The 230,686-nt window shown below is 49.4% G+C and carries 190 protein-coding genes, 6 tRNA genes and 4 pseudogenes (2 of these 200 cut by a window edge); 84 read left to right on the forward strand and 116 right to left on the reverse strand.

Annotation, left to right across the window (positions count from 1 at the left end; all coding sequences use genetic code 11):
- The 4 genes from ychF to MJO52_RS16340 form a co-directional block, all read left to right on the forward strand.
- Positions 1-578: the 3' portion of a redox-regulated ATPase YchF gene (gene ychF, locus MJO52_RS16325; protein ID WP_252083035.1), read on the forward strand. It extends 514 nt beyond the left edge of the window; only the last 578 of its 1,092 coding nucleotides appear in the window; the start codon falls outside the window, past its left edge; the stop codon is at positions 576-578.
- 63 nt (positions 579-641) lie between these two features.
- A complete protein-coding gene (locus MJO52_RS16330) occupies positions 642-1,595 on the forward strand; it encodes a DMT family transporter (protein ID WP_252083036.1) in 954 nt (317 codons plus the stop codon).
- A gap of 91 nt (positions 1,596-1,686) precedes the next feature.
- Positions 1,687-1,763 (forward strand) — tRNA-Met (locus MJO52_RS16335).
- Between the two features lie 39 nt (positions 1,764-1,802).
- Positions 1,803-1,877, forward strand: a tRNA-Gln gene (locus tag MJO52_RS16340).
- 138 nt (positions 1,878-2,015) lie between these two features.
- On the opposite strand, the gene MJO52_RS16345 is transcribed toward MJO52_RS16340, so the two are convergent.
- The 5 genes from MJO52_RS16345 to MJO52_RS16365 all read right to left on the reverse strand — a co-directional run bounded on the left by MJO52_RS16345 (position 2,016) and on the right by MJO52_RS16365 (position 7,862).
- Positions 2,016-3,083, reverse strand: coding sequence for a sulfite exporter TauE/SafE family protein (locus tag MJO52_RS16345; RefSeq protein ID WP_252083037.1), 1,068 nt, complete (start codon positions 3,081-3,083; stop codon positions 2,016-2,018).
- A gap of 151 nt (positions 3,084-3,234) precedes the next feature.
- Entirely contained in the window at positions 3,235-3,942 is a 708-nt protein-coding gene (locus MJO52_RS16350) for a SapC family protein (RefSeq protein WP_252083038.1), read from the reverse strand.
- Between the two features lie 346 nt (positions 3,943-4,288).
- Positions 4,289-5,680, reverse strand: a complete 1,392-nt coding sequence (locus MJO52_RS16355) for a S41 family peptidase (protein WP_252083039.1) — start codon at positions 5,678-5,680, stop codon at positions 4,289-4,291.
- 140 nt (positions 5,681-5,820) lie between these two features.
- Positions 5,821-6,627, reverse strand: a complete 807-nt coding sequence (locus MJO52_RS16360; RefSeq protein WP_252083040.1) for an alpha/beta fold hydrolase — start codon at positions 6,625-6,627, stop codon at positions 5,821-5,823.
- A gap of 53 nt (positions 6,628-6,680) precedes the next feature.
- Entirely contained in the window at positions 6,681-7,862 is a 1,182-nt protein-coding gene (locus tag MJO52_RS16365; protein WP_252083041.1) for an MFS transporter, read from the reverse strand.
- A 406-nt stretch (positions 7,863-8,268) separates the two neighbouring features.
- Here MJO52_RS16365 and MJO52_RS16370 point away from each other — a divergent pair, with 406 nt between their 5' ends.
- Complete coding sequence (locus tag MJO52_RS16370; RefSeq protein WP_252083042.1) at positions 8,269-9,288, forward strand: Vgb family protein; 1,020 nt, start codon at positions 8,269-8,271, stop codon at positions 9,286-9,288.
- Between the two features lie 548 nt (positions 9,289-9,836).
- Here the strand turns inward: MJO52_RS16370 and MJO52_RS16375 are convergent.
- A complete protein-coding gene (locus MJO52_RS16375; protein WP_252083043.1) occupies positions 9,837-10,157 on the reverse strand; it encodes a hypothetical protein in 321 nt (106 codons plus the stop codon).
- Between the two features lie 120 nt (positions 10,158-10,277).
- The gene (locus MJO52_RS16380) at positions 10,278-11,027 is read right to left on the reverse strand and encodes a zinc metalloprotease (protein ID WP_252083044.1); all 750 of its coding nucleotides are present in this window, start codon (positions 11,025-11,027) and stop codon (positions 10,278-10,280) included.
- Between the two features lie 28 nt (positions 11,028-11,055).
- Between MJO52_RS16380 and MJO52_RS16385 the strand changes: the two genes are divergently transcribed.
- From MJO52_RS16385 to MJO52_RS16400, 5 genes and pseudogenes are all read left to right on the forward strand, one after another.
- On the forward strand, positions 11,056-11,202 hold the full coding sequence (locus MJO52_RS16385) for a hypothetical protein (RefSeq protein ID WP_252083045.1): 147 nt from the start codon (positions 11,056-11,058) through the stop codon (positions 11,200-11,202).
- A 308-nt stretch (positions 11,203-11,510) separates the two neighbouring features.
- Positions 11,511-11,960: a transposase gene (locus MJO52_RS21530; RefSeq protein ID WP_353505425.1), complete on the forward strand. Its 450-nt coding sequence runs from the start codon at positions 11,511-11,513 to the stop codon at positions 11,958-11,960.
- Positions 11,861-12,289: pseudogene (locus MJO52_RS16395) on the forward strand (IS5 family transposase); the annotation flags it as partial. The gene MJO52_RS21530 and the pseudogene MJO52_RS16395, both read left to right, overlap by 100 nt.
- 234 nt (positions 12,290-12,523) lie before the next feature.
- Positions 12,524-12,991, forward strand: a complete 468-nt coding sequence (locus MJO52_RS21535) for a transposase (protein ID WP_353505433.1) — start codon at positions 12,524-12,526, stop codon at positions 12,989-12,991.
- Positions 12,889-13,320, forward strand: a pseudogene (locus tag MJO52_RS16400) (IS5 family transposase); the annotation flags it as partial. The gene MJO52_RS21535 and the pseudogene MJO52_RS16400, both read left to right, overlap by 103 nt.
- 506 nt (positions 13,321-13,826) lie before the next feature.
- On the opposite strand, the gene MJO52_RS16405 reads toward MJO52_RS16400, so the two are convergent.
- The 13 genes from MJO52_RS16405 to edd form a co-directional block, all read right to left on the reverse strand.
- On the reverse strand, positions 13,827-14,144 hold the full coding sequence (locus MJO52_RS16405; RefSeq protein ID WP_252083047.1) for a hypothetical protein: 318 nt from the start codon (positions 14,142-14,144) through the stop codon (positions 13,827-13,829).
- A 1-nt stretch (position 14,145) separates the two neighbouring features.
- On the reverse strand, positions 14,146-14,691 hold the full coding sequence (locus MJO52_RS16410) for a hypothetical protein (RefSeq protein ID WP_252083048.1): 546 nt from the start codon (positions 14,689-14,691) through the stop codon (positions 14,146-14,148).
- Positions 14,681-15,376 carry an RHS repeat-associated core domain-containing protein gene (locus MJO52_RS16415; protein ID WP_252083049.1) on the reverse strand — a complete coding sequence of 232 codons (696 nt, stop codon included), beginning with the start codon at positions 15,374-15,376 and terminating at the stop codon, positions 14,681-14,683. The genes MJO52_RS16410 and MJO52_RS16415 overlap by 11 nt, the downstream gene beginning before the upstream one ends.
- A 55-nt stretch (positions 15,377-15,431) precedes the next feature.
- Entirely contained in the window at positions 15,432-15,896 is a 465-nt protein-coding gene (locus tag MJO52_RS16420) for a hypothetical protein (protein ID WP_252083050.1), read from the reverse strand.
- 581 nt (positions 15,897-16,477) lie between these two features.
- On the reverse strand, positions 16,478-16,912 hold the full coding sequence (tnpA, locus tag MJO52_RS16425; RefSeq protein WP_252083051.1) for an IS200/IS605 family transposase: 435 nt from the start codon (positions 16,910-16,912) through the stop codon (positions 16,478-16,480).
- 220 nt (positions 16,913-17,132) lie between these two features.
- Positions 17,133-18,260: an ADP-ribosylglycohydrolase family protein gene (locus MJO52_RS16430; protein WP_252083052.1), complete on the reverse strand. Its 1,128-nt coding sequence runs from the start codon at positions 18,258-18,260 to the stop codon at positions 17,133-17,135.
- Positions 18,260-23,380, reverse strand: coding sequence for an RHS repeat-associated core domain-containing protein (locus MJO52_RS16435; RefSeq protein WP_252083053.1), 5,121 nt, complete (start codon positions 23,378-23,380; stop codon positions 18,260-18,262). Before MJO52_RS16435 ends, MJO52_RS16430 begins: the two co-directional genes overlap by 1 nt.
- Before the next feature lie 825 nt (positions 23,381-24,205).
- Complete coding sequence (gene pyk, locus MJO52_RS16440) at positions 24,206-25,642, reverse strand: pyruvate kinase (protein WP_252083054.1); 1,437 nt, start codon at positions 25,640-25,642, stop codon at positions 24,206-24,208.
- Positions 25,643-25,795: 153 nt separating this feature from the next.
- Positions 25,796-26,830: a type I glyceraldehyde-3-phosphate dehydrogenase gene (gene gap / locus MJO52_RS16445; protein WP_252083055.1), complete on the reverse strand. Its 1,035-nt coding sequence runs from the start codon at positions 26,828-26,830 to the stop codon at positions 25,796-25,798.
- 163 nt (positions 26,831-26,993) lie between these two features.
- The gene (locus MJO52_RS16450) at positions 26,994-27,623 is read right to left on the reverse strand and encodes a bifunctional 4-hydroxy-2-oxoglutarate aldolase/2-dehydro-3-deoxy-phosphogluconate aldolase (RefSeq protein ID WP_252083056.1); all 630 of its coding nucleotides are present in this window, start codon (positions 27,621-27,623) and stop codon (positions 26,994-26,996) included.
- 21 nt (positions 27,624-27,644) lie between these two features.
- Positions 27,645-28,355, reverse strand: coding sequence for a 6-phosphogluconolactonase (gene pgl, locus MJO52_RS16455; RefSeq protein WP_252083057.1), 711 nt, complete (start codon positions 28,353-28,355; stop codon positions 27,645-27,647).
- Positions 28,356-28,411: 56 nt separating this feature from the next.
- Positions 28,412-29,872, reverse strand: a complete 1,461-nt coding sequence (gene zwf / locus MJO52_RS16460) for a glucose-6-phosphate dehydrogenase (protein ID WP_252083058.1) — start codon at positions 29,870-29,872, stop codon at positions 28,412-28,414.
- A 54-nt stretch (positions 29,873-29,926) separates the two neighbouring features.
- Positions 29,927-31,744, reverse strand: coding sequence for a phosphogluconate dehydratase (gene edd, locus MJO52_RS16465; RefSeq protein WP_252083059.1), 1,818 nt, complete (start codon positions 31,742-31,744; stop codon positions 29,927-29,929).
- Positions 31,745-32,540: 796 nt separating this feature from the next.
- Here edd and MJO52_RS16470 point away from each other — a divergent pair.
- Positions 32,541-33,614 (forward strand): LacI family DNA-binding transcriptional regulator, encoded by a 1,074-nt coding sequence (locus MJO52_RS16470; RefSeq protein WP_435583649.1) that lies wholly within the window; start codon positions 32,541-32,543, stop codon positions 33,612-33,614.
- A gap of 16 nt (positions 33,615-33,630) precedes the next feature.
- On the opposite strand, the gene nagA is transcribed toward MJO52_RS16470, so the two are convergent.
- The gene (nagA, locus tag MJO52_RS16475; protein ID WP_252083061.1) at positions 33,631-34,758 is read right to left on the reverse strand and encodes an N-acetylglucosamine-6-phosphate deacetylase; all 1,128 of its coding nucleotides are present in this window, start codon (positions 34,756-34,758) and stop codon (positions 33,631-33,633) included.
- A 51-nt stretch (positions 34,759-34,809) separates the two neighbouring features.
- Positions 34,810-35,808, reverse strand: coding sequence for a glucosamine-6-phosphate deaminase NagB-II (gene nagB-II / locus MJO52_RS16480; protein WP_252083062.1), 999 nt, complete (start codon positions 35,806-35,808; stop codon positions 34,810-34,812).
- Positions 35,809-36,120: 312 nt separating this feature from the next.
- Between nagB-II and MJO52_RS16485 the strand changes: the two genes are divergently transcribed.
- Together MJO52_RS16485 and MJO52_RS16490 are read left to right on the forward strand one after the other, a co-directional pair.
- Positions 36,121-36,987 (forward strand): DUF6279 family lipoprotein, encoded by an 867-nt coding sequence (locus tag MJO52_RS16485; RefSeq protein ID WP_252083063.1) that lies wholly within the window; start codon positions 36,121-36,123, stop codon positions 36,985-36,987.
- A gap of 143 nt (positions 36,988-37,130) precedes the next feature.
- The gene (locus MJO52_RS16490; protein WP_252083064.1) at positions 37,131-38,417 is read left to right on the forward strand and encodes an aminotransferase class I/II-fold pyridoxal phosphate-dependent enzyme; all 1,287 of its coding nucleotides are present in this window, start codon (positions 37,131-37,133) and stop codon (positions 38,415-38,417) included.
- Between the two features lie 59 nt (positions 38,418-38,476).
- Here the strand turns inward: MJO52_RS16490 and MJO52_RS16495 are convergent, their stop codons facing one another.
- The 3 genes from MJO52_RS16495 to MJO52_RS16505 all read right to left on the reverse strand — a co-directional run bounded on the left by MJO52_RS16495 (position 38,477) and on the right by MJO52_RS16505 (position 41,600).
- Positions 38,477-40,162: a lysophospholipid acyltransferase family protein gene (locus tag MJO52_RS16495; protein ID WP_252083065.1), complete on the reverse strand. Its 1,686-nt coding sequence runs from the start codon at positions 40,160-40,162 to the stop codon at positions 38,477-38,479.
- Complete coding sequence (locus tag MJO52_RS16500; RefSeq protein WP_252083066.1) at positions 40,159-40,950, reverse strand: UDP-2,3-diacylglucosamine diphosphatase; 792 nt, start codon at positions 40,948-40,950, stop codon at positions 40,159-40,161. Before MJO52_RS16500 ends, MJO52_RS16495 begins: the two co-directional genes overlap by 4 nt.
- A gap of 317 nt (positions 40,951-41,267) precedes the next feature.
- Complete coding sequence (locus tag MJO52_RS16505) at positions 41,268-41,600, reverse strand: DUF1820 family protein (RefSeq protein WP_211214910.1); 333 nt, start codon at positions 41,598-41,600, stop codon at positions 41,268-41,270.
- Positions 41,601-41,781: 181 nt separating this feature from the next.
- Here MJO52_RS16505 and miaB point away from each other — a divergent pair, with 181 nt between their 5' ends.
- The 6 genes from miaB to MJO52_RS16535 all read left to right on the forward strand — a co-directional run bounded on the left by miaB (position 41,782) and on the right by MJO52_RS16535 (position 48,518).
- Positions 41,782-43,149, forward strand: a complete 1,368-nt coding sequence (gene miaB, locus MJO52_RS16510) for a tRNA (N6-isopentenyl adenosine(37)-C2)-methylthiotransferase MiaB (protein WP_252083067.1) — start codon at positions 41,782-41,784, stop codon at positions 43,147-43,149.
- A gap of 214 nt (positions 43,150-43,363) precedes the next feature.
- The gene (locus MJO52_RS16515; RefSeq protein ID WP_252083068.1) at positions 43,364-44,392 is read left to right on the forward strand and encodes a PhoH family protein; all 1,029 of its coding nucleotides are present in this window, start codon (positions 43,364-43,366) and stop codon (positions 44,390-44,392) included.
- Positions 44,393-44,409: 17 nt separating this feature from the next.
- Positions 44,410-44,880, forward strand: coding sequence for an rRNA maturation RNase YbeY (gene ybeY, locus MJO52_RS16520; RefSeq protein WP_252083069.1), 471 nt, complete (start codon positions 44,410-44,412; stop codon positions 44,878-44,880).
- 65 nt (positions 44,881-44,945) lie between these two features.
- Complete coding sequence (locus tag MJO52_RS16525) at positions 44,946-45,839, forward strand: HlyC/CorC family transporter (RefSeq protein WP_435583622.1); 894 nt, start codon at positions 44,946-44,948, stop codon at positions 45,837-45,839.
- Positions 45,840-45,920: 81 nt separating this feature from the next.
- Positions 45,921-47,486 (forward strand): apolipoprotein N-acyltransferase, encoded by a 1,566-nt coding sequence (gene lnt / locus MJO52_RS16530; protein ID WP_252083070.1) that lies wholly within the window; start codon positions 45,921-45,923, stop codon positions 47,484-47,486.
- 114 nt (positions 47,487-47,600) lie between these two features.
- Positions 47,601-48,518 (forward strand): TIGR01777 family oxidoreductase, encoded by a 918-nt coding sequence (locus tag MJO52_RS16535; protein ID WP_252083071.1) that lies wholly within the window; start codon positions 47,601-47,603, stop codon positions 48,516-48,518.
- Between the two features lie 39 nt (positions 48,519-48,557).
- Here MJO52_RS16535 and MJO52_RS16540 read toward each other — a convergent pair whose 3' ends face one another.
- The 3 genes from MJO52_RS16540 to MJO52_RS16550 all read right to left on the reverse strand — a co-directional run bounded on the left by MJO52_RS16540 (position 48,558) and on the right by MJO52_RS16550 (position 50,366).
- On the reverse strand, positions 48,558-48,971 hold the full coding sequence (locus tag MJO52_RS16540; protein ID WP_252083072.1) for a hypothetical protein: 414 nt from the start codon (positions 48,969-48,971) through the stop codon (positions 48,558-48,560).
- Positions 48,972-49,134: 163 nt separating this feature from the next.
- A complete protein-coding gene (locus tag MJO52_RS16545; RefSeq protein ID WP_252083073.1) occupies positions 49,135-49,920 on the reverse strand; it encodes a YdcF family protein in 786 nt (261 codons plus the stop codon).
- On the reverse strand, positions 49,917-50,366 hold the full coding sequence (locus MJO52_RS16550) for a zinc ribbon-containing protein (protein WP_252083074.1): 450 nt from the start codon (positions 50,364-50,366) through the stop codon (positions 49,917-49,919). Before MJO52_RS16550 ends, MJO52_RS16545 begins: the two co-directional genes overlap by 4 nt.
- Positions 50,367-50,528: 162 nt before the next feature.
- On the opposite strand from MJO52_RS16550, the gene leuS reads away from it, so the two are divergent.
- The 3 genes from leuS to holA all read left to right on the forward strand — a co-directional run bounded on the left by leuS (position 50,529) and on the right by holA (position 54,767).
- Positions 50,529-53,126, forward strand: coding sequence for a leucine--tRNA ligase (gene leuS, locus MJO52_RS16555; protein ID WP_252083075.1), 2,598 nt, complete (start codon positions 50,529-50,531; stop codon positions 53,124-53,126).
- A 100-nt stretch (positions 53,127-53,226) separates the two neighbouring features.
- Positions 53,227-53,751, forward strand: a complete 525-nt coding sequence (gene lptE / locus MJO52_RS16560; RefSeq protein ID WP_252083076.1) for an LPS assembly lipoprotein LptE — start codon at positions 53,227-53,229, stop codon at positions 53,749-53,751.
- 11 nt (positions 53,752-53,762) lie between these two features.
- Positions 53,763-54,767, forward strand: coding sequence for a DNA polymerase III subunit delta (holA, locus tag MJO52_RS16565; protein WP_252083077.1), 1,005 nt, complete (start codon positions 53,763-53,765; stop codon positions 54,765-54,767).
- 95 nt (positions 54,768-54,862) lie between these two features.
- On the opposite strand, the gene MJO52_RS16570 is transcribed toward holA, so the two are convergent.
- From MJO52_RS16570 to MJO52_RS16595, 6 genes are all read right to left on the reverse strand, one after another.
- Positions 54,863-56,053, reverse strand: coding sequence for a hypothetical protein (locus MJO52_RS16570; RefSeq protein WP_252083078.1), 1,191 nt, complete (start codon positions 56,051-56,053; stop codon positions 54,863-54,865).
- A 55-nt stretch (positions 56,054-56,108) separates the two neighbouring features.
- The gene (locus MJO52_RS16575) at positions 56,109-56,588 is read right to left on the reverse strand and encodes a hypothetical protein (protein WP_252083079.1); all 480 of its coding nucleotides are present in this window, start codon (positions 56,586-56,588) and stop codon (positions 56,109-56,111) included.
- Between the two features lie 321 nt (positions 56,589-56,909).
- Complete coding sequence (locus MJO52_RS16580) at positions 56,910-57,758, reverse strand: CsgG/HfaB family protein (RefSeq protein WP_252083080.1); 849 nt, start codon at positions 57,756-57,758, stop codon at positions 56,910-56,912.
- 42 nt (positions 57,759-57,800) lie between these two features.
- Positions 57,801-58,202, reverse strand: coding sequence for a curli assembly protein CsgF (locus MJO52_RS16585; protein ID WP_252083081.1), 402 nt, complete (start codon positions 58,200-58,202; stop codon positions 57,801-57,803).
- Complete coding sequence (locus tag MJO52_RS16590; protein ID WP_252083082.1) at positions 58,202-58,615, reverse strand: curli production assembly/transport protein CsgE; 414 nt, start codon at positions 58,613-58,615, stop codon at positions 58,202-58,204. Before MJO52_RS16590 ends, MJO52_RS16585 begins: the two co-directional genes overlap by 1 nt.
- Entirely contained in the window at positions 58,612-59,295 is a 684-nt protein-coding gene (locus tag MJO52_RS16595) for a response regulator transcription factor (RefSeq protein ID WP_252083083.1), read from the reverse strand. Before MJO52_RS16595 ends, MJO52_RS16590 begins: the two co-directional genes overlap by 4 nt.
- Before the next feature lie 666 nt (positions 59,296-59,961).
- Here MJO52_RS16595 and MJO52_RS16600 point away from each other — a divergent pair.
- Entirely contained in the window at positions 59,962-61,650 is a 1,689-nt protein-coding gene (locus tag MJO52_RS16600) for an acyl-CoA dehydrogenase family protein (RefSeq protein WP_252083084.1), read from the forward strand.
- A 65-nt stretch (positions 61,651-61,715) separates the two neighbouring features.
- On the opposite strand, the gene MJO52_RS16605 is transcribed toward MJO52_RS16600, so the two are convergent.
- Positions 61,716-64,301, reverse strand: coding sequence for a TonB-dependent receptor (locus MJO52_RS16605; protein ID WP_252083085.1), 2,586 nt, complete (start codon positions 64,299-64,301; stop codon positions 61,716-61,718).
- A 134-nt stretch (positions 64,302-64,435) separates the two neighbouring features.
- Between MJO52_RS16605 and MJO52_RS16610 the strand changes: the two genes are divergently transcribed.
- The 6 genes from MJO52_RS16610 (at position 64,436) to MJO52_RS16635 (ending at position 71,248) form a co-directional block, all read left to right on the forward strand.
- Positions 64,436-65,899, forward strand: a complete 1,464-nt coding sequence (locus tag MJO52_RS16610; RefSeq protein WP_252083086.1) for a DUF5690 family protein — start codon at positions 64,436-64,438, stop codon at positions 65,897-65,899.
- 19 nt (positions 65,900-65,918) lie between these two features.
- Entirely contained in the window at positions 65,919-67,103 is a 1,185-nt protein-coding gene (locus MJO52_RS16615) for a TIGR03364 family FAD-dependent oxidoreductase (RefSeq protein WP_252083087.1), read from the forward strand.
- Complete coding sequence (locus MJO52_RS16620; RefSeq protein ID WP_252083088.1) at positions 67,093-67,647, forward strand: HD domain-containing protein; 555 nt, start codon at positions 67,093-67,095, stop codon at positions 67,645-67,647. Before MJO52_RS16615 ends, MJO52_RS16620 begins: the two co-directional genes overlap by 11 nt.
- Before the next feature lie 49 nt (positions 67,648-67,696).
- Positions 67,697-68,506, forward strand: a complete 810-nt coding sequence (phnX, locus tag MJO52_RS16625) for a phosphonoacetaldehyde hydrolase (RefSeq protein WP_252083089.1) — start codon at positions 67,697-67,699, stop codon at positions 68,504-68,506.
- A 79-nt stretch (positions 68,507-68,585) separates the two neighbouring features.
- On the forward strand, positions 68,586-69,287 hold the full coding sequence (locus MJO52_RS16630; RefSeq protein ID WP_252083090.1) for a UTRA domain-containing protein: 702 nt from the start codon (positions 68,586-68,588) through the stop codon (positions 69,285-69,287).
- A gap of 200 nt (positions 69,288-69,487) precedes the next feature.
- Entirely contained in the window at positions 69,488-71,248 is a 1,761-nt protein-coding gene (locus MJO52_RS16635; protein WP_252083091.1) for a hemopexin repeat-containing protein, read from the forward strand.
- A gap of 4 nt (positions 71,249-71,252) precedes the next feature.
- On the opposite strand, the gene MJO52_RS16640 is transcribed toward MJO52_RS16635, so the two are convergent.
- The 5 genes from MJO52_RS16640 to MJO52_RS16660 all read right to left on the reverse strand — a co-directional run bounded on the left by MJO52_RS16640 (position 71,253) and on the right by MJO52_RS16660 (position 76,905).
- Positions 71,253-71,993 (reverse strand): SDR family NAD(P)-dependent oxidoreductase, encoded by a 741-nt coding sequence (locus MJO52_RS16640; RefSeq protein WP_252083092.1) that lies wholly within the window; start codon positions 71,991-71,993, stop codon positions 71,253-71,255.
- A 32-nt stretch (positions 71,994-72,025) separates the two neighbouring features.
- A complete protein-coding gene (locus MJO52_RS16645; RefSeq protein WP_252083093.1) occupies positions 72,026-74,089 on the reverse strand; it encodes an aminotransferase class I/II-fold pyridoxal phosphate-dependent enzyme in 2,064 nt (687 codons plus the stop codon).
- A gap of 227 nt (positions 74,090-74,316) precedes the next feature.
- Positions 74,317-74,721: an NUDIX hydrolase gene (locus MJO52_RS16650; RefSeq protein ID WP_252083094.1), complete on the reverse strand. Its 405-nt coding sequence runs from the start codon at positions 74,719-74,721 to the stop codon at positions 74,317-74,319.
- Positions 74,722-74,754: 33 nt separating this feature from the next.
- Entirely contained in the window at positions 74,755-75,870 is a 1,116-nt protein-coding gene (locus tag MJO52_RS16655) for a phospholipase A (protein WP_252083095.1), read from the reverse strand.
- A 309-nt stretch (positions 75,871-76,179) separates the two neighbouring features.
- On the reverse strand, positions 76,180-76,905 hold the full coding sequence (locus MJO52_RS16660; protein ID WP_252083096.1) for a hypothetical protein: 726 nt from the start codon (positions 76,903-76,905) through the stop codon (positions 76,180-76,182).
- A gap of 623 nt (positions 76,906-77,528) precedes the next feature.
- Between MJO52_RS16660 and MJO52_RS16665 the strand changes: the two genes are divergently transcribed.
- Positions 77,529-78,467 carry a hypothetical protein gene (locus MJO52_RS16665; protein WP_252083097.1) on the forward strand — a complete coding sequence of 313 codons (939 nt, stop codon included), beginning with the start codon at positions 77,529-77,531 and terminating at the stop codon, positions 78,465-78,467.
- A gap of 104 nt (positions 78,468-78,571) precedes the next feature.
- Here MJO52_RS16665 and MJO52_RS16670 read toward each other — a convergent pair whose 3' ends face one another.
- Genes MJO52_RS16670 through MJO52_RS16685 form a run of 4 tightly spaced genes read right to left on the reverse strand, consistent with a single transcriptional unit; the run spans position 78,572 to position 84,579 of the window.
- Complete coding sequence (locus tag MJO52_RS16670) at positions 78,572-79,885, reverse strand: lysine N(6)-hydroxylase/L-ornithine N(5)-oxygenase family protein (RefSeq protein ID WP_252083098.1); 1,314 nt, start codon at positions 79,883-79,885, stop codon at positions 78,572-78,574.
- Positions 79,886-79,887: 2 nt separating this feature from the next.
- Complete coding sequence (locus MJO52_RS16675) at positions 79,888-81,702, reverse strand: IucA/IucC family protein (protein WP_252083099.1); 1,815 nt, start codon at positions 81,700-81,702, stop codon at positions 79,888-79,890.
- A complete protein-coding gene (locus tag MJO52_RS16680) occupies positions 81,699-82,679 on the reverse strand; it encodes a GNAT family N-acetyltransferase (protein WP_252083100.1) in 981 nt (326 codons plus the stop codon). Before MJO52_RS16680 ends, MJO52_RS16675 begins: the two co-directional genes overlap by 4 nt.
- Positions 82,680-82,713: 34 nt before the next feature.
- Positions 82,714-84,579 carry an IucA/IucC family protein gene (locus MJO52_RS16685; RefSeq protein ID WP_252083101.1) on the reverse strand — a complete coding sequence of 622 codons (1,866 nt, stop codon included), beginning with the start codon at positions 84,577-84,579 and terminating at the stop codon, positions 82,714-82,716.
- A gap of 177 nt (positions 84,580-84,756) precedes the next feature.
- Here MJO52_RS16685 and MJO52_RS16690 point away from each other — a divergent pair, with 177 nt between their 5' ends.
- Positions 84,757-85,977, forward strand: coding sequence for an MFS transporter (locus MJO52_RS16690; protein WP_252083102.1), 1,221 nt, complete (start codon positions 84,757-84,759; stop codon positions 85,975-85,977).
- Between the two features lie 51 nt (positions 85,978-86,028).
- Here MJO52_RS16690 and MJO52_RS16695 read toward each other — a convergent pair whose 3' ends face one another.
- Together MJO52_RS16695 and MJO52_RS16700 are read right to left on the reverse strand one after the other, a co-directional pair.
- Positions 86,029-86,538 (reverse strand): GNAT family N-acetyltransferase, encoded by a 510-nt coding sequence (locus MJO52_RS16695; RefSeq protein ID WP_252083103.1) that lies wholly within the window; start codon positions 86,536-86,538, stop codon positions 86,029-86,031.
- Positions 86,539-86,701: 163 nt separating this feature from the next.
- A complete protein-coding gene (locus MJO52_RS16700) occupies positions 86,702-86,923 on the reverse strand; it encodes a hypothetical protein (protein WP_252083104.1) in 222 nt (73 codons plus the stop codon).
- Between the two features lie 136 nt (positions 86,924-87,059).
- Between MJO52_RS16700 and can the strand changes: the two genes are divergently transcribed.
- The 4 genes from can to MJO52_RS16730 all read left to right on the forward strand — a co-directional run bounded on the left by can (position 87,060) and on the right by MJO52_RS16730 (position 90,989).
- Positions 87,060-87,716 (forward strand): carbonate dehydratase, encoded by a 657-nt coding sequence (can, locus tag MJO52_RS16705; RefSeq protein ID WP_252083105.1) that lies wholly within the window; start codon positions 87,060-87,062, stop codon positions 87,714-87,716.
- An 85-nt stretch (positions 87,717-87,801) separates the two neighbouring features.
- Positions 87,802-89,460, forward strand: a complete 1,659-nt coding sequence (locus tag MJO52_RS16720) for an FAD-dependent oxidoreductase (RefSeq protein WP_286036974.1) — start codon at positions 87,802-87,804, stop codon at positions 89,458-89,460.
- A 105-nt stretch (positions 89,461-89,565) separates the two neighbouring features.
- Entirely contained in the window at positions 89,566-90,078 is a 513-nt protein-coding gene (locus tag MJO52_RS16725; RefSeq protein WP_252083106.1) for a flavin reductase family protein, read from the forward strand.
- A 179-nt stretch (positions 90,079-90,257) separates the two neighbouring features.
- A complete protein-coding gene (locus tag MJO52_RS16730) occupies positions 90,258-90,989 on the forward strand; it encodes a glycerophosphodiester phosphodiesterase (protein ID WP_252083107.1) in 732 nt (243 codons plus the stop codon).
- A gap of 151 nt (positions 90,990-91,140) precedes the next feature.
- Here the strand turns inward: MJO52_RS16730 and MJO52_RS16735 are convergent, their stop codons facing one another.
- Positions 91,141-93,762 carry a TonB-dependent receptor plug domain-containing protein gene (locus MJO52_RS16735; protein ID WP_252083108.1) on the reverse strand — a complete coding sequence of 874 codons (2,622 nt, stop codon included), beginning with the start codon at positions 93,760-93,762 and terminating at the stop codon, positions 91,141-91,143.
- A gap of 383 nt (positions 93,763-94,145) precedes the next feature.
- Positions 94,146-95,702 carry a M20/M25/M40 family metallo-hydrolase gene (locus MJO52_RS16740; protein ID WP_252083109.1) on the reverse strand — a complete coding sequence of 519 codons (1,557 nt, stop codon included), beginning with the start codon at positions 95,700-95,702 and terminating at the stop codon, positions 94,146-94,148.
- A gap of 686 nt (positions 95,703-96,388) precedes the next feature.
- Here MJO52_RS16740 and MJO52_RS16745 point away from each other — a divergent pair.
- Positions 96,389-97,018 carry a DUF2799 domain-containing protein gene (locus MJO52_RS16745; protein WP_252083110.1) on the forward strand — a complete coding sequence of 210 codons (630 nt, stop codon included), beginning with the start codon at positions 96,389-96,391 and terminating at the stop codon, positions 97,016-97,018.
- Between the two features lie 317 nt (positions 97,019-97,335).
- Here MJO52_RS16745 and arfB read toward each other — a convergent pair whose 3' ends face one another.
- Positions 97,336-97,743, reverse strand: coding sequence for an alternative ribosome rescue aminoacyl-tRNA hydrolase ArfB (gene arfB / locus MJO52_RS16750; RefSeq protein WP_252083111.1), 408 nt, complete (start codon positions 97,741-97,743; stop codon positions 97,336-97,338).
- Positions 97,744-98,176: 433 nt separating this feature from the next.
- Here arfB and MJO52_RS16755 point away from each other — a divergent pair, with 433 nt between their 5' ends.
- The gene (locus MJO52_RS16755; protein ID WP_252083112.1) at positions 98,177-100,549 is read left to right on the forward strand and encodes an autotransporter outer membrane beta-barrel domain-containing protein; all 2,373 of its coding nucleotides are present in this window, start codon (positions 98,177-98,179) and stop codon (positions 100,547-100,549) included.
- Positions 100,550-100,682: 133 nt separating this feature from the next.
- On the forward strand, positions 100,683-101,204 hold the full coding sequence (locus MJO52_RS16760; RefSeq protein WP_252083113.1) for a GNAT family N-acetyltransferase: 522 nt from the start codon (positions 100,683-100,685) through the stop codon (positions 101,202-101,204).
- A 126-nt stretch (positions 101,205-101,330) separates the two neighbouring features.
- Here MJO52_RS16760 and MJO52_RS16765 read toward each other — a convergent pair whose 3' ends face one another.
- Positions 101,331-101,849: a hypothetical protein gene (locus MJO52_RS16765; protein WP_252083114.1), complete on the reverse strand. Its 519-nt coding sequence runs from the start codon at positions 101,847-101,849 to the stop codon at positions 101,331-101,333.
- Between the two features lie 611 nt (positions 101,850-102,460).
- Between MJO52_RS16765 and MJO52_RS16770 the strand changes: the two genes are divergently transcribed.
- Entirely contained in the window at positions 102,461-102,751 is a 291-nt protein-coding gene (locus MJO52_RS16770) for a DUF1540 domain-containing protein (RefSeq protein ID WP_252083115.1), read from the forward strand.
- Between the two features lie 88 nt (positions 102,752-102,839).
- On the opposite strand, the gene MJO52_RS16775 is transcribed toward MJO52_RS16770, so the two are convergent.
- The 14 genes from MJO52_RS16775 to MJO52_RS16845 form a co-directional block, all read right to left on the reverse strand.
- Positions 102,840-104,549 carry an AMP-binding protein gene (locus tag MJO52_RS16775; protein WP_252083116.1) on the reverse strand — a complete coding sequence of 570 codons (1,710 nt, stop codon included), beginning with the start codon at positions 104,547-104,549 and terminating at the stop codon, positions 102,840-102,842.
- Between the two features lie 815 nt (positions 104,550-105,364).
- Positions 105,365-106,348: a lipoyl synthase gene (gene lipA, locus MJO52_RS16780; protein ID WP_252083117.1), complete on the reverse strand. Its 984-nt coding sequence runs from the start codon at positions 106,346-106,348 to the stop codon at positions 105,365-105,367.
- A complete protein-coding gene (gene lipB, locus MJO52_RS16785) occupies positions 106,341-107,042 on the reverse strand; it encodes a lipoyl(octanoyl) transferase LipB (RefSeq protein WP_252083118.1) in 702 nt (233 codons plus the stop codon). Before lipB ends, lipA begins: the two co-directional genes overlap by 8 nt.
- Positions 107,042-107,323: an HP0495 family protein gene (locus MJO52_RS16790; protein ID WP_252083119.1), complete on the reverse strand. Its 282-nt coding sequence runs from the start codon at positions 107,321-107,323 to the stop codon at positions 107,042-107,044. The genes lipB and MJO52_RS16790 overlap by 1 nt, the downstream gene beginning before the upstream one ends.
- 176 nt (positions 107,324-107,499) lie before the next feature.
- Positions 107,500-108,645: a D-alanyl-D-alanine carboxypeptidase family protein gene (locus tag MJO52_RS16795; protein WP_252083120.1), complete on the reverse strand. Its 1,146-nt coding sequence runs from the start codon at positions 108,643-108,645 to the stop codon at positions 107,500-107,502.
- A gap of 364 nt (positions 108,646-109,009) precedes the next feature.
- Positions 109,010-109,876, reverse strand: coding sequence for a septal ring lytic transglycosylase RlpA family protein (locus MJO52_RS21330; RefSeq protein ID WP_286036975.1), 867 nt, complete (start codon positions 109,874-109,876; stop codon positions 109,010-109,012).
- A 148-nt stretch (positions 109,877-110,024) separates the two neighbouring features.
- Positions 110,025-111,035 carry a lytic murein transglycosylase B gene (gene mltB, locus MJO52_RS16810; protein WP_252083121.1) on the reverse strand — a complete coding sequence of 337 codons (1,011 nt, stop codon included), beginning with the start codon at positions 111,033-111,035 and terminating at the stop codon, positions 110,025-110,027.
- A gap of 43 nt (positions 111,036-111,078) precedes the next feature.
- Positions 111,079-112,224: a rod shape-determining protein RodA gene (gene rodA / locus MJO52_RS16815; protein ID WP_252083122.1), complete on the reverse strand. Its 1,146-nt coding sequence runs from the start codon at positions 112,222-112,224 to the stop codon at positions 111,079-111,081.
- Complete coding sequence (gene mrdA, locus MJO52_RS16820) at positions 112,217-114,109, reverse strand: penicillin-binding protein 2 (RefSeq protein ID WP_252083123.1); 1,893 nt, start codon at positions 114,107-114,109, stop codon at positions 112,217-112,219. The genes rodA and mrdA overlap by 8 nt, the downstream gene beginning before the upstream one ends.
- A gap of 122 nt (positions 114,110-114,231) precedes the next feature.
- Positions 114,232-114,708, reverse strand: coding sequence for a 23S rRNA (pseudouridine(1915)-N(3))-methyltransferase RlmH (gene rlmH, locus MJO52_RS16825; RefSeq protein ID WP_252083124.1), 477 nt, complete (start codon positions 114,706-114,708; stop codon positions 114,232-114,234).
- Between the two features lie 4 nt (positions 114,709-114,712).
- Positions 114,713-115,090 (reverse strand): ribosome silencing factor, encoded by a 378-nt coding sequence (rsfS, locus tag MJO52_RS16830; RefSeq protein ID WP_252083125.1) that lies wholly within the window; start codon positions 115,088-115,090, stop codon positions 114,713-114,715.
- A complete protein-coding gene (gene nadD, locus MJO52_RS16835) occupies positions 115,090-115,833 on the reverse strand; it encodes a nicotinate-nucleotide adenylyltransferase (RefSeq protein ID WP_353505441.1) in 744 nt (247 codons plus the stop codon). The genes rsfS and nadD overlap by 1 nt, the downstream gene beginning before the upstream one ends.
- Positions 115,811-117,094 carry a glutamate-5-semialdehyde dehydrogenase gene (locus MJO52_RS16840; RefSeq protein WP_286036976.1) on the reverse strand — a complete coding sequence of 428 codons (1,284 nt, stop codon included), beginning with the start codon at positions 117,092-117,094 and terminating at the stop codon, positions 115,811-115,813. Before MJO52_RS16840 ends, nadD begins: the two co-directional genes overlap by 23 nt.
- Positions 117,095-117,182: 88 nt before the next feature.
- Positions 117,183-117,899 (reverse strand): LON peptidase substrate-binding domain-containing protein, encoded by a 717-nt coding sequence (locus tag MJO52_RS16845; RefSeq protein WP_252083126.1) that lies wholly within the window; start codon positions 117,897-117,899, stop codon positions 117,183-117,185.
- 54 nt (positions 117,900-117,953) lie between these two features.
- Between MJO52_RS16845 and MJO52_RS16850 the strand changes: the two genes are divergently transcribed.
- Positions 117,954-118,235: a peptidylprolyl isomerase gene (locus MJO52_RS16850; protein WP_252083127.1), complete on the forward strand. Its 282-nt coding sequence runs from the start codon at positions 117,954-117,956 to the stop codon at positions 118,233-118,235.
- Between the two features lie 77 nt (positions 118,236-118,312).
- Here MJO52_RS16850 and MJO52_RS16855 read toward each other — a convergent pair whose 3' ends face one another.
- The 4 genes from MJO52_RS16855 to mpl form a co-directional block, all read right to left on the reverse strand.
- Complete coding sequence (locus MJO52_RS16855; RefSeq protein ID WP_252083128.1) at positions 118,313-120,889, reverse strand: efflux RND transporter permease subunit; 2,577 nt, start codon at positions 120,887-120,889, stop codon at positions 118,313-118,315.
- A gap of 118 nt (positions 120,890-121,007) precedes the next feature.
- Entirely contained in the window at positions 121,008-121,283 is a 276-nt protein-coding gene (locus MJO52_RS16860) for a SelT/SelW/SelH family protein (protein WP_286036977.1), read from the reverse strand.
- 21 nt (positions 121,284-121,304) lie between these two features.
- Complete coding sequence (locus MJO52_RS16865) at positions 121,305-121,931, reverse strand: flavin prenyltransferase UbiX (RefSeq protein ID WP_435583650.1); 627 nt, start codon at positions 121,929-121,931, stop codon at positions 121,305-121,307.
- 29 nt (positions 121,932-121,960) lie between these two features.
- Positions 121,961-123,349, reverse strand: coding sequence for a UDP-N-acetylmuramate:L-alanyl-gamma-D-glutamyl-meso-diaminopimelate ligase (gene mpl, locus MJO52_RS16870; protein ID WP_252083129.1), 1,389 nt, complete (start codon positions 123,347-123,349; stop codon positions 121,961-121,963).
- Between the two features lie 280 nt (positions 123,350-123,629).
- On the opposite strand from mpl, the gene MJO52_RS16875 reads away from it, so the two are divergent.
- Positions 123,630-124,892: a 6-phosphofructokinase gene (locus MJO52_RS16875; protein WP_252083130.1), complete on the forward strand. Its 1,263-nt coding sequence runs from the start codon at positions 123,630-123,632 to the stop codon at positions 124,890-124,892.
- A 707-nt stretch (positions 124,893-125,599) separates the two neighbouring features.
- Entirely contained in the window at positions 125,600-127,411 is a 1,812-nt protein-coding gene (locus MJO52_RS16880; RefSeq protein WP_252083131.1) for an FG-GAP repeat protein, read from the forward strand.
- A gap of 116 nt (positions 127,412-127,527) precedes the next feature.
- Here MJO52_RS16880 and MJO52_RS16885 read toward each other — a convergent pair whose 3' ends face one another.
- The 3 genes from MJO52_RS16885 to MJO52_RS16895 all read right to left on the reverse strand — a co-directional run bounded on the left by MJO52_RS16885 (position 127,528) and on the right by MJO52_RS16895 (position 131,415).
- Positions 127,528-127,893 carry a VOC family protein gene (locus MJO52_RS16885; RefSeq protein WP_252083132.1) on the reverse strand — a complete coding sequence of 122 codons (366 nt, stop codon included), beginning with the start codon at positions 127,891-127,893 and terminating at the stop codon, positions 127,528-127,530.
- Positions 127,894-127,928: 35 nt separating this feature from the next.
- Positions 127,929-128,303 (reverse strand): hypothetical protein, encoded by a 375-nt coding sequence (locus tag MJO52_RS16890; protein WP_252083133.1) that lies wholly within the window; start codon positions 128,301-128,303, stop codon positions 127,929-127,931.
- A 265-nt stretch (positions 128,304-128,568) separates the two neighbouring features.
- The gene (locus tag MJO52_RS16895) at positions 128,569-131,415 is read right to left on the reverse strand and encodes an ExeM/NucH family extracellular endonuclease (RefSeq protein WP_252083134.1); all 2,847 of its coding nucleotides are present in this window, start codon (positions 131,413-131,415) and stop codon (positions 128,569-128,571) included.
- 195 nt (positions 131,416-131,610) lie between these two features.
- Between MJO52_RS16895 and MJO52_RS16900 the strand changes: the two genes are divergently transcribed.
- The 3 genes from MJO52_RS16900 to MJO52_RS16910 are packed head-to-tail and all read left to right on the forward strand — an operon-like array spanning position 131,611 to position 133,629.
- On the forward strand, positions 131,611-132,150 hold the full coding sequence (locus MJO52_RS16900) for a MarR family winged helix-turn-helix transcriptional regulator (protein WP_252083135.1): 540 nt from the start codon (positions 131,611-131,613) through the stop codon (positions 132,148-132,150).
- The gene (locus tag MJO52_RS16905) at positions 132,147-133,103 is read left to right on the forward strand and encodes a S41 family peptidase (RefSeq protein WP_252083136.1); all 957 of its coding nucleotides are present in this window, start codon (positions 132,147-132,149) and stop codon (positions 133,101-133,103) included. Before MJO52_RS16900 ends, MJO52_RS16905 begins: the two co-directional genes overlap by 4 nt.
- Positions 133,104-133,158: 55 nt before the next feature.
- Positions 133,159-133,629: a GNAT family N-acetyltransferase gene (locus MJO52_RS16910; protein ID WP_252083137.1), complete on the forward strand. Its 471-nt coding sequence runs from the start codon at positions 133,159-133,161 to the stop codon at positions 133,627-133,629.
- Here MJO52_RS16910 and MJO52_RS16915 read toward each other — a convergent pair.
- Complete coding sequence (locus MJO52_RS16915) at positions 133,622-134,221, reverse strand: pyridoxamine 5'-phosphate oxidase family protein (RefSeq protein ID WP_252083138.1); 600 nt, start codon at positions 134,219-134,221, stop codon at positions 133,622-133,624. The genes MJO52_RS16910 and MJO52_RS16915 overlap by 8 nt on opposite strands.
- 103 nt (positions 134,222-134,324) lie before the next feature.
- Here MJO52_RS16915 and MJO52_RS16920 point away from each other — a divergent pair, with 103 nt between their 5' ends.
- Together MJO52_RS16920 and MJO52_RS16925 are read left to right on the forward strand one after the other, a co-directional pair.
- Positions 134,325-135,797 carry a PLP-dependent aminotransferase family protein gene (locus MJO52_RS16920; protein ID WP_252083139.1) on the forward strand — a complete coding sequence of 491 codons (1,473 nt, stop codon included), beginning with the start codon at positions 134,325-134,327 and terminating at the stop codon, positions 135,795-135,797.
- A gap of 131 nt (positions 135,798-135,928) precedes the next feature.
- On the forward strand, positions 135,929-137,269 hold the full coding sequence (locus MJO52_RS16925; protein WP_252083140.1) for a hypothetical protein: 1,341 nt from the start codon (positions 135,929-135,931) through the stop codon (positions 137,267-137,269).
- 526 nt (positions 137,270-137,795) lie between these two features.
- Here the strand turns inward: MJO52_RS16925 and MJO52_RS16930 are convergent.
- From MJO52_RS16930 to MJO52_RS16940, 3 genes are all read right to left on the reverse strand, one after another.
- A complete protein-coding gene (locus MJO52_RS16930; protein ID WP_252083141.1) occupies positions 137,796-138,584 on the reverse strand; it encodes an alpha/beta hydrolase in 789 nt (262 codons plus the stop codon).
- Between the two features lie 11 nt (positions 138,585-138,595).
- The gene (locus MJO52_RS16935; protein ID WP_252083142.1) at positions 138,596-138,973 is read right to left on the reverse strand and encodes a YybH family protein; all 378 of its coding nucleotides are present in this window, start codon (positions 138,971-138,973) and stop codon (positions 138,596-138,598) included.
- A gap of 866 nt (positions 138,974-139,839) precedes the next feature.
- Positions 139,840-142,302, reverse strand: coding sequence for a hypothetical protein (locus MJO52_RS16940; protein ID WP_252083143.1), 2,463 nt, complete (start codon positions 142,300-142,302; stop codon positions 139,840-139,842).
- A gap of 355 nt (positions 142,303-142,657) precedes the next feature.
- On the opposite strand from MJO52_RS16940, the gene MJO52_RS16945 reads away from it, so the two are divergent.
- Entirely contained in the window at positions 142,658-144,124 is a 1,467-nt protein-coding gene (locus tag MJO52_RS16945) for a PLP-dependent aminotransferase family protein (RefSeq protein ID WP_252083144.1), read from the forward strand.
- A gap of 926 nt (positions 144,125-145,050) precedes the next feature.
- Positions 145,051-146,529, forward strand: a complete 1,479-nt coding sequence (locus MJO52_RS16950; RefSeq protein WP_252083145.1) for a PLP-dependent aminotransferase family protein — start codon at positions 145,051-145,053, stop codon at positions 146,527-146,529.
- A 155-nt stretch (positions 146,530-146,684) separates the two neighbouring features.
- Here the strand turns inward: MJO52_RS16950 and MJO52_RS16955 are convergent, their stop codons facing one another.
- The 6 genes from MJO52_RS16955 to MJO52_RS16980 all read right to left on the reverse strand — a co-directional run bounded on the left by MJO52_RS16955 (position 146,685) and on the right by MJO52_RS16980 (position 153,256).
- Entirely contained in the window at positions 146,685-147,710 is a 1,026-nt protein-coding gene (locus MJO52_RS16955; protein ID WP_252083146.1) for an alpha/beta hydrolase, read from the reverse strand.
- Positions 147,711-147,842: 132 nt separating this feature from the next.
- On the reverse strand, positions 147,843-148,445 hold the full coding sequence (gene msrA, locus MJO52_RS16960) for a peptide-methionine (S)-S-oxide reductase MsrA (protein ID WP_252083147.1): 603 nt from the start codon (positions 148,443-148,445) through the stop codon (positions 147,843-147,845).
- Positions 148,446-148,508: 63 nt separating this feature from the next.
- Positions 148,509-149,693, reverse strand: coding sequence for an iron-containing alcohol dehydrogenase (locus tag MJO52_RS16965; protein WP_252083148.1), 1,185 nt, complete (start codon positions 149,691-149,693; stop codon positions 148,509-148,511).
- Positions 149,694-149,926: 233 nt separating this feature from the next.
- Positions 149,927-150,388 (reverse strand): hypothetical protein, encoded by a 462-nt coding sequence (locus tag MJO52_RS16970; protein ID WP_252083149.1) that lies wholly within the window; start codon positions 150,386-150,388, stop codon positions 149,927-149,929.
- Positions 150,389-150,412: 24 nt separating this feature from the next.
- A complete protein-coding gene (locus MJO52_RS16975) occupies positions 150,413-151,801 on the reverse strand; it encodes an aldehyde dehydrogenase family protein (protein ID WP_252083150.1) in 1,389 nt (462 codons plus the stop codon).
- Between the two features lie 81 nt (positions 151,802-151,882).
- Entirely contained in the window at positions 151,883-153,256 is a 1,374-nt protein-coding gene (locus MJO52_RS16980) for a glutamine synthetase family protein (protein WP_252083151.1), read from the reverse strand.
- 162 nt (positions 153,257-153,418) lie between these two features.
- Between MJO52_RS16980 and ppa the strand changes: the two genes are divergently transcribed.
- Positions 153,419-153,955 (forward strand): inorganic diphosphatase, encoded by a 537-nt coding sequence (gene ppa, locus MJO52_RS16985; protein WP_020412430.1) that lies wholly within the window; start codon positions 153,419-153,421, stop codon positions 153,953-153,955.
- A 121-nt stretch (positions 153,956-154,076) separates the two neighbouring features.
- Here the strand turns inward: ppa and MJO52_RS16990 are convergent, their stop codons facing one another.
- From MJO52_RS16990 to MJO52_RS17000, 3 genes are all read right to left on the reverse strand, one after another.
- On the reverse strand, positions 154,077-154,565 hold the full coding sequence (locus MJO52_RS16990) for a hypothetical protein (protein ID WP_252083152.1): 489 nt from the start codon (positions 154,563-154,565) through the stop codon (positions 154,077-154,079).
- 51 nt (positions 154,566-154,616) lie between these two features.
- The gene (cysE, locus tag MJO52_RS16995; protein ID WP_252083153.1) at positions 154,617-155,441 is read right to left on the reverse strand and encodes a serine O-acetyltransferase; all 825 of its coding nucleotides are present in this window, start codon (positions 155,439-155,441) and stop codon (positions 154,617-154,619) included.
- Between the two features lie 142 nt (positions 155,442-155,583).
- Complete coding sequence (locus tag MJO52_RS17000; protein ID WP_252083154.1) at positions 155,584-156,300, reverse strand: M15 family metallopeptidase; 717 nt, start codon at positions 156,298-156,300, stop codon at positions 155,584-155,586.
- Between the two features lie 243 nt (positions 156,301-156,543).
- Here MJO52_RS17000 and MJO52_RS17005 point away from each other — a divergent pair, with 243 nt between their 5' ends.
- From MJO52_RS17005 to MJO52_RS17020, 4 genes are all read left to right on the forward strand, one after another.
- Complete coding sequence (locus tag MJO52_RS17005) at positions 156,544-156,828, forward strand: TfoX/Sxy family protein (protein WP_252083155.1); 285 nt, start codon at positions 156,544-156,546, stop codon at positions 156,826-156,828.
- Between the two features lie 205 nt (positions 156,829-157,033).
- Positions 157,034-157,918 carry a protease HtpX gene (htpX, locus tag MJO52_RS17010; RefSeq protein ID WP_252083156.1) on the forward strand — a complete coding sequence of 295 codons (885 nt, stop codon included), beginning with the start codon at positions 157,034-157,036 and terminating at the stop codon, positions 157,916-157,918.
- A gap of 125 nt (positions 157,919-158,043) precedes the next feature.
- On the forward strand, positions 158,044-159,099 hold the full coding sequence (locus MJO52_RS17015; RefSeq protein WP_252083157.1) for a S1C family serine protease: 1,056 nt from the start codon (positions 158,044-158,046) through the stop codon (positions 159,097-159,099).
- A 97-nt stretch (positions 159,100-159,196) separates the two neighbouring features.
- Entirely contained in the window at positions 159,197-159,541 is a 345-nt protein-coding gene (locus MJO52_RS17020; protein WP_252083158.1) for a Rieske (2Fe-2S) protein, read from the forward strand.
- A gap of 34 nt (positions 159,542-159,575) precedes the next feature.
- Here MJO52_RS17020 and sfsA read toward each other — a convergent pair whose 3' ends face one another.
- Positions 159,576-160,289, reverse strand: coding sequence for a DNA/RNA nuclease SfsA (gene sfsA / locus MJO52_RS17025; protein WP_252083159.1), 714 nt, complete (start codon positions 160,287-160,289; stop codon positions 159,576-159,578).
- 254 nt (positions 160,290-160,543) lie between these two features.
- On the opposite strand from sfsA, the gene dksA reads away from it, so the two are divergent.
- The 11 genes from dksA to MJO52_RS17080 all read left to right on the forward strand — a co-directional run bounded on the left by dksA (position 160,544) and on the right by MJO52_RS17080 (position 173,340).
- Positions 160,544-160,981 carry an RNA polymerase-binding protein DksA gene (dksA, locus tag MJO52_RS17030; protein ID WP_152454721.1) on the forward strand — a complete coding sequence of 146 codons (438 nt, stop codon included), beginning with the start codon at positions 160,544-160,546 and terminating at the stop codon, positions 160,979-160,981.
- Between the two features lie 78 nt (positions 160,982-161,059).
- On the forward strand, positions 161,060-161,932 hold the full coding sequence (gluQRS, locus tag MJO52_RS17035; protein ID WP_252083160.1) for a tRNA glutamyl-Q(34) synthetase GluQRS: 873 nt from the start codon (positions 161,060-161,062) through the stop codon (positions 161,930-161,932).
- A gap of 86 nt (positions 161,933-162,018) precedes the next feature.
- On the forward strand, positions 162,019-162,195 hold the full coding sequence (locus tag MJO52_RS17040) for a hypothetical protein (protein ID WP_252083161.1): 177 nt from the start codon (positions 162,019-162,021) through the stop codon (positions 162,193-162,195).
- Positions 162,185-165,145, forward strand: coding sequence for an ATP-binding protein (locus MJO52_RS17045; protein WP_252083162.1), 2,961 nt, complete (start codon positions 162,185-162,187; stop codon positions 165,143-165,145). The genes MJO52_RS17040 and MJO52_RS17045 overlap by 11 nt, the downstream gene beginning before the upstream one ends.
- Before the next feature lie 127 nt (positions 165,146-165,272).
- A complete protein-coding gene (locus tag MJO52_RS17050; protein WP_252083163.1) occupies positions 165,273-166,664 on the forward strand; it encodes a sigma-54-dependent transcriptional regulator in 1,392 nt (463 codons plus the stop codon).
- Positions 166,665-167,520: 856 nt separating this feature from the next.
- Positions 167,521-168,900, forward strand: a complete 1,380-nt coding sequence (gene pcnB, locus MJO52_RS17055) for a polynucleotide adenylyltransferase PcnB (protein WP_252083164.1) — start codon at positions 167,521-167,523, stop codon at positions 168,898-168,900.
- On the forward strand, positions 168,900-169,376 hold the full coding sequence (gene folK, locus MJO52_RS17060) for a 2-amino-4-hydroxy-6-hydroxymethyldihydropteridine diphosphokinase (protein WP_252083165.1): 477 nt from the start codon (positions 168,900-168,902) through the stop codon (positions 169,374-169,376). Before pcnB ends, folK begins: the two co-directional genes overlap by 1 nt.
- Before the next feature lie 108 nt (positions 169,377-169,484).
- Positions 169,485-170,171, forward strand: coding sequence for a deoxynucleoside kinase (locus tag MJO52_RS17065; protein ID WP_252083166.1), 687 nt, complete (start codon positions 169,485-169,487; stop codon positions 170,169-170,171).
- Between the two features lie 5 nt (positions 170,172-170,176).
- Positions 170,177-170,989, forward strand: coding sequence for a 3-methyl-2-oxobutanoate hydroxymethyltransferase (panB, locus tag MJO52_RS17070; protein WP_252083167.1), 813 nt, complete (start codon positions 170,177-170,179; stop codon positions 170,987-170,989).
- An 89-nt stretch (positions 170,990-171,078) separates the two neighbouring features.
- The gene (locus MJO52_RS17075; protein ID WP_252083168.1) at positions 171,079-171,870 is read left to right on the forward strand and encodes an acyl-CoA thioesterase; all 792 of its coding nucleotides are present in this window, start codon (positions 171,079-171,081) and stop codon (positions 171,868-171,870) included.
- A gap of 432 nt (positions 171,871-172,302) precedes the next feature.
- Positions 172,303-173,340 (forward strand): endonuclease/exonuclease/phosphatase family protein, encoded by a 1,038-nt coding sequence (locus MJO52_RS17080; RefSeq protein WP_252083169.1) that lies wholly within the window; start codon positions 172,303-172,305, stop codon positions 173,338-173,340.
- Between the two features lie 40 nt (positions 173,341-173,380).
- Here the strand turns inward: MJO52_RS17080 and MJO52_RS17085 are convergent, their stop codons facing one another.
- From MJO52_RS17085 to ubiM, 14 genes are all read right to left on the reverse strand, one after another.
- Complete coding sequence (locus MJO52_RS17085; protein WP_252083170.1) at positions 173,381-174,355, reverse strand: zinc transporter ZntB; 975 nt, start codon at positions 174,353-174,355, stop codon at positions 173,381-173,383.
- A 115-nt stretch (positions 174,356-174,470) separates the two neighbouring features.
- Positions 174,471-174,881, reverse strand: coding sequence for a GFA family protein (locus tag MJO52_RS17090; RefSeq protein ID WP_252083171.1), 411 nt, complete (start codon positions 174,879-174,881; stop codon positions 174,471-174,473).
- Positions 174,874-175,524: a hypothetical protein gene (locus tag MJO52_RS17095; RefSeq protein WP_252083172.1), complete on the reverse strand. Its 651-nt coding sequence runs from the start codon at positions 175,522-175,524 to the stop codon at positions 174,874-174,876. The genes MJO52_RS17090 and MJO52_RS17095 overlap by 8 nt, the downstream gene beginning before the upstream one ends.
- Before the next feature lie 139 nt (positions 175,525-175,663).
- Positions 175,664-177,787 (reverse strand): polyribonucleotide nucleotidyltransferase, encoded by a 2,124-nt coding sequence (pnp, locus tag MJO52_RS17100; RefSeq protein WP_252083173.1) that lies wholly within the window; start codon positions 177,785-177,787, stop codon positions 175,664-175,666.
- A 263-nt stretch (positions 177,788-178,050) separates the two neighbouring features.
- Positions 178,051-178,320 carry a 30S ribosomal protein S15 gene (rpsO, locus tag MJO52_RS17105; protein ID WP_252083174.1) on the reverse strand — a complete coding sequence of 90 codons (270 nt, stop codon included), beginning with the start codon at positions 178,318-178,320 and terminating at the stop codon, positions 178,051-178,053.
- A 144-nt stretch (positions 178,321-178,464) separates the two neighbouring features.
- Positions 178,465-179,406: a tRNA pseudouridine(55) synthase TruB gene (truB, locus tag MJO52_RS17110; protein WP_252083175.1), complete on the reverse strand. Its 942-nt coding sequence runs from the start codon at positions 179,404-179,406 to the stop codon at positions 178,465-178,467.
- Between the two features lie 3 nt (positions 179,407-179,409).
- On the reverse strand, positions 179,410-179,805 hold the full coding sequence (gene rbfA / locus MJO52_RS17115; RefSeq protein WP_252083176.1) for a 30S ribosome-binding factor RbfA: 396 nt from the start codon (positions 179,803-179,805) through the stop codon (positions 179,410-179,412).
- Positions 179,806-179,895: 90 nt separating this feature from the next.
- Entirely contained in the window at positions 179,896-182,772 is a 2,877-nt protein-coding gene (gene infB, locus MJO52_RS17120; RefSeq protein ID WP_252083177.1) for a translation initiation factor IF-2, read from the reverse strand.
- Positions 182,773-182,836: 64 nt separating this feature from the next.
- Positions 182,837-184,339 (reverse strand): transcription termination factor NusA, encoded by a 1,503-nt coding sequence (nusA, locus tag MJO52_RS17125; protein ID WP_252083178.1) that lies wholly within the window; start codon positions 184,337-184,339, stop codon positions 182,837-182,839.
- A gap of 42 nt (positions 184,340-184,381) precedes the next feature.
- Positions 184,382-184,846: a ribosome maturation factor RimP gene (gene rimP, locus MJO52_RS17130; protein ID WP_252083179.1), complete on the reverse strand. Its 465-nt coding sequence runs from the start codon at positions 184,844-184,846 to the stop codon at positions 184,382-184,384.
- A 136-nt stretch (positions 184,847-184,982) separates the two neighbouring features.
- Positions 184,983-185,059, reverse strand: a tRNA-Met gene (locus MJO52_RS17135).
- 40 nt (positions 185,060-185,099) lie between these two features.
- Positions 185,100-185,176: transfer RNA gene (locus tag MJO52_RS17140), tRNA-Met, on the reverse strand.
- A 39-nt stretch (positions 185,177-185,215) separates the two neighbouring features.
- Positions 185,216-185,292: transfer RNA gene (locus MJO52_RS17145), tRNA-Met, on the reverse strand.
- Positions 185,293-185,566: 274 nt separating this feature from the next.
- Positions 185,567-186,733 (reverse strand): 5-demethoxyubiquinol-8 5-hydroxylase UbiM, encoded by a 1,167-nt coding sequence (gene ubiM / locus MJO52_RS17150; protein ID WP_252083180.1) that lies wholly within the window; start codon positions 186,731-186,733, stop codon positions 185,567-185,569.
- A gap of 167 nt (positions 186,734-186,900) precedes the next feature.
- On the opposite strand from ubiM, the gene MJO52_RS17155 reads away from it, so the two are divergent.
- Positions 186,901-187,707: a PhzF family phenazine biosynthesis protein gene (locus tag MJO52_RS17155; protein WP_252083181.1), complete on the forward strand. Its 807-nt coding sequence runs from the start codon at positions 186,901-186,903 to the stop codon at positions 187,705-187,707.
- A gap of 75 nt (positions 187,708-187,782) precedes the next feature.
- Complete coding sequence (locus tag MJO52_RS17160; protein ID WP_252083182.1) at positions 187,783-188,205, forward strand: GFA family protein; 423 nt, start codon at positions 187,783-187,785, stop codon at positions 188,203-188,205.
- A 60-nt stretch (positions 188,206-188,265) separates the two neighbouring features.
- On the opposite strand, the gene MJO52_RS17165 is transcribed toward MJO52_RS17160, so the two are convergent.
- Both MJO52_RS17165 and MJO52_RS17170 read right to left on the reverse strand, forming a co-directional pair.
- Entirely contained in the window at positions 188,266-189,426 is a 1,161-nt protein-coding gene (locus tag MJO52_RS17165; protein ID WP_252083183.1) for an NnrS family protein, read from the reverse strand.
- Positions 189,427-189,950: 524 nt separating this feature from the next.
- Positions 189,951-191,336 (reverse strand): MFS transporter, encoded by a 1,386-nt coding sequence (locus MJO52_RS17170; RefSeq protein ID WP_252083184.1) that lies wholly within the window; start codon positions 191,334-191,336, stop codon positions 189,951-189,953.
- 925 nt (positions 191,337-192,261) lie between these two features.
- Between MJO52_RS17170 and MJO52_RS17175 the strand changes: the two genes are divergently transcribed.
- Entirely contained in the window at positions 192,262-192,657 is a 396-nt protein-coding gene (locus MJO52_RS17175) for a nuclear transport factor 2 family protein (protein WP_252083185.1), read from the forward strand.
- A 150-nt stretch (positions 192,658-192,807) separates the two neighbouring features.
- Here the strand turns inward: MJO52_RS17175 and MJO52_RS17180 are convergent, their stop codons facing one another.
- A complete protein-coding gene (locus MJO52_RS17180; protein WP_252083186.1) occupies positions 192,808-195,192 on the reverse strand; it encodes a chitinase in 2,385 nt (794 codons plus the stop codon).
- Between the two features lie 1,127 nt (positions 195,193-196,319).
- Between MJO52_RS17180 and MJO52_RS17185 the strand changes: the two genes are divergently transcribed.
- Together MJO52_RS17185 and MJO52_RS17190 are read left to right on the forward strand one after the other, a co-directional pair.
- Positions 196,320-196,781, forward strand: a complete 462-nt coding sequence (locus MJO52_RS17185; RefSeq protein WP_252083187.1) for a helix-turn-helix domain-containing protein — start codon at positions 196,320-196,322, stop codon at positions 196,779-196,781.
- Between the two features lie 337 nt (positions 196,782-197,118).
- Entirely contained in the window at positions 197,119-198,180 is a 1,062-nt protein-coding gene (locus MJO52_RS17190; protein WP_286036979.1) for an FAD-dependent oxidoreductase, read from the forward strand.
- Positions 198,181-198,211: 31 nt separating this feature from the next.
- On the opposite strand, the gene cueO is transcribed toward MJO52_RS17190, so the two are convergent.
- On the reverse strand, positions 198,212-199,783 hold the full coding sequence (gene cueO / locus MJO52_RS17195; protein ID WP_252083188.1) for a multicopper oxidase CueO: 1,572 nt from the start codon (positions 199,781-199,783) through the stop codon (positions 198,212-198,214).
- An 812-nt stretch (positions 199,784-200,595) separates the two neighbouring features.
- Between cueO and MJO52_RS17200 the strand changes: the two genes are divergently transcribed.
- On the forward strand, positions 200,596-201,951 hold the full coding sequence (locus tag MJO52_RS17200; RefSeq protein WP_252083189.1) for a hypothetical protein: 1,356 nt from the start codon (positions 200,596-200,598) through the stop codon (positions 201,949-201,951).
- Between the two features lie 133 nt (positions 201,952-202,084).
- Positions 202,085-202,933: pseudogene (locus MJO52_RS17205) on the forward strand (IS3 family transposase).
- Positions 202,934-203,102: 169 nt separating this feature from the next.
- Here MJO52_RS17205 and MJO52_RS17210 read toward each other — a convergent pair.
- Positions 203,103-203,486 carry a lysozyme inhibitor LprI family protein gene (locus tag MJO52_RS17210; RefSeq protein ID WP_252083190.1) on the reverse strand — a complete coding sequence of 128 codons (384 nt, stop codon included), beginning with the start codon at positions 203,484-203,486 and terminating at the stop codon, positions 203,103-203,105.
- Positions 203,487-204,125: 639 nt separating this feature from the next.
- On the opposite strand from MJO52_RS17210, the gene MJO52_RS21335 reads away from it, so the two are divergent.
- Entirely contained in the window at positions 204,126-204,251 is a 126-nt protein-coding gene (locus MJO52_RS21335; protein WP_286036980.1) for a hypothetical protein, read from the forward strand.
- Positions 204,248-204,571 (forward strand): annotated as a pseudogene (locus MJO52_RS17215) (transposase); the annotation flags it as partial. The gene MJO52_RS21335 and the pseudogene MJO52_RS17215, both read left to right, overlap by 4 nt.
- Before the next feature lie 282 nt (positions 204,572-204,853).
- On the opposite strand, the gene MJO52_RS17220 reads toward MJO52_RS17215, so the two are convergent.
- The 8 genes from MJO52_RS17220 to rlmE form a co-directional block, all read right to left on the reverse strand.
- The gene (locus tag MJO52_RS17220) at positions 204,854-205,360 is read right to left on the reverse strand and encodes a tyrosine-type recombinase/integrase (RefSeq protein ID WP_252083191.1); all 507 of its coding nucleotides are present in this window, start codon (positions 205,358-205,360) and stop codon (positions 204,854-204,856) included.
- 167 nt (positions 205,361-205,527) lie between these two features.
- A tRNA-Leu gene (locus tag MJO52_RS17225) sits at positions 205,528-205,613 on the reverse strand.
- Between the two features lie 8 nt (positions 205,614-205,621).
- Positions 205,622-206,062, reverse strand: a complete 441-nt coding sequence (gene secG / locus MJO52_RS17230) for a preprotein translocase subunit SecG (protein ID WP_252083192.1) — start codon at positions 206,060-206,062, stop codon at positions 205,622-205,624.
- Between the two features lie 68 nt (positions 206,063-206,130).
- Positions 206,131-206,865, reverse strand: coding sequence for a triose-phosphate isomerase (gene tpiA / locus MJO52_RS17235; protein WP_252083193.1), 735 nt, complete (start codon positions 206,863-206,865; stop codon positions 206,131-206,133).
- 126 nt (positions 206,866-206,991) lie between these two features.
- Positions 206,992-208,344 carry a phosphoglucosamine mutase gene (glmM, locus tag MJO52_RS17240; RefSeq protein WP_252083194.1) on the reverse strand — a complete coding sequence of 451 codons (1,353 nt, stop codon included), beginning with the start codon at positions 208,342-208,344 and terminating at the stop codon, positions 206,992-206,994.
- A gap of 93 nt (positions 208,345-208,437) precedes the next feature.
- On the reverse strand, positions 208,438-209,316 hold the full coding sequence (gene folP / locus MJO52_RS17245; RefSeq protein WP_353505442.1) for a dihydropteroate synthase: 879 nt from the start codon (positions 209,314-209,316) through the stop codon (positions 208,438-208,440).
- Between the two features lie 64 nt (positions 209,317-209,380).
- Positions 209,381-211,309 (reverse strand): ATP-dependent zinc metalloprotease FtsH, encoded by a 1,929-nt coding sequence (ftsH, locus tag MJO52_RS17250; protein ID WP_252083195.1) that lies wholly within the window; start codon positions 211,307-211,309, stop codon positions 209,381-209,383.
- 175 nt (positions 211,310-211,484) lie between these two features.
- The gene (rlmE, locus tag MJO52_RS17255; RefSeq protein ID WP_252083196.1) at positions 211,485-212,108 is read right to left on the reverse strand and encodes a 23S rRNA (uridine(2552)-2'-O)-methyltransferase RlmE; all 624 of its coding nucleotides are present in this window, start codon (positions 212,106-212,108) and stop codon (positions 211,485-211,487) included.
- A 143-nt stretch (positions 212,109-212,251) separates the two neighbouring features.
- Between rlmE and yhbY the strand changes: the two genes are divergently transcribed.
- Positions 212,252-212,554: a ribosome assembly RNA-binding protein YhbY gene (yhbY, locus tag MJO52_RS17260; protein ID WP_252083197.1), complete on the forward strand. Its 303-nt coding sequence runs from the start codon at positions 212,252-212,254 to the stop codon at positions 212,552-212,554.
- 44 nt (positions 212,555-212,598) lie between these two features.
- Here yhbY and MJO52_RS17265 read toward each other — a convergent pair whose 3' ends face one another.
- The 4 genes from MJO52_RS17265 to MJO52_RS17280 all read right to left on the reverse strand — a co-directional run bounded on the left by MJO52_RS17265 (position 212,599) and on the right by MJO52_RS17280 (position 217,780).
- Positions 212,599-212,979, reverse strand: coding sequence for a hypothetical protein (locus tag MJO52_RS17265; RefSeq protein ID WP_252083198.1), 381 nt, complete (start codon positions 212,977-212,979; stop codon positions 212,599-212,601).
- Between the two features lies 1 nt (position 212,980).
- On the reverse strand, positions 212,981-214,612 hold the full coding sequence (locus MJO52_RS17270; protein ID WP_252083199.1) for a S41 family peptidase: 1,632 nt from the start codon (positions 214,610-214,612) through the stop codon (positions 212,981-212,983).
- A 210-nt stretch (positions 214,613-214,822) separates the two neighbouring features.
- Positions 214,823-216,214 (reverse strand): Re/Si-specific NAD(P)(+) transhydrogenase subunit beta, encoded by a 1,392-nt coding sequence (pntB, locus tag MJO52_RS17275; RefSeq protein WP_252083200.1) that lies wholly within the window; start codon positions 216,212-216,214, stop codon positions 214,823-214,825.
- A 15-nt stretch (positions 216,215-216,229) separates the two neighbouring features.
- Positions 216,230-217,780 carry a Re/Si-specific NAD(P)(+) transhydrogenase subunit alpha gene (locus MJO52_RS17280; protein ID WP_435583623.1) on the reverse strand — a complete coding sequence of 517 codons (1,551 nt, stop codon included), beginning with the start codon at positions 217,778-217,780 and terminating at the stop codon, positions 216,230-216,232.
- A gap of 706 nt (positions 217,781-218,486) precedes the next feature.
- Between MJO52_RS17280 and MJO52_RS17285 the strand changes: the two genes are divergently transcribed.
- The 9 genes from MJO52_RS17285 to MJO52_RS17325 all read left to right on the forward strand — a co-directional run.
- Positions 218,487-219,074, forward strand: coding sequence for an ANTAR domain-containing response regulator (locus tag MJO52_RS17285; RefSeq protein WP_252083202.1), 588 nt, complete (start codon positions 218,487-218,489; stop codon positions 219,072-219,074).
- A 7-nt stretch (positions 219,075-219,081) separates the two neighbouring features.
- The gene (locus MJO52_RS17290; protein ID WP_252083203.1) at positions 219,082-220,146 is read left to right on the forward strand and encodes a CmpA/NrtA family ABC transporter substrate-binding protein; all 1,065 of its coding nucleotides are present in this window, start codon (positions 219,082-219,084) and stop codon (positions 220,144-220,146) included.
- Positions 220,147-220,326: 180 nt separating this feature from the next.
- On the forward strand, positions 220,327-221,790 hold the full coding sequence (locus MJO52_RS17295) for a NarK family nitrate/nitrite MFS transporter (protein ID WP_252083204.1): 1,464 nt from the start codon (positions 220,327-220,329) through the stop codon (positions 221,788-221,790).
- Positions 221,780-223,558 (forward strand): bifunctional protein-serine/threonine kinase/phosphatase, encoded by a 1,779-nt coding sequence (locus MJO52_RS17300; RefSeq protein WP_252083205.1) that lies wholly within the window; start codon positions 221,780-221,782, stop codon positions 223,556-223,558. Before MJO52_RS17295 ends, MJO52_RS17300 begins: the two co-directional genes overlap by 11 nt.
- Positions 223,559-223,890: 332 nt before the next feature.
- A complete protein-coding gene (gene nirB / locus MJO52_RS17305; RefSeq protein ID WP_252083206.1) occupies positions 223,891-226,428 on the forward strand; it encodes a nitrite reductase large subunit NirB in 2,538 nt (845 codons plus the stop codon).
- A 78-nt stretch (positions 226,429-226,506) separates the two neighbouring features.
- Positions 226,507-226,935 (forward strand): nitrite reductase small subunit NirD, encoded by a 429-nt coding sequence (nirD, locus tag MJO52_RS17310; protein ID WP_252083207.1) that lies wholly within the window; start codon positions 226,507-226,509, stop codon positions 226,933-226,935.
- 12 nt (positions 226,936-226,947) lie between these two features.
- Complete coding sequence (locus tag MJO52_RS17315) at positions 226,948-229,710, forward strand: nitrate reductase (RefSeq protein WP_252083208.1); 2,763 nt, start codon at positions 226,948-226,950, stop codon at positions 229,708-229,710.
- Between the two features lie 274 nt (positions 229,711-229,984).
- On the forward strand, positions 229,985-230,398 hold the full coding sequence (locus MJO52_RS17320; RefSeq protein WP_252083209.1) for a VOC family protein: 414 nt from the start codon (positions 229,985-229,987) through the stop codon (positions 230,396-230,398).
- Between the two features lie 34 nt (positions 230,399-230,432).
- Positions 230,433-230,686, forward strand: the start of a protein-coding gene (locus MJO52_RS17325; RefSeq protein WP_252083210.1) for a dienelactone hydrolase family protein. 472 nt of this gene lie beyond the right edge of the window; 254 of the gene's 726 nt are visible here — the first part of the coding sequence; the start codon lies at positions 230,433-230,435; the stop codon falls past the right edge of the window.

Consider the following 230,686-nt stretch of genomic DNA (forward strand, 5'->3'; position numbering starts at 1 on the left):
TGAACGAAGCCAAGCCGCTACGCTCCTTTGGCCTGTCCGAAGATGAACTGACGGACCTGCGTGAACTGAGCCTGCTCACGGTGAAGCCCACCATGTACATTGCCAACGTGCACGAAGACGGTTTCGAAAATAATCCGCACCTGGACGCCGTTGCCGCCATCGCCGCTGAAGAGAACGCTGTACTGGTACCCATCTGCAACAAGCTTGAAGCGGAAATTGCCGAACTGGACGACGATGAGAAGCAAGAATTCCTGGAAGAACTGGGTATGGAAGAGCCGGGCTTGAACCGTGTAATCCGCGCCGGTTACCAACTGCTTGGCCTGCACACCTACTTTACCGCCGGCGTGAAGGAAGTGCGCGCCTGGACCATCCCGCTAGGTGCCACCGCACCCAATGCCGCCGGCAAGATCCATACGGACTTTGAGAAAGGCTTTATCCGCGCCGAAGTGATTAGCTACAGTGACTTTGTCGATCACAATGGCGAGGCTGGAGCCAAAGACGCAGGCAAGTGGCGCCTGGAGGGTAAAGATTATGTTGTCGCTGATGGTGACGTAATTCACTTCCGCTTCAACGTCTAATCCCCCTGCTATCTATCCTTCGCCTCCCCACCCCGGGGAGGCTGTCTCTGCGGCGTAAGATCCATGGCGCAATCAAACTGGAAAGTCGGCCTGCCTTTGGCATTGACCACCGTCTTTATGTGGGCAGCCCTACCCATCGCCCTCAAAGGCCTTTTGGAACACATCAGCCCTGAGACCGCCACCTGGTATCGTTTTGCTGGCGCGGCGTTGTTGGCGGGACTCTACTACGGGCGTGCACGGCAATTGAAATTAAAGGCACTGTTCAGCCGCAGCCTGCTGCTGTTCACCCTACTCGCCGTGGCCGGGCTGCTGTTGAATTACCTCACCTATGCCAGCGGCCTAAATCACATCACCCCTGGTGCGGCACAGATCGTGATCCAGCTAGCCCCGCTACTACTGCTGATCTCCAGTGTTCTGTGGCTTAATGAACGCTTTTCTCCGAGACAGTGGGCCGGTGTGGCCCTAGTGGTGATGGGGCTACTGTTATTTTTCAACCAGCGCCTCGCCGAGCTGGGGAGCGGCGCCGATAGTGATTACCTGCTGGGGCTCGGATTGATCCTGATCGCCGCGGTATCCTGGGCGGTATATGGCTTTTTCCAGAAGAAAATCCTCAGCCGCGCCACACCCCAGGACTTGCTGGTATTGATTTATATTGCTGGCACCCTGTGCTTCCTACCCATGGCAGATCCACTGGATGTCACCCATCTGGGCTGGCTGGACTGGCTGCTACTTGCATTTCTTACCGCCAACACACTGATCGCCTATGGCGCCTTTAGCAAGGCCCTGGCGCACTGGGAAGCCTCCAGTGTCAGCGCCACTCTGTCACTGGTACCAGTAATCACGCTGCTGTTCAGCACCCTGGTGAGCAGTATCTGGCCCGATTACATCGCGGTGGAGCCGCTTAACTGGATCAGCTGGAGTGGTGCCGCTGCGGTGGTGTTGGGTTCCGCCCTCGCCGCTATCCGTTCCGGGCATCGCGCCAAGGGCTCTGCGGCTCCAGATGAAAAAAATCGCTAACTAACTGAAAAGAATACAAAAAAGTGTTGACACACCCAGCCCATCGATTAATAATTCGCGCCCTCGGGACAGCCGAGACAACAAAAGAAATGGCAAGGTAGCTCAGCCGGTTAGAGCGCAGCACTCATAATGCTGAGGTCGGGAGTTCGAGTCTCCCCCTTGCTACCATTTCAAATCACAGAGACTATTCTTTGTGAACCTTGAAACTGGGGCGTAGCCAAGCGGTAAGGCAGCGGGTTTTGATCCCGTCATGCGAAGGTTCGAATCCTTCCGCCCCAGCCATCTTCCAGAATTTATCCCGCAGGCCCGAATCAGGGCAGCACTCGAAGCCAGATTACTTAGCAGCTGATATTTTTTATCGCAAAACATCTAGTCTTTGCCGCCGGCACGCAGTCGCGCGCCAGCACTCGCCAAGCTCCCTTATTTAACCCCCGGTATCAAACTCTCCTCTATCGCAACTGCCTTAATCTCTGCACCAGACCCATTTGCTGCCGCGCCACGGCTGAGCTCTCGGCGCAACCCCAATACCCGCAGCCACTCGAACCCCAGTAAGCACAGCAATAACGCCAATAGCACTAGAGGTCCTCCCAGGCCGCTTAGGGCTTGCCGTTCCGACGCACAGATCCACACAAGCTGTACAACACACAGTAGAGCCACAATTAGCAGGGTGGGTTTGCGCCCCAGCAAGCTCACAACAAAAACACCAAGGGGCGCCCCCAAGGCCACCACCGGCGCCGCTGCCAGCCAGTTACCAAAAACCCCTGGCTGCCAGTCGCCGGCCAGCGACTTCACCAGCACACCGAGAACAGAGCAGAAGGCCATGATCACTACCGAGGTGGGAATCGCTACCTTCAGGTCCACACGGCTCAGCAGCACCAAAGCCGCGTACACCAGCATATCCACACCAACCCCGGTTACCGAGACCACACAGAAGCCCGCAAAAGCTCCAAGCAGAAGACCTACACGAAAATCCGTTGGGCACTGCGGATCACCCTTGTGCTCACAGTCGGTGATCTCGGCGAGCCGATACAAATGAAATATCCCAAAGCTACCCCAAAGCACCGCGAAAGAGAGCTTCACCCACAGTTCGGAAATCATCGGCGCAAACAGCAATATGCCCACGGGGGTAGCCAATAAAGAACCGAGCAAGGCGCCACGTAGCATCGACCAGGCTAACGGCTGCCGCCGACAGAGAATAAACAGGCTGGCACTAACCATACCGATCGACTGCACCGCAAAACTGAAGTCGCGGCCGAGACTGGCAGGCATATCAAATAAGAGCACCAACACGGGGAAGCCCACCGTGCCTCCGCCCATGGGCGTGGAACCGGCGGCATAGCTGCCGAGCGCCATGGCAAGCGCCATGGACCAATGCTCCAGTGCTAGGGCCAAGTTATCGCCCTGCACAACGAGAAACAGCCAAGCTCCGTAAAATAACGCCAACCAGGCAAACCAGTAGCGGAAAGAGAGCCGCGCTAAGTATTTCATTTTATTATTCGCGAACTTAAACGTCAGAGGGGCTAATAGTGGTACGAGTGTAAGGCGGGATCAAGGAGGGATAATGACTGCTGATAACTACATCTCGTAATACTGATACGCGCAGACAGCCCGGCAACTGCAATTGCCGGGCCATACAGGATTAGTTCAGACGCTTCTTGCGAATCAGATTCTGGACCTGCATGGAGGACATCATGGAAGCATAGATCGCCGGCAGGGCGCCACGCTTGCGCAGTTCCAGGAAGTCTTCATCGGATAGCTTGTTCAGCTTCTCTTCGTCAATCACGTAGAAACCAGTCAGATCGTAGGGCTTATCCTCTTCGGTAATACGCAGAGTCAGCTTCTTCTGGGTCAGCAGGTCTTTGGATACCAGGAATTCGATAAACGACTCGGTAACAGATACGCGCTGGGCAGTTTCCACCACCACCTGAGCGCGGTTTTTCAGGTAGTCAGTCTGCTCGCCCTCACCGTCAAACAGAGCCTCACCTGCGGACTCACTCAACATGCTGGAGTCTTCATCGATACACAGTACCGCCTGATCGGTATTCTCCGGGTTCTTCACCAGCACGAATGGGTAGGTGCGAACCTGCAGAGGAATGTAGCTGCCATTCCAACCCTCAGCGCCAGAGAACAGGTTTTCACCGGGACGCAGGCCTGTAAGGGCAACCACTTTAAACTGCTCAGTATTCTGGTCTTTTACGAACAGGATCGGATAGCTCTGGGCCGCCTGAACAATTTCCTGAACCACCAGCGGCAAAATATGATTGCTGCTCACATGGTCAAAAGTGATGTCCTGGGTGAGTTTCAGGTTGGCGTGTGCCTTTTTATCCAAAGCTTTGATCTGTGCCATAAGTACAACTCCTAGCTACTTTTATAGTTACTTAATTTTCAGAGATACCCTAACGTACCACTTAATTGGCTTATAAACGATGACAAGCGCTTTCCTGTAGTCGCCGGAAACCAAAGTCAGCATTAAACAGGTAAGCGGGCCAACAGGCAATCTCGACCACCAGTAAATTATCTAAAGACAAAATCCCGCGAGCATGCCTCTCCCAGCAAAGACTTGGGTTCCAGCCATATAATAGAAATGTGAGGCATAACAGTCCAAGCTTGTACAGGGAACCATCAGAGTAGAATTATTTAAGGGACCCGTAACAGCAGGGAAAGTTAGTCAACATTGTTCAATAAATCCGCAATCAGAGCGCTGAGCTAGTGATTGTGCTCTTCAAGTCAATGAAAGCCCTATCCAGCACCCTGTCCTCACCTGATCTCACAATATCCAGGGTGCGCTCCACCAGAATATCTGGCTGGATACCATAGCCAACAAACTCCCGCCCATCAGGGTAAGTGTCCCGCTTGGTACACACCCTGAAAGTACCACCTCCAGGAAGATCTACAATCATTGGCTGACCTGTACTGCCATAAGTAGGCTCACCGACGGTAGTAAAATGCTCGAGAGAATCTGCATACACCAAGAAATCTTCGGCTGCAGAGGCGGTATTTCGGCCGATTAGTACATAAGTTGGCACTATGTGGTTACTATCCAATTTCGGCTCAACTATATCCCCGGAGTCCTCACTAAATTCCCACGAAGCACCCTCTGCATAGGGCCGATACTCTTCTAAATCTTCAAACTGATCGGCAAAAGAGCCCCAGGCCTTATAAGCCGCAACATGTTTGGGAGTTTTCCATACAGAGCCTGGTAAATCCCGATCAGTCAAATAAGAGATTATCTCTCCGGCATAAGCAGAATTACCTCCACCATTAAAACGCAGATCAATAATCAGCCCTTTAGACTTAGTAATCTCATCGTAATGAGATTTAAACTGCGCAACAATCGCCTCATCATGAAAACCATTTAGCGCTACATAACCAATATCATTCTCCAGCCATTTGAACTCAAACAGCTCACCGTTGGAGGCGGGCTGTTTAATTGAGGCATATTCGATCTTCCTACCCCGCGCATCCCGCTTAACCTCAATACTCTTGGTCGCCCCATCAGGGGTTTCAATAGTGAGCTGGGCCATGCTGCCGGGCTTTCCATCAAGAGCATCCCGAACCGCGGTATTCCAGAGAATATGCTGGGTAGAGCTGGCAATATATGGCATAACCTGCTCTTTTAAATGAGCTTCTATGGGCTGCCCATTGATTGCGACAATAATTGAACCCGGAGGAATATGTGACTCCAAGCCCTTCTCAACACCTGTGATTACTGCTTTACGTCCGGCCTCAGCTAAGCGAATAGCTGGCCAGTCTACATAGCTGGAGGACATACCCTTTGGGTAATAAATATTAGTATGTCCATCCTGTAGAAAGGCATTGAGACGCTTTAACTCGCGGTAATATTCATAGGTGTTTTGTGTTGCTAAAACCCGTGGAATAAACTCCTGGTATTTAGTATCAAAGTCCAACTCGGGAACCTGATCGAAGAAAGCAAAGTTATAGCTAACTTCCTTCCAATAAAGGGAGAGTCCATTAAGTTTTTCTGCATCAGATAAATTCTCTGGAACTTTATTGATGCCCTTCGCAAATACAATGCCAGCAGAGAAAGTTGCTAGAGAAAAAGCCAATATAAATTTTTTTAGCACAATAAAAGCCCTATAGATGCAAGGACTTCTATTTTAGGGCTAGGGGATGGATGGTCAATACAGACCACCTTTATAAGACTGCAATTTGTCAAATATGAAATGCAATATGGCTACATTTGCTTTTTATTTGACTTCACCATCTATTTATAGGTCCTGGAAATAAGTGCCAGAACCTCATTTACTACCATATCCGGCTCATCATTTTGAGGATAGTGATAGCTCTTCTCAGTCAAAACAACCCGCCCCTGTGGAAATGCATGGGCCCAATTTAAATGTAACTCCCCCCACCTATCCCGGGCCTCATCAGTAAAGAAAAGAAGAGGAGGATTGTCATACTTTTTAATTGAGGCAATTACTGTGACTGGTATATCTGGGATTTGTGGATAGTCAGGCAAAGGGCGTTTAGACCAAAAATCCAGGTACTGATTTGACATGCCGCTCTTCATATCATCCAGTTTTACCTGAGCAATTTGCTCTTCGGCCAATTCCAAATTCAGAGATCGCATAATATCCACATCATGCTCAGAAGAAGGCTCTATCAGCATCAACGCTGCCATTCTTTCTGGGTACTGTGCGGCAAAAGTTCGGGCTACATGAGCACCATAGGAGTGGGCAATATAAGTAACTTTCTCTTTAACCCCCAAAGCCTCCAATAACGCCTCGGCCCCTTGAGCATAATCCTCAGAGCTAAAATGTTTCTTGATGGCTGTAGAATTACCATTGCCAACACGCGAGTAACGTATAACTCGTGCATGCTCTGCTAGCCTGTCATAGATTGGATTCCAGTCAGACATGCCAGCCGAGCCCCCCGCTTCTAAAAACAGGATAGCCTTACCAGATCCTTTGATCTCATATTCAATACGGTACTCACCCACAGGAATCTGTTCCGGCGACGCGAAAGCATATAGCGGAAGTGCAAGCACTATGAGTAGGAGGATTAGATGCATATACAACCCATAATAACGATCAAAGAATCCAAACTTAAAAAATAATAGAGCCACTATGTGGCAGCAACACCCTGCCCTAAGCGCGCTTCATTGCCTGGTCCGGGGTGTTCCGGTACCAGCTGAGCCAATCCCAAAGAAACCAAAGCCATCAAAGATCCAGCAAAGAAAACCATCGCTGGAGAGGTGAGCCATAGCAAACCAAACAAAACGGGGATAATAACCGCCGCGATATGATTAATGGTAAAGCTGACACCTGCAGAGGCTGCGATGTCACGTTCATCCACGATCTTTTGGAAATAGGTCTTGATGGCAATGGCCATAGAGAAAAACAGATGATCGATAATATAAAGCGCAGCTGCCATCATCGCGCTCTCCACCAATGCATAACCAGCAAAGACTAGCGCTAAACCAATATATTCCAGAGTGAGGATTCGGCGCTCACCAAAGCGAACAATAAACTGGCCAATTTTCGGGGCAATATATAAATTCAACAGGTGGTTTACGGTATAAAGTGCAGCAACTTCCCCTACGCTATAACCAAACTTCTCAACCATCAAAAAACCAGCAAAAACAATAAAGATCTGCCGACGTGCACCGCTCATCATTGTCAGAGCGTAGTAAAGCCAATAACGTTTGCGTACAACCAACTGCTTTCTCTGGCTATGGGGCTGGGGAAATTGAGGAAAAAGTATCCAGGCCACCAGGGCAATAATAACTGTGCTCCCTCCTCCAATCAGGTAAACCCAGGAATAGTCCAACTCGCCAAAATCCATCAAGCCCCAAACTAGCCCATAGGCCAATAATGCGGCAAAAGAGCCAGCTGCAGCCATTCGCCCCATCCAGATTGCCGAAGTCTTCTTTGGAAACCACTGCAAAGCCAGAGAGGTTTGCAGGGTTTCATAGAAGTGAAAACCGATCGACATCAATAATGTCGTGAGTAATAAACCTGTGAGAGATGGAAAAAAACCGGTCAGCATCACACCAATCCCGGTTGCTACAAGTGAGAGAAGCGCCAACCGCTGCTCACGAATAAGCAGCAAAACAAAGATCACTGTAAAGGCAAGGAAACCTGGGATTTCCCGCACACTTTGCAGCAAGCCAATATCAGCCCCAGTAAATGAAGCCTTGGCTATCACAAAGTTATTAAGGAGGGTATTCCAGACAGAAAAAGAAAGTGGCATTGAGCCTGCAAGGATCAACAGCAAAATTTCCGGTCGACGGAGGCGTTGTAACATAGCGGGACTCCTATACTGAGGATAGCAATATACGCTATACAACGCTGGCGTGTAAATTGAGCTTAAGATGACTGCCAATCACCACCAAACCGGCTATTAATTTTGCCTTGTAGTAAAGACAAGGCTCTTCTCATTTAAACCCCACTGGGTCAATTAGAACTTACACAAATAGAGTTCTGAGACCTCAGTATCTCTTTCGTAAATATGATCAAGTGCCCCAATAAGATTCTTAATCGCTAAATAGCAGTTTGAAATCACTCTTCGGCGAAACATTGATCCTGTAAACCATTTTCAATATGCATCAATTATCACCTATGCTTTGACCAGGACTCAGATCACCCATTTCCCCATACTACGGCATATACGTATAAATTCTCCTTGACGGCTTAATCACTGGAATTGGCAAATGAACATCTCCCCAAAACTTCCTGCGCTGTCACTAAAACTCACTATCTGCGTCATTTATTTCTTGTCGACATCATTAATTACTGCAGCACAAGAAAATAAACTGCCAGACGGACTCAAATTAAACGAGTGGAAGGTCCCCTGGCAGGGACTGCCCAGAGACCCCCATGTGGATAACAGGCAGCAAGTTTGGTTCTGTGGGCAGGCCGGCAATTACATCGGTCGATTTTCTACGTCTGATCAGACGTTTAAAAAATTTGAGGTCCCTGAAGGAACCCACCCTCACAACTTGATAGTAGATAAGCAGGGCATGGTTTGGTATGCGGGCAACCGCAATGCTCATATTGGGCGTATGGATGTAGAGACCGGTGAAATCACTCAATACCCAATGCCTAAAGGTGTAAATGATCCACATACACTGGTATTCAACCGTGAGGGCAATATTTGGTTTACAGCCCAACAGAGCAATCACATAGGTATTTTGGATGTAAATAATGGAGAGGTGAAAGTAGCTACACCACAAACTGCCAACGCACGTCCTTATGGAATCAAGGTAGACTCACAAGATCGCCCCTGGGTTGCTCTATTTGGCACGAATAAACTAGCTTGGGTAGACCCTAAAACCATGGTGGTAAACGAGATCTCAATTCCCCGACCAAACGCTCGGCCTCGCAGGCTGGAAATCGATACATCTAACAATATCTGGTATGTGGACTATCCAGAGGGCTATCTTGGCAGATATACGCCCAATACAAAAGAATTCAAAGAATGGAAGCTCCCCACTGAAAATTCACGCCCTTACGGAACCGCAATGGATAACAAAGGCCGGCTATGGGTAGCAGACACCGGTGATATTCCTAACATCATCTTTGCTTTTGATACAGAAGCACAAAAGTTTGTCAGTCAAACGACTGTACCCAGCGGAGGCAACATTCGATATATGTATTTTGACAATAAAGATGGAAGCTTTTGGTTCGGTGTCGATTCTGGATTTCTAGATCAGGGAATACCAAAAAAATGAGTCTTTTACAAAATTACAGATAAATTTATAGAAGGAACTCCCAACAGGAGACGCCGAGGGCAGCCTGCTAAAACTGGAGTCTATCTAACGCCTTCAACACGGTGTTTTAGCCCAAGCGATGCTCACACCCTTCTTTTTTTCTCAGAAGGAGGTATACAGATAGTAATAGGCACATGTTCATTTTATATTCAAGCAAGGAGTTGAACTTAAGGACTATTCAGTTAGCTCCAGCAACCCATATCGAGAATACGTTCGCAGGGTAGATGTAGATCATAGCGCAAAAAGAAATGCAGAAAATTCTGTACGACGGGAGAAATCGATTAATTGATGAGAACTCCAGCAATTGAATTCTCTTAAAAATCCCCCCCTACAAACAACTCTCAATATAGGAGTAAGTTCCCAAAGCTTATTGAGGGGTTACTTTTCAACAACTTGCAATCTTTGGTTTAAAAATAACCAACCATCAGAGAAGATATCTTTGACCTAATTAGGGCGGTACTAAAAATTTAATTAAATCTTGATTACATATAAAGTAAGAATGCAGGCACCTACTCTGGCCGAGGCTGCCAATTGATCACAGTGGGATAGGCCTTATTCTCGCACAACCAAATTACTGCTCGAACCCCAGGCCTAAGTCCTGCTTGTGGATCAGTAACCTTTCCCCAGTCACTCTCCAGAAACTCTTTCCCTTGTAAACGGAACTGACCGAGAAGTGCTTTCCAGCTAGGCATCGTCAATTCTAATGATTCTTTGGTGTCGTAATCGGTGGAAATCCATACTTTAACGCTGTTTCCTGTCCGCACTAATTTTGTCACCTCTCCCTGCCAGGAAGTCAGCTGGTTCCTATTACAAGCAACATAGCCTGGCACAGCGAGCCTCTGGGCAGTTACGTTAGCCGTATTCATAGATATCAAAGCAAATAGGATAAAAAATCGGATACTTTTCATAATTATCAGTGTATTGGGGGGAGTAATCCCCCCAAAAAATTATTATAGACCGCGGTAGGTACTGCTTTGCTCATCTGCGCGAGTAGCCTGCCCCTCTGTGAATTCGTACATACAGCTATCGTCTGTGTAATCCATAAAATTTGTAATCGGATCAAGACCGGCTGCGTTCCGCCCCCTAGTACAGGAATCCCTACCTACTGGACACCCGTAAGCCGGTGACCTCTCGGCAGGAGTATCGGAAACATAATCCCCATTTCCACCACAGCCGCCCTGGAAGGTATGATACAAACCTAACCAGTGGCCAACCTCATGAGTAAGAGTATCGCCCTCGTTGTAAGGTGCTGCATCGCCACCAGGCACAGAACCGGTTAAAATAACTACCCCGTCATCCAGCGGATCTGAAGAATAGCTGCTTGGGAAAGTTGCCCACCCAAGTAGACCACCGCCGATATCAGCCACATAGATATTCAGGTCTCCCGCATCACCAACACGCAATGAACTTTTCATAGCGCGCTCTGCGGAGGAACCATATCCAACGTTATACCAAGAATTATTAGCCGTTACTGAAGTTGAAACCAGATTAAAAGTAAATGGTGTACTCGCATAAGCATCATTAAGCACTGCCATTTGCGCATTAATTACATTGCTGGGTAGCGACCCATTATTGGCGTTATCAGTAATAACATGGAAATATACATCAATAGTTACAGAACCCGCTGGACGTAGCGTATGAGTTCCACTGCTTATACTACGAGACTGTCCGCGCAGCGCAGTAAAATGCTGCTCTTTCAAAGCAGCCTCCTGAATAGAGGGGTGATTAGTGCCACAACGTTTAAATTTAGCGTTGTCATTAGCACGCTCAAGTGAAGAATCACTTTCAGCAAAACTGATAGCAGGTGATATTAGCAAACATAAAGATAATGCAGTTTTTATTGAAGTTGAAAGATTAGCTTTTCTCATAACTTGAACCTTAATTTTTTTATTAAATTGACAACCCCAGACAGCCCGCTCACCTTCCATGCTGAAGACAACTACTGTCAATAGTACCAACTCTCAAAATAGGAATAATGACATTGGTTTCTTTAATGAGGCGGCAAGCTCAACCAAATGGCATAAAAATAATTAAATTCAAGGACCACTTCAAATGAAGTTTCCACACCAGAAACACAATAAAGACAGGAAAAATAGTTTCACAAGTAATTATCCCTAGAGGCTGTTTCATAACTTGAAATCGGTTATTCTCACGCAATTACATAGAAAAAAAGTTCAGCAATAGTGAGCCGATTCAAGTCAGAGTTAACCAATGATCAATGGAAATTGATCGAACCATGTCTTCCTGAATTAAAACGAGGAAAGGGAGGCCCAAAACCCATTGATAATCGGGCTTGTTTTGAAGGCATCCTGTGGGTTTTGCGTTCTGGAGCGCGATGGAAAGATCTTCCTTCACACTATCCATCACCGAGTACATGTTGGAGAAGGCTTCAGTTTTGGGAAGAGCAAGGAGCTTGGCTACATGCATGGAGAAGATTCCTGGAGCTATTGGATCAACAGTCTTTGCTTAACTGGGAGGAAGTCTTTTCTGATGGTAGCTTTGCACCAGCAAAAAAGGGGGCTTCGAAGTCGGGAAAACCAAGCGGGGCAAGGGTTCAAAGTGGATGGTGGTGGTCGATGGCGAAGGTATTCCACTGGGAGGCACCATTACTTCGGCCTCACCAGCAGAAGTAAAGTTATTACATCCATTGCTTGATGTTACGTATAAAAATACAAAGATTCATCGCTTAGTTTATGATAAAGCGGCGGACTCTGATCCTCTTAGAGATAGTCTGTTGAGTCGTGGAATCGACCTTATCTGTCCACACAGGATAAATAGGAAAAAAGCCTCAAGGCAGGATGGTAGAAAGCTCAGAAGGTATACTCGCCGTTGGAAAGTTGAGCGGACTTTTGCGTGGTTGGGAAATTACCGCCGTTTGGTTGTTAGATGGGAGCGATATTTGTCCACTTATCGTGCTTTTTTCTATATTGCATGCATGTTAATTACGTTAAATAAGTTATGAAACAGCTTCTAGGCAAAGTAAAAAATAAATTCATAAATTTTTATCCAGTTAGCACACAAGAACCACCACTCTTTATTTTCTCCAGCCAGCCCCATATGCACAGTATCTAATTCAGGAGGTTTGCACAATTAGTCCCTACCACGAGCATTCAAACAAGCGTAAGATATTACTATTAAGGTAATGGTTAGAAGCTGTTTCATAACTTGAAATCAGTTATTCTTGCGACCTCATGGAATGATAAGACCAGTAAGTGTGAGTAGATTTAAGTCAGAATTAACCGACGCTCAGTGGAAATTGATTGAGCCTTGCCTTCCCCAGCTAAAACGTGGAAAAGGAGGTCCCAAACCCATTGATAACCGTGCATGTTTTGAAGGTATCTTGTGGATTTTGCGCTCAGGAGCACGATGGAAGGATCTCCCCCCATCTTACCCTTCGCCGAGTACTTGCTGGAGAAGGCTCCAGTTTTGGGAAGAGCAAGGCGCTTGGTTGGAGGCTTGGAGAAAATTTTTCGGACAGCTCGATCAAAGATCCCTGCTTAATTGGAAAGAAGTCTTTTCGGATGGTAGCTTTGCTTCAGCAAAAAAAGGGGAGCAGAAGTCGGAAAAACTAAGCGAGGCAAGGGTACAAAGTGGATGGTGGTGGTCGATGGCGAAGGTATTCCATTGGGAGGCACCGTTACTTCGGCCTCACCAGCAGAAGTAAATTTATTACACCCACTACTCGATGTTACCTATGAAAATACAAAAATTCGACGACTAGTGTACGACAAGGCTGCAGATTCTGATCCACTACGCCATAGTTTGGCCCGCCGTGAAATTGACCTGATTTGCCCTCACCGTAGGAATAGAAGAAAACCTTCGAAACAAGATGGCAGAAAGCTTAGGAGATATATGCGACGTTGGAAAGTTGAGCGAACTTTTGCATGGCTAGGGAACTACCGTCGTTTAGTTGTCAGGTGGGATCGCTACTTATCTTCATACAGAGCTTTTTTCTATATTGCCTGCATGTTAATTACGCTAAAGAAGTTATGAAACAGCTTCTAAGCAAAACACGATTAAAAAATTAATCGCAATTTAAAGCCCCAGCTGCTACAGGTACCAATCGACACGATTTCGCTTTTAAAAAGACAATTATCACCTACCGCTGCACCCAACTATATTTACTACCATTTCACAAGTGATATAAATCCATGGAATACATCCTATAAGCCATTTCATAACTTCCTTTTTTATATTGCCTGCATGTTAATTACATTAAGGAAGTTATAAAACAGCTTCTAGCGTTACTCACCATCTAGGCAATCGGTAACACTCTTACCATCGTTACCCAATTCAGAGTAAACCGATATTTAAATTAACCACTTAATAAAGTACTGGCAATACTTATATTGCCCATACCTAAATCTCAGCTCTTCGATTTATGACCATTCTAAGCTGCCTCTTTAGCACGCCATAGATCACAAGTAATAGGAACTATAAGATACGGACACATACAGAGAGCCCTCCAGACACCATAAAAACTTCTGGCTAATAGACAATCAATCAAAAGCCCCCCAATTTCTCAACTCACATATTTTCTCACCAAACTCTTTTATAGTCATGATGTCTGGAAAGCTAACATAGTAACGCTCCTCTAAAGCCTCTATTTTTTGCTGCATTACTTTTGGATTTTCCATATCCTCTTTATCATGTTCATAAACTGGAAAACACTTAAAAACCAAATCAATATCAAAAGGTTCTTTACCATCTAATTTTGCTTTTTGCTTAGCCTTTTCCAGCCTTTCCTGTCTTTCTTTTTTGTGTCGTCGCCTTAATTCAGCAACAAATTGCTTTGCAGCTTCACCTTTAAGCCTCATATCAATCTCCAAACCCACCATGCTCTTCAATAGCTTTACCCCAAGTTCTCCCCTTATACTTGGATAAGGTTGAAACCACATCCTCTTTCCAAGCTCCGTCAGGTAAAGGGTCGGTTATTCTTGCTATCTCAGCATCATCAATTTCAGTATGTTTCAACTCATTCATTTCAAAAGTTGGATCACTTGTAAGTTTAACGTATTCAGATTGATCAAGAATATCCAACTCACCTTGCTCAACTCTAGCGACCAGCTTTTTATCTCCTGAAGGGGATGTACCATAAAGCTTGTAAACCCCAAGCTCCGGATTATCCTCAAAAAATTTTATTGTCTTCTCTCTGTTTTCTCTTGCTGGTTTGAAACCAGTCTCTCCCACAACATGAAAAGGGACTATAGGGTCCTCACCACCAGGCTTTCGCATTAGAACATCGATTAAAGAGATTTCGAGCGGAGCATCCATATCAGAGACATTAAGTTTTCTTCCTGTGTTTTGCGCCGCATCATCTAACTTTTGAATATCTTCAACATCACCTAAACGCTTATCTACCATAAAGCTTTAATACATCCTTTTGTTTTAACAATTCGGCTTGTACTCGTTTAGCAAGCATTGAACTCTCAGCATGTACCTGATCATGTGTGACAGGAAATTTTGTGTTATCAATCAGTAATTTCTTGAACTCATCAGGGTTAATTACTGCAATGTCATTCATACTTTCGACGCCTTGCACTCCGCCAGAGTTAACAAAACGCGACTTACCACTACCAGAATTGCCTCGCATAGCGAATATTGTTGGTTCATCAACTGATTGGCCTAGACCTGTAATACGATTTAATTTTTCTTGAACCAAGTCATGATGTAAAACTTGACGCTCCTCATCCCATACCCCGTTTACTTCATAAACTTCTTGTGTTTTCTTACCTTCCGAAAGTTCTCTTGCTGCTTTTTTAGGACAAATTGAAACTACTTCGCTAGAAGTAAGCCCAAGAGGATCAACCCAATGTATCGGATTAGAGCAATAGCGGTATAAATTGATTCCCCCCACTAAACCAATCGGGTCCTGCTGAGTAAACTCTCCCACCCGCGAATCATAGTATCTAAACCGGTTGTAGTGCAGCCCGGTCTCTTCATCGAAGTACTGCCCTTGGAAGCGAATCGGCTGTTCAATTTGGTTTTCGTGAGCCACGGCGATATTGCCATAGCTCTTGTAGGCAACGCCTCCACACCACTTCACCATCTTGGTTGGTGAGGGTATCCGGGGTTTCGAGGTGGTCTAGGTGGTAGTAATAGACCTACTTATCTTCATTAAGTGCAACAGGTTTGAAAGTCTTCGGTTCGAAGTAGTATGTACGGCTATTAAGATCCTGCTGAGCTTGGAGATCTCTTTTGATTTCTTGCAGGAGGACATCACCATCCCAAAGAAAGCCAGTTTGATCATCGCTAGAAGCCTTACTAATAAGGCGCCTTAGAGGGGCATATTGGTAGTGAATCTCTAGTTGAAGCCGCTCTGCCCCATCTTCTACCTTAAGCTTTTCTACCCGCACCAGCTGCTGGCGACTGTTGTAATGGTAGCGGGCTTGCAGTTTTTGGCCTTTACCGCGTAGCTCGGCAATACGGTTGCCGTGGATATCGTAGCGGTAGTGAGTATCACCACGAAAAGCGAGGCAGTTGCCTTTGACTTGAGTGGCGCTGGCCTGTTGATTTGCTTCGCCTTTCGAGTTGGGGGCGACAAGAATATTGTGTAGGAACGTGGACAAAGCATTCGGGGTTGGGTCAGGCGGACCAGGGCATCGTAATAATAACTGCACTCAGGGATTGAGCCCTGAGTCGGATCTTATTCCAGGCAGTTGACCTTGCCCAGACATTGTTTTTCTTGGTAATGCTAATCAGCCGATCAGTATCGCTGCCTAAGTAGGTTTTGGAATTTACTGGCAGGATTGAAGGCGAAGTTAAGCACTTCATACTCATCCAATATAGTAGCTAAAGCCCCCTAGCCGGTATTCCTCTCAAGCCAATCACAGGCTGGCTAGCCAGAGATCAAGAGAACATTGGCAACACATGTTTCACTCCTTAATTACCATTTCGATCAGACCTAAATCGACCCATTTTCTTTCTATGTAATTTTCAACAAGAAATGGAAAAAACTATATGTAAGTTCGCACTCAAAACAGCCTCTTCATTTATTGAAGAATTAATATTACACCTAGCTCACGAAGTGATCCCCACTAAAATTTAACGCTACAAAATTATATACAACCAACTTATCAAAGACTTAATGGAGCAATCAACAACCACTCGCATAGCGGGTGGTATGGTGAAAGCCCCCAGAGGGGGCTAGTTACAACCCCGCTAGTTGAATCTGTTCTTGCCGGCGTTCTTCGACCTCTTGATTCTTGATGCACTCTCGAATCATCTGCTCATCAACCCCCACTGTACTCACGCAGTAACCCCGAGCCCAAAAGTGTCTTCCTGTGAAATTTCTCTGTACATGTTTGTACTTCCGAAATATCTGGATCGCAGATTTCCCTTTCAGAAACCCAACCGTATTGGAAACACTAAACTTCGGAGGAATCATTAACAGCATAAGAATGTGATCCCTCATTCCGTACCCCTCGACTAACTCAATGCCTTTTTGACGACATAAGTCTCGGAATATTGCTCCAATCTCCCGCCTCAATGTCCCAAATAACGCTTTCTTTCGATACTTGGGCACAAATACCACGTGGTACCTGCAATAATGTTTCACGTGAGTTTGGCACTGCCAATCTCGCATATGGCCTCCTTCTAGAACTTGCCCGTTCATGGAGGCCATATTTTTACTCTGCACGCCGGAACGGCTGAGCCTTGTCAAGTCTCACCGCCAGAGGCGGTGGTTTACCTGTGTGTTAATTAAAACTAACCTATTATTAGAGTAATAATTTCAAATAGGTGCATATGTCGAAATATTATTCCGACAACCAAGAGGCTTCATACACATTCAAAACATAGCAAAACTAGACTTTTTGTAAATTAACAATATTACACTCTTCAAAAACTGGACTCCCTGCATAATATGCAACCAACTCATCTGCAAAATAATAAAATAGATGAGGCTTATGTATCTTTTTTATAAAGTGAAATGGGATCTTCGATTCTCCATAGAAGGCTCCAGCCAATTGACCATATATAGCACCAATAGTATCACTATCACCTCCAAGGTTTACGGCTTTCACAAGGCCATCTTCAAAATTTGAAGTGTTATAAAAAGCCCATAAAGCCGCCTCTAAAGAATCAATGACATAACCGGATGAGAGTATTTCATCTCTTGTTTTTTTCTTATATGATCCCAGTGCTATTTTGTTTACCTTCTCGCAAAGAGGATGAAATCCCCAATAGCCGTTAACTGGAGCATATCCTTCGCTCAAAAGTACATCTTTTGTCTCGCCATACAAAGCACCAAGAATCAGAGCTGAAAAATACCTACATGAATCCACACATTCAATTGCGGGATGAGTTGTTTTTGAACTTTCTCCAGCCATTCGGATACCATCCTGTGGCAGGCTAGCAAAAAAAAGGGGGACCGGAGCCAGCCTCATTAGGGAACCATTACCTGCGGATCTTTCATGGTCAGAACCAGAAAACTCTTGCCCTGTTTCAGAGAACTTACTGAGGGCTCTCGCAGTAGCATTCCCTATATCAAAACAACTACCAGTGGAACTAAAAAGACCATCCTTCCACCACGCTAGATAAAGCTCCATTTGATTTCTTGCATCGAAAGATTTCTTATCAAGCAAGCTATAGGCTAGACAAAGAGCCATACTGGTATCATCAGTCCATTGACCAGGCTTCAACTTAAATGGTCCTCCCCCTACAATTTCTGTTAGATCCTCTTTATCTGGTCTCGCACCAAATTCCAGGGTTGTACCTAGGGCATCTCCAATAGCCAGACCTAACAAGCAACCTCTATATCTATCAGCTAGAATACTAGAGTTCTTCCCAATTGATCTTGTAAAATTGAATAAGTCTGCCTGTGATCGAGAAGATTCTCGATAGATAAAGTAGTTTAGTAGCCATTGATTTTTAGTTTGACTTTCCTCATCAAACTTATTAGACAATGGAGGAACACTAACTTTAACAACCATTATTCCTCCTCCAAATCAATACGCCAAATACCATCTTCATCTTTTTCTTTCTTAGTTATTTTAAATTCTGTTCCCGGACGGAACAAAACCTCATCTTCGGAGGGAACTGCAGATATATCTTGTATTTTTACACCTGTTTTAGATTTTATAGTCATTTGCACATTTCCAGAAAAAGCTTCATCTGGGTCTGAAGTTGAACTACTAAAGCCCTTATCTGAATATATTTCCCCCACACCAGGAAAACGCTCATGAACTTTTTCTTCTGTCATTGGGGCACCGCGATAAGTTGTTCCTGCAAAATTTCTTAAAGGGTCAGCTGAAAGTTTTTCAAGCGCCCTACTTGCAGCACTATTAACAGGGTCCCACGTCTCACTTATTTCAGGGTATTTTCCTCTCAACACCCCATTCATCTGCCTATAGTATGGGCCGGTATAGGTCCGAAGTGCTAAAAACTCATGCTGATATAAATTTTCTGGCAACCCCTCAAGAGAACTTTGCAACTGATTACTATTTTCAACAAAAGATAAACCAGCATGTTGCTCAACGACGTTATTGACATTTAAATCTTCAAGAAAGTCAAAATCATCCGGTATTTTATTTACATCACCTTTAGAGCAATCGTCACTTTTTGCAGTAAGCCCAAACGGATCAATCCATCTAACTGGGTTGGGAACATACCGATAATTATTCGATCCCCCCAATAACCCAACCGGATCTTGTTGAGTAAACTCACCAACTTGTGGATCATAGTACCTAAACCGGTTGTAATGCAGCCCAGTTTCTTCATCGAAATACTGCCCTTGGAAGCGAATCGGCTGTTCAATTTGGTTTTCGTGAGCCACGGCGATATTGCCATAGCTCTTGTAGGCAACACACCATACCACTTCACCATCTTGGTTGGTAAGGGTATCTGGAGTTCCCAGGTGATCCAGATGGTAGTGATAAACCTGATTATCTTCTTTTAAACCAACAGGTTTGAAAGTACCCGGCTCGAAGTAGTAAGTACGGGTATTGAGATCCTGCTTGGTCTGGGTATCGACTTTATTTTCCTGCAGGAGCACGTCGCCATCCCAGAGAAAACCGGTTTGCACGCTTTCACTCACTTTACCAATACGACGCCCCAGAGGGTCGTATTGGTAGTGAATCTTTTGTTGAAGCTGCTCTGCCCCCTCTTCTACCTTGAGCTTTTCTACCCGCACCAGCTGCTGGCGGCTGTTGTAGTGGTAGCGGGTTTGCAGTTTTTGTCCTTTACCGCGCAGTTCGGCGATGCGATTGCCGTGGATATCGTAGCGGTAGTGGGTATCACCACGGAAGGCTAAGCGGTTGCCTTTGACCTGGGTGGCGCTGGCCTGCTGCTTGGCTTCTTCTTTCGAGTTAGCGGCGGCAAGAATATTGTGCGCGGGATCGTGCACAAAATATTCGGGGTTGGGGCCGTCTACCTGAGTGAGCCGGTCGAGGGCGTCGTAGTGGTAGCTGCGGGTGCCGCGCAGGCTGTCCTCAATTTGGGCAATCTGGTCGGCTTTATTGTATTGGTAGCTACGCTCCAGGATGGAGTTTGACTGAGTTGGATCTGATACCGGGCCATTTGCTTTGCCCAGGCGCAGTTTTTGCAGGCGGCCCTGAGGATCGTAATCTCTCTGGCTTTCCAGCCCATTGCCGTGTTGGCGCTGGCTTTCCCTGCCCTGTTCATCGTGGCTGATGCTGGTGATCAGCTGATCGGTGTCGCCACCTACTGGGCAGCGGTGTAGGCTTTGGAATTGGCCGGCGGGATTGAAAGCGAAGTTCAGTACTTCACCATCGGGTAATGTTGTGGCAATACGATTACCGACGGCATCGTATTGGTGGCTCAGTTTGTCTTTGCCCTGCCAATCGGCAACAACACGCCCATTGGCATCGTACTCCCAGCGCAGTTTGCGATGGGTATTTTCCGCTTCGATAAGCTGTCCGCTTCGGTTGTAGCGGAAGTTAGTAATCCCATCCGGGGTCACTTCTTCTAACAGGCGGCCGAAGGGGTCTCGCTCGAAGATGGTGTCGATACCCTTACCTGAATCCGAATCCGTCACTGCTCTGGAGCTAATCAGGTGGCCGGCGCGGTTGTAGGCGTAGCGGGTCACGCGGCCATCGAAACCGATTTCTTCGATTAATCGTTCGTTGAGATCGTATTTAAGCTGGTAGCGCTCTCCGTTTTCATTGGTGAGGCCGACTAAGTTGCGCTCGCCGTCATAGTGATATTGCAGGCGGCTGCCGTCCGGGTTGGTGCGGGTCTTAACCTGGCTGAGGCCGTCGTAGGCATAACTGGTACTACGACCTTCGGAGTCGGTAACTTCGGCCAGTAACCCCTGAGGGTTGTAGCTGTATTGGGTGCGAGCACCATCTGGGGTGATTACCGCATGGATGCGATCCTGAGCATCATACTCGTAGCGGGTGACCTGGCCGGGGGCGTGCTGTACTTCTTCCAGGCGACGAGCGTTGTCATAGCGGTAGTGTTGGGCGCGGCCCATAGGGTCTTTGACCGCCGCAAGTTTACCCTCGGGGTTCCACAAGTAGCGGGTGGTATTTCCCAATGGGTCGGTAACGCTGCCGATCAGACCAACGGGGTTATAACCGTATTGGGTACTGTTGCCGAGAGGATCTTTAGTGGCAACGATCTGACCTTTTTTGTTGTACTCGCGTTGCCACTTATTCCCAGCAGGGTCCGTAACTTTTGCGGGCAGACCTTCGCTATTGTATTCAATGCAGCGCTTATTGCCGGCGGCATCGGTTTTTTGTACCAGGCGGCCTTGATTATCGTATTGATAAATCTCTTCGCGCAGACTGCCATCGTCACTTGGCAGCTGTACCTTAGTGATCTGGCCCAGATCGTTATATGTATAAAGGGTCTCGGCACCTTCCGGATCGCGGTGATAAATGGGCAGGGCGCGCTCATTGAAACGGTAACGCTCTTTACCGCCGCGGGTATCCGTGACGCTAACCCCCTTACCATCATCATCCCAGGCAAACTGATAATTGTAAGTGTCCTGCCCATCGATAGGGTCACCCCACTGACGAACACAGCGGGCGGAGGGACCTTCGGCATCCCATTCGAAGTGGAAGCGGTAGCCGGTTTTTAGGGTACGCTGCTTAATAACATGCTGGTGATACTGATACTGCTCACTGTGGCCATCAGCATCGGTGGCCTTGATCAGGTCGCCTTCATTGTTGTACTCATATTTTGCGAGAACTTTAATACGACCATCGCGGGTTTCTTTTTTCAGTTCACCAATATGTAAACTTTTTGCCTGCCCTTCCGGAGGACTGATATGCAGGGCTTCACCGAGACTGCTCTCGATACAGATTAAACGCTCATCGATATAGTGGAACAGGTAGAAGTTGCCGTAACCATCGCGAATTTCTGCAAGCTTAAGAGTCCCCTTATCCCCGATAGCTTTAAAGTGCCTCTGCACTCCATTGGGGGCACCATAGGGGGTAACTATCCAATGTTCATCATTAACGCGAGTAAGCGATAACTGCTCCACCACATTGTGGCTGCGGCCGCTATCTCCTGGTGCCGGCAGGTTAATCACTCGGCCCTCGGCATCGTGGAATTGCACCGCTTTACCGGGCCGCCATAGCAGTTTTTCCCCCAGGGTATGAGTCCAGCCATGTCCCAGACCAAAATCTTTGGGGTTACTGCTGCGGTAAGTACGCGCTACAGTGAGTGGCAGGGGCCCATCTAATACCGTATCCACCAGAGTGAGACGCTCCTCACCGGTTTTTAGGTTGATGGGCTCTCCGCCCTCACAGGCATTCGCATTGCACTGGGAGGTACTACCATTTTGGTTAGTGCCGGTCTCACTATTGGCGCTATCCGGTTCATTGGAAGTAGAACTGCCGTTGGCCTGGCTCCCACCATCGGTATTGGAGCCTGAGCCACTCCCCTGGTTGCTTTGATTACCGTTACTGGAATTACTGGTAGAGCTATTGCTAGAAGCAGAGCTACTGGAAGCGCTACTTGAGGAAGAACTACTCGACGAGGGGCCGCCGGACGGTGTTGGTACCGCGGCTTCAGAGGAACTCAGGTCGGAGAAGCTGGCACCATTGCCCTTGGCATTGCCGCCGCGTTTTTTGGAGAGCAGATTGCGCTGCTTTTTCAGCTTGGCAAAATCCATCATCAGGTCGCCGATGCCACGGAAGGCTGTTAGCAGGCGCGTATTTTTCGCCATAGCCGCTACCGCACCAATACCCCCTGTAGCCGCAGCCAACACGATGGTAAGAATAATCTCAAAAGCTCCACCACCGGCCATTTCGGTGATTTCTAAACTGTGCTGGGCACTGGCGTAATCCTTGGCAAAACGGATGATGATATCGCGTAGCGCCGGATCGTCATAAATCAGTTCAGCCACCTCAAGGGCCAGATCAAATTGCTGCTTGGTGATTTTAGAGGGGTCGAAGCCGAGTACATCTACCGCTTCTCGCTGAACAACCGATAAATATTCCCGTTGAGACTCTACAAGACTTTTATCATGGAGCAGGTAATTGACAACCGCTTTATTTTGCTCAAAGGACTGACGTACAGGATGGATTAGTGCAGCCACTTCAAGCACGTCTTTAGCCCAAACGGCCAGCCCCCAGGCAGCGTTGCCCAGGCCCGTAGCGCCTCGATTAATATAAGCACCTACCTTCTCTAGACCCGAGCGCTGTTCATGGCGCTGCTGAATCAACGCAGCCTCAGCCCGCTCTTGAGCAATAATCTGCTGAAACCCTATACGGATTTTGCTGAGCAGTTGCGCCTGCTTGTCGACCAACTCGGTAGCGGCAAATGGGGCTTCCTCAATAATCAGGCGGTTTTGTACCAGGGCCAGGTAGATTTCTTTTTCCCGGCTGGTTAAATGTCCCGGAGCTTCACTTAAGGGGCCAAGAAATATCGTACCCGACTGACTGGACTGGATACTGACACTCAGCGTATTGCAGGAAATCCCATTCAAGCCGAAAAAGTATTCATAGATCTCCTGAATGGCGGCGTTATCGAACATAGATAAGAGCTGGGTGGCATCCACCTGCAGGGGAATACCCATCTGGTACGCCCAGCCAACTCTCACCATATAACGAATGCCTTGCCTATTCTCGACACTTAGCTGCATGGATAATCCTTCAAACGCCGTAAGCCCGCTCTACGCCAGCTTCTTTTATTTTTGCCAGATCCAATAAATCATCCCGATTTATCTTCACATCTATTTACAACCCGGCACACATGGCCGGCCTCTATTCCAATAAAAATTGTTCACTCTGCAAGTAATAACACGATTAGTACTTGTCACAGCCCAAAATCTTTTGGATTAGGATGTTCGCAATTTGTGAAATCTTAAATAGTAAACCTCATGATCCCGAAAGCTTATGGAAAACTACTTGCCAATAGCTCCAATTTACCGGCACCTGGATGGGATGAGGCCAAAGCTACCGGTAAGGGATACCTGAAATTGCGACCTATCTGGGCAGATTACCGCAAATAGGTCGAGGGGGATAGATAAACGGCATTACACGAGTACGACAACGAGTGTAGCGCTGCAGACAAATAAATTACTGAAAATATTTTGAATTAAGCGCAACAAATATAAGGCAATCATCCTAGCAACAGATAATTTAATGCAAAGATCTAAAAGAAAAATCAAATTCGAATTTAACCGGAAATAACTCATTAAAAAAGTTATTTGTACTGCCATCCCTCTTCACGACTTTAACTAGTAGCTACTAGTTGGATCTATAGAACCACTCCAGGATCAGGCACAATTTGAACACCATCACAAACCAGGAGAGGAGAAGAGATTAGAAAGAATTTAGAGCTGGGTGAAAAAATGAGCAGCTGAGAATGGAGAAATGAAAAGCTTATCAACAATCTTTCTTTTCAGGTGAAAGCCATTACTAATTTCAACTCCTAAATCGTTAGTAATGACTTACACCATAAAGATTTATTCGATCTCTTTAATACGCATCGAGTTGGTATGACCACCGACATTGAGGCGCTCACCCTGGGTGATCAATACCCGTTGACCTTTTTGCAGGTCAATGCGCGCGCCCAGTACTTCGATAATAGATTCGGTAAGGTGCCCCAGAGGCACCGTGGCTGGATCGTAACTGATGGGCTCTACTCCGCGCAAGAGTACCAGCTGACGCGCAACATTGGGATGCCTTGTCATAGCGTAAATCGGCAGGCGGGTATTAGCGCGGGACATCATACGCGGGGTACGGCCAGATTCTGTCAGCGCAGCCACCGCACAGAGATTCTCCACTCGGGCAGCCACATCGATAGCGGCTTGGGCGATTACGGTGTCAATACGATCCGAAGCGCCGTGCTCCTCAGGCGAGTAAGGCACGCTGCCGAGATACTGCTCAGCCCCCACTATCACCTCACTCATGGATTCCACTGCAGATACCGGGTAATCCCCGGCGGCGGTCTCGGCAGAAAGCATCACCGCATCAGTACCATCCAGCACGGCATTAGCCACGTCCATCACTTCCGCACGGGTAGGCGTTGGGCTAGTAATCATGGACTCCATCATTTGCGTCGCGGTGATTACGCCACGATTGAGTGCATTGGCTCGATTGATCAGTTTCTTTTGCACACCCACCAGAGCGGGATCGCCAATCTCCACCCCTAGGTCGCCACGGGCCACCATAATGGCATCAGAAGCAAGAATCAGGGCATCCATCTGTGCATCGTCGGCAACGGCTTCGGCGCGCTCAATCTTGGCCACAATGGCGGCCTGGCTACCGGCAGCCTGCATGGCCTTGCGCGCGGTCTCCAGGTCCTCGGCACAGCGGGGGAAACTCACTGCGAGGAAATCCACTTCCAATTCGGCAGCCAGTTCAATATCGCGGTAATCTTTTTCAGTTAAAGCTGGCGCGGACAAACCACCACCGAGCAGGTTAATGCCCTTATTATTGGAGAGTTTCCCGCCCTGCAGCACACGGCAATACAGCTTGCTGGCAGTGGTGCCGGTCACCTCCAGGCGAATCTTGCCATCATCGAGCAGGAGAATATTACCGGAATGGCAATCGCTGATCAGACTGGGGTAGTCGACCCCCACACGATGCTCATCGCCCCCTTCCGGAGGGCAGTCGAGATCCAGTGTGAACTCATCATTGTTCTCAAGCGCCACGCTGCCGGCTGTAAAACGGGCAATTCGAATTTTGGGGCCCTGTAAGTCGCCCAGCACTGCGACAGTTTTCCCCTGGGCCTCAGCAGCATCTCGCACTTCCCGCACCCGACGGCGATGGTCATCGGCACTACCGTGGGAGAAATTTAAACGCACAACATTCACGCCGGCACGAATCATTTCATCGATCACACGCGGCTTATCGGTACCGGGTCCCAGAGTGGCGACGATTTTTGTATGGCGAATCATATGGTCCCGTTAGATATTTGTTTGAAAGAAAATGTCTACGACCGGCTAGCACTGCAAAAGTAAATTTAGCCGGCCCACTAGAGTACAAGACGAATTCACAGGCTTTCCCACAAGGGTTTTCTAATTTAGGGGCAACCTATCATAAGAGTATACTCAGGCAGATTCCGCCACCGGCAGATCCAACTGTAAAGCTGCTGCCATGGCCAAGCTGGTATCCAACATACGGTGGGAGAAGCCCCATTCATTGTCATACCAGGCCATCACCTTCACCAGATTTCCATTCACCCGCGTGTGATTGGCATCGAAGTGGCTGGAAGCGGTGGTGTGATTAAAATCCACAGAAACCAAAGGTTGGTCGCAATAGCTCAAGACACCACCACTGGCTTCTGCGGCGCTCTGCATAATGCGGTTTACCTCTTCAACCGTAGTATCGCGGCCCGCAATAAACTGACAGTCCACCAGAGAGACGTTACTTACCGGCACCCGAACCGCCATTCCATCCAAACGCCCCTTTAATTCCGGTAATACCAGACCCACGGCCGCCGCCGCCCCAGTCTTGGTGGGAATCATATTGTCGGCCGCGGCACGTGCCCGATAAATATCCGCATGTACCGCATCCTGAGTGTTTTGGTCGTTGGTATAGGCATGCACCGTGGTCATAAAGCCCCGCTCAATTCCCAGCGCACGGTGCAGCGCCTGTGCCACCGGTGCTAGGCAATTGGTGGTGCAGGAAGCATTGGAAACTACGCGATGCTCCGAGGTCAGGTTACTATTATTCACGCCGTAAACCACGGTGAGATCTGCATCTTTTGAAGGAGCGGAAATCAGCACCGCTGCAGCACCAGCTTCGATATGGGCAGAGGCAGAAGCCTTGTCAGTAAAGCGGCCAGTACATTCCAATACCAGATCCACCCCCAGCTTTGCCCAAGGCAGTTTAGCCGGATCGCGCTCCTGATAGACCTGAACTCTATCGGAGCCGATAATCAACGCATTGCCATCCACTTTTACTTCGGTGGCAAAGCGGCCGTGAATAGTATCGAAACGCGTCAAGTGCGCATTGGAGGCAACCGGAGCCAAGTCATTAATCGCAACCAGCTGGATACGATCGCTGTAACCAGACTCGTAGATGGCACGGGTGACGTTGCGACCGATACGGCCGTAACCATTGATGGCGACTTTAATTTTCATCTGGCTTTACCTTTTTATTAGCTTCTGGTTATCCCCTATTGCATCCATTTATGAATGCACTCTAGCGAACTTTTATGACGATTTGCCTGATGGTGTAGCGCACTTGCATCAGTCACTAAAGTACTACCCGAACAATTCGGGAACGGCACAGGCAATTAACAGATTAGAATTTCAGTGCTGCAGCCTGTTGCGAAAGACGGGTAATCTCGGCCCAATTTTTCTCCTGTACCAAGGCACTGGAGGCCATCCAGGAACCTCCCACACAAACCACGTTGTTAAGTGCCAGGTAATCCGCCGCGTTGTTGGGGCTCACACCACCGGTTGGGCAAAATTTTACTTCCGCTAATGGACCGGCAAGGGACTTCAGCATGGCCACACCGCCGGCGGCCTCAGCAGGGAAAAATTTCTGATAACGGTAACCCCGCTCATACAGGCCCATCACTTCGGAGGCGCTTGCGGCACCGGGTAATAGAGGCACATCACTTTTATCCGCAGATTCCAATAGTTTTTCTGTTGCACCAGGGCTTACCATAAAGCGCGCTCCTGCATCGACAGAGCGGCGCAGATCATCGCCATTTAGCACTGTGCCGGTACCCACATCAGCCTCGGGTAGGTGTTTGGCAATTTGCTCTACTGCAGCCAAGGCTGCTTCTGTACGCAGGGTCACCTCAAGAACATTCAAGCCACCTTTGAGCAAGGCCTCAGCCAGGGGCAACGCATCTTCAGCCCGCTCGATAACCAACACTGGGACAACGCCAGCAGACTGCAAAATGTCGGCGATATTTTTCTGCATCAATCAATTCCAAATCGTTCGTTAAGGCGCCCAATACACAGTGACCGGCTTCAGTCCCTGCTTGAGAATACTGCGCACCGGCATTTCCATTTCATCACTACCGAGCAGGGCTTCACGATAAACCTTGAGTTTTTCCTCACCGGTAATCAGTAGCTTGATATTTTTTGCCTGTAAAATGGCATTTAGGGTCAGCGTCATACGTTCGGTATTGGTACCGGTTACGGCACTCTGTTGCGCGGTAATGGCGCTACACAATTTGTCCGAATCTGGATTTAGTGCTTCGGCAAGCCCTTGTGCATGGGGAAATAAAGAAGCGGTGTGGCCGTCGTTACCCATTCCCAGAATGCACACATCAAAGGGGCGCGGTAGCTCGTCATAGGCGCGCTCACAATCAGCTTCACCCTCTACAGCACTACTATGGGTGTTTTTCATGCCCAGCAAAGTGGCCTCGGCGGCATTATTTTGCATCAGGCTGTTTTCAATAAATGCCTGATTGCTGCCACTGTGGGATTTTTCTACCCAGCGTTCATCCACCAACGCCGCCGTAATCTGCGCCCAGGGCAGTGGACGCTTGGAAAGTTCGCGATAAACCGGTTCCGGAGTACTGCCTCCCGAGACAAGAAAAGTGGCTTGACCAGACTCTTTAATGCCTTGCTGCAGTTCGCAGGCACAGTCGTAGGCCAGTGCCTGTACCAGGCGTTCACGATCGGTAAAGAATTTCTCTTCTGCCATGAATACTTCCATCCATCGTTATGGATTACCTTAAAAATAGGTAATCCACAAAATCATTAGTAGGCGTTAAACCATTGGCGACCATCACGCGCTAGCAATTCGTTAGCTTCTTCTGGTCCCCAGCTACCCGCAGGATAGGGCTTGGGCTGATTTTCGGTTTCACGCCAGTGTTCAATAATAGGGTCCACCCAGGCCCAGGCTGCCGCCACTTCATCGCGGTGAATAAACAGGGCCGAGTTATTGGCAGCGGCATCGAGCATCAACCGCTTATAGGCATCACTGCGGAAGCTGTCATAAGTGTCTGAAAGCGTTAAATTCAATTCCGCCGGCTGTAGCTCAGTGGTCAGGCTATCCATTTTCTTGGCCATCAAAATCAGCCGGATGCTCTCTTCCGGCTGCAAGCGGATAACCAAACGATTGGGGACAACATTGCCGGCACTCTCGTCATAGACTAGGTGGGAAACTTTTTTGTACTGCACCACAATTTCCGCACAGCGTTTTTCCATACGCTTGCCTGTACGCAGGTAAAAAGGTACTCCCGCCCAACGCCAGCTATCGATATATGCACGCAAAGCGACAAAGGTTTCCGTGGCACTAGAGCCACCTTCCAGATCATCCAGATACCCCGGCACCTTTTGACCATTAATTTCTCCAGCAACATACTGGCCACGCACAACGTTTTTATCTACCAGACCGCCCTTTAGTGGGCGCAACGCCTCCAATACCTTGATTTTTTCCGCTCGAACATTTTTCGCGGTCATGGAATTCGGAGAATCCATAGCGATCAGGCACAAAAGTTGTAAAAGATGATTTTGCACCATATCCCGCAGCGCACCGGTTTCATCATAAAAACCCGCGCGGCCTTCAAGGCCGACAGTTTCAGAAATACTAATCTGTATATGGTCAATAGTTTTTGCATCCCAAAGGTGCTCGAACAATACGTTACTAAAACGCAAGGCCAGCAAGTTTTGAACGGTTTCCTTACCCAGGTAATGATCGATGCGGAAAATACTATTTTCCGGAAAGTAGCTCGCAATTTTGCTATTGATTTCGTTGGAAGTCTGCGCGTTATAACCGAGAGGTTTTTCTACCACCACCCGGGAATTTTTACTAATTAAGCCTTTGGATGAAAGGTTTTCACAGCAGGGGCCAAAAACACCAGGGGGAATCGCCAAATAAAAAATTCGTACTCGCTCGGGATCTGATTCGAGGATGTCCGATAAGTGCGTCCACTGTTGATCCGGTACAGAAATATCCAAGGCCACAGGGCGTAATAACTGGCTAAAACCAGTCCAGATGGAATTGCAATATTCACCATCGCGCAAATGCTGCTGTAGGGCCTGAAGTGCCACATTTAGATATTGATCGGCGTCTTGCTGGTGGCGACAAACAGGAAGAATTCGGCAGCCCTCTGCTAAGCTGCCCTCTCGGTAAGCGCGATACAGTGCTGGAATCAACTTGCGCAGGGCAAGATCACCACCACCACCAAATAACACCATATCAAATGGGTTAGACATAAATTTTGCTCTGAAATCGTTTTCTACTGCGCCGTTTCTTTTGAGCGACACATATTAATAAAGGATACTGGCACCACTCTCGGCACCACTGGCGATAGCGCGCATATTGGCAAAGAGTTCCCGGCCCATACCGCGGGCGCTATCAGATAAATCGCACTGAGCGAGTTCGCGCGCATGTAATTCCGTTTCATCCACCAAGACCCGCAACACGCCAGCTTCGGCATCTAGCTCCACTATGTCACCATCGCGCACCTTGGCAATGGGGCCGCCTTCGACGGCCTCAGGAGACATATGAATAGCCGCCGGCACCTTGCCGGAAGCACCGGACATACGCCCATCGGTGACCAGGGCCACTTTGAAGCCTCGATCTTGCAGTACACCCAGGGTTGGAGTCAGCTTATGCAGTTCAGGCATACCGTTTGCTTGTGGTCCCTGAAAACGCACTACCGCAACAAAATCCCGTTCCAGCTCGCCAACTTTGAAACGCTCTAGTAATTCATCCTGGTTATGCAGCACAATCGCCGGCGCTTTCACCTTGAGATGCTCTGGTTTAATCGCGGAAACTTTGATCACACTACGGCCGAGGTTGCCCTCCAGTAGCTGCAAGCCACCGTGATGGGAGAAAGGATCGCTAACAGGGCGAATCACTGTAGTGTCGCCGCTCTCTTTCGCCGTTGGCCGCCAAACTACACCATCACCAGACTCGTTGAGGAAGGGGTCTTGGCAATAGGACTCAAGACCACTATCACCCAACACCGTGCATACATCACCATGTAACAGACCAGCCTCAAGCAACTCACTCATCAGGAATTGCATACCGCCAGCTGCCGCAAAGTGATTGATATCTGCTGTACCGTTCGGGTAGACATGGCACAACAGAGGCACCACTTCAGAGAGGTCGGCCATATCCTGCCACGTGATCTGGATACCGGCAGCTCGCGCCATCGCTATTAAATGCAGCGTATGGTTGGTGGAACCACCTGTGGCGAGCAGTCCCACAATACCGTTAACAAATGTTTTTTCTGTGAGGATTTTCGCGATGGGTGTGTGCTGGCTGGGCTCAGTAATTTTTGCTAACTGTGCCACCGCCGCTTCATTAAGTGCATCGCGCAGGCCAGTGCCAGGATTGACAAATGAACTGCCTGGCAACTGCAGGCCCATAATTTCCACCAACATCTGGTTGCTGTTAGCGGTGCCGTAAAAAGTACAGGTGCCAGCACTGTGGTAAGAAGCGCTCTCCGCCTCCAACAATTCGGCACGACCAACCTTACCCTCAGCATAGAGCTGGCGAACTCGTACTTTTTCCGCATTAGAAAGCCCAGTGGGCATTGGGCCCGCCGGTACAAAAATTGAGGGTAGATGTCCAAAAGCGAGGGCACCGATTACCAGTCCCGGCACTATCTTGTCGCAGATACCGAGGAACATAGCGCCTTCAAAAACATCGTGGGAAAGGGCTATGGCTGTGGACATAGCAATTACATCGCGGGAAAAGAGACTCAGCTCCATACCTGGCCGCCCCTGCGTCACCCCATCGCACATCGCCGGTACTCCACCGGCTACTTGCGCAGTGGCACCTTGGCGCGCCGCCGCCTCCTTCAAACGTGGCGGATAAAGCCCATAGGGCTGGTGCGCTGAAAGCATATCGTTATAAGCGGTAACAATCCCCAGATTGGGACCACGCCCGGAAACAATAAGCTGCTTGTCCTTTTCTGGAGAGGCTGCAATAGCATGGGCCAGATTGCCACAGGACAGGTGCGCAGTGGCACGCCCTTCAATGTGCGCCTTCTCCACCTGAGCCAAATACTGAGCGCGGGTTTCCTCACTACGCTGGATAATTCGCTCGGTAACTGCCTGAACCTTGCTGTGAACCATGACTCTTCCGTATTAATTCTGCTCGATGCACGCTTGAACTGACATCGATGCCTTATTGCAGTGGCGGCACAGCCACCATTGAGTTTTCATCCCTGAAAGGGCCTTCCGGCAAGTAAAATCCCGCCGCCTGACTGGGTTGTAGTGCGGGCGAAGCCCTATCACCCGGCAGGCGATGGACAAGCTGGAGAATTCCATCACCCACCTAGTAAAAAAAGTGCACTTTTTTTTCAAGAAAAACTAATAGGCTTGATCAACATCCCTACCAAACCTCAAGAAATGCACTTTCTTACCAGGCTTAATTTTTACCGGAGCCCACTAACCCCATCGGATACTAGTGGGCCAGTGAGATCAAATCCTCCCCCCTCCAGATGGAGTAGAAAGCTCACAAACCTCAAATGGCACCAACAAATAAGGTCCTGCAAGCTTAATGAAGCGCATTATGTAGTAAAATTACAAAAAAGATCAAGAGCCAGTCTATAGTCAACATAAGAACCAAGCCATTAGCCTGGGAAGGCCAAGTGAAACGATCCGAAATCCTCCAATAAGGAGAATTAAACGCCATAATAGCAAGATATACGGGAAATAAATTTTTGGTACCAAAAGGTAATAATGTAAGAAAATTACAAAAAGATGTCAGATCAGTATATTTTGCTCATGCCCACTACCGCCATTAACCGGGATTACTAGCTGCTGCCAAACTGTCAGTACCGAGTGATCCTTTTTACTTCGGATGGTCCGAATGAGCTTGAGGCTAGAGGCCTCCCCAGGGCAGGTTTTGCAAGAGGAATCGGTGCCGATGAAAGTCACCATTAACGACGTTGCCGCACGCGCAGGCGTATCAATAAAGACAGTTTCCCGGGTCATAAACAATGAACCCTCTGTGCGCCCCAGCACCCGCGAGCGGGTCATGCAGGCGGTACAAGCCCTAAACTACCGTCCCAACCTGGCCGCGCGCAATCTGGCAGGTACCCATTCCTATTCCATTGCCTTTATTTACGACAACCCCAATGCCTACTATGTGATCGACATGCAAAACGGCATCCTCGAAGCCTGCCGCGAACGGGGCTACGAACTGCTTATCCATCCTGGCAGTGGCCGAAGAGAAACCATCCATGAAGAGTTGCGCAAACTAATAGAGCAAAGCCGGGTTGCCGGACTGGTACTCACTCCCCCTTTCTCCGAGACCCGGGAAGTTATTGATACTTTGAAGTCACTGGATGTGGAGTTTGTACGGATAATTTCCTCTGAAGGTTGCGGCCAGGGAGAGGAAAACTGCATTGCAATTGATGACGAAACCGCCGCTTTCACAATTACCCAACATTTATTGCAGCTTGGGCACAGACAAATTGCCTACCTTGGCGGCGGCGCCGAACACTTATCCACCCTCAGCCGCCTAGCGGGTTACAAAAAGGCCCTGCAAAAAGCTGGCTTACCTTTTACTGAGGAGCAGGTCATAGAGGGCGAATATTCCTTTGACTCCGGCGTAGCCGGGGCGACCGCCTTATTACACTCAGTCACCCCTCCCACGGCCATCTTTGCCGGTAATGATGAAATGGCTGCAGGAGCACTTTTTGCCGCGCGCATGTTAAACATTGAGGTGCCACAACAACTTTCTATCGCTGGCTTCGAAGACAGCCCCTTTTCACGCCAGACCTGGCCGAAGCTCACCACCGCCCACCAACCGAACGAAGATATTGCCCGTCGTGCTGCAGAACTATTATTGGAGCGTATTCAATGTCGTGGAGGACAGGAAGAAGAACAACTAAACAGCGTAAAGTCAGATAGCAATTACCGCAGCTTTACTCCGAGTCTAATCGTGCGAGAATCCAGCGGTCCGGCAGTTGAGAAAGCCTACAACCCTCAAACTTGATTGAGAGGCAGGCACACTACTCACCATAAACCTGACGCCCACCGATCCAGGTTTTTTGCACATTAAAACTACGGTCGAGCAAAATAAAATTCGCTTTGGTTCCAGGAACAATACTTCCGCCCTGCGAACCAAGAAACTGGCAAGGATAGAGGCTTGCCATTCGCAAGGATTCACAGATATCCAAGCCACACCAGTCGCTGATATTACGCACTGCCCCCATCATATCCAGATGCGAACCGGCCAACTCTCCGGTACTTGAAGTGAGCTTATCCCCCTCTCTAGTTACCACCCGATCAAATAACGGAAAGCTCAGTGCATCACTCCCCACCAGGGACATAGCATCAGTCACAAGAAGCAGCTTTCCACGCGGCTTAACCTTGAGCGCCAGGGTAATAGCCTCGGCACTGACATGATGACCATCAGCAATAATTCCGCACCAGGCTTCGTCGCTAACTAGGGCTGATCCCACCATACCCGGCTCGCGAGAGTGCAACGGCGACATGGCATTGTACAAATGTGTAAAACCCACTGCGCCAGCCTGCAATGCCGAACGCACGGTTTTCCCATCGGCATTAGAATGCCCCAAACACACCCGCACCCCCATAGAAGACAATCGACTGATATCCTCCATGGGCACTGTTTCCGGCGCCAGGGTAACAACCTTGATACCCAGATCCTCTCGCGCATAAATTTCCCACTCCTCATCGCTAAGAGGACGAATAAATGACTGCTCATGAGTCCCCTTTTTCGGCACGCTAAGATGTGGTCCTTCAAAGTGGATACCGATCACACCGGGTACTTGCTGATGCAGCGCAGCACTAACCGCATCCGCAGCATCCTGCATAATATTGAGACGGTCGGTAATCAGCGTGGGGAGAAAAGCTGTAGTGCCGAACCGGGCATGAGCCTCGCCCATTGTACGCAACCCTGCAACATTGGGCTCTTGGTTAAACAGTACACCACCACCACCATTCACCTGCACATCCACCAACCCCGGCGCCAATAGGCCCTGTAAATATGTCGCTGAGGACTGCGGGGATTTTCCAACGGAGGCAATGCGACCATCATCGTCGATAATCAGTGACACGTCCTCCAAGATCCGTTCACCATCAAAAAGCTTCTCTGCGACCAGGGCGAAAGCCACAACCTCTCCTTAACACTGAATATTATTTACACCGAAATTTCTGGCAGATTATTACACGGTCTGAGTGACCTTTTTTAGGCCTGCCGGCTCATCAGGATTAATACCGCGGTTTACTGCCACATGGGCAACATCGATATAAAAGCGCTGTAGCAAAGCAAGGGGGGCGATGCGGGGATGTACCCCTTTACTCGGCACATGCAGATTGATCAGGCTTGCCCCTCTTTGCACTATGTCATCAATTTGCTCACTGTGCGCCTTGAATGACTCATCTTCAATAGGAACATTTACCACGGTCAGCTTGTCTTCAACGAGAGTAACCGGCCCATGCAAAAATTCTGCACTGGAAAAAGACTCCGCATGGATATTGCACACTTCTTTTAATTTCAGCGCCAACTCGCGGGTTATGGCATAACCGGGACCGCGTCCGAGCACCACCAGATTCTGCACCGAAGCCAGATCCTCAGGTCTCAATTGTATCTCTGCGCGAACAGCAGCTTCTAAAGTTTCAGGTAGTTTTTCCAAGGCCAGGCGCAGCCTCTTGTCACCACTCCAGCAAGCCACCAGCTGCAAAATTGCCGAAAGCGTGGCCAGGTAACTCTTGGTAGCTGCCACCGCTTTTTCCGGCCCCGCCTTCAAGGGGATCAGTAAATCGACAATATCCTTGATTGGCGCCTGCTCATCATTCACCAAGGCTACCGTATAGGCGCCGCACTCCCTGGCCATCTTCGCCTGAGCCAGAATATCCGGACTGCGCCCCGACTGAGAGATCACCAGCACCAATGCCCCTTCCAATTTCAATCGGCGTCCATACACACTGGAAACTGAAGGCGCCGCAGCAAAGGTGGGCGTCCCTGTTTCTATTTCGATCAGATACTTGGCAAAAACACCAGCATGGTCAGAAGAACCCCGCCCAACAATCATGACAAAGCGCGGAGCATGAGCTCGCAAACGCTCCCCCAGGCGCTCCATCACTTTCGCATTCGTTTGTAGCTGTTCAGCAATTCTTGCCGGAGCCTCACGGGCTTCGGCCTCCATGATCGTCGTAGTCATTCCATCATTCACTCAGGCTACCTCTCCCTCCCCAAAACCGGACTCCCGGCAAACTTTTTGGGGGGAATCCAACTATCAGTTTATGTGCAGGTAACACATAAAGAGCGGCTGTTTTAATGGCTGGGGAGGTCATTGTCACTTCTTTTATCAAGCCATTTTCGACTCATACCCGATAAGCGTGAAAAGCTTCCCAAAGTAGGCCTACACGAGAGAAACAGGAGGTTTCACGCTACAAGACGCTTATATCCTAATCATCTATGCTTTCTAATAATTCCCCGACATGAATCGGGCAATGCCTACAGGAAAAAATCGATGACAAAAGCGGGCGGCACGCCAATACACCATTTCTGGCGAGTTATAACGCTCCTAATCCTATTACAATTTATTAACAGTTGTTCCAGCATCCAATTTGCCTACAACAATGTGGATTACTGGATTCGCTGGAAAGCCCAAAAATATGTAGAACTGGATCGCACCCAAAAAGGTGAGCTGCAGGGCGCCCTCAACAGCTTTTTTCGCTGGCACCGACAGACCCAACTCCCTCGCTACGCCGACTTTTTGAATAACCTAGCAAAAAGGGTCGATGAAGGAGCACTGGAAAAGCCCAACTTGCAACCTATCGATAAGCAGGTCCATCAGTTTTTAGCAGCCGCCAGTGAAAATGCTTACAATCTGATACTGCCTTTGGCAGCGCAGTTAAGTGAACAACAAATTAATGAACTACAAGGCAATATGTGGAGAAAAGAACAAAAGAGATTGGAAAAATGGCAACGCTCTCCGGAAAAAGTACAACATAAGCGCGACAAAATTATCCGGAGAGAAAGCATTCGCTGGCTCGGCGCCCTTACCGAAGAGCAAAAAAAAATGATTACCGCCTGGGTATCCAAAATGGAGTACAACCCTCTACAGCGCATCGAGCAACGAAGACTCTGGCAATCCAAAACCTTCGAACTATTGCGTAACAAACCGGAGGGATACCTGGAAAAAATCCGCAGCCTGCTGCTCAACCCAGAACAACTCTGGTCTCAAGAATATCGCCAGAATCAGGAACAGCGCCAACAGCAGGCGCAAGAACTGGCCAAAAAAATATTAACCAGTACCAGCCTTGAACAACGCCGACATCTCAGTAAAACACTAAGTGAATACGCGCAGGACTTTCACTCCCTCGCCAACCAATAAAAATACCGAAGAAAAAAGATAAAGCGCACTTATAAGCCAGTGCCCCCTAAAAAGTAACCTTCAAAAATCGTAACATGGGGCTGACTAAGCCCAGCTCATACTGCTAAGCTCGCCAACTCTAATGACCAGCCAGGGGACTTCACGTGCAAATCGAATCCGCCAGTTTTGACCAGTTAGCCGAGTGGGAAAAAGAGCTGAGTTCCCACTATGAGCGCATCCGTCAACACGAGCTAAATCTGGATATCACCCGTGGCAAACCCTCCACAGAACAGTTGAATTTATCCGACAAGCTCGACGGTATCCTGTGTAACGATTACCGCGCCGCAGGAGGCACTGACACCCGCAATTACGGCGGTTTAATCGGGCTCACTAGTGCCCGTGAACTTGGTGCGGATATGCTTCAAGTACCCACAGAAGAGGTTATCGCCGCAGGCAACAGCTCCCTAACCCTGATGTATCACGCAGTGCTAACCGGCTACCTGTTCGGCTTTGCCGGCAATACCCCCTGGCGAGAATTGAAAGCCCCCAAATTCCTCTGCCCTGTGCCCGGATATGATCGGCACTTCAGTATTTGTGCACAACTGGGGATCGGTATGGTCAGCATCCCCATGAATGATCAAGGACCTAATATGGACCTTGTAGAAAAGTATATTCGTGAGGACAATGAAATTATCGGTATCTGGTGCGTGCCCAAGTACTCCAATCCCAGTGGTATCACTTACAGTGATGAAACCGTAGAGCGCCTGGCTCAGCTCGGCCAAATCGCCAATCCAGGCTTTCGAATATTCTGGGATAACGCCTATGCTGTACACGACCTTGGACACTATGTCAGTCTCGCCAGCATTCGTGCTGCCACTCTGGAAAATGACACTGTGGACTCAGTGCTTCAATTTGCCTCCACCTCTAAAGTCTCCCATGCCGGAGCCGGTGTCGCATTTGTCAGTGCCAGTAGTGCCAACCTGCAATCCTTGCAGCAACAGATGCAGACCATGACTATTGGCCCAGATAAAGTGAATCAGCTGCGCCACTCACGCTTCTTTACCGAATTCACCACCCTGAAGGAACACATGCGCAAGCATGCCAATATCCTTAAGCCCAAATTTGACTGTGTGCTGGAACACCTGCACAACGGTCTGGCTGAAATGGATCTGGGCCAATGGGAAAAACCTCAAGGAGGGTATTTTGTCTCCTTCAATACCCGTAAAGGCTGTGCCAAGGCCGTAGTCAAGTTGGCAGCAGAGGCCGGTGTAAAACTCACCCCTGCAGGTGCCACCTTCCCCTATGGCAAAGATCCTGAGGACAGCAATATCCGCATAGCACCGAGCTTCCCCCCCCTGGAAGAACTCGACACCGCCATGTCGGTGTTTGTACTGTGCGTGAAACTAGCCAGTGTGCGCCAGAAGCTGGAGCAACAGCGAAAGGCAGGATAACCTTCTGAAATGGTTTGGCAGAGAATCAAAAGGGCGGCAGTAAAAACTGCCTTTTTGATTCAAGCAGCGTTTTCGCTTGAGAGATAGCGTCGTGCGAACTTCTCATCGGCTAAATCTAAATCGACCACCACGAGCCCATCAACGGAATCACAAAAGTCTGGATCAACATTGAAGGCGTGAAAACTAGTGCCACCCGGCTTGGTTAATGCAGCATACTTTTTGAAAAGTGGCGGTAAAACCACCCCCTCTTCACGCAACACCAGTTTTAACTGGCGCATATCCGCAATTGAATCCCCAGAGAGATCTGGCAGAGGTGCACCGGCTTGCAGGAAAGGCAGACGCGCATCGCCCAGTGGGTTTTGCGGAGCAAAATAATGGGAAAAATATCTTACAATTGCCGACTTTGCCCGCACCGAAAATGTTCCCGGCATAGAAACAGGGCCAAATAAATAGCGTACTTTATTGCGCAAGACCCACTGGCCGATAGCACTCCATAGCAAATCCAGCCCTTTGCCCCTCCAGTATTCAGGCAGTAAGAAACTGCGACCAAGTTCTGCCGAACCCGGCAGGCAATATCGCGGTGGGGATGGATAATTGAACAGGGTACTGCTGTAGATTTCATTCTCTGCCAAGCTCTCGGTGCCCGCTATACGGTAGGCGCCCACTATCTGCTGGCAATGATGGTCCCACAGTAGCAAGTGGTCATAGTGCGCATCAAATGCATCCCAATCCCGACTCTGCCCTGTTCCCTCACCCACTGCCCGGAAAGCCACCTCACGCGTACGCGCCAGCTCACGCATAACTGGGCAATCCGGCCGCTGTCGATAGAGTCGCACGGAGAAATTCCCCTGGGAGGTCAAAGCTTCACAGTTCTCGATTATTTTTTTCACCTCCCCCCTAGACTCAGCAGCGGCAATAAGTTCCGGCCCCAGAGGCGCGGGAGAACGATGCAATTTATAAACATGTTTGCGCCAGAGAGCCGCCTGGGCACGAGGAGTTAGCGGCCAACTGCGGAAGTGCTCCGCTTCCAGGGGGCGGCCAATACGGATATCAATACCACGGCTGGCCTGCTTAAACATTTCTCGAATAAGCCAAAGGGTTGAAAGTGGTTTATTCAGCATCGACAGACCGTAGAACCACCAGGAATTTCTGCCGAGTACTTGCACAGGTAAGATCGGTGCATTGGCCTTCTCAGCAAAGCGGACAAACCCAGGGTTCCAGCGCCCATCGCGCACCCCCTGGGGGCTTAGGCGTGAAACCTCACCGGCGGGAAAAATAATTACAGCCCCACCCTGGCCGAGATAATCATAAATCCCTTGCACATCGGCACGGCGGGTACGTCCGTTAAAGTTATCTACCGGCAAAAAATATGGACGCAATGGGTGAATATTCCATAAAAGATGACTGGCAATTGCACGCACATCCTTGCGCACTCTGGCAACCATATCGATTAATGCCAGGCCATCCAGGCTGCCCAGGGGGTGATTAGCCACAATAATCAAGGGCCCAGTCACTGGCACCCGCTCCAATTCCGAGGGATTTAACTCATAGCGGAAATTGAGGTCACTAAATAACTGGCGAATAAAATCCAACCCTCCCAAGTGAGGGTAACGCCGCCCAAATTCTACAATCTGTTCCTCACAACAAATTTTTTTAAGGGTAGCGGAGACCAATTTTCGTGTGGGCTTTTGCGGCGCTGCGCTGTACCAGGCATTTTTTTGTAACAGTGTTTCAAGCTGAATCATGCGGCCACCACCTCTGTCATTATGCTGGCTATTTTTGGGGCCCGGTACCAATGGAGCAGTTCCAGGCTGCCATCTTGCTGTTCTACCACGGCACTCATCGAGTCGACCCAATCACCGCAGTTTGCGTAAGTAACCGTACGTCCACCTCTGTTCTTATTGCGCAGCGCCGGGCGATGAATATGCCCACAGATAATCCCATCCATCCCCTTGGCCTGAGCCTCACCCACGGCGACATTTTCGAAATCGGTCATCATTTGCCTGGCTGCACTCACACGGTTCTTTACTTGGCTGGCCAGAGACCACCAGGGCTTGTTGAAACGACTACGCCAATAATTAATCCAGCGGTTAAATCGAAGCATAAGGTAGTAACTGCGATCCCCAATGTGGTAACTGAGCGGATTAATTTTGATATTATGTTCAAATTGATCGCCGTGGGTTACCCAGTAGCGTTTACCGCTGGCAGCTGTGTGAATCCAATCACGCTCGATACGAATATTACCCAGACGTTTACCCGCCCAGCTGCGCATGGGGGCGTCGTGATTTCCGGGAATATAAATAACCTCCGGAGTAAGACTGCTTAACTCCGAAAGCATCCCTAACAACATGGAGGATGCCTGACACCAGGTGCCCTTCCCTTTAGAGAGGGCATACATATCGAAAATATCCCCTACCAGGTACACCTTATCGGCACGATTCTGTGCCAAGAAATCCGCCAACCGATGAGGCTCACTGTCTCTACTGCCCAAATGGACATCAGATATCCACAGCGCATGGTAGCGATTGCCCATAGCAAGGCTCCAACCTTTGACCAGTAATCAACTCGCGTAAAGACTGATAACCTGCCTGCCGAGCGCCAACCTATGCCATGCAGTGGAATTTATCGGTCAATAGTTTGCAAGCCGCGAACAGGCGAACGCTTATTGGATATCGATCAAATACCATTAAGGCCAATGATCGCCTGCGCAGTCACTTTGCAGCGATTTGATGACAGTCCAGAGGACCTTTATTGAAGCTTATATTGCAGTGAAACCCGCTAGACTGCGAGGGCTTTAGGCGCCCGAATCAGCCTGGCCCAAGGCCAGCTGATTCGGTAAAGAGGAGAGGGTTATTCGGTGTCTTGGGGATGACGAATGGGCGGCGCAAAGGGAAACTTTGCAACTTTATCGCCTTTAACTTCGACAATTTTGCCTGTCCCCTCTTTTTCCACCTCATCGATACGCACAATACTGTGCATCGGGATATAGGAACGGGTTACCGAGGCAAACTCGGTTTTTAGCTTTTCTTCACTGGGGTCCACTACCAGCTGGGCCTTCTCCCCGAAAACAAACTCCTCGACTTCAATAAAGCCGTACATATCGCTCTGATAAATCGCCCGGGCATAGAGTTCATACACCTGGCTCTGGTTGTGGAAAATCACTTTATATATCGGGTTGGCCATAAGTCTCTCAGGATGGGGAATACCCCGAAGCTCGAAGTTGTTCAGAAAGCGGGCAAAGCCCGAAAAAGCGCGCAAGAATAGCACAGGTTCTCAACCGCTAATATAGCCATCTATGCAGTGCCGGGTCCTGTCGCTATAATGCCCCACCCGTTTAATTGACCAGTTTTTAATCAGGCACGATATGTCCGATACACCGGCGAAAAAGCTATACATCAAAACCCACGGCTGCCAAATGAATGAGTACGATTCCGCCAGGATGCGCGATCTACTCGGCGAGTCTCACGCTATGGTACCCACCGACGATCCCGAAGAGGCGGACGTTCTCCTGGTCAATACCTGTTCCATTCGCGAGAAAGCTCAGGAAAAACTGTTCCACCAGCTGGGTCGCTGGAGACGCCTCAAGGAAAAAAATCCCGAGCTGGTTATCGGCGTCGGAGGCTGTGTAGCCAGCCAGGAGGGCGAGGCTATCGCCAAGCGCGCGCCCTATGTAGATCTGATCTTCGGCCCGCAAACTCTGCACCGCCTTCCAGAAATGATGGAAACCAAAGAGCAGAAGAATGGCGTGGTCGTTGTAGATATCAGCTTCCCGGAGATCGAGAAGTTCGACCGATTGCCACAACCTGAAGCCGACGGAGCCACGGCTTTTGTCTCCATTATGGAAGGTTGCTCCAAGTACTGCACATTCTGTGTAGTGCCCTACACTCGCGGCGAGGAAGTAAGCCGTCCAGTCGCCGATGTGCTGGAAGAAGTTGCACACTTAGCAGAGCAGGGTGTAAGGGAAGTGAACCTACTTGGCCAGAACGTCAATGCTTACCGCGCCGCCGGGGTAGACGGACAGGAAGTGGACTTCGCCGAGCTGATCACCTATGTAGCGGCAATTGATGGCATCGACCGCATCCGCTACACCACATCACATCCGGTAGAGTTCTCCGATGCTTTGATCGACGTCTATGCACAGGTGCCTGAACTGGTCAGCCACCTGCATCTGCCAGTGCAAAGTGGCTCCGACCGTATTTTAATGGCCATGAAACGTGGACACACCACGCTGGAATACAAGTCCAAGATTCGCCGCCTGAAGAAAATACGCCCGGACATCTGCCTGTCTTCGGACTTTATCGTGGGCTTCCCCGGTGAAACCGACAGAGATTTCGAAGCTACCATGAACCTGATTCAGGAAGTGGGCTTTGATATATCTTTCAGCTTTATTTATTCCCCGCGCCCAGGTACTCCGGCAGCGGATCTCCCCGACGACACCCCGGAAGACGTCAAAAAAGAGCGCCTGCAGCTTTTACAAAACCGTATCAACCAGCAGGCCCAGGCAATTGCCCGACACATGGTAGGTAACACTGAAAGGGTTCTGGTGACCGGAGTATCCAAGAAGGATCCAGGACAGCTGCAAGGACGCACTGAAAACAATCGGGTGGTAAATTTCCGCGCCGATGACCTGGCCCTGATCGGCAAATTTGCCGATGTGCTGATTGAGGAAGCCCTGCCAAACTCCCTACGCGGCACTTTACTCACCTCGGAACTGGAAGAGGACTTATTCTGATCTGAGGCATTGTGACCGCCCTCCCCCCCTGGCAAGGCGTGCTTTAAAACCACGCCTTGCCACCCAAATTTCCTAATAACACCTCTGAAATTACAAGCTGTAATTAAAATCGGGTAAAGTTAGAACCTATTGGTAGCACCCAAAGCTTTCCTATCTGGGGAAAATGGGTATACCCTAGCTATGAACCCTCTAGATTAAGGTGCCGGAAACCAGTTTGGAAACGCAAACCCTCGCTCAAAGTATTACCCTCGAGCCCAACGATGCTCGCCGTCTCGCCAACCTCTGCGGTCAGTTCGACCAACATCTGCGCCAAATAGAACAGCGACTGGATATTGAGATCCGCAACCGCGGCAATCAGTTCGCCGTTTACGGTGAAGCTAAAAAAGCCAAGGCTGCCTGTGAATTACTTAGCTTCCTGTACAAGGAGACTGACTCCCGGGATCAACTGACCCCCGATGAGATTCACTTAGCCCTGCAACAAGCCGGTGTAGAGGAGCTTCTCCACAAGGGAGAGAAGGGCGAATCCACTGAAGCAGACCAGGTGGTATTGATTCGTACTAAGAAATGCTCTGTGCGTCCCCGAGGTTTGAATCAGCGCAAGTATGTGCATGCGGTTCAGAGTAACGATATCAATTTCGGTATTGGCCCAGCGGGTACCGGCAAGACCTACCTCGCAGTAGCCTGTGCGGTCGAGGCCCTGCTCAAAGACCAAGTGGAGCGTATCTTACTAGTGCGCCCGGCGGTAGAAGCAGGCGAAAAGCTCGGCTTTCTCCCCGGTGACCTGAGTCAGAAGGTAGACCCCTACCTACGACCGCTGTACGACGCACTCTATGAAATGCTCGGCTTTGAAACAGTGGGCAAACTCATTGAGCGCAATGTGATCGAGGTAGCCCCCCTGGCCTATATGCGTGGGCGCACCCTCAACAACGCCTTTGTCATTCTCGATGAAAGCCAAAACACCACCCGCGAGCAGATGAAAATGTTCCTGACCCGGATCGGTTTCGGCTCCACTGCAGTGATTACCGGAGACCCGAGCCAGGTGGACCTGCCACGAGGACAGGCCTCGGGGCTGCGTCACGCGGTGGAAGTCCTGGGCAAGGTCAACGGCATCAGCTTTACCCATTTCGGCGCCAAGGATGTTGTCCGCCACCCTCTCGTACAGCGCATTGTCGAAGCCTACGATATCCACGAGGCTGAGCGGGATGCCAGTGTCAGCAACAAAGCCGACGAGAATGCCGCCTGAGGTTCCTCCACAGAGTTATGATTGATTTAACCCTTGATGTGCAGCGGGCTAGCCACTGCACAAACCTACCCTCCGATGAAAAGATCCGCACCTGGGTCATTAACGCTCTGTCCGGCCGAAAAGATGAGGCCGAACTGGCAGTTCGAATCGTCGACGAAGAGGAGAGCCAAGCGCTCAATGCGCAATATCGCGGCAAAGATAAGCCGACCAATGTCCTGTCCTTCCAAGCAGACTTTCCCGCAGAGCTGAACCTCCCACTATTAGGAGACTTGGTAATTTGTGCTCCCGTTGTGGAGAAGGAAGCGGAGCAACAGAACAAAACGACTGAGGCGCACTGGGCACATATGCTAGTCCATGGCACACTGCACCTTCTGGGTTATGACCATATCAAAGACAACGATGCGGAAATCATGGAAAGGCTAGAGACTGGCCTAATGACCCATCTCGGCTTTGCGGACCCCTACACCCCTCTCGATGAGGCGGGATAACGAGGGTTGAAATGAATCTACCCACTAACGATTACTGATTGAAATAGACGAGAGATATTCGGAGCATGGCCACTTCCATGACCACTGACGAGCCCCCAAGTAGTCACTCTTCCAGCAAAGCCAGGTCGAGTGAAAAGAACTGGCTGGAAAGATTGTTTGGTGCATTTTCTGCCGAACCCAAGTCCCGCGATGAACTATTAGACATCATCAAAGACGCCGCTGAAAATCAGCTGGTTGACGCCGAGGCCCTGTCCATCATCGAGGGCGCCCTGGACGTATCCAACCAGCAGGTTCGGGAGATAATGATCCCTCGCTCGCAGATGGTGGTTGTAGGGCTACAGGACAAGCCGGAAACGTTTCTCCCCAAGATTATCGAGTCAGGCCATTCACGCTTTCCTGTCGTCGGCGAGAGTATCGACGATATCCGCGGAATACTGCTAGCCAAAGACCTGCTCCCCCTGCTCCTCAAGGGCGTCGGCGAATTTCAACTCGAAGATATTATTCGCCCAGCCAATATCATCCCTGAAAGTAAGCGCCTCAACATTCTCCTGCGAGAGTTCCGTGAAAACCGCTACCACATGGCCATCGTTATCGACGAATATGGCGGCGTTTCCGGCGTAGTGACCATTGAGGACATCCTCGAAGAAATTGTCGGTGAGATCGAAGACGAGACCGATGAGGAAGAGGCAGATAGCTTTATCCGCCGGGTGGGGGAAAATGACTATATAGTCAAAGCTCTCACGCCGATTGAAGAGTTCAATGAATTTTTTAAATCTGAATTCAGCGATGAAGAATTCGACACGGTTGGTGGTCTGATTATGCAGTCTTTCGGCCACTTGCCCGGTCGCGATGAAGTCACCCGCCTGGGAGACTTCCTCTTCCGGGTGCTCTACGCGGACAGCCGGCAAATCCACCTGCTGCGCGTGGCCCATATGCGTAAACCACCCGATGAAGATTGAGTTGAGCCCCCTCTGGGGTTCTAGCCAAGATTTTCTCGGGTAGGATGCAGCCGCAACGGCGGCTACCGATTAAGCGAGTCTATGCGAAGATTACTTTTACCTGCCGCTGGTGCAGCTGCCGGCGGGCTAATGACGCTCTCCCTGGCCCCTTTCAACTATTGGTTGTGCGGCCTACTCTCTCTGGCGCTTTTTGCCGGGCTATTCCTGTTTGCCTCTCGCGGCAAGCCGATGCGTGGGCGCACCAGCTTCTGGCTAGCCTTCTGTTATGGGCTAGGCCTTTACGCCACTGGTGGCTCTTGGGTCTATGTCTCAATTACCAATTTTGGCAATTCTTCGCCGCCGCTGGGATTCGCACTCACCGCCAGCTTCGTCGCGCTGATGGCGGCGCTGCTTGCAGCACCGTTCTATTTCCTCGGTCGCTTTACCGCCAACAAATTTAGCTTCGCCCTCGCCTTTGCCGCACTCTGGTTTATCAGTGAGTGGTTCCGCAGCTGGATGTTCACTGGCTTTCCCTGGCTGTTCGCCGGCTATGCCCACTTGGAGACCTGGCTATCTGGTTGGGCTCCAGTAGTGAGTGTCTACGGAATCGGGCTTTTTCTGGCCCTCTCCGGTGCGGTCATCGCACTGGCTGCCAGTGGCCGCTTGTCCCCTCTCAAGCGACCAGCCCATATTGTACTGATTGGCGCAGCAATCGTACCCTGGCCCCTCGGTGCTGCCCTAGCCAATATTCAGTGGACTCAGGCAGAGGGAGGCATCATCACCGTTGGACTGGTACAGGCTAATATTCCCCAGGAAAAAAAGTGGCTGCCGGAGTTTCGCGGCGAGACTATTAGCCGCTATCAGGAGGGTACCCGCACCCTGAGCGAGCGTGATGTCGACGTTATAATCTGGCCTGAAGCAGCGCTACCCATGCTTTACGGCCAGGCCCCGAACCTAATGCAGGCTCTGCAACGCAATGCAGAGAAAACCGGCATTGATCTTATCAGCGGAATTCTCTACGACACCCACAGCCCTGTGGATAACTCTCGCAAAGTACACAACTCCGCAGCGGTCTTTGGCCGCAGCCCCAGTGTTTACCATAAGCGTCACCTGGTACCTTTTGGTGAGTATGTCCCACTGGAGGAGCTGATTCGAGGCACTATTGAATTCTTCAATTTACCCACCTCCTTTATTCGCTCCGGACCCGACCAACAGGGGCCACTGAATGCTGCAGGAGCACGTTGGGCTCCACTAATCTGCTACGAAATTGTCTACCCTCGCCTAGTGGCGGATAGCGCTCTCACCTCCCAGGTACTCCTGACCATCAGTAATGATGCCTGGTTCGGTGAATCCATAGGGCCGTTGCAACATATGCAAATGGCGCAAATGCGCGCACTGGAAACCGGTCGCTATTTAGTCCGCGGCACCAATACCGGTGTAACCGCGATTGTCGATCCCCGCGGACTTATCATTGAGCAGCTGCCACAATTTGAGCAAGCCAATATGAGCGGTGACATACGTGCGATGCGCGGCTCAACACCATTTATGCTTGCCGGAATTTTCTCAGTATTTGCCCTGGCACTACCAATGTTGGCGCTAGCTGTAATTCTCAATCGCAAGCGAAAGAACAGCGCTGCCAAGCCAATGACCGGGGGAGTGACCGAATAGTAATGACCTGCCACTGATCACTCTAAAGTGCGCCGCCGAGACACCCCGCATGTGCAGATGACTGCTATGCTGCATGCAATTTACCTGTGAAATTATGGCGGGGATGGGCAGTCTATGCATTGCTTAATCAGTGGTGGCACCGGTTTGATCGGTAGACTCTTTTGCCAACGCTGGCTCGCTCGTGGCGACACACTGACAGTACTTAGTCGCCATCCGGATAAGATACACCAACTCTGCGGAGAGTCTGTCAATGCCGCCAGCGCTCCTGAAGAGGTGCAAGAGCGGGTAGATGTTGTTGTCAATCTGGCAGGGGAACCCATTTCCTCTCGCTGGACCGAGAAACGCCGTGCCGAAATTCGCAACTCACGCCTGAATACCACCGAACGGCTAGTACGCTGGACACTCGCCCAAAGAGAACGCCCCAATTACTTTCTCTCAGGATCTGCTATTGGATACTACGGAGACCGTGGCGGCGAACTGCTCAAGGAGGACAGCCCTGCAGGCGGAGGGTTTTCCGCACAACTGTGCCGTGACTGGGAAGCGGCCACACTGCCACTACAAAGGGCCGGAATGTGCGTCGGAATCATACGCACCGCTATTGTGCTCTCCAACCGAGGGGGAGCACTTCCCAAAATGCTACCGGCATTTCGCCTGGGACTTGGTGGACCAATGGGTTCTGGCGAACACTGGATGAGCTGGATTCACGAAGACGACGAAGTCGGATTGATACTTCACGCTATAGACCAACGCCTATGCACCCCTTTTAACGCCAGTGCTCCAGAAGCAGTTACCAATAACAGCTTCAGCCGCTTATTGGCAAAACAGCTACACCGCCCCTGCTTTTTCCGCTCTCCAGCCTGGCTGCTGAAAACCCTGTTCGGGGAGATGGCAGAAGAGCTACTCCTTGCCAGCGAAAGAGTGGAGCCCCGAGCCGCCTTAAACAGCGGCTACAGTTTCCAGTTTCCTACCCTGGAACAAGCACTAGCCGACCTACTAGCTAAAGACAATGCTAGTAATAAGGTAAGTGTCTGATTCCTGGGCACTTTTATTGGCTGGATCAGGCTATGCTGCTTAAGCAGCGACCACGCTACTCTCCAGGGCCTGCATTAAATAACGCCGACTGGATTCACTGGTGACTAAATCCCCGTGACTACCCATAGGGGCTGAGCCAACCCAGTGCGCGTGCCAGCGATACCACTGGGACTCCTCTGCATTTACCCGCAGCTCGATGAATTCCACTTCTGCAGGATCTAAACCGAACTCACGGACAATTTGCCCCGCAAATGTCTCGAAATTTTTATTCAAATGGGCCCCGCTCTCAGCACCGCCACACAGGAAAAATAGAATTCGGCCATCCTGGTCCACACGCTTGAAGCCGATCCAAACAGCTCGGTTGAGTCGGTTGTGCAATTGGATGGGAGTGAAGGAAACCGGGATGCCCTTCATCATAAGGTTATCTCGTTTATTGTTATGGTTGTTATCCACAGTCGCTACTCCAATGTAAGTAGTAATTAGCGGGTGAGATCTGTGGCGCCAGTCGTCCATTTACCTAGTACAACCAGCTTTCAAAAAACAGATGCAATCCCTCGCCGACGCCTATTCCCTCATGCCTGATAAGTATCTGAGAGCACCGCATCACAAAAGTTCCTCAGCACTTTTTGGCCTGTGGCAGTGGTCGATATTGATACCAGGCTTGTGCCAATAGTTCCCGCCAATAGGCCTGAGTCCGCAGCAGCGCCTCAGCACTGGGAACCCAATTTAATACCCCACCCTTTTCCCTTGACTCTAACTCAGAAGCACTGCCCACTGATAAAGGCTGTACCTTTAGGCCTGCGCGGGTAAAAACTGCCGCAGCCCTGGGCATGTGCCACCAGTGAGTGGCGAGCACAATAGTTCCCACATCTGAATTGCGCAATATCTCCGCGCTATTTACCGCGTTCTCTGCGGTAGTTCGACTGCAAGCTTCGCGCCAACTCACTGGGCGGGACATCTCATCCAACATTTTCGCCATTAACTCTGCCTCAGAGACATGCTCATCCGGTGAAACACGACCGCCGGACACCAAAATTGGCATATTCCTTGGGACATGCTTTGCTACCCAGATCACCCTCTCCAAACTGGACGCAGATAGGTACTCATAGCCTTGCTGATTATCCCGGTAAACACCGCCTCCGAGGATCACCACAGCCCTTGGAGCTGCCTCTGTATCAGGTAAATCTGCTACAACGCCCAATCGCTTACCGATCCAGCTTGAAAAAGCCGGAGTAGCACTAAGCCAGAGCAGACAAAATGAGAGGATCGCCAATGGCAGGGACAATTTCTCCAGCAAAGAGCCTTCAGGAAAAAAGCGTATCAAGAATGCCGCCAGCAGCCCCAGCATTGGCGCCAGTGGTGGCATCAACAAATTGACCGCTATTTTATACAGCTCAATCAATACTCAAGGCCGCCTTCTATTTGCCTGAAGCAACCATAGCCACAGCGGTGACAGGGTGTAATTTGACTATTCTCCGGCGGCTGAGCGAGATAACCACACCCCAGACATTGCAGTTCCTCGTCGGCCCCCACTATCTCACCCGCAAGGGCCCAGGGCTTGCCCTCACGGATACAGCGCATAAGATTGGGCCAAGCCGTTTCTGTCGGGTCCGCCGCGTTCAGCAACCAGTCCCCCCCGCGCTCTTCCAGAGTAATCAGCTCCCCTCCCAGACCGCGCATATAATCCCCGGCTCGATGCAGATCATCTTTTAACCAGGCGCGAAGAAAAGCGACCTTATTTGCGGTCAGGTCCTCAACTGCCAGCTCTCCCTCAATCAAATCCTCCAGGTCTTCACGAAACTCATCGGCCAGATCGTCCTTCGGCGGTAACTTCGGTTCCTTCGTCACGGTATCCCTCCTATAATCTCGCGTTTACGCATCCTAAAAGATGCTCTGGGGGCCGTCCTTGATCGCAATCAATCCTTTTGCTTGTCGATCCAGAGCTGCTTCCACTAAAACACTGAAAAGTTTCCCCGCAAAATTTGATCACAGAGTATAGGTCCCCAATCGATGGAAGAGCAGTACAACCCCTCCGCAGTCGAAGCTTCCGCCCAGGAATTCTGGGAGGCAGAGAAAAGCTTTGAGGTAAAGGAAGATACCGGCAGGGAAAAGTTCTACTGCCTATCCATGTTCCCCTACCCCAGCGGCAAGCTGCACATGGGCCATGTGCGCAATTACACCATTACCGATGTTATTTCCCGCTATCAGCGTATGCAGGGTAAGAATGTCCTGCACCCCATGGGCTGGGATGCCTTCGGCTTACCGGCTGAAAATGCTGCGATCCAGAATAAAACCGCGCCAGCAAAATGGACCTACGCCAATATTGATTATATGAAGGGGCAACTGAAAGCTCTCGGATTTGGCTTCGACTGGTCCCGCGAGCTAGCCACCTGCCAGCCATCCTATTATCGCTGGGAGCAATGGTTCTTCACCCGTCTCTATGAAAAGGGCCTGGTCTACAAGAAAAACTCCGCGGTGAACTGGTGCCCCAATGACCAGACCGTGCTCGCCAACGAACAGGTTGAAGATGGTGCCTGTTGGCGCTGCGGCACTACCGTGGAGAGGCGCGAGCTGGCCCAGTGGTTTATCAAGATCACTGACTACGCAGAAGAGCTGCTCAAGGACCTGGATAAGCTGCCGGAGTGGCCCGAGCAGGTGCGCACCATGCAGCGCAACTGGATCGGCAAGAGCCGAGGTGTGGAGCTGAGCTTTAGCCTGCCCACCACTGTGGCTGGTATGGATCACTTCGATGTTTACACCACCCGCCCAGACACCCTGATGGGCGTCACCTATGTATCCCTCGCCGCTGAACACCCAATCGCTCTGGAGTTAGCAGAGACTAACCCCGAACTGAAAACATTTATCTCTGAGTGCAAAAAGCAATCTCTGTCTGAAGCCGATATGGCCACAATGGACAAGAGAGGCATGGACACCGGTCTCAAGGCCATTCATCCCATCAGCGGGGAGGAAGTCTCTGTCTGGGTAGCCAACTATGTTCTGATGGATTATGGCTCTGGCGCGGTGATGGCAGTACCCGCCCACGATCAACGCGACTGGGAGTTCGCACACAAGTATCAGTTGCCTTTGACTCAAGTCATAGCGCCCGCCGATGGCCAGGAAATCGATCTCAACAAAGAAGCCTTCACCGAAAAAGGCAAACTGGTGAACTCCGGCAATTTTGATGGTCTGGATTTTGATGGTGCCTTTACCGCGATTTCCGAAGTTTTAATAGCAGCAGACAAAGGCCGTGTGACCACCAATTATCGCCTGCGCGATTGGGGTGTATCCCGCCAGCGCTACTGGGGTGCCCCTATCCCCATGTTCAACCTCGCAGATGGTGGAGAAATCCCGGTGCCCGCCGAGAAACTCCCTATTTTACTGCCGGAAGATGTGGAGCTGGACGGTGTTCAGTCCCCCATTAAAGCCGATCCCGAGTGGCGCAAAGACGAACTCAATGGTACGCCGGTCGAGCGTGAGACCGACACTTTTGACACTTTTATGGAGTCCAGCTGGTACTACGCTCGCTATACCTGCCCAGACTTCGAAGAGGGCATGCTCGACCCCGATCGCGCCAACTACTGGCTACCTGTCGACCAATATGTAGGTGGTATTGAGCACGCCATCCTGCACCTTCTCTACGCGCGCTTTTTCCACAAATTGATGCGGGATGAGGGCTTGGTCAACAGCGATGAACCCTTCAAGCAGCTTTTGTGCCAGGGCATGGTGTTGGCTGAATCCTTCTACAAGGAAGAAAACGGCCATAAAACCTGGATCAACCCCGCCGATGTTGATGTCGAGCGGGATGAGAAAGGAAAACCCATCAAGGCAGTTGAGCGCGCAACAGGTGAAGAAGTAATTGCCGGTGGCGTTGTGAAGATGTCCAAGTCAAAAAACAATGGCATCGATCCCCATGCTGCTGTTAAAGAATACGGTGCCGATACTGTACGCCTGTTCACAATGTTTGCAGCTCCGCCCGAGCAAACTTTGGAGTGGCACGATGCCGGCGTGGAGGGAGCCAGCCGCTTCCTGCGAAAGCTCTGGAAAACTGTACACGCACATGTTGCTGTAAGCACTAGCAGCGCTCAGATTGACCAACAGTCTTTGAGCGATCAGCAACAACAATTACGCCGTAAAACCCACGAGACAATTCAGAAGGTTGGCGACGACTACGGACGCCGTCAAACTTTCAACACGGCTATTGCCGCAGTGATGGAGCTTCTCAATGAGGTTGGTAAACTGGCGGATCGCAGTAATGAGCAGGGGCTGGCAGTGGAGAGAGAGGCTCTACAGGCAGCTGTCTTACTACTGGCTCCGGTAACTCCGCATATTTGCCACCAACTGTGGCAAATCCTGGGCAATAACAACACCTTAATTGATGCTCCCTGGCCAGTAGTAGATGAAAAGGCTCTGGTGCGTACCTCAATTACTTTGGTCGTTCAAGTCAATGGCAAAGTACGTGCAAAGCTGGATGCGCCTGCTGATGCGGACAAAGAGGGCTTGGAAAAACTCGCCCTAGCCGACGAAAACGTCCAGAAATTTATTGGCGATGCCACCGTACGCAAAGTCATCGTTGTGCCAGGCAAACTGGTAAATATTGTCGCGAAGTAAAAATTACTGCGCAGTTATATCCAACCAATAGCCGGGAGCATTATGCTCCCGGCCCATATCTGCAAACCCTTTATTTGCTGGCACTAAAGCCAGGTAGTTTATGAAAACATTTGCACGTCGTATCGTCCTGCTAGTTACCCTTGTGGCCATCGCCAGTTGCGGTTGGCACCTGCGGGGAGCGCCAAAAAACTTTCCTCCAGGCAGTACTATTTACATATCGAGTGAGAACCCTCGCAGTGATATTGCTGATGAAATTAGCCGTCTTCTGGAAAACGGCGGAGTCCCTGTTGCTCCATCCCCTATTGAAGCGGACTACCTACTCACCATTCATAAAGAAATAGAACGAAAATTAACTGTTGCCGTGGATTCTGAAGGGCGGGCTTCCGAGTACGAGCTGATTACCAGCGCGATTTATAGTGTGCGTACACACAGTGGCGAAGTACTGCTAAATAAAGCTCAGGCCGATGTCTATAGATCATTGGAGTGGAACGTTTCAGAAATAGTCAGTAAGGGAGAAGAGGAACGCCTCTTACGCGCGGAAATGCGCCGCGAGTTGATTAGCCGAATGATCAATCGTTTGCGCCGTATTGATGTCAATGCCCCCTTGCAAGATAAGAGCTACTAGGTAGTTCTGTCATGCGTATTAATCCCCAACAGCTTCCCCAGCAACTACGGAAAGGGCTTGCGCCGGTTTATATTATCTCAGGCGATGAACCACTCCTGGTTCAGGAATCTTGCGACCAAATACGTGCGGCAGCGAGGCAGAATGGTTTCGCTGAGCGGGAACTTCTACATGCAGAGCATAATTTCGACTGGGGTTTATTACTTGCCTCAGCCGGAAATATGTCTCTTTTTGCAGAGAGGAAGCTTATCGAGGTACGCGCTCCCAGTGGAAAACCAGGGGATAAAGGCAGTAAAGCCTTACAGGAATTTGCCGCACTCGCCAGTCAGGATTTGATACTACTGCTGGTTTTGCCCAAGCTGGACAAATCACAACTCAATAGCAAATGGGTTAAAACACTTGAGCAGCATGGTGCTCTCGTACAAATTTGGCCTGTTAGCGCCCAGGAAATGCCACACTGGATCAACCAAAGGATCAATGCCGCAGGGCTATCTGCTGAGAAAGAAGCTATACGTATTCTCGCCGAAAGAGTAGAGGGTAATCTGCTCGCAGCAAGCCAAGAAATCGAAAAGCTCAAACTTTTAAATAGTGACGGGACAATAACGGTCGAACTGTTAGAGCAAAGTGTAACCAGCTCTGCGCGATACAGTGTTTTCGATTTAATTGACAGAGCTTTGGCAGGAGAAGCCGAGAAAGCGATCAAAACGCTACAAGGCTTACGCTCGGAAGGTATTGAGCCACCTGTGGTGCTCTGGGCCCTAACAAGAGAGATGCGCTCATTACTGGAACTAATGGAGAAACTCAATCAGGGCCAGCAACTAGCACGTTTAGTTCGCATCCCAAAACGCCAACCACTTGTACAAAATGCCTTAAACCGTCTAACTCCAAATATGCTGGAGGCTCTTCTTTTAAAAGCCAGAGCCGTGGATTCGGCGATCAAAGGTGGCAACACTCACCAGTCCCCATGGAATGGCCTTATGGAACTCACGCTTAATTTGAGTGGACAGAAAAGCGTTTAGAAAGTTAGCCCAAGCAATCGGATTCTTTTAAACGCCGCTAATAAAAAACCCTCCCCGAAATGAGGAGGGTTTAGACAATAGTCATTATAGGCGTATTAGTTTTGAGAAACTGTAGCCATATTGCTGTTGCCGACCTGGTGCACACTGGCCATATTGAAATTGCCAGCCTGAGTTACATAGGTAGTGTTCTCGCTACCAGACTGTCCCAGGTGAGCACCGTGCTCAAAGCCATCCTGAGATACAACCATCAGGTTAAACTCACCCATGTCCTGATGGATCTCAGCCAAGTTCAGCTCACCGTTCTGGTCAACATCAACTGTGTTGGCCATACCTTCGCTATGGCCATAAGTGAAGTTGGCACTTCCCAGCTGATCAATATTAGCTGTATTGAGATCCCCAAACTGAGAGAATTCAGCTTCGTTATGATCACCCGTTTGTTGCAGAATTGCAGCATTATCATTGCCGTATTGGTACATATCGCCAATATTGTTGAGGTCATTCTGCGTAACGGTCATGGTGTTGGCATCACCATACTGACCAGTAACACTAGAGTTACCAGTGCCATTCTGAGCAATAGTATTGAAGTTATTGGCCCCATCCTGGGACATATTCAGATAGTTGAAGTCACCTGACTGCACCAAGTTAGAAGTATTTTCAACACCGCCTTGATAAACAAAACCGACGTTACCTTCACCAACTTGGCCTCCTACGAAGCCTTCATCAGAGCTCATCCAGGTGCTGCTCCAAACGCTGTTTCCATCACCAGACTGAGTGCTGACAAACAGGTTACTATCTCCGTCCTGCTGCAGGGCAGCCATATTGTCATTACCCTCCTGAACCGCATCAAGGGTATTGTAATTAGCCTCACCACCATCTGAGCGGTACTGATCTAGATGCATAGTATTTTCACTACCCATTTGAGTAGCATAAGCTGCATTGCCATTACCGCCCCACTGATGAACAACTCCCCAGTTACCCTCTCCCTGCTGATAAGAATAGGCTTGGGAGCTGTTTTGATCGAATTGCGTGGTTTCAGAGTAGTTACGGTTACCTACCTGAGTCTGGTCGATATAGTTCGCATCGGCGGTGGATTGACTTGCGTAAGCACGGTTGTCATTACCTTCCTGCCACTGATAAGCCGCATTATTGGTGGACTCGCCCATTTGATAGATATCAGCAGCGTTGTCATTTCCAACCTGCAGTTGATCACCATAATTAGCATCGGCCATTGCGTGACCAGCACCAACAAGCATTGCAATCGCAGCAGCAAGTGAAAGCTTTTTCATTTATGTTTCTCCATCAGACTAAGTAAACAAATACAAACAAAAAGAAAGCAGTGCTTTAATCGTGCTGAACGACCTGCACCGCATGGTTGTCACCGAACTGCGCGACAAATCCAAAGAGCCCATCTCCGTTTTGGATGATGTTGGCTGAGTTTCCATTGCCCACTTGATTTATTAGAGCAATATTATCTAAACCATTTTGTATAGCGGTAGCTTGGTTATAAGCTCCAGACTGAGAAATTGCCGCATAGTTATATTCCCCAGCCTGCTGAATTGCTGCTTCATTCGAATAGCCATCCTGAACCAAAAAAACTTGGTTGAACTGCCCAAACTGAGAAACTTCTGCAAAATTGTATTCCCCTGTCTGAACGACCTCAGCTAACTGACCAGTAATAGACTCATCCCGTTGCAACATGAGATCCAGCTTTCCCTGACCAGAAAACAGCTCATCATGATCATCTAAGTCACCAGCCCAGACAGAGTTAATACAGGTAAGGAGTAAAAATAAACCACATAGGCTCACTTTGATAACGCCCACCAAAATTCTCCTAAAGGTTAATTAAAGCGAGAGCAATTCCGCTCATCGAGGACCACTATAGGAATTTAAGCGAAAACAATAAATCAGAAAAAAGAATATTTTTTGGGGCGGGAAAACAATAAATATTTAAGACTTTTGTATGAAAGCCTTTCTAGAAAGTTGATTTAATACGAAGATGTAAGATATCGACAAGTAGATTTACTAAATTACACAAACTTACACAAAGATTCAACAAGAAAAACCGCCCACACAGGAATGTGAGCAGCCAGCAACCATTGCAAGACAAAGAAATTAGTCAGAATATTTAATAAAAAAATTATTCTAAAGAATTTTCACAGTTGCATCCGCATATTCACTCAGTACAGATGCAGGGAATTCATTGACATCCTGCATTGCCCAAATATTATTCGTCACACCATTGGCAATAAGATGAATAACTGCAGATTCAATCGCAGAAAGCACACAAAGTTGAGCCGGATCATTGGTCGTCATTCCAGCCTCAATCTCTAACAAACGTTTATACTCAACAAATGTATAAACGTCTCCCTGAACCTGCCTTGATAGAATTTTCTTACTGGTTAAAACGCTATTTAAAACTCTTCCAGTTCTAACATCGACCGCACGCAAATTCACGGTCACTTCGTCTACTCGATATTGCTCAGAAAGTCCAATACCAAAATAACGCGCACCGGCTCCGCCGGTTTTGATATTGGTATCATAAGCGACTATACCGCCCTCCAACATTATATTTGCTGACATCAGGGAGGGGAGCTCAAAGGGTTGGGGAGTTTCTTGCTCTTTGATTGCTGCTCGTATGATTTTTCTTTCAGTAAGCAGGTTTTGTAGCCCTTCACGCTCAAGAGTAACAAACCAACCTGACTCGTTGAGTACTTGTACGAGCATAGAGGCAGCGCCTTGTGTTACTGCAGTAGAAAAAGAGCTAGACGGTGCTGGCCTGTACTGGCCAGTTTGATCACTAAATCCATAAACCGCTACTACTATCTTCCCCCTCGGTAAGGGCAAATTCAAAAGATCTGCATAAGTACTCATTCGATCCGTCAAAGTGGCTTTTTGATGCCCTGGGCCAAACAACGCCTCTCCTGCATTTTGAAAGAAACTACAACCACTTAAAATAAAAACCAAAAATATAACTATTATTCTAACCACCATCACCACCACCCTAAAGAACAAACAATCAATTGACCAATTAAATCAGTTACCAGGATTTAGGCCAACGACTACGATCTCAGAAAGCTCTCCTGTGACAGCATCTGTAATAGTTATAGTTAGGGTACCATCTACATCAAGTATGTTAACGATAAAGTCATCGGTTACGAGAGTACCATCATTTCCATCTCCAACATCTGTGAGCAACTGAGACAACAATCTGGATTCTAGTGTATCCGTAAACCTGTCAAGTGAAGATGAATCAGAGTATGGTGACTTACCAGCTTTAGGATCTTTTTTACTATTTTGAGCGCTGGCATTATTTAACAAATAATTACCATTTAATGGATTACCTCCGAAGGATGGATTTACTGGAGTGTAAATAAGCTCTGTCGAATAAGCAGAGACAGAAAAGAAAGATAAAACCAATAAAACATAGAACCTCACTATAATTCCTCCCCGGCCAAGTCCAAGTTTTGTGAAAATAACTGCTGCAGCCTTTGCTGTCGTACATTATTATTGATTTGAGCAACAGCTTGCTCAACTATCTGCCCAAAACGTCTTCTACCTGGGTAAATAACAGTCCTGAACACCTGCTTATTTTCATAATTTACCCACACAACACTACCCCACCGCGCAGAAGGCCTTTCATACACAGTCAGGTTATAATCAAAGTCAGTCAAGTTGGATGTAATGTACAGCGATAAAGAGCGTGCGAACTCATGCCCTATGCCGCTTACTGTGTTATCAATCACCAAACCGGTAAGGATTGACTCTTCGCTCTGAGCAAACTCTGACTCCTGGGAAATAACTGTACTAGAAATAAACCAAATAGAAAAAAATAGAATTTTTAATTTCACAGATTTTGACTCGCCCAACTACTTGCCTCCAATCTGTTTTTGCAACCAATCTTTTTATAAACCTTGTATAGGTGACTTTTAACGGTGTGCTCACTGACACATAGTACCTCCGCAATATCTGCATTGGTTCTACACTCACAAATAAGCTCCAATATCTGTCTTTCTCTTTGTGTAAGGTTTGCGCTAGAATCCATCCATCTTTTAGGACGTCTATGCTGCCTTAAAAAGTTATGCAGAACATCTCTAGGGAACCAATATTCCCCCAGGAATATCTTACCTAATCGCTCCATAATAACCCCGGGCTCACATTTTGCCGGCATCAATCCTAGGACCTTCTCCCAGTGTAAGACAAAGTCAAACTCATTAGGGTCGTCAACATTTAAGAGAATAATGCCAGGCGAGTTAGTAGAAGCATGAATATCACGTAATAACTGATCAAGATCCGCTTTAAAAAGCCCAACACAGTCGAGCAATAGATAATCAGCCTTAACCCCATCAAGTGAAAAAGATGGGACTCGCTGAACAATGGAGCATCTGGTTTTAAACTCCTCTTCAATATGCCCTGCAAAAATTGAACTCTGCAAGTTGACTGATGAGGTTAAGAAGGTAACAGCGGGACCCTTACAAACATGATCCTGCGAAACAACTTTGAGGCGTGCATATTCCTTATGCAAATTCATCTGGGTTCCCCCAATATGCAATCTCTTTAAGATTTTATCTAATGACTTCTTACTTTTTTATTATTTTCTATCCACATTCTCGATATTGAGAGCTAAATCTATTCGATCAACCAACACACTGCAACAGTAAGTGATACAGATAACAAAAATTCAATCTTAAGTGTGCCAGCGATAATTACAAATGTCATTTTTTCATACAAAGGTATTAAAGACGATTATTAAGTAACCAACTAGAAACATCCTTTTGTCTAAACTTAAAAAAATAAAGCGTTTAAAAAACAGTAATAAATTTGCACTAACCCACAAAATTAATGGATTTATTTCTGATATCAGCATGAAAAAAAGCATACCTAGAAAAGTTAAAAACCTATAAACGGCACAAAAAGCCAAGTAGCAACAAAAATTAAAATTTAGCTAATCAATCACACTAAAATAATAAATACACTCTCTTTCATGAAAGTAATATTATTTTGGATAACCTATCCAAAGAAACCCTATAAATTATACTTATTAAATATTTTTATAGTGCGTAATAGATTTAATGAGTGCGCAAATAGTAATCAGGGTGGGACTACTTTATGATTTTGTATTGGTACGCTATCACCATGTCTCTTGGTACCTGTTTGGTGTTTTGGTACAAGTAGATGAATCAAAGAACATATAACTATGTTAACCATTGAGGCCTTGATCATGAGCGATCACCTTCACCCCTCTGCCCATGCAACCACTCATACGGTAAAGAATCAGACTTCCCCTCTCTCAGGGCACAACCTGTATGCCGGCGATCAGGCTCTACTCGATTCGGTACACCTTAATGGCGGACATTGGGCCGAAAATGATCTACAACGCTATGGCGAGGTTTGTGGAAGACCAGAAATGATTGAACGGGGTTATGCTGCCAATGAGTTTAAACCCATATTTGAAAGTCATGACCGAATCGGAAACCGTATAGACTTAGTTCGCTATCATCCTTCTTACCATCAACTTATGCAGCTTGCCTTATCAGAAGGACTACACAGCTCCCCCTGGAGTCATCCTTGTAGCGGTGCCAATGTTGCTCGAGCGGCAAAGAACTATCTGCATTGTCAACTTGAGGCGGGTCATGGGTGCCCAATCACGATGACTTTTGCCTCTCTTCCTTCGATAAAATTAAACCCATCAATCGCCAAGGAGTGGATCCCTAAAATTCTTAGCCGGGGCTACGATGGCAGTAATCGCCCCTACTATGAAAAACACTCTCTGACTATCGGTATGGGTATGACAGAGAAACAAGGTGGGTCAGATGTACGTGCCAACACAACCTGTGCAATCCCCATGGATGACGGAACTTATGAGCTACTTGGGCATAAATGGTTTATGTCTGCTCCTATGTGTGACGGTTTTCTAATTCTGGCTCAGGCACCGGGCGGTCTTTCTTGTTTTTTGGTTCCCCGATGGCGTCCGGATGGAAGTAAAAACCCATTAGAAATCCAAAGGCTCAAAGTGAAATCTGGTAATGTATCCAATGCCTCTTCCGAAGTGGAGATGCGAGGTGCCTTAGGATGGCTCTTGGGTGAAGAAGGTCGGGGAGTCAATGCAATTATCAAGATGGTCGCGATAACTCGTTTTGATTGTATGGTCGGTTCCTCTGGGGGCCAACGCCAAGCCGTATTGCAAGCGATATACCATGCATCCCATAGAGAAGCCTTTGGAAAAAAGCTAATTGATCAAGCCCTAATGCAAAATGTCCTGGCAGACCTGCAATTAGAAGTTGAAGGGTCAGTGGCCTTGACCATGCGCATGGCCCGAGCTATGGATCATGAAGATCAAGAACACGAACAAATGCTTCTAAGACTGGGAGCAGCTGTGGGTAAGTATTGGATTTGTAAGCGCAGCCCGCATCATGCCTATGAGGCGATGGAATGCCTCGGTGGAAATGGTGTTATTGAAAGTTTTATCACTGCACGACTCTACCGCGATGCTCCAATTAATGCCATATGGGAGGGTTCCGGTAATATCCAGGCTCTTGATGTGCTGCGTGCCATCACAAAAACACCCAATGTCGTAAATCACTGGCTGGATGAGATGGCAACAAGCATTGGTATGGATATCCGCTTCGATAAAGCTATAGATTCACTAAAAAAAGAGCTTGCTGATTTGGATCAATTTGAATACAGAGCACGCAGTATTATTGATCAAATGGCGATTGCAATGCAGGTTCATCTACTTTTACAGTCAGGCAACGAATCGATTAGTGATGCATTTATTCAATCAAGACTGGAAACTAGAGGAGCTCATAGCACTGGCAGTCTACCAAAGGGTGTTGACATTGAAACATTACTCAGACGCGGCGACCCGCTTACAATTGGTGTTTAACTGCTTTTGGGAGAAGCAACTCGACGACAACCGAGATGTTTCTCCTGTGCAAGATAAAAGATCAGCTAAAAAAAACTATAACGAAAGCCCAGTTGACCACGAACCCCATAATACTCAACTTGCTTTGGCCTATCTTTATTACCAATATAATAAGTTAAAGGTTCATTCGTAAGGTTTAAGGCCTCAGCAAAAATAACTAAATTGTCCCCAATCGTATAATTTGCACTCATATCCAGGCTTGTGTAAGCACCGTAGTACTGGTCTTCATTTTTATTGCTACCATGCTCTTCAATATACTCCCCCTTATGGTTTTGAGCTAGGCGAATGGAGAAGGTACCATCATCATAATAGATAGAGAGATTATGTAATAAATCAGCTTGACGGGAAATCGGCACTACACCATCACGGCCCGGAATACGCATTTCTGAATCCATCATAGTTAAATTTGTCGATAACCCAATATTTGAAAGAAATCCGGGAAGGAAATCCATTTTTCGCACCAGATTAAATTCCAATCCCCTCAGCCACGCATCTTCACCATTTTCCGGACTATAAATATCGATTCCTAACACCCCATTGTATTCACCTTCTTTTACATCTTTAAAAATTGGATCTGTAATATCTTTATAAAATAAACCAGCAGATAAAATCCCCGAGTCATCAAAGTAGTACTCATACATCAAATCCAGATTCCAAGAGTAAGTAGGATCAAGATCTGGATTACCTCCTATAAACTCATTATCGTGCTCGGCATAGTACCCTCCCGGATTCAGGTCACCAAAGTCCGGCCTGGCAAAGGTTCTGGTCAGCGCGAGCCTGATATTGCTATCCTCTGTGAGCGCATATTTTAGATGTGCCGATGGTAGAATGGATAAATACTCTTTATCACCATTAAACGGCACCAAATAGCCGTTATTAGCTTCATCGTTAACAAATACCTGGCTTTCCACCTTCGTTTGGGTCTGAGTGAGTCGTAAACCCATTACAAGAATGGCTCTATCTGAAAGCTCATAATTACCCATACCATAAGCCGATAGGTGCCTCTCTGTTAGCTCAAAATTTCGCCCAAGAGCCCCTCCATTTTCAACTAGAGCTGATTCTTCGGGAATCAAAATGAATTTATCCCGGTTTTGGTTCCAAAAATTCTCCAATTGAGACATTGAAGCAACCTGAGAGAATTGGGAGTCATAGTTGATATCCAACTCTGATAGGAAATCATTTCTGCCAGGCTGATCAGACAAGGTAAAGTCAGAGAGAGCTGGGGCAGGCCCATAGTTTTCCTCATCCCAACTGTAAAATGCATCGGAGAATTCAGACACCCGTTCCTTGTCCCGATATTTCATACCGAACTTTAACTCCAGCTCACTGGAAAACTGGGAAGAAAAGTCAAAAGTGGCTATCACTTTATCCTTTTCGTTGACATACACTTTATATAGTTCAACCCAAGATAGGCTGGACTGGCTTGGGTCCATTACAAAACCATCCGGGAGGTGAGTGGGTATATTTTCTGCTGGGTCAGTACCACCATCGATTTGGTTGTAAGCCAGCCCATCATCATCCAGACCAACATAACCTACTTCCGTTTGATCAAAACGCATTACAAAATAAGAGCGATCATCTTTATTGGGTGTATTCCCATAGCGGAATTCATTATCATAGCTGGCTAAATTCCAATTCAGCTGCTTATCATCACCAAAAAAGTGCTCTCCACCAACTTCAACACCTTGCATACGTGTTATCAAAGTATTGTGGATATGCTGAAGTTCCATTCTATCTTTATCGAACCGCAACCTGTGCTTGTAATGTGTCTCCTCATCTTCTAATGTCCCATACAAACCACGAGCAAAAATCTTACCTCCTTCTTCCAATCGGTATTCAGTAGCAAGGTTTAACCCCAGGGTATCTCTGGTTCCGGTATAATCCCGCAGTTCCAATCGATATATTCCCTCCCCTTTACGGCGGGGCTCGTAGTTATCTGTTGCCCAATCCCTGCTCCAACCAGTTACATTGGCCAAAAATCCCCATTTACCACCTTCACTTCTATCCCCATAAAGAATGCTCATGGATTTAATATCACCGTCGGCTTTATCCGCATAGCCACCAGATAGGGATATATCCAAAGTGCGTTCTTCAGGGGCTGTACGAGTCACAAAATTAACATTGCCGCCAATAGAGTCACCTTCCTGATCCGCGGTAACAGACTTAGAGACCTCAATACGTTCAATCAGCTCCGATGGAAAGAAATCAAACGCCGTAGCCCTGCTGGTAGTTTCCTCTTCTGCAGATGGCAAACGATGACCATTAAGGCTAGAAGAACTCCATTGGGACGGGAGGCCACGCACAGCCACAAACCGTCCTTCCCCCTGGTCACGCTCGATAGATACGCCTGCGACTCTTTGAACTGCCTCTGCGGCGTTACGATCCGGTAACTTTCCTATACCATCTGCCGATACCACATTAACAATCCGGTTGGATTCCCTCTGTAACTCCAGGGAACGTAACTCTGTCTCAAACATTCGTCCAAGCACAACAATCTCTTCTATTTCGCTATCATCCTGGACACTCTGCTTACTACTTTCTTGTGCATGAGCGTAATTTACTTGTCCCACCAGCAGAGCAATCGTTGCAGGCAATAATTTGACATAAATCATTTTACTTCCCCTGTATCAATCAAAAAATGATTGGCAAATTTTTATCGACACAAATTAACTTGCTCGATCATCAACATAAATCTGGACTAGACCAGAATCCTAAATTGCCGCTATGACGTTTGTATAACAGGTGTGTGAATATTCCCTGCGAATATATAAATGAAAAATTTTTACCATCTGGAATGGTTATTGAACTTAAAAAAAGACTGTCACAAAAACGCAATCATAAGCACCTAAAATCTGGTCTAGACCAAATGGCAGCTATCGATAAAATGGAAAAAACCGGTAAAAAACAGGAATCTGATTCCAGTGAAGATTTCAACAGTGAGCTTTTCTTGCTACTCTTTTCCGGAGTTGCTGCATTCTTCACTTATTTTTGTATGTATGCTTTCCGCAAGCCCTTTGCAGCAGCATCTTACGCCAACATTTCCGGCTGGGAATTCACTCTAGACTTTAAAACCGCACTTATAATTTCCCAAGTACTGGGTTATGCGTTTTCAAAAATTATCGGGATTAAGGTTGTCTCAGAGTTACGGCCATTGCAGCGGGGAAGAATGCTGGTAATTCTAATTCTTTTCAGTCATCTGGCCTTGATAGCATTCGCATTGATCCCCGCTCCTTATAATGTTGTCATGCTTTTTTTTAATGGTCTCCCACTTGGAATGGTGTGGGGACTAGTATTCAGCTATTTAGAGGGGCGTCGTCTTACTGAAGCACTAGGCACCATTTTATGTGTTAGCTTAATCGTCTCTTCAGGAGCCGTAAAAGCAGTAGCCGCATATCTAATGCTGGAATGGAAAGTGCCGGAAATCTGGATGCCTGCAACCGTGGGCTTATTATTTCTACCTGCACTGATTCTATCGACATTTACACTCAGTAGAATTCCCCAACCCAACCAAGCAGACATCCGTGCACGAAAACAAAGAGTACCAATGACGAATGAAATGCGTTGGACTTTCGTCAACGAAACGAATCTGGGATTGTTGGCTTTAATCATCGCTTATGTATTCCTAACGGCATTTCGTGACTTCTCTGATAATTTCGCTGCAGAGCTTTGGCAAGCTTTGGGTCATGGTCAAGCACCCCAGATCTTCCTTACCAGCACTCTACCCGTGGCATTGATAGTTTTAGCATCCCTGGCGCTACTTATTTTTGTACGTAACAACTATCGCGCATTGCAGCTAAACCAGCTATTAGTCGCGGCTGGGGGAGCAATCTGCATAACTTCAACTCTCGCATTTGAGTTAGATATTGTATCCGGGGCTGCCTGGATGATTGGGATCAATATCGGGCTCTATATAGGCTATGTTCCATTTAACTGTTTATTATTTGAACGTCTGGTCGCCTGCACCAAGAGCCTAGGTAACGCAGGATTTGTGATTTATCTGGCAGATAGTGCGGGTTATATCGGCAGCATTAGTGTCATGCTCTATAAGACTTTCGCGCAACCAAACCTAAACTGGTTACAGTTTACTCAGCAACTTTCCTATGCTACTGGTTTTGCATGTATTTTGTTAATGCTGCTCTCACTTCTTTTCTTTCGCCGCTTGCACCGTAATTCTTCTTCACGGTTGAGGCTTATTACTTCTCCAGTGTAAAAAAGGCTATAGAGCAGTTATGAAATTTGATATTGCCATTGTCGGTGCCGGGATATTAGGCAGTTTTGCTGCTTACCATGCACTCAAATCCGGAAAAAAAGTACTGTTAATTGAAGCCAGCACTAAGCCTCACGGAGCCACGGTACGCAATTTTGGCCAAGTAGTACCATCTGGTATGAATCTAAAACTATGGCGAAATCTGGGGCGACGATCGCTGGAACTTTATGGCGAGTTGGCGACAATAATGCCGGACGCACTCTGGCAGAATGGCTCTCTCTACGTGGCTTCTTCTTTAGAAGAGGCCAATCTACTAGAGGAAATGCATGAGATTAATCGTGAGACTAACTACGTTTCCAAGCTTCTTACCTCGACGCAGTGTCACAAGAAAATTAATTTACTAAAGCAGAGTTACTGCCATGGTGGCCTCTACTATCCACAGGAAATGAGTGCCGAAAGCTCCCTGCTAATGAAGTATTTTTGGAAACTACTTGAAGACACGAAAAATTTACATTTTAAGAAGGCATCTCCGGTAATAGCCGTAGTGGAAGTCAAAAATGGGGTCCAGCTTCGCTGCTCAACAGGTGAGTCTTTTATTTCAGAACAGGTAATGATTTGTTGTGGCCACCAACTTAGTCATTTATTTCCGCACTTATTACAAACAGAACAACTACAGCTTAGTAAATTGCAGATGTTGCGCACCCAAAAAATCAAGGGAGTCAAAATACCAGGGAACCTGCTTACAGGTCTGACAATACGCCGCTATGAAGCATTTAAAAGTTGTCCTAATTATAAAAATCTACCGAAGCCTCATATTGATCCAAGCTATGGAAAATTTGGTATCCACCTTCTGTTTCGACAATCTGCCGATGGCAGCATCATCATTGGCGATTCTCATGAGTACTTCACTGCCCAGGACTCAGGCAGTTTGGACTATGAAATATGTCAGGAAATCAACTCACTGATGTTAGCCGAAGCCAAGCGTATCCTTAATCTACCCTATTTAAATGTTGCCAGGATTTGGAATGGCTATTACAGCCAGGAAAGTAGCCAAGGCGTACTCCTAAAATCCACAACAGAAAATATTCATTTAATAACCGGTATTGGAGGAAAAGGTATGACAACCGGACCAGCATTAATGGAACGGGTGGTGAAGGGTATTTTGGACAAGATCCCTCTAGATGAGTGCTTAATCGATGAGAGCTAATGTTGTAGATAAAATTAAACAGTTATTTTTGCAGTACGGGAATTTAACACTTGGAGAAAAATGCACGCAGCTACAGCATGCTACCCAGTGTGCCACCCTGGCGGAACACTCTGGTATCTCCGGTGAAATGACTGTTGCAGCGTTTCTTCATGATATCGGCCATCTCCACGCTATAAAGGAAAAAATACCCGGGACGGATACTGAAGGCTACAGTGCACATGACCTAATAGGTGCAGATTTACTCGAAAGGTGGGGTTTTCCCAATACAGTCACAAAGCCTATCGCCCTCCATGTTCAAGCTAAAAGATTTTTAATGAGTACAGATAACATTTATGAGACACGGCTATCCGCAGCAAGCCACAAAACCCTAAAAAAACAAGGAAAAAGAATGACAGATAAAGAAAAAGATAATTTTCTTAATACCCCATTCGCCGAGGATGCTCTACGTCTGCGCGAGTGGGATGATTCAGGAAAAGTGCCTGGTTTAGCCGTAGCTCCTTTGGATCACTGGCTAAAGATCTGCTCAAAGGTACTTAGTCGATAGATATTTTACCGCTCAACTCCCTTATCAATTACCAAAAAGGAGATAATCCATGGAACCACTGCAACTTAAAGCTGCTATCCTCGACTGGGCCGGAACCTTAGTAGATTTTGGCTCCCGCGCCCCTTTACAAGCGTTTATGCAAATTTTTGCTGAGGCTGGAGTTACGGTCAGTGAAGAGCAAACCCGTATTCCAATGGGTACTGAGAAGAAAGAACATATTCGCCAGATGCTACAACAAAATTCCATTCAAACTGCCTGGCAAGTGGTTCATGGGCGCCCATCCCAGGAATCTGATATAGACGGACTATATCGCCGTCTGGCCCCGATACAGATTCAGGAAATCGATAGGCACAGCCAAATAATACCCGGAGCCGACAAACTATTTGTCCGCTTGCGTGAGCGTAATATACGTATTGGTAGCACCACAGGTTACAGTCGCATAATGATTGAAGGCATGCTTGTAAAAGCTCAACAACAAGGCCTAGAGCCCGACTGTGTTATTGCAGCAGATGAAGCTGTGGGCGCAAGACCAGGACCCGCAGCTGCATTAAAGAACGTCATTGAAATGGAAATCCCGTCTGTCAACCAATGTGTCAAGATTGATGATACCGCCGCAGGCATTTATGAGGGGCGCAATGCCGGCATGTGGACAGTTGCAGTGGTACTTTCAGGAAATGCTTCGGGATTATCCCTGGGAAGTTGGCAAGCACTCTCGGAGGAAGAAAAAAGAAATCACAGTATTGGCGCTTATCAAAAACTTGAGAATTGCGGCGCTCATTATTTGATAGACGATATCAATAAGCTTGAACCCGTACTGGTCGATATCAATCGCCGACTGGCTCTTGGACAACGCCCCTGATAGGCTATCAAACTTCAGGAATACCAGTTTGGTAGCCCAGGCTTAAGACCGAGTTTCAGTCAAACCCAAGAGAAATACTGTGTCCTCCAGTTACGTAGAAATTAAATCACATATCCAATTGTTGATCGGTAATGGTCGCCTGGCCGCCAATCACAAGCTGCCCGCTGAGCGCGAGCTGGCGGAGCAGCTGCAAGTCACACGTATTACTTTACGAGATGGTTTAAACCGTCTTGAAGGTGAGGGACTGGTGTACCGACAAAATCGCAGAGGCTGGTTTGTTGCACCAAATCGATTTGTGATGAACCCGACACAAAAGGTAAATTTCAACTCCATGGCCCGACAACAGGGTTTTAGAGCAACCACCAAAGTACTTGGGGTCCGTAAGCTGACCGTAAGACACAATATTTATTCCGCCTTTAACGCCACTAAAAGTACCAGGTACTTTGAAATCCGAAGAGTCCGCTACCTGGACCAAAGGCCAGTTATGGTAGAAGAGAGTTATCTCTCATCAGAGTGTTTTCCTGAATTATCTGACTTCGATTTATCCGGATCTATTACCGAAATATTACAAGATAATTATAGGGTAAATATCACTCACGAGCGCTGTAATATTCAGGTTGCGAACCTGGAGTTGCAATATGCAGAGCCATTGGGTATACACGCTGGTGCTCCAGGCCTGAGAATCTTAAGACTTCGCTATGATTCTGCTGAATATCTGATTGATTACAATATTGAATACTGGCTACCCCACGCCATAGAAATGGAAGTAGCCACTAGATAGTACTTATTTTTTAACGCACCTAAAAAATTCCTTGCTCTTTAATTTTAATGAGGGAGATTGGTTAGTTGTTAGCTTTTAAATAGCTGTCTTTTCTTTGCAGTATCGCTGTAAAAATCCCTTCATTGGGATTTAATAGCTATCGTCTATTCTATCATTACTGGTCTAGACCAGAAAATCATTGAAAATACGGGATATTCGATATGAAGACACTTATCTCCTGCCTGTTGTTAATTTCGTTTGTTTCCAGTAACCAATTCGTTTTTGCCCAGAATAATAAAAAGGTACTTCTAATTGGCGTTGATGGGCTCCAGTACGAAAAGCTCAAGGATATAGACACCCCCAATTATGATCGATTAATTCTACACAAGGCTTATACCGGTGGTATCAGTGGCTCTCAAAGTCAACAGGACACTAAAAGTGGCCCCGGCTGGTCCACTATCCTTACAGGAGTTTGGGTTGACAAGCACCAAGTCACGTCCAATGACTCAGGCCTGGCAAATGCAGAATTCCCCAGTTTGTTCAAACGGATAAAGGAGGCTGATAATAGCCTTTGGGTGGGCAGCATATCCCATTGGAGCCCTATAAATACCAACTTTTTTACTACCGACCTGGCACAGGCTAACCTAGTTTTAAGTGGCCTTTCCGATGCGGATGTCACCACACGCGGCGTGCAGGAAATAGCCTCAGGTCATGTGGATTTCCTTTTCCTACACCTGGATGATCCCGATGGTGTCGGTCACAGCTCCTGTTTTGGCAATCACTATAACGAAAGCATTCGCACAAGCGACACTCAGCTGGGCGCTCTGTTAGATGCCGTAGATACACGTATTGCAAAAGGTGAAGAATGGTTAGTGCTTGTAACTACAGACCACGGCCGTGATTCTCGCGGCTGCGGGCATGGGGCACAAACTGCCAGCGAGAAAACAATTTTTATTGGCAGTAATTTGCCGTTAAATGCTGAGCACAGCGAGTTTATTGGAGATATCCACAATGGAGATTTCAATGGAATTTATGGCCATGCTGCCCAAACCTCCATTGCACCAACGGTGTTGCGTTTTATGGATATTGAGCTGCAAACGAATTGGAAGCTGGATGGTAACCCACTGATTGGCAGCCCTGGAATACGTAAAATGATGGCTGCTGACAATAAGACAATTAAATGGTATTCCACAGATAGCGGACCCGTGGAGATTCACCAGAACGACCAGTTCATTGATGTCGTCGACGCTAGCTCACAAAGCTGGACCGACTATACAGAAGCACAGGGAGTCCTGGACTATGTATTCGTACATAACGATACCCCTGTTGCTTTGCGTAAATCGGCCCTGGAAATTACTGCTGGCCTGGACTGGGGCAGTGCACGTGCTTACTATTTTCGCGGTGACGATCAATATGTACGCTACAATAAAACCCTGGACAAAGCCTCTAGCGGTTATCCACGCATAACCAATAACAGTACATGGCCTGGCTTGGGCGACTATGCCCACCTGATTGTTGCTGCATTTAAAGCCAACAGTGACAAAGGCTATTTCTTCTTAAATGACGGGCGTTACCTGCGCTATGACCTCAATGAAGATCGGGTCGATTCCGGCTATCCCAAATTGGTGGACAACAATACTTGGCCTGGTTTGGCTACCTACGCGACAAAAATTCGCGCTGTCCTGAAATGGCCTAATAGCAAAGTTTATTTCTTTCTCAAAGACGGGAATTATTTACGCTATGACCTGGAAGAAGACCAACTTGACAGCGGCTACCCCCAACCTATCAATGACAGCAATTGGCCAGGACTCGGTCCTTATGCTACGGAGATTACCGCAGCCCACCAATGGAACGCATTTCGTGCATATTTTTTCCTCAAAAACCAGCGCTATATACGCTACTCCATCACATCTGATCAAGCATACAGTGGGTATCCGAGAACAACAGATAATGAAACCTGGCCAGGCTTGATGACCCCCTGATTCACTACCAGGGCAAACGGCTACCATCCCAAAAAAACAGATTACCACTATCGGCGGGCGCCAGTTGTTGTAGTACATCCACAATACGCCCGGCACTCAGTGCCGGGCTGTATAATTTTCCCGGCGCCAGATTACCCTGGAAGGGTTTGGAAAGTGCTGTATCCGTAGTGCCCGGATGAATTGCTACCACACAACTGTTTTCCAATCGGCGCCCCCATTCAATAGACAGGTTTTTTACCAACATATTGAGTGACGCCTTGCTGATACGATAGCTATACCAGCCCCCCAACTCATTATCGCCAATACTACCCACCTTGGCAGACAGGGATACCCATAGCAGCGGCTGCTTGCGTTGTAATTTTCTATCCAGCGCCTGGGCCAGATGCATATGAGTAAGGAGGTTGATACGCATAGACTGTATCAACCAATCATCCTCACATTGCGCTAGAGATTTTTCCGGGCCATGGAATTCATCGTGCAACAATCCACAACAGTTAATTACCCAGTCAGGCGGAGAGGAAAATTCAGAAAGGAAAGTCTCGACAGCCCTGATAGAGTGCTCGTCCGCGAGAGAGACTGTCAGGTGACGACGCTCGCCGGCGTGTCCAGGTACCCGATCTACTGTACCACGGCTCAAAGTCACCAAAGTAATATCGGGATAGCGCCGAACGATTTCGGCGCCGATCGCGCGAGCCAAACCGCCCGAGGCACCAGCCAGTAATACCATCCTTGGTTGATCAAACATACCGGCCTCCATGCCGGATAGCTCGTGTGGCTTTATTTTGCCTTTTTGCCGCCGGACTTTTTGTCTTTGTTTTCTGATTTCTCAGCGACTTCCTTGACTACACGCAGCATAGGTTCATCTGAGCGGAAAATCAGGCCGTGAATCTCCGTAGTATTCTGCCCCTGCAACAACTGCTGCAAGTACTGCACTATCTGCTCAGAAATCTCCTGGCCAGGTACCAGAACAGGGATGCCCGGCGGATAAGGCACTATCTCATCGGCGCTGGTGCGACTGATAAGATTCTGTGTAGCGTCCACCCCATTGTCCATCAACGGCAACTCTTCCGTATCGGCAAAGTAGGCATCCGCCGGCAGACAGGTGAAGCGGGTAAACTCAGGCAGGCGGCGCGGAGTACCGACATGAATACGCTTGTGAGTATTCCCCGCCAGCTGCTTCAGCGCATGAATCAAGCGCAACAATTTACTCTCAGTACTGCCCAGGGTTACCAGTACTGTGATGGTATTGTAGGTGGTCTTTTCCACTTGAATACCGTACTGATCAAACAGCTTGATCTGCATCTCGTTGCCCGAGAAACCGCTGCGGGAAATATCGATGGTTACCTTGGTGGGGTCCAGGCCGATATTGTCACCTGCTAGAGGCTCAGCAATCAGGTCGTCGCGGGTCAGGGCTCGGAATACTCCGGTTTCATTGACTGCACGGCGAAGGGTTTCCACCATCTGCAGACACTGCTTGAGACGTCCATAACCCTCCATCGCCATTTGCTTACGCGCCACATCGAGACTGGCGATCATGGCGTATTGCGGGCTGGTAGACGCATGCATGTTCAGGTTTTCGCGGAAACGGAATTCGTCGAAGTCCGGGTCCTGCACATGAATCATGCTGGCCTGGGAGAAAGCCGACAACATCTTATGGGTACTCTGGGTCACATAGTCGGCGCCACACTCGAGCGCGGTCGGGCGCAATTCTGGGTGGAAGAAACCGTGGGCAAACCAGGCCTCATCGACCAGCACCTTGACACCGCGCTCATGGGCGTAATCGATAATAGGTTTCAAATCGTAGCGCAGACCATCGTAGGTACAGGAAGTGATAACCAATAAGCGCGCATCGCTATGTTCATCAAGCGCCGCCTCGATATCCGAGCGCTTCACCGGGCCATAAATGCCGAATTCAGGGTGCAGTACCGACTTCAGATAAACCGGCTCACAGCGATTCATCACTATCGCATGGTGAACCGATTTGTGGCAGGCCTGGTCGACGATAATCTTGCCGCCGCCACCGAGTATCTGCTGAATCACGACCTTGTTGGCAGTAGAAGTGCCATTGGTCAGGAAAAAGGTATGGCGCGAACCAAACGCCTGGGCGGCAAGATCCTGTGCTTCCTGAATTACCGAGTGCGGTTCCAGCAGGCTGTCGAGTATCTGTACGGAAACAGACAAATCCGTATTGAATACATGCTCGCCCATAAAGCGGTAAAAGTCCCCTACCCAGGGGCTGTTGCGCAGGCTGTCGCCACCGGAGTGACCAGGAGTATGCCAAGCGTCACGTGCGGAGAATACATATTCCTTCAGGGTATCGGCAAAAGGCGTGGAGGCGCGGCGGGCAATAAACGCCTGTACCAGGCGGAACATATGGTTGAAATTGCCCTCTCGGCGATCAAACAGCTCGTCAAAGCGGCGGCGCAGGTTGGTCAGTGACTTAACCCCACTCTTACCGGCAAGAGGAGTACCACCGGCGACATCACTTTGTGCCACCAAAAAAATATTGAGTTGAGAACGAAGTGCATGTATCTGGTCAGCAAGCAGATCGGCAGCTTCCAACCCCTGTGTATCGGTGCCACCATCTACGATAATCGCCTGAAGACGAGACTCCTCCAGTGCCAGTTGTTCCACATCTGCCGGTAACACAGCCTCAAACACCAGGCCAAAGGGGTTTTCATGCAGAGTCGCGGTGTTATTGAGGGCGCTAACCCAGTCTCCCGCTAATTTGCTGTCTGCGCTCACTAGCGCGACATGGCATTCCAGCTTCTGTACGCTGTGCTTCAGGTTGCCCAGTTCAGGCATCTTCATTTCCAAACCCATATTCTTATCCACCAGCATAGCCCGCAACTTGCTGAGGGCCGCTGCCTTAATTATTCAACTGTTTGATTTTATTAACTTTTATTTAGTCCCCCGGCAAAAGCGGAGAATCTGGAGTTCTTGGGTAAAAAACCAGGACGCAAATACTAATGGAGCGGACCGGGGAATTCCGCGATGTCAGTGCTTTTGGCGAAAATCGCCAAAAGCGTGCTGACCGACCAGATCTATTGCCAAAGAAGGGGGTAAAGTTAGAACTTTGCGCTGCGAACAACGCCGTCGAATTCGAGGCAGTCCCTGACCCTCTGCCGTTGCACTTCGGAGAGGCGCTCAAGGGGAAAATAAGCTACCTCTGAGTGCTCACTAGAGAGGGTGATATGTCTTCTGTCGGTAAAATGGGCGCGGAAAATGAATGCATGAGAGTTGTAGATCTTATGGTAATAGACGCCGCTCAAGTATTCGATACGCACTTCACGCCCTAACTCTTCATGACACTCCCGCCGCAGAGCCTCGTGAATGGTCTCTCCGGGATCGAGTGCACCACCGGGCAACCCCCAACTACGGTTGGCATAGGTCGCCAGCAGCTGCAGGACCTCACCAGAATCATTGGTAATCACCGCATGCGCACTGAGCCGGTAGCTATCTTCAAATCCCATCGATTCCATCCCTGAATCTTTGCCCAATAGGAGTTAGAACCCCTGTGCCAGGGTGAAGCCGAAGCCAAGAGTCTGCACTGACTCATCGTAGTCGATCAGGCTTTCTCCGTAACCATTAAAGTAGCGAATGTAGCCATCCACCCGGTCACCCAGGGGAAAACCCCAGGTCAGTTCAAACGCACCGTGATTTTCCGAGCGCAGGTTATTGCGCACCATAACGGCTATGGTGTGATCGCCATCGCGGTAGCGGCCACCCAGCTCAAAATGTCCTAAATAATGCTCTATATCCGGATTGTCATCATCCTCACGATCCTCCTTGAGGCGATACCAGGGCTTTATACCAATCGAGAAATTATCCCGCTCAAAAATAAAGTTGGCGTATACCCGATTCCAACTGCGGGAGAAGGGTTCGCTGCGTCCATTGGACTGGTGGTTGAAAGCGATCTGGTTAGCGACATTCTGCCAGCCAAACAGGCTCCAGTTATTGAGCCAGGTGAGAATAAGCTCTGGCTCGTGGTTGGTCTCACGAAATGGTGCCGAGTTATCAGAGTTATAGGCTTGCCAAAAACTCCGGTTGGTGTAAGCCACGCTCATAAATGAAGCGCTGCCAAGAAAACCCCGCCATACCGGTACTTGTACTGATAATTGGAATTGCACCTCGATATTATCAAGGTCTTTCCCTTCGCCTTCGTAATCCGATAGTCCACCCTTCTCAGGAGTTGGGTTATAGGTAAATGGCAATATGTAGTTGGTCTTGTGGGAGGCAAGTGTAAAGGGGTTGCTGGCGGCATCGCGAATGGCCTGAGCCCGGCCACCAAGTAAGACCTCATCCGTAGGCAACTCCTCAGAGTACTCCTCCACCACAGGGTCGACTTCGAAGAAATCCTCCTCCAGACCAAGTTGGGCTCTCACCCGATCGGCACAGAGCAAGCGAATATCCCTCAGTGTGGTATCGGCGGAGGAAATCAGCAGCTGCTCGTGCAAGCACTGCTCTTGTTGTTGCTCCGGGGTTGTGTCTAACTCCTTAAGCTCTATTTCGGTCTCACCATCAATACTTGCCAAGGCGACATTAAGCGGTAACTGTGAAGTCACAAATAAGATGACCGCCAGCGGCATACCCCAGCGCGAATTGGTTTTGGATAAAGGCAAAATGGCTCCCCCATTAGCACATAAGTGACGAAATCTTACACTGCGGTACTCAAAAAATCCCGCGGTATAAATTCCCCCGGCACTCTCTCAAAGTCCTGTTACCGGCGGTTGACTACGATGTGCATCAGACACAAAAAGTTCAAAATGTGGGAGAAAAGATATTTTGAGGAAATTCTTACCAGGCTGGAAAGGCTATAAGCCTCTGGCAGAGTGAATGATGCGTCAAATAATCATCATTATTCACTAGACTGATAGACCCAATTGTGTTCACAGGGTATAAGTCCGGTGAACACAATATCGAGATAAAAATTAAAAAAGGAGACTGGTGAGACTAGGAGACCACTCCAGGTCTCTGAGGCGAACCTGCCACAAACGCCCGGTACTGGAAGGCCAATCATAACCGACTAATAGGCTGCGGTTATCCACATAACAGTGCGCATCCCGCTCAGCCTCGTCCCCCTGATAAATATAACCACTGATATCTGGGCCCAGATCCTGAGAGCGCTGACTAGCCTGATCACCCGCCATAATTCGCGCCGTGCGATGGCTTACTCTCGGGGCCAATAGTTTTCCTCGTTGAGAGGGGTCGACAATATCTGGAGAAACCACTTCCAAACCCGCTTGATGTTTTACCAGTGTTTTCAATAGCGGCCCCATAAAAACGCGCATTAGAGGGAATAGCAGACGGTTTTCTCCCCCCAAACGCAACTCTTGAGGGCCGTTAGGGCCACTCCAGTTTGCCTCTATTTCATCTCCTAATCGGGGAGGCTGACCTTCAGGGAAACACAAATGATAATGCGCACTGACCTCATCAACCTCATCGCGCCAATTCACTTGGCATTCACTCACCAAGCCATTATTTAGCAGCGCAAAGACCTCTATGCCGAAGCCTCGATCACCCACCAGTCTCTGGCTGACCAGAGAGCGGCGTCCAAGGGCATCAAAGCCCAACTGCCAGCTATCTTGAACAGGCATCTCACGCCCGTCACAGCTGTAATGATAACGCCCTTGTGCAAGGGTTGAGTTCAAACGCATTACAGATTTCCTCCCTGCTCACTGCATGCACCAGACCGATGGTTCAGTACCCAAAAAGTATTGCACAAGGTGGGTTGAGCACCCGGGCTTTGGCGCGAAAATTAACTATATATTTATGCGCTTGTACGGGGATTTCTGAGCAGAAATAAGAGGAGAAAAATGGATATATCTCATCGCTATCAAAACAAGTAACGCAAGCATTTACTCGCACTATTCCATGCTGTCATAGACTAGTTATTAAGAAAAATAAAGAAACAGCGACTGACAAATCCGACTCGTTAATCTTTGATAATACCTATCGATCAGACACAATGCTTAATAAAAGTGAAATCCTGATTGATCCAATCCGCAATTCATTTATTTATAAGGCAATTTATTCATTGCTCCAGCACTGAAATTTAAAACTAATTCACCTGGCATCAACTGAAAATTCATTCGAGCAAATAAAAACTTTTAATCACCCTACAAAACTACAGCCAGGAAAATAAAATTGACGCCAAAATGCAGTAACAAGCACCTACGTTAAAAGACCACAGTCGCAAAAAAGATCTGGCTTTTATTATTAACAAAAGGTATTAAACCTCGTGATTCATTGGAAGATTCAATAAAAATGAGTAACCGACATGCCAACCTTTGCCTATCAATCCATAAATTCGAACGCCAGTACCAATCATGATGTTGGTGCTTCCAACAGCCAGCATTTCACTCGTGTTACCCATAACCACCAAGCCGCCAATCAGAGTCCCTGGCTTTTGGTAATGCCAACCGCCAAAGGACTGGACCCCCACACTCCGCTTTACGGCCCCGCCCAGCTGGTCTCCCAGGCACCTGTGGGTTATATGGCCAAGGGCCAACACAGCAACAGCCAATTTCTCACTATGGTTGAGGGCAAGGCGCGACAGACTCACCAACATCTCTATCGCTCGCTAAGAAAAACTTGCGATCTATTGGTATATGGTGAAATGGATGGGGCTAATAGCGAATGGAGCTCCATGCAGCAACATGCCGGAGCGCTGGTAGGATCAAGCTCCACAGGCAAGGCCTGCAACAGTTTTAGTGTCCATGCCGCAAAAACTACCCAACACCAAGTCCTGGGGTCAGGTATGGGCTGGATCGCGGTGAAAACAGGCAATGTCAATGCTGTATTTGTGCATGTCCCCAATAGCATTGCCAAGAGTGAAGGGCAAGCAACATTGTTTTATCAGAATATTAATAAATACCTGTTGCAGCAGGGCCACGGTGCAATTGACCTCGTGATGGGAGATACCAACCAAGGCAGCAACAGTTTTACCCCTTCAGTAATAAGCCGGGCAACAAACATGATCTTTCACGACGCACACCCTGCAAGCGAGGTAACACCCTCAGATTCCCATCAACGCAGTTTTTCTGGCACCAATAGTACTGCCAGTAAAAAATATGATGTAGCGGTTTACAATACTGCGACTATCAATATCGTAAATGTGGACTACTTATCACAGAGTACTGCAGTCAATATTGACGGTGTCAATATGGCTGCAGCTGTCACTGACCACATGGGTATTTTTGTTGACGTAACCAAGTAAGGCTGGCAGCCACTTCGGCTATAGATAGGATTGCAAAAACTTGTATATCCATGATCGACCTTATTGGTGGACACCTGGAGGTCGATCATGATTTTTCCCTCTATTTAAGCAACAGCTGCCTGCTGAGCTTGCGGGGTAATCCATTTCATAAAATTGCCGGTTTGCTGATTGTCATAGAGCGCATTACCGTGTAAATCATTCACTACTTGTGCCGCACGCCAGGCCGATAAGCTCAGCTGTGGCTCCGCAATGCCGTGACTTGTCCGGCCAGTACCAAGGAAATACAAACGTCGACCACTCTCATCGCCGCTAAGTCTTGCCGCAAAAGCATCATCCAACAGCAAGCGACTCTCTGCATCGCGTGCAATGCGCTCTTGTAAAGGCGCCAGACAAGGAGGTAGAGCCTCACACAGGCCAGTGCATAGAATAACGATATCCGCATTAACCCACTCGGTACCATCTGCCTCACCCAGCAAGTGATTTTCCAGCTGCAGTTGATAGTCTCCGCGGTGAGACATCTCCACCAGTTCGCGATTGGGCAATAATGCTACTCGTTCAGCATCCTTTTCCAGGTGCACAAGACGGTAGAACAACTGGTAAAGTTCCTTGAGGGTGTCAGGAGATATACCATCAGAAGCCAGCTTCTGCTCTGCAACCACTTCCTCACGACGCTGAGGGCTCAACTGACGGAACACGTCGACATACTCTGGGGTAAACCAATCATTGGTGAAGGGGGTCTCATCCAATGGCAAATAATTGCTGCGGCGGGATACCCAGGTTACCTGCTGTGGGCGGCCCCAGTGTTTACTCAAAAGATTAATAACCACTTCCGCACCAGTCTGGCCTCCACCTACCACGGCGACGCGCTTACCACTTACATCCGGATTACGCAGGGCAATTTCCAGCGCATGGAAGCAATTATCAGACAGGAATGGGCGACTGCACTCTGGAATATTTGGTTTTTTACCCGCTGCAACACATAAGTTTTTGGTAAGTACCTGTTCGCGACCATTGGGGCCGTGCACGTCCAGCTCAAAAAACTCCCCATTATCCACCACGCTCTGTACACGGCTGCTCATTTGGATAGAATCCAAGCGACGGGCAGCCCACGCCAGGTAATCGGCAAACTCGCGACGGGTTACGGTACGCTGTTCTGCGTGCAGAAAGTCATAGAAACGTTTATTTTCTACCAGGTACGCCATAAAGCTACAGGGATTGGTTGGATCAACCGGCGTTACCAGGTCTTTCAGGTAAGAGGTCTGCATCATAGCCCCCGGCAACATTAAACCAGGATGCCAAGAGAATTCCGCTTTAGCATCAAAAAAGCGATGTCTCAAAGATGTGTCCCGCATTAGAGCGGCCACAGCCAAATTAAAAGGACCGGCTCCGATACCGGCGAGATCTAGGAAATTGCTCATGATTATGCCTCTAAAGCGGAAGCGGTTGCTGGTTGGTGTTTCTGTGACTCTTGCTCTGCGAGCCAAAGGGGATTAGTCAGGTCTCCACCGACAATGGGGACCGGGCGTTCAGCGCTGTCATCGTAACCTTGACGCAGGCGCACGCGATTAATACAAACGCGCTCGATATGGGGACGGAACAAATTAAACTGCTGGAAACGCTCCGCCATACCGCCATTATCTCGCTGTGCGGATTCTTGATATCGGCGTAGGACCTTGGCTAAGACTCCGTAGAATTTCCTTTCCTCTAGGCCAATCTCTGTCATTAATTGGGCGGACAGATAGCGCAGCACTGTGACAAAGTGACCGGTAAACAGGTCGTGAATAATGTAATTAGCAGGCAATTGATCGAGAACTTGTGCCGCCGATTCCGGTAGGTCCGCACGATCAGGGAAATCACCCTGAGCGAGACGCAGATCTCCCTGGAAATCCTTCAGAAGAACACGAACAACTTTGTTGTCGCGTAATACCAGCGTTAGGTTTTGCGAGTGAGCTACCAAACCTATGCCATAACGGCTAAGCAGGTGATAAAGAGGCACCACCGTAGCGTCGAATAGCTGCTCAAGCCAGGCTTCTACTGAAAGGCCGGAGGCTTCAATCAGAGCAGAAATTACAGACTTACCGCTGCTATCTTTCTGTAATAACGCGGCCATTAAAAGATGGCGCTCGCCCTCAGCACACAAGCTTGCCGGGCTCTGCCTCCAGGTAGCTCCCAGTAATTCACGGTAACGATAGGGCGCGCCCTTTATCGACTCTTGGTGTAAGTGCGGTACATGCAGGCCAGCTACTTCTTGAAGAACACCGGTGCCCCGCGATTGTAATTGCTCATCACGCTCACAGAGTAACTGCATCCATTCAGATAACGCCGGTCCGCAGCGCATAAACTTGCCTGGAATTCCACGGTAGCAGGAAGTATTCAATACCGTTAATGGCAACTTCACATGGAGAGCCTGCGGGCGTTTCAAGTTGGACAAGGTACGTAGTGAAACCTGCGGCAAATATTCATCGCCAAACTCACCGAGTAAAACCAAGTCATCACTAAAAATCTGTTGTGCATAATGCTGACTAATATGATGCTGCCATTGCCATGGATGCACCGGCAAGGGCAAAAACTCTTGCCAGTTAACCCCTTTCTCACGACATTTATCGTCCAGCTGCTGTAACTGTGATTCACTCAAGCTTTCTGCCAATAGCTGAGGCCAATCCCACAGGTCGCTATTGCCACTCACAGCGAGATCCCGGCGAACAGCAAGCCATAACAGCCTGACCCCCTGAGCGGCCTCTGTACCATAGGCGTTAAACTCTTGTGCGCCCCAACCGATACGGCCTTTATTCACCATAGCCTTAGGATGCCCATCCAGTAGGCACTGCAATTTTTCATCAGTTAGTGTGCCTAGGGTATGCGCTGTGAGCGATTCACGCTTTTGCAGCAAAGTAACATCCGCAACCAGGGTATTGGCCAGTTCGTGTAATAAATTGCCCAAAGTACTGGGGGAGGCTTCAAGGTCCAGAGCAGCATCAATAAAAAACTGTGCTGCGTCATCCGCAGGTATTACTTGCCCATCACCTTCCCGCTCAATACTTTGCGCATCAATTAATAACCAATCCCACACAGTTAACTGAGCTTGGAAACGATAGATAACACCAGAAGCAAGTTCCACAAAGTAACGGGCACCCGTTTCTAACTTTGCCGTCAGAGCCTGTTCATAACAAAGCTCAGCCAGCGATTTCACCAGCAGGTTTCTATTCGCCTGCTTCCAATATTTATCGCCGCTCATATTCCCCCCATACTCTGAAAGAATTCGTCTCGCTTGCACATAATCAAAGCAGCTCTTTTGTGGGGAAAATCAAATTCTTTAACTTTTTTCCAGCCAAAAGTGCCGTTGATGTATTTAAGCAATGCGCGATTATCCGCGCGCGGCTCTCCAACCAAAGTTTCTGTGCGAGCGTCATCCAGAAACATAAAATGGGTAACACCATTAAACCAAGCCTGAGCAAAACGGCCTCCCAGGAAGCGTTGGTCGCCAACCAACATATGTGCACCGCGATCAAATGGCTGGCAGTCATAGTAAGGTGCAATACGATCTTCAAGCGCCCAATAAATTTCAAAATAGGCAAAGGGCTCACCATCAATACAGGCGATCAATGGATGCTTATGGGGATCTTGAATAACAGAGTCAATAAACTGTCTCTGCTTTTCTTTATCACCTTCTTCTTCCCAAAATTTTGCTACACGCTCCTGGTTCATCCAGTTGGTAAAGCGCTCCAAATCTTTCTCTGGATCCAGGTGACGTAAACTGAAATCTATTCCCAGCGCGTGGAAATGACGGTGATAAACTTCCCCTTTAGGTGGTTCCGCACGGAGAGGGTGGCGAACTCCCTGCGTATTCTCTACCCACTGCAAAGGAAACTCACCGGCATTGTTACCCCGATACCAGAGCTCTGTACGTTGATAAAAATTGCTGCGGGAAACTCGGCTTACCACAGTATCCGCATCGACAATATCCGTATTTTGCAATGCTGGATTCAGCGCAAAAAGCCAGTCGAACCAGAGATCTAACGCTTCTAACGAAATTTCACCAGACGACAGGATGAAAATTGCTATTTCCTGTCCGGGAACATATTCAATTTGAAAATAGTTATCGCCATTTAACTGGCAACGATATCCTCCCACAGCAACTTGCCAAGAGCGCCCATCGGGAAGCTGACCCTGTTCCCCTAAAGATATTTCAAGCGCAGCTGTTGAGCTGGTCATAATTCTTTCCTTTCAATTTTTATCGTCACGGTGATCAAGCTTCGGCAACTTCAGCGTCTACTACCGTTCGCAGGGGGTTCGCCATAGTGTGATAGATGGAAAGCGGGTCTTCGGTGGTGGTTTCATTCATACCAATCACCGCACATTGAAAATTGCCCTTAGCCCAAATTTCATCGGCATTGAGCAAATACGCCAAACAGCTAAAGTCACGTCGCTGGCCTTCGTACAGCAATTGCAGGCGCTCGCGCAGCTGGCGCAACAACTCCTGCTCGGAAATTAAACCTGCAGCGGAAAGCGCACAGATCAAACCAAAACAGCTATTAACGATCAGGTAATACACAAAAAGGCGGTTGGCCATTTCTTCGTCAATGACATTCTCACTGTCCTGGGCCAGATTAGGCAGATAAGGTTTGAGTAATTCCTCGCCCAGGCGACTATAACCACTGCCTTGACAATCTCTGAAGAAACCAGCCACAGGCAGATCACCCTCGAAGCTCAAAATCAGATTTTGTTGATGGGCGCCAAATAAAATTCCAAAATCGGCTTGGGCAATTAGCAAGGGCTCAATAACTGCGTCGAGAAAAGCCTTAAACCAGCGTTTGCTAGCAGCCTCAATGGAAATATTTTCCTCTCCCGCGAGGCGCTGTACCAATTGCGCAGCCCGGCAGGGAGCACCATTAGGATGATCCTGAGTCAATGTTGCCAACAGGCAGGTATTTTTTGCGGCTGTTTCCAAGAAAGGATTTTCCCGAAACATAACCAGGCTTTCTATAATCTGCTCACCTCTACTATCGGCAAGCATCAGGTAAGCCGGTTCCGCCAACACCTGGAAGCGCGGGTAGCGGCTGGCAAACTCCTGCCCCAGAGGCGTATCTCTTACTTTTAAGACTTCGAGACCACGCACCATTTCTTTTGGTTGCAGAGTACGCACCGAATTAGTCAGCCTCAGGCTGAGAGAAAACTTGAGCATATAAGGGCTTTGAGCACTGTAAATTGCGCGCAGTGAAGAGGTTGCCCGCCACGGCTCCCTGCCCTCACCCAACTCAAGAATTTTTCCACTCTCAAGTAATTCGGCCACACGTGGGTCTTGCCCTAGCTGACGCCACTGCCAGGGATGTGCCGGGATAGCAATAAATCCTTCCGGTGCCACCGGAGCACCATCCGTTGCACGCACCAGATCGGCAAACTGCGCCTCGCTAATTTCCGCTCCACTGGCTCCAAGCAAATATTGTGGGTCCACCCCCAGCCACATCAGGGCAAAACTATTGCCAAATTCCGGGGCGTAACATTCGGCATCCTTATCGGTAAATGGATCGCGGCTTTTAGGAGTCGGATGGATAGAGTGTCCGCATAAAAGTGCCTGTTCCGACTCGACAAAAGTGAGGGGCTGAGTAAATAGTTTCTCTGTATCTGCGTGACGAGCATCCAGTGCCTGAGCCATATTTTTCACACTGGCCGAGACCCTGCGAGTAAATTGCGCTCTGGATTCTGCTGTGGCGCCAGGGAAAAAAACAGGCTCCTGTGCAACCTGCTGCGCCGCATCGGCAAACCCAATAGTTTTGCTGGTACCCTCTGCGTTACGCAATATCATCGGCAGGGTAAACTGGTGCCTGCCACACTCACTGCGATAGGAGACACTCAGCCAGAGTTCGGCACCACTGGCCGGTAGAGGAATATGCACCGCCGGTACACTGATCCCTTGTGGAAGTTGCTCGCCAGCTCGTTCGTGCCAAATACCGCTATCTGTCTCTCGCAGTAGTGCATTGAAGAAGCAGTTGGCTGACATTCTTTCCGCAGCCATATTGACCTCCGTATCCCCGGCGGTCATAACTGGATTTTGAGCAAAAGCATCGCCGTCGACGCCGCCAGTGCTGGCTGCATCGGATTGAGGATTATTCATGGTGGTGATTCTTTATCGGCTAAATCTAAGTGAGAATGGTTTGCATTAGCCTTATGATGCAGGTAAATTTCTCGCACTTCAAGCCCATTGCCAGAGAAATTATCTGGCTGTGAACTCTTGCACAGGAAAGGGTCGCGTTTTTCTGTGATTTTTTATGAATTTGTTGTGGAGTCCCGGATGCGGAGATCCCTGAATCACCCCAAACATCACCTGCGTAAAATCAATATGGTGGTGGCCAGCCAGGGAGCTGCCCAGGTTGTTCTACTGACTCAAATTCCACTCATCGTTGAGCGCTGTGGGCTGAGTCTGGCCAGCATCGGGGGGTTAGTGGCCCTGGGTACTTTTTGCCTGATGATTGCCGGACCACTCTGGGGTGAAATGGGGGACAGGGTTGGCCGCAAGCCAGTACTACTCGCAGGGCTGACTGGAGCACTGCTGGCCCAGTGCCTCTTTGTGGCCCTGTTGGTGGCCATGTCTCAGGGGTACCTGGAGGAAAGTAATGCCCTAATAGCTCTGGCAATCAGTCGTGTCATTTATGGATTGAACGCTGCGGCCATCTACCCCTGCTGCCAGGCTTGGGCTATTGACCTGGGGGAGCCAGAAAAGCGCTTATCAATTCTTTCAGGCTTGAGTGCGGCGGCTAATCTGGGACGAGGACTCGGGCCACTACTTGCCTTGCCGGCTCTCCTCGCTGGCGCTCTTTGGCCACTGGCGTGGCTGATATTGCTACCATTCATCACCCTCGTTCTAACCGCCGGTCTGCCGAAAGGAAAGAGTTATATTGCAGAAACAGAATCCTCTGAAAATTCCTCCCTCCCTCCTGGTGCCCTGGCCCTGTTTGCCACCGCTCTGCTCGGTACCGTTAGTGTTGGTCAGCTGCAGGTTGTCATGGGACCTGCTCTTAAAGATCTCTACGGTCTCAGCGCCATGGGCGCCTCATCAGCTACTGCCGTATTGTTGGCTGCAGTAGCGATTTGTGGGTTCCTGGTTCAGATTGGTCTGGTGCGCAAACTCAAGGCGCCGCAGATGAGTTTTATGTTGGGCGTAAGCTCCCTATGCACAGGCACCATCTTGCTCTCCAGTACCCTAGGCAGCCTGCTCGCAGCTGCCGGCCTGCTGATCTTTGTGGTGGGGATTGCCTTTTTGGTACCGGGCTACAGCGCACTTTTGAGCCAAGCGAATCGACGCGGTGGCCGGCTATTTGGGTTTCTATCACTGATGCACACCGGCGGTTACACTATCGGTTTTGCCATCGGTGGCTGGCTTTATGAAAGGGATCCGCAGCAACCCTTATTGGGATTACTGGTCAGCGTCTCACTTATCGCGCTTTTTGCACTACTCAGCAGCATAATCAGCAAGAAAAAGAAAGTGGGACAGACCCAATACACTGCCAGGTAACAAAGTTATTGCTTAATTTGAAAAAGGGTGGCCTGTGCCACCCCTCAAGATTCAGAGATACCGCTGCCAGAATTCGGCCTGCCCAAACTCTTCATCCAGCGTATAAGGCTTGAACCCCGACTTGCGATAGGCATTCTTCGCGGCAAAGTTTTTTTCCAGTACTTCCATGGTCAGCTTACAGCCCCCTCTCTTTTTTGCCTCTAACGCCACAAAGTCCATCATGGCAGCGCAAACGCCCTGCCCCCGGGCGCGCTCACTGACGATAACATCGTGAATATTAATCAGCGGCATACAGGAAAATGTGGAAAAACCGGTGAAACAATTAACCAAACCCAAGGCCTCATTATCGCCATAGGCGAGCACGCTGAAAGCACCGGGAAAATTTGCCAATTTAGGCACCAGCTCATTGCGACAAGGCTCTGGCAATGGCCCCCCTCCACCAAAAGGATGGCGGGAGTATTCATCCATTAAATGGATAATATCCTCAGCCTGATGGCAGTCCGTATAATTCGCCAAAACCACACGCAATGCGCTGGAAGTCTCCGGGGTAACCAATGCCATTATTATTCCTCCGACTTTTTCCACCTGGGAAATGCAAAAGTATTGAAAAGCGAGTATGTAAACAAACTTTTGCTAATTTGACGATTATTACTGTCAAATAAAATCCATACCGCTTTTAAGCGCTCTTTTCATTTCCTGGTTAATTTATCGGAAACAGCAAAACTCAGGCCAAGGGCTCCCTTTCCAATTCTCGACCAAAGGGGTCCTCTCCACCATTCATTGGTTCAATAGCTCCTTCCTCTTCATCAGAGTTAGAGGTGTATCCACGCAGCCGAGTCCGCCGCGCCTGTAGCTGGCGCATACGCAAACGGTGCCGATCAGCAAATCCAGAGCGCAAGGATGTGCGCTGTCGCCTACCGGGACCGGAGTGATTCCTTCTCGCCATCATTTCTCCTTAAATTGAGACCCAATGCTAAAAAATAGTCATCTTTCAGGTTAGCCCATACCCTCTTGGCCCGCAGGAATAAAGCCGCTATCCTCCCAACATTATGTCCAATTAGTCATATCAGGATACAAACCCATTGCACCCGCTAGATCATCTATTAAAAAATAATCAGAACTGGTCCGAGGCCACCCACAAGGACAACCCGGACTTTTTCTTAAAGCTTTCAAAACAGCAATCACCGGAATACCTTTGGATTGGCTGCGCTGACAGCCGTGTGCCCGCGAATGAAATTGTCGGGCTTTTGCCCGGTGAGCTGTTCGTACACCGCAATGTCGCCAATGTGGTGGTACATTCTGACCTCAACTGCTTATCCGTTTTGCAGTACGCGGTAGAGATTTTGAAGGTCAAGCATATTATCGTGTGTGGGCATTACGGCTGTGGTGGCGTACAGGCGGCACTACACAACGAACAGCTTGGTCTAATTGATAACTGGCTGCGCCATATCCAAGATGTTCGCGACAAGCACCACACTCTGGTTGACTTATTCCAGGAACAACAGCGTACAGACCTACTGTGCGAGCTCAATGTCTTGGAGCAAGTAATCCATATTTGCCAAACGACAATAGTGCGCGACGCATGGCGCTCAGGTCAGTCACTCTCCATTAACGGTTGGGTCTACGGGCTAAAAGACGGGCTCGTACACGATTTGGGGATTTCCATTCGCCACCCAGGAGAGATTGCAGACGTCTATCAAAATGCACTGACAAATATTTCCCAAGGCAAACACGATTAGCAGCACCCTTCGACGATCTCCCTTATATTTGCCCTAAAGCCGGTTGCCCTACAGCCGGCTACTGTCTAGCTAGCACGGGGGCACCATGCCAGACTATCGCCAGTGGGAATGTCAAATCTGCGGCTGGATCTACGATGAAGCCAAGGGCTGGCCTGAGGATGGGATAGCCCCTGGTACCCGTTGGGAAGATATCCCCGAAGACTGGTGCTGTCCCCAGTGCGGAGCGCACAAGCAAGATTTTGCAATGTGTGAGCTGGATAAAAAGAAAAGCCCCCCTTCTCCACTTGATACCCCGCTTGACTCCCAGTTACCAACTCATCAGGGCACAGCTACTTTTCGCCTCTGGGAGTGCATGGTGTGCGGATGGGTCTACGACGAAGCCAGGGGGTGTCCAGAGGAAGGCATTGCTCCCGGCACCCGCTGGGAGGATATCCCCGAGGACTGGAGCTGCCCGCAATGCGGAGTGGGTAAAGAAGACTTCGACATGGTGCTGGTGACTCCGGCATCAAATTCTATAGAAAATGACACTGAGCTAAGTGGCGGTGAAGCTTCCAGCGAGAATCAAGCCCCACTAGTGATTGTCGGCACAGGCCTGGCCGGCTATCACCTAGCCCTGGAGTTTCGCAAGCTCGATTCTGTAACCCCCCTGGTTCTGATTTCCAGTGATGACGGGGCCTTTTACTCTAAACCCCTTCTATCAGCCTCCCTTTCCCATGGAAAAACAGCCCAGCAGTTATGCCAAACCAGCGCTGAAGAAATGGCGCGTAAATTGGACGCACAGATTCTCGTACATACCCGTGTGGCTTCAATTTCCCCCCACAGCAAAACATTACAGTTGCAGCAGGATGTTGATAATCACATAGCGGATATTCCTTACGACAGGTTGATATTGGCGACTGGTGCCCACTGCCGCAAACTGACGGCTATCGCGGGCAATGCCCACGCAAGGCTATTTAGAATTAACAACCTGACAGACTACCACCGCTTTCGCACCGCGCTCGTTGGCTGCCAGCGGGTCCTCCTGATCGGTGCAGGTCTGATTGGTTGTGAGTTTGCCAATGATTTGGTGCAAGCCGGATATGAAGTGGCTGTGGTAGATCCTCAGGAGTGGCCGCTCGCCTCTCTCTTGCCAGAGGCTGCCGGTCGCGATCTCCAGGAGGTGCTCAATAACAGTGGCGTTCGTTTTTATCTGGGGAAGTCCATTCGCTCCCTGAATAAAAATCCTAAAGGTATTGAAGCCCTGCTGGATAACGGTGAGACGCTAGTGGCAGATATCGCCCTGGCGGCACTGGGTCTTGAAGCTAATACTGCCCTGGCTGAAACTGCGGGACTGAAAATTCAGCGGGGAATTGCCGTAGACCGGAAATTACAGAGTAGCAATCCGCATATATTTGCCATTGGCGACTGTGCGGAGGTAGAGGGGCACCAGCTGTTTTACGTCGCTCCCCTAATGACTTGTGCCCGCGCCCTGGCTCAAACCCTTAGCGGCAATCCCTGTCCCGTACACTACGGCGTTATCCCGGTTGCGGTTAAAACAACCCTGCGCCCCACAACCCTCTGCCCTCCCCATCCAGGCGCCGAGGGCAGCTGGCAAGTATCTCAAGACACAAAAGGCGTCTGTGCCGAGTTTCGCAACAGTAGGGGAGAACTGCTCGGTTTCGCACTGACTGGCGCCGCAATTACAGAAAGGGAGCGACTGATAAGTGAGTGCATGCCGCTTATGGACAATAAGTCATTCGAATAACGATATTCGAGCTTCTTTTACTAGCTTGCGAGGCAAGACGCGCAATCAGTACGCTTTTGCCGTAAAATGGCTGGCTAGCACAGTTTTTGTACAAGCAACCATCGTATGTCGACAGAAAGAAGCTCCATTATCACTCCCTCCCCTCAACAAAGCCGCCTGCTGCGCGATACTCTGGGCCAGTTCGCTACTGGGGTCACCGTTATTACCACGCAGGACTCTGAGGGACAGCCTGCGGGGATGACCGCCAACAGCTTTAATTCAGTATCTCTGGACCCCGCACTGGTTCTATGGAGTATCGACAAACAATCACTGGGCTACGAGGCCTTCACCAGCCGCGAACACTTTGCAGTACACGTACTGCGCGCAGATCAGCAACACGTTTCCAACCTGTTTGCCGGTCGCGGGGCCGATAAGTTTGGGCAGATTCAGTGGAGCGAGGGCCCAGATGGAATACCTCGACTGGAAGAGTGCGCCGCCTATTTCCACTGTCGCCGTGTCCAGTGTATTGAAGGTGGGGATCACACCATCCTGCTGGGAGAAGTTTTGGAGTTCAGTGCTTTCGGCGGCGAACCCCTAATATTCCACCGCGGACGCTATCGCGCCTTGTCTGGAGAATAAAAAATCCAAAGTCTCCACCATCAAGACTTTTAAGGGGGCACTCTGCCCCCTTTTAAATTTTCCAAACCTATAAAGGTATTTGCCTGTCTGCATGGGTTAACAACCGATAGACTTAAATCACCCTTGCCTCATCATTTAATAATAAGCTTTTAAAAATTATCGGGGGGAGTTAAGCAACAATGAGCCCAAGCACACTTTTCTGTTTTGCCCACCGGGGGTACCAACGCCAGGCCAGTGAAAACACTTTACAGGCCATCAGCCAAGCATTGGCGTTAGACGTTGATGGTATTGAAATCGATGTCTGGAATATTGGTGGGCAACTCTTGGTAACACACGATAGGCGCCTGGGTAGACTACTTTCCGGCAACGAGCTGATAACTGATCTACATCCAGATGCCCTGCGCCAACGCCTCCTACCCTGCGGCAATAAGATTCCAACCCTGCGTGAAGTACTGGAGTTAATCGGTAGTAACGCCCAGCTCAATATAGAGATCAAGGGTCCAAATTCAGCTGCGCTAGTAGCCAAAGAAATACAAACATTTGTCAGCGACAAGGGCGTAAGCTTTGATCAATATATTGTTTCCTCTTTTGATCACCGACAGCTCCACGAGTGCTTACAACTGATACCCAGTGTGCGCCGCGGAGTTTTATTCAGTGGTATTCCCCTCGACTTAGCCACGAGCACAGTGCCTTTGAAGGCTTATTCCCTGCATACCAGCTTGGATTTTATCAGTGCTGATTTGATTGCCGATGCAAAACAGAGAGGCTTAAAAAACTATGTCTTCACGGTTAACAGCCCTGATGACCTGATACTCCTAGCCTCACAAGGTGTGGACGGTGTTTTTACTGATCAACCAAAGATAGTACTGGACTTCAATATGCAGGTTATTACGAGCGGAAAATCGATCTGAGTCTTCATAGAGATTGGCCCATGAACAAAAAACCCGGCAAATACCGGGTTTTTTATTGCCTACAATAAGTACTTCAGAGTAAATTTTGATTGGCAACGGCTATCAATTAATGAAGGCTTGATACCAGTCCCCAACCAAAAAACCCAATCCACTAAAACTCTGCACTCGCACGGAGATACCAAAAGCCGCCGTTAAAACCAAACGGTGATGTCAGAGCATGGCGAACGCCTAAATATTGCAGAGTACCGTCTTGTTCATCATCGGGCTGCACATCAAAAATATTTTCACCACCTATGGATAATTTATAATTTTCATAGAGAGTAAAGGTCGCCTCCAAGTCCACCAAAATTTCACTACCATAACTGTAGGTATCCGTAGCATCACCAGGACCAAACAAACCACCAGTAGACTCCCAATCACTGTAGCGATTGAATCTTAAGTAGCCGCTAAACAAATCACCTGTATCAAAATCAAAAGTCAGAGTTGTGCGATCACTGGGCACCTGATTTTCCAGGTCGAAGACTCTGGAGGCATTAATCGTATTAGTTTCTACTTTACTCACTTCTTGCTTATTGTGGTTGTGACGTAAATCCACAACCAGTAAATTACCTGCCACTTCAAAATCACTGGTAATGGCCAAGTCGATACCTGAAACTTCTGAATCGTATGCATTGACAAAATAGTTGGCATTGCTGTCTTTCAATAAGGCAGCATCCTCTACCCCTGCATTCTGTAGCAGCTCGATTTCTTCTGCGCCGATTTTATTGTTGCGCAATGCAAGGCGGTCTTCGATGTCAATGTTGTAGTAATCAAGAGTGACGCTGGTATTGCTAAACGGCGTAAACACTGCCCCTAAGGTAAAGCTGGTCGACTCCTCTGGCGTCAACTCTTTTGCCCCCAAGGCCATTGCTACCGGATGGTCCACCGGATAGGTACCACTCGGAATCAGGTTACCACTGGAATCTGCAGTGGTAGTGACATTAAGGGTATTCACTTGCCCAGGTGTTGGCGCACGGAAGCCCGTATTCACTGTCCCACGCAGAGCAAGGTTCTCATTGACATCGTAACGAGCTGAAAGCTTCCAGTCGGAGGTGGAACCAAACTCATCATATTCTTCTAAGCGCAACGCCACGCCAAGGGTTAATGCATCAGTAACATCCGCTTCGAGGTCGATATAAGCGGCAATACTCTCAATACTGAAACTACCGTCTGAGTCTTTGGAGAACCCCTGAAAACCATCTGAGCCTACACCAAAATACACCGCCGTTGGGCCAACCTCAGTAGACGCAGTATCACCAGCTCCAATTGAATAGGTTTCCTCACGCCATTCAGCGCCAAAAGCAACATTCAGTGGGGAGGCAAAGGCAGCAACATCAATAGGTTTCACAAAATCTGCATTTAGACTGGACTCTTCCTGGGTGAGGGTGCCCGGTTTGAAACTAGTGGGTGACAAAACCCCGAGGCTGGGATTAATAGAGTTTTTCAATACATATTCCACCTCATTCTCTGCAACACGAGCACGCAGATCCCAGGTCAAACCATTTTGAAATTCTCCACGAGCACCTATAACAGCGGAGATATCCTGAATTTCTGCACCAAATTGTGGATTGTAACCACCCGGGAATTGAGTATAAATCGGGTTGCGCAATACATAGCCACTGGGGCTGGAGTCATCCGCTACCAGGTAATCGGACGGATTTAAGCCTTGAGCAACAATATAATCAATCAGTGACTGGGGGGCTGGATCTGGCAAATAGTCGATACTACCCGGATCTGCAGGGTCATTGGGCATATCAACTTGTAAAGTGCCACGAGCGGTAAACTCATGTTCAGGATCTAATACTGGACCACGATAAAAGAAGTCTGAAATTGTTTCATTATTCGAGTAACCAAAATTTCCGTACAATTCGAAATTGTCATTAATTTCAAGGCCGCTGTTGACGAAAAATTTCAGTGCCTCCACATCCGGGTCACCCCAACGTTGGCCGAGCCCATCAAGGGGAACTAGGTTTTCACCAACTACAGAACCCACAAATTCCGCATCTGGGCGAGCAACCCCACGCCAAGTTTTATCAGCTTTGGAATATTCTACAGTGGCATTAACAAACCCCTGATCAAAAAGGTTGAAACCAGCATTAGCGGCAAAAGAATTACGAGTTCCATCCCCCTCAAAATATTCACCGGTCTGAGCAGAAAGAGCAAAACCTTCAGCATCATCCTTTAAGATGATATTAACCACGCCGGCAATAGCATCGGAGCCATACTGGGCCGAAGCACCATCACGCAGCACCTCGACTCTTTCGATAGCCAGTGAAGGCAACGTGGAAAAGTCCACCGCCTGAGCTCCCTGATTGACCGTACCCAGAGGAGCGAGCTGTAAATTCACCAAAGCAGAACGATGCCGACGAGTGCCATTGACCAGTACCAATGTTTGGTCCGGGGACAAATTACGCAGGGTTACTGGACGAATAAATGCCGTACCATCGGCGATGGGAAAGCGCTGGGTATTAAACGAGGGAGCAATTTTTGCCAGAGACTCAGTGAGGTCAAAGCCTGCTTGATCTGCCAACTCCTCTCCGCCAACTACGTCAACCGGTGAAAGAGTTTCTGTTGGGGAAACACCTTCCTTACGGGTACCGGTAGTAATCACCTCTTCCATAGTACGATCATCGGCTGTCGAAGATTTTTCATTTCGATCCTGCGCAAAAGCACTTGGAGCAGTCAGCACGATGGCGATTGCCAACGATAAAGGTTTTAGCAAATGGGTTTGCATATTGCCCGTCCTCTCTTCTCATTATTAATTCGGACAGCACACCACAGGTTACCCCTGATAAGTGATGCACAGTAATTTTCATGCGCACAATTTCAATAACTGTGCGCGACTTATTTCTGTGGGAATATGTCAGTTCGCCAAGATAGCTGCAAATTTTGGCGTCAGTGCTAAAAGACTTTCACTTTTTGGCATTTTCCCTCGTTCGATTAGACAACAGTTACTCTGGAAACCAAAATCCATGGCGTTTAAATTAATTTATAGCAATGACTGTCAGAGCCGACTGCCAGCCTTAACTGCCAATCATGTCATTTTTTTGCTGATATTTTAAAATCGAGGATGGAGATAATAGGCCCAGGGAAGAAAATTCCCTGGGCCCTCTTTTTTTATTGTGGGGTATAGGTGACATCCAGCTCAAAGTTGGAAGTTTGACGGCTGTATCCGCGAACCATGATGAAAGCTTGACTATCACCGCTCGGCACTTGTAGCGAACAATTTTCGGCTGAACCATTCTCGTAGGGTCGGCAATCGTAGTAGCGCCAGGTTGGGGCTGCTCCAAACCGCACGTATAGATCTGCGTCATTGGTGCCGGTCATATCCGCAACAAAATTGGTTGCCGGTGTCACGCTAAACGGCCCGTAATGCTCCTCTCCACCACGAGTCACACTGCCAGAGAAGCTTTCCGTTTTCTCCTGACCTGGATCGGGATCGGGATCCGGGTCGGGATCAGGACCTGGATCATCACCAATGGATCCCTTGGCTAGCTCTGCCACATAAGCGGCAGCCAGTTTGCCGAACTTCACAGCGTGATTTGCATCGCCACCACTGTTGGCTAAAGTGTCATTGACAGTGTGGATATAAGGATTAGAGCCATTAAATGTGGCCTCGAAAGGGAAAGAGGCCGCGAAGCCCTGGTTGTGCCAGGAGGCATGATCCGAACAAGCATAGCCACAGGTAGTTGTGCCGACACTAAGGTTCCCCAGATAGGTCTGAGCAAGATCTTTCAGGAAGGCATTCTGTGAGCTGTTGGTGTAATCACCAATAATATAGATATCACTGTTTGATCCATAATAATTGGTCATATCCAGTTGTAGAACACCAACCACATTTTTATTTTGGTTCTTGTAATCCGTAGCAATATCATCGGAACCACGCAAGCCAACCTCCTCTGCCGCATACCCCATAAAAGCCAGAGTTTTTGCAGGCTTGTAACCTGTTGCCACTATGGCATTCACCACATCGGTCAGAGTGGCGATACCCGAGGCATCATCATCGGCACCCGGTGCCCTGGTGCCTTCCCCGGTACCCCAGCCAACGGTGGAATCCAAATGCGCCCCCAATACCACGATTTCATCAGGATTTGTTTGCCCCTGAATAGTGAGAATGACCGAAGGCTGAGCCCAACTATGGCTATAGAGCTGCACAGATGCATCGCTGCGAGAGCTAGTCAATGCTTGCCATTTATCCCGAATCCATTCAGCACCAGCTACGCCTGTAGAGGTGGTGTAATAGCGATTGGTAAAATTGGAAAGGCTGGTGATTGTCGAGCGAATATTTGCCTCAGAGATTTCCGCCTGTAGGGCATTCACCACATTGGCATTATCAATGGTATAGCTGACAATACTCGACACAGTGTTAGCCAGTGGAGAGAGCTGCGCAGTTTGCGCCTCCTGCAGGGAATCATGCACCATAAAGCCACCACAACGATTGTGGCTATTATGCATTATCGTAGAAATTTCGGATAAATTATCCTCATTCACCTTCAATATGGTTATACCATTGCGCTCTCCTAGTGCATTCAGGGGCTCCTTAGCCATTAACGCACTGCTTTTTTTCAGGGATTGATAACCGTCACTGCCGATCGTTATCCACAAGTCCTCAGCTAAAGTTACACCGGGTACCACCAGTAACCCTAGTAGCGATGTACAAATCATTTTTTTCATTATCTTCTCCACATTGATTGATTCCCCCAGCGTAAGTCGGCAATTTCCCAAAAAACGCAGGGAAGCACTGAAGACTCATGCAAAATCCTTGCACAAACAGCATGTACCGATGCTGACGACATTAAAAAAACCCATAAAAAAACGTTCTTAAATACGCAACCTGACTCAAGAAGAAATACTGTACGACATATGGATTTATTTTTATTATTTAAACTTTGATAAACGCCGGGGTTAACAGATAGAAAAACTCAATAAAAATCAAAGAAACAAGCACCAATAGAAAAATGGTACTTGAACAATTTAGCACCACTCACCAAAAAACAAATAATAATTTTTAAGACTGAAGAGAACTTAAAAAATTCTGAATATAAAAAGTTTCACTATTGTGAATAGAGAAGGACAAACACCAGGCGAATTAAATCCAATAAAGGGCTATTAGAAAACGATCGAAATCACTCAACATAATAAACTCTGTTGGATTAGACAGGGACCATCGAGCAATGAATTACACTGCCTTCTTAACTCTATGCCTCAACTCTTACCCCTCTTCTTTTTCATCTTATGTAGAGAGTGCAGAGACACTTTGGCATCGCATAAGGTTTATGAGCCTTTAACCCATTCCCTTCAGCTTACAGTCAGGTTGGCTCAGGTAAGTTGCCCTTTTATCCCGATCATAGGAAACAGCAGTGAAGCTTAGATTTGGAACCCTTTCTTTGGTCGCCATCACGCTCTTAAGCACCGGTTGCGCCACCATGAGCAAAGATGAATGCCAAGTAGCCGACTGGCAGGCACTGGGTTATGAAGACGGCGCCGAAGGAAGAGGATTGAGTTACATGGGTAAACGACGGGAGTCCTGTGCAAAGTATGGCGTTCAGCTCAATACCAGTTCCTACCGCAACGGGCGGGATGAGGGGTTAGAACTTTTTTGTACAGAGCTACGCGGCTTTTCTGAAGGGCGTTCAGGGGAAAACTACGCCGGCGTTTGTCCCGCGGGCCTTGAAGGGCTCTTTCTGAAAGGCTATGAAACCGGCCGGAATCTTTTCATTGCCAAAACTGCAGTTGAGGAAATTGAAGCGGCTATTCACGATCGGGAGCTGGAACGTGAGCACCTCCTAGATGACATGACTGAAATAGGTGCCCAACTGGTTGAAGATGAAGCGACACGCGAAGAGCGGGTCACCATGCTGGCCGACATCGCACGCCTTAAGATGCGCCATACAGAGCTGGGACTAGAGATTGACGACTTACTATTCGAGCTGACACAAAGACAATTGGAATATCAGGATTTATTGGCTATATCTCCCTACCCACAATAAGTAACAGGGTAAACCCGGGCGGAGGAGAAGAGAAACTGTTCATTAAACGACATGGAGCATGGACAAATTAGTTATTAACGCCACTCTTCAAATAGTCTTATCTGTAAGGAGTTATTATCTTCCGTCTTTAAATAAGTTTCCAATGCAGAATCCAATATAATTTACTGGCAGTATAGTTTTATTTTATTTTTATTCTAAAATAAACGACTGAAACAAAACTCTAACTGTATCCAGCTAACACTAAATTCTCTGGGCCCTATCTATTTAGCTTCTATAAAAACAGTCATTATAAAAAGAAGACTAAAGAAATTGCTTACTTAGTCCCTAATTTTTCCCCGCATCGCCTTTACTTGAGAGCGGCGATTTTTATTTTTCAGGCGCCGCTCCTTTGAGCCTCGACTGGGTTTCGTCGCTATACGCGGCTTATCCACCCTGGATACCTGCTCGACCAATTGCTGTAAACGTTCCAAAGCATCTGCCCGATTTTTCTCCTGGGTCCGAAAGCACTGGGCCTTAATAACCACAATACCATCAGCTGAAACTCTCTGATCACGTAATTGTAGTAGCCGGGACTTAACCGCCTCAGGCAGAGAGGAGCTTCTAATATCAAACCTTAAGTGAATTGCACTGGAGACTTTATTTACATTTTGACCACCCGCCCCCTGGGCACGGACAGCGCTGAACTGCACATCAGCCAGGTTAATCTTTAGACGGGCACTTAACATAATTTCAAATCCAAAACCAACTCGATGACCATTAGGGTGAGAACTTATATTTTACTGAAATTCATCACTCTTTAGGACACTCTCCTTTCGGTACCCTGGTACTCCTCATTCTTAGAAAAACACTTGCCCTTCCCATTAATCAGACGCACCATGAATCGAACGATTAAAAAGCCATAGCGCATTTACCTAAAAAGAATCATTCAGTACTATTGCGCCACTTTGTGCGTGCCTCAAGGCCCCCAATTTTGGGATGACCAAGCAGCCAGCCACTTAACCCGTGACTTATTTTATTGTCTGGGTCAAATCCGCTAGTATTGCCAAGCTTCCTTGAGGTACAGGAACAAAAAACAATAAAGATGCACGCCCAGTTGTTTCCTCTGGACTCCTCCCGATGTCTCCGCGGGTGTGCCATTACCGCGACTAGGAGAAAACCATGCCTAACGCCAAGCGCAGCCTTGCGGCGGCTATTGCACTTGCATCCCTTACCAGCGTTTCTGCAATTGCAGAAGAATCGGCCTTCAGCCAGGTTATTGCTTTTGGTGACAGCCTCACCGACGTAGGCAACTACGATGTATTCACTAATGGTGGCGATGCAAATGATATCGCTATCAATGTCATGTCCCAGAATCTTGGCCTGGGCTCTTTAACAGCATCTTGTGCTGGTATGCAATCTTCTCTCTGCCTACCCAGTATTGACCCTGCATTGATGACTGACCCCGCCAAGCTTGAAGCAGATGTTTCGCGGCAGGTTTTTAACGGAGTCAACGAAGCAGGGTCTGTATGGGCTGTTGGTGGCCACAAAGCTGCTGACGTACTGATGAATATTATCGGTGCCGAGAACTACATGGCTTTCCTTCAAGCTAATGGTTTAGACGCTGACGTCAATCGACATAATCTTCTTAGCGCTTTTATGCCAGCTGTAGATGCGGAAGGAAAACCAGCCTACCCAGACCAACAATTGGCCGGCTTGCTAAAACAGAAGTTAACCGAAGCTGGGACATATGCCGCTATGGCAGAAGCTGCGAAAGCGCAAGGTGATTTAGTCGCTGCAGCCGGGTATCAGCAACAAGCATTAGCAGCCAAAGGCGAGGCTGATCAAGCTCTAGAACAATTAGGTACTTCTGGCAACCCACACCCTTTGGGTAGAGGTTACCTGGAGACCACTCTTGGAACTGCCGACGCCAACGCCCTTTACTGGGTAAATGGCGGCGGCAATGACTTACTGAGCGGCTTTGAAAGTGTCGCCAAAGGTGAAATGAGCATTGAGGAAGCCACTGCAAATGCAGGTCTGGCATCCGTGATGCTCGCGAGCGCTGCCGGCGCCTTATCCAACGCAGGGGCTAACTATATTCTGGTATCCAACGTGCCGGATATCAGCAAGACTCCAGCTGTTTATAAGGCCGTTAAAGACGCTGTAGACTCCAGTGAGAGCGCAGCTCAGCTTAAGGCGGCAGTAGCAGCAGGCCTGGTTACCCAAGATGAGGCTAATGCTCAACTGACGGCTGCTATTGATAAAGCTTTACTTGATGCAAGTAAGGCGTCCGAAGGCTTTAATGCCAACCTGTTGGCTCAAGCCAAAGATATCGACGGCGTTCTAATGGTCGACCAAGCCGGCCTGCTCAAGGTGGCCCTGAATAATGCCGGCCAACTGGGCCTGTCTACAGAATTCGACCAGGGCCAATATTGCTTTGACGGCAGCGGCGGTGATTGCATTGAGCACCCTGTATACGGCATTAGCCAGGACACTGCCGATGCATCCAAACTGATCTTCAACGATACCGTTCACCCCACCCAAGTTGGTCAGCAGGTTCTCGCCGACTACTACACCGCTATTGTAAATGCCGCTCAGGTCGCCGGTCAGCTGCCTGACATCGGCGCTCAGGCTGCTCGCACACACATTAACAGCCTGGATGAAAACCTGGCTGGTGTACGCTATAGCCAGGCCCAAACCGCAGTATTTGCTGGTGGCATTTTCGGTGATATCGATTACGACAACGGCTTTGCCGCCGATATGAGCGGCGATAGTAATGCCAACCTGATCGGTATGACCTACGCCCTGCGTGACAACCTGGAACTGGGCTTCGCGGTGAGCCGCTCCAATATCGATGTGGATAACGCCCGCTCCGATATCGAGTCCACCTCTACCAACTACAGCTTGTTTGGCCGCTTCCATCACGATGTATTCTTCGTTGAAGGTAGCATGACCCTGACCGATGTAGACTTCGACCAGGCAAACCGCGCCCTGACCCTCGGCAATAATTTTGCTTCCGAACTGGAAGGCGATACCTCCGGTGAAAATACCACTCTGAGCCTGACGGTTGGTGCCAATCTGTTCAGCGAATCAAGCTTCCAGTTAGGCCCCTTTATCGGCGTAACCCGAGCGACCATGGAAGTTGACGGCTATACCGAAAAGTCCATTGAGGGCTTTACTTACACCGACTCCATGGGTAATGAGTACGACCCCCTGGGCATGAATTACGGTGACCAAGAGCGTGACTACAACACCTTGCGCTTCGGTGCTTTTGCCAATAAGAGCTGGAACACCATCAATGCCTACGCGCAGGTTTGGTATGAAGATACCAACGGTACTGACACAGATACCCTTGAGGTAGGTGTTAAGTCTATGGCTGGTAACATGAACGCTATGCCCAGCTATTCCAGCGTGGACCAAGGCCTCTTCGACGATGGTATGGGCCTGATTGCTGGTATTCGCTGGCAAGCGGCTGACTCCCTCGCTTTAAGTGCCAATGTGACCTCACGCCCAGCGGCTGAGCAAGCATCGGTCAATGTTACCTACCGCTTCTAATCCAGCGATAGAGCTAACACTCGCGCCCCTCAGGGGCGCGATTCTCTTCCCTCTTCACCATATTAAGTTCCTCCCAATCCTCCTTCTCGCTATATAAACAGCGTACCGACACAATACAAAGCCAACCCTCATTGTGAAAAAAGCCAGTATGTTTCAAATCACAACACCTAATTTAGTGATCAGTGAGCTCTGTGAAAGTGACTCGAAACTGATGCTCAACCTACTCAATGATGAGGACTTCGTGAGATATATTGGCGATCGCGGAGTGCGCACTCTTGAGCAGGCTAGTGATTACATTAAAAAAGGGCCAATAGCCATGTACCGCAAGTACAGCTTTGGTCTCTATAAAGTTGAACTTGGCAATGGTATCGGCATTGGTATATGCGGCTTAATCAAGCGGGATTGTCTCGATGATGTAGATATTGGCTTCGCTTTCTTAGCAAAATATAGAGGCAGAGGCTACGCGTTAGAGGCAGCACAAGCCGTGCTGGAATATGCTCAACACCAATTAAACCTAGAGCGAATTGTCGCGATCACGCTACCCGAAAACACATCCTCAATAAAGCTGCTGAATAAAATTGGGCTTCAAGTAGAGAAAAAGATTGTTTTACCAGGGGAAACAGAAGAGCTTCTCCTGATGGCATGGGAAGCTTAACAGAATAACAGAAGTCATTTGGTGTCCAAAAATACTGCCACCAATAATGACCAACTCATGAAAAATGACTGGATAGAGTGTCTCTTCTGAGCCGACAGTTTCAACCACCGGCTCAGCGACCTAAACTTAGCCTCTCCAGCTTGGCATCAGGTCCAACTTCCAACCATCTTGGCTTTTTATTATTCTGGGGGCATTGATTTTATATTTCATATCCATGTACTCCATCGTAATAACAAGTTTTGCCCGCTCAACGCCAAACTTAGTTTCGATAGAGTAGTCAATAGACTCCAGATCAGCCTCATCCCAATCAAAGGAATGATTTTTACTTTTCAACAGGATTTTCTTGTAAGCGGTTTGAATTCTACTTTTCTGGGTACGTATATAATCTGCACCCTGCATCTTCTCTACCAACTCATTGGTTCGCTTCATAAAACCTTTTTTACTGGATTCACGAATATCAGCATTTAGAGCCAACTCAATCAAACCTTCATGATCTTCCGCTGTCATAAATAAATCGTTGTAGCCTTCCTGATCCTGGGAGGTTAGCGCATCTACAAGATCCTCTGCCAAATCCTCTGGTGTTGAGTTTTCTCCACAGGAGGCTAGAAATATGACAGATAATACCAGCACAGCTATTTTTTTCATTTATCCCCTCAATCTAAAGACCATGAACAGGGGGCGGATAGTAGGCATGAGAAGAATACCAATCAAGAGATTTTATGCTGACAGTAATCACACGTAATGACACTGATTGACTACAGCAGTAAAACTTCAAGATTGCTATTCTTCATTTGAACCCAGAAGTCCCTTCTCTTTATATCAGAACTCCAAACCAAGTTATGAACTGCGTTGATTGATAGCTTATCACCAGAGACAAGTCCAATCTTTACCAGATATCGCTCCTACAAATCCAATCAAAATACAATTAAAAAAATAAATTTTTACTTTTGAGCTTTTCGATTAGTCAATATCTAGGGCTGGCATTCAGGCCAAAATATTAAATAGTATTTTTTGTAGAAACATTGCATCTGAAGAGATAGCCGACACGGCCAAGAATCGTGAAATTCCGAAAATGAATATAAAAAACTACTTTTGAATCATAATCATCTATTTAAATCATTTCCATTGAGTAATTACACTATCAATTCAAGACAAATATGATAAAGCTTTAATACCTTACAAAAATCATGGTTTCTTTATTGACATGCCACGGCGCTAAGCTAGTCTCCAACTTATTAATCTAGGAGAAGAAAGCCATGATAATCGCGACAGATATGCCTGAAGTGAGCAAATGTGCCGCAACTCAGTGTGCCTATAATGCTAATGATGCCTGCCACGCCAGGGCGATAACTATAGGTGAAGGCGCGGACCCAGATTGCGACACTTTCTTCACTAATTCCAGGCACACCCGCAGTTCCCGCACCGCGGGTGTTGGCGCCTGTAAAATGGAAGACTGTAAATTTAACGATGACTTCGAATGTTCAGCGGACCGTATAGAGGTTGGGCGCAATGGCAACTCAACAAATTGCCTAAGCTATACCCACTGAGCCTGGATCAGCTGGCAAGTTCCTCCCCAATAATAAAGCCCGAAAGCTATCCGCTATCGGGCTTTTTCTTTTAAGGCATTACACGATCTTAATCTACAGCTTGTAAATCCCGTTGAGACTTCTCTTTGATATCCCGGGGCTCCCAAACTACCCCTTGAGTAGTCGCATGCTGCTTAAAGAGTGGTTGATAATGGGATTCCAGCACTTTGCGTTTAATTTTTAGAGTGGGAGTCAGAAATTCATTTAACGGAGTCCACTCCTCCTTACAGATAAAAATTGCCCGGATACGTTCATGGTACGGTAAACGCTCATTAACTGATTCCAGTATACGTCGCAACTGTTCATTGACCTCAGTACGAGGAAGCTTTTCCGCAGATTCCGATATGGTCGCCAACATCACAGGTTGATCCATACCATGCCCCAACACACAAAGTTGTGCCAAAAGGGTCTCATTACCGAAGTGTCCCTCCAGTAAGCTAGGCTGAATAAATTTTCCTTTACTCGTTTTAAAAGTTTCAGAGATCCTGCCTGTAATATGCAGTAAGCCCCTCTCATCGATAAAACCAGAATCCCCGGTATGGTAATAACCATCCCGAATGGCTTCTGCAGTTTTCTCTGGCTCTAAGTAATACCCTTTCATCAGAGAGCCGCTTTTGAAAAGGATTTCACCCTCATCAGAAATTTTCACCTCGCAACCGTGGTAAGGTTTACCCACCGTACCAGGCACTGGGTCCTCACCCGGCATCACAAAACAGCCATAGATAAAGTTTTCCGTCATCCCATAGCCATCAGCTATCTGCATCCCCATACGCTCATACCAGCGCAATAGCTCGATGGAAATTGGTGAGGCACCGCTTACCAGCATTCGTGCCTGATCCAGTCCAAGCCCGGCACGTACCTTATTTTTTAACCAACTATTCAGGCCCGGAATTCTGAGCAGTACATTTTGCAACGCAGGCGGAATCTTCTCGTCAATTCCCTCCTTAAACTTGGTCCACAATCTGGGAACCGAGAAGAACATAGTTGGCTTGGTGCGCTGTAAGTCTTCGAGGAAAGTATCCAGGGACTCCGGAAAATGTACCGGCGTACCTGAATAGAGACAGTGGAATTCCACCAAGATTCGCTCTGCGGCATGGGCCAAAGGCAGATAGGAAAGCACGCGGTCGCTCTCATTAAAGCCATAACCACGAATCATATTGGGTACTACAAAGACTACCGACGACCATGTATGCATCACGCCTTTGGGATTACCGGTAGTGCCAGAGGTATACATAATGGTGAAGAGGTCATCCTCATTAAAAACGGGACTTTCCTCATAGCGTTCATTAGAGGCGATAACAGCTCCCAACTCTTCATCGCAGTGTATTTCACAGCGCTGAATCGCTACCGAAGGTAGAGTGTCCGCCACTTCCTGAAGAGCGGCATTGTTATCTGTAGCTCCACAAAAAAGCAATTTCGACTCGGAGTGCTGCAAAACATAAGACATAGAGGATGCGGATTGCCCAGGATACAGAGGCACGCTAACCATACCAGCAAGCATGATACCTACATCAACAATGATCCAGTCAGCACAGTTTTTACCGTGAATTGCAATTCGATCGCCTGGTTCGAATCGGCTGCGCAGGTAGCCCGCGATACGTCTGGCCCGATCCATTACCTCACGCCAAGTGTAGTCCTGCCACTCGCGGCGCTGCATCTGACGAAGAAATACCGTTTCCGGTTCTTCCGCCTCTCTCTTGTAGAGAAGCTCCAATGGCTGCAGGCCCTTCACTTTTTCGTATCGCTCTTCTGGAGTCATCGCTTTCTCTCTCATTATTGTGTTTATTATGGTTTGATATTGGATAGCACTGTTAGACCCTGCATTTGGGTACTAGCAGCGACTTAAATTCCAGATCGCCAATTCAATTGACCGCGCACCTAAATCACCATTTTAGTGCACTCTGACTAGCAGCTTTCTAAGAGGTGCAGTCACAAATATATAGGTCAACGTCAGCTTATCGTTATTATTTAACTTAAAGTTACTGAATATGCTCGCTTAGTGCAATTCCTAAGCACTAGGAAAGGATGTACCACTTCAGCAAGAGTGTAGACTACCCAGTCCGTTGCAATGAGGTTGCAATAAGATAGTATCTGGTGCACTTTTTGTGGAAAGGCAAAAGCTTGAGTTAATGAAAAAACTTAGAAAAGCTTACGGCGCAAGAGATGACTAGCTAGTACCAACTATAATCACGGTAGTCATAATTGTGAATACTTATATTCTTATACTTTCACACTTTAAAAAATCTAATTACTTTCCAGCCTAAACCGTCAAAGCAAATGTGTGTTCACATAAATGACAAGAGCTAAACAGTATCGTTTTTTAAAAGATAAAAACTGGAATTATAATCGAATTAGCAGACCATCGCTGACTCTGACTAAAGCTTCGCTAGAAACACTCAACCAGTGAAAAATATTTACTAAATTAAAAGTTATTTTAAATAACTCACTGCTGCGAAGAACTTTATGCGCAATAGAGTTGAGAGGATAAAGGATGAGGAAGATAAAAGTTACAATTAAAGTATCTTAAAAAAGAGGAAAGCTCATCCAACTCTCCCCTCTTTTATTTCCTTATTTTTAGCTTACTGTCTCACCATGAGCCTGCTTATCTGCATGGTATGAAGAACGCACCAGCGGACCACAAGCGGCATGCTTAAAGCCGATTTGTTCTGCATAACGACGATATTCCTCAAACTCATCCGGATGTACATAGCGCTGCACGGGCAGGTGCTCTTTACTCGGCTGCAGGTACTGACCGATTGTGAGCATATCGATATCATACTCGCGCATATCGTCCATTACCTGGAAAATTTCTTCCTTTTCCTCACCCAGGCCCACCATCAAACCTGACTTGGTTAGTACATCCGGGCGACGCTTTTTGTACTCTTGCAGCAGCTTTAGGGACCACTTGTAATTGGCACCTGGGCGGGACTCACGATAAAGGCGCGGTACGGTTTCCAGGTTATGGTTGAATACATCCGGTGCCTGCTTTTCAAGGATATCCAGTGCAATATCCATGCGCCCGCGGAAGTCGGGGGTGAGGATTTCCACTTGCAGGTTCGGGGAGAGCTCGCGAGCTTCGCGGATACACTCGGCAAAATGCTGAGCCCCCCCATCGCGCAGGTCATCCCTATCCACCGAGGTAATAACCACGTAACGCAGACTCATGGCGGCAATGGCCTCCGCCAGATTCTTGGGCTCTTCCGGGTCCAGAGGGTTGGGCTTACCGTGGCCAACATCGCAGAAGGGGCAGCGGCGGGTACAGATTTCCCCCATGATCATGAAAGTGGCAGTACCGCCACTAAAACATTCACCCAGGTTCGGACAGCTGGCTTCTTCACATACGGTGGAGAGTTTTTGCGAGCGCAAGATACTCTTAATTCGATCCACTTCTTTTGAGGCTGGCACTTTCACCCGGATCCAGTCGGGTTTGCGCAGCACAGTATCACTGGCAATAACCTTGACTGGGATACGCTCTACTTTGTCACCATCACGCAGTTTCTCCCCCTGTTGAAGGCGGCGGGTGCGCTTTACCGGCACCAGATCGGGTTTATCAGCCATTACTCAATTCCTGCTGTTCCGCGCTCAGTTGCGCCAATACATGTTCTTCTAGTGGCTGCCACTTGGCCGAGGGCAGCTCCAAGGTACGCAGTAATTCGCGCACAAAAATTTCCGCCACCTGTTCCCAGGAGGGTACCTGTGGCAATAACTCGGCCATCTGCACCATTTGCATGCCGGCATATCCACAGGGGTTAATTCGGAGGAAAGGGGCCAGATCCATATCGATATTGATGGCAATACCGTGGAAGCTGCAGCCGCGGCGCACACGCAGGCCTATGGAAGCAATTTTATTGCCACTGCGAGGCCCTTCCGTGAGATAGACCCCTGGTGCATCAGCACGGGGCGCAGCCGCTATACCCAATGTTGCCAGCATTGCTACCGTAGCTTTCTCCAAGGCCGTCACCAGATCGCGCACGCCGATTTGGGCGCGACGTAGATCTAGCAATGGATAAACCACAAGCTGGCCGGGGCCGTGATAGGTCACCTGGCCACCACGGTCCACCTGCACCACTGGGATATCACCGGTATTCAACAGATGCTCTGCCCTGCCGGCCTGCCCCTGGGTAAATACCGGTTGATGCTCCACACACCAAATTTCATCAGCGCTACTTTCATCACGAAGATCGGTATATCGGGACATGGCACGCCAGACGATCTCGTAGTCCCGCCGGGCTAGGTTGCGGACAATGGTCATCAAAGCACCATATGAACCGCAGGATGTACTTTCAACTCCTCAAAGAGGGCCTTGAGCTGGTCCTCACCTGTAGCGAGGATAAAAAAGGTCATCGAGGTAAACTTCCCACTGCTACTATCCCGCAGAGTAACGCGCTCCTCATCCAAACCGGGGGCATGGCGACGCATAACTTCCAGAACGAACTGATGCGCGTCCTCATTGGCATCGCGTACCACTTTGACCATATAGTCTTCGCAAGGGAATTCAATCTTCGGGGGTTTCTGATTGGGATCTTGACTCATACCACTCTCCGGGACCGGCCTTTGGACATTAAGAAAAGCTTAGGTGCAGCCGGGCGGCGATTATACAGTGAGCGCAGGGCAGTGGACAGGGAATGACAGAGGAACTAGTCAGGGAACCGGGCGAGCCGGCCAGGGAGGCAAAATTGCCACCCCTGGCTGGTCAAAACTGAGCAAATTTAATTGAAGAAGCCCATAACAAAGCGCTTGATAGAATCCCACATGCGCTTGAAGAAACCGGCTCGGTCTACCTCTTCTGCGGCGACCGCTTTAACATCCGCGACAGTTTCACCATCGAGAGTCACAACAACTTTACCAACAGACTGACCCTTCTCGACGGGAGCTTCCAGCTCTCCATCCACAATCAGGTCGGCCTTAATACCCTCTTCGCCACCGCGTGGGATAGTTACAAAAATATCCTTCTCAACTGCTATGCCAACACTGGGTTCTTTACCACCCCAGACACGCTCGGTCTGCAGTACTTCGCCCTGCCCATATACTTTATGGGTCTGGTAGTAGCGGAAACCATAAGCCAGTAGCTTCTGGGTCTCTGAAGCGCGTTTTTCATCGCTATCGGTGCCTACCACGATGGCTATCAGGCGCATACCGCGCTTCATGGCAGAAGCCACCAAACAGTAGCCAGCCTCTTCGGTATGGCCTGTTTTAATGCCGTCTACTGCGGAATCGCGCCACAATAGGCGATTTCGGTTGGGCTGGTTGATACCGGAATAACTGAAATACTTCTCGGAGTAGATGTCGTAGTGTTCCGGGTGGTTGGCAATCAAAGCTCGTGCGAGAACCCCCAAATCCCGGGCGGTGGTCACATGCCCCTCAGCCGGCCAGCCGGTAGCATTGACAAAATTGGTGTTCTCCATCCCCAGCAGTTCGGCTTGCTGATTCATCACTTCAGCAAATACCTCCTCACTGCCTGAAACATGCTCAGCCAGGGCAATACTGGCGTCATTACCAGACTGGATAATAACGCCGCGCATCAGGTCCATAATCGGTACCTGGTCGCCAACCTTAACGAACATCTTAGAGCCGCCCTTGCGCCAGGCTTTCTCAGAGATACGTACCTTATCATCTTCTTTAATGCTGCCTTTGATCATCTCTTCCGAGACAATGTAGGCCGTCATCATTTTTGTAAGGCTGGCAGGAGGAACCTCCTTATCAGCCTCGTGTTCCACCAATACCTGACCGGTATTGGCATCCACAAGCAAGTAGGAGGTAGCCGCCAGCTGGGGCGGCGCTGGAATAAGTGATTGCGCCTGGGCTAGGCCCGCACAAAGCAACAGAAAAGAGCAGGCGATAATCCGTGTGATCATAGGTGAGAGTCTCGTTAATCCTCGTGTTCGTTGGCTGGCTGTTAACCTATTACTTATTTTAAGCGATTAATTCACAGCGAAGGCTTATCACCTTATGCCGTGAGCCAGTAATAAAGACAAAATACAAGAAAATTCGCGCCATTGCGCAGTATTTTGTGAACGGTCGTTCCTATGACCGTCAATTCCATTGGTGATCACTGACGACTTGCTATCCCTCCTGTGCTGCCGGCACAGCTGATGACGGGTTTTTCAGCGAGTTCGAGAAAAGAATATCGTCAGGAATTTACGGCTCTCCGGTAACCGTGACCTTTCTCCACAAACTGGAATATTCACCGTTCGGACCGCACTTTTACCGATGGGTTTTTTATTCATACACAACCTGGGGCTCTCCCAGCTGGTTCTTCTGCACAGTTTCCCGTGCATTGGCCAGGGCCCGCTGTTGGGAGATTGGGCCTATGCGCACCCGATAAAATTGCTTGCCACTGCGCTCAACCGGACTGACAGAAACAGGATAGTCAATTGCTGCAGCCAAGCGAGCCCGAATTTTCTCGGCCTGGGCTGGGCTGCTATAGGCTCCCACTTGCAGGAAGGTATTTTCCGGCAGGCGGATACTGGCATCCTGGGGCAGGCCGCCAGTTACATCGCCAGCCAATAGGGTTTCCGTAACCGGTGGCAGGGTATTTGGGTCCAGCGCTTCTACCTCAACACGGGCAACACCCTGATTCACATAGTCCAACTTTTGCGCTGCTGTATAACTCAGGTCGATAATTCTGCCGTGAACAAAGGGGCCGCGGTCGTTAATGCGCACAATAATACTGCGCCCATTATCCAGGTTAGTTACCTTGGCATAACTGGGTAGCGGTAGGGTTTTGTGCGCGGCGGACATGGCATACATATTATAAATTTCGCCATTGGCAGTGCGTCGCCCATGAAATTTGGTGCCATACCAGGAGGCCTTACCCTGCTCTTTGTAGCCCTTAACCGCAGGGCGTACGTGATAGGTTACACCTTTGACTTTATAAGGGCTTTTATTGCCCGCCGGTCCGATTGGTTCCCGCATGGGTGTGGGCTCCGGCGTAGCGAGCATATTTACCGGTTTGGCTGGGCCGCTATCCTTAAGGCTATCGAAGTCCTGCTCGCCCTGCTTATTCGGCTTAATTTGCGGGCCGCCACAAGCGACCAAAAACAAAGCGGCGAGTAGGAACACTCGCCGTATATTGCGCTGAAACATAATCCCCCCGGCGCGCGGCAACCCCAGGCTGCCGTCTCCAAGCCGCTGTTATCTATAACTGCTCAGTAAAACAGAAAATTATTGATTACCACCATCACCATTAGTTCCCGGCTTTGGCAATTATTCTCAGGAATTATTTATCTCCAACTCAGCTCTTTCCGCCGCGCGCTTTAACAATCTCCTGGGCAAGTTCATTCACTGCCATGGCGTAGAGGCGGCTGCGGTTGTAAGTCGTAATAGTGGAGAAGTTATTCAGGCCTAACCAGTACTGCTTGCCCTGCTCAGTCTGCAGAGAGAAAACAATCGCGGGCATTTCGGGTGCCACTTGGCTGGTAGCATTAAAACCTTTTTCCGCCAGCTCACCCACTGTCCACTCGGGCTGTAGGGTATCGTTGACGATGGTCATATCTGCATTGGGGCGCGGGTTGGCTAATACAGTCGTTGGCTCTCCGGGCTTCCAGCCGTGTCTGGCCAGATAGTTAGCCACACTGCCGATCGCATCGGTTGTATTGGTCCAGATGTCCACCTTGCCATCTTCACTGAAATCCACCGCATAGGCGCGGTAGCTTGAAGGCATAAACTGGCCGTAACCCATGGCACCGGCATAGGAGCCCTTCAGCGCGAGAGGATCCATACCTTGATCACGGGTTAAAAGCAGGTAGTTTTCCAACTCCTTGGTAAAGAACTCAGAGCGGCGCGGGTAATTGAAGGCCAGGGTGGAGAGTGCATCCAGTACCCGGTAGCCTCCCATATTGCCACCGTAGCGGGTTTCAACCCCGATGATCGCGACAATAACCTCAGCTGGGACACCATACTTTTTCTCAGCTTCCGCCAGGGCCTCAGCATTCTTATCCCAAAAATCCACACCGCCGGCAATGCTTTGCGGAGTTAAAAATAGCTTTTTATATTGATACCAGGGCTTGGCTTTTTCTGCGGGGCGCTTGATCGCCTTGAGGATAGAGTCCTTGCGCTTGGCATTGCGCATCAGTTCCTGCATTTCGTTGCGGTCAAATTGATGTTCTTGCACCATATATTCCACAAACTTTTGCGCGTCGGCATTATCGCCGTGGCCGGGCTCCTGCGCACAAGCTGCAAGCGCTAGCCCCATACCAACCAATAGTCCCGAGGTCCACTTCAAAACCACCGCTCCTGTCTTCATCTCGCGTCTCTACATCCAGTTTTTGATTTGCGCCGCTGGTTCATCAAAAATGTACCCTGCGCCGCTCGGTCCCTACGGCCATGAGAATACCGAATCCCGCCATTAAGGTAATCAGTGAGGTTCCACCGTAACTGATTATTGGCAAGGGTACCCCCACCACTGGCAACAATCCCGTAACCATACCAATGTTTACAAACACATAGACAAAAAAAGTGAGGGTAATACTCCCCGCCAGCAGGCGCCCAAATAGATGTTGCGCCATAAAGCTAATATAGATGCCGCGGGCGATCACCAGCACATAGAGTAAAAGCAGTAATAGGACACCGCGCATCCCCCATTCCTCAGCCAACACCGCGATAATAAAGTCGGTATGGCTCTCCGGCAGAAAGTCCAGCTGCGATTGGGTGCCCTGCAAATAGCCTTTGCCATACACTCCCCCGGAACCTATAGCGGCTTTAGAGTTGAAAATGTTCCAGCCAGCACCAAAGCGATCATCGTGAGGATTCAGAAGTGTCAGGATACGCTGGCGCTGGTAGTCCCTGAGCCCCCACTGCCAGATTGGCCAAGCGGAAACCACCAAGCCCATAGCCGCCGCTCCGATCATCTTCCAGCTCAACCCGGCCAAATACAGCGCGAACAGGCCGGAAGCGGCGATCAGGATAGAGGTCCCTAAATCTGGCTGGCGCACAATTAAAGCGGCTGGAACCGCCACGATGGCCAGAGCCCCAATGACAGTCACAAGGGACGGGGGCTGGGCGCGCTGGTGCAGGAAAGCCGCCACCATCATCGGCACTCCCAACTTCATCACCTCCGAAGGCTGAAAGCGGAAGCCGGCAATCTCCAGCCAACGTTGGGCGCCCTTGGCACCGGTGCCAAAGAGCAACACCCCCACCAGCAGAGCGCAGCCGCCCAGATAGGCCCAGGGAGACCAGCGCCGATAAAAATCCAACGGAATCTGCGCGACAATAAACATGCCGGTGAACGCCAGGCACATAAATATAGACTGGCGCCGCACGTAGTTCATATCGCCGCCAGAAGCACTGTAGAGCACCCCCAGCCCCACAGAGGCAAGCACCAATAAAAGCACCAGCAGTGGCACATCAATGTGTAGGCGCCTCGCCAGACTCACCGGCTTTCGGAGACTGCCGTGAGCATCGGACAGCCGGTGAGAAAAATCGCGGCTAGCCATTATCCACCCCTTTGCTCAATCTGGTTTTCTGTGCCGTATTCTCTTGGGTGTCTGGTCGTGGCACCCACTCGGCAAATAATTCCCGCGCCACAGGCGCCGCCACGCCGCCACCGGCTTCACCATTCTCGACCAAGACCGCTACAGCAATACGCGGTTTATCCACAGGAGCAAAGGCGACAAACAGGGCGTGATCGCGGTGGCGCTCCTGAAGAGCCTCTGAGTCGTAACGGGCACCCTGGGCTATACCCACCACCTGGGCGGTGCCGGATTTTCCAGCGACACGAAAGTTCAGGTCTTTACCCGCGCGTTTGCCCGTGCCATAGCTGCGATTGACCACCGCCTCCATGCCCTCGAACACCAGGTCCCAATTATCAGGGTGCGCCTCCAGGTTATGCAGAATTTCCGCCGGCTGTTCGACCCCGTTGATGGTTTTCACCATTTGCGGGCGATAGTGGGTACCGCGATTGGCAATGGTAGCGGTCATCACCGCCAGCTGCAGTGGCGTCGCCAGGACAAACCCCTGCCCCAGCACGGCGTTCAGACTATCGCCAGGGAACCAGGGCATACCCCGCGCACCGCGCTTCCAATCCCGCGAGGGGAAGAGGCCGGAGCGTTCCATCGGCAGATCGATACCGGTCTTGGAACCCAGGCCGAAGTGAGCGGCCATATCGTGCATGCCATCAATATCCCAGCGGTGAGCCATATCCCAGAAATAGACGTCGCAGCTCTGCGCCATAGCCTGAATCAGATCCACCTTTTCTCCATGGCCCCAGCGCACATGGTCGCGGTATAGACGTGGATCATTTGGCAGCTTATAGAATCCCGGATCCTTAATTTTGGTTTCACGGGTGATCAGTCCAGCCTCGAGCCCGCCTAACCCCATCAGCGGCTTCAGGGTCGAACCAGGCGGGTATTGGCCCTGTACCGCACGGTTAAACAGCGGCACATCGAGGGAATCACTCAGGGCGCGATAATCAGCAAAGCTGATTCCGGTTACAAACAGGTTGGGGTCGAAGGAGGGCTTGCTGACGAAGGCCAGCACCCCACCGGTGTTCACATCGATGGCGACAACTGCACCGCGGCGATCGCCCAGGGCATCGGAGGCCACCTGTTGCAGGTGCGCATCAAGATGCAGGGTAAGGTCAGCACCGGGCTTGGGGTCCTGGCGCTCCAACACCCTCAATACTCGCCCGCGTGCATTGATCTCCACATTTTCATAACCTACTTCGCCGAGCAGGGTTTTCTCATAGGAGCGCTCCAGTCCCACCTTGCCGATACTGCGGGTGCCGCGATAGAGGCGCACGTCCTCTTTAGTGAAATTACTCAGGTCGCGATCACTGATACGCCCCACGTAACCAACACTGTGGGCAAACAGGTCTCCCAGGGCGTAGTAGCGCACCAACTCGGCCTCCACAGAAACTCCGGGCATGCGAAACTGGTTCACGCTGATCCGTGCGATTTCCTCCTCACTCAGACGAAACCTCAGAGGCACCGGTTCAAATGGACGGCGGCGACGCAAGCGTTTGCGAAATTTGGCCACATCGCCGTCACCCAGACGGACCAGATGGCCGACCAGTTCGAGGGTTGCGTCCAGGTCTTTCACCCGTTCACGCACAATAGAAAGGTTATAACTGGCGCGGTTATCCGCGAGTAATATACCGTTGCGATCGTAAATCAGCCCGCGAGTTGGAGCGACGGGGCGTACCTGAATACGGTTATCATCGGATTGGGTGCGGTAGTCATCGTAATCAACCACCTGCAAATTATAAAAACGCGCAATCAAAACCCCTAGCAACGCGATGACACCAACAATGGCCACCAACATGCGGTTGCGAAACAGTCGCTGCTCCGTGTGGGGGTCCTTGAGGTGATGATCGTGGGGCATTGGCGTTTTTTAAACGATTATGACTGGCGCGGGAAAAAACTAATTCGGACTACATTACCACAGCGAACGCACGGAGAGAGAATTCCAGTTGGCAAATCTCTCCGCACTTGGTCGCAAATGTCTTATTTGTGATAAGGGTGGCCGGCAAGCAGGGTCCAGGCGCGATAAATTTGCTCGGCCAAAACCACACGAACCAGAGGGTGCGGCAGGGTCAAAGGTGACAGAGACCAGCGCTGACGCGCCCTGCTCAGGCAGTCCTGCGAAAGCCCGTCTGGGCCGCCAATCAACAGGCTGACATTTTCCCCCAGCAGCTGCCAATCGCGCAGCTGGTCGGATAATTGCTCTGTACTCCAAGGCTTGCCCTTAACATCCAGCGCCACCACATGATCGCGCGGGCCGAGAGCAGCGAGCATCGCCTCGCCCTCTTTCTTGCGCGCTTTATCAATCAGTGCCGCAGAGCTTTTCTGGCCCCGCTGCCCCAGGGGAATCTCCACCATTTCCAGAGCAATTTCACGGGGCAGACGCTTGGCGTATTCGGCATAACCCTCCTGGACCCATGCCGGCATTTTGCCTCCGGCGGCGAGGATGCGAACCTTCACTTAATCAACCCTGATGGGGATCGCTACCATCCGCCTCGTCGCGGGTATTTGGAGTCATAGACCAGAGTTTTTCCAAGTCGTAGAAATTGCGCACATCCGCGAGCATTACATGCACTACCAGATCCCCATAATCCACCAGTACCCACTCGCCCTGCTCTTTGCCCTCAACACCAATCGGGCGCACACCCTCTTTCTTGAGTTCGTCCACCACATTTTCTGCCAGCGATTTTACCTGGCGGCTGGAGGTACCGGTGCAGATCACCAGGTTATCCATCACATCAGAAAATTCGGAAACATCCAGAGCGACAATGTCTTTGCCTTTCAGATCTTCCAGAGCATTTAGCGCGATATCTTTAATATTTGTCATAACACCTTGATTCATTACGGGTCACCAGTGGCAACCGATTCTGTGTAGAGTTGATGGTCTTCAATATATTGCAACACCGTTGCTGGCAGTAAGAAACGCGGAGACTGACCGCTGGCCAGCAACTGGCGAATCTGTGTAGCGGAAATTGGCAGCAGGGTTTGCTCGCGCAAGACCAGGCGACCTGAGGCATATTCATGTAAATCGGCCAGGGTGCCGCGATGCTGCTGCAGAAATTTCGCTAGCTCGGCATTGCCAGTGGCTGCGCTCGCTTCCGGCAAGTGCCAGCCGGGTCTGGTCACAACGACCAGGTGAGCCAGCTCCAACAGGCGTTGCCAACGATGCCAGCGATGCAAGGTCAACAAGGAGTCAGTACCCATACAGAAACTGATGGACACTTGTGGCCCCAATTCCTCACGCAGCGCTTCGAGGGTATCTACCGTATAAGTGTCACCACCGCGCTGCAGTTCCCGCTCATCCAGCTGCAATTCATCACAACCAGCCAATGCCAGTGCCAACATTTCACTGCGCTGGCGTGAAGAAACTCCCGGACTCTGACGGTGGCGAGGCTGATGGCTGGGTAGCAGACGCATTTCATCGAAACCCAGAGCCTGGCGCAGCTCTAGCGCCATGCGCAAATGGCCGAAGTGCACCGGGTCGAAAGTGCCGCCGAATAAGGCGATGGTCTGCCGCTTAGTTGCCAAAATTACCTCTTTACTGGCTGCCGGGCCCGAAAAACTATCGGCGGATATGCCCGTCACCGAGCACAATCCACTTTTGCGAGGTGAGCCCTTCGAGCCCCACCGGTCCACGGGCGTGGATTTTATCAGTACTGATACCGATTTCCGCCCCCAGGCCGTATTCAAACCCGTCGGCAAAGCGCGTGGAGGCATTAATAATCACCGAGCTGGCATCCACCTCGGCAAGAAAGCGACGACTGCGACTGTAATCCTGAGTCACAATGGCCTCGGTGTGGCCTGAGCCATAGCGGGCAATATGATCCATTGCGCCATCCATATCCGCCACGACGCGGATAGCGAGAATGGGCGCAAGGTACTCCTCACTCCAGTCGCTGTCACTGGCCACATTAATCTGTGGCCATATCTCTCTGCTGCGTTCACACCCGCGCAATTCTACGCCTTTCAGCGTATAGGCCTCAGCCAAGCGCGGCAGAATCTTCCCGGCAATTGCCTCGGCCACCAACAGCGTTTCCATAGCGTTACAAACGCCATAGCGGTGGGTCTTGGCATTCAAGGCGATCTCAAAGGCCTTCTGCTCGTCAGCCAGGTCATCGATATAGACGTGACAAACGCCGTGCAGGTGTTTGATCACCGGCACACTGGCCTCGCGACTGACTCTTTCGATCAAGCCGGTGCCACCACGTGGCACTATGACATCCACATAATCGGGCATGGTGATCAGGGCGCCCACTGCAGCGCGGTCGCTAGTATCCACTACCTGTACTGCCGTTTGCGGCAAGCCGGCCTCGCGCAGCCCTGCACTGATGCAGGCGGCGATAGCCCGGTTGGACTGCAACGCCTCACTACCGCCACGTAAAATAGTCGCATTACCGGATTTCAGGCAGAGACTGGCCGCATCGATAGTCACATTGGGGCGAGACTCGTAAATAATGCCCACTACTCCCAGGGGCACACGCATCTTGCCCACCTGAATTCCGCTGGGGCGATAGCACAAATCCTCAATTTCCCCCACCGGGTCCGGTAGGTCGGCCACCTGTATCAGCCCTTCGATCATACCGTCGATGCGCTCATCATTGAGTTCCAATCGGTCGAGCAGTGCCGCATCCAGACCGCGCTCGCGTCCGGCCTGCATATCAGCCGCATTGGCCTTGGCCAGTTCGATCCGATTGGCTTCCAACTCGGCAGCAATTGCTGCAAGGGCACGGTTCTTGACCTCAGTATCTGCGCGCGCCATTGTGCGAGAAGCTTCTCTAGCGGCTCGCCCCATCTGTTCGAGTTTGTCGCGGGTAGATTGCTGATCAGTGCTGGCTGTCGTGGTCACTTGGCTCTCCGTGCGAAATCCGGTCGGCCGCGCAGTATAACCCAGCAGCCGGGGGTTTAAACGGCATAAATGGATTCCTACTGCTGGGTTACTCCCTGCTCCAACGATCCAGGTTCTCAGCAATATTGGCGAGACGGGCCAAGGGGTCTTCCAGGGCCAGCAAATCCACTCTCGCTTTATCCTCAAGGGGTAACAACTGGGCCAGTTGCCAGGACAGGGCATCGGCGGAGTCGACATTATCGAACTTGAGTGAAAGATCCTTGGCACGCTCCTTTAACTCTTCCAGCACTGCCATTAGGCCATCGCAATCTGCAGGTATCGGCCGGGGGGCATTATCCGGCAACCACTCAACATCCCCCAGCAACAGGCCGTCTTCAGCCCGCTCGGTGTGACTGATGCGGAAGCGCCGCCGCCCTACTACCTGCACATGCAGCAAGCCCTCCTCTCCCTGACTCCAATCGACAATATGCACATAGACCCCAAGGGGCCAAACCGAGGCGTTGCCCACCTCGCCGCCAGAGCGAATCAAAACAACACCAAAGCCGCTCTCATTTTTCAGAGATTCGCTAACCAAATGCAGATAACGCTGTTCAAAGATACGCAGAGGTAGCGCAACACCTGGATAGAGGGGCACGCTCAGGGGAAAAAGGGGGATCTGTTGCAAAATGCTCTCTCGTTGGGTGGGTTGAAGTACTAAAGATACCACTGCCAACAGGATCACCGAGATTTCTGGCGAGGCCTTTAAGCGCCAATCCAATTGTTTGAGTGCAATATTCCACGGAATCCCGGTAATTGTCGGTGGCAAGCACGACCCACAGCCATTAAGCTGCTGCGGTTTATTAACGAATGGAGACTATTCATGCCTAAAGCAACAGCCCGCCATATCCTGGTACAGACCGAAGACAAGTGCCTGGAACTGAAAGATCAGATCGAAAATGGCGCCGATTTCGGCAAAATCGCGGAGCAGTTCTCCCAATGCCCTTCCGGCCGTTCCGGCGGTGACCTGGGTGAGTTCAGCAAGGGTATGATGGTGCCGGAGTTCGACAAGGTCGTTTTCTCTGAGGAACTGAACAAGGTACACGGCCCGGTAAAAACTCAGTTTGGTTACCACCTTCTGGAAATCACCAGCCGCCAGGATTAATTCTCCGCGAATTAATCTGCTAATAAAAAGCCGGGCAATTGCCCGGCTTTTTATTGCTAACTCTAAAAAATATTCCCTCAGGCCTTGGCTGCCCCCTCTGGAATTTCCACCTCACTTCTATCTACAGAACCGGCACCCAGAGGTTTGAATATCACCAATAACAATGGCAACAAAGTCAGTGAGCCCAGCAGTGCCGCGGACATGGCCGAGGCGGTCAAGAGGCCAAAGTAAATAGAAGGCACAAATTTGGACAGCGCCAGGATCGAGAAGCCGGCAATAATGGTGATCGCCGTGTAGAACATGGCGCGACCGATAGTTGCATGGCTGCGATGCATGGTAGCCAGGTAATTGCCGTCTTTGGCAAACTCGGCGCGGAAGCGGTACAGATAGTGAATCGCGTGATCCACCCCAATACCCACGGTAATCGCCGCAATGGTGATGGTCATCATATCCAATGGAATACCGGCGAGCCCCATACCACCGAGTACCACACAGGCCGCCAGCATATTCGGTACCAGCGCGATAATGGCAATCGACAGAGAACGGAACAACACCAGGAACATTAACAGGATGCCCACAAATACCGCCCCCAGGGTCAGGATTTGGGACTTAAACAAGCTCTGCAGCATATTGTTGTAGAGCACCAGCAGTCCTGTCTGGTGGATGTTTTCCGGCGCTATACCCATTTCATTATGCGCGTAATCGTAAATGCGCTCGATCAATTCGCCACGGCGCAGATTCGGATCAGTCTCCATCACCCGCAGGGTAATGCGGGCCTGATTGTTCTCAACCGAGAGATAGGGATCTACCAATACGCCGCGAATTTCCGGCGGCAGGCTGGTATTGGCCACCGCCAACTCAAAGTCATTGAGCTGGCCACCTTTCAAGTCACGAGCCACTTTGTACAGAGTGGCGAGGGACTGCACCTTGCCGATCTCTGGCTGTTCCTCCAGGTAATCGTGCAACTGTTCCAAGGTATTGAGACCAGCTACGGTGAACCAATAACTCTGTTCCTGAGACTCCTCTTCTCCGCCGAAAGGGTCATCTGAGGCAAAGGGATCTTCCTCTACCGCAAACGGATCTTCCTCCACTTCCATGGCAAAAGGATCTTCCTCACCTTCGAAGGCAGGCTCCTCTTCCACAGGCTTGTCGAGGATAATATCCAGGGTCACAGTGCCGCCCAGGCGGCGGTCAATCACCAGCATACCCTGGTAAATTTCGGTGGAATCATCGAAGTAATCGATAAAGCGGTTTTCCACTTTAAGCTGCAGCATTCCCGCCACACTGATCACCGCAGCGGCCAGGGACACCCCCAACACCACAAACTTATGGCGCTCGGCAAAGCTAGAGAAACGCAGGGTAAATGCATGGGAATTATCCGCACTCACTTTGCCCTGGCGCTTGGGCAGGATCATCAGAAAACTGGGGATAATCAGGAAGGACAACATCAGGGCTAGAGTTACCCCCATCGTCATCATCCAACCAAAGTCGATAACCGGGCGAATACCACTCACCACCAGCGATACAAACGCAACGATAGTGGTCAGGGCCGTGTACAGACAGGGCTTGGCCATAAACCGCACAGTCTGCAGCACCAGTGTTTCACGGCTCCAGTCGGGGTTTTGCGCAATATATTCGCGGTAACGCACCGCCAGGTGGATGGTGATCGCCAGGGTAATAATCAGCAGCAGCGCGACAAAGTTTGCGGAAATCACAGTCATGCGCCAGTCGAGCCAGCTGAGCAGGCCCAGGATCGTCACTGCGGTGGTGACACAGGTGAGCAGCGGTAACAGCACCCAACGGGGCTGACGGAAGATCAGCAACAGAGTCAGAATAATGAAGACGAGAATGCCCACACCAAACACTACCAGATCACTTTTGATAAAAGTGATCATGTCCGAAGTGATCATGGTCACACCGCCGAGGAACAACTCTGCCTCGCCTTTGTAACCGGCGAGAATCCCCCGCACCTCATCAACTCGCGCCCGCGCTTCCAACTCCTGAGCAGTGCGGTGCTCCAAATAGACGGCACTCACCTCTTCCAAGCGCGCAGCCTCTTCCGGGCTCAGGCCCTCACTATTGCGCTTGCGGCGCAGGGCATCGCGCTCGCGTACCAATTCTATACCGTGGCTATCCAGCGTCAGATTGGCGAGCAGTGCGGTGGTCTGGCCATCCGGGCTCAGAATCAATTCGCGGTAAATAGGGCTGGAGAGAAACTCCTGTCGGGCCAGGTCTCGATCAGTATCTGCCTGGGACAGAGTGCGAATCTCATCGGTGATATCGGTTAAAGACAGTTTGGGGCTGTACAGCAAAGGGACATCGAGGATGGTCTGTACACTGGAAACGCCATCTACTCCGGCCAGCTCATCGCGTAACTTGGCCAGAGCTTGTAGAGATTTATCGCTAAACAGGTCGCCATCCTTATAGCGATAGGTGACCACCAGGAAGTCCCCGCTAGCGTAGCGCTCGGCGATCTCACGAAAATAATCCAGGGACTCATCGGCCTCCAGGGTGAGGGAGTCCGCCGAGGCATCGATCTTGAAGCGGGGCAAGCCCATCGCTGCCAGCAGGGTGAGCAGGCCGATAACTACCAACACAGCCAGTGGCCGCTTGGTTACCAGGTATTCATACGAGTTCTTGAAAGCTGACAGCATAGGTTTTTGCTTCTATCCAATAAATCAGTGGGCCGCAGTACGGCGCATATTTTGATCGCCCCGGCAGTGCTGGTGCAAATACAAAATTTGCGTTTACACGGCGCTATTGGAAATATTTTCAGGGAGTATCGATATGTCCCAGATCGCGCTCGGGAAACAATAGGTCCCGCACGCGCCGCTTGAGTTCCTTTGCTCCGGGAAAACCGCCATCGCGCTTGCGCTCCCAGATCAAATTTTCACCAATGCGGATTTCGAATACTCCTCCAGTTCCGGGTTGTAATGCAACCTGTTGTAGGTCATCCGCAAAAGTGTGAAGCAACTCCTGGGCCATCCAGGTAGCCCGCAACATCCAATTGCACTGCACACAGTAGTGGATGGTTATGCTCGCTTTCACTATTTTTTATCTCCCTGTGACCTACTCACCCCAAGCCGGCAACAACTTTTGTTCCACGCCCAACTGATCGAGCAGTCTCGCCACCACAAAATCGACTATGTCTTCGACCGTGCGCGGCTTCTGATAAAAACCGGGGCTGGCCGGCAGAATCATCGCGCCCATGCGGGTGAGTTTGAGCATATTTTCCAGGTGAATCTCCGAGTAAGGCGCCTCGCGCGGAACCAAAATCAACTGGCGGCGCTCCTTCAACGCCACATCCGCAGCGCGCTCAATCAGATTATTGGAAGCTCCACAGGCAACGGCCGACAAAGTGCCACCGCTGGCCGGGCAGATCACCATGCTGGCCGACGCTCCAGTGCCGGATGCCACCGGCGAAAACCAGTCGCGCTTGCCAAACAATTTCAACTGGCCCTCCTGCGCGCCGAAGCGATCGGCGAGAAAAGCCTGCAGTGTGTCATCGTCGCCCTCCGGCAGTTGCAGGTCGGTCTCTGTATTGATCACTACCTGGGCCGCCTCAGACATCAACAGCCAGACGCGCACGCCAGAAGCGAGCAGGCACTGCAACAAACGCAGGCCGTATTGGGCCCCGGAAGCCCCAGTCATGGCCAGGGTAACGGTTTTATTAAATGTGGCTTGCTGCAAGATCACTTCCCCGATCACTAAAGTGCTGACTCTTTTCAGGTCGAATAGTTATATTTTTGCTCCAGGGCTCCAATCAAACGCTGATGGATACCACCGAAGCCGCCGTTACTCATCACCACGATATGACTGCCCTCACCGGCGAGCTGCAGTGCCGATTCCACACCATTCTCGATAGTGTCAAAAATCTTGGCCGGCACCGGAGAGTGGTGAGTAACTTCATTCAGCGACCAATTCATCCCTTGGGGCTGATACCACAACACCATATCCGCACCGCTACAGGCACTGGCCAACTGGCCCTGATGCACGCCCATACGCATGGTGTTGGAACGGGGTTCAATCAAGGCGATGATCTTGTCCTTGCCCACTTTGGCCCTGAGGCCCGTAAGCGTGGATTCGATCGCAGTTGGGTGGTGGGCAAAATCATCGTAAACGCGGATACCAGCCACTTCGCCCAGGCATTCCATACGGCGCTTTACGCCCTGAAAACGTCCGAGTGCGGTGGCACTTAGCTCAGGTACCACGCCCACATGACGAGCTGCAGCCATAGCGGCAAGACCATTGCGCACATTGTGCATACCGGTGAGATCCCACTCCACACGCGCCACTTTGGCACCCTCGAACAGCACACTAAAGCTGCTGCCATCCGCGGCAATATTCACCGCTCGCCAGTCGCCGGCACTGATTCCCGGCTGATCCTCACTGGCAAAGCGCTGAACTTCACTCCAGCAACCCTGCTGCAATACCTGCTCCACATTATCTTCTGCGGCGCTGACAATCAGGCCGTTGCCGGGCACCGTGCGAACTAGATGATGAAACTGCCGCTGGATCGCCGCCAAATCGTCGAAGATATCGGCGTGATCGAACTCCAGGTTGTTGATAATCACTGTGCGTGGGCGGTAATGCACAAACTTAGAGCGCTTATCGAAGAAGGCAGTATCGTATTCGTCCGCCTCCACCACAAAGAAAGGGGAATCCCCCAAGCGCGCAGACACTCCAAAGTTGCCTGGCACCCCCCCGATCAGGAAGCCCGGTTGCATATCCGCCGCTTCCAGAATCCAGGCCAACATGCTGGCAGTTGTGGTCTTGCCGTGAGTGCCCGCTACTGCCAGTACCCAGCGCCCACCGAGGAAGTGGTCACAGAGCCACTGGGCACCGGAGGTATAGGCCAGCCCCTGTTCAAGTACCGCTTCCACGGCGGGATTACCGCGGGACATGGCATTGCCGATAATGACCAGGTCTGGGGCCGGCTCCAACTGAGCCGGGTCATAGCCCTCGGTGATCTGAATACCCGCCTGCTGTAGTTGAGTGCTCATGGGGGGGTAAACATTGGCATCGCTACCGGTGACCCGGTGTCCTTCGGCCACCGCTAATTGGGCTAGGCTGCCCATAAAGGTGCCGCAAATACCGAGAATATGGATATGCATGGCGAAAATCTGTACTCCTGGGGGTTGCGGCGCAAGCTTACCACGGCAAAACAGGCCAGTAATTGCCAAATGCCCCGTTTGCCATGCAATTTACTCGCTATTCCATTAGACTCCGCCCCCGCACAGATCGGCCTCACCCCCGGTAGGGTGGTAGGAATTTTCCAGCTACGGCCGACACCCGATACGAGCTCCCGGAGTTCCCCACTGGCGCCGCCGAAGAGCGTCCGGCGGACAACCGGATCGGGTCACTTCCCAAGATCTCTATGAAAACAGGATAACCATGTCGAAGAAGAACGCCTTTTACGCGCAGTCCGGTGGTGTGACTGCCGTAATCAATGCCTCCGCCTGCGGCGTAATAGAAGCTGCCCGTGAAAACCAGGACAAAATTGGTAAAGTCTATGCGGGGCTGAACGGCATCCTCGGCGCACTGCGTGAGGAACTGATCGACGTGAGCCAGGAAAGTGTGGAAGACATCGCCGCACTGCGTCACACCCCCTCCGGCGCCTTTGGCTCCTGCCGCTACAAGCTGAAGAGCCTGGAAGAGAACCGCGCAGAGTACGAGCGCCTGATCGAAGTATTCAAGGCCCACGATATCGGCTACTTCTTCTATAACGGCGGCGGCGACTCCGCTGACACCTGCCTGAAAGTCTCGCAGCTGTCTGAGACCATGGGTTACCCAATTCAGGCCATCCATATTCCCAAAACGGTCGACAACGATCTGCCGCTAACCGACAACTGCCCCGGCTTCGGCTCCGTAGCCAAATACGTTGCGGTTTCCACCAAGGAAGCGGCCATGGACGTAGCCTCCATGTGCGCCACCTCCACCAAGGTCTTTATCCTCGAAGTGATGGGTCGTCACGCGGGTTGGATTGCCGCTGCCGGCGCCCTGGCCCAGGAAGAGGAAGGCGATGCACCACATATTATCCTGTTCCCAGAAGTGGCCTTCGATAAAGAGAAGTTCTTGGCCAAGGTGCAAAAGACCGTGGACGAGAAAGGCTACTGCGTAATCGTCGCCTCCGAGGGCGCCCAGTACGAAGACGGCACCTTCCTCGCCGATGCCGGCACTACCGACGCCTTCGGTCACAAGCAGCTGGGCGGTGTGGCACCAACCCTCGCCAATATGATCAAAAGCGAGCTGGGCCTGAAATACCACTGGGCACTGGCCGACTACCTGCAACGCGCCGCCCGCCATATCGCCTCCGCCACCGATGTGGAGCAGGCCTACGCCGTCGGTCGCGCCGCCGTGGAAATGGCGGCAGCCGGCAAAAACGCCATTATGCCGGCAATTATTCGTGCAGAAGGTGAAGAGTACAGCTGGTCTATCGCGGAAGCGCCATTGTCTGAAGTGGCCAACGTCGAAAAATTTATGCCGAAAGAATATATTAGCGAGGACGGCTTCGGCATTACCGATGCGGGACGCGAGTACCTGTTACCGTTAATTCAGGGCGAGGACTACCCACCCTACAAAAACGGCGTACCCCAGTATGCGAAATTAAAAAAGCAGCTGGTGGAAAAGAAGCTGGATACTGAGTTTAAGGTGTAATCTTAAAACTCTTTCATCCAGATTTTAAAAAGCCCCCGAATAAAACCGGGGGCTTTTTTATTGAATATTGTTTAAGCGCTTGTTATTGCTACTCTACATCCAATCAAAATAAAAAATTATTACTATACAATTTAGCTAAATGAAACGTCTGTTCCTGATTTAGCTCTTACTATCTTCAACTCTGACTGCCTGGAGCTGAAATGCCACCAGATCCCCCTTTATTCTCATTTTAAAATCTCAAATATCTTATTGACACCACCAACTTGCCACTAAAGCCAGAAAAAACCATCACCCTAAACCCCCTAAAATTACCGCTAAAAATATCTAACAAGATACTCTTTTCTTTGTGGTAACTTTATATTTTCTCACATCTCAACCAACCCCTAGCATGTAGACACAACCCACTCAAAAAAATCAGCCACAACCGCAGAAATCGCCGCTCCAGCTCACCCACCAAACAAAAATAAAATCAAAAATCCTGAAAATTGCAAAAATACACCCTTCCTTTTGGTACAGAATTCTTAAAGAAACATCCAAATAGCAAGTGGCACAAAAGTACAAAATTTTCAATTCTCGAAAACATAATCTATAGAAGCCCGCCAATTAAAAAAATTTTTGTGAAAATATAAAAATTATAGAAAGTAATATTTGAATTCCTATAGATTCAAACTGCATAATCAGGCGCCAAAGATAACCGGTTAAAAGTTATGAACAGAAAAATTATAAAGATCTCCCTAATTGCCTTACTCCTATCCGGTTGTAGCGGTGGCGGATCTGGTAGCAGTAGCACCGGCGATACTGCTGAAAAAAATCCACCGGTAGCAAGTACCCCTTCAACAGGAGACGGTACTCCACCGGCAACAGAAGATCCCTCAAATGGAGGTGACACCTCTATTGCACCAGAGCAAGTAAAGCTAATTGCTTTAAGTTTTGAGGCAATAAAGAAGTTCCGCTTCGCGTGGATTGATGCTGAAAATGCCAGCCACTATCATTTACTGGAAAACCCCGATGGGGTTTCCGGTTTTAGACGGGTTGCTGAATATATTCCCCAAGGTAATGAATCCCTAACACTCAAACTAGAAACAGCACTCTATTCCCGAACTAATGCGCAATATATTCTACAGGCCTGCAACGGTGAGGGATCTCAAGAAAGATGTAGTGATTCAACGATACTTTCTGTTGACGATTTTTTACTGACCGGAAGCATTGGCTATTTCAAAGCGAGTAATACAGATGCCCACGATGATTTCGGCAAAGCAATCAGCCTTAGTGCTGATGGCCAGACCCTAGCAATAGGGGCACCTCGAGAGGATAGCAACACCACAGGTGTTAATGGAGATGGAAGCAATAATGATGCAGATGAATCCGGTGCGGTGTATATATTTACTCGCAGTGAAAGCGGCTGGCAACAGCAGGCCTACCTTAAAGCCAACAACAATAGAAAGTGGGAGTATTTTGGTTCAGAACTCAGTCTGAATGCCGATGGCCAGACTCTTGCAGTGGGTACTGATAGTGGTGTTTATATCTTCACCCGCAATGAAGATGACTGGCAGCAACAAGCCTACCTTAAGGCCAGTGATACAGATGCCTCTGAAAACTTCGGTGATTCACTCAGCTTTAGTAGCGATGGCCAAACTTTAGCTGTTGGGGCTTCAAGAGAGGATAGCGGAGCAGTCTATATCTTCACCCGAGATAAAGGCACCTGGCAACAGCAGGCCTACATAAAGGCTAGCAATAGCGATGAAAATGACCTTTTTGGTTATACTGTCGGCCTCAGTGCCGATGGCCAGATACTCGGAGTGGGCGCACCAAATGAAAATAGCAGTGCTACCGGTATTAACAACGATCAAAGTAACAATCGTACATATAATTCTGGTGCGGTGTATATCTTTGCCCGCAGTGACAGCGACTGGCAACAACAAGCTTACATAAAAGCTAGTAACACTGATGAAGGTGATTATTTTGGTTCTTCACTCAGTTTAAGCGCAGACGGCAAGGTCCTGGCCATAGGAGCTACAGCTGAGAGTAGCAATGCTTCCGGTATTAATGGCGATGCAAATAACAACCAGGCAACGGGTGCTGGCGCAGCTTATATTTTTATTCGCAACAACGATACTTGGCAGCAACAAGCTTATATTAAGGCAAGTAATACAAATTCTTATGACCGATTTGGTGGATCTCTCAGTCTTAGCGCCGATGGCCAGTCCCTAGCGGTAGGAGCCATTCGGGAGGGTAGCAGTGCCATTGGCATTAATGGCGATGAAGGCGATAATAGTGCAGATTGGTCTGGTGCCGTGTATATCTTCGCCCGAAGTGAGGACAACTGGCAACAGAAGGCCTACCTAAAAGCCAGTAATACCGAAAAGGGAGACTATTTTGGTTTTGGTAATATCAGCCTCAGCGCAGATGGCCAGACCTTGGCGGTAGGGGCCTTTCATGAAGATAGTGGCGCCACGGGCATCGGCGGCAATCAGCAAGATAATTCGGCATACTCTAGCGGAGCAGTATATATCTATTAGCGCTTAATTAGCCGATGAGAAACAAACTGAATTATCAGCTTGAGGGCTCAGTGAAAATTTCTTAGCACCAATCAATAAGCCCCCTCGGGGGCTTATTGATTGGTGCAACCTAAAAATTACTGTTTCTCTCCGATATCTGACCAAACCGCAAATTCATTGCCGCTGGGCTCGGCAAAATGAAAGCGCCTTCCTCCGGGGAAAGAAAAAATAGGTTTGACCACCTTAGCACCGCACCGCTCGACTTTTTGTAACGTATCTTCCAGGTCAGAACTATAGAGTACTACCAACGCGGCACCATTCACTGTTGAGCTGTGCATATCCGCCTGGAAAAAGCCACCGTCCAAGCCTGCGCCGGAGAAAGCGGAGTACTCGGGGCCATAATCTGTAAATTCCCAGCCAAAGGCCTCAGTGAAAAAAGCCTTGGTCTTTGCCAGATTCTTAGATGGGAACTCTACATAATTAATTTTTTCATGATTATCCATACCAAGCTCTCCCGATATTTTAATTTAATTCTCCCCTAACCAACGACGGGTTTTTCCGGTGTATCAACCACCCGAAAACTGCCATTGGCCAGCGCGAGAGGTTGATCGTTATGCATAATAACTGCGCGATCCATCATCAGGTCAAAATCCAACATGGCGTAAAGAACAACTCCACGCCGCCCCTGGTAGATATTCGGCCGATAAACCAGTGCTGCCATGCGTACTCCCATAGGCGCATACGAGTAACTGGCTTCACATACCAGCTTGCCACCGGCAGTGATATAGCAGTTGGATTCTGACTCATAACTGACAACATAGGTGGAGAGATCAGGGAAATCCCCCACCTCGGAATAATGGGTGCCAGTCCACTCCAGGCTTAAACCTACGAGACTTTTGAATGCACACGACATAAAGGGGCGCCCCTGTAACCCAACAAGACAGAACCTAGTATGGTCCTTCTTTCTCCCAAAGGGGGTCATCAGCTTAAAAACAAATGGGGGCAATTAATTTTTTAAGGAGAGCGAAATAAAAAAGACCGCACCACCAGGGTGCGGCCATTCGCTTCTAGGGAAAAGCTATCAACTCAAAGAATCCTGGTGAAGCGACGACAGGGAATTCAAAACCCCAGCGCCAGGGCAACCAGAATATTTATTATTAATCAAAAATTGACATATATCATCGTGGCCAGGAAATTTTTACTACTTGAGAGGCGCTGTCTTCAGCGTCCTCACCATCAGTCACTGTGAGGGTAATTTCGTAATTACCCGTTTGTGCGTAGCGATGTAACGCCCAACGACCGTTGCGCTGCACTCCATCCCCAAAATCCCAGTGGTATTGCAGTTTATTATCACCGCTGTATTGGCTGCGATCTTCTACCCATACCCAACGGAAAAAGCGATGGAGTTTAAAGTTGGCCTGCAGTGAAATCGCATCATCCATCACTTCAACAATCTGTTCTTGTGTGGATACCGCACCGCGATCGTCTTTTACCTGCAAACGTACCAAGTAATTACCCGGCACATCGAAAGTGTGGCTGGGATTTTGCTCGCTACTGGTTACACCGTCGCCGAAATCCCAGGACCAGCTCAACAGCTCACCATCTGCATCAGTGCTGTTATCGATAAAATTCATCAACAACCCTTCAGACTTCCAGCTGAATTCTGCCGTGGGCGCTAGGTTATCTGCACCCAGGTCCAGCTCAACAATTAAGGGATCGTGATCGGATGCACGGAAGGGGCCTGTAGAGTAGAGGTTTTCCTGCTGCTCTAGGCTCTTGTGTTCAAGGTTGTAATCCAGCACTCGCGGTTCATCGGCATTGATATGCCAGTCCACAGCGGCAGTAACCAACGGAGCCAGTGAAGGGCTGGCCAGCGCATGATCCAGATAGCCAGACTGGCCGTCATAGACATAGGAATAAGCTTGTCCCGCTCCGTACCATTCCAGCAGGTCAGTATACCCCGCCCCTTCAAGAGCCGTAATTGGGTTTTCCATGGCGTAGCTGTTGAGGTCGCCCAGCACTAAAACACGGTCAACTCCAGTTCCGGTGGGGTCATTCTCAACCCAACTCACCAGGGCATCGGCAGCTTGAGTACGCAGAGCATTCCAGCAGCCCTGACCATCCCCCTGATCGCTGTTCAGGCTCCCATCTTTTGGACAACTTCCCTTGGATTTAAAGTGGTTCACCACCACGGCGAGACGCTCACCAGAGGAGAGTTCGGCAAATGCCTGTAACAGCGGCTGGCGGTTACCGTCATCAAAAGGATAATCCTGCAGAGTAACGGCACTGCCAATCGGCATAACGCGGTCGCTGCGGTAAATCATGCCCACGGCGATTTCATCACTGCCCAGCTGCGTGAGGTCCGGCTGCACAAACTGGTAGCTCTGTCCTGATGCTGTAGCATTGAGCCCATTGACCAGATCCTGGATGGCACTATCGACACCGTAGCCGTCGTTTTCCAGTTCCATCAAGCCGACAATATCGGCTTCCATACGCAAGATTGCAGAAATAATTTTCTCTCTTTGGCGCTCAAACTCTTCCAAAGTATCGGCGCCGCGCGAAGTGGGGAAGCCACCACCGTTGCCGTCACCATTGAAGTAATTCAGCACGTTAAAGCTGGCAACACGCAGGCTGCCATCACCCGGTAAGATGGGCGCTTCATCGCGTAGATTGACCGGGGTAAATTGGGGGACTTCCACAGGGTGAACACGATAGGCACCAAAGCCGTACCCCATCACACCGGTGAGCCCCTCCAGAGTATCGCCACTGCGCAAGGTGTTAGAAGCGCTGAGACCCGAGGCCGGATAAGGCATTGTCTCGGGATTTTGCACTGTGGAACCATCGTCCAGAATAATCTGGTTGAGTGCGTTGGCTTCCACTTGAGCCGCCGCTGCGGCGCCCGGCATATTATTGTGGGTGGGGATATACAGGCGGCCGTTGGATAGGATCACTTCGCCATAGCGGGCCAGGTTGTAATGACCGTTAACGGTGAGGCTCTGCGGGAATTCAACCAACATCCCTTCGAGCTGCTCCTGCTCTGCCACAGAGCCAAACGGCATCTGTACATTAGCCGCCGTTACCTGATAACCGCTTCCGCAAACGCTGACACCATCAACCTGATTCAACTCAGTGAAATCAAAAAATTCATCGACGATACCCCCCACGCGCACCAGGTCGCCAACTTGCACACTCACACCGAAAGCATTGTCGTGTACAAACAGTCCTTCTGAAGTCGCATCCACGCCATCCTGATCGCTGTCCTCTTCCTGAAGGAAGAAACCGGCCAAGCCGGTATTGGGATCTTGGAAATTGCCGACAACCACCGCCTCAATTTCGTGGCGCTCGCCTTCAAGCGCACTCGCGGTGCCGCTGCCCTGTATCTGGCTGATTAAGGTTGCTGCATCGCCACAGGCCCCAAGCTCAATACCGCCATTACCGTCACCATCTCCATTGCCACCATCGGCGCCGTGCCAGCCCAGGTGATCAAAGTTATTCAACCCCTCACTGGACCACTCCAGAGCAGGATCGAAGATGCCGCTTCCATCGGTTCGGCCTGTCTGCACATCCAGATTGCGTACCAGTGTTTGGTTTTGTGTGCCGAGGCTGCTATTGCCCCACTGGCTGCCGGGGTCAGTACCAATTTGGCCGATCACATCAACAAAACCATTGGGGCCTACCAGCGCTACGGCATCATCACCATTAAACAGGCCGCTGGTATAAATCTGGTCGGCCTGATCCAGCAACGCCGCATCGGCACTGCCGTGGGCCAGAACAAATACCGCACCGCCCTGCAGGGTGCCACTCAAAGCAATGTTCGCGGAGGCGCTATCGGAACCATTGAAAAAAAGCTGGATGGCGTAATCACTCAGATCAATCGCAGTTTCACCGCCATTAAAAATTTCCAGCGCTTTATTGTTACCACTGCCCTCAATGTACTCCGAGATAATGAGGTCGCTGGCTTGGACCTCTGCAGCCATCAGTGGAAGACCCAGGGCTGCCAGAGCAGCCAAGCCAAATTGTTTCATCGTCGTTATTCCCAGTTGCCTGATACGGATTAAGCGGCGCAAAGAGTGGCGGGGAATTCCTAAATTTCGATGAAACAAATGTTAAATTTCGGTTTCAATGTGTGGTGATTGGAAAGGCTTGGCATTTGCCGGCAACCTAAAAACGTGTGTCCGCGATCAAGCGAAGGGTTAACGGGTTCACAGGAGGTTGAGGAAATGCCACAGCGTAGGGAGATACTCTACAATCATTTATATAAGCACTTATATAAATTCAACACTATGAAATACAGCCAGTTGGGTACTCGCCTCAGGCATTTAATCGAATTACTGGACGGCGATGTCGCAGATAGTTACCGCACCTGCGGTATTAAAAACTACAAGCCGCGTTATACACCGGTGATGCGAGCCCTTATCCACAAGAGCCCGGTCACCATCAATGAAATCGCGGCCAGTGCCGCAATCTCCCAGCCGGCGGTTAGCCAGACAGTCAGAGATATGGTCCAGCAGGGATTGTTAGAAATCCTCACCGGGGAGGATGCACGCCAGCGCAAGGTCCGCCTCAGCCGTAAAGGCCAGCGCTTACTACCAAAGCTTGAAGTCCACTGGCAAGCCACCGTTGAAGCGGAACGTTCATTAAATCGGCAACTGTCTACACCTCTAACAGCACTCGTCGAAGAGGCGATTGCCGCTCTGCAGGAACACCCCTATCTCGATCGCATTCAGCAGTGCATTGCCAAGGAGAATAAAAAGCCATGAAACTGATTGCCGCCTTCAGCCTGGTCCTGTGCCACACCATCTCTTCAGCGACTTACGCAAGCGATGAGGATTGCCAGTTTAATCCCACCGTAGTTATCCAATCCGCCGCCAGCGCTATTGCAGAAACTTATATACTCGCAGACAAAGCCCAAAGCGTTTCCCTGGCGTTGTCTGAGATGGCCAGTAGCCCTGAAGCTTTGCGCCTTTGCCGGGACTCCGAAAGTTTTGCCAAGCTAATTACCGAGAAAATCCGAACACTGTCTGGAGACAAGCACTTCTATTTGGAGCCGGTAAGCCCTAATGAAGATTCCAACAATTGGATAGCACAGTGGCGGGCTGAGGCGCCCAAGAACAACTATGGTGTAAAGAAACTAGAGTTATTGCCCGGTAATATTGCCTACTTCAAACTCTCTTCATTCCACACTTTTGAAAATGCACGGCAAAGCCTGGCCGCGGCATTTACCCTGCTGCAACACAGTGACGGGCTGATATTGGACCTGCGCAATAATGGCGGTGGTGATAGTGATACAGCCACCGCCATCCTTGAGTCCTTTGTCGACCCCACTAAACCCCTGCCATATGTCATTGAAACCAGAGAGAAGCAACATTCCCCTGAACGCATCAAAGAACTTCCTTGGCCAGCCTATGGCACCCATAGACCCATGGTAGTACTGATCAATGGGCGCTCCTTCTCTGCATCAGAAAGCATCGCCTTCTCGCTGCAACAACTGGGTAGAGCCACTATTATCGGTAGTGCCAGCGCCGGCGGAGCCCATATGATGGATGCGCCTCAGACCCTGCCATTTAGCTTTGAGATTGGAATTCCCTCTAGTCGCCCGGTTTCGACTTTATCTAAGGAACTAGTTAACTGGGAGGGTCAGGGGGTGAGGCCGAATATTAAAACTAGCGAACAAGAAATTTTGCAGGTGGCATTAGAGGTTCTTAAAAAGTAAACTGCGTTTTAAAGCACACCCAAACTTTAAAACAATGGAATTGTAGAACTCAACAATGCGTACCTCTTTACAACCTATAACACAGAATAACTATGAGGCGGTCTGCGATCTGGATGTCGCCGAAGCGCAGCAAGAATACGTCGCCTGTAATATGTGGTCACTGGTGGAGGCACAGTTCAATTCTGGATATGAAACCCGTGCGATTTATACGGGAGAAAAGCCCGTTGGTTTTCTTATGTGGGTGAAAGAGAGCCGTGAAAAAATTTCCATTTGGAGATTTATGGTTGACCAGAAGCAGCAGGGGAAGGGGATAGGTAGGGCAGCGCTTCAGCTAGCCCTACAAGAAATCCGGCAAACACCCAATATCGAGCAAATAGAAATCTGCTACAACCCCAAAAACCCAGTGGCTAAAGACTTTTATTCCAGTTTTGGTTTTACTGAAATGGGTATGGATAAGGACAACGAAGATATGCTTGCCATTATCAACCTCACCAATAAAACTCCTGAAGAGGCTGATGCTATTTAAACGGGCAGGCGGGCTTAGTGCCACTCCAGACCGGTAAATCGAGATCTTCTTTATTGTCTGATGGCGCCCCTGTGCGACTCTTAAAAGAACCTTCCTCTATGGTCAGGCGCATTAGGGCCGTACCCTTGCGCTCCTGAGTATTTGGAGCGCGCACCTGGCTCCAGCGGCCGGGCTCGATATCTTCGATAATAGATTTGAAAACCGCATCAAACTCCTCTGGGTCCTGTACCCGCGCACCGCGGCAAAACAAAACTGCCGAGCGATAGTTGGCACTGTGATGAAAGGCGGATTTAGCCAGGACCCATTCGTCATAGTGGGCAAAGGAAATACACACCTGCTGCCCCGAATCCAGTAATTTCTGCAGCCGGCTTTTATTGGCCACATGAAAATACAAAAAGTCCCCATGGCGCCATACCGTCATGGGAATAACAATCACTTCACCATCCTGGGTAAAACCAATATGCCCGAGCTTCAGTTCATCGACCAAACGATAAATATCCTCGCGGCGATAACTGGCCCTCTTGGCAGCACGGCGCACCCGGCTTTTCGCAGTAACCGACAGTTCACTCTTTGCGGAATCTAAAACTACCATTCTTAAAAACTCCCACAACGATTTATCAACAACAGATATCGCCAATATAGGGAGTTACTGGTACTCTGATTAGATCCAGTTTTAATCAGTTAATGGTGCCAGTTTGAGTAGCCCCGATTTTGCCGACTTAATCCTGGACCCCAGGCAACCGTTACAAAGCCAGCTATACCGCAGCCTGGTGGAGTGGATTTGCAGCGGCCGTCTCTCAGCAGGGAGTAAGCTCCCCTCCTCTCGCAGACTATCCTCCACCCTGAATATCAGCCGCAATACGGTCACACTGGTGCTAGAGCAGCTCAAAGCAGAGGGTTTTGTTACCAGCCGTGTCGGACAGGGCGTTTTTGTATCCAGTACCCTGCCCGCTTACGTACAGAAAACACAGCATCAGGCATGGTATTCCCAAGACTCCGATGGTACAGCTCCCTTACCAGGGCTCTCAGCCCTTGGCCAAAAGCTGCAGACAGCCACGGCATTTAAAACCGACAGCGGCGTATCTCTACCTTTTTCACCGGGTATACCGGACCTCAATGCCTTTCCCTTATCTATTTGGTCCAGACTCTACAGGCGCCACAAAGATAGGTTTCCACTGCTTAGCTATGGGCACAGCCAGGGCCATCCACCCTTACGCTGGGCACTGGCAGAATACCTGCGCAGCTGCCGCGGAGTGCTCTGTGATGAAAGCCAGATCATCATAACCAATGGCGCCCAGGAAGCCTTGAGCCTGTGCGCACAAGTGCTACTTGGCCCCGGAGATACCGCCATCATGGAAAACCCTGGCTACCGCCGCGCCCGCTGGGTATTTCAAACCTGCGGCGCCAAGTTGGCATTGGCCGAATTGCAAAGCGGCTATTTAGACGTGGATGCACTGACCAAAAGCCAACTGCACGGCAAAGTCCTCTACACCACGCCAACCCATCAGTACCCCATGGGCGGAGTGATGCCTGCCAGTGAACGGCTAAAGCTGTTGGACTGGGCCAGCAAGACGCAATGCTGGATTTTAGAAGATGACTACGACAGCGAATTTTCCTTTAAGCACAAACCTGTCGCCGCTCTCCAAGGAATGGCAGAGCATACCCCGGTTATCTATATGGGCAGTTTCAGTAAAAGTCTGCAGCCCGGCCTGCGTTTAGGTTACATGATCGTTCCCAAACCCTTTGTACAGGCATTTGCTCGAGCAAAGGAAATACTCTCCGGCCACTCCCCCCTACTTGCCCAGGCGGTTGTTGCCGACTTTATTGACGAGGGACACTTCGTACGACACCTGCGTAAAATGCGCATCAACTATCGGGAAAAATGGCTGCATTTTTGCGATTTGGCACGAGATAAACTGGAACCCCAGGCGCAGCTCATCGCAAGTAGCGCCGGAATGCACGTGGTACTCGCCACGCCCGGCAGGAATGACCTAGAACTGTCAAAGCAATTAGCCCAGCACCGCTTCGGTAGCACGCCACTTTCTTTTTTCTATCCCGACAAATCATTGAACCATGGCCTGGTATTAGGGTTTGCCAATACCAGTAAACAACAGCGAGAGGACTGTATAGATCTTCTGCAGAGTTTTTTGACACACTCATTCAGATAGCAAACTTTTTTGGCACAAGTATTGATCTATGGGGATCGAATTCAACTAGGCTAGGGTTTATGCACAATTCCAGCCAAACTTTAGATACTAACCAAACAAAAACGGCAACCTCGCCAACAGCATGGCTAGCCATGATAAGCCTTTTTTTAGGCGCCGCCTGTATCCAACTGGTCATTATGCGCTACCTGAATGGCGAGATGGCGCCACAGGCCTTTGCAGCCGCATTAGAGCAGCTTATTCGAACGGAAGAAGTCCCCGCAGCCCTTAAATCTTTAGCCATATTTTTTACCCCACACATCACCAGCCTGACCTACTCACTGCATTTTGCCATTCTACTTGCCGGGGTACTCTTAATATTGCGGGTATTGATGACCCTAGGCGCCCTACTTATGTTTGTGAGTTTCATATTATTATGGGGCTTTACTTATATGGGCGAAAATAGCTGGTTCTTTGAATTTTTATCACCGGCTTTATATGCATTAGTCTTAGCAGTAAGCAGCTGTAGCTTCACCCCAAATATTCAGAAACCATCCGATCAGGCCTCATCTTATCCAACGCCCTATCACCAGCGTCTATTGGGCAGTATTCTGGCACCCGATATAAGCTTTTTGTCCTGGTGCCTCTGGGTGATTGTGGCATCTAGCGTGTTTTTCGCGATATTTTTGATGTCGCGCAACGGCGGCAATCACATACTTCTAGCCAGCCTTTTATCCAGTATCACCATTGCCGTCCTAGTAATACTTTCAAAATTTTTAGACCGATATCGCATGGTCTTACAGACAGAACAATCCAACCTACTGCTAGGGCGTTGGATTAACCTATTCACCATCACCATTGGTGTTATGTTGATTTTCCAGGTTTATGAAGACAGCTTACTGAACTGGTTTACCGTAGAGGGCTATAGAGGGCTGGTGGACTCCTATGTAGAATACGGAAACACCCCGCTATGGTTTCGCAACGCATTAGCCTGGGTTGCAGAGCATGCCAATATTTTTATGCCCATTCAAAGGATTTTCGAAGTCTCTGCCGCAATCTGTATGGTCATATTAGTTTTTCGGTTCCCTATTTTTCTATTAACTACCGGACTATTCGCCATTCTCTCCTTTACCGAATTTGGAGTAACCAATGTTTGGCCCCCAGCCCCTGGCAAGCCCCCGGCCTGGGTGTTTGAGCTACTACTCACAACTTTAGTGAGCTTAACCTGTGGCCTTTATTATCTTTTTGATGCTTTGAAATGCAAATCCTGGCGTTACTGGCTGCTTGGTTCCAAGGTGTTTGAATCCATATCTAAGCTGGATAAATATCTATTGTTTATCTTGTTTTTCATCCTGGAAATAATTGTATTTTCAGTGAGCCCATCCAGCAAAGAAAACGATATAATAGCATTGCACTTGGCAGCACTCACACTGATTCCTTTATTTTATATATTGATACTTATAGATATTTATAGAAAAGACAGCACAAAACACTAATCATCAATCAGACTTAATCTTGGCTAAACTGATAAGCGTCCATTCGCGGCTCTCTACTCTTTTATCCACATAATTTATTCACACAAAAATTTAGCACAGGAATCAGAAAAACCTAAACCAAAGGCTTGGATAAAAATTCAATATCAAAAACAGATTACTAAAGAATTAAAAGCTTATTAAAGCTGAACACAGCATTTCCATATTAAAAAAACAGACATACTCTGAGACATACAACTTGGTTGTCAATAGAGGCTTATCTTTACTACTTGAAACCAAGTTAGAAAAATTAAGCCATTTATTTAAAAGATACCCCACCAAGGTTTTCTCTACAATTTATTTCAAAACTTTAAATACTGTTTAGACAGGAGGACATGGACATTACTTGTCATGCCCTAGTTTTAGAACTAAACAAAAATATGATTCAAGAGATAACTTAGCACCTCATCATCTTCGACAACTAATCTTTCAAGCAGATCAAGATGATCACGATTATTTGCAATGATAAAATGACAGGGATTTCCGGACTTTAATAGCTTTTCTTGATACTCCTTTGTCTGACGAAAAACTCAGGGGTATCAAATTCAGGTACTATCAAATGTAGTGGACAGAGCTTTCTACCTTCTCTTAGCAGCATTAACTGTGGGCTTACCTTCTCCGCCGACTCCATTGACATATTAATCGTGTCATTGACAAAGCTATTCACCAGTGGACGGATATCGAAAAGCCCAGCCAGAGAAAATGCGCCTTTGAACTTATCCTGCGTAGATTTTGAAATATCAAACTGGCTCCAATCTGTCTGATGTAACATCCCTACTAACTGACCACCTGCCGAGTGCCCCACCAGGTAAACTGCAGACGTACCTCTCAGCTCTGCCTCTTTAAGTACCTTAGCCATTGCATACTGTGTCTGTTTTACTATGGACTCCATAGGCACGCCATTATTCCAATCCTGGGCCATACGATAACCAGGCATATAAACAGCAATCCCTTTTCTATTAAAAGGCTCAGCCAGGAAAGAAAACTGCTCTTTTGAGAACCATTGCCACCAACCTCCGTGGATATAAATGACTATGGGTGCATCTTCAGCAACATTCTCAGGCCTAAAAATATCCATTGAGCCTGATAATTCCCCTTCCCCAAAACTAACTGTTTGTAGTCCACCTTTGATCGCCTGTCGGTAATTGGAGCTGTGACTCTCTGTGAATTCTACATGAGCTGGTAACAATTTTTCTGGCGGCAAACGATGATTCCACAGAGTCGGATTGTACTGTTCGTCAGTTTTTTCCCGGGTAAAACTATTCCAATATTCGTTCATGTTATATCCTTTCACTTCGCATTTTTGTCCAAGGCTTCAAAATGGTCCTCACGCAGGCGCATAGTGCCGTCCTCCTGGAGAACCCAGAGCTCTCGTGTAATTACTCCTTGCGCGTTATTCATTCTCCAGTTGCTGGAAAGTACGGTTGAAGTGTCATCTATTGCCTCGATTTTTGTATCCAGGTAAGTCACATCTGAGAACCCCTGAGCCACAAGATTTTCCCAGAAAGCCTGTATCTGCTCCCGCCCCTGGAATAGCCCAAATGGCTTGGCCATCATTTGCGCATCCTTTTCGTACATAGAAGCGCAGCCTTCTGCATTTCCTTGGTTGAAAAATGACTTCCAACGCTCGCTGGCTATTACAGTTTTTTCAATTAATGCCTTATTCAAATCAGATTCCTCTTCACGATAATTAAGTATTAACTTTCTGCAAGCATAGTGCCCCAGACACCGCCTTTTGATAAACAGCCATAAAGTTAAATTAGTATTTAGAAGAATTAAACAATGAAACCCTATCTAGAAGATATGCAACTATTTCTAGCTGTTGTTAAAGTGTGCAGTTTTACAGCAGTGGCTAATAGCCTGGCACGTACTAGACCGGCAAAGCCAAACGGTAACCCAACTGGAAAGAGGTCTGGGAATGAGGCTACTATACCGAAGTACCCGAGCGCTCTCGTTAATGTAAGCAGGCACGCAGTTCTACATTACTTGCCATAAAATAAGTATCCACCATTTTTATGGTCTAAATAAATCAACTGGTAGATCCTCTCCTGATGTAACGATACACCGCTATATCTATTTAAATAGATGGCAGTCTGCTGAAGATTTAGCTCTTTCCGAGTTAGGCTGTCTATTTGTTGCCACACAACACCAATCACTTTCCGTGCCTTATCCGCTTGCAGGCTTCTTAGCTCCTCAAGCTTGTGTGCTTGCCTTAGGCAATATCCTCGCAATCCAGTATTGCCTCATAGCTCTCAACTGATCGTCAGAGGGTACCTCATCAAGAGCTTTGCTATTACTTTCTGGAAGTGTCCAGCTTTTCTTAGGCTGTAAACCTGGTATCGCTCGTTCTTACTCAGTTGATTTCAACTCATCAGAGCCGATATCTTGGTTGGGAGAGGTGACGATTCTCTCAACTAAGCCCTCCCTTACCAATTGCACTTATTATTCGAAACCAAGACCAGATGGAATTCCAGACAATCCTATCTATAAAAACGCCCGCTAAAGCGGGCGTTTTTATAAGAGCTTTTTAGTTCTTACTCTCCAATATCATGGAGGGTCCAAATTCTTGACGCAGTAGTATCACTACAGTCTCCTTTTGAAAGAGCCCCAACACCACTATTAGTACTCAGTTTTACTGTTTTCAGGCATTCACCGGTAGCTCTATTCCTAATACTGAAATGGTTGACCCCAGAATAGTTATATGGACCAAGAAAATCCCAGGTCGTAGAATCACTCGGCACACTGCTTGGCACTAACTGTTGATATTTAAGAGTGTCGGTATCGTTACTGTCTTCGATATACTTGTCATTAGTGATATCATAGATCATGTAACCACCATTATATTTTACGAGTGCCATGTCTGTCAGACTACACGATCCATTGAAATAGGCAGTCTGACCCGTGCCTGCGTTTGCAGTATATCTTTTACCCATACAACGACCAACAGTCGATGTATTATCCTTTAGATAGATTCTCTCCGCATTTGAGGAATTCGGTAAATCTACAATATCAAATGCAAATAATTCTCTTACTGCTGTATCAAGATGACAGCTAGCGGCAACTAGACTTCCCAGGTAGTGAAGGCACCTTCCGGTATCACGATTTTGCAGACCAAAAACACCATCACCATTCCAGTCTGAAAAATCCCAAGTAGCAATATCTCCTATCGCAGGGGAAAATAAGATCCCAGTACCTTCCATATTTATCAAATTCAATCCATTATGCGACACACGATAGCCGCCGTTGTATGGAAGAATTTGATAGATAACCGAGTCTATATCACAGCTTACAGTTGCACCAACAATGTTAATGCACTTTCCTTTTCCGGTATGTCTCATACTGACTAAGGAATGGGTATCAGGGATATCGACTCCATTAACCTCCCAAAAATCACCTTCAATTTCATCACAATTAACCGCTGTGAGGCTGGCATTATCATCAAGTGCTAAACATCTTCCTGTACTCGCATTAATAAAATTAGGATAAGGGTCTAAGCCCAAAGCACCTTCTTTTTCCGCTATCCACTTGGAGTCCAACCCTTCTCCAGACCGAATAACAAAGCCATCAGAGTCTTCGCCTTTGTCTTTAAAATTCCTGTTATCAGATATCCGAGTTATTTTAAATCCATCTTCAAATGGACGGAACATAAAAACATTTTTACTTATATCGCAAGTATACTGTGCTTTTGCATCTGAACCGACACATAAATCAGTATCTAAATGTTTCAGTCTCACACCACTATAGGTTGGCACCTCAAAAGCTTCATAGAATCGCATTGTATCTTCATCTAGTTGGGCCACAGCTTCCGGAATGGTGTGACTATACCAGTCCCAAGAGTCTACAACCGCTGCCAAATTATGAAGAATATGGTTTCTTTCTGCTTCAGCAGGATATTTAGAGTCTTCAGAATATACTCCCGTCGGGGTAATATCCTTTTCCAAATAGCTTGTTCGGGCAGCCTCACAGGAACTTGACCCTGGAGCTGTATAAGAGTGGCTATAATAATTATCTGAATATTTATAACGACTATCACACTCGGTTAGCATTAGCTCTCTGTAGGCGCCCAATTCTGAATTATATACATCTACAGCTGCAGAAATCATACCCGGTATTTTTGTACTTTCAGTAATGAAAATACCAAGCATTTCCAGTACCGCTTTGTATGAGTCAAACTCGTCACCGATTACCCGGTCAAAAGTTAAAAAAGTATTAAAGTCTGCATTACAGTTCGCTACGGAACCCTCTGGGGTAGTTAAATAAGAATCAATAAATTCTGAAGTGTCATACTTAATTGTTTTTAGCAATTCAAGATCAACGAGTTCATCGCTATCTATACCATTCCAGGTTGGATAAACTTCCTGGCTAAAACAGAAACGATTAAACTCTCTTCTGTGCAACAATTCCATTTGAATAATGGAAACAAAAGCTGGCGCAACATTGTAAACTAAAGAATCATACTTGGCTTTAGTTACTACTGGGCTTTCTGCATACACTTCATCCAGTGTATTTTTTATTGTGCCCCCTAATTTTACTGCCAGCTGTTGATAAGCATCTGCAGCCTCATTGTGGTAAGATAAGTTGCCCAAATCAATAATATTTTGTTTTGAAGATGATAAAATTGATTTTAGCTCGTTAAGATCAGCTTCAACAAAGGCCGATTCCAGATCAGAGATCCTATTATTGAATTGCTGCAAGCAACCAACAAGCTGTGGATCTGCACCGTCTGTGGTTTCTGTGACAAACCCCCCAGTTATTGAACCATAAACAACTGGATACAAGCTTTTTAATATTGGAAAGTTAGAAGCGCCAAGCGTTGTGTTTATTACATTGTGGGCAACAACCATTCCTATCGCTTGACCATCAAGCTTTACAGCTGAGGTGGCTTCTCTTGAAGCATAGTCATAACAAGCGCCAGTTAGTTCTGCTGCGCTGGCAGACTGGTAAGCAACAGCTAGGGCAACACCTGCACATAAGCCTACCCGTTTCATAATTTTCATTTATTTAGACCTCTTAAGAGATTTTTTACATTTAAATTAGAGCAAATTCCCATTTAAATTTAGCCAAATAAGCTAAACAAAAGTAAGGTCCAGTTTCGAAAAAACCATGGTGCCAGAAAAAAGGGTTTTTAATCTTGAAATTAAACCTTTAAGTACAATAAATTAACAAAACAATGTAGTTTCAAATGAAACCTTTTGTCGTATTGATACATCACAGTTCAAATCTGTGAAATCCATCAATTTTTTGCTTTGTAATTTTTAAAGAAGTTTAAGCAAATAATCATTTGATGACACGATGTAGATATAATACAAAAAAATAATAGAATTTAAGTTTGAATACTTCTTGGTGCAGGTAGTGAGTGCTCCAGACCTTTTTGACCTATCTCTTGATCGAAATCGCCCCCTTCAAAAGCAGCTCTATCAAATACTGATAGATTGGATAGTGAATGGGCGACTTACCAAGGGTACAAAGCTGCCCTCTTCACGAAGACTGTCTGAGAGCCTGAATATCAGTAGAAATACCGTTATCCAAGTGATAGAACAATTAAAAAAAGAGGGATTTCTTGTTAGTAAGGCAGGTAAAGCTATTTATGTCTCCAGCAACTTAGCTTTCTGCACAATTGAAACAGCCGAAAATTCTACTCTGAGCGAGAATAATCCAGAGTTCTCCTTACCACCACTCTCAGATTATAGTGAGACAATAAAATCTCACCCTAAACTTAAGTCGCGCTGGCCCACCCTTCTTCCTTTCTCACCAGGTGTGCCAGATTTAAAGTTATTTCCCTTTGCTATTTGGAATAAAATATATCGACAACACCAAGATAGGATACCAATTAGCGGGTATGGAGATCCACAAGGATACTTAGCATTAAGAGAAAGGCTAGCACAACATTTACTGGCCTCACGGGGTGTTCGTTGTACAGCTGAGCAGATCATCATCACTAACGGAAGGCAAGAAGCTTTAAATATATGTGCCCAAACAATACTTAATAGTGGCGATACAGTTTTAATGGAAAATCCTGGCTATGGAGGAGCTAGATTTGCTTTTCACGCAAAGAATGCAACCGTAAATTTGGTTGAATTAAATGAAAACCGACTGGATATAGATCAAGTAGTCAGAGAAAACAAACAAGCAAGACTCATTTATACAACAGCGACTTATCAACACCCTATGGGTGGGGTTATCCCACTTCAAGAAAGAAGCAAGCTACTCAATTGGGCTGAAAAATCGAAGTGTTGGATATTAGAAGATGAAGCCAACGGTATATTTTCATTTGAAGAAAAGCCTATAGCCGCCCTACAAGGCATGAAGAAACACACTCCAGTTATATTTATTGGCAGTTTTAGCCGTACACTTTTGCCAAGCTTCCGTTTGGGCTATCTTATAGTACCAAAGTCTGTTGTACCCTCTTTTGTAGATATTAAGTCCATACTATCAGGACCATGTAACCAGCTCCAGCAAGCAGTGTTAGCCGACTTTATTAATGATGGGCACTATGTGCGGCACATTCGCAGAATGCAAATAAACTATCAAGAAAAGTGGGAACACTTCTGTCAGCTAATTCATATTCATCTAGAGCCAGATGTAAAACTTATTAAAAGCAGTGCTGCTATGTTTGTAGTCATAAAAACTCCAGGACATGATGATACCTATTTGCATGAAAAACTTAACCAGAGAGGTTTCGGGAGTGCCCCATTGTCTCTATCTGACGCTAACAAATCAAAAGTATCCGGCCTAATATTAGGATGTGCCAATACGACTCACCTTCAACGGCAACAGTTCGTTGAATACCTATCGAAGCTTTTAAAAAAACAAGGATAGTTACCCGAAATTTTCAACCTTAAGCTGGCACTTACTATAAAAATAAACATAATAAAACTATTAAAAACCACCAGCCAGGAAATTATTACTGATACCTCTTAACAACGGTTTTCATCCACCTTAACAGCGTTGAAATCCACACCCCTACCCAATACAAAACTGTTGCTCACCCAATAAAGAAAACTTTAAACCTTATCAAGCTAAAATATTTAAGCGTTATTTAAAGAGCATAATACCGCAATTATAAACTTCTAGACATCAACAACCGCATCAACTTATCGCACAGAATTATATGTGATTGCACTTTATAAAACTTTGTCTGCCCCAAAACAAGTCAATACATAAAAATTATATATTGCACCATTCGCAAATGGGCGCATCTCAACTATATAAGTTTTTCTCACACCATAAGCCCGCCCCAATAAGTCACCTAACTTTAACATAGGGGAAATATCTTGCACTCCTAAATAAACAACTAAAAGTTAAACCGCTCCACTTACATTAAAACACCTTACCATAATAATACCGAACTCAAATTCAACAACAAATAAGGCAATTAAATCAATTACAAACAAAAAAAGTAAGGTCCAGTTTAGAAAAAACCATGGTACCACCCGCCGAAAGGTTTTCTAAGGTGGTAAACTTGGCAAAATAATTTATGAAAAAAATAAACTCTGTATCCCATACCGAATGATAACACTCCATATCTCTAATCATATCTGAAAGGAAGTGCAATAAGATTTAACCATCAAACATTATTGAACCAATAATAGATCTCTTAAATTTACACATACCATCCCAACTTAAAAATAAATTGTACAATAATGCAGCATGTAAAGCCTTACACAACTTAGATCAAACAGATGAAATTAAACTTGAAAGTTATCATTCTCCTATAAATTTAATTTTATTTAATGGTACCTACGGTGAGTGCCCCAGATTTTTCTGACTTAATCCTAAATCGAGACAAACCTCTTCAGAAGCAACTCTATAATGCCTTAATGGCACGAATAATTAATGGGCGTCTATCACCTGGAGTAAAACTCCCTTCATCCAGAAGAATGTCTGAATGTTTACAAATCAGCCGAAACACTGTCACGCAAGTAATAGAACAACTAAAAAATGAAGGATTTCTTTTTAGTGAAGCAGGAAAAGGGATTTTTGTTTCTTATCACCTACCACATTGTGTAATAGATTCAAACAAGTCAAATTTAGTCAGTGAGAGTGGCAATAACAACAATGACCTTCCAGTGTTATCAAACTATTGTGAGATGTTAAAATCTCAATCTTCTCTTATGGCACGCTGGCCACCAACCCTCCCATTTTCTCCAGGCATGCCAGATTTAAGAGCTTTCCCTTTTTCTATTTGGAATAAAATATATCGACAACATCAAGATAGGATTTCCATTAGCGGATATGGTGATCCAATTGGATATCTCCCTTTAAGAGAGAGACTTGCAGAATATTTACTTTTATCTCGGGGCGTTCGCTGCAACCCAGATCAAATTATTATCACAAACGGGAGGCAGGAAGCCTTAAACATTTGCGCTCAAACCATATTAAATCATGCTGACCCTGTAATTATTGAAAACCCATGCTACCGAGGTGCAAGAATCGCTTTTGAAGCCAAAAATGCAAAAATAAATTTTATTGACTTAGATGCAAATCGATTGGATGTAAGCAAAGTTTTACAAGCTAATATAGAAGCAAAATTAATCTATACAAGTCCAACTCATCAACACCCAATGGGTGGCGTTATTCCACCTTATGAAAGAGACAAGCTCTTAGACTGGGCAGAAAAATCTAATTGCTGGATATTAGAAGATGAATCTAATAGTGTGTTTTCATTTGGAGAAAAGCCGATAGCGGCTTTACAAGGAATGCGTGAAAACAGCCCAGCGATATTTATCGGTAGTTTTAATCGTGTATTAAAACCAAATTTACGCTTAGGCTATCTTGTAGTACCTAAGCCCGTAGTATCTTCTTTCACATATACAAAAGCCACACTCTCAGGACCTTCAACACTACTTTATCAAGCAGTAATAGCTGACTTTATTGCCGAAGGACACTTTGTGAGACATGTGCGAAAAATGCAAAAACATTATCTGGATAAGTGGAAGCATTTTTGCGAATTAATCACAAATAAACTCGAACCAAGTGTTAAGCTAATTAGAAGCAGTGCATCTATGTATGTTGTTATTAGTACACCAGGCTTTAATGACATCAAACTTGCACAAAAACTTAACCAGAATGGATATGGGAGTTCAGCGCTTTCCCTATCTTACGCAAATCAACCAGCCAAGTCTGGATTAATTATTGGTTGCGTGAATACAACACAGACTCAGAGAGAGCAATTTGTGGAGCATTTAAAAAACCTGCTAAAGGACAAGGAAAATTTCTTATAAAATAAATCACACCTTGCTATTTCCCTTCCCCAATCTCTGCTTAGACTGCACCTATGCTGGATAGGTACAGTCTAAGGCTACTTCACTATGAAGATATCCTGTAATATACATCCCAAATATTCCGCCCCTAACAAGCTTGAAATACACTATAAAATCTATGAGTTATGATCATAAAATTTTGAGATGCTATTAGTTAGCATAAATAATTTAAGTATACTTCTCACTACCGAATTAGCACTGATTGCCCCCCAAAAAAAGAAGTGTCCCCCGGGAAGGGATATTGAAAAGTGGCTACCAGAACTTTCAACTTGTTCTTGAAGACACTCCCAATGACTAGAAGAGAGGTCCTTCAATGCATTATCTCCAAGCACCCTCTTAATAAGCACTCTATTTCTAATAAACGCCCAGTTAGAGGTATTCAGTAATACGTTTTCCGCATCAGATATCGAATCACCATGAATAACTACAGGAAAAGGATAATCGTCGTAATTGAAAGTGTTCGCGGACTTAAGGCTCCATTCTAAGTCTTCTACAAATTGGCCATTCTTATACATCAGGCCCGCGCCGATCAATCCCACAGGGGTGGCCCCCAGGATCCTCTGCCGATAAATATCTTTTGAGAGAATAGTGTGGCCGTTATAGGTACTTTGATCTTCCAGTGCCTGAAAAAACCAGGGGTATAAGCTCTCCCGGTTTGCCAGTCCTTCTGGTGTCATAGCGATATTTTCAGCATTTGCTTTTGGCAAGAAGCCTGGAACAGCGGGATCTCCCGACATGGCAACAAACATCACTATTGAGAAGCTCTTACCAATCGCTTCCCTCCCAAGAGCTCCGGCAATCTTGCAACCCATACTCCAGCCACAGACGATCACCTCTTGCTGCAATCTATTCTCAGTGACAATCTTGTCAATTACTTCCGCGACCTGCTTACCCCAGTCTGCGATGGTGAAATTGGGGTAATATCCCTCAAAGGCCTTATTGGCGATGGGGAAGGATATAGCAAGGAAGGGGTGGCCTGAACAATGTACCCAATAACTGATAAAGTCTTCTTCTCTGGCCTCGGAGCAGCCATAAAAGATACGTGCCAAGTGAGAGTTACCCGGCACAAATACCATTAGAGGTTTGGATTTATCTGCAGCTATATAGCGATAAAGAACGGGGAATCCTGCTGCAGTGCTCATTACCTCCCCTTCTTGCAACCTGCCAGATTCGGTGTTCCCCATGCCGTTTACCACATCCCAATTATCCTAGTCAGCAGACTTATTCGCTTAAGGGCACCTCTATTTAAGAGATCAAAAAACACCCCAAACTCTTCAGCTCTTGCTCTTACCTTTTCCTTTACCCCAAACTTCCTCAAGCCGCTGATCCCGCCCGCAGCGAAAGCGGTAGTATTTATAGCGTAGGGGATTGCGCTGATAATAATCCTGGTGGTAAGCCTCTGCTGGATAAAAAGTAGCGGCAGGCTTTATCTGGGTGACAACTTTCTTACCCAGCTCGGCCTCTACTTTCTTCTTACTCTCTTCGGCCAGTTTCTTCTCTTCTTCATTACCGTAAAAGATCTCAGCACGGTACTGGTCGCCCCGGTCACAAAACTGGCCACCGGCATCAAAGGGGTCCACGTTGTGCCAAAAAATATTGAGTAACTCGGAATAACTCACTTTGTTTGCATCATATTTAACTTGCACCACCTCGGCATGGCCGGTGCCACCAGCAGAGACCTGATCATAGGAGGGGTTCTTTACATGACCACCGCTGTAACCTGAGGTGGTTTCCAGCACGCCATTCACTTTGTCATACGGCGGTTCCATACACCAGAAACAGCCTCCAGCAAAAATAGCGGTTCGTATATCAGGAGAATCCTGGGCATATCCGAGGGTAGCTGCCAGAAGAATAAACAGAGTAAAAATACCGCGCATAACGAATTCCTATGGAATGTTCTATTGATGGTTACTCTTCTGTCGACTCATAGAGGGAAACTCTTACAGTGTGACACTACCCTGGCAAGCACGCAGGAAAATATCGCGATATTTCACTGCACTAAACGACATAGGATTACTGGCTGCCGAGGGGTCTGCCGCAGCCATATGAGCGATTCTATCGGCATCTTCAGCTTTGATACCGATTTCAACCAGAGTGTGGGGAATATTTAATTGCTGACGCAGACCGAGAATCCAATTCAGCACGGCATCGAAACCGCTCTCGAACCTATCTTTGCCGGTCAATTGCAGTGAGAGGGCCAACTGCCCCATGGGAACCTCTATAGCGGGCCGGTTGGCTACAAGCACATAGGGCATCAATATGGCGTTGAGTAAACCGTGATGCTTGTCATATAGGGCACCGAGCGGATGTGCCAGGGCATGAATAGCTCCCAAGCCACGCTGAAATGCGGTGGCTCCCATACAGGAGGCTACCAACATCTGTTGGCGGGCTTTCAACTCAGCGCCAATCATGTAAGCACGGGGCAGATAATTCTTAATCAGACGCATCCCCTGTAGTGCGATGCCCTCTGCCATGGGGTGGTAAATGGGGGAATAATAAGCTTCCAGGTTATGCGAGAGTGCATCCATGCCAGTGGCTGCAGTAATCTGGGGGGGAAGATCCAGAGTCAGTTCGGCATCCAGTATGACGATATCCGGCAATAGTTTGGGGTGAAATATCAGGCGTTTTAGCTTCGCCTGCTCATCGGTTATGACCGCCACCCGCCCGACTTCCGAGCCAGTGCCCGCGGTTGTAGGCACGGCAATTACTGGAAGCATGCCGTCGAGGTCAACCCGCTTATAGTTATCTCCAATATCTTCAAAATCCCAAATGGGACGACGCTGCCCGGCCATTAGGGCAATCGCCTTACCGGCATCTATGGCTGAACCACCACCGAAGGCGATTACGCCGTCGCAATTTTTATCTCGTAACAGCTCGACACCACTGTCAATATTCTCACCATTGGGATTCCCCTTGATTGAGGAGAAAATCTCCACCTCCAGGCCGTATTCCTTACAAGGCACCAATGCGCGTTGAAGCAGTGGTATGCCTGCAATACCGGGATCCGTTACCAGTAAGGGGTGCTGCATATTGAGATCAGAGCAGGCTTTGGCAAGATCTGATATCCGGCCGGGACCAACCCAAATATTGGTAGGAAAATTCCAGTTTACCCGGTATTTATCCACATTATCCTCTCTGCCTTTACTGCCTAGCCATTTAAAATTTCTAGTTACCCACAGTCTCTATGCGTTTAACCGATAGGATAAGGTTAAAAACAAATTTTCTATTCATGACCTCAACGCTATCTGGATATTCCACCTGTAAAAGCTCGGGGTTATTATCCATAGGCCAAACTACAGCTGAAAAAAACGCGATTGTCATTTTATTAACTGGACCTTTAAAACCAGCAGAAGCATCATTAATCGACTACATCTTCTAAGGGCTCGATAGATTCGACTAACTTAATCACTGGAGTAAAATCCACTGAATGACAGTCACCTTGATAGGACGCAATCAGTAGATCGCTCCCATCCCCCAAAAACCAATTTGCCGAACACTTTTCTTCCGATGTAAAAGTGACAAAGTAACCTGAATATTTGCCAATCTGTACCGAAGAAACTGGATGCTCCAATGGGTGCATTTTTAAGAACACACTGGGGTCTCCTCCATTAACCAGCAACCCTTTCCTCAGAAAAAACCCCATCACATTGCCTGTATCATTCTGGCAAAATTCTATTCCCACATAGTCATTATATTCTCTGCGTATCGACCAACCATCAGGGACCTCTAGAGCAATATCTCTATAAACATAGGACTCCGCGTTTAGCACCAGGGGATAAGTTAAGAACACACCATAAATACAACAAGCAATCCACCTCACAACATTTCCCTCTTTACTGGTTTACTAGCCCCCAACTTTAAAGTGAAATGATTTGGGCCTGGTTAGCTGCTCAAACCCGACTCTGGACAAAGTACACCCCCTGCCAGATTGTTTAACGCCGCTCCAGGCCAATTCCGGGTCTAAATAGTCGCAGCGATTGAGAAACACTGTGCCCACTCGCAAGTGATCGCCAATTGCCAGGGCAGTTTCTTCATCTTGTGAAAAAATAGCTGCCGTCAAACCGAAAGGGCTGTTATTCATTAATTCTAGAGCCTCACCATCGTCATGGACTTTTTGCACCCCCAAAACCGGGCCAAAAGATTCATCGCGCATTACCCGCATTTTTTGCCGCACACCGGTAAGTAATTGTGGTGCCATATACTGAGTACCGCGCCTGTCCATGGAAAATTTACTGCTGTGCAGGTGGGGCTGGGCGCCCTGGGCCACTGCTTCATCAATTTGAGTGCGCACTTTGTCGGCAGCCTCTGCATTGACTAACGGACCCAGGGTTGTTTGAGGGTCATCGGGGCGCCCCAATTGGTAATCATCCACTAGTGCCACGGCGCGTTCGACAAATTCGTCGAATAGATTTTCCTGTACATAGGCACGTTCAATACCACAGCAAGACTGACCGGAATTAAAAAAAGCACCATCTACTACAGCCTCTACCGCCAGTTCAAGGTCCGCATCTTCACGCACATAAGCGGGGTCCTTACCACCCAGCTCCAGTCCCAACTGGATAAATCGGCCGGCAACGATACGCTCTATATTGGCCCCGGCATCCACAGAGCCGGTAAAAGCAATATGCTGGATTTCTTCGGCACAGGCTAAACGTTGCGTATTGGAATGATTGAGGTGCAAATATTGAAATACTCCGTAGGGCAGACCCGCTTCCCTGAAAGCCTCCACCATACGCTCGGCGCACAAGGGCGTTTGTGCCGAATGTTTTAATATGACCGCATTGCCAGCCAGCAAAGATGGCACCAGTGCATTTACCGCGGTTAAATAGGGGTAGTTCCAGGGGGCGATCACCAGGGAAACCCCCAGCGGTTCACGGCGTATAAAGCGGGAAAATCCTGGTTTAATTGGCAAATGGATATCTACAAGGGCCTCCTCTGCCAGATTTGCCATGGCCGTAGCGCGCTCTGCAAAGCCGTCTATTTCGCCCGGTGCAAAACGAATGGGTCTGCCCATCATCCAACAGAGTTCCTCAGCCAGGCGATGCTTGCGCTCGGTAAAAAACTCCACTGCACGGTGGACAATGGCAATACGCTCCACCAGAGGGGTCAATCGCCAGGCTTTTTGTGAAGCCGCCGCCCTATCCAGGGCTACACGAATTTCAGCCTCGCCGGCCAGGGCCCGCTCCAGATATACACTGTTATCGACAGGGGAAATACAGCGCAGGTGGTGCATATTAAATATTCCTTATCCGCGGCTTATTTTGATTTCCTTACCATCCAAAAAATCACAAAAGCGGGCTTTTAAAAGGGCCATTTAAATAATTTCAAAATACCTATCCAGCTCCCAGTCAGTAACATGGCGACGATACTCGCGCTCCTCCCATTCCCGGCTGGCGGCGAAATGTTCAATAAATTCACTGCCGAATAATTCATGAGCCGTCTCGGAATTTTTTAGACGCTGGGTGGCATCCCATAAAGTGGTAGGCAACGCCTGCTGTGCCTCTTGTGTCAGGGTATAGGCATTACCCTCAATGGGCGTACTGGGCTGCCACTGCTGCATGATTCCGTAAAGGCCGGAGCCCAGGGCGGCGGCCAGCGCCAGATAGGGGTTGGCATCTGCAGCGCCCAGGCGGTATTCCACCCGCTGTGATTTTTCCCCGCCGGGGATGGCACGCAAGGCCGTGGTGCGATTTTCGACGCCCCAGTTCGCACCGGTAGGCGCCCAAAAACCCGGAACCAGGCGACGATAGCTGTTGATAGTTGGCGCGAACAGAGCCAGGAATTCTGGCATCAGGCGCTGTTGGCCGGCGATAAAGTAACGCATGGTCTCACTGATTCCCTGGGGCTGAGAGCCATCGAAAAACACGGCATTGCCGTTATTCAAATCGCGCAGCGATAAATGAATATGGCCACTCTGCCCGGGAAGATCGCTGGACCAGCGCGACATAAAAGTCGCCATCAGGCCCATACGCTGGGCCAGCACTTTCATAAAGGTTTTAAACAATGCGGCTTTATCCCCAGCAGCCTCGACCCTATCCACGGCGATTGCCGCTTCGAGAACCCCCGGGCCGGTTTCTGTGTGAAGCCCCTCCAAAGGGAAGTCCATACACTCACCCATTTCGAGGATTTCCCGGTAGAGTTCGGCGTGAACCGAATTGCGCAGCATTGAATAGCCAAACCAGTCCGGCGTGAAAGGCTTCAGATTGCGAAAGCCCTTTTCCCGTACCGACTCGGGTGTTTCATCAAATAAAAAGAACTCGTATTCCAAAGCCGCGAAGGGCTCAAATCCAATAGCCCGACAACGGTCTACCACCCGCTGCAGAGCCGCACGCGGACACACGACCTGAGCCCGTTCATCAAACTCCGCCAGGAATAACAGCATATTGTCTTCAAAGGGAATATCGCGACAGCTGTGCGGCAGGATACGCACCGGCGCGTCTGGGTAGCCCGTGTGCCAGCCGGTATAACGGGTATTGTCATAGAGCTGGTCTTTAACATCCCAGCCCAGCACCACATCACAGAAGGAAAACCCCTGCTCCAGGGCAGAGAAGAATTTTTCACGGCTCATATATTTGCCGCGCATGACCCCATCCAAATCAAACAGGCCCACTTTCACATGACTGAGACCGCGCCCCTCAACGATGGCACGAGCCTCCTGAACGGTTTTTACCTCCCGCGCTTTGATCATGGCCATCCCTGCCCATTGTTGTTATCAATGTCCTACAGGATAGACCCGCCAGCCGAGCCTTGACGCCCCATATTTCCTTTAAGGGCGTGACTTTCAGCCGTGCCGAACTGCATATATAATCCGCGCTCCAAATTTTTCGTTTTACCCAGTTCAGGACCAGCAATGAGCTTCGACAAGATCCCCGCAGGTAAAGACCTGCCCAGCGATATCAACGTAATCATCGAGATCCCTGCCAACTCCGACCCCATCAAATATGAGGTGGACAAGGACTCAGACGCCGTATTTGTGGATCGTTTCGTTGCCACTCCCATGTTCTACCCAGCCAACTACGGTTATGTACCCCAGACTCTGTCCGAAGACGGCGACCCCCTGGACGTACTGGTAGTGGCACCCTACCCGGTAATGGTTGGCTCCGTGATCCGCTCTCGCGTGATCGGCGTTCTGAAAATGACCGACGAATCCGGTGTTGACGCCAAGCTGCTGGCGGTACCTCACACCAAGCTGACCAAGCTGTACGATCACGTTCAGGAAATTGGCGACCTGCCCGAGCTGCTGCTCAAGCAGATCGAACACTACTTCGAGAACTACAAGGCTCTGGAAGCTGGCAAGTGGGTGAAAGTGGAAGGCTGGGCCGACGCTGAAGAAGCGCGCAAAGAAGTGCTTTCCTCTCGCGAGCGCTACCTGAAAGAAGAAGGCTAATCACAGCTTCTCTTAAGCCCGGCACGATTTTGTATTGGCCGGGCTGACAGGCATAAAAAAACCGGCATCTAGCCGGTTTTTTTATGCCTGGGCGCTGTAATCAACGCGAATCGCAGAAGATCTAATTGAGATCCCATTGGGGAATATTGACTGGTGCAGCAACTGTTTCGGCCCGCTCGCTCTCATCCAGTAACAACCCCTCCGCCGCGCGCAGGCTGATATGTTCGGTGGGCACCTGCACCTCCGCTATCGACTCGCGTTCGTGGTCCTTAATCAGATTGCCCTCCATTGGCGCGAGCGTCCAGTTTGGAACGCGAGGGCCCTCTGGCTGAGGTGTTTGACTCGGTTCGGGCACCGGAGGGACGTCTTCAGGGCCACCCTCGCTTTTCAGATTGACCTGAGCCCCAACCTTGGCCAGGGTCGCTTGAAATTGCTCCGCCTGGGCGCGACTCAACCCCTTGCGCAGCACCAGCGGTCGACCACTAAACAGTTTTTCCACTGCCTGCGGGCTGCTCTTAAACAAGCGCGCCAAATTGGCCTTCACATCACCGGCAGTAAACCCGGCAATCAGGTCGCCGCGGAAAATCAGGCTATAGGTGGCTTGGGTCATCACTCAATCCCTATGTGTAATGCTGGTTGGATAATACTTGCTGCAGTGAGTTTATTCTTCGGAATCCAGGGTTTGATCCATGGTAAACGCGGGGGCCTTTTCTATCCGGCCACCGACTTGACGAGCGGGGACACCGGCCACTGTGGTGTGGTCGGGGACGTCCTGTAGAACCAGGCTACCCGCAGCAATCTTCACATCCTCACCCACCCGTACAGGCCCCAATATCTTGGCGCCGGCACCGATCATAACCCCGTGACCAATCTTCGGGTGGCGATCCCCGGAACCTCGGCCGCTGCCGCCCAGAGTCACCGAATGCAAAATAGAGACGTTGTCGCCCACCACCGAGGTCTCTCCCACGACCAGGCCCGTAGCGTGGTCAATCATAATGCCGCTGCCAAATTGAGCTGCGGGATGGATGTCCACAGAAAACTGTTCCGACACACGGCTCTGGAAGTACAGCGCGAGCGTCGTGCGGCCCTGCTTCCACAGCCAGTGGGCAATTCGGTGCGACTGCAGTGCATGAAAGCCCTTGAAGTAGAGAAAGGGGGTGAGGTACTGATCACAGGCGGGATCGCGATCGTACCAGGCACAGATATCCGCCAGCATACTGCGGGATATCCCTGTATCAGCCTGCAAGGCCGAAGCGATCACCTCCTGCAAAGCGGTGGAGGTGAGTGCATTGTGATCCAGGACTGAGGCTAACTGGTCGGCGATTGCGTGCTCCGCCGACTTGTGGCGCAGCACCGTATTGTGAAAATAACTCGCCAGAATTGGTTCATCCCTGGCAGCTGCGGCAGCCTCTGCGCGCATAGCACTCCATACGTCTCTGGGCTCAGTTTGGCTGTCGATATTCAGTTCCTCACCTGTCGTACTCATTTTCCCGGCGCTTTCCCAATGTATTTGATTTGTCTCACACAACTTTGCGCCATTGGGCCCGCGCAGCTTCGCAGGAATACCAGGGCCTTTCAAGCGCCATCCGGCGGTGAAAATAAAGCGTACAGATTTGCGTAGATTTTACTCAGAGCGGCATATCTGTCGGATAACAGTGATCCGGAATCCATACAAAGCGCGTATAGATGTGCTCCAGCTGCTCGCAAACCGTGTCACACAGCGCCAAGTCGCAGGAGCGCAACTGCGCCTCCAGGCGTTCGGGTGTCAACAGATGCTGTAGCTCCTGGGCTCGCGGTGCATAACTCAAATGCCAGCGCTCAGGTGCAACGCCACCGAGATCTTCGGCATAGGGACGAAACAGGCCGTAACTTTGCCCCGCGGCTATACGCTGATCCAGCCATTGGTGAAAAGCGCCAAAAACCCCATCATCGGCCACTTCCTGTGGGGTGAGCTGTACCTGGTAGTCCTCGGCTACAGCGGCGGCATCGATAATGTCGAAATCAGTACCCCAATGGTGGCGCGAGGCACCGGGCAGTGCCGACCAACGCAGTATGGCCAGCACTAACTCCTGCGGTGGCAGCTCAGAGACTTCAAGCTCTACGCCATCGGTGTTCAGCACTGGACGCAGACCTTGTGCCTTGTTATTCCAGATGGTGCGCTGGCGCTCAAAGCTGCGAAAACCTGAGACCACCTTGGGGTCAAAACCGGCATCTCGCGCATCGCGCCGCAGGCGCTGAAATGCCACCAGTGCCTCAGGGTGCAGCAGCTGTCCTGAGGGTGGATCGAGGATAACGTGCATATCGGTTAGCCCGAAGAGCATACTCTTAAGCGGTGTGGATAACATTTGGCTCCTATAGACAGGCGATTTTCAAAAGGCGGGCTAAAGTGAGTAAACCCCCAGCTATTACTCTACCAAAGAGCGGCATGGAATAAGTGGCCACTGGAAATGCTAGGCAAAGTAATAGGCGCTGTCTTAGGGCATGCGGCGGTTATCTTTGTTGGCAGCTTGCTAATTTATGTTAAGTTCAGCCCCGCGATTGGGGATTGATCGTGACTACTGGACGGAAAACCTTGCAGGGAAAACTGAATGCACCCAAGTCAATCAGAACTACTTAAGCTGAAAAATTTGGGGCTCGCCTCCGTTAACATCCTTCACTCCATTGGTATTCGCACCTACGAAGACCTCCATCGTATTGGCCCGGTTGAGGCCTTTATCAGTATTCGCAACCGCGGGATCAACGCCTCGCGCGTCATGCTTTATGCACTGCAAGGTGCTCTACTTGATGTGCACTGGAACGATCTGGACCCAGATCTTAAACAGCAATTGGTCACTGAAGCCGACCGCCTGCTGGCTACACAGAATTCAAACTAAAGCCTGTCACCAACAATTTTAGAAAGGGAAAAGCTACGCTGGGGCCCTTGCGCATCTGAGTGCCTGCGCAAGATGTACCGAGACGTTCGCACTGGCCCCTAATGCCTTACCCCATGCTACGGCTACGCAATAACTCGAGCTTTTGTCACACAAACCACCACAACCTATCTAAACTTGTCTAAGGGCAAAGAGACGGAGAGAGCCGATGTTGCGCATTGGGCTATTCCTGCTGACCAACCTTGCGGTATTAGTTCTGGTTGGCATCATCTTCAATATTTTTGGTATCGGGGGCATCCTTCAGGCCAACGGGGTCGACCTAAATCTGGGGGCACTGTTACTCCTCTGCGCTCTTTTTGGGTTTGGTGGTTCGTTTATATCCCTGTTTCTCTCCAAGACCATCGCCCGCATGAGTACCCGCACCCAGATTATCACCGAGCCGCGCAGCGCCGATGAGCAATGGCTGGTGGAGACTGTGCGGGAGCTTTCGCGCAAGGCCAATATCGGTATGCCGGATGTGGGTATTTTTCCCATGCCCCAAGCCAACGCCTTTGCCACCGGCTGGAATCGCAACAATGCCCTGGTCTCTGTAAGCGCCGGATTACTGCAGCGCTTCAGCCGCGAAGAGGCCCGTGCGGTGATCGGCCATGAGATCGGTCACGTGGCCAACGGCGATATGGTAACTCTGGCGTTGATTCAGGGAGTGGTGAATACCTTTGTGATGTTCTTCGCACGGCTGGTCGGTTTCTTTGTCGACCGGGTGATACTGCGCAATGAGCAAGGCCTTGGCATCGGCTATTACGTTACTTCTATCGTGATGGATATAATTTTTGGCTTCCTCGCCATGTTTATCATCGCTTGGTTCAGCCGCCGTCGGGAGTATCGCGCAGACCACGCCGGCGCCACCCTCGCCAGCCCCAATTCAATGATCGCCGCACTGCAACGGCTCAAAGTGGAATCTGAACGGGGTCACGAAGAACCGCTGCCGGGCAATATGAAAGCCTTCGGTATTTTCGGCAATATGGGCGCACTATTAGCCACCCATCCGCCGCTGGATGATCGTATCCTGGCCCTGCAAAACTTCCGTAAGTAATAACCCAGATTGCTGTTGGCACGTTTTAGGGGCGGGTTTTAATTCATTGCCGCGCCCCCATCTTCACTCCCTCACAACGAGCAAAGTAAACTTTTCATTAAAGTGCTAAAGCGAAGACAGCGACCATGACACCGCTTAAAACTCTGCCCACTATTCTGTCGATCCTTTTATTCATTCTCAGTGCTCCCCTGTACGCAGAGGTACAGGAGTTCGCCACAGATGATGAACGCAACACCATGCAGGTGTTTAATTTTGCCAGCCCCTCTGTGGTGTATGTCACCAATGAAACCCTGGTTCGCGATCGCAGAACCCTGCGCCTGCACGCAGTACCCAAAGGCGCCGGCAGTGGATTTATCTGGGATGAACAGGGTCACGTTGTGACCAATTTCCATGTCATCGAGGGCGCGCGTAAAGTCACAATCACCCTGCAGGACCGCAGTGAGTGGCCCGCCACTGTAGTGGGTTCCGCTCCCGAAAAAGATCTGGCGGTGTTGAAAATCGAGGCTCCGAAAAAATTACTTAAACCACTGGTTGCCGGTACCTCCAGTGAACTCTCTGTGGGCCGAAAAGTACTCGCCATCGGCAACCCTTTTGGCCTTGATACTACCCTAACCACCGGAGTGGTCAGCGCGTTGGGGCGTGAAATCGAGGCCGCCAACAACCGCACCATTCGCAATGTGATCCAAACCGATGCCGCCATTAATCCCGGCAACTCTGGCGGTCCCCTGCTCGATTCCCTCGGCCGTCTGATCGGGGTAAATACCGCTATCTATAGCCCCAGCGGTGCCAGTGTGGGCATCGGTTTTGCTATTCCTGTGGATACTGTAAAGAAAATAGTGCCGCAACTGATTAACTACGGCCGCCTGGTGCGACCGATTCTCGGCATTGAATCCGCACCGGACCAGTGGAGCAGCCGCTACGGTTTTGAAGGTGTGGCGGTGCTGCGCACAGCCCCTGGTATGCCGGCGGAAAAAGCCGGTTTACAAGGCATTTATCGCACACGCCAAGGGGGCTGGCAGCTCGGAGACGTTATCGTGGAAGTCGAACAGCAACCCGTCCGCAGCTACGACGACCTGCTCAATGCACTTGAGAAGTACCGCGCCGGCGACCAGATCACTTTGGGGATAATGCGCAACGGGACAATCCGCTACACCTCGATTACACTCGCGGCGCCCCAATAAATCGGGGCAGAATCTGGCGCAGCTTCCCCAAATCAACCTATCTGGAGAGAAGGCGCCGCAATAACGAATAAATAATTGCGCCTAAGGCCGACCAGTTATGCAGAAATACTTCCTGTGCCGTTACGAGGAATTAGCGGAAGGGCAATCCAAGGGCTTCTCCCTCGGTGACACCGCCGCCGGCACCGACAATGTGTTTGCGGTAATGAAAGGGGGCGAGGTTTTCGCCTATAAAAACACCTGCCCCCATCGCGGTATCAATCTCGACTGGCAGGAAGACCAGTTCCTCGATCCCGATGGCGCACTGATCCAATGCGCCTCCCATGGGGCGCTGTTCACCATTGAAACCGGCGAATGTATTGCCGGGCCCTGCACCGGCGATTCACTTACTCCCATCCCCGTGGAATACGCCCAAGACGGCCTCTACGCCCTGCTGCCTGAATAAGATTTTACTGGCTGGGTGGCCCCCACCCGACCAGTTACTCTAAATTCCCTCTGCGAAACGGCAGAGCTTCGCCTAAAACGATTTCATCGGCGCTCATCCGCGCACGGTAAGCGAGCACCTGCACACCGGCTGAGATAGCACTGTCGAGAGCTTTAGCATAAGCCGGGTCGATTTCTCGCGCTGCCTCTACGCTATCTATGCTACTGTGCTGTACACAGTAAAAAAGCACTGCACGCACACCACTCTCAGCCAATTTCTGTAACTCACGCAGGTGCTTAGCACCGCGAGCACTCACCGCATCGGGAAAATAACCCCGCGCACCATCCGCCAGGGTGACATTCTTAACCTCCACATAGCAGTCGCCAGCATCGCCAGACAACAGAAAATCGATGCGGCTGTTTTCTTCGCCATAACGCACTTCCCGACGCAGGGATTCATACCCTTGCAACTCACTAACCACACCGGAATTTATTGCCTCTTCCACCAGGGCATTCGCGCGCCCAGTATTAACGCCGGCCAGAGATCCATCCGGTGTTGTACAAATTTCCAGCGTGTGGCGGTACTTGCGCTTGGGATTGCCCGAGTCCGAATACCAACAGGCGCCGCCTTCGATCCAGCAATTTTTCATAGAACCGGTATTTGGGCAGTGGATGGTAAATTTCTCGCCATCAGCCGTCTCCACATCAGCGAGGAAACGTTTATAGCGGCGCAACAGGGTGGCCTTTTGTAACTCAGGGGAAAACTTCACTGGCTGGCACTCTTGTACATTTCAGCGCCACAAAATAGCAGACAACTATTTGTGGCGCGAATCGCGCAGATTTGATAGCTTCCTCGCTCTCGGTCGCCGGGGTACCGGCAATCGGGGCAAGGATTAGCCTGCCACCGAAACTGATTTGATAGGTGAAAAAAGCATCACCCAAAAAGATTCCGGTCTAGGCTAGATTGAATTTGGTGGTATCGCCCCCATTATCGGGGGCCCGTAAAGAAAGAGAGGCAACGACTATGCCCAAAACTGCTGCGAGCACCGATTCTCTGCACGGCTTTGAGCCCTACAAGGAGACTAAGGGCGAAGAGTACATGAATGAGAAGCAGCAGGAGCATTTCCGCAACTTGCTGTTGGCCTGGAAGGCCGAACTGATGGCGGAAGTGGACCGCACCGTTTCCCACATGAAAGACGAGGCTGCAAACTTTCCCGATCCCGCTGATCGTGCGAGCCAGGAAGAGGAGTTCAGCCTTGAACTTCGCACCCGCGATCGCGAGCGCAAGCTGATTAAGAAAATCGACGCCACCCTGGAGCTGATCGACCAGGATGATTACGGTTTCTGTGAAGCTTGTGGGGTCGATATTGGTATCCGCCGTCTTGAAGCGCGCCCCACCGCAACCCTGTGTGTGGACTGCAAAACCCTGGCGGAAATCAAAGAAAAACAGCTTTCCGGCTGATTTTTCCCCATCGTATTGCGGCGATCACCCTTGATCGCCCGGCTCGACAGGGCGGTCGACGGGACCGCCCCTATCACTTTGAATAGTAAAACGCCCTATTTCGGTCGCTTCGCGCCTTCGCCGAGCGGTCCTCTGCATTTCGGCTCGCTAGTGTGCGCACTCGGCAGCTATCTGGACGCCCTTGCGCATGGCGGGCACTGGCTCGTGCGCATGGAAGATCTCGACCCCCCGCGCGAGGAGCCCGGCGCAGCCACTCGAATACTGAAATCCCTGGAATCCCATGGGCTGCACTGGCACGGCCCCGTGGTGTGGCAAAGTAAGCGCCACGCCCAGTACGAGGCAGTTCTGTCACAGTTACGCCAACGCGGACTCCTATATCCATGTCATTGCTCACGCAGCCAGATCCGTCAAAATGGTGGGCACGACAATCAAGCCTGCCGGATAAAAGACGAGGGCACAGGTGCCTGCGCCCTGCGCCTGTCCTGTGCCGGAGGTGAGGAGCACTTCGAAGATATCTGGCGCGGGCCCCAATCCCAGCCAGTGCGCGAAGACACCATTCTCAAGCGCCGCGATGGCCTCTACGCCTATCAGCTGGCGGTAGTGGTCGATGATATTGCCCAGGGCATTACTCATATCGTGCGCGGAACGGACCTGCTCGACACCACCGCTGCACAAATTCGTCTGTTTCACCTACTCGATAACAGAGCACCGATCTTCGGCCACCTGCCGCTGGTCATGGGACCGGGGGGGGCGCAAAAACTCAGCAAACAAAACCACGCACCGGCTATCGACGACAACCGAGCCGCCAGCAATCTCTGCACCGCACTGGATTTTCTCGGCTTTCATGTCGCGGATGGGCTGGAGGGCGAGGCGCCAGAACATATTCTCAAGTGGGCTGCTGCACGCTGGCAGCGTCATCAGATCGATAAACGCGACCGACAATTGCACTGATCGTTGGAGGCAATTAACATTTTTGCGCCAGCCGACAGGCTCGCCATTTAACTTTTCACCCTCCACGCGGATTTACATAACAACCTATGAGCAACCGCACCCTGCTAATCCTGCTCGTGCTGGTGGGCTATGTGTTCTCCCCCACCATATTTACCTGGATGATCAACCCCGTTGGCGCCTGGTACCGGCCCTTTATCCTCTGGTTCGTTTTGATCCTGCTGGCGATTTTTATCCAGTGGAGGCGCAACTCGAATGAGCTTTGAGATCGCCCATATTGCCCTGATCGGGGTTGCCTACATCGCTACCTTGTTCTTTGTCGCTTTCGCCACTTCCAAGGGCTGGCTGCCCGCACGCTGGGTGCGCCATCCACTGGTGTACGTACTCTCGCTGGGGGTCTCTCTATCTGCCTGGACGTTCTATGGCATTGTCGACCTCGCCTGGCAATACGGCTACGGGGTGCTTGCCTACTACCTGGGCACCGGTGCCATGTTCTTATTTGCGCCTGTGGCACTGGAGCCCCTCGCGCGCCTGGCCCAACGCTACCAGCTCTACTCCCCCGCAGATCTACTGGTTTTCCGCTACCACAGCCGCCAGGTGGGCACCCTGGCCACCCTGTTTATGCTATTGGCGCTGCTACCACTGGTCGCCCTACAGATCCAGGCGGTATCGGAAACCTTGGCACTGCTGTCACGAGACAGCGTCGCCGCCCTCGGCCTGCCCGACAGTGGTGTTTCCAGTAAAAACCTAATCGCCTTTTTCTACTGTGTGCTGTTGGCAGTCTTCACCAGTATGTACGGCGCCACCCGTGAGCGCGGTGAGGGCCTCGCCAGTGCCATGGCGCTGGAATCCCTGGTTAAACTGGTGGCACTGACCGCGGTCGGTGGTTATGCCGTTTACGGTGTGTTCGGCGGTTTCTCAGGGCTCGACCAGTGGCTGCTGGAAAACAATGATATGCAGCAGCTGCTCTACACCCCCATTGAACAGGGCTCCTCGCATACACTGCTGTTAGTCTTTATCGCTACCGCCGTGGCCATGCCACATATCTTTTACCTCAGCATCGCCGAGCGCCCCACCGGCCAGGCCCTGCGCACCGCCAGCTGGGGTTTTCCGCTTTTCCTGTTGCTAATGGCGCTGCCGATCTTTCCGATTATGTGGGCGGGCTTCGCCCTGGATGTGACTGAACCGGTACAGTACTTCTCGCTGGCGGTGCCGCGTGCCAGTGGCTCAGCGTTGCTCACAACACTGGCCTTTATCGGCGGGCTCTCCGCCGCTACCGGCGCACTGATTATGATCACCCTGGCATTATCTACCATGGTCATGAATCACTGGCTGCTACCGGGCACCCGCTGGGACTCCGAAGACAATATGTACCGCCAGTTGGTGTGGCTGCGCCGCGCTTTAATCGCTGCATTGTTTATCGCGGGTTTTGCCTTTTATCTGCTGCTGGACAATCGCCTTTCCCTGTCGGATTTAGCCCTGCTGGCCTTTATCGGTTCCCTGCAGTTTCTACCGGGTATCTTCGCCGTTATTCACTGGCCGCGAGGCAATCGACGTGGCCTGATTGGCGGACTTCTGGCGGGGATGTTGATCTGGGGTTGCGGCCTGTTGCTGCCATCGGTGTTCGAACTAACCGGTATCACCCTACCGGGTACTTCTCTGCAGATACCCCTGGGCATGTCCATCTGGACCCAGGTCACTACCCTGTCTCTCGGTGTCAATATAATCCTATTCGTCAGCCTCTCACTGTTCACTTCAACGAGCAGCCTGGAGCAATACGCCGCCGACCTATGCAGTGACGACACCATCGCCCAGGCTCTGCGCCTGGGGCTCGATGTACAGTCCGCAGCGGACTTTCGCCTGCGCCTGGCGGAGAGCCTAGGGGCGGCCACCGCCAACACCGAAGTGAAGCGCGCCCTCAATCAGCTCAACCTGCCCGATAACGAGCGCCGCCCCTATGCCCTGCGCCAGCTTCGCAATCGCATTGAATCCAACCTGTCCGGGCTGCTCGGACGGGTACTGGCCGGCCAGATTATCGATCGCCACTTTCCCTTTCAGAACAGCGATCAGCCGGCCAACAAGGATATCCACCTGATCGAGACACGCCTGGGGCGTTACAAGCACCAGCTGACCGGGCTGGCGGCAGAGCTGAACAATTTGCGGCTGTACCACCGGCAAATGCTGGAGGAGCTTCCCATGGCCGCCTGCTCTCTGGGGCGCGACGGCGAGATACTGTTGTGGAATTACGCCATGCAGGATCTCACCGGGATTGCCGCCGTTGAGGTAATTGGCTCCAAGCTGGAATATCTGGCCGAACCCTGGCGCAGTCTGCTAGCGGAGTTTGCCGAATCCAGCGATGCCAGCCGCTTCAAGCAGCAAGTCAGTCTCGGCGGCAATAGCCACTGGCTCAACCTGCACAAAACCCGGCAGAAACGCAGCCGCAGCGGGCGGGCCCGCAACCAGCGTGGCGATGGGCAGATGTTACTGCTTGAGGACATCACCGAGACCCAGATTCTGGAGCAGGAGCTGATTCACAGCGAACGCCTGGCCTCGGTGGGACGCCTCGCCGCCGGTGTCGCCCACGAGGTGGGCAACCCAGTGACCGGTATCGCCTGCCTGGCACAGAACCTCCAGTTCGATTGCGACAATCCGGAAGTGCTGGAAACTGCCGACCAAATCCTCAGCCAGACCCAGCGCATCAGCCGCATCGTACACTCACTGGTGAATTTTTCTCACAGTGGCAGCCAAGAGAGCGAGCGGGCTCCGGTAGACCTCTACGCCTGTGTGCAGGAAGCGGTGCACCTGCTATCCCTGCAACGGGATAAAACCGAGGTGCGCTTCGAAAATGCAGTCCCAGCAGATCTGATCGCCCCCGGGGATAACCAGCGTCTGATCCAGGTATTTATCAACCTGCTCAGCAATGCCCGCGACGCCAGCCCGGATGGCGGTCTCATCCGCATTGAAGGTCGAGAAGCCAAGGGTTGTGCCTGTGTGTCAGTCACCGACGACGGCCCCGGTATCTCTGCCCAACACCGCGAGCGTATTCTGGAACCCTTCTTCACGACCAAGGAACCCGGAGAAGGTACAGGCCTGGGCTTGGCCATGGTGTACAGCATTGTTGAAGAGCACGGAGGGCAGCTAGAGCTGGAGAGCCCGGCCAATCCGGAGACCGGCCGCGGCGCCAGATTTACTGTACAGCTGCCCTTGGCAGGCTAAGACTCCAGCCGGCAAACCGGCCAGGAACTGGGCAAAAATAACCCGGTTATCCGTTTTTGAGTTGCATCGAAACGGCGGCCGGGTAAAACTAGGCGTTTATTGAGCATTTTGTAACCAGGCGTAACATATGAGCCACATCCTGATCGTCGAAGATGAAGCCATTATTCGAACGGCGCTGCGCAAACTGTTAGAGCGGCACCGATATAAGGTCAGTGAGGCGGGCTCAGTTAGGGAGGCCCTTAGTAAGCACCGGGTCAATGAAGTGGACCTGGTTATCTCAGACCTGCGCCTACCCGGTGCACCGGGCACCGACTTGCTCAAGCATGCCGGTGAAGTACCGGTATTGATCATGACCAGTTACGCCAGCCTGCGCTCCGCTGTGGACTCCATGCGCATGGGCGCCGCGGACTATATCGCCAAGCCATTCGACCACGACGAGATGCTCGCCACCGTGCGCCGCGTCATCGGCAAGGCCGAACAAAGTCGCGCCCAAGCGCCTTTGGATAAAAGTAACCCAGGCACTATCGCCGGAATGATCGGCGACAGCATGGCTATGCGCGAACTCTATAGGCGCATTCACAAAGTGGCACCCACAGACGCCACCGTACTGGTGCATGGAGAAACCGGCACCGGTAAAGAGCTGGTGGCCAAAGCTATCCATGAAGAGAGCCGCCGCGCTGGCAAGCCGTTGATCTCGGTCAACTGTGCCGCCATTCCCGAGACATTGATCGAATCGGAGCTGTTTGGTTACGAAAAGGGCGCTTTTACCGGCGCCCAGAGTGCCCGCGAGGGATTGGTTGCCGCCGCTGATGGCGGCACCCTGTTTCTCGATGAAATCGGTGAACTCCCGCTAGAGGCTCAAGCACGGCTATTGCGAGTGATACAAGAGGGTGAGGTGCGCCCAATTGGCTCTATCGAGTCGCACAAAGTGGATGTGCGCCTGGTTACCGCCACCCACCGTAACCTGCGTCAACTTGCCGCTGAACGCAAGTTCCGCGAAGACCTCTACTACCGCATCAACGTGGTGCAGATGACTCTGGCACCGCTGCGCGAGCGCGGCCGCGATGTCCTTGCACTGGCAGAGCACCTTCTCGAAAAGTTCTGCACCAAAATTGAGCGCCCACTGCTGCGCCTCTCTCCCGAGGCAGTTCAGGCAGTCACCACGTACACTTGGCCTGGTAACGTTCGTGAGCTGGAGAACGCCATACAACGCGCGGTCATCCTCACCGACCGTGACAGCCGGGAAATCGACCACAAAACCCTAGATATAGACTTGGACCTGGTCCCCGTGGAGGAGGCCATCGGCGAGCCTCGTCCGCGCAGCCTGCATACCGATCCTCGCGAGGATCTCTCGCTGGAGGACTACTTCGCTCGCTTCGTAATCGAGCACCAGGACACCATGAGCGAGACCGAGCTGGCGAAAAAGCTGGGGGTCAGCCGCAAGTGCCTGTGGGAGCGTCGCCAAAAACTGGGCATTCCCCGCAAGAAAACCCGCCGCAGCGCGGTTGCCGAAGCCTGATCAACTTTCTTGGGGGCTGAGCCCCCTCCCTCACCTACGCCACTCTTCCTCAACAAGTAGCCCCTTAAACTACTCTTCAACAGGCTTTAGCCGCGTCCATGACCGCTGTCCCACTTTGTTACATCACTGGTAACAGAGGGAAGTGTTACCCAAGACCTACCTCAAGTAACAGTTGCCGCACCTTACGTAACGCAATGCCACCCAGAAAAGTTCCATCAATTTTCGTAAAGATTGTAACTTGTTGATTTATAAGGATTTTTAAAAGTTGGCACACTAAATGCTTTACTCTTAGTACAAAAATTAAAAACGGCCAACAATAAAAATAAATGACCGTTAAAAGCCCTATAACTACTCAAAATAAGTGGGCGAAACACAATAAAAATAATGGGGCGGCCGATAACAAAAGCAATGAGTGGCCAAAACCGCAAGAACAACAATAAACAATAACAATAATTTCGAAAGAAGAATAAAAATAACAACAAGCGCGTTGCAAACTGACTGATTTATACCTGGGAGAGGGTGTTTGCTTGATAGCAAATTAAGAGCGCAAGGAAGCCGCTGCCTTCATACCTGTAATAATAATTCCCAAACTTTTCCCCAACTTTCCGGCACCCGCAGATTGCGGGCGCATTGCTTTGCGTGTGTTAGAATCGCGCCAGCGAGTCCTCCACACTGACAGCAGATGCCATTGCCGCCCCCTGTTTTGGACTTCGCCCCCTGGGCCCGCCCAGGTACAGAGGCCCCAGTAGTGCAACAACATGCCCCAACTCCGTTGGGGAGGAAAGTGCAGGTGTAATGCCTGTCGCCACCGGAGATGTGGCCTCAGCACCAACAGGGCATTTTCGGTCACCAACAGATGGCAGCAGTCAAGACAGACAGCCGTATGCTCAATAATTTGATTAGTAGTATCAAACGCTGGCGCAAGCCGGCCAAGAAAGGCCCCAGGGTTATCGCCCGCAACGACCACAATATCTCCCGCCGGGATATCAGCCGCGCAGCCCTAACGGTCATGAAACGCCTACAGGAAGCAGGTTACCAAGCGTACATTGTCGGGGGCGGCGTGCGGGATCTAATGCTCGGCGGCCACCCCAAAGACTTCGATGTTGCCACTGACGCTACACCAGAACAGGCTAAAGTACTGTTTCGCGGCGCACGCATTGTCGGTCGGCGCTTTCGAATCCTGCACGCGCGTATTGGCCGCGAGGTTATTGAGGTCACCACTTTTCGGGGCCACCACAGCGATGGCGAGACGCACGAAGCAAAACAATCCGAACACGGTATGTTGCTGCGCGACAACGTCTACGGCGACCTGGAAAGCGATGCCATGCGCCGCGACTTTACAGTCAATGCTCTCTATTACACCACCGATGGCTTCGCTGTTCACGACTACACCGGGGGTGTTGAGGACATTAATAATCGCCTGATCCGCATGATCGGGGCTCCCGCTACCCGCTATAAAGAAGACCCTGTGCGGATGCTGCGTGCGGTGCGCTTCGCAGCCAAACTGGATTTTGCCATCGAACCCGCTACCGAGGCCCCGCTAAAAGAGCTGGCTCCTCTACTGCGCAATATCGCCCCCGCGCGCTTGTTTGACGAGATCCTCAAACTGCTGATGAGCGGCCAGGGCGAGCGCACTTTCGAACTATTGCGCCGCTATCATCTGTGGCAGCACCTGTTCCCAGATAATGCAGCCCAAATTGAAAAGAACCCCGCAGCACTGGAGCTAACAAAGCGCGCCCTTCGTAATACCGACCAGCGCATCCAGGCTGATATGCGCGTGACCCCCGCCTTCCTATACGCTGCCCTGTTGTGGCCGGCTGTGGACGAGGAGCAGAAAAAGCTCATCGAGAAAGGGATTCCACCGGCGCCGGCACTGGCCCAGGCGGCTCAAAAAATTACCAGTAACCAACTGGCCCACACCGCTATTCCCAAGCGCTTCTCTATCCCCATGCGCGAGATATGGGATCTCCAGCATCGTCTGCCACAACGCGGCGGCAGTCGCGCCCAGCGCCAGCTGGAGCACCCCCGCTTCCGCGCCGCTTACGACTTCCTGCTATTGCGCGAAGAGTGTGGAGAAATTGAACCCGGTCTGGGCAACTGGTGGACCGACTTTCAGCAAGCCGATGATGAACAACGCCAGCAAATGGTACGCAAACTCCAGCGCAGCGGCGGCAACAATCGACGTGGCCGCAATTCCCGTGGCGGACGCCGACGCAAGCCAAAGGCTGCCGAATAATGGAAAAGGTTTTTATCGGGCTCGGCAGTAATCTATCTGAGCCACAGAAGCAGCTGCGCAGTGCCCTGGCGGCCATGGAGGAAATCCCCGACTGCCGCCTGCTGCGCTGTTCCAGCTTTTATCACAGTGCGCCCATAGGCCCTGGCGAGCAACCAGATTATGTCAACGCCGTGGTTGAGCTGGAGTGCGCACTAACGCCCATTGAGTTACTCGACCAGCTGCAAACGATTGAGCAGGCTCACGGGCGCGAGCGCTCGGTGCGCTGGGGAGCGCGAACCCTCGATTTGGATGTTTTATTGTTTGGCGAACAGCAACTAGACGAGACGCGTCTGCAGGTACCGCACCCGCGTATGGCTGAGCGTAATTTTGTTTTGCAGCCACTCGCTGAGCTCGATCCACAACTGCAACTGCCATCGGGGGAGCTATTGCAACAGTTGCTGCAGGATTGCCCACAAAACCGCCTGGAGAAATTCTAGACAGCCTCAAATACAGCGCTAAAAGTACTCGACTGGCCGCCCCGCTTGATAGTATTTTGGCGCCTGTAACCCATCAGGGAAGACGCCCCAACCAGAGGAGTCGAACACGTGGTTATCGACAACAGCGAAACCAGTTCGTGTGAGTTTGGCCAGCCGGAGAGAACGCCACCGAAATTTATTGCCGTTGAGGGTAATATCGGAGTGGGCAAAACTACCCTCGCCAAAAAACTGGCCTGTACCTTCAATTACGACACTCTGTTGGAGCTACCCGAGGAAAACCCCTTTCTCGAACGCTTCTATCGCGACCCCAAAAACGCCGCACTACCCACCCAGTTACATTTTTTGCTGCAACGCTCTCAACAGATTCAGGCCCTGCGCCAGGATGATTTGTTTGAACCCGTGCGGGTGGCAGACTTTCTTATCGAGAAAGACCAACTGTTTGCCCAAGTCACGCTGGACGCGGATGAACTCGCGCTCTACCAACAGGTATTTCAGCACCTCACACTAGAGGCCCCCAAGCCCGACTTGGTTATTTATTTACAGGCCCCACTGGAAGTCCTGCAGGCTCGTATCCGCAATCGAGGCGTCCCAGCTGAACGCGTTATCAGCACCGAATATCTGGCCACACTCAACGACGCCTACACGCAATTTTTCCACTTTTACGACAGCTCACCGCTGTTGATTGTCAACAGTGAGGAAATCGATATCGTCGATAGCCCCGAGGATTACCAACAACTGGTGGAGTATATGCTCACCGTCACCAAGGGCCGTCATTACTACAACCCGGGAAGTTAACCGCTATGTATGCACCTTCAGAATTAGAAAAGCTCGTTACCGTGCAAACCCTGCGCAAAATGAAAGCGAACGGCGAGAAATTTATTACCGTCGCCCTCTACGACGCGCCCATGGCGGCCATGGCGCAGAAAACCGGCGTGGAAACCGTGCTGGTAGGCGACTCCCTCGGTATGACCGTACTGGGCTACGACAGCACAGTGCCGGTCACCATGGAACAGATGATCTACCACGTGGAAGCAGTGGCAAGGGGCAATAAAAAATCCCTGATCATGGGTGATATGCCATTTATGACATATGCCACACCGGAGCAAGCGCTCACAAACGCCACCCGTATCATGCAGGCTGGCGCCCATATGGTGAAGATTGAGGGTGGTGCCTGGCTTGCTGACACAGTCAAAATGCTGACAGACCGCGGTATCCCTGTTTGTGCTCACCTGGGGCTCACTCCTCAGTCCGTTCACAAGCTGGGCGGCTATAGGGTTCAGGGGCGCGACGAAAAACACGCCGAACAAATGTTGGAAGATGCGATCCTCCTAGATCAGGCTGGCGCCGATCTGCTCGTGCTCGAATGCGTGCCCAGCGCCCTGGCCAAGCGCATCACAGAATCAGTTTCCATGCCCACAATCGGCATCGGCGCTGGGCGCGATACCGATGCCCAAGTCCTGGTTATCAACGATATCCTCGGCCTTACCGAACAGCCGCCGAAATTTTCCAAGAACTTTTTAGTGGAGGCCGGCGATATCCCCGGTGCCCTGCGCAAGTATGCAGGGGACGTTAAACTCGGCGTATTCCCAGAAGACAGCCACACTTTCAATTAAGTTTCTACGGGGCCACTTAACGACAGTGCAGTGGCCCAGACACCTCCTCCCGTGGACTGCACAAAGCCCGCTCTCCCAGCGGTAACACTATGACTTTTGATGAACTTCTCCTTGATTGGCGCGATAAACATGGCGCCAATGTGGTACCGACAGGCTGGAGCCAGGGCCGCGCTACTTTTGGCGGCCTGGTTGCTGCCATGCTCTATGAGAAAATGGCAGCGGAGGTGATTGCAGAAAGCAGTTTACGCTCACTCACCTTCTCCTTCGTCAGCCCGGTTAGCGCGGATGCGGTAAAAGTCGAAGCGCAGCTACTGCGCGCAGGCCGCTCTGTCACCCAGGTGCAGGGCCAATTACTGCAAAATAACGCGACTGTACTCGCTGGACTTGCCAGTTTTGGCAGCGGCAGGGAATCCTCCGTTAAAGTCGACACCCCTGCCGCTCCTGAGTTTGCCAGCCCGGATAAATGTATCGCCCTACCTTATATCGAGGGTGTGGTGCCAGAATTCACTCAGAAATATGACTATCGCATCGCTCGTGGCCAACTCCCCTTCAGCGGCACCACGGAGCGGCAACTGGGCGGTTGGGTGCGTTTTAAAGACGGCAGCGAATCTACTATAGGTATTAGCCATCTACTCACACTCATCGACGCCTGGCCACCAGCTACTCTACCGATGCTAAAAGTTCCAGCACCGGCCAGCTCGCTCACCTGGACGCTGGAGCTGATGGAACCGCTACCACAACGCAGCGCATCGGATTGGTGGCAATATTTGGCAGAGGTGGAGCAGGCTGAAGATGGCTATGCGGTGATCCAGGCGCGCCTTTGGGATAACGCGGGCAGACTCGTCGCTTTATCCCGGCAAATGGTGACTATTTTTGCTTAAGCAAACTCACTACTGACTTCCCTTCTTTTAGGCGCGCCATATAGAAACCACACCCAATACCACGCAGGGCCATATTCTAATAAAGTTAAAGAAAGTGCTCTGCGACTAAGTTCTTTACTTAATTGCCAACCAGAAAATACTGACGCAGAAAAACCTGTGAGCAATCGTGTAGCTGGCGCCGCTTTATTGTCAGGATAATCTCAACTGACCGGCCTGTTAGTGTCTAACTTTTCTGACGCTGGGTATTTTACTGGCAAAGCATACAAATTAACGTCAATTAAAGTAAAAAATAAAATAAAAAAAACCTTCCTTACTCCAATTTGTAATCTACGCTATCCATCATCCCACCCTCGAAAAATCAAAGACCGAGAAAAAAAGGCCTCGCCTTTTTAATTTCAGTCCACCGGCGATAAGAACCATGGAGAATAAAAAATGATAAGAAAAATCTGTATATCCCTTGCTCTACTGATCAGCTATCCCGCTAGCGCAGCAGATTTTGAAGATGTATGGGATGCGATCACCTCATGCAACTGGTTCGAATTTATCGATGATGTGGATGACACGGGCACAAAAGATCTGGATGGCTACGAGTATGGTGACACCAGCTTCAAAGATGCCAACTCAGGCAACTTTGACATGATGGTGTATAACATGGATGGTTTTTTACAATGTATTGGTGGCAACAGTAAGTCAGATTTCAAACAAATTATCCGCACTTTTAATGACGACCCCAAGGATCTCTGGTTAATGCAGGAGGTGTGGAGTAAAACCAAAGCCAACTACCTGGATGACGATGACAAGCTGAGCAACGATACGGTTCCCTATCGTTCAAAACACTGGAAAGGTGGCGGCACCTCTTTTGGTAACGGCTTGCTGACTTTTTCCAAATTCCCCTTTGACCGGGACAATCGCGACGATAACGATTATTCCTTTGCCACTTATGAAGAGGAAACTTTTGATAAATGCTCAGGCAACGATTGTGATACCGAGAAAGGTTTCACCGTGGCCAACGTTGAAGTGACGGAGAACTATCATGTGCATATTTATAACACCCACATGGATGCGGGCCATCAAGATGCCGACCTAAACGCCAAGGCAAAGCAACTTGATCAAATCGCCGATATGATTGTCTCCCACTCAAATAATGCCACTGTTATTTTGGCAGGGGACTTCAATATGGCATTCGATGAAAATGATGATGGCTGGCGCGGCGTTAACTACCAAACCTGGAAGGCCTTTTTCGAAAAAACCGGCGGTAAGCACGCCTGCCAATATATGCTCTCTGGCAATGACACCAGCCTGGAAGCCTGCTCCGATGAGCTACAAAATGACACAGACCATGTAGTAATCATCAACAATAATCCCAACTACACACTGGAAGTCACTGATTATTTTATCGGTTCTGCAACCTATTCTGGGTTAAGCGACCACGACCCAGTTTTTGTAGATTTTTCCTGGGTTAAAAACTAATCCCTAAAAGGGCTCCTTCCACTGCAACGTGGAGGGAGCCTTAGAGCCATTTTTTCCAATAAAAAAAGGCGATTTGTCCGGCAAGTGCAGCTACTAACAAAATACAAAATACCAAGAATCCCTCTCGAGCTTGAGCCCATGGAATCCCACCAACATTAATTCCAAACAATCCAGTTAAAAAGCTCAGAGGCAGGAAAATTGCTGCAACCATCGACAATACATACATACGACTATTCAGCTGTTCGGAGCTACGGCTTAGTAGTTCCTCCTGAGCAATTGCCGCCCGTTCACGAATTGTATCTATATCATCGATATGCCGCTGCAGGCGCTCATTAATATCCGCTAGTAGGATATGGCTCCCTTCATCAAACCAGGGAGCCGACTCCTGCTGCATACGAGTTAAAACCTCCCTCTGTAAGCAGAGGTATCGGCGCAATGCTATTGTCCTCTTACGAAACTGAACTAGATTCGCCCCCAGATCTTTCACCGACCATTCGAGTAATTGATCCTCAAGTTCATCGACCTTTTCCTCAAAGTCATCAACCCGGTCTCCCATACGCAGCACTAGTAAATCTGCCAGGGACACTACCAATGCCGCTGTCCCCCGTGGCCCACAACCACTGCTCAACCGGGAGATCAAATCCTCCTCAGCCAACAGGCGTCTCTTACCAATACTGATGACACGATTCTCTTCCACCCATATTCGAATAGAGACCCGGCTCTCTCTCCGTGCTTTATGCTTTGGATCGACTCCACACAAAGCTAGAAATAATCCATCACCTACAGCCAGGGTACGCGGTCGCACCTCTTTGGCCAGTAATGCTTCTTTAACCACAGTAGGCAATTCACTACTATCGCTTACCCAAGCTAAAACCTCTTCGCAAGCACTATCAAAATGGAGCCACAACACCCCCTGGCGGGGATGCCAAGACTCCACCTCCGGCCAAGCCACTTCTCGGCCCGATCCATTTCGATCGAGCAAGGTTGCACGAACGTACTCAGATTCCATGGACATAGACTTCCATTTACTGAACTTTCATTTAAAAAATTGCACCCCATAGGAGCGCTCTTAAACCTCACCCAACAAACAAAATTAAGTTACAAGAACATCCAGGCATAACGCATACGGATTACTCGGCCTGACTCAAGTGCGCTAATCCCGCAGCATTCTGTTCCCAGTTTTGCCCATCAAATGGCTCGACTTCTAATTCCTGCGGCACAATATCGAGACAACGCGCATTGAGGCTGTAACCATCGGGATTGGAGCGCGGTATGTAAAAGGGTTTTACACCGCAATGACGGCAAAAATAGTGTTTTGCCACACCCGTATTAAAAGTGTAACAAGTGAGGGCTTCCTCTCCCCGCTCCAGCTGGAAGTTTGCCGCAGGTACGATCAGATGTAAGTAACCCACCTTTTCGCACATAGAGCAATTACAGGCGTGCGCCACCAGCGGCTCTCCATTTTGGCGACGATGTATCGCACGAAAGCGCACAGCATCACAGTGGCAACCGCCCTGCAGCGGCAAGATAACTTCACTCATTATTAGATTGATCCAGATTAAATAATGGACGTGCCCACAATAGAGATAAAATTGAGAGGGCAAGAAGTAGGTGGAACCAATTAGTACGGGCAAGGCCCAACAGTCGTGAAGCTCCGGTGCCAATAAAGAGCCCATTGAACACTACTAACAGTGCACCAGCGCCAATTACCAGGGCTTGGTTGCGCTTGAGCCGGCGCGGCGCTATCAGCTCCAATAATGCTACCAATAACCACAGTACCAGCCCCACAGTAGAAAATAGGTCGATCACTGTAAGGGCTGACATGCTGGTACTTTGCGCGAGACCAATTGCCCCAGCCAATATCAAAACCATTACCAGATAAGCCGGTGCGCGAGTATCTCGGCCCCAAGATATTTCCAGACGTGCCCAGGCAAGACCTATGCCGATCAACAGGAAGGAGGCAAAACCTGAGATCTGCGCAAGTGCCCGATGCAGCTCTGTCACTCCGGGATCAATGCCATAGCGATAAGCGCCCACCAGGGCGGCCAGGGCCATAATCATCAGGGCGGCCACGATTATCAGAGCTGCCGATTGAAAGCGCGCGCGGGTGAGATACCAATACTGGTTGGCAACCAGCAGGCTAGCGAGACCAAGGAGTGCATCGAGAAGCCAGTAGTTGTGCAAAATTTTCCCCTTTTTCGACAAATTCTAACCGAAAAACCCCTGGGGCAAGTGCCTTTATTCCGTGTGAAGCCACTTTGAACAGCTACAAAAAAACCCGGCACTGGGCCGGGTTTTTTCAGGCTTCATCAGCTCGAGAGGTTTATGCCTCTTCGGAACCCTGTTTCGCCTCTTCGGAAGCGGCTTGGTCAGCCTTTGCTTCCTTGATGGACAGCTTGATACGTCCTCGCTGGTCAACGTCGAGCACCTTAACCTTAATCTTCTCACCTTCACTCAGGTAATCAGTTACGGCATTTACACGCTCTTCAGCGATCTGGGAGATATGCACCAGACCGTCTTTGCCCGGCAGGAAGTTAACGAATGCACCGAAGTCTACGATGCGTACCACGGTACCTTCGTAGATAGCGCCAATCTCAGCTTCCGCAGTGATCTCCTCGATGCGGGTTACCGCCGCTTCCAGGCTCTCACCGTCTTCACCGAAGACTTTGATAGTGCCGTCATCTTCGATATCGATGGAGGCGCCGGTCTCTTCAGTGATGGAGCGGATAGTCGCACCACCCTTACCGATCACGTCGCGGATCTTGTCCGGATGGATCTTCAGGGTCGCGTAGCGCGGTGCGTTCTCATTCACGGTGGTGCGGGAAGAGTCGATCACCTTGTTCATTTCCGCGAGGATGTGCAGACGTGCGTGCAGGGCCTGCTCCAGAGCGGTTTCCATGATCTCTTCGGTAATACCTTCGATCTTGATGTCCATCTGCAGCGCGGTTACACCAGAAGCGGTACCCGCTACTTTGAAGTCCATATCGCCGAGGTGGTCTTCGTCACCGAGGATATCGGTCAGAACCGCATAGCCTTCGTCTTCCTTCACCAGACCCATAGCGATGCCGGCTACCGGTGCCTTCAGCGGAACACCCGCATCCATCAGCGCCAGGCTGGAACCACATACGGAAGCCATGGAGCTGGAACCGTTGGATTCAGTGATCTCGGAAACCACACGCACGGTGTAGGGGAAGCTGTCCGGGCTCGGCAGAACTGCAGCGATACCGCGACGAGCGAGGCGGCCGTGACCGATTTCGCGACGACCGGTAGCACCTACACGACCCGCTTCACCTACAGAGTAGGGAGGGAAGTTGTAGTGCAGCATAAAGTAGTCTTTGCGCTCACCTTCCAGGGCGTCGATGATCTGTGCGTCGCCAGTGGAACCGAGGGTAGCCACTACCAGAGCCTGGGTCTCACCACGGGTGAACAACGCAGAGCCGTGGGACTTGGGCAGAGCACCAACTTCCACTGCGATCGAGCGTACAGTTTTGCTGTCGCGACCGTCGATACGGGGCTCGCCGCGCACTACAGCGCCGCGCACCAGTTTCTTCTCCAGCTTGCCGAAGTAGCTTTTTACCAAATCGGCGCTAATTTCTTCAGTAGCCAGGGCTTCAGCGGCTTCGCTGCGCAGTTCCGCCAGGCGGGTGCTGCGCTCTTGCTTGTTGGTGATGCGGTAGGCTTCGGCAACCTTCTCGCCGAACTGACCTTCCAGGGCAGTTTTCAGCTCGGTATTTTCTGCAGGTGCCTGCCAGTTCCATTGGGGCTTGCCCGCTTCCGCTTTCAGTTCTTCACAAACCTTGATGATGGCCTGCATCTCTTGGTGTGCGTAGAGTACGGCACCGAGCATGATGTCTTCCGGCAGCTCTTGCGCTTCAGATTCCACCATCAACACAGCGTCTTTGGTACCGGCAACGACCATATCCAGCTCGGAGGTCTTCAGAGCTTCATAACCCGGGTTTAACAGGTAGCCGTCTTGCTGGGTGTAACCCACGCGCGCAGCACCGATTGGGCCTGCGAAAGGAATACCGGAAACAGACAGCGCTGCAGAAGTGCCGATCATGGCAGCGATATCCGGATCCATGTCCTTCTCAGCGGAGAGAACGGTACACATCACCTGAACTTCGTTCATAAAGCCGTTCGGGAACAGCGGGCGGATCGGGCGATCGATCAGACGGGAAGTCAGGGTTTCTTTTTCAGACGGACGGCCTTCACGCTTGAAGAAACCACCGGGAATTTTGCCAGCCGCGTAGGCTTTTTCTTGATAATGCACGGACAACGGGAAGAAGCCCTGATCTGGCTTGGCTTCTTTAGCGCCAACAACAGTACACAGGACGACGGTCTCACCCATGCTAACCAGGGCAGCACCGGTTGCCTGGCGCGCGATGCGGCCGGTCTCGATGGTGACTTGGTGTTGTCCGTATTGGAAAGTTTTGCTTACTGGATTCACTAGTTTTTTCCTATTTCCTTACGGTTACTGGCCCATTCCAGTAACCCCTACATAGTTGCCCGGGAGAGAGTTCCGAAAGCCTCACCCGAGGCGGCACGGGGATGTGCCACCACCGACCTGGGGTGGCCGGTGCAAACACTACACATCCAGCTCGGGTTGTTTTCCGCTGGCCTGTGCAGTGCGACTTCTGAAAAATGACAGTAAGGCCACTTTTCAGCAAGCATTAAAAAAGAATGCCCGCCAGAGGCGGGCATTCTAGGGTCTTAGCGACGCAGGCCGAGCTTGGCGATCAGCTGTGCGTAACGATTCAGATCCTTGCGCTTCAGGTAGTCCAGCAGCTTACGGCGCTGGTTTACCATGCGGATCAGACCACGACGAGAGTGGTGATCCTGCTTGTGCGCAGAGAAGTGACCCTGCAGTTTGTTGATGTTAGCGGTCAGCAGGGCTACCTGGACTTCCGGAGAACCGGTATCGCCTTCAGATTGGCCGTGCTCTTTCAGGATGGCTGCTTTTTCAACTGCAGACAGTGCCATAACGAATTACCTCGTCGTAATATGCTTTAAAAGATTCGGCTGGCCCGTGCATATTTACAGACCAGCTAATCGTGAATGCGGCTGCGCCGCGAGGGCACCTTGCGGGTTACTGAATGTTGGCTTTCACCAAAAAGCAGCTTCCATTCAGGTGCCACTTACCAGACGTCGTGGTGCCACGCACCCTTCGTCGGTAATTTCTCCTACGCCCAGAAAATCACCGTTTTCCAGGAAGAGGCGCACCATATCACCTTCTGTACCGATACGGTAGACCTGCAAATCCATTACCGGTTGCCCCTGACGCACATAGTAACCAGAGTCGTCCGGCAGGACGAGTTTGGGCAGTGAAGACGCTGGAGAATCCATCGGCAACAAGTGGTGATCGAGCACTTCTGCCTTATCTTCACCGCGTTCTTCTGTAAGCTCATCCAGGGTCACTGCGTCGGCTTCATCGAAGGGGCCGGCGGCACTGCGGTGCAGTACTTCCACATAGGCGCCTACACCCAGAGCTTGACCCAGGTCCTCGGCAATACTGCGAATATAGGTTCCCTTGGAACAGTGCACCTCAACTTCCGCACGAGGCTGTGCGCCCGGCGTAAAGCTCAGCAGTTCAAACTCAAAAATTTCCACTTCCCGCGCTTCGCGTTCCACTTCCAAGCCCTGGCGCGCCAGCTTATATAGGGGCTGACCCTTGTGCTTAAGAGCAGAGTACATGGAGGGCACCTGCTTGATGCTGCCGCGAAAGGCTTCCATGGCCTTGAGCACTGCTTTTTCGGTTAAACCGGAAGCATCTTTGGTTTCCAGTACATCGCCATCGGCATCGCCACTGGCAGTGGTCATACCGAAGACAAAAGTGCTGCGGTAGCGTTTGTCAGCATCGAGTAGGTACTGGGAAAACTTGGTGGCTTCGCCGAGACAGATCGGCAGCACACCGGTTGCCAGTGGATCTAAGGCCCCGGTATGACCGGCGCGATTGGCAAAAAAGAGTCGTTTAGCTTTTTGAAGGGCATCATTGGCGGTAATGCCGGCGGGCTTGTTTAATAACAGCACGCCGTGAACCGGCCGGCCCCATTTTGGTCTGCGGCCCATGGATCAATCTTCGTTAGAGTCGCTGTCGTCTTGGTGCTTGCGATCGGCGCGCACCGCCTTGTCGATCAGAGCGGAGAGCTCCTGGCCACGCACCGAGGTCTCGTCGTAGCGGAAATACAGACGCGGGATGGTGCGTATCTGGATGGCGCGCGCCAACTGGCTGCGCAGAAAACCTGCGGCCTTGTTAAGCACTTCCATCGAGGTATTGATCTTACTGCGGTCGTCCTCACCCACAAAGGTGACAAACACTTTTGCGGTGGTCAGATCACGGCTGACTTCAACATCGTTGATATTGACCATGCCCAGACGCGGGTCGCGCACTTCCTGCTGAATCAGCTGGGCCAGTTCGCGACGCATAGCATCGGCGACACGGTCGGCGCGTTGGAATTCTCTTGCCATTGTTTACCTATTGAGAATGGCGGTTTAAAGACAGGAAAACCCGCACGGCCAAAGCCGCGCGGGTTTTCCTTCACCAGGTGCCGGAACGCTTTACAGTTCGCGGGCAACCTTGACGATATCGTAAACTTCGATCTGGTCACCGGACTTAACGTCGTTGTAGTCCTTCACCCCGATACCACACTCCATACCGTTGCGCACGTCCTGCACATCGTCTTTGAAGCGGCGCAGGGATTCCAGCTCACCCTGGTAGATTACAACGTTGTCGCGCAGCACGCGGATCGGCTTGTTGCGGTAAACGGTACCCTCGGTAACCATACAACCGGCAATCGCGCCAAACTTCGGTGAGCGGAATACATCGCGAACCTGGGCAATACCCACGATCTCTTCGCGAACTTCCGGCTCCAGCATACCAGACAGTGCCTGCTTCACTTCGTCGAGCAGGTTGTAGATCACGCTGTAGTAGCGAATCTCTACGCCTTCGGTCTCTGCAGTTTTACGCGCTGCAACATCGGCACGGGTGTTAAAGCCCAGTACGATAGCGCCGGAAGTCAGTGCCAGGTTGATATCGTTCTCGGCGATACCACCCACACCACTGGAGACTACATTTACGGAAACTTCTTCGTTACCGATATCCGCCAGTGCACCCAGAATAGCTTCCAGGGAACCACGCACGTCGGCCTTGATGACAACCGGCAGCACCTTGCGCTCGCCAGCTTCCATATCCGCAAACATGTTTTCCAGCTTGGCTGCCTGCTGGCGCTGCATACGATCGCGTCGCTCGCTGTCAGCGCGCTGTTCAGCCACCTCACGGGCCTTGCGCTCATCGGCAACCACCATGAACTCGTCACCGGCATTCGGGGTGGAATCCAGACCCAGCAGCTCTACTGGGGTGGACGGACCAGCTTCCTTCACCTGCTTGCCGTGCTCGTTGGTCATGGCACGTACGCGACCATAGCTCTGACCAGCCAAGATAATGTCGCCGCGCTTCAATTCGCCATTCTGCACCAGCAGGGTAGCAACAACACCGCGGCCTTTTTCCAGGCGGGACTCAATCACAACGCCAGTGGCCGGTACATTTACCTTGGCCTTCAGCTCCAGCATTTCCGCTTGTAGGGACACCGCTTCCAGGAGGTCATCAATACCCTGGCCAGTATGCGCGGATACGTTGATGAACTGGGTATCGCCGCCCCAGTCTTCTGGGATTACGTCTTTTGCGGCCAACTCATTTTTCACGCGATCGGGATCCGCGGCTTCTTTGTCGCACTTGTTCACGGCAACAACCAGCGGTACACCGGCGGCGCGGGCGTGATTCACGGCTTCCTCGGTCTGCGGCATAACGCCATCATCGGCGGCCACTACCAGGATTACCACGTCGGTGGCCTGAGCACCGCGGGCACGCATGGCAGTAAAGGCGGCGTGTCCCGGAGTATCCAGGAAGGCGATCTCGCCCTGGCTGGTTTTCACTCGGTAGGCACCGATATGCTGGGTAATACCACCAGCCTCACCAGAAGCCACCTTGGTCTTGCGGATATAGTCGAGCAAAGAGGTTTTACCGTGGTCGACGTGCCCCATTACGGTTACTACCGGTGCGCGGGTAACCTCGGTGCCCTCTTGAGCCTTGGCATGCGCCACCAAGCTGTCTTCCAGCTCGGTCTCGGAGCGCATTACGACTTTGTGGCCCATTTCCTCGATGATCAACTGTGCAGTCTCACGGTCCAGGCTCTGGTTGATGGTAGCCATCTCGCCCATTTTCATCAGGCGCTTGATCAGCTCCCCAGCCTTCACATTCATCTGCTTGGCCAGTTCTGCGACGGTGATGGTATCGCCCAACTGTACTTCGTACACCTGCTTCTCCGTGGGCCGTTTAAACCCATGAGTCGGTTTAATTTTCAGATTCGGACGAGACAGGGAGCGCGTGCTGCGCTTGCTGGCTTCATCTTCCTCAAATACTTCCAGTGCCTGCTCGTACAGAGAGGTTTTGCTGGACTTCTTCGGGCCGGACTTGGAGCGACGACCTCGACGCTTGCGGGGCTCGTCCTCAGCACGAGCAGCTTCGCTTGGGGCGGCTTCTAGCTTGCGGCGCAAAGAGGGTTTAACCTCTTCGGTTTTCTCCGTAGCTTTGGTGGGCTTCGCCTTAGCAGCCTGAGAGGCCTGAGCAGCCTTCTCTTTTTTCTCTTGGGCGGCGCGTCGGTCGGCTTCTACTTTCGCCTTCTTCTCTTCTAGCTCGCGCTTCTCTTGCTCAGCCTGCTGCTTGCGACGCTCCATCGCGGCGATACGCATCGCCTCAATATCGTCTACATACGTTGAGCGGATGGGTGCGGCGGGTTCCGCCTTTTTCGCTACATTATCTACGGGTTTACCCTCTGCCTTATTATCGGCTTTCTGTGCTTCTTTAGCGGCTTCCGCTGCGGCAGCTTCCGCGCGAGCCTTCTCTTCTGCCTCGGCAGCGGCCTTCGCCTCTGCCTCAGCCTTCAAACGTGCTTCCTCTTCTTCCTCAGCAGCGCGACGAGCGGCCTCAGCTTCAGCGGCAGCCTTGGCTTCCGCTGCTGCTTTAGCTTCAGCGGCTGCTTTGGCTTCCGCTTCTGTGATAGCAGTAGCATCCGCGCCCTGAAGAGCCTCTTCCACCTCGGCAGCGCTCTCGGTACCAGCTCCTGTTTCAAGCTCAGCCTGTGGACGCTTCACATAAGTGCGCTTCTTGCGCACTTCCACGTTTACAGTTTTACGGCCGGTGCCAGAGCCGGTTTTCAGCGTGGTTGTGGTCTTGCGCTTCAAGGTGATCTTGCGTGGGCTAGCGCCCTGCTCCCCGTGACTGCTTTTCAGGAAACTGAGCAGGACCTGCTTTTCCTCATCTGACACCACTGCATTCGCAGAGGTGTGAGGCAAACCCGCTTCTTTCATCTGCTTGAGCAGACGGTCTTCGGTGGCACCAACCGATTTGGCGAGTTCGCTAACTGTTACTTCGGCCATTCTCTCTCCTAAAAGTCACTTGGTCGGAGGGGGTTACTTATACGTAATACTTATTGCGGTGTGTTTAAGCCTGCTCGCCATCATCATCGGCAAACCAGGGCTCACGCGCCTTCATAATCAGCGCTGCGGCGCGCTCCTGATCGAGACCCTCGATATCGAGCAGGTCATCCACTGCTTGTTCCGCCAGGTCTTCCATAGAGGCAATACCGCGGCTGGCTAGCTGGAAAGCCAGCTGGCGCTCCATACCATCCATATTCAACAGATCTTCCTGGGGCTCAGAAGCATCCAGCTTTTCTTCAGAGGCCAGGGCCTGGGTGAGCAGGGAATCCTTGGCTCGGGCGCGTAACTCTTCGGCGATATCCTCATCGAAGCCCTCGATTCCGAGCATCTCTTCAATGGGCACGTAAGCCACTTCCTCTAGGGAGGTAAAGCCCTCTTCCACCAGTACAGCGGCGACATCTTCATCAATATCCAGGCGGTCGATAAACACCTGCATGATGGAGCTGGATTCAGCCTCCTGCTTATTCTGCCACTCGTCGGAACTCATGACATTGATTTGCCACTGAGTCAGCTCTGAAGCCAAGCGAACATTCTGGCCACTGCGGCCGATAGCCATAGCGAGATTTTCCTCAGCTACCGCCACATCCATAGAACCGGTGTCTTCGTCGACAACGATGGATTCAATTTCCGCCGGCGCCATGGCGTTGATTACAAACTGGGCCGGATTTTCGTCCCACAGCACGATATCCACACGCTCACCAGACAGCTCATTGGAAACTGCCTGAACACGCGCACCGCGCATGCCCACACAAGCACCGACAGGATCGATGCGACCGTCGTTGGTGTTTACTGCGATTTTTGCACGCAGGCCGGGATCGCGGGCCGCGCCTTTAATTTCGATTACCTGCTCGGAGATTTCCGGCACTTCAATGCGGAACAATTCGATAATCATTTCCGGGCAGGAGCGGCTCAGCATTAACTGAGGGCCGCGGGCTTCCGGCTGGATTTCCAACAGAATTGCGCGCACACGATCACCGAGGCGGAAAATTTCTCGGCCAACCAGCTGATCGCGGGGCAGGCGCGCTTCGGCGTTATTCCCCAGGTCTACAGCGATAAAGTCGCGGGTCACCTTCTTCACAGTGCCGCTGACCATCTCTCCGACGCGATCGCGGTACTCGTCTACAACTTTGGCGCGCTCGGCTTCACGTACTTTTTGCACGATAACCTGCTTGGCGGTCTGTGCAGCGATGCGGCCAAATTCTACATTTTCCACCTGCTCGCGGAAAACGTCACCTGCTTTCAGGTCAGCATCTTTTTCGTGAGCTTCTTCCAGGGTGAACTGGGTACCCAGCTCCGCCAGGACTTCATCACCGACTACTTCCCAGCTGCGGAAAGTCTCGTAATCGCCCGAACGACGATCAATGATAACCTCAATGGTTGAATCTTCGTCGTAGCGCTTCTTCGTGGCCGTTGCCAATGCCGCTTCGATGGCCTGGAAAATAATCTCCTGGTCAACGCCCTTCTCGTTGGATACCGCCTCGGCTACCAGCAAGATCTCTTTGTTCATGCAACTGTGCCTCAAAATCGCCTGAGCTCAGGCTCCTACAGGTTACTTGGTAAATTGGGGAATAATATTTGCTTTCTCGATGCTGTCGATCGGCAGCAGGTATTCATTTTCACTGTCCACGCGCAGAACGACTTCATCCCCTTCCACACCGGCCAGCAGGCCGCGCCACTTGCGCTGACCGTCGAGCGGCATACGCAGGCGCACCTCGATTTGGGCACCGGCAAAACGCTCGTACTGCTCCAGCTTATACAGGGGACGGTCTAGTCCTGGGGAGGAGACCTCCAGGGTATATCTACCGCTAATGGGGTCTTCCACATCCAGTACGGCACTGGCCTGGCGACTGACTTTCTCGCAGTCCTCCACACCTATGCCATTTTCAGAATCGATATAGATGCGCAGCAGCGCGTTGCGACCATGGGTCTGATAATCGATCCCCCACAGTTCACACCCCAGCGATGCCACCACCGGCGCCAGAAGTTCTTCCAGCAATTCGCGTTTGCTCGCCATTTACGTCACCACATACAAAAAATGGGCCTGCGGCCCACTTCGAAAATTATCTGCAACTTTTCTTGCAGATACGAAAAAGCCCCTGACGGGGCTTTGACCGCACATTCATGCAGCCAGTATGCATGAATGCAAAATTTGGTAGCGGGGGCAGGATTTGAACCTACGACCTTCGGGTTATGAGCCCGACGAGCTACCAGGCTGCTCCACCCCGCAACAACACATGCGCATCAAAGCTTTTACATAAAAGCAAAATTGGTAGCGGGGGCAGGATTTGAACCTACGACCTTCGGGTTATGAGCCCGACGAGCTACCAGGCTGCTCCACCCCGCAACAACAAATGCACATCAAAGTTTTTGCTAAAAGCAAAATTGGTAGCGGGGGCAGGATTTGAACCTACGACCTTCGGGTTATGAGCCCGACGAGCTACCAGGCTGCTCCACCCCGCAACAACTCCGAGAAACAAAGCCTGGTTGACCTTTGTTTCCCTGCGGCGGGACCAGCCCAACCACTCAAGAGGCTGCGCATTCTATGGTTAGCGTCCCCATGAGTCAAGCCACAATTGGCATTTGTTTTCCCCTTCAGTCGGGAACAGCCTCGAATATACCTCGCTGATCAGTATAGAAAAGGAAGAAAATCCCGCAAATACAGCCCACTGCATATGCCGATTCTTACTTCCAATGCCACGGCCCTGTGTGTATTCATCACATCAAGCCTTGCTGTTTAGCGGGTGAGCTGGTGCACTATGGCACGCCGTACCGGTGGAAAATGTTCACTGATACGCAATATCGCTCTGCGTAATAATTTCGCTGGCAGTCGATCATCGGTGAAAAGGTCCACAACCCGGTTAGTACCGGTATAAATAGGGTGCGAATCCAAACGGTGCTGAGCCTGATAGCGAGACAATGCAAGGGAGAGCCCCGCCGGCTGATACAGCCGCGTTACATTATGCAATTGGCTAGCCAGAGTATTCGCGCCGGCCAAGCCCAGGTTAAAACCGTGCGCCGTAACGGGGTGCATCCCCACCGCAGCATCTCCCACCAGGGCAAAGCGCTCAGCAAGAAATCGATGGGCATAAACTGCCACTAACGGGTAACAATGGCGCCTACTAAACGCCTCAACAGTCCCAAGAGCCCCAGCGCTCTCTCTCTGAACATGGGCCGCAAATTCCCTATCGCTGTAGGCCATCATTTCCTCGGCACAACTGGCGGATACCGTCACTACCGCCGAACAGGTTTGCGCATCGGACATTGGCAGTAGAGCAAGGGTTGAACCGTAACGAAAACACTCCCGGGCAACGCCACCATGCTCCCGCTCTGTGCGCACCGGACCTAGCACCGCAACCCTACCGAAGTCGCGCATATCTGCGCCAATCCCTGCCATACGACGCACCTCAGAAAAGCGGCTGTCCGCCGCCACCAACAAGGCCGCAGTAACAACCTGCCCCCCTTCAAGCTGCACCAGTCGCCGACTCGTCTCGCAACGTGTGCCAATCACCTTGCTATTAGGCAGCAGCTGTATATTGCTATCCTCACGCACTGCCTCATAAAGTACCCGCCGAATTGCAGCATTGGGTGCAATAAAGCCCAGTGGACCTCGCCCCCGAGTATCGAAGTCCAGACTAGAGGAGGAATCGCCATCGACCACCTGCGCAGACTGCAGCGAGCTCTGCTCCTCGGGCTTCAGCCGCTGCCAGGATCCTAGAGACTGCAACAATCTTACGGATTTGTGAGTGAGCGCAATTTCCCGCCCATCGTTCGCTGGACACGCCAGCATTTCATCATCCTGGCGCTCCAGCAACGTTACCCTGCAACCCCGAGCAGCCAGCATAAGCGCCAAAGCCAGACCCGCAGGACCCGCCCCTACAATCGCGACATCTGTGTGCAGCATCCTCCCCCCTAGAACATCCCACTTCAATTTCTGCTTGTGATAAATAACTTTTGTTATCGACCGATCGAAGCTCACTGTATGCTGGAGTAACAAGGGGGCAACTGATACAAATCAGAAAATCTCAAGGCAGGCACAACAAGAGAATAGACACATACAAAGGATCGTATATGCAGATAGAAATCGATATCGTCGACGCTTTCACCAGCGCCCAATTTGGAGGCAACTCTGCAGCGGTAATCATTACTGAAAAGTGGCTCAGCGAACCCTTGATGCAATCCATCGCCGCACAAAACAATCTCTCGGAAACAGCATTCCTACTCAAGCGTAGCGACAGCGAATATCATATCCGCTGGTTTTCTCCGTTAACCGAAATCGACTTTTGTGGCCACGCCACCCTGGCCTCTGCTTTTGTAGTCTTTCGAAAGCACCCACATTTAAAGGTTTTGGATTTATTTGCTGAGGCAGTCGGTGAGATGCATATCACTCACAGAGGGGACGGCCTGATCGCTATGAATTTTCCCTCCCGCACCCCACAGCCATTAGCTAACATTCCCTGTGACCTGCTCGAAGGGCTATCGATCACACCGAGAGAAGTTCTGCGCAACAATCAAGCCTACTTTGCCATTTACGCTGAAGAAGAGGATATCCTACAGCTGCAGCAGGACCCCGCCAGGCTGGCAAATCTCGCTCCCTATGATGTGGTAGTCACCGCACAATCTAGGCAATACGATTTTATCTCCAGGTATTTTTGGCCCACCAATGGCGGCGCTGAAGACCCAGTAACCGGCTCCATTCACACCGGACTGGCACCCTACTGGGGAGAAAAACTGGGAAGATCAAACCTGATAGCCTTCCAAGCCTCAAAACGCGGAGGCCTGCTACACTGCCAGCTTGATGGGGAGCGAGTGATCATCTCCGGTAACGCAGTGCCATACCTTAGCGGCGTGATTGATGTAGTCGAAAAGGACAAGTAGTTCTTAGTCACTGCACGATCGTCAGATTTCACGCACAAAAAATCCTTTGCCACAAAAAAATAAATGGAGAAAAAAATGAATCACAAAGGCTCATGCCTCTGTAATGAAGTCCAGTTCACAGTGGAGGGGGCTTTTGAAAGCTTCTTCCTTTGCCACTGCGACCACTGCCGTAAAGACACTGGTTCCGCCCATGCCGCCAGCCTCTTTTCCACCTCGGCCAAGCTCCACTGGAACCACGGGGAAGAACTCATCAAAGTCTTTAAACTCCCCTCAACCCGGCACGTAAAAAGCTTCTGCGGTCAGTGCGGGTCCGCCCTGCCCTTTGCCGACAAAGATGCAGGATTACTGGCAGTGCCCGCTGGCAGCCTTAACAGCCCCATAACCATCAGACCCAATGCACATATCTTTATGGCCAGTAAAGCCGATTGGGACAAGGACCTTGGCAAAGTACCAGAACTCGATGGTTTCCCCCAGGTTGATAAAGCCGACACCCCCTGAAAGAAACAACGGTGCCGCTTGCAAATAGGCAAAGCAGCACCTCACAACCTTTTGTAAGTTTTAGCCTGGGTGACCATCTACTCTGGGTTGAAATAGAACTGGGGTGTAGTAAATCAGGAAAAGTGAGTAACCCAGCACCCAGGCAACAATAGCAGCGAGAAAGCCACTGGGAGCCGGCGCCCAGAAAATACGGGCCAGGGCGGATAGCGCCAGTGCGGCAAACGCTAACGGCATAAGACGCGGCGCCTGTAAAATACGGCCGGTATGCCCCAAACTCACACGGCTGGTCATAGCCAGAATCAAACCACCAATGCCACCCACCGCAAAAGCATGTAGCGCTGGGCTCTGCCAAGCGGGTGCGATTCCGCTCCAGGCCAAAGCGGCGAGAAAACAACCCAAAATCACCAACCAATAACTGAGGTGTAGGGACCAAACCATGGGCTCCGCCCAGATCTTGGTGGGATGCCAGCGCAACACTCTTACCAGCTGCAAAACACCCAGGGTAATGGCCAGCAATGCCCAAACCATCTTGGGCAAATCCAGGGCCACACTAAGCAGTAAGAGTACGGCCGCAATATGCGTGCCCCATTCCACAATGGGTAACTTCTCACGCGGGCTCAAATGGAAGCGCCGCGCAGTAAAGAAAGGAATAACCCTGCCACCAATCACCAAAATAATCGCCGTCACCAAGAGCAGAACCATCAACGCCACCCGGCTCTGCGCAGCGGGTAGCAACCAGTGGCTGGCCGCCAGTCCAGCAAAGGCCAACATAGCCGGCAGTACAAATAAGTTGCGCCATTGCTTGGTGCGCAGTACACGCGCCCCTAACAAGAATGCAGCCAGTAGGAAGAAAGACACCTCGGCCACGACCGGCATCCACAGAGGCACCGCCGCAAAGAGATATCCCAGGCGTGCCAGCAACCATAAACCCACCAAGCTTATTAGCTGAGTCCCCTTTGGTGAGGGAATTCCGGTCCAGGTTTGCATGGCGGTACCCAAAAAGCCCACCACTACCGCCGCGGCAAAACCAAACAACATTTCATGGGAATGCCAGGCAACCCCCACACGTAGGGCGGGCAGCTGCCAACCGGACAGAGAGGCCTGCCAGATCAGTAATGCGATCATGCTCCACAGGGCACCACCCCAAAAGAAAGGTCGAAAAGGCATGCGCCAGAAAGGGGCGATGGATTCCGCGCTCGCGCGGTCGACAATGGGTATCACAATCTTTTCTCCTTAAACAAAGGGAGGTTAATTCTCCCGGGGCAGGTATTTGCCTTCACAAGCCTCCATTCACAGTTAACACGCACTGCGCAACGCCATTATCACTGCTTCGAAATCAGCAATTTAAACGCAGGAGCCAAGAAAGGGGTCAGCACCAATAAGTCCCGTTTCTACTCAATGCCCAATGTAATGCCAGCCTGATGATTCACCACAATGTGAATTAACACCTGAGAGTCCATTCTAAGAATTGAGCACTCCACTTATTTTCCCCCAATCAACCCTATTAGTTAATAGGCAAGGGGCATAGTTTTTAAAATTTATAACCCTATACAAAAAGCGGGCATTTTCCCCATAAAAAAATCAAATAATGATTGACAAAAAAGCAACCTCACCAAAAAAACCGCTAACTTAAAGTTGAACTTTAAGTTAGTAAGCCAACAACTTTATGCAAAGAATCCTCACTGGCTATCGATAAAATTTATAAACACCGAAATATCAACAATTAAACAACTAGGATTTATATTTTACATTTTGTTATCTGTGGACTTTCCTCGTACAAACAGAACACATACCAGCAGCGCCAATAAAGCCAAGTAAGCATTGACCACAAACGCACGATCAATACCTGTGGCTAAACTCGGGGCCAAGGATACTATGGTGGTATTCATTGCCAGCCCTATCGCCCCACCAATAATCTGAAACATAAAAATCAGGGCTGCAGCAAGGCTAGCTCGATCAGGGCTCACTGCAGTAACAGCAGCAGTGGTAATAGTGGGAAAAAATAGACCTAGCCCAATTCCTAGAGAAATTAAGCCTGGCACTAAATGAATGTAACGAGTGTGCTCCAAGAGGTTCGATAACAAAAACATCCCTCCGCCAAGAAAGATAGCTGCCGCTGACAAAATCACTTTGGCCCCAAGCATGGCATATAGCCTGCCAGCAACATAGGAAATAATTCCATAAGTAATCATAACCGGCAGCAAGCCGGCACCAGACCAGACAGCGGAGAATTTTAATTCTTTTATTAAAAACTGTGGTACATAAAGCAACATCGAGACAAAAATAACGGAGAGTAACAGCGTTGTAATGCCCACAGTAAAAAATCGCCCATTTTTTGCCACATCCGCAGGGATGAGTGGGCTCACCCTCGCATGAGCCTCCACCCAGGAAAAAGAACAAAATGTAATAACAGAAACGATAAGCAACCCCAAAACCAAGGAGCTACTCAAGCCCATATCCACAACAAAATCCAGAGCCAGCAAGAGTGTTAATAAAGAAATCGACAAGGAAATAATTCCTGCATAATCCACCTGCTCACCAGATTTTTCTGGGCTGTCATCATCAATTACTCGCCAGCTAATCAACATAGCGATAAGCGCAATAGGGAAATTAATAAGAAATATCCAACGCCAACTAAGGAAATCAGTAAGCAAGCCTCCGAGTAGCGGCCCAACCGAATTGGCAAACCCGCAAACTGTCATAATCAAACCACCAGCCTGTCCAGCGCGACCCTCCGGCATAATCTGATAGGTCATCCCAAGAATTGCCGGCCACATCAAGGCCCCACCCACCCCCATCAGCGCCCGGCTGCCCAATAGCATCCAGACATTAACCGCAAAGCCACCCAATAGAGAAAACAGAATAAAAATACTGCTGCCAATAAAAAACAGACGGCGGCGCCCAAACATATCAGCCAGGCGACCTCCGGTGACAATCAACACACCGAATACCAGTGCATAACCGTTAATTACCCACTGCATCGTAGAAATATCTGCCTGGAAATGTCTCTGCATAGCCGGTATTGCCACAGAGAAAGCTGTAAAGTCATTGGCGATTAGAAAAATCGCAAAGGTTAATGCGGTTAGAGCAATGATCTGCTTTTTTGAAAGTGCCTCTTTTGCCGCTGCCATAGGTACTCCAGGCTGCCAATAGCTGAATTTATCGGCTCAATCTATTCACAATTTTAGAAGTAAAAAGTTGATCTCAAAATTTAAAGGAGAGGGTTCAATTTGACATTTTAAGAGCTGGGATCTAATTACTGATAACAAAGTCCTATATTACTGAGAAAACCTCCTTATAAACTGTAGCCAACCAATAGCCTCCTACTTTCTTCCCAGGATTTCTACACTTCTCTCTCATACCGCCTTCCCGTTTTATCACCAACACTTACCCATGTAACAAGGTGAGTCCGGAAAGTTACTCTCAGAAATGAATTAGGGTATCTCACGGCACAGTGAGAACGAGGCAGTATAATTCGGATTTTAATCATATGCGCCATGAATTTAATTCATCAGGATGAGAATAGTGAAACCCATCCTGATTCAAACTCCGCCATCGACCGGCACCTAGGTAAAGACAAGCAGTAGTGCCATTAACAGTGGTTTGGGAAGAGTTCTATTAAGCTGTTCTGGAACTGATCCGCCGCTAAAGCCGATCCAATGCAGTAAACCGACTTCAGCGCTAGGCAGAGGCGGAAAGTAGTCGCCTGCGCCTGAAGTCGGACTTTTACGAACGAACAAAAAATAATATATAGATCTCAGTGCCAGCTGTGAATAACATCCAGTGTACACACTGTAACTACAATGACTCACACTTACGATATAACCCCGCTTACTTAAAGCGATTTACCGTCATAGTTAAAGATTTAGGCCAGACTACACTTACAGTTGTAGCCAGGCAAAAGTAATGGAGCTGTTAATCTATAGCAACCACCCTAGCTGTCTTTTTACTCACCATTTACTGTTACACCATATACAATCCCCGTGCGCTATATTCATATCTACCAGCACTTTATCGAAAACACTATTAATTTTAATCTAGTGGAGAGCTACCGCTATGCTCGAACGGAAAACTGTCGAAGAGGTATTCAACGTTCTCCGTACAGACCCCCAACCATTTTTAGAACGCGTTGCGGACAATGTGCACTGGGTTATAAAGGGGACCCATGCTATGGCTGGTGAATATACCTCCAAGAGAGAATTGGTCGAGCGTGCCTTTCATGGAATTGGCAAGGTACTCCAAGGGGGTAAGGTAATGATGGAGGTCAAGCGAATACTAATCGACGGGGACTATGCGGTGGTTGAAATGGAAAGCACCTGCATCGCATTAAATGGTAGAAGATACAACAATACCTACTGTTGGATTGTTAAATTTGAGAATGACTTAATTACTGAAGGCACTGCCTATGTGGATTCTGCACTGGTACAGCAGGTCTTGGACGAAAACTCTTAACCCAATTTTTTATTGCCGAAAAACTTGCTTTGGCTTCAGACTATATAAAAATTATCTGTACAAAGCCCGGTAGCAATACTTGCTACCGGGCCCACTGATCAGTAAAGAGCCGCATATTTACGGCCCCAGATTTTAAGTCGCCACTATTAGTTAGTTTTGATAATCGATAGTCATATCAAAATTACCCTCTACACATTTAGCGTAATCGCCTTGATTCAGTGCGGAGTAGGCGGTTTGATAGTTCACCAACTGACAGGCAAAACTCTCATTATTGGGATTGTCGGCAGACCAGCCCCAATCCTTATCCCAATAGATACTCAGGGAGGCTGCACCACCGGTCTCAAACTGACCCATATTGGCACATCCCAACTCTTCATCCACAGGAATATTCACGCCCAAATAGTCGGTGAAACTTTTGTAGTAGTTCATGCGATTCTGAGAGCGAGCGTCCTCTGAACCCTTACTACACTCGATAGCGCCGTTCACAATATTGGTAGTGACACCAAAACCGGAACTCAGGTTATTGGCCCGGTCAACACTATTAGGCTCCCAGGTCCCATCAACCACATGCAACATGCTCGGCTTGGGCGGCTGTGGATACACGAAGAAGAAAATAGCGCTCGCCAGATTCAACCAGGTATCCGCAACCAGCTCCGGATTTTCCAGCAGTGTATAAATATCACCGTACATAGCCTGGGAGAAAGGCCCGTAGTTATAGTTCCAGCTCAACTGCTTGGCACCGCGGCCAAAATAACTCTTGTAACCGCCATCGGCATTGATGGCACAGGGCCATACATCCGCCGCCCAGCTGCTGCTGGATTCGCAGGCGCCATAACCACCGGAGGTTTCCTCAGTCCAACCAATCTCTCGAATCCAGTAGAGACCCTGACGCCATTCCGGCTCATCCCAGGCCGCTGCATGGGCACCGGTTTCCTGGCCAAAATGGGCAAACATTACTGCCAGCGCTTTACGGCAAATAGCATCGGAATTGCGACCATCGGTGTAGTCACCGCAAAAAGCCGGAAACTTGGCCACTGCGCGCAGGAAATTGGTGTAAGTGTATGCATCGGCCCGCAGGGGGAACAAATAGTCCCAGGTATCCTCAGAAATAATACTCTCAACACGCTGAACATTTGTCGGGTTAGCACTGCGACCGGGTTGAACCGCTTCCACAATCGCGTTATCTCGGGTCTCAACAGTATTTTTCACTTCTTGCAGAAGCGAATCAGTGGTACGGGCACTCTCCTCCGCCTTCAGTTCACTCAAGCCCATGACATGACCACTTGCGGAGGCACAACCCGTTTGATTGATGCTTACCTCTGCAACGTCACTGGCCGCAGAGGAATCGGTAGCCGTCAGCTGGAAGGTGTAGGTCACATTACTGTAAACCTCAGACAATACCGCCTGAGTGGAGCTGCCCACGTAGTTTGAGAGCTTGATGGAAGGGCCACCTGTCTGGCTCCAGATATAGCTCATACCGCTACCACCGGTAGAGTCAGAACCATCCAGAGTAATGCTGCCGGTACAGCCCACACTATTGGCAGAGGCGGAGATCACCGCATTCACTGCACCACCTGAGTTGCCATTATCATTGGCGTCATCACCGTTACCAGCGTCAATGGCGAGGTTTTGCACTGTAACCTGCGCCTCCTCACTGGTTTCACCATCGCTGACAATCAGACTAAAAACAAAGTTCACATCATAGGTTGTGGCCGGTAGAGTCACAGAAGTCGAGGCGCTTGTCGCCGAGGCGATATCCGCTTCAGGAGCGCTCGGTGAGAGCTGTGCCCAACTATAACTGAGCGTGCTATCACCGCCGGAAGCACTAGCGCTGAGCTGCACCGTACCTCCACCAGCCACTTGTGTTTGTGAAGTAGACAGGTTGAGAGAGATCGGTGTATTGTCGGTATCGCCATTGTTACCGGTATCTCCTCCACTATTACCGCCGTTATTACCGTCAGAGTCTCCGCCGTTTTCGCTTCCATTGTTTTCATCGTTAACGCTACATCCATCGGCCTCTTTGCGAACCCAAGGTGAATCCCAAGTATTTTCCGCTGTCAGTGCATCAGAGGGTAAGTCACTGCCATTTGCCCACCATTGCGCAACAAAAATATCGCCGGCATAGCAAACTTCACTGCCCTTGCGGTAGCTTTGCCCGGATTGGTAAGCGGCTACGTCACTGGAGCTATCACTACCGGAATTATCTGAACCAGCAGAATTTCCGGAATCAGAATTGTCATTGTGATTGCCGGAATGATCACCATCACTACTATCATCAGAGGCGTCGCAGGCTCCCATTTCTTGCACAATCCAGGGGGAGTCCCAGGTGTTCTGCGCAGTCAGGGCCTCAACTGGACGCTGTTCTGCAGTAGCCCACCACTGCGCTTTAAAAAGATCGCCGCCATAGCAAACTTGGCTACCTCCCCGGTAATGCTGGCCTTCCACATAGTCTTCTGCAGGCTGATCAGCTGCCACAGCCTGGGCACCAATGATCAATGCCGAAGCAATCGCTGTACGAATAAAAAGGTGGCTCATAGAGTCTCCACTATTCATTTTTAGGGTTCTATTCAAAAATGGATGTATGCAAGGCGGTAGTTCAGCACGCTAGTGTTATTACAAGAAGCGCGGGCTAAGATTTTATCGTTAAACTCTGTAGTGGGTTTTCAATTTCTAATTATGTGGTCAGAATTTATAAGCCATCTGACTTTAGCCCCACGCATTGAGAGGAATAATATTTCCATCCAATTAGCACTCTTATTTCGGCACAAATAAACTGAGCCATATGATACCTTCAACAAATACTTAAAATTTCTCTGCGCTTTATAGCCAAAACCCCATACATACACTGCAAATTCGATAGAACCTTCTCAGAATGGTTCCCACCATAAAAAACAATTCTTTACAAAACAGCCACCTCAAAACACACATAAAGTACTAGGAAGCGGAAGCAAATAGGAAAGCTATTCCAAAGCATATCAAAAACACCTCGACCTAGAGCCAACCCAGCCCATCTTAAATAGAAATTTAATTTTTAATAAAACAGACAAATCAATACACAAAAAGCACATGAATATCATTCCACAGATAATCTTTTTCATATTTCTTCCATATTTATATATTTCAGGCTGTCGGCAAATGTAAAAAAACTAAACGAGCCAATGTCATTCTCCAGAGCAATTTCTCTCGTACTTCCAACAATCCAGCTTAACAGCCCTCCCTTTCCCTATGAGTGGGCTAGAGCCTCATCCGAATTACCCTTAAAGGACAACCAGGATTACCTAGCAACTATTTCCCACCACATGAAAAAATAGAAAAAACATTAAAAAAACACAGAGAAAAAAACTAATAGATCAAAGAGCAAGATATTGGTCTAAATCGCACTCAAGGCATTAAGTCATAATGCCAGGCTTAGCATCAATGCCCCCCCCGTAATTAGAGCAACCTCTGATGACTCTGAGATTAGCAATCATTAAAATAAAGCAACATTAAGAAACTTCTTTGGAATCTAATCGATATAAAGATAAAGACACGAGCCAATAAGGCATCGGATGTATCACAACTTCTATTTCTCTTCCAGGCTCTACCCACTAAGTAATGAAGGGTTGCCAGCCGGGTCAGTGAAAACTAGGATACAACTTCAAGTCTGCTTGAGGTCAATACAGATGAGTGGTCAACAGGATATAGATATTCGCGAAGTCGCGAAGCGCAGTGGGCTTCCCTCCTCTACCCTTAGATATTATGAGGAGAAGGGTCTGATCCAATCTATCAGTAGACGAGGTATTGCCAGAGTCTTCCATATCAGTGTGCTGGAGCAGCTCTCTCTAATAGCTCTGGCACGCTATGCGGGCTTCTCTCTCGATGAGATCGCTAGTATGTTTACATACAACGGAAAACCCAATATCGATCGGGAGCAATTACTCGAAAAGGCCGATGTAGTGGATAAGAATATCCGCCGCTTGGAAGCCATGCGCGATGGTTTGAGGCATGTGGCAAATTGCCCAGAGGACAATCAGCTGGAGTGTTCAAACTTCAAAAACCTTGTGAAAAGAGCGATGAAATTACAGCAAGAGCCTAGTGATGACTCTACCGAAACGACTCAGAACAAGCTAAGTCACAACCAATAATCTATTATTCCCTTAAAGATGCCATCCCACTAACCTGTTGGGAAACTTGTAAACGGTTAAAGATTTATTAGAGAGCCAAATGAATCACTACATATTGTGATACCTATAAATGCACCTTCCAAAGAATTCGGTACTAGCAGCCCAAGATCTTATTGAGGATGCTGCCAGTTCTGAAAACAAGAAAAAGCAATCTACAAATATAACGATTAATGACCGATACATTTAAAGAAGTCATGAAGGTATCGATTCACAGCCACCCATTTTGCACTTTATAATCCAGATACCTCCCTCGAGAGCTGTACTATCGTTGTGATAAGGGAAACAACAGCTTGCTATTATGAAGGTACTGATTGTCGGTGCGGGACCAACTGGTCTTACTCTTGCCGTGGAATTAGCACGCCGGAATATATTTGCCAGGATTATAGATAAACGTGATAGTGCCTCTACTCTGAGTAGGGCCGTTGGTATTACCTCCAAAAGTTTAGAGCTACTATCACACTCCGGTGTATCTAAAAGGCTGATTGAAGAGGGGGTGCCCATTCAAAATGCTTGTATCTATCAAGATAGCCACCTTGCTTTGACCTTGCCGCTGCATTCAAGTACCTCTTATTTTCCTACCATATTAGGGTTACCCCAAGACCGCACCGAAACAATCTTAGCGGAGTCTCTAGCCTCCATGGATGTGGAAGTCGAGTATAAACTCGCACTCAATGAGCTTCATGAGGAAGCGCAATCCGTTATAGCTCAATTATCCAGTGGAGAGGAGAGTAGCTTCGATCTTATTATCGGCGCAGATGGTGTTCGCAGCGCAGTTCGACAAGATGCCAATATCCCCTATCCCGGATTTGATTTAAACGAAGACTGGTCAATCGCCGATGTGGAACTGGATGATTGGCCTCATCCACAAATGTTCACCCTCACACAGACCAAGCCGGGAATAGTGGCAGTGTCAGTCCCCATCGGTAAAAATCGCTATCGCTTTGTTGGTAACTGCGAGAAGGTTTTGGAAGTTTTTCCGCTGCCGCTAAGAATTCACAAGGTGAGGCGGGAAGGGGTCTTCAAGATATCTATCCGTCAGGCACAGAGCTACTCCAAGGGCAGAATACATCTAGCCGGTGATGCTGCACATTGTCACTCTCCAGTTGGCGGACGAGGTATGAATTTGGGTATCGCCGATGCAGCCGAGCTAGCCAAATGTATTGCAGAAGGCCAGCTGGATAATTACTCGTCGCTACGCCGTCGGGAAGATAAGAAGGTAATAGATATCACAGAGCGAGGAAGAAAAATTGTCACTTCACAATCATTTCTAACCAGGCTCGAATTTTCTGTCTTATTAGCCGCAGCCAATCATCTACCATTTGTTAAAAGAAGACTCAGTAGGTTTGTGGTTGAGTTTTAAAGAGAGCAATAATACCGCGCGGCCCTCTTTACTAAGCCACACTAAACTCTGTCATCATGCCAGAGTCCTCGTGCTCCAGAACATGGCAATGCACCATGTAGGGCATATCCGGCATCGCCTCCAAAGGAAAACGTACATAGATTTCTGCACTACCGGCATTGGATATAGGCACCGTATCCTTCCAGCCACGCATATAGGCCGGTGGCGTAGCATCGTTAAATTTAACCAGGCGAAACTGGCAACCGTGAATATGGACCGGGTGCAGCATAGTGTCTTTGCCCTCAGAAATTCGCCAGTGCAAGTCTGTATTAATCGGGGCCTTGAACCCAGGTTCAGTGAAGGAAAATGAAACACCATTAACCGCATTAGCGGTCAATTGTGCTTTCAAGGGCAACGCTGGCGCCTCAGTGATGAGTTTGAGCACCCTGGTTACCACAGCAGGATCTGTTTTTCCCGAGGCTACCATTTTTTCCAGCCCGCTCGCATCAATAAGCTTGTCCGCGATCTGCGAGCGATTCATCTGCATTACCAACTTCTGGCTGATCGGCGGCAGCTTAGCCGGTATTTCAGGCATTGATACCAGCCGCTCAGGTAAAGAACCCCGCCCCTCCTCATTAGTGGGCACCACACTAAGAAACACTACAGGCCCATCGAATGGGGGCAACCGCATCACCTGCTGGGACACTGGTAGAGTTATAAAATCAAAGGGCTGGCCATTGCGAGCGTCCACCATTACCTCGTAACGCTCCCCGGCAGCTATGGGTAATTCTTTAACCTCTACGGGTTCCGGTAAAAATCCACCGTCTGTGGCAATCACATAGATGGGCCGCTGATCACTAGTGGAGAGTCGGTAGTTACGAGCGTTTGATCCGTCCAGAATCCTGAAGCGCACCCATCCTCTTGGGGGATTAACCACCGGGTTGACCACGCCATTGGTAAGCAAGATATCCCCACAATAGCCCGCTGCAACCGTAATCTCATTAAAGCGATGAAAGAAGCTACCGTCTTTGTTAAAGCGCCTATCCTGGATAATCACAGGGATATCATCCACCCCCCAGCGCTTGGGCAGAGGCAAGGCATCACTATTTTCATCATCAATGATAATCAGCCCTGCCAGCCCCTTAAGTACCAACTCGGCAGTGGTGGGATAGAGATGCGGATGAAACCAAAGTGTCGCCGCCGGCTGGATAATCGGTAATTTTGCAGTCCATGTATGACCCGGTTTGATGGGCATATAGGGACCACCATCGGCATGACCCGGCACAATCAGGCCATGCCAGTGTGCAGTTACATTCTGGGTCAACTGATTATGTACGTTGGCCGTTACCGTTTCACCCTTGCGCAAGCGCAAAGCCGGGCCTAAAAAGGGGCCATTAAAGCCATAGGTCGGCGTTGTTACTCCCTTGAGAAATACTTTCTCTGCTGGCTTGGCTACTAGATTGATTTCTCCGGCTGAGTCCGCCCTCAACTCCGAAGGAATTGGCAGTACAGGCCTTGTAGAGTAATCCCAGGTGCCATTGGTTTGCGCCCTCATATTAGAACTAGCCAATAGAGATGCCGCCAAGGTACCAAGACAGAAATCTCGACGTGATAAACGAGACAAGAAGAATCCCTCCTCATAATCTTAACGTTAAAATCTGGTAATATTCTGGCGGCTTAAACCTCTCGCTAACTACACACCTCTAATAAGCCCCAAAGCAGCATAGACTGCGGTGGCATCAGCAATAAATGGTTACAAGAGTTGGGGTTAGGTGGCCTTACATTTATCTATATTTATATTCCAACAGCATTACTGTCATTTGAGATACAGGCTGTACTCTTATTTTTCCTCAGCATAGTAATATCCACATCCAGAAGCCAATGCATATTAGAACCGCTGGCTTTATCATTTAACCGAAAAAGCTGGGTTGACACAATCAAAAGCATGGCCTCTCAATAGCGCCTCAATATAATAAATCCGCCAGTGTACATATAGAAATAGACACTCAATAAATCTAAGAAAATATTCCTATACAGTTAACTCAAATAATCAATAAAGCGCCTAAAACTATAAAACAATCCGTAGAATAAATTGCCAATTTTTTTCAGGCCTTCACTCTAGGCATATATAGAATCACCAAAAAGGTAACATACGCCAAACCCATACTTTTTTCTCATAATTTCAACACTTATTTCCCATGGCGGAGAATCTGACATCTATTGATACTTTTATGAGAAGATTTACTTAGAAAGGGAACCAACTCCAAAAGACTAACCCCATCACTAAATAGAACACTCTCGTATAAACGGGACTCCCTCTAAATCCACGAAGGAGATCATTTAAATCTTATTTTCCACTTAAAGAATCAAAAAAATAATTAGACCTCAATATAGACCTGCCATTTATTTCAGACTCATGCAGTAAAGGAGTCACACATGAAGCCATATTGCAACTTATTTAAAGGGATAATTACATTTATAAGCATTGCAGCCTTTGCCGCAGGGAATCATGAACCTCAAAATCACTTACAAACAGACTTCAGCTCCAGCAGCGATCAAACTGAAAGAAATAACGATAATTTCAGGAGGAGCATTCAAAATGGCAATAAAAATATTGTGGACACCCAGCAAATTAACGAAACACTTGGAGGTAGCATACAATTCATTCAATTAGGAGACTTAAATCAGGCAAATATTTCTCAGCCAGGAACCATAACCTCATCCATTATTAATCGCCAACTTGGCAGTAAAAATATTTTATCTGTCACCCAGACTAACAGCATTAACAGCAACATCTTCATTAATCAACAGGGCAACCAAAACTATTCAAACACAAACCAAATTTCTGGAGACAAAAATAGAGTCATCAATACTCAGATAGGAGGTTCAAATTATTTCATTGCCAAACAAGAAGGGAGCATATCCAGTACTATAAAAGTACATCAAGAAGGCAATGTTCAGCATACCGCTGTAGAGGAAAGCAAATCTAGCTTTTTCAATACTATCTCCATTACTCAACTGAACCAAAAAAATTCTACATTTATTAATTTAGTTACAACAAATAAAAGTAATGTCGATATATTTCAGCAGGGAGCCAAAAATCATGCAGGAATCTTACAAAGCTTATCTGCTAGGAATAGCTTACAAATTCGACAGATTGGAAACTCTAATGCGGTCTTAATCAGCCAGGCTAGCAGTTCTGACAACACTTCCAGTATATTTCAGAAAGGGGATAACAACCAGACTTCAATTACACAAAATGGTAGCAACAACACTATTGTCTTACGCCAGAGTGGAAACCACACATCTGATAACCCAAGCCAGAAATCCATTGAAAAAAGCAAAGACATACAACTAACCAATTCCAACAATCAAGTAATTGTCAATCCGCAAGGTACTGAGTTAAGCAGCATTAACTCCAATCAGTTTGGCTTAGCTAACCAACTCACCATTAACCAGAGCGGTCAAAACATTAACACTTCTAATGAACAACAAGGCAATAAAAATGTTACAGGCATTGATCAAGCTGGAGAGAACCTCACCATCCTTACTCGCCAGATTGGCAATGAAAATCAGTCAACCTTTCATCAAATGGGAAGTGACCTAAACATAATTGCCAAGCAGCTTGGCGATAGAAATAGCCTTTCAATTATTCAGAAAAGTAATTTTAGCGTTATTGAAAGTGTCCAGATTGGAAATGGGAACCGACAAAAAATAGTGCAAAGCAACTCTAGTAGCCGGGCCTCTTTGCATCAAGTAGGGCAAGGTAATACTAGTCGGGTATATCAATGATGGCCAGCTATTACTGATCACTTAAGCCTATATTTTGTATCAACTACTCCCTGTCTTGCTTAGTTTGTAGTGTTCTACTAAACCCGAACACCAATTTAGGAAGTAAAGTTGCCACCGCAGATAGAGGTGTTTAATAAGTAGACAGCATCGATCCTTTTGCCCCGAATTTAAACTAGATGCTGCCCACCTAGCAGTAGATCAAGGCTATTCAACCCCTAAATCAGCCCGGTCACTGGATGTTGACACAACGGCTATCCCACGAGCAACTAGAGACAGAGCGTGGTGGAGAGATACCTACAAGTAAAGCGCTTACCATTGAGCAATAAAATTAAGGAGCTTGAAGCCCGTATCAATCGTCTGGAAAGGGAGAAAGGAATACTAAAAAAGACTACCGCTCTCTTGACGTCCGACGAGATAAATCATACGCGTTTATAGACCGATTGAGTGAGCAGGAGTCCGTGGAACTGGTCTGTAAAGCTTTTGAAACACCTCGATCATGCTACCACGAATATAGGAAAAAGAAGAGCTCCGCTGATGTACCCAGAATGCACCTTCGCTTCAAGGTCATTGAACTCTTCGAGCGCTGCCGTAGCTCTGCAGGAAGCCGTACAATCATAGGTTTACTTTATGCGCAGGGAGTACCAATAGGGCGCTTTAAAGTCCGAAGACTCATGAGAGAAGCGGGTTTGGTGTGTAAGTAACCTGATCATCATAAGTATAAGAGAGCAATCGTAGAGCACTTAAGTATACCAAATAAATTTGACCACCAGTTTAATATAGATAAACCCAACCAAATGTATGGATACCGTCTCTTGATTACACATCCATCACAGGAGTAAGGCGAGACATCAGAGATTACCTGATGACTTACTACAATTGGGAGCGTCCCCACCAATACAATAACGGAATACCGCCCGTGAAAGCAGAAGAGAAGTTAACCTACTGTCCGAAAATAATTGACCACTACCGAGGCGGCCCTTGAGAAATTTAAGTAAGCCTAGCTACTCAATGATGCATGATAAAGTGCTTTCTTACTGCTGCTCCGCGGGATATATCTGACAACTCGCTTTGGATTGGCTGTAGTGGCCAGTCCAATTTATGTGAAGCCTCACGATTCCTTTTGTGCAAGGGTCCACGAACTATTCGTAAAGCTAGTGTGAAATCAATTTGCGCAATTGCTTTATTCGACGATCAGTTTCGCCTGCTCTACATAATTGATAAAGCATTGGCCAGATTGATCCTCCAGCTGCTTCTTCATTTGTTTGTGTAAGACAACTAGAATCACGTTTATTAAGCCATAAACGCTGTTCAGTACGTAGCTTTTTTTGCTTCTGTAGGGTTAGAGAATTTATAGTTTTTTCATAGACTGCATTTAACTGATTATTACTAGATAGGAATTGCTGATATGCACATTGATTCAGCTCAAGTTGAGTACGCTCCCTTCCACACTGCTCTTCCCACTTACTCCAGTTATACTCTATCGCAAACAAGGGGAGAGATATAACGATGGATATTAGTAGTAATATTGTCTTCATAGATACTCCTTAGAACAAAGCTTGATCTAGTACACTATAAGCGGACACACTCCAGTGTATTTTTTTGTGACTCGTACTGTACCAGGCTGATATAACCCAAAGTGTTTTCACCGTTTTTATTGTAGTAGCCTTCAATTTATTCAAACACTGCTTGACGGGCATTTTCTCTATTCAGTAGTGAATCATGGCAGATGGCTTCTATCTTCAGAGAGCGGAAAAAGCTCTCAACATAGGCATTATTCCAACAATCCCATTTCCGGCTCATGCTTTGGGGTATCTTGTGTTTAGCAAGAATTTTTCGGAATTTAGCAAGCGGTACAAAAACTTCATACTTTATAAAATACTTCGGTTCATATACTCCTTTGGTCTATCCAAAAATCCTGAGCCCAGTAACGTTCTCTTATGCGCCAATTCCAATTCTTACAGCCCCACTCCACATACTCTGAAAATCGCATGGCTACTGGGCTTGAAGTTTTGTTGCCCTAAGGTAATATTTCGCCGGTGTGCTAGTTTTTTTTAAGGTTATATGGGGCACTTTAAAGGGCTTATAAGGGTCTTTAAGTAACGATCACTACCAACAACCTAAAGAAAGAAAATTAAAAGCTTTGAAAGGGTATCCCTGGAAGGGAGGACTTTCCTATGAACGAAAAAGGTAATTCTAATGTACCATCAGGAGACATAGCCTTTGATGGCTGTAGTGGTCTACCAAATCCGGGCACCAATTTAGATGATAAAGTTATCTTCGAAAATAGAGGTGTTAAATGAATAAACAGCGTCGATCCTTTTCTCCTGAATTTAAATTAGACGCTGCCCGCTTGGTAGTAGAGCAGGGCTATTCAATTGCTGAAGCAGCCCGATCGCTGGATGTTGGCACAACGACTATCCGCCATTGGGTGAAGCAACTAGAGGCAGAGTGGAGAGACGCCTGCAAGTAAAGCGCTTACCACTGAGCAGCAGAAAATTCAGGAGCTTGAAGCCCGTATCAATCGCCTGGAAAGGGAGAAAGAGATACTAAAAAAGGCTACGGCTCTCTTGATGTCCGACGAGATGAATCGTCCGCGCTGATAGACCGATTGAGTGAGCAGGAGCTCTATGAGTAAGGGTCGCCCTGAGCTCCATTGCTTAGAGTATCGCTTCCTCGTAGTCACGATCCTCAAAGGCCGCTTCAAAACACGCCCCAATAGCAAGTATTTGAAGCACCCTAAGAAGCGAGTCTACTTCATTCGCTGCATTATCCTTTTTGACTAGATTAACAAGCTCGAAAAATGAATTTGGGGCTAAAGTGCTTGCTTTCTCCTCATTAGCAATTAAACCCTCACTTTGAAGAGAGGAGGAAATCTGACTCCTGAGAAGGGCAAGGAAATCTTTTAAGTTTTCTCCCGGTGCCCAAGTATTTCCTTCAAATCCTCAATATCGCGGACAATGGCTATTACATCTTGGGGCTGAAGATCAGCTATAGGCCTTTGGCCAATTCGAGGGAAGGTATTATCTCGTAGCCTAGTCCATACACGGTTGGCATGGCCCTCTGTCCAGGTTCCTTTCTGGTGGTTCCACCACTCTTCAGCAACAGCAGCAAAACTCCGGTCAATACTGACTCTGGCTTGGTACTTCTCAACTCGTTTCTGTGCTGAAGGGGCATGATCCTCTGCTAGCAGCTGTTTTGCTCCAGCTACTTTTTGCCTCGCCTGTTTGAGACATACAGAGGGGCAAACGCCCAAGGCCAACGTCTTTTGCTTTCCTTGGAATCGATATTTAAGCCGCCAATACTTGGAGCCAGTAGGTTTGATCAACAGGCGCAGTCCCTGTCCATCCCTAAGCCACTGATCCTTGTCGCTTGGTTTGGCCTGCTTGATTTGAGTATCTGTCAGAGCCATTGGTGGTGCTACCTGTTTCTAAATTGAACCGAGGTAGCACCAAATGTAGCACCAGATAGCACCGGATGACAATGAACTAGAGCGGAGGACTATGTAACCTCCAGATAGCAAAAAGCCCCGATTTACGGGGCTTTCTGGATGATTCCGAACTTCTTCGGATCTTGATGTGGTGCCCAGGGCGGGACTTGAACCCGCACGAGCATAGCTCACTACCCCCTCAAGATAGCGTGTCTACCAATTCCACCACCTGGGCAAAAATCTTTACTGTTGTTCCTCTGAATCAGTTTCCTGATTTACAGCTGGCTCTTGCGAATCGCTGCTTTCAGTCGGAGCCTGAGGAACATCACCGGCTTCCAGATCTGATTCAAGTTGCGGGATATCGCTTTCGATTTCTGGCAACTCGTTGGCCGGTCCAACTTGCTCAACTGCAGCGGGTATTTGCGGCAGATTTGCATCGACATCGGCATCTGCGTTTTGACGAGCCAAAAAGGCCAGCCCCAAACTGGTGACGAAGAATACAGTAGCAAGAATTGCTGTCAAGCGGGAAAAGAAATTTCCGCCACCCTGACTACCAAAAACTGTCTGAGATGCACCTGCACCAAAGGAGGCACCGGCCTCGGCACCTTTACCTTGCTGCAATAAAATCAGGCCGATAATACCCAATGCAACCAGAACGTGTATACCTAAAACAATTTCTTCCATTTTATGGAAACTCTCTACCGGGGTTGTGCTAACCCGTTTTTAGTATTCCCTAACCCGCTCGCTGAATATTATTCAGCAGCACGACAAATTGCGGCGAACTCTTTCGCATCAAGCGAAGCGCCACCCACAAGGGCGCCGTCAATATCAGCCTGCGCAAACAAGGCGCTGGCATTAGCGGATTTTACACTACCGCCATATAAAATCTGTATCTGCTCACCTACATTACCGAGCTCACCCCGAATAAATTGGTGAACGTCCTGCGCTTCTTCAGGCGTTGCAGTTTTACCTGTGCCTATTGCCCAAACAGGTTCATAAGCCACAACTGAATGCTTCCAGGTATCACTTTCGATGATGTCGCTAACAGCTTTAAGCTGGTTTGCGATCACCTCGAGGGTACGCTCCTGCTCGCGCTCTTGCAGGGTTTCCCCGACACAAAGGATCGGGATCAAACCAGCCTGCTGGGCAACCACAAACTTCTTGGCTACCAGCTCGCTTGTCTCCCCATAGAGACTGCGACGCTCGGAGTGCCCAATAATGACATAGCGAGCATTCCAGTCGAGCAGCATTTCAGCGGATATTTCACCGGTATATGCGCCACTGGATTCCTGACTGAGGTTTTGCGCACCAACACTAAAGCGCTCCCTATCTTCTGCTACCTGGGATACCAGGGGAATATAAGGAAATGGCGGGCAAACAACAACGTGAGCGGCAATAGCCTGCAAGTCGAAGTCAGAAAAAAAACGTTCGGCAAAAGCTTTATTGCCGTTCATTTTCCAGTTAGCTGCTACCAGCGGTATTCGCATGTGTGCTCCTTTAAGGGGCGCAAATCTTAGCGACATTGCCGCCAACATACAACCAAAAATATACGAGTTTACCTATCTCACTGATGGCGCCCTATAGAACGCCTCAGGAGCCCCCTAATGAAGGGCTCAGCCGCCCCCAACCCTTTGTACTACAGCGGAGATCTGCTGTGCCAGTTGCTCTACCTGAGTGCTATCACGGCCCTCCACCATTACCCGGATAAGGGGCTCAGTACCAGAGGGACGCAGCAGAACACGACCATTGTCAGCGAGTTGAAGCTCCGCATCACTGACCGCTGCCATAACTTCCGGATGGTCGAGTATACCATCGCGATGTCCAAGTCGCACATTAATCATGTGCTGGGGAAGCATCTGCATGCGCGCCTTGAGCTGGTGCAGAGGTAGGCCAAATTCAGAAAGGGCTCGAAGCACCTGAAGAGCAGCAACAATACCGTCTCCGGTTGTTGAAGCATCGGCGCAGATGATATGGCCAGAAGATTCACCACCCAGCATCCAGCCATTGGCCTTCATTTTTTCGAGCACATAGCGGTCGCCAACTTTAGCGCGCTCAAACGGGATACTGCGCTCCCGCAGGGCCAACTCAAAGCCGTAATTACTCATCAGGGTACCGACAATGCCCTTACAGCCCCCAAGATGCTCCTGCTGGTAAAGGCCGATAATAAAGAGCAGCTGATCCCCATCGACAAGATCACCATTGCGATCAACAAACAAAACCCTGTCGCCATCACCATCGAAAGCGATCCCGAGATCTGCACCTTGCTCCACTACTGCGCTCTGTAACTGCTTGGGTTTGGTAGAGCCACACTCCAGATTGATATTTAGTCCATCCGGGCTAGCACTTAAGGCAGTCACTTCTGCTCCCAGCTCTCGAAAGACCTTTGGTGCTATGTGATAAGTGGCCCCGTTTGCGCAATCAAGAACGATTTTGAGACCATCCAGAGAAAAGTTCCAAGGTGTGGATGCTTTGCTGAATTCGATATAACGCGAGGCCGCATCATCTACTCGATATGCCTTGCCTAGATTTTCCGCCGCCTCCATGGGAAGCTCGAGTGCCGCTTCGATCTCGCGCTCTACTTCGTCGGGCAATTTGTAGCCTTCGGCACAGAAGAACTTGATGCCGTTATCGTGAAAAGGGTTATGCGAGGCGCTGATTACGATTCCCGCTCGAGCGTGAAAAGTGCGAGTGAGGTAGGCAATAGCAGGGGTAGGCATGGGCCCCAATAGGCCCACATCAACTCCAGAGTAGATTAAACCCGCCTCCAGGGCAGCTTCAAACATATAGCCGGACACTCGCGTATCCTTGCCAATCAAAATATAGGGGCGACTGGACCTCTTACCCGCGGACATCTTACCCAGCACCTTACCAGTGGCGTACCCTAATCTCAGCATAAAGTCCGGGGTTATTGCCCCCTTCCCCACATGTCCACGAATTCCGTCAGTGCCAAAGTACTTTCTTTCCATTTCTGTTCTCTACTGCAGCTAACTACGCCGCATTTAATTTGTAAAAGTTATAAAAATGCCTCCACAATTTTAGGAGGCTAATGTTTGTAGGAATTAGGCTTTAAACCCCTCGACCACTTGCTGTAATCGCAAAACATCAACTGTCTCTGCAACATCGTGCACCCGTAAAATCTTTGCCCCTCGCTGGGCTGCCAGCATAGCAAGTGCAAGGCTACCTGGAAGCCGATCCTCCACCTCTCGCTGCAACAGGCGCCCGATCATCGACTTACGCGACAAGCCAGCCAGTATAGGGACATCCGCTGGCCCCAATTGCGACAAGGCACCTAATAAAGCCAGGTTATGAGCGTCGGTCTTGCCAAAGCCAAAGCCTGGGTCCAATAGGAGGCGCTCTCGGTTAATTCCCACAGCACAACAGGCCTCAATACGGTCCGCAAGGTAATGGGCGACTTCCGTTACTACATCTCTATAATTGGGGGAAGTTTGCATGCTATTCGGCTGTCCTTGCATATGCATAAGACATACAGGTAAATCTGTTTGCGCGGCAGCCGCAAGTGCACCTTCTCGCTCAAGCGCACGAACATCATTGATAAGCCCGGCTCCCACTTTAGCGGCTTCGCGCATCACTGTCGGTGTACTGGTATCTACCGAGACGACGACATCCAGCCTCGTACAAATCGCATCTACCACGGGGAGCACCCTGTCGAGCTCCTCCTGCTCAGAAATAGGAGCGGCTCCAGGCCGAGTGGACTCCCCACCCACATCAATAATTGCGGCCCCCTCGTCTAGCATTTGCTCGGCCCGACACAACACAAGAGACAGGTCTAGCATGCCAGCCTGATAGTAACTGCCGCCATCGGAAAAAGAATCTGGGGTGGTATTGAGAATCCCCATCACCACAGGTGAGGAGAGGTTTAGTGTGTGTTTTCCACAGGTGATTTTCATATACAGAGATAAAAAAACGGAATGTCTCATCGGGTTGGGCTGATGCCATCCCGACCTACATTCCGCTTATGCCATTTGAATGTTTCGCTGAGAATCAGTGCTCGTTTAACGGGCCACCAACTGGATTACTCTTGTCTGCCTCAGTAGAGGCCTCAGATGTATCCGTTTTATCTACTTCATCGGTTGAGCTGTTGCCGCCGGAACCAAAATTGTTATCTTCCCAGTCTTTAGGTGGACGCACTTTGCGACGAGCCATCAGGTCGTCCACTTGTTCTGCATCTAGGGTTTCATACTCCATCAGGGCATCTTTCATGGCTTCAAGGATATCTCGATTTTCCTCTAGCAACTGGCTGGCACGTTCATAGCAGCTATCAATGATACGGCGAACTTCTTCATCAATATCATTAGAGGTCTTGCCGGAAACCGGGTTACCCTGCCCCGGCTGGCCGCTTTCATCTTCTCCATAGTGCAAGGGACCAAGTTTCTCAGAGAGTCCCCATTTGGTCACCATACTACGTGCCAGGTCGGTAGCGCGCTCGATATCGTTGGACGCGCCGGTTGTCACACCATCTATACCCAGGGTCATCTCTTCGGCAATACGACCACCAAACAGTGAACACAACTGGGATTCAATCGCACGTTTGGAGAGGCTGTACTTATCCTCCTCAGGCAAGAACTGGGTAACACCCAGTGCACGGCCGCGAGGGATAATGGTGACTTTGTGTACTGGATCATGTTCTGGGACCAGGCGACCAATAATCGCATGACCCGCTTCATGATAAGCAGTATTCACTTTCTCTTTCTCATTCATCACCATGGACTTGCGCTCGGCACCCATCATGATTTTGTCACGGGCACGCTCAAACTCCTCCATGGTCACCGTACGCTTATTAGCGCGAGCAGCAAAAAGTGCAGCTTCATTCACCAAGTTGGCTAAATCGGCACCGGAGAAACCGGGTGTACCCCGCGCAATAGTCTGAGCATTGACCTTGTCATCCAGTGGTACCTTGCGCATATGCACAGTCAGAATCTGCTCGCGGCCGCGGATATCCGGTAGGCCGACAAATACCTGACGGTCGAATCGACCGGGGCGCAACAGAGCATGGTCGAGTACGTCCGGGCGGTTAGTGGCGGCGATCACGATCACCCCTTCATTGCCTTCAAAGCCATCCATCTCTACCAGTAGCTGGTTGAGTGTCTGTTCACGCTCGTCATGACCACCGCCAACACCGGCGCCACGGTGGCGGCCTACGGCGTCGATTTCATCAATAAAGATAATGCAGGGAGCTTGCTTCTTGGCCTGATCGAACATGTCACGGACGCGGGAAGCACCCACGCCGACAAACATTTCTACGAAGTCAGAACCGGAAATAGAGAAGAAGGGCACTTTTGCCTCACCGGCAATGGCCTTAGCCAGCAGGGTCTTACCGGTTCCGGGAGGACCACACATCAGTACACCACGGGGGATATTACCGCCCAGGCGCTGGAACTTGGTGGGGTCCCGTAGAAACTCTACCAGCTCCTGTACTTCTTCCTTTGCTTCATCCACACCCGCAACATCAGCGAAGGTGGTCTTGATCTGATCTTCGCCTAATAGGCGAGCTTTACTTTTACCAAAAGCCATAGGCCCGGAACGGCCACCAGCACCGCCCTGCATCTGGCGCATGAAGAACATAAAGACGGCAATAATAATTAGGATAGGGAAACTCGCTACCAAGAGTTGCTGCCAGATACTGGGAGATTCAGGTTCACGGCCAACGAACTGGGTATTACTGCGCACCAACTCATTAGTGAGTTCATCGTCAATAATCTGTGGCTGGATAGTCTTGAAGCGACTGCCGTCGGCTTTTTCGCCAGTTATCACCAGACCATCCACAACGACGCTTTTCACCTGTCCCGATTGCACATCCTGAACAAAGTCGGAATAACTGAGAGCCTCATCCCGTGTCTGCGGCTTAAAATTCTGAAATACCATCAGCAGCACCGCCGCGATGATCAACCACAGTACAAGGTTCTTTGCCATATCATTCAAAGGGATAGCCCTCTCGCTTTCGCACTCAAAATCCGTTCATTTTGCTGTGCCGATCCTATCTATACCCATCAAATCAGTATAGGTGTAGGAGACAACAGCCCTGCCGCCCAATAGGAATAATGCTTATACCATATCGAGCAGGCAGACTAGAAATACGCCTTCGCGCCTAATTGCCCTTAAAGCCCCTGGCCACCAAATAGACCTCGCGAGAGCGAGGCCTGGAGGCGCCAGGCTTACGAGTCACAACACTGTTGTAGCTCGCGCGCAAGTCGCGGATCAGCTCATCAAACCCCTCCCCCTGGAAGACTTTGGCAACAAAAGCACCCCCAGGTTTTAATACCTGCCGGGCCATATCTACTGCCAACTCTACCAAATACATGGAGGCGGGCTGATCAACATCGCGTATCCCACTCATATTGGGGGCCATATCGGAAATCACAAGGTCTGCCATCTCATCGCCAAGATGTTGCAGCAGCTCGTTGAGCACTGACTCCTCAGTAAAGTCACCTTGCACAAAGTCCACACCGGCCAGGGGGTCCATCGGCAATATATCAGACGCCAAAACCCGGCCTTTGTGCCCCACTAGCTCCATCGCCACCTGAGACCACCCTCCCGGTGCAGCGCCCAGGTCGACAACCGTCATGCCTGGCTTGAACAGGCGGTCCTTATCCTGTAACTCCTGCAGCTTGTAGCTGGCACGGGAGCGATAGCCCTCTTTCTGGGACTGTTTGACGTAATGGTCATTAAAATGTTCACGCAGCCAGCGGTGGCTGCTCTTAGATCGGCCCATCGGGTACAATGCCTACAATCACTACAGCTTATTAGTAAGAGCGGTCTTAAGCCGCGATCGGGTCAGCCAAACAACTGCTGACGAGGATCGAGGCTTTTGGTCACTCCCATATCGATATCCACAAAGTGGTAATGGAGTATTGTATGCCTTTAACCGCCGACCGCAAAAAAGCACTGCGCTCTCTCGGTCACAATCTCAAACCTGTCGTGACTGTAGCGGGCAATGGGCTCAGCGAGGGCGTGATGGAAGAACTGGAACGTGCACTGGAAGATCACGAGCTGATCAAGGTAAAGCTGATGATCGCTGACCGTGAAGTCCGACATCAGATTGTAGGGGAGCTCTGCCAGAAATCCTCTGCTGAACTGATCCAGGAGATTGGTAAAATCGCTTTAATCTATCGAGCTGCGAAGAAGCCGGATGTACGCAAGTCTAACTTGCTGCGCTGATGTTTTATCAAGAAGCGGCCTCTGCCGTTTCTTGATAATCTCCATCAAGTATCTTCATCAACAGCAAGCTCACAGGGTACAGACAGTTCCCACATCTCATCGCTAGAAAGTCGAGCAAGCCAACACTTCCGCCCATCCGTAAGTAACTGGAATTTGATGGGCTTCGCCATATCTCGACCAATTAATGCCATATGCTGCCGATTACGTTCAACAACCAGAAGACTTTTTTCTACAAACACTTCAGAGCCCAGAGTAACTTTAACCCCACCCAAGGCTTCTGAAACCAGCACTTGTATCTCCGCAGTAACTTCTGGGCTAACCTTTTTCAAAAGCGCCGGTTGGACATTCTGAATATTTGACTGAGAGGCGCATCCCAAGCATATAACGGCAAGACAGCAGTAACCTATCAGGGCTGCAATTTTCATTTTATCTCACCATTATCCGATTGCTACGAGAAGCTTCTTTTGGCACTTGAACATTTGATATTGGAATGCGTGAATTGATACCAGACTCAGAAAATGCACTAACGGCTATATCACCACACTCCCCTGTTTCAATATAGTTGAGGGCTGCCGCAAAACGAGCCTCATTGGCATCACCTAAAAGATGATAAAAGTCATCGCCGATATGACAACCCGGCAAATCAGCAGCTGTATTATCGGTACCATTAGGGACAAACCCATCTGAATAATCGCCAAAGCCTTTAGCATTCACACCAGAAAACTGAATTGTGAAATAAGTAGTACCACAATTATCCAACGGATAAAAACCATAGGGCTTGCCACAAGTCGTTTCACCAATCTGAATAACCTCTATATCTACTCCGCGCAAGCCATTAATAATAGCTTCACTGGCCGAGCAAGTATTCTCACTGGTCAAAACAAATACACGTGGAAGGTTCAATGTAGGCAAAGGGGCTCCTTTCAAACCCTCATCTATAAGCCCAAGCGCAGAGGTATGAAACGGGGTCGAGTCAATTGGTTTCCCTGTGATTGGGTTTGTCTCTGGATGCTTATTATTAAACTTGGTCCGCTCAAAGGGCTGGCCAATTGTTACTGTACCAGCAATCATATAGGCTAGCTCTGAGGCAATATCTAAATACCCACCGCCGTTATAGCGTAAATCCAACACTAAATCTTCAACAGAAGCAGTATCTAACTGGGTAACTGCATTAATTAATTCCGCCTCAGCTGTTGCAATATGATCATTGAAAAGTATATAGCCCACTCTGCGACCGGAGCCCGTCACCTCGGTCTTTACAAACTGAACTGGATCAGACTTCACTGCTGAGGCAACTAGAGTAACCTTTTCAATCGTGGAAGAGCCCACTTGCCTAAATTCAAAAGTGTGGGATTCACCTTCACTCTCAGGCCACAGGCCATTATTTAGCGTATCTATATCTTCACCATTGGCCAAGTCGACTCCATCCACACTAATCACCTCAGCACCCCGAGTAATAATACCTGGCAAACTTTCATTGCCTTCTTCATCTAGGTAGGCGACTACTGCCTTTCGTGGTGGCTCACTCGATAGAAGTGCCCACTGAAGTCCATAGCCAACATAGACTCCGGACTCGGTTTGCGATAGCCATTCGCTGGTCGGAATCGTGTAGTGAAAACGATCCTTATCTCGGCCGGAGGGCGTCTTCTTAAAAGTTTTCAGCTGATCAAAGTAAGCCAAAGAGTCATCAAAGCTTGCCGGATCCTTATCTGTAATTTCATCGTACCAAAGGTAGACTTCATTACTCATAGAACGAAGCCAGTTGTTTTCGTCGACGCGTGTTCCCAGCTGATCGATATATTCGTAGCCAGTTGCTGGGTCGGTACCAGTTCTTGGTGAGACGCATCTAGCTACAAAAGTCGAGGATGGCAAAAAGTTATTCTCTACCCAAGATGCTCCAGCCGGGGTAGGAAGCTCTACATTACCAGCAGTACCCATAGCACTCGTTCTTTCAGGCGTATCATCTCCGCTGCCGCCGCCACTACCACAAGCAATCAGAGCAAGCGTTCCAAACGCCATCATTCCTTGCAAGGCAAGTTTACGAAAACGGGTCCCCATCCCCCAGCTCCTTTAATATTTTTGTCTAATACTATTAAAGTAGGGGAGGTTATCACTATTAATGAAAGCCAGCGATAGTCAAAGTAATTTAAGAATAATTTCACTCTGAAAAAACAAATGGAGCTGAAACATCCAATACCAATCTGGTATCAGTGTCTCAGCCCCATTGGGTAATGGCCACCTAATGATTAAACATCAGGCGCTATTTTTTTAGTCGCAAACCCTCCCAATTACACCCTGCAGACTGTCTTTGGCATCGCCAAACAACATACGAGTATTCTCTTTATAGAACAGGGGATTTGCCACACCCGCATAACCAGAGGCCATAGAACGTTTAAGCACCACCACTTTGCGCGCTTTCCAAACTTCCACTACAGGCATTCCAGCAATTGGAGAGCCGGGTTTTTCTACGGCATCGGGGTTAACAGTGTCGTTGGCTCCGATCACCAGTACCAAGTCGGTGCTGGAGAAGTCGGGATTAATTTCATCCATCTCTAACACTATGTCGTAAGGCACATTGGCTTCGGCCAGTAAGACATTCATATGGCCCGGCAGTCGCCCTGCAACAGGATGGATACCAAAACGCACTGTTTTACCCATACCGCGCAGGCGATCGGTCAAGTCGCTGACGGCTTGTTGCGCATGGGCAACAGCCATTCCGAACCCAGGCACGATAATGATGCTATCGGCGGTCTTGAGGTCATCGACTAGTTCCTGCTGGTCAATGGCAATCACCTCACCTTCGACTTCCTCATCGGAGACTTCCCCACCGTCAGAGCCAAAACCACCGAGAATCACACTGATAAAAGAGCGATTCATACCGCGGCACATAATATAGCTGAGGATCGCACCGGAAGAACCAACGAGTGCACCAACTACGATAAGCAGATCATTGCCTAGCATAAATCCAGTAGCCGCTGCGGCCCATCCTGAGTAACTGTTCAGCATGGAGATAACCACCGGCATATCAGCCCCACCGATAGCAGCCACTAAGTGGATACCTAACAATAAAGCAATAGCGGTCATCACTAGTAGATTGATAACCGTAGGCCCACTCACTTCTGCAGGCACAAAGAGCACACCTAATACGATACAGGCCAGGATAGCAATTAGGTTAAGCCAGTGCCGAGCCGGCAATGTCAAGGGCTTACCGGAAACTATGCCCTGTAGCTTACAAAAAGCAACGAGTGACCCCGTTAAGGTGATAGCCCCAATAAACACCCCGAGATAAATTTCTGTGCTATGCACAACATGTGCAGAACCATGGAGATTGACTCGAGGATCGAGAAAGCCCCCCCAACCAATTAAAACTGCCGCAAGGCCAACGAAGCTGTGCAAAAGGGCTACCATCTGCGGCATCTGCGTCATAGCCACGCGTTTTGCGAGTGACAGGCCTATTACAGCCCCCACCACCATGGCAATAATCACCATCCAGTAAGCGCCGGAGGCAATACCGGAAATAGTGGCTATTATGGCAACCGCCATACCAACCATTCCGTAGATATTCCCCCGGCGCGCAGTTTCATGACTGGACAAACCGCCCAGACTTAAAATAAACATTACCGCGGAAAAAAGATAAGCCATTGCAATCATACCGTTCATCACTTATCTCCCTTCTTAACGACGAAACATCTTCAACATCCGGTAGGTAACAAAAAAACCACCGAATATATTGATACTAGCTACAAGTACACCAACAAAGGCCAGCAAGGTTACAAGCCCAGAACCAGTAGCTCCCAATTGTAACAATGCCCCCACCACAACAATCCCAGAAATCGCATTAGTAACACTCATCAATGGGGTATGCAGGGCATGGGTGACATTCCAAATTACCTGCCAACCGACAAAAATGGCCAGCACAAAAACGGTAAAGTGTGAAACGAAGTCTGATGGAGCTACCCGGCCAAGCCAAAGAAGTAATATTCCAGCGATTGCCCAGAAAACAAAAATGGATAGGGGAGATTTGCGCTTTTCAACTTTTTCTTCAAAAGAAACCTTGGTTTCCTCTGCGGCTTTTGTTGGCTTCTGGGGCTGCGCAGAGATCTTGGGAGCGGGAGGCGGCCAGGTGATCTCCCCTGACTTAACCACAGTTGCCCCACGAATAACCTCATCCTCAAAATTAAGGTTTATTTCACCATCTTTTTCCGGAGTGAGTTCACTGAGTAAATGGGCGAGATTGGTGGAGTACAACCGGGAAGACTGTGCCGCTGCACGGCTGGGTAAATTGGTGTAGCCAATGATTGTCACATCGCTATGTACAGTTTTCTGATGAGGGACAGTGTAATCACAGTTCCCCCCCATTTCTGCCGCCAGATCCACCACCACAGAGCCAGGCGCCATGCTGTCAACCATATCGGCAAGCCATAGTTTTGGTGCTGGTTTACCGGGTATCAATGCCGTCGTAATAACAATATCCACATCCTTGGCCTGTTCGCGAAACAACGCCATTTCCGCTTCAATAAATTCCTTCGACATCTCCTTGGCATATCCGCCAGAACCCGAGCCCTCCTCTTCCACCTCTACTGTGAGAAACTCGGCCCCCATGGATTCTACTTGTTCGCGCACCTCGGCTCGGGTATCAAATGCCCGAACGATGGCTCCCATACCTTTAGCGGTACCTATTGCCGAGAGTCCGGCAACACCGGCACCAATAACGAGAACTTTGGCTGGAGGGATTTTCCCCGCCGCGGTGATTTGCCCGGTAAAAAAACGACCAAAATTATGTGCGGCTTCGATGACGGCACGATAGCCGGCAATATTAGCCATGGAGCTGAGCGCATCCATTTTCTGGGCCCGGGAAATCCTGGGGATGGACTCTACGGCAAGTGCGTTAATATCATTATCGGCAAGCTTTTGTAGGAGCTCGGCGTTTTGTGCTGGCTTTAAGAAGGCAATCAATGTTGCCCCCTTAGGGATTAAAGCCAACTCTTCATCCGTTGGCGGTTGCACTTTAAGAACAACTTCCGCCCCCTTTAGGCAAGCCACTATATCCCCACGGATCTCAGCACCAGCTTGTCGATATAAATCATCGGCAAAGCTAGCCTTTTCACCAGCCCCGGCTTGTACAACAACAGAAAAACCCAAGTCAATTAATCGCTTTACGCTCTCCGGAGTTGCCGCAACACGCGCCTCCCCCTCTACGGTCTCTCTAGGTATGGCTATTATCACCGCCGTGCCCCTCATATTTAATATTATGAATTTACAACTACATCCACCTCAAAAAGGACTAGTTTGCCCATTTTATAGTCAGGCCGAGTGTAAACTCAGCAAACTGGGATTGAAAGAGAAGCTATCTAATAGCCACAATTGGTGAAATTTATAAGGCTATTAATAAGTTACAGCTGCAACATTAATTCAAGCACATCATAAGGTCACAGCGACAAAAAAATAATAAACTGTGAAAAGGAACTTTCTTTCACCCGTGAGAAGCAACAAAGGAATCGGACCAACTTAAATAATACAAATACTCTTTGGTTTCACACTGGCCAAAAAATTGGGTTTGTTAATTTCCTAAAAGTTCTTTCTCATTAGGCTAATCATCACAAAAAAAACCTGGCAATAGGATCTTTCACCCAGCAGAAATTGATAATGATGTAAATTCTTTTCATATACCCACCTGGAAATGGTTTCAAAAAACTTCTTTAGCATCTTCATTTCAAAGTGACCAGGCCAGATTTCCTCTCAAAAACTCCTCTTGTACTAAAAGATCAATAGTTCCAAAATGGCGTAATAAGAAACAGCGGATATCTCATACTTTACTTCATGGAATTAGAAGAATTTATTTTATTTGCCCCTCTCTCACGATTTTGGCACAAGTTTTGATTGTACTTTGGCAAGCCGTCTATCTAGCCACAAACGAGTGCCACTTCAAGTCGTGACGAATATTAGCCCTGCCATTATGTTGGTTGATGATAATCAAGAACGCGCTCACCTTGTCTGTGAGTGTTTAAAATCTGCCGGATACACTATTGTTGCGCAAATCAGCAGTGCCGAAGGGCTTCTATTCCAAGTAGAGAAATATCGCCCCGATGTGGTGTTGATCGACATTGAATCCCCTGATAGAGACATCCTAGAGAGCCTTGCCATCGTTAATCGTGAGGCACCGACACCAGTAGCTATGTTCTCCAGCCACAACAGTGCGGACTTTATCAGTCGCGCAGTTGAGTCTGGAGTCAGCGCATATATGGCCGAGGGGATCACTACCGAAAGAGTTGCCCCGGCAATAGAAATTGCCATGGCTCAATTCAAGAGCTTTCAGCTGCTGCGACAATCACTTGAGAAAACCCAACAGCAACTCAGTGATAGAAAAACCATTGAAAGAGCCAAAGGATTACTAATGGCCAAGAAAAAACTCAACGAGGAGGATGCGCATAAGATTTTGCGTAAACTTGCCATGAGTAGTAATGCCACCATGCACGCGATAGCCGAACAGCTTATTCAATATTTTCAGAGCGAGCATTGAATCCCTAATGTCTTCCTTACTGTACCCGGAAAAGAAATCTATCAAGCTGCTGTATCTCAGACTCACCGACAGCGCCCCCCTAATCATTGCCAAGGAGAAAGGTTACTTTAGTCAATTTGGCCTTGAGGTGGAGTTAAAGCGGGAGACTTCCTGGGCAACTCTGCGCGATAAATTGATCGGGCGTAGGGCCGATGCAGCAGCCATGCTGGCCCCTATGCCATTAACGCTCCCAGAAACTCTACCTGACTGCAAAGAGCGACTTATCAGTGGTTTGATTCTCAGTTGTAATGGCAACGCCATTACCCTATCAGAGGATCTCTATCAACGCCTGCAGCACTACACAACAGAAGAAACGAAAACTGATATTGGTGTAGCACTAAAACAGTACCTGCAGAAAAACACTGGCATCTCACCTATAAGACTGGCTACGGTTTACCCATTCTCCAGTCACACACTACAGTTGCGCCATTGGTTACAGGCCGCAGGTGTGAATCCGGATCGGGATATACAGCTTATTATATTACCCCCCGAACAAATGCTGGAAAGCCTTCTCAGCGGCATTATTGATGGTTACTGTGTTGGCGAACCATGGAATAGCCTTGCAGCCCAAAAGGGTACTGGAGTGGTTGTTACGGCCTGCAATACACTATTGCCGGCAATGCCGGAAAAAGTATTAGCTGTGACCCAAAGCTGGCATAAGGCCAACCCGGTCAGCCACCTGGCTTTGCGTGCAGCATTACTGAAAGCCTGCTCCTGGTTAATAGCAAGAGAAAATCACTGCGAAGCCGCCGGACTATTATCACAGAAACACTATCTGAATTTACCAGAGTCACTGTTGCAGCGCTCCCTGAATGATCAGATTCTCTACCGCCGCAACACCAATATCATAGCCAACCCAGGCTGGCACCTGTTTGCCCATATCGATAATGACAACGGTCGTCCCTGTGAGACAAAAGCCCGGCAGTTAATAGAGATGTGCAGGGGGTTTAGTGAGATAGCAACGATAAACAGTCAAAACTTCAGGCCAGAGCTATACCATCAAACTGTGGATTTCCTCAATTCCAAGAAATAATGGCACATTAATTGAATGAGAATATATCGATGGTGCAATGGCTTGCCGCTAGGCGCATTCGCACAGTCAATCGCTCTTTCAACAAAAATATCGGGCAATGGAGTCCATTGACTGCGACCAAAGGGGCGCGGTGGTGGGCTTTTTTTATGCCTGTGAAGTATGCAAATAAAGGAAATGCGCATGTCTAGTGAATCCCTCAATCTTTTTTCATTTCGAGGAAGGATAAAGATTCTTCACCTAACCTGGGTGGCCTTCTTTATTACGTTTTTTGCCTGGTTTAACCATGCCCCATTATTGATGGCAATATCGAAAAGCCTGTCATTGACTCCTGATCAGGTAAAAACGCTACTGATCTTAAATGTAGCTCTAACCATTCCAGCACGAGTAGTAATCGGGATGCTCACCGATAAATACGGCCCCAGGCTTACCTACTCCCTGCTGCTTGCTATCGGCAGTGTACCCTGCTTTATTTTTGCCTTAGCGGATAACTTTATGCAGGCGGCAATAGGTCGCTTTCTGCTCGGTTTTATTGGCGCTGGTTTTGTCGTTGGTATCCGCATGGTTTCCGAGTGGTTCCCCGCCCGTCAACTGGGCACTGCTGAGGGAATTTACGGCGGTTGGGGTAATTTTGGCTCTGCCGCTGCCGCTATGAGCTTACCGACCATCGCTCTATTTTTTGGTGGCGACAATGGCTGGCGCTATGCGATTGGAATCACCGGAGTTATTGCACTGGTATATAGTGTGATTTACTACTTCTCCGTTACCGATACCCCCAAGGGCTCCACTTATTTCAAACCCAAAAAAATAGGGGCTATGGAGGTCACTAGTTCAGGAGACTTTGTACTGTTACTGATTATGAAGGTACCAATGTATGCCGCACTGGCGTTGTTGACCTGGAAACTTTCAAGCGGTGTAAACTTGATTTCCAGCCTCGCTGCCACCTTGATTTATTGTGGGCTCGGCTTACTTTACCTACTGGATGCACGCAAGACATATAGCATCAACCGGGAGATTTTCACTAATCCACCGGCTCCCGTACATCGTTACAAATTTAAGCAGGTAGCGGTACTCAACCTTCTTTACTTTGCTACATTTGGTTCAGAACTCGCAGTAGTATCCATGTTGCCACTGTTTTTCTCTGAGACTTTTACCCTAGACCCTGTAAAAGCGGGATTACTTGCCTCAGCTTATGCCTTCATGAACTTGATGTCTCGTCCAGCAGGCGGCTTAATCAGTGATCGCTGGGGACGCAAACCCACCTTGCTGATACTAACTGCAGGCCTGGCACTGGGTTACTTCACCATGAGCCTGATTGATGCCGAATGGCCACTCTACTTGGCGGTAGCCGCTGCCATGGCCTGCTCTTTCTTTGTGCAAGCCGGTGAAGGGGCTGTATTTGCTGTAGTCCCTCTAATCAAGCGCCGTCTTACCGGGCAGATCGCAGGTATGACTGGGGCCTACGGCAATGTCGGAGCAGTTTTTTATCTCACCGTGTTAAGCCTGGTTTCCTACCAAACATTTTTTATGGTTATCGGCATCACCGCTCTTCTGGGCTTTACAGCACTGTTATTATTGGAGGAACCCGAGGGTCAAATGGCTGAGGTACACCCAGATGGCAGCGTGTCGATGATCGATGTCGCCTGATAAAGAACAGCACACAAAAACTCCGGTAGGGATACAAAACGCCCTTGGAGCTTCTAAAAATTTGCAGAGTAAAGAGTTGCATGCTCTGCAAATTTTCAGTGCTACCTGTTCCGGTCATCGCCAACACAATGATGATGCTTGTGCCGTACGGCTACCCGAGAGGCTAGAGTTAAAGCGCTATGGCGCACTCGCCGCAGTAGCGGATGGCGTCGCCAGCGCCGAGGCCGGCGGCGAAGCTGCTCGTGCAGCCATCAACGGTTTTTTCTCGGACTATTACAGCACCCCGGAAACCTGGTCTACTCGCCATGCTGTTGCACGAGTACTCCACTCCCTCAACAGCTGGCTATACCGGCAAAGTGGAGGCAGTGTGGAAATCCAGCGGGGTTGGCTGACCACTTTCTCAGCCCTGATTTTTAAAGGTACCAGCGCCCACATGGTGCATATCGGCGATACACGTATCTACCGCCTGCGTGCTGGCAAGCTTGAGTGCCTCACGCGTGATCACAGCCACCAGCTGTCTCCTGGGCACACTTTTCTCAGTAGAGCCCTGGGAATGGATGTCCATATTGAAGTGGACTACCGCTGTGAAGCACTGCAAACCGGTGATATTTATTTACTGAGTAGCGATGGCATTCACGATTTTTTGCCAGAGACTTCTATCCAGAAAAGACTTTCTGAGTTTGACAAAACTACACCACAACAACTCATTGATGCGGCCCTAAAATCAGGTTCCAAAGATAACCTGAGTGCAGTCGTTGCCAGGGTTAATAATCTGGACTTTCCTCAATGCGACGAATTGGCAATGCACAGCCGAACGCTTCCCTTCGCTCCCGATCTGAGCCCGGGACAAAAACTCGATGGCTTTCTTATTTTGCAGGAGCTATATGCCAGCAAACGTAGCCACCTATATCTGGCCCAAGATCATGTGACTGGAGAGCTTCGCGCGTTGAAAACTCCATCGGTAAATTACTGCGATGATCCAAACTATATCGAGCGTTTTATCGCCGAAGAATGGACCGGCAGGCGAATAAATCATCCAGGGGTTATCAAGCTATACGCTCCAAGAGCCGAACGCGCTTGCCTATATCATGTTCTCGAATATATTGAGGGGCAGACGCTGCGACAGTGGATGCAACTTAACCCTCAGCCAGAAGTATCCCAGGTAAGGGAATTACTTTCTCAGCTGGTAAGTGCCCTGCGCAGCCTGCAGCGATTAGAGATTGTGCACGGCGATCTGAAGCCGGAGAATATTATGATCCGCAACAATGGTCGCCTAGTGATCATTGACCTCGGAGGGGTCGATGGGCCAGGCCTTAGAGAGCAATTACATTTCACAGAAATTGATACTCCAGGCAGTAAGAATTATGCGGCTCCTGAATTCTTTTATGGCGATAGCGCCAGCCATCGTTCGGATATTTTTTCTCTCGGAGTAATTGCCTATGAATTACTCACAGGAAAATATCCCTACCCTGAGCGCCTCGGCAATCTGCACTATCACCTCAAAAGTTATCAACAATTGCGTTATACAAATGCATATGTGCACCGCAAGGATATCCCCCACTGGATAGATAGTGCCTTGCAAAAAGCCTGTGCCCCCAACCCTAAACAAAGATACGATAGCCTATCCGAATTTATCCAGGACCTGCAGCATCCCAATCCAACCTTCAAACCTGCCCAGAACCATCCTCTACTGGAAAAAAATCCAATTTTATTCTGGCAGCTCATAGCGCTGATCCTACTGCTTTCCCACCTTCTGTATGTTTTCTAAAGCCCCCTCTTGGTTAATCCCTCATTTGCCTCTCAGTAACTTAAGATGACATTTCCCGTTTAATATTCCACAAAATTTAACTAAGCACCAATTCAGAGCAGAAAAAAGGTTTTCTGCACCAACATACCGCAAAAATTGTGGACAATAGGAGCGGATAGGCGCCATCCCTGGGATAAATACTGGCATGAAGATTGAATGTATTTAATGACCAACAAAATTATCCCCCAATTCGAGGCAACGGCGCCTGTACTCTTCGGCAGAAGAGGAGGCGCCCTTGTCATATCATTCGCCCCTCCTGCCAAGAGAATCGCTTCTAGATGGCAGGAATATCAATGACTGAAAAGACAAATAAGCAAAAGCTGGTTGTGATTGGTAACGGCATGGTCGGGCACCACTTTCTTGAGCAGCTGGCAGAAAAAAATGAAAGCACCGGTTTTATCGTCACAGTCTTTTGTGCGGAAAACAGACCTGCTTATGATCGAGTACATCTATCCGAATACTTCGCTGGGTGCAGTGCGGAAGATTTGGCTATGGGTCATATTGAGCAATATCGACAATGGGGTTTTGAGCTAGAGCTCAACAATCCGATAGCTTCCATCGATCGCGAAAAGCAAACTGTTACCACCCAGACTGGAAGCTTACATAGATATGATCAATTGGTCCTCGCTACTGGCTCCTATCCTTTTGTGCCCCCCATCCCAGGGCATCAACACGAGCGCTGCTTTGTCTACCGCACCATCGAAGATTTGAATGCGATTCGCACAGCTGCGTCTAACGCGCAAAGTGGCGTCGTTGTCGGTGGTGGCCTGCTCGGTTTGGAAGCGGCAAACGCCTTGAAAACCCTGGGGCTTGACGCCCATGTGGTGGAATTTGCTCCAGGACTGATGTCCACTCAGCTTGATGAGGGCGGCTCCAATTTACTGCAAAAAAAAATCGAGACCCTTGGCGTTACTGTACATACCAGCCGAGCTACCGAACTTATTACAGACGCTGACGGCCAGTTGCGTATGCAATTTAAAGGGGGGGACGAACTGATTACCGATATGATCGTGTTCTCTGCAGGAATTCGCCCTCAAGATGAGCTGGCAAAATCCTCAGGGCTGCAAGTCGGTGAGCGAGGAGGTATTGTCATCGACAACCGCTGTCGTACATCAGACCCCAACATTTTTGCCATCGGTGAGTGCGCTCTCTATGAGGGGCAAATTTTTGGCCTGGTGGCTCCAGGCTACAGTATGGCTCGCACCACCGTCGCACAGCTCACCGGTATGGAGACGTTTTTTAATGGTGCCGATATGAGCACTAAATTAAAACTTCTCGGTGTGCAGGTTGGCTCTATTGGCGATGCTCACGGCCGCAGCGAAGGCGCTGCAGCAATTACTTTTGTCGATGAGCAGAGCGGCGTGTACAAGCGTATGATAACCGATGCTACAGGCCAGAAACTGCTCGGCGCTGTACTGGTTGGTGATACTGGGGATTACGATACTCTTCTGCAATATCATCTCAATGATATCGACCTGCCAGAGCACCCGGAACAACTGATTCTTCCCTCAACTGACGGAGCAGAATCACTCCTTGGTGCTTCCGCTCTCCCCACTAATGCTACCGTGTGCTCCTGTTATAACGTGAGTAAAGGGCAAATTCTGGATGTTGTACATGGCGGCTGTCATACCTTGGCTGAAGTGAAGGATGCCACCAAGGCCTCCACGGGTTGTGGTGGTTGTGCCGCATTGCTGAAGGATATCGTCGATAGTGAATTAGCCGCTCTAGGAATGGAGGTCAACAATCATCTCTGTACACACTTCCCCTATAGTCGCCAAGAGTTGTTCCACATTATTCAGGTGGAGGAAATTAAAACCTTCGATGATCTCCTTCAAAAGCATGGTAGCGGCAAGGGCTGTGAAGTGTGTAAACCCACCGCCGCCTCTATTTTCGCCTCCCTATGGAATGAACATATCCTGGAGCAAGCCCACGTTGGTCTGCAGGATACCAATGACACCTTTATGGCGAATATGCAGAAAAATGGTAGCTACTCTGTAGTACCGCGTATTCCCGGTGGAGAAATCACCCCAGAAAAACTCATCGTGATTGGCGATGTTGCCAAACGCTATAACCTCTACACCAAAATTACCGGTGGCCAGCGTATCGATTTGTTTGGCGCACGCCTGGAACAACTGCCGGAAATTTGGCGGGAACTCATTGATGCGGGATTTGAAACCGGCCATGCCTATGGCAAATCTCTGCGCACGGTAAAGTCCTGTGTAGGTAGTACTTGGTGCCGCTTTGGTGTGCAGGACAGTGTTTCCATGGCCCTGCGTGTAGAAAACCGTTACAAGGGGCTTCGCTCCCCACACAAAATAAAGATGGCTGTATCGGGCTGTACACGCGAGTGCGCCGAAGCGCAGAGCAAGGATGTGGGCGTTATCGCCACAGAAAAAGGCTGGAACTTATTTGTTGCCGGCAATGGCGGCATGCGCCCGCGCCACGCCGATCTATTCGCTACCGACCTGGATGATGAAACCCTGATTCGCTATATCGATCGTTTCCTGATGTTCTATGTGCGTACTGCCGATAAATTGCAGCGCACCTCGGTATGGCTGGAAAGCCTTGATGGCGGACTCGACTATCTACGTGAAGTCATTATCGATGACAAATTGGGAATCTGTACCGAGCTGGAAATCCAGATGGAACGCGTTGTCGATAGTTATCAGTGTGAATGGAAGTCCGCAATCAACGATCCGGAAAAACTTAAACGATTTCGTCAGTTTGTTAACAGCAATGAGAGCGATGACAATATTATTTTCGTCAAGGAACGCGGCCAGCCCCGCCCCGCAACTATTGAAGAAATAATAGAAACTGCTGAATCTGCATAGAGACAATCCTATACATTTAATTTATGAAAATTTAATTTCAATTGCTGATTTTTCTCTTAATCCTGCAAGGAAATTGTTATGCACCAAGCCAGCGCCAGACAAAGCTCACATACATCCAATGCCATAACCCACCCCCATTGGCTGCCGATCTGCCAAAGATCAGATTTAGTCAGCAACTCCGGGGTGTGTGCCCTTTGGGGCGATACCTCCTCAGAAAAAACGGACTATCTAGCAAAACCTGAGAGGAAAGGTATCGCCCTATTTTTTTTACCGGGGCAAGAGCGACAACTTTACGCCGTTGACAACTGGGACCCGATCGCACAAGCTGGCATTATTTCACGGGGAATAATCGCAGAACTGGATGGTGAATTAACTATTGCCTCACCACTTTATAAACATCACTTTCGCCTTGAAGATGGCGTTTGTATGGAGGATGGTAATATCCAGCTTGCCACTTACCCTTTAGCATTTAATGGAAATACCGTTTATATCGGTTGTGATAAATAAGCAAGAATAATAATGGCAGTAAAGGAATACCTAAGCACCCAGCGTTCCTGCACTACCTGCCCCTATTGTGGGGTGGGCTGTGGAGTAACTATTAACAAGGAAAAGCGGCAAAGTACTTCTGTAATTTCCGTCACAGGTGATAAACAGCACCCCTCTAATTTTGGCCGTTTGTGTGTTAAGGGCTCAGCCCTTGGGGAGACACTCGGTGAGCATGGGAGACTCTTACGCCCACATTTGCATGGCGAAGCCTGTGACTGGGATACCGCTATGTCTTATGTGGCCGATGAATTCGCCCGCAATATTCACGAGCACGGCCCGAATTCAGTAGCTTTTTACCTTTCCGGACAACTCCTTACTGAAGACTATTATGTTGCTAATAAATTAATGAAGGGGTTTATTGGCAGCGCCAATATTGATACCAATTCACGCCTTTGCATGTCCTCAGCCGTAGCAGGATACAAGCGCGCCTTGGGTGCAGATGCCGTGCCCTGTTGTTATGAGGATCTGGAAGAGGCAGACCTTATTGTTTTAATAGGCTCTAACGCCGCTTGGACCCACCCGATACTGTTCCAGCGTATGCAGGCAGGCAAGGCCAAAATAGTAGTCGTTGATCCGCGGGCTAGCGCTACCAGCGAGATGGCCGATCTGCACTTGGCGATAAATCCCGGCAGCGACGCAGCACTGTTTAATGGTCTGCTTAATTTCCTCGCCCAGCACAACCGCCTCAATCACCACTATATTCAGCATCATACCCAAGGCTTTGAGCTGGCTCTGGAAGCGGCCCAGCACTGGTCCCTACAGCAAACTGCACTGAGTTGTGGTGTACCTGCAGAAAAGTTATTAGCTTTCTTCCGTTTGTTTGCCGAAACGGAAAAAACACTTAGTTTTTACTCCCAAGGGGTTAATCAATCCAGTAGCGGCACAGACAAAAACAACACAATCATTAACTGCCACCTGGCAACAGGTCGCATTGGCCAGATTGGAGCTGGCCCTTTCTCTATTACCGGCCAACCCAACGCGATGGGGGGGCGTGAAGTAGGCGGCCTGGCCAATATGCTCGCCGCCCATATGGAGTTTAAAGAGAGTGATATCGATCGGGTGCGGCGCTTCTGGGATGCTCCCAATATGGCACTGGCCCCCGGACTAAAAGCGGTGGATATGTTCCATGCAGTGGAGACCGGCCAGATCAAGGCAATCTGGATTATGGCCACTAATCCCGCGGTGAGTATGCCTGAAGCAGAGAGGGTGACTGAGGCACTACGTAAATGTCCACTGGTGATTGTTTCCGATTGCATCGCCGATACCGATACCGCCCGCTGTGCCGATGTACTACTGCCGGCCACCGGCTGGGGAGAAAAAAATGGCACAGTTACCAATGCAGAGCGGCGTATTTCCCGGCAGCGCACTTTTATCGATCCCACTGGAGAGGCGCGTCACGACTGGCAGGCTATCTGTGATTTGGCCAGCCGCCTAGGGTTCCGCGAGCAGTTTAACTTTACCCATCCCGCAGATATCTTTCGAGAACATGCACAATTGTCCGGTTTCGAAAATAACGGCAGTCGCGCCTTTGATATCTCACTCTTTAGTAATATCGCGCAAAATGAATACGATACGCTTGAACCAGTACAGTGGCCGGTAAATCGGGAAAATCCCCAGGGTAGTGCACGATTATTTGGCAATGGAAAATTTTTCACTGAAACTGGTCGAGCCAATTTTATTGCTGTCAAGCCGCGTACGCCCCAGCAACAAATAAGCCCTAGTTATCCCCTATGGCTAAACAGCGGCCGCATACGTGACCAATGGCACACCATGACCCGTACTGGCCGCGCGCGGAAATTGCTGGATCACAGTGAGATTGCCGAAATTCAGATAAACCCCAGAGACGCGCGTAAATACGGTATAGACGAGGGCGTGTTGGTAGAGTTACACAGTGCCCAGGGTAAAATGTGCGGACGTGCGGTATTAAACAGTGGCCAAAAACCCGGTGAGCTATTCGCTCCTATTCATTGGAGCCAGACCTTGGCCCAAGAGTCTAAGGTCAGCGCTCTTGCCGGGGCAGAGGTAGACCCAATTTCTGGTCAGCCCGAATTCAAACAGGTACCGGTTCAGCTGAAAGCCCTCGCCTGTAAGAGCTTTATCACCCTTATTTGCCCGGAACCACTGGCACAAAACCTTTGGCGCTGGCTACAGACCCATATGGAAGAAAATCTACTGCACTGGTATCGAGTGCCCTGTCAAAATGGATATCGCTTTGAGTTGGCGCTCAGCGCCCCTTTGGATGGTCGCCAACTGGGTGCCCAATTACTACAAAAAAATCCAGATATACGCTGGCAGCAAATAGAGACCTTAAATAGCCAGCGTTGGCTCGCTTATAGCGAACAAATAGAGCTGCTTATTTTTTCCAGTAATGATTGGCAGACACTTCCTGATCGACGCAGCCTGGAACGCTACCTACAACTGGAATTACTTGAAAACCCTGCCCAGTTTCTCCAGGCAATTCCACCAGGTGAGCGCATAGTATGCACCTGTATGCAGGTTTCACGTCCACAGATTGAAAAAGCAATCAACCAGGGGGTCAATTCCATTGATGCGCTGGGTGACGCCTTGGGTTGCGGGACCCGCTGTGGTTCCTGCAAGCCAGAGATTTCCCAGCTGCTGCGCACGAAGCTGCAGCAAAATGCACAGAACCAGGCAGTTGCGGCGGTGCTGGAAACAGAGATTGTCAGATCGGCAAAAGACCTGCGGGAGAAATTTGATAAGGCTTATAGCGCTTAAGACCAATATTGTTCGATAAATTCATATCCAAATGCGCGGATTGCGTTTTTCTCAACAGCACTCCGCGCAAAGGCATAGCACTAGTCGCAATACACGCCCCACCTGGCCCATAAAGCCTCACACCCCCTACACTTAGAGCCGTTAATACACTGGCGCAGATATTTGGATCAAAGGTTTTAACCACAGCCATTATTGGCTTTTAGCAGTGGTGGCGGTTATTTGTATTATTTTTTATTCGCCAGATTAGCGCCCGCCACAATTATAAGGAATTCCAGTGTTCAAAATTCAACATATTGACCATGTAGTGCTGAGGGTTAAATCCCTGGCTGCAATGCGCGATTTTTATGAAGGAGCCCTCGGCTGCACCATGGAGCGAGAGAATAAGGAATTGGGTCTCTATCAGTTGCGCGCAGGGCACTCATTGATCGATCTGGTTCCAGTTGATCAAGGCATCGGTCGCGAGGGTGGTACAGCCCCAGGCATAGAGGGGCGTAATTTACATCATTTCTGTTTGCGTATAGACCCTTTCGAAGCCGATAAAATCATTGCTTATTTGAAGGGGAAGAATATTGAACCCTCCGCGCCACAACAGCGCTACGGTGCCGAAGGCATGGGCCCATCAATTTATATTTATGATCCCGAGCAAAATTTAGTGGAACTAAAAGGCCCCCCCAAATTATTGAAATAACAGTATCCATCATTCTCCAGAGAGACATGCAACGATGAAAACCGAAGTGATCGAATATGCGGTAGATGGCAAGTCCTATAGCGGCTATCTCGCCTGGGACGACACAACTCAAAAAAAACGTCCCGGCGTTATGCTGGTTCACGAATGGTGGGGTCACAATGCCTTTGTACGCGAGCAGGCGGAAAGGCTCGCCGGACAGGGTTACTGTGCTTTTGCGGTGGATATGTTTGGTAGTGGTAAGCAAACTGATGATCCCGCTGAAGCCCAGCACTATCGCGATGAGGCACT

The organism is Microbulbifer variabilis, from assembly GCF_023716485.1.
Lineage (GTDB): Bacteria > Pseudomonadota > Gammaproteobacteria > Pseudomonadales > Cellvibrionaceae > Microbulbifer > Microbulbifer variabilis_B.

What these genes read in the sequence shown, in the direction of transcription:
- MJO52_RS16330 (WP_252083036.1), top strand. Translation starts at nt 642, where the DNA reads ATGGCGCAATCAAACTGGAAAGTCGGCCTGCCTTTGGCATTGACCACC.
- MJO52_RS16345 (WP_252083037.1), bottom strand. Translation starts at nt 3,083, where the DNA reads ATGAAATACTTAGCGCGGCTCTCTTTCCGCTACTGGTTTGCCTGGTTG.
- MJO52_RS16350 (WP_252083038.1), bottom strand. Translation starts at nt 3,942, where the DNA reads ATGGCACAGATCAAAGCTTTGGATAAAAAGGCACACGCCAACCTGAAA.
- MJO52_RS16360 (WP_252083040.1), bottom strand. Translation starts at nt 6,627, where the DNA reads ATGCATCTAATCCTCCTACTCATAGTGCTTGCACTTCCGCTATATGCT.
- MJO52_RS16365 (WP_252083041.1), bottom strand. Translation starts at nt 7,862, where the DNA reads ATGTTACAACGCCTCCGTCGACCGGAAATTTTGCTGTTGATCCTTGCA.
- MJO52_RS16370 (WP_252083042.1), top strand. Translation starts at nt 8,269, where the DNA reads ATGAACATCTCCCCAAAACTTCCTGCGCTGTCACTAAAACTCACTATC.
- MJO52_RS21535 (WP_353505433.1), top strand. Translation starts at nt 12,524, where the DNA reads ATGATAAGACCAGTAAGTGTGAGTAGATTTAAGTCAGAATTAACCGAC.
- MJO52_RS16405 (WP_252083047.1), bottom strand. Translation starts at nt 14,144, where the DNA reads ATGAGGCTTAAAGGTGAAGCTGCAAAGCAATTTGTTGCTGAATTAAGG.
- MJO52_RS16410 (WP_252083048.1), bottom strand. Translation starts at nt 14,691, where the DNA reads ATGGTAGATAAGCGTTTAGGTGATGTTGAAGATATTCAAAAGTTAGAT.
- MJO52_RS16415 (WP_252083049.1), bottom strand. Translation starts at nt 15,376, where the DNA reads ATGGTGAAGTGGTGTGGAGGCGTTGCCTACAAGAGCTATGGCAATATC.
- tnpA (WP_252083051.1), bottom strand. Translation starts at nt 16,912, where the DNA reads ATGCGAGATTGGCAGTGCCAAACTCACGTGAAACATTATTGCAGGTAC.
- MJO52_RS16430 (WP_252083052.1), bottom strand. Translation starts at nt 18,260, where the DNA reads ATGGTTGTTAAAGTTAGTGTTCCTCCATTGTCTAATAAGTTTGATGAG.
- MJO52_RS16435 (WP_252083053.1), bottom strand. Translation starts at nt 23,380, where the DNA reads ATGCAGCTAAGTGTCGAGAATAGGCAAGGCATTCGTTATATGGTGAGA.
- pyk (WP_252083054.1), bottom strand. Translation starts at nt 25,642, where the DNA reads ATGATTCGCCATACAAAAATCGTCGCCACTCTGGGACCCGGTACCGAT.
- gap (WP_252083055.1), bottom strand. Translation starts at nt 26,830, where the DNA reads ATGAAAATTAAAGTCGCCATCAATGGTTACGGCCGTATCGGTCGCAAC.
- MJO52_RS16450 (WP_252083056.1), bottom strand. Translation starts at nt 27,623, where the DNA reads ATGCAGAAAAATATCGCCGACATTTTGCAGTCTGCTGGCGTTGTCCCA.
- pgl (WP_252083057.1), bottom strand. Translation starts at nt 28,355, where the DNA reads ATGGCAGAAGAGAAATTCTTTACCGATCGTGAACGCCTGGTACAGGCA.
- zwf (WP_252083058.1), bottom strand. Translation starts at nt 29,872, where the DNA reads ATGTCTAACCCATTTGATATGGTGTTATTTGGTGGTGGTGGTGATCTT.
- edd (WP_252083059.1), bottom strand. Translation starts at nt 31,744, where the DNA reads ATGGTTCACAGCAAGGTTCAGGCAGTTACCGAGCGAATTATCCAGCGT.
- MJO52_RS16470 (WP_435583649.1), top strand. Translation starts at nt 32,541, where the DNA reads ATGAAAGTCACCATTAACGACGTTGCCGCACGCGCAGGCGTATCAATA.
- nagB-II (WP_252083062.1), bottom strand. Translation starts at nt 35,808, where the DNA reads ATGACTACGACGATCATGGAGGCCGAAGCCCGTGAGGCTCCGGCAAGA.
- MJO52_RS16485 (WP_252083063.1), top strand. Translation starts at nt 36,121, where the DNA reads ATGACAAAAGCGGGCGGCACGCCAATACACCATTTCTGGCGAGTTATA.
- MJO52_RS16495 (WP_252083065.1), bottom strand. Translation starts at nt 40,162, where the DNA reads ATGATTCAGCTTGAAACACTGTTACAAAAAAATGCCTGGTACAGCGCA.
- MJO52_RS16500 (WP_252083066.1), bottom strand. Translation starts at nt 40,950, where the DNA reads ATGGGCAATCGCTACCATGCGCTGTGGATATCTGATGTCCATTTGGGC.
- MJO52_RS16505 (WP_211214910.1), bottom strand. Translation starts at nt 41,600, where the DNA reads ATGGCCAACCCGATATATAAAGTGATTTTCCACAACCAGAGCCAGGTG.
- miaB (WP_252083067.1), top strand. Translation starts at nt 41,782, where the DNA reads ATGTCCGATACACCGGCGAAAAAGCTATACATCAAAACCCACGGCTGC.
- ybeY (WP_252083069.1), top strand. Translation starts at nt 44,410, where the DNA reads ATGATTGATTTAACCCTTGATGTGCAGCGGGCTAGCCACTGCACAAAC.
- MJO52_RS16525 (WP_435583622.1), top strand. Translation starts at nt 44,946, where the DNA reads ATGGCCACTTCCATGACCACTGACGAGCCCCCAAGTAGTCACTCTTCC.
- lnt (WP_252083070.1), top strand. Translation starts at nt 45,921, where the DNA reads ATGCGAAGATTACTTTTACCTGCCGCTGGTGCAGCTGCCGGCGGGCTA.
- MJO52_RS16535 (WP_252083071.1), top strand. Translation starts at nt 47,601, where the DNA reads ATGCATTGCTTAATCAGTGGTGGCACCGGTTTGATCGGTAGACTCTTT.
- leuS (WP_252083075.1), top strand. Translation starts at nt 50,529, where the DNA reads ATGGAAGAGCAGTACAACCCCTCCGCAGTCGAAGCTTCCGCCCAGGAA.
- lptE (WP_252083076.1), top strand. Translation starts at nt 53,227, where the DNA reads ATGAAAACATTTGCACGTCGTATCGTCCTGCTAGTTACCCTTGTGGCC.
- holA (WP_252083077.1), top strand. Translation starts at nt 53,763, where the DNA reads ATGCGTATTAATCCCCAACAGCTTCCCCAGCAACTACGGAAAGGGCTT.
- MJO52_RS16570 (WP_252083078.1), bottom strand. Translation starts at nt 56,053, where the DNA reads ATGAAAAAGCTTTCACTTGCTGCTGCGATTGCAATGCTTGTTGGTGCT.
- MJO52_RS16580 (WP_252083080.1), bottom strand. Translation starts at nt 57,758, where the DNA reads ATGGTGGTTAGAATAATAGTTATATTTTTGGTTTTTATTTTAAGTGGT.
- MJO52_RS16595 (WP_252083083.1), bottom strand. Translation starts at nt 59,295, where the DNA reads ATGAATTTGCATAAGGAATATGCACGCCTCAAAGTTGTTTCGCAGGAT.
- MJO52_RS16600 (WP_252083084.1), top strand. Translation starts at nt 59,962, where the DNA reads ATGTTAACCATTGAGGCCTTGATCATGAGCGATCACCTTCACCCCTCT.
- MJO52_RS16605 (WP_252083085.1), bottom strand. Translation starts at nt 64,301, where the DNA reads ATGATTTATGTCAAATTATTGCCTGCAACGATTGCTCTGCTGGTGGGA.
- MJO52_RS16615 (WP_252083087.1), top strand. Translation starts at nt 65,919, where the DNA reads ATGAAATTTGATATTGCCATTGTCGGTGCCGGGATATTAGGCAGTTTT.
- MJO52_RS16620 (WP_252083088.1), top strand. Translation starts at nt 67,093, where the DNA reads ATGAGAGCTAATGTTGTAGATAAAATTAAACAGTTATTTTTGCAGTAC.
- phnX (WP_252083089.1), top strand. Translation starts at nt 67,697, where the DNA reads ATGGAACCACTGCAACTTAAAGCTGCTATCCTCGACTGGGCCGGAACC.
- MJO52_RS16635 (WP_252083091.1), top strand. Translation starts at nt 69,488, where the DNA reads ATGAAGACACTTATCTCCTGCCTGTTGTTAATTTCGTTTGTTTCCAGT.
- MJO52_RS16640 (WP_252083092.1), bottom strand. Translation starts at nt 71,993, where the DNA reads ATGTTTGATCAACCAAGGATGGTATTACTGGCTGGTGCCTCGGGCGGT.
- MJO52_RS16645 (WP_252083093.1), bottom strand. Translation starts at nt 74,089, where the DNA reads ATGCTGGTGGATAAGAATATGGGTTTGGAAATGAAGATGCCTGAACTG.
- MJO52_RS16650 (WP_252083094.1), bottom strand. Translation starts at nt 74,721, where the DNA reads ATGGGATTTGAAGATAGCTACCGGCTCAGTGCGCATGCGGTGATTACC.
- MJO52_RS16660 (WP_252083096.1), bottom strand. Translation starts at nt 76,905, where the DNA reads ATGCGTTTGAACTCAACCCTTGCACAAGGGCGTTATCATTACAGCTGT.
- MJO52_RS16665 (WP_252083097.1), top strand. Translation starts at nt 77,529, where the DNA reads ATGCCAACCTTTGCCTATCAATCCATAAATTCGAACGCCAGTACCAAT.
- MJO52_RS16670 (WP_252083098.1), bottom strand. Translation starts at nt 79,885, where the DNA reads ATGAGCAATTTCCTAGATCTCGCCGGTATCGGAGCCGGTCCTTTTAAT.
- MJO52_RS16675 (WP_252083099.1), bottom strand. Translation starts at nt 81,702, where the DNA reads ATGAGCGGCGATAAATATTGGAAGCAGGCGAATAGAAACCTGCTGGTG.
- MJO52_RS16680 (WP_252083100.1), bottom strand. Translation starts at nt 82,679, where the DNA reads ATGACCAGCTCAACAGCTGCGCTTGAAATATCTTTAGGGGAACAGGGT.
- MJO52_RS16685 (WP_252083101.1), bottom strand. Translation starts at nt 84,579, where the DNA reads ATGAATAATCCTCAATCCGATGCAGCCAGCACTGGCGGCGTCGACGGC.
- MJO52_RS16690 (WP_252083102.1), top strand. Translation starts at nt 84,757, where the DNA reads ATGCGGAGATCCCTGAATCACCCCAAACATCACCTGCGTAAAATCAAT.
- MJO52_RS16695 (WP_252083103.1), bottom strand. Translation starts at nt 86,538, where the DNA reads ATGGCATTGGTTACCCCGGAGACTTCCAGCGCATTGCGTGTGGTTTTG.
- MJO52_RS16700 (WP_252083104.1), bottom strand. Translation starts at nt 86,923, where the DNA reads ATGGCGAGAAGGAATCACTCCGGTCCCGGTAGGCGACAGCGCACATCC.
- MJO52_RS16720 (WP_286036974.1), top strand. Translation starts at nt 87,802, where the DNA reads ATGCCAGACTATCGCCAGTGGGAATGTCAAATCTGCGGCTGGATCTAC.
- MJO52_RS16725 (WP_252083106.1), top strand. Translation starts at nt 89,566, where the DNA reads ATGTCGACAGAAAGAAGCTCCATTATCACTCCCTCCCCTCAACAAAGC.
- MJO52_RS16730 (WP_252083107.1), top strand. Translation starts at nt 90,258, where the DNA reads ATGAGCCCAAGCACACTTTTCTGTTTTGCCCACCGGGGGTACCAACGC.
- MJO52_RS16735 (WP_252083108.1), bottom strand. Translation starts at nt 93,762, where the DNA reads ATGCAAACCCATTTGCTAAAACCTTTATCGTTGGCAATCGCCATCGTG.
- MJO52_RS16740 (WP_252083109.1), bottom strand. Translation starts at nt 95,702, where the DNA reads ATGAAAAAAATGATTTGTACATCGCTACTAGGGTTACTGGTGGTACCC.
- arfB (WP_252083111.1), bottom strand. Translation starts at nt 97,743, where the DNA reads ATGTTAAGTGCCCGTCTAAAGATTAACCTGGCTGATGTGCAGTTCAGC.
- MJO52_RS16755 (WP_252083112.1), top strand. Translation starts at nt 98,177, where the DNA reads ATGCCTAACGCCAAGCGCAGCCTTGCGGCGGCTATTGCACTTGCATCC.
- MJO52_RS16765 (WP_252083114.1), bottom strand. Translation starts at nt 101,849, where the DNA reads ATGAAAAAAATAGCTGTGCTGGTATTATCTGTCATATTTCTAGCCTCC.
- MJO52_RS16770 (WP_252083115.1), top strand. Translation starts at nt 102,461, where the DNA reads ATGATAATCGCGACAGATATGCCTGAAGTGAGCAAATGTGCCGCAACT.
- MJO52_RS16775 (WP_252083116.1), bottom strand. Translation starts at nt 104,549, where the DNA reads ATGACTCCAGAAGAGCGATACGAAAAAGTGAAGGGCCTGCAGCCATTG.
- lipA (WP_252083117.1), bottom strand. Translation starts at nt 106,348, where the DNA reads ATGGCTGATAAACCCGATCTGGTGCCGGTAAAGCGCACCCGCCGCCTT.
- lipB (WP_252083118.1), bottom strand. Translation starts at nt 107,042, where the DNA reads ATGACCATTGTCCGCAACCTAGCCCGGCGGGACTACGAGATCGTCTGG.
- MJO52_RS16790 (WP_252083119.1), bottom strand. Translation starts at nt 107,323, where the DNA reads ATGAGTCAAGATCCCAATCAGAAACCCCCGAAGATTGAATTCCCTTGC.
- MJO52_RS16795 (WP_252083120.1), bottom strand. Translation starts at nt 108,645, where the DNA reads ATGATCACACGGATTATCGCCTGCTCTTTTCTGTTGCTTTGTGCGGGC.
- MJO52_RS21330 (WP_286036975.1), bottom strand. Translation starts at nt 109,876, where the DNA reads ATGTTTCAGCGCAATATACGGCGAGTGTTCCTACTCGCCGCTTTGTTT.
- mltB (WP_252083121.1), bottom strand. Translation starts at nt 111,035, where the DNA reads ATGAAGACAGGAGCGGTGGTTTTGAAGTGGACCTCGGGACTATTGGTT.
- rodA (WP_252083122.1), bottom strand. Translation starts at nt 112,224, where the DNA reads ATGGCTAGCCGCGATTTTTCTCACCGGCTGTCCGATGCTCACGGCAGT.
- mrdA (WP_252083123.1), bottom strand. Translation starts at nt 114,109, where the DNA reads ATGCCCCACGATCATCACCTCAAGGACCCCCACACGGAGCAGCGACTG.
- rsfS (WP_252083125.1), bottom strand. Translation starts at nt 115,090, where the DNA reads ATGAATCAAGGTGTTATGACAAATATTAAAGATATCGCGCTAAATGCT.
- MJO52_RS16850 (WP_252083127.1), top strand. Translation starts at nt 117,954, where the DNA reads ATGCCTAAAGCAACAGCCCGCCATATCCTGGTACAGACCGAAGACAAG.
- MJO52_RS16855 (WP_252083128.1), bottom strand. Translation starts at nt 120,889, where the DNA reads ATGCTGTCAGCTTTCAAGAACTCGTATGAATACCTGGTAACCAAGCGG.
- mpl (WP_252083129.1), bottom strand. Translation starts at nt 123,349, where the DNA reads ATGCATATCCATATTCTCGGTATTTGCGGCACCTTTATGGGCAGCCTA.
- MJO52_RS16875 (WP_252083130.1), top strand. Translation starts at nt 123,630, where the DNA reads ATGTCGAAGAAGAACGCCTTTTACGCGCAGTCCGGTGGTGTGACTGCC.
- MJO52_RS16880 (WP_252083131.1), top strand. Translation starts at nt 125,600, where the DNA reads ATGAACAGAAAAATTATAAAGATCTCCCTAATTGCCTTACTCCTATCC.
- MJO52_RS16885 (WP_252083132.1), bottom strand. Translation starts at nt 127,893, where the DNA reads ATGGATAATCATGAAAAAATTAATTATGTAGAGTTCCCATCTAAGAAT.
- MJO52_RS16890 (WP_252083133.1), bottom strand. Translation starts at nt 128,303, where the DNA reads ATGTCGTGTGCATTCAAAAGTCTCGTAGGTTTAAGCCTGGAGTGGACT.
- MJO52_RS16895 (WP_252083134.1), bottom strand. Translation starts at nt 131,415, where the DNA reads ATGAAACAATTTGGCTTGGCTGCTCTGGCAGCCCTGGGTCTTCCACTG.
- MJO52_RS16900 (WP_252083135.1), top strand. Translation starts at nt 131,611, where the DNA reads ATGCCACAGCGTAGGGAGATACTCTACAATCATTTATATAAGCACTTA.
- MJO52_RS16905 (WP_252083136.1), top strand. Translation starts at nt 132,147, where the DNA reads ATGAAACTGATTGCCGCCTTCAGCCTGGTCCTGTGCCACACCATCTCT.
- MJO52_RS16910 (WP_252083137.1), top strand. Translation starts at nt 133,159, where the DNA reads ATGCGTACCTCTTTACAACCTATAACACAGAATAACTATGAGGCGGTC.
- MJO52_RS16915 (WP_252083138.1), bottom strand. Translation starts at nt 134,221, where the DNA reads ATGGTAGTTTTAGATTCCGCAAAGAGTGAACTGTCGGTTACTGCGAAA.
- MJO52_RS16925 (WP_252083140.1), top strand. Translation starts at nt 135,929, where the DNA reads ATGATAAGCCTTTTTTTAGGCGCCGCCTGTATCCAACTGGTCATTATG.
- MJO52_RS16930 (WP_252083141.1), bottom strand. Translation starts at nt 138,584, where the DNA reads ATGAACGAATATTGGAATAGTTTTACCCGGGAAAAAACTGACGAACAG.
- MJO52_RS16940 (WP_252083143.1), bottom strand. Translation starts at nt 142,302, where the DNA reads ATGAAAATTATGAAACGGGTAGGCTTATGTGCAGGTGTTGCCCTAGCT.
- MJO52_RS16955 (WP_252083146.1), bottom strand. Translation starts at nt 147,710, where the DNA reads ATGAGCACTGCAGCAGGATTCCCCGTTCTTTATCGCTATATAGCTGCA.
- msrA (WP_252083147.1), bottom strand. Translation starts at nt 148,445, where the DNA reads ATGCGCGGTATTTTTACTCTGTTTATTCTTCTGGCAGCTACCCTCGGA.
- MJO52_RS16975 (WP_252083150.1), bottom strand. Translation starts at nt 151,801, where the DNA reads ATGCACCACCTGCGCTGTATTTCCCCTGTCGATAACAGTGTATATCTG.
- MJO52_RS16980 (WP_252083151.1), bottom strand. Translation starts at nt 153,256, where the DNA reads ATGATCAAAGCGCGGGAGGTAAAAACCGTTCAGGAGGCTCGTGCCATC.
- ppa (WP_020412430.1), top strand. Translation starts at nt 153,419, where the DNA reads ATGAGCTTCGACAAGATCCCCGCAGGTAAAGACCTGCCCAGCGATATC.
- MJO52_RS16990 (WP_252083152.1), bottom strand. Translation starts at nt 154,565, where the DNA reads ATGACCCAAGCCACCTATAGCCTGATTTTCCGCGGCGACCTGATTGCC.
- cysE (WP_252083153.1), bottom strand. Translation starts at nt 155,441, where the DNA reads ATGAGTACGACAGGTGAGGAACTGAATATCGACAGCCAAACTGAGCCC.
- MJO52_RS17000 (WP_252083154.1), bottom strand. Translation starts at nt 156,300, where the DNA reads ATGTTATCCACACCGCTTAAGAGTATGCTCTTCGGGCTAACCGATATG.
- MJO52_RS17005 (WP_252083155.1), top strand. Translation starts at nt 156,544, where the DNA reads ATGCACCCAAGTCAATCAGAACTACTTAAGCTGAAAAATTTGGGGCTC.
- htpX (WP_252083156.1), top strand. Translation starts at nt 157,034, where the DNA reads ATGTTGCGCATTGGGCTATTCCTGCTGACCAACCTTGCGGTATTAGTT.
- MJO52_RS17015 (WP_252083157.1), top strand. Translation starts at nt 158,044, where the DNA reads ATGACACCGCTTAAAACTCTGCCCACTATTCTGTCGATCCTTTTATTC.
- MJO52_RS17020 (WP_252083158.1), top strand. Translation starts at nt 159,197, where the DNA reads ATGCAGAAATACTTCCTGTGCCGTTACGAGGAATTAGCGGAAGGGCAA.
- dksA (WP_152454721.1), top strand. Translation starts at nt 160,544, where the DNA reads ATGCCCAAAACTGCTGCGAGCACCGATTCTCTGCACGGCTTTGAGCCC.
- MJO52_RS17040 (WP_252083161.1), top strand. Translation starts at nt 162,019, where the DNA reads ATGAGCAACCGCACCCTGCTAATCCTGCTCGTGCTGGTGGGCTATGTG.
- MJO52_RS17045 (WP_252083162.1), top strand. Translation starts at nt 162,185, where the DNA reads ATGAGCTTTGAGATCGCCCATATTGCCCTGATCGGGGTTGCCTACATC.
- MJO52_RS17050 (WP_252083163.1), top strand. Translation starts at nt 165,273, where the DNA reads ATGAGCCACATCCTGATCGTCGAAGATGAAGCCATTATTCGAACGGCG.
- pcnB (WP_252083164.1), top strand. Translation starts at nt 167,521, where the DNA reads ATGGCAGCAGTCAAGACAGACAGCCGTATGCTCAATAATTTGATTAGT.
- folK (WP_252083165.1), top strand. Translation starts at nt 168,900, where the DNA reads ATGGAAAAGGTTTTTATCGGGCTCGGCAGTAATCTATCTGAGCCACAG.
- panB (WP_252083167.1), top strand. Translation starts at nt 170,177, where the DNA reads ATGTATGCACCTTCAGAATTAGAAAAGCTCGTTACCGTGCAAACCCTG.
- MJO52_RS17075 (WP_252083168.1), top strand. Translation starts at nt 171,079, where the DNA reads ATGACTTTTGATGAACTTCTCCTTGATTGGCGCGATAAACATGGCGCC.
- MJO52_RS17080 (WP_252083169.1), top strand. Translation starts at nt 172,303, where the DNA reads ATGATAAGAAAAATCTGTATATCCCTTGCTCTACTGATCAGCTATCCC.
- MJO52_RS17085 (WP_252083170.1), bottom strand. Translation starts at nt 174,355, where the DNA reads ATGTCCATGGAATCTGAGTACGTTCGTGCAACCTTGCTCGATCGAAAT.
- MJO52_RS17090 (WP_252083171.1), bottom strand. Translation starts at nt 174,881, where the DNA reads ATGAGTGAAGTTATCTTGCCGCTGCAGGGCGGTTGCCACTGTGATGCT.
- rpsO (WP_252083174.1), bottom strand. Translation starts at nt 178,320, where the DNA reads ATGGCACTGTCTGCAGTTGAAAAAGCAGCCATCCTGAAAGAGCACGGC.
- truB (WP_252083175.1), bottom strand. Translation starts at nt 179,406, where the DNA reads ATGGGCCGCAGACCAAAATGGGGCCGGCCGGTTCACGGCGTGCTGTTA.
- rbfA (WP_252083176.1), bottom strand. Translation starts at nt 179,805, where the DNA reads ATGGCAAGAGAATTCCAACGCGCCGACCGTGTCGCCGATGCTATGCGT.
- infB (WP_252083177.1), bottom strand. Translation starts at nt 182,772, where the DNA reads ATGGCCGAAGTAACAGTTAGCGAACTCGCCAAATCGGTTGGTGCCACC.
- nusA (WP_252083178.1), bottom strand. Translation starts at nt 184,339, where the DNA reads ATGAACAAAGAGATCTTGCTGGTAGCCGAGGCGGTATCCAACGAGAAG.
- rimP (WP_252083179.1), bottom strand. Translation starts at nt 184,846, where the DNA reads ATGGCGAGCAAACGCGAATTGCTGGAAGAACTTCTGGCGCCGGTGGTG.
- ubiM (WP_252083180.1), bottom strand. Translation starts at nt 186,733, where the DNA reads ATGCTGCACACAGATGTCGCGATTGTAGGGGCGGGTCCTGCGGGTCTG.
- MJO52_RS17155 (WP_252083181.1), top strand. Translation starts at nt 186,901, where the DNA reads ATGCAGATAGAAATCGATATCGTCGACGCTTTCACCAGCGCCCAATTT.
- MJO52_RS17160 (WP_252083182.1), top strand. Translation starts at nt 187,783, where the DNA reads ATGAATCACAAAGGCTCATGCCTCTGTAATGAAGTCCAGTTCACAGTG.
- MJO52_RS17170 (WP_252083184.1), bottom strand. Translation starts at nt 191,336, where the DNA reads ATGGCAGCGGCAAAAGAGGCACTTTCAAAAAAGCAGATCATTGCTCTA.
- MJO52_RS17175 (WP_252083185.1), top strand. Translation starts at nt 192,262, where the DNA reads ATGCTCGAACGGAAAACTGTCGAAGAGGTATTCAACGTTCTCCGTACA.
- MJO52_RS17180 (WP_252083186.1), bottom strand. Translation starts at nt 195,192, where the DNA reads ATGAGCCACCTTTTTATTCGTACAGCGATTGCTTCGGCATTGATCATT.
- MJO52_RS17185 (WP_252083187.1), top strand. Translation starts at nt 196,320, where the DNA reads ATGAGTGGTCAACAGGATATAGATATTCGCGAAGTCGCGAAGCGCAGT.
- MJO52_RS17190 (WP_286036979.1), top strand. Translation starts at nt 197,119, where the DNA reads ATGAAGGTACTGATTGTCGGTGCGGGACCAACTGGTCTTACTCTTGCC.
- MJO52_RS17200 (WP_252083189.1), top strand. Translation starts at nt 200,596, where the DNA reads ATGAAGCCATATTGCAACTTATTTAAAGGGATAATTACATTTATAAGC.
- MJO52_RS17210 (WP_252083190.1), bottom strand. Translation starts at nt 203,486, where the DNA reads ATGAAGACAATATTACTACTAATATCCATCGTTATATCTCTCCCCTTG.
- MJO52_RS21335 (WP_286036980.1), top strand. Translation starts at nt 204,126, where the DNA reads ATGAACGAAAAAGGTAATTCTAATGTACCATCAGGAGACATAGCCTTT.
- MJO52_RS17220 (WP_252083191.1), bottom strand. Translation starts at nt 205,360, where the DNA reads ATGGCTCTGACAGATACTCAAATCAAGCAGGCCAAACCAAGCGACAAG.
- secG (WP_252083192.1), bottom strand. Translation starts at nt 206,062, where the DNA reads ATGGAAGAAATTGTTTTAGGTATACACGTTCTGGTTGCATTGGGTATT.
- tpiA (WP_252083193.1), bottom strand. Translation starts at nt 206,865, where the DNA reads ATGCGAATACCGCTGGTAGCAGCTAACTGGAAAATGAACGGCAATAAA.
- glmM (WP_252083194.1), bottom strand. Translation starts at nt 208,344, where the DNA reads ATGGAAAGAAAGTACTTTGGCACTGACGGAATTCGTGGACATGTGGGG.
- folP (WP_353505442.1), bottom strand. Translation starts at nt 209,316, where the DNA reads ATGAGACATTCCGTTTTTTTATCTCTGTATATGAAAATCACCTGTGGA.
- ftsH (WP_252083195.1), bottom strand. Translation starts at nt 211,309, where the DNA reads ATGGCAAAGAACCTTGTACTGTGGTTGATCATCGCGGCGGTGCTGCTG.
- rlmE (WP_252083196.1), bottom strand. Translation starts at nt 212,108, where the DNA reads ATGGGCCGATCTAAGAGCAGCCACCGCTGGCTGCGTGAACATTTTAAT.
- yhbY (WP_252083197.1), top strand. Translation starts at nt 212,252, where the DNA reads ATGCCTTTAACCGCCGACCGCAAAAAAGCACTGCGCTCTCTCGGTCAC.
- MJO52_RS17265 (WP_252083198.1), bottom strand. Translation starts at nt 212,979, where the DNA reads ATGAAAATTGCAGCCCTGATAGGTTACTGCTGTCTTGCCGTTATATGC.
- MJO52_RS17270 (WP_252083199.1), bottom strand. Translation starts at nt 214,612, where the DNA reads ATGGGGACCCGTTTTCGTAAACTTGCCTTGCAAGGAATGATGGCGTTT.
- pntB (WP_252083200.1), bottom strand. Translation starts at nt 216,214, where the DNA reads ATGAACGGTATGATTGCAATGGCTTATCTTTTTTCCGCGGTAATGTTT.
- MJO52_RS17290 (WP_252083203.1), top strand. Translation starts at nt 219,082, where the DNA reads ATGTCTTCCTTACTGTACCCGGAAAAGAAATCTATCAAGCTGCTGTAT.
- MJO52_RS17295 (WP_252083204.1), top strand. Translation starts at nt 220,327, where the DNA reads ATGTCTAGTGAATCCCTCAATCTTTTTTCATTTCGAGGAAGGATAAAG.
- MJO52_RS17300 (WP_252083205.1), top strand. Translation starts at nt 221,780, where the DNA reads ATGTCGCCTGATAAAGAACAGCACACAAAAACTCCGGTAGGGATACAA.
- nirB (WP_252083206.1), top strand. Translation starts at nt 223,891, where the DNA reads ATGACTGAAAAGACAAATAAGCAAAAGCTGGTTGTGATTGGTAACGGC.
- nirD (WP_252083207.1), top strand. Translation starts at nt 226,507, where the DNA reads ATGCACCAAGCCAGCGCCAGACAAAGCTCACATACATCCAATGCCATA.
- MJO52_RS17315 (WP_252083208.1), top strand. Translation starts at nt 226,948, where the DNA reads ATGGCAGTAAAGGAATACCTAAGCACCCAGCGTTCCTGCACTACCTGC.